Source organism: Coprococcus sp. TF11-13 (assembly GCF_003481085.1).
Classification (GTDB): Bacteria; Bacillota; Clostridia; order Lachnospirales; family Lachnospiraceae; genus Coprococcus; species Coprococcus aceti.
The window spans coordinates 1-230,686 of record NZ_QUKK01000006.1; the positions used below are offsets into that span (position 1 = coordinate 1).

Annotated in this window: 197 protein-coding genes and 3 pseudogenes (1 of these 200 cut by a window edge); 36 read left to right on the plus strand and 164 right to left on the minus strand. The window is 44.6% G+C overall.

The genetic code is table 11. The annotated features are described in order from the left end of the window. Window positions 1-329: 329 nt before the first annotated feature. The 11 genes and pseudogenes from DXD11_RS10250 to DXD11_RS10305 form a co-directional block, all read right to left on the minus strand. Complete coding sequence (locus tag DXD11_RS10250) at window positions 330-1,706, minus strand: sensor histidine kinase (RefSeq protein WP_118758339.1); 1,377 nt, start codon at window positions 1,704-1,706, stop codon at window positions 330-332. Next, window positions 1,694-2,356, minus strand: a complete 663-nt coding sequence (locus tag DXD11_RS10255; RefSeq protein WP_118758340.1) for a response regulator transcription factor — start codon at window positions 2,354-2,356, stop codon at window positions 1,694-1,696. Before DXD11_RS10255 ends, DXD11_RS10250 begins: the two co-directional genes overlap by 13 nt. A 14-nt stretch (window positions 2,357-2,370) precedes the next feature. Beyond that, window positions 2,371-3,111 carry a lantibiotic immunity ABC transporter MutG family permease subunit gene (locus DXD11_RS10260; RefSeq protein ID WP_005330844.1) on the minus strand — a complete coding sequence of 247 codons (741 nt, stop codon included), beginning with the start codon at window positions 3,109-3,111 and terminating at the stop codon, window positions 2,371-2,373. A gap of 1 nt (window position 3,112) precedes the next feature. Continuing rightward, window positions 3,113-3,844, minus strand: coding sequence for a lantibiotic immunity ABC transporter MutE/EpiE family permease subunit (locus DXD11_RS10265; RefSeq protein WP_004853398.1), 732 nt, complete (start codon window positions 3,842-3,844; stop codon window positions 3,113-3,115). Continuing rightward, entirely contained in the window at window positions 3,837-4,550 is a 714-nt protein-coding gene (locus DXD11_RS10270) for a lantibiotic protection ABC transporter ATP-binding protein (protein ID WP_005609481.1), read from the minus strand. The genes DXD11_RS10265 and DXD11_RS10270 overlap by 8 nt, the downstream gene beginning before the upstream one ends. A 101-nt stretch (window positions 4,551-4,651) precedes the next feature. Then, on the minus strand, window positions 4,652-5,014 hold the full coding sequence (locus DXD11_RS14555; protein ID WP_243105851.1) for a zinc-ribbon domain-containing protein: 363 nt from the start codon (window positions 5,012-5,014) through the stop codon (window positions 4,652-4,654). Continuing rightward, window positions 5,004-5,462 (minus strand): annotated as a pseudogene (locus DXD11_RS10285) (virulence RhuM family protein); the annotation flags it as partial. The pseudogene DXD11_RS10285 and the gene DXD11_RS14555, both read right to left, overlap by 11 nt. A gap of 14 nt (window positions 5,463-5,476) precedes the next feature. Next, window positions 5,477-5,659, minus strand: a pseudogene (locus DXD11_RS14880) (5-methylcytosine-specific restriction endonuclease system specificity protein McrC); the annotation flags it as partial. Window positions 5,660-5,944: 285 nt separating this feature from the next. After that, window positions 5,945-8,023 (minus strand): hypothetical protein, encoded by a 2,079-nt coding sequence (locus DXD11_RS14565; RefSeq protein ID WP_243105852.1) that lies wholly within the window; start codon window positions 8,021-8,023, stop codon window positions 5,945-5,947. Window positions 8,024-8,574: 551 nt separating this feature from the next. Continuing rightward, window positions 8,575-8,865 carry a hypothetical protein gene (locus DXD11_RS10300; RefSeq protein ID WP_118758341.1) on the minus strand — a complete coding sequence of 97 codons (291 nt, stop codon included), beginning with the start codon at window positions 8,863-8,865 and terminating at the stop codon, window positions 8,575-8,577. 10 nt (window positions 8,866-8,875) lie between these two features. Beyond that, complete coding sequence (locus DXD11_RS10305; protein WP_118758342.1) at window positions 8,876-9,250, minus strand: TnpV protein; 375 nt, start codon at window positions 9,248-9,250, stop codon at window positions 8,876-8,878. 284 nt (window positions 9,251-9,534) lie between these two features. Here DXD11_RS10305 and DXD11_RS10310 point away from each other — a divergent pair. Beyond that, window positions 9,535-10,440 (plus strand): annotated as a pseudogene (locus DXD11_RS10310) (hypothetical protein); the annotation flags it as partial. Here DXD11_RS10310 and DXD11_RS10315 read toward each other — a convergent pair. The 14 genes from DXD11_RS10315 to DXD11_RS10375 all read right to left on the minus strand — a co-directional run bounded on the left by DXD11_RS10315 (window position 10,419) and on the right by DXD11_RS10375 (window position 19,947). Beyond that, on the minus strand, window positions 10,419-11,078 hold the full coding sequence (locus DXD11_RS10315) for a DUF2290 domain-containing protein (protein WP_118758343.1): 660 nt from the start codon (window positions 11,076-11,078) through the stop codon (window positions 10,419-10,421). The pseudogene DXD11_RS10310 and the gene DXD11_RS10315 overlap by 22 nt on opposite strands. A 3-nt stretch (window positions 11,079-11,081) precedes the next feature. Beyond that, the gene (locus DXD11_RS10320) at window positions 11,082-13,238 is read right to left on the minus strand and encodes a DEAD/DEAH box helicase (protein ID WP_118758344.1); all 2,157 of its coding nucleotides are present in this window, start codon (window positions 13,236-13,238) and stop codon (window positions 11,082-11,084) included. Between the two features lie 25 nt (window positions 13,239-13,263). Continuing rightward, on the minus strand, window positions 13,264-13,509 hold the full coding sequence (locus DXD11_RS10325; RefSeq protein WP_330426634.1) for a 23S rRNA methyltransferase: 246 nt from the start codon (window positions 13,507-13,509) through the stop codon (window positions 13,264-13,266). 256 nt (window positions 13,510-13,765) lie between these two features. Then, entirely contained in the window at window positions 13,766-14,284 is a 519-nt protein-coding gene (locus tag DXD11_RS10330) for a ClbS/DfsB family four-helix bundle protein (RefSeq protein WP_002304342.1), read from the minus strand. 54 nt (window positions 14,285-14,338) lie between these two features. Continuing rightward, window positions 14,339-14,941 carry a Type 1 glutamine amidotransferase-like domain-containing protein gene (locus tag DXD11_RS10335; protein WP_118758346.1) on the minus strand — a complete coding sequence of 201 codons (603 nt, stop codon included), beginning with the start codon at window positions 14,939-14,941 and terminating at the stop codon, window positions 14,339-14,341. 114 nt (window positions 14,942-15,055) lie between these two features. Continuing rightward, the gene (locus tag DXD11_RS10340) at window positions 15,056-15,622 is read right to left on the minus strand and encodes a DNA-3-methyladenine glycosylase I (protein WP_118758347.1); all 567 of its coding nucleotides are present in this window, start codon (window positions 15,620-15,622) and stop codon (window positions 15,056-15,058) included. Then, window positions 15,573-16,478 (minus strand): LEM-3-like GIY-YIG domain-containing protein, encoded by a 906-nt coding sequence (locus DXD11_RS14330; RefSeq protein WP_243105853.1) that lies wholly within the window; start codon window positions 16,476-16,478, stop codon window positions 15,573-15,575. The genes DXD11_RS10340 and DXD11_RS14330 overlap by 50 nt, the downstream gene beginning before the upstream one ends. Window positions 16,479-16,487: 9 nt before the next feature. Further along, window positions 16,488-17,192, minus strand: coding sequence for a hypothetical protein (locus tag DXD11_RS10350; RefSeq protein ID WP_118758348.1), 705 nt, complete (start codon window positions 17,190-17,192; stop codon window positions 16,488-16,490). Window positions 17,193-17,204: 12 nt separating this feature from the next. Continuing rightward, complete coding sequence (locus DXD11_RS10355; protein ID WP_118758349.1) at window positions 17,205-17,429, minus strand: helix-turn-helix domain-containing protein; 225 nt, start codon at window positions 17,427-17,429, stop codon at window positions 17,205-17,207. Between the two features lie 158 nt (window positions 17,430-17,587). Then, the gene (locus DXD11_RS10360) at window positions 17,588-17,965 is read right to left on the minus strand and encodes a hypothetical protein (RefSeq protein ID WP_118758350.1); all 378 of its coding nucleotides are present in this window, start codon (window positions 17,963-17,965) and stop codon (window positions 17,588-17,590) included. Window positions 17,966-17,990: 25 nt separating this feature from the next. Next, a complete protein-coding gene (locus tag DXD11_RS14235; RefSeq protein WP_158579438.1) occupies window positions 17,991-18,158 on the minus strand; it encodes a hypothetical protein in 168 nt (55 codons plus the stop codon). Continuing rightward, window positions 18,151-18,591, minus strand: a complete 441-nt coding sequence (locus DXD11_RS10365; RefSeq protein WP_118758351.1) for a DUF7768 domain-containing protein — start codon at window positions 18,589-18,591, stop codon at window positions 18,151-18,153. The genes DXD11_RS14235 and DXD11_RS10365 overlap by 8 nt, the downstream gene beginning before the upstream one ends. Window positions 18,592-18,596: 5 nt before the next feature. Next, window positions 18,597-19,364 (minus strand): phage antirepressor, encoded by a 768-nt coding sequence (locus DXD11_RS10370; protein ID WP_118758352.1) that lies wholly within the window; start codon window positions 19,362-19,364, stop codon window positions 18,597-18,599. Between the two features lie 43 nt (window positions 19,365-19,407). Next, entirely contained in the window at window positions 19,408-19,947 is a 540-nt protein-coding gene (locus DXD11_RS10375; RefSeq protein ID WP_118758353.1) for a hypothetical protein, read from the minus strand. 498 nt (window positions 19,948-20,445) lie between these two features. On the opposite strand from DXD11_RS10375, the gene DXD11_RS10380 reads away from it, so the two are divergent. Further along, the gene (locus DXD11_RS10380; protein WP_118758354.1) at window positions 20,446-21,591 is read left to right on the plus strand and encodes a CGNR zinc finger domain-containing protein; all 1,146 of its coding nucleotides are present in this window, start codon (window positions 20,446-20,448) and stop codon (window positions 21,589-21,591) included. Between the two features lie 65 nt (window positions 21,592-21,656). Here the strand turns inward: DXD11_RS10380 and DXD11_RS10385 are convergent, their stop codons facing one another. From DXD11_RS10385 to DXD11_RS10415, 7 genes are all read right to left on the minus strand, one after another. Beyond that, window positions 21,657-23,036, minus strand: coding sequence for an LlaJI family restriction endonuclease (locus DXD11_RS10385; RefSeq protein ID WP_118758355.1), 1,380 nt, complete (start codon window positions 23,034-23,036; stop codon window positions 21,657-21,659). Window positions 23,037-23,050: 14 nt separating this feature from the next. Continuing rightward, window positions 23,051-25,237: an McrB family protein gene (locus tag DXD11_RS10390; protein ID WP_243105854.1), complete on the minus strand. Its 2,187-nt coding sequence runs from the start codon at window positions 25,235-25,237 to the stop codon at window positions 23,051-23,053. Between the two features lie 15 nt (window positions 25,238-25,252). Then, window positions 25,253-26,398, minus strand: coding sequence for a DNA cytosine methyltransferase (locus DXD11_RS10395; protein WP_118758356.1), 1,146 nt, complete (start codon window positions 26,396-26,398; stop codon window positions 25,253-25,255). Between the two features lie 2 nt (window positions 26,399-26,400). Continuing rightward, on the minus strand, window positions 26,401-27,807 hold the full coding sequence (locus tag DXD11_RS10400) for a DNA cytosine methyltransferase (protein WP_118237465.1): 1,407 nt from the start codon (window positions 27,805-27,807) through the stop codon (window positions 26,401-26,403). Between the two features lie 569 nt (window positions 27,808-28,376). Beyond that, window positions 28,377-29,882, minus strand: a complete 1,506-nt coding sequence (gene rlmD, locus DXD11_RS10405; RefSeq protein WP_118758357.1) for a 23S rRNA (uracil(1939)-C(5))-methyltransferase RlmD — start codon at window positions 29,880-29,882, stop codon at window positions 28,377-28,379. A 27-nt stretch (window positions 29,883-29,909) separates the two neighbouring features. Further along, on the minus strand, window positions 29,910-30,854 hold the full coding sequence (locus DXD11_RS10410) for a 3'-5' exoribonuclease YhaM family protein (RefSeq protein ID WP_022216953.1): 945 nt from the start codon (window positions 30,852-30,854) through the stop codon (window positions 29,910-29,912). A 139-nt stretch (window positions 30,855-30,993) separates the two neighbouring features. Beyond that, window positions 30,994-31,431, minus strand: a complete 438-nt coding sequence (locus DXD11_RS10415; RefSeq protein WP_118758358.1) for a hypothetical protein — start codon at window positions 31,429-31,431, stop codon at window positions 30,994-30,996. 424 nt (window positions 31,432-31,855) lie between these two features. Here DXD11_RS10415 and DXD11_RS10420 point away from each other — a divergent pair, with 424 nt between their 5' ends. The 3 genes from DXD11_RS10420 to DXD11_RS10430 all read left to right on the plus strand — a co-directional run bounded on the left by DXD11_RS10420 (window position 31,856) and on the right by DXD11_RS10430 (window position 36,710). Continuing rightward, window positions 31,856-34,321 (plus strand): endonuclease MutS2, encoded by a 2,466-nt coding sequence (locus tag DXD11_RS10420; RefSeq protein ID WP_118758359.1) that lies wholly within the window; start codon window positions 31,856-31,858, stop codon window positions 34,319-34,321. 86 nt (window positions 34,322-34,407) lie between these two features. Continuing rightward, complete coding sequence (locus DXD11_RS10425; RefSeq protein WP_015534659.1) at window positions 34,408-35,142, plus strand: response regulator transcription factor; 735 nt, start codon at window positions 34,408-34,410, stop codon at window positions 35,140-35,142. Further along, the gene (locus DXD11_RS10430) at window positions 35,142-36,710 is read left to right on the plus strand and encodes a sensor histidine kinase (protein ID WP_243003517.1); all 1,569 of its coding nucleotides are present in this window, start codon (window positions 35,142-35,144) and stop codon (window positions 36,708-36,710) included. Before DXD11_RS10425 ends, DXD11_RS10430 begins: the two co-directional genes overlap by 1 nt. A gap of 69 nt (window positions 36,711-36,779) precedes the next feature. On the opposite strand, the gene DXD11_RS10435 is transcribed toward DXD11_RS10430, so the two are convergent. From DXD11_RS10435 to DXD11_RS10470, 8 genes are all read right to left on the minus strand, one after another. After that, complete coding sequence (locus DXD11_RS10435) at window positions 36,780-37,820, minus strand: hypothetical protein (protein ID WP_118758360.1); 1,041 nt, start codon at window positions 37,818-37,820, stop codon at window positions 36,780-36,782. Between the two features lie 15 nt (window positions 37,821-37,835). Then, window positions 37,836-38,372, minus strand: a complete 537-nt coding sequence (locus DXD11_RS10440; RefSeq protein WP_055224066.1) for a sigma-70 family RNA polymerase sigma factor — start codon at window positions 38,370-38,372, stop codon at window positions 37,836-37,838. Window positions 38,373-38,487: 115 nt separating this feature from the next. Continuing rightward, a complete protein-coding gene (locus DXD11_RS10445) occupies window positions 38,488-39,555 on the minus strand; it encodes a WYL domain-containing protein (RefSeq protein ID WP_118758361.1) in 1,068 nt (355 codons plus the stop codon). 19 nt (window positions 39,556-39,574) lie between these two features. Continuing rightward, window positions 39,575-40,072, minus strand: coding sequence for a tRNA (uridine(34)/cytosine(34)/5-carboxymethylaminomethyluridine(34)-2'-O)-methyltransferase TrmL (trmL, locus tag DXD11_RS10450; protein WP_022216959.1), 498 nt, complete (start codon window positions 40,070-40,072; stop codon window positions 39,575-39,577). 10 nt (window positions 40,073-40,082) lie between these two features. Next, window positions 40,083-41,087 carry an AIR synthase family protein gene (locus DXD11_RS10455; RefSeq protein ID WP_118758362.1) on the minus strand — a complete coding sequence of 335 codons (1,005 nt, stop codon included), beginning with the start codon at window positions 41,085-41,087 and terminating at the stop codon, window positions 40,083-40,085. 223 nt (window positions 41,088-41,310) lie between these two features. Continuing rightward, the gene (locus DXD11_RS10460) at window positions 41,311-42,615 is read right to left on the minus strand and encodes an ATP-binding protein (RefSeq protein WP_118758363.1); all 1,305 of its coding nucleotides are present in this window, start codon (window positions 42,613-42,615) and stop codon (window positions 41,311-41,313) included. A gap of 64 nt (window positions 42,616-42,679) precedes the next feature. Then, window positions 42,680-44,089 carry an AI-2E family transporter gene (locus tag DXD11_RS10465; RefSeq protein ID WP_118016929.1) on the minus strand — a complete coding sequence of 470 codons (1,410 nt, stop codon included), beginning with the start codon at window positions 44,087-44,089 and terminating at the stop codon, window positions 42,680-42,682. A gap of 53 nt (window positions 44,090-44,142) precedes the next feature. Next, window positions 44,143-44,793 carry a 3'-5' exonuclease gene (locus DXD11_RS10470; RefSeq protein WP_022216962.1) on the minus strand — a complete coding sequence of 217 codons (651 nt, stop codon included), beginning with the start codon at window positions 44,791-44,793 and terminating at the stop codon, window positions 44,143-44,145. A gap of 195 nt (window positions 44,794-44,988) precedes the next feature. Here DXD11_RS10470 and DXD11_RS10475 point away from each other — a divergent pair, with 195 nt between their 5' ends. Together DXD11_RS10475 and DXD11_RS10480 are read left to right on the plus strand one after the other, a co-directional pair. Then, window positions 44,989-45,591 (plus strand): HAD family hydrolase, encoded by a 603-nt coding sequence (locus DXD11_RS10475; RefSeq protein ID WP_117550224.1) that lies wholly within the window; start codon window positions 44,989-44,991, stop codon window positions 45,589-45,591. 11 nt (window positions 45,592-45,602) lie between these two features. Further along, the gene (locus DXD11_RS10480; protein WP_118016930.1) at window positions 45,603-47,708 is read left to right on the plus strand and encodes an LTA synthase family protein; all 2,106 of its coding nucleotides are present in this window, start codon (window positions 45,603-45,605) and stop codon (window positions 47,706-47,708) included. On the opposite strand, the gene DXD11_RS10485 is transcribed toward DXD11_RS10480, so the two are convergent. The 15 genes from DXD11_RS10485 to DXD11_RS10555 all read right to left on the minus strand — a co-directional run bounded on the left by DXD11_RS10485 (window position 47,681) and on the right by DXD11_RS10555 (window position 61,903). Then, window positions 47,681-49,120: an MATE family efflux transporter gene (locus DXD11_RS10485; protein ID WP_118016931.1), complete on the minus strand. Its 1,440-nt coding sequence runs from the start codon at window positions 49,118-49,120 to the stop codon at window positions 47,681-47,683. The two genes, DXD11_RS10480 and DXD11_RS10485, sit on opposite strands and share 28 nt — an antisense overlap. Then, window positions 49,074-50,000, minus strand: coding sequence for a patatin-like phospholipase family protein (locus DXD11_RS10490; RefSeq protein ID WP_118016932.1), 927 nt, complete (start codon window positions 49,998-50,000; stop codon window positions 49,074-49,076). The genes DXD11_RS10485 and DXD11_RS10490 overlap by 47 nt, the downstream gene beginning before the upstream one ends. 24 nt (window positions 50,001-50,024) lie before the next feature. Further along, window positions 50,025-51,260, minus strand: coding sequence for a [FeFe] hydrogenase H-cluster maturation GTPase HydF (gene hydF / locus DXD11_RS10495; RefSeq protein ID WP_118016933.1), 1,236 nt, complete (start codon window positions 51,258-51,260; stop codon window positions 50,025-50,027). Between the two features lie 19 nt (window positions 51,261-51,279). Beyond that, on the minus strand, window positions 51,280-52,698 hold the full coding sequence (hydG, locus tag DXD11_RS10500) for a [FeFe] hydrogenase H-cluster radical SAM maturase HydG (protein ID WP_015534643.1): 1,419 nt from the start codon (window positions 52,696-52,698) through the stop codon (window positions 51,280-51,282). A 58-nt stretch (window positions 52,699-52,756) separates the two neighbouring features. Further along, window positions 52,757-53,383 carry a hypothetical protein gene (locus DXD11_RS10505; protein ID WP_022216967.1) on the minus strand — a complete coding sequence of 209 codons (627 nt, stop codon included), beginning with the start codon at window positions 53,381-53,383 and terminating at the stop codon, window positions 52,757-52,759. Between the two features lie 151 nt (window positions 53,384-53,534). Then, window positions 53,535-54,260 (minus strand): lysophospholipid acyltransferase family protein, encoded by a 726-nt coding sequence (locus tag DXD11_RS10510; RefSeq protein WP_022216968.1) that lies wholly within the window; start codon window positions 54,258-54,260, stop codon window positions 53,535-53,537. A gap of 567 nt (window positions 54,261-54,827) precedes the next feature. Continuing rightward, window positions 54,828-55,232, minus strand: coding sequence for an ATP synthase F1 subunit epsilon (atpC, locus tag DXD11_RS10515; RefSeq protein WP_117550214.1), 405 nt, complete (start codon window positions 55,230-55,232; stop codon window positions 54,828-54,830). A 13-nt stretch (window positions 55,233-55,245) separates the two neighbouring features. Further along, entirely contained in the window at window positions 55,246-56,634 is a 1,389-nt protein-coding gene (atpD, locus tag DXD11_RS10520) for a F0F1 ATP synthase subunit beta (protein ID WP_022216970.1), read from the minus strand. A 37-nt stretch (window positions 56,635-56,671) separates the two neighbouring features. Continuing rightward, complete coding sequence (gene atpG, locus DXD11_RS10525; protein WP_022216971.1) at window positions 56,672-57,556, minus strand: ATP synthase F1 subunit gamma; 885 nt, start codon at window positions 57,554-57,556, stop codon at window positions 56,672-56,674. Between the two features lie 41 nt (window positions 57,557-57,597). Continuing rightward, entirely contained in the window at window positions 57,598-59,100 is a 1,503-nt protein-coding gene (gene atpA / locus DXD11_RS10530; RefSeq protein WP_022216972.1) for a F0F1 ATP synthase subunit alpha, read from the minus strand. A gap of 4 nt (window positions 59,101-59,104) precedes the next feature. Next, the gene (gene atpH / locus DXD11_RS10535) at window positions 59,105-59,620 is read right to left on the minus strand and encodes an ATP synthase F1 subunit delta (RefSeq protein WP_055145112.1); all 516 of its coding nucleotides are present in this window, start codon (window positions 59,618-59,620) and stop codon (window positions 59,105-59,107) included. Next, complete coding sequence (gene atpF, locus DXD11_RS10540; RefSeq protein WP_022216974.1) at window positions 59,601-60,107, minus strand: F0F1 ATP synthase subunit B; 507 nt, start codon at window positions 60,105-60,107, stop codon at window positions 59,601-59,603. The genes atpH and atpF overlap by 20 nt, the downstream gene beginning before the upstream one ends. 103 nt (window positions 60,108-60,210) lie before the next feature. After that, window positions 60,211-60,435 carry an ATP synthase F0 subunit C gene (atpE, locus tag DXD11_RS10545; RefSeq protein WP_004852001.1) on the minus strand — a complete coding sequence of 75 codons (225 nt, stop codon included), beginning with the start codon at window positions 60,433-60,435 and terminating at the stop codon, window positions 60,211-60,213. A 44-nt stretch (window positions 60,436-60,479) separates the two neighbouring features. Then, window positions 60,480-61,157: a F0F1 ATP synthase subunit A gene (locus tag DXD11_RS10550; protein ID WP_071849465.1), complete on the minus strand. Its 678-nt coding sequence runs from the start codon at window positions 61,155-61,157 to the stop codon at window positions 60,480-60,482. A gap of 272 nt (window positions 61,158-61,429) precedes the next feature. Continuing rightward, window positions 61,430-61,903: an HAD domain-containing protein gene (locus tag DXD11_RS10555; protein WP_118016934.1), complete on the minus strand. Its 474-nt coding sequence runs from the start codon at window positions 61,901-61,903 to the stop codon at window positions 61,430-61,432. 837 nt (window positions 61,904-62,740) lie between these two features. On the opposite strand from DXD11_RS10555, the gene DXD11_RS10560 reads away from it, so the two are divergent. After that, on the plus strand, window positions 62,741-63,487 hold the full coding sequence (locus DXD11_RS10560; RefSeq protein ID WP_118016935.1) for a helix-turn-helix domain-containing protein: 747 nt from the start codon (window positions 62,741-62,743) through the stop codon (window positions 63,485-63,487). A gap of 37 nt (window positions 63,488-63,524) precedes the next feature. On the opposite strand, the gene DXD11_RS10565 is transcribed toward DXD11_RS10560, so the two are convergent. The 14 genes from DXD11_RS10565 to DXD11_RS10630 all read right to left on the minus strand — a co-directional run bounded on the left by DXD11_RS10565 (window position 63,525) and on the right by DXD11_RS10630 (window position 79,494). Continuing rightward, a complete protein-coding gene (locus DXD11_RS10565; RefSeq protein ID WP_055145109.1) occupies window positions 63,525-64,415 on the minus strand; it encodes a hypothetical protein in 891 nt (296 codons plus the stop codon). Window positions 64,416-64,531: 116 nt separating this feature from the next. Next, window positions 64,532-65,296, minus strand: a complete 765-nt coding sequence (locus DXD11_RS10570) for a DeoR/GlpR family DNA-binding transcription regulator (protein ID WP_117550200.1) — start codon at window positions 65,294-65,296, stop codon at window positions 64,532-64,534. A gap of 91 nt (window positions 65,297-65,387) precedes the next feature. Further along, the gene (locus tag DXD11_RS10575) at window positions 65,388-66,623 is read right to left on the minus strand and encodes a M20 family metallopeptidase (protein WP_158564582.1); all 1,236 of its coding nucleotides are present in this window, start codon (window positions 66,621-66,623) and stop codon (window positions 65,388-65,390) included. Between the two features lie 51 nt (window positions 66,624-66,674). Beyond that, entirely contained in the window at window positions 66,675-67,604 is a 930-nt protein-coding gene (locus tag DXD11_RS10580) for a choline kinase family protein (RefSeq protein WP_158564583.1), read from the minus strand. A 16-nt stretch (window positions 67,605-67,620) separates the two neighbouring features. Then, window positions 67,621-69,315, minus strand: a complete 1,695-nt coding sequence (locus tag DXD11_RS10585; RefSeq protein WP_118016938.1) for an ammonium transporter — start codon at window positions 69,313-69,315, stop codon at window positions 67,621-67,623. Window positions 69,316-69,337: 22 nt separating this feature from the next. Then, window positions 69,338-70,321: an ABC transporter ATP-binding protein gene (locus DXD11_RS10590; RefSeq protein WP_015534632.1), complete on the minus strand. Its 984-nt coding sequence runs from the start codon at window positions 70,319-70,321 to the stop codon at window positions 69,338-69,340. A 4-nt stretch (window positions 70,322-70,325) separates the two neighbouring features. Further along, the gene (locus tag DXD11_RS10595; protein ID WP_118016939.1) at window positions 70,326-71,351 is read right to left on the minus strand and encodes an ABC transporter ATP-binding protein; all 1,026 of its coding nucleotides are present in this window, start codon (window positions 71,349-71,351) and stop codon (window positions 70,326-70,328) included. Between the two features lie 12 nt (window positions 71,352-71,363). Continuing rightward, a complete protein-coding gene (locus DXD11_RS10600; protein WP_117550193.1) occupies window positions 71,364-72,221 on the minus strand; it encodes an ABC transporter permease in 858 nt (285 codons plus the stop codon). 2 nt (window positions 72,222-72,223) lie between these two features. Further along, on the minus strand, window positions 72,224-73,153 hold the full coding sequence (locus DXD11_RS10605) for an ABC transporter permease (protein ID WP_055145097.1): 930 nt from the start codon (window positions 73,151-73,153) through the stop codon (window positions 72,224-72,226). 88 nt (window positions 73,154-73,241) lie between these two features. Then, window positions 73,242-74,816 (minus strand): ABC transporter substrate-binding protein, encoded by a 1,575-nt coding sequence (locus DXD11_RS10610; RefSeq protein ID WP_015534629.1) that lies wholly within the window; start codon window positions 74,814-74,816, stop codon window positions 73,242-73,244. Window positions 74,817-74,842: 26 nt separating this feature from the next. Beyond that, window positions 74,843-76,192 carry an aspartate aminotransferase family protein gene (locus DXD11_RS10615; protein ID WP_118016940.1) on the minus strand — a complete coding sequence of 450 codons (1,350 nt, stop codon included), beginning with the start codon at window positions 76,190-76,192 and terminating at the stop codon, window positions 74,843-74,845. Window positions 76,193-76,528: 336 nt separating this feature from the next. Beyond that, entirely contained in the window at window positions 76,529-77,764 is a 1,236-nt protein-coding gene (gene fabF, locus DXD11_RS10620) for a beta-ketoacyl-ACP synthase II (RefSeq protein ID WP_022216985.1), read from the minus strand. 123 nt (window positions 77,765-77,887) lie between these two features. After that, window positions 77,888-79,138: a glycoside hydrolase family 3 protein gene (locus DXD11_RS10625; RefSeq protein ID WP_117550190.1), complete on the minus strand. Its 1,251-nt coding sequence runs from the start codon at window positions 79,136-79,138 to the stop codon at window positions 77,888-77,890. Window positions 79,139-79,158: 20 nt separating this feature from the next. Beyond that, entirely contained in the window at window positions 79,159-79,494 is a 336-nt protein-coding gene (locus DXD11_RS10630; RefSeq protein ID WP_022216987.1) for a cupin domain-containing protein, read from the minus strand. 322 nt (window positions 79,495-79,816) lie between these two features. On the opposite strand from DXD11_RS10630, the gene DXD11_RS10635 reads away from it, so the two are divergent. Then, on the plus strand, window positions 79,817-80,110 hold the full coding sequence (locus DXD11_RS10635; protein ID WP_015534624.1) for a helix-turn-helix domain-containing protein: 294 nt from the start codon (window positions 79,817-79,819) through the stop codon (window positions 80,108-80,110). 102 nt (window positions 80,111-80,212) lie between these two features. Here the strand turns inward: DXD11_RS10635 and fabG are convergent, their stop codons facing one another. From fabG to DXD11_RS10660, 5 genes are all read right to left on the minus strand, one after another. Further along, a complete protein-coding gene (gene fabG, locus DXD11_RS10640) occupies window positions 80,213-80,953 on the minus strand; it encodes a 3-oxoacyl-[acyl-carrier-protein] reductase (protein ID WP_055224018.1) in 741 nt (246 codons plus the stop codon). Next, on the minus strand, window positions 80,946-81,869 hold the full coding sequence (gene fabD / locus DXD11_RS10645) for an ACP S-malonyltransferase (protein WP_015534623.1): 924 nt from the start codon (window positions 81,867-81,869) through the stop codon (window positions 80,946-80,948). Before fabD ends, fabG begins: the two co-directional genes overlap by 8 nt. Window positions 81,870-82,445: 576 nt before the next feature. Next, a complete protein-coding gene (acpP, locus tag DXD11_RS10650; RefSeq protein WP_022216990.1) occupies window positions 82,446-82,679 on the minus strand; it encodes an acyl carrier protein in 234 nt (77 codons plus the stop codon). A gap of 110 nt (window positions 82,680-82,789) precedes the next feature. After that, window positions 82,790-85,144 (minus strand): hypothetical protein, encoded by a 2,355-nt coding sequence (locus tag DXD11_RS10655; RefSeq protein WP_118758364.1) that lies wholly within the window; start codon window positions 85,142-85,144, stop codon window positions 82,790-82,792. Window positions 85,145-85,201: 57 nt separating this feature from the next. After that, on the minus strand, window positions 85,202-87,319 hold the full coding sequence (locus tag DXD11_RS10660; protein ID WP_118758411.1) for an efflux RND transporter permease subunit: 2,118 nt from the start codon (window positions 87,317-87,319) through the stop codon (window positions 85,202-85,204). Window positions 87,320-87,501: 182 nt separating this feature from the next. Between DXD11_RS10660 and DXD11_RS10665 the strand changes: the two genes are divergently transcribed. Then, complete coding sequence (locus DXD11_RS10665; RefSeq protein WP_118649611.1) at window positions 87,502-88,134, plus strand: TetR/AcrR family transcriptional regulator; 633 nt, start codon at window positions 87,502-87,504, stop codon at window positions 88,132-88,134. Window positions 88,135-88,644: 510 nt separating this feature from the next. On the opposite strand, the gene DXD11_RS10670 is transcribed toward DXD11_RS10665, so the two are convergent. From DXD11_RS10670 to DXD11_RS10755, 18 genes are all read right to left on the minus strand, one after another. Next, on the minus strand, window positions 88,645-89,196 hold the full coding sequence (locus DXD11_RS10670; RefSeq protein ID WP_022216994.1) for a metallophosphoesterase family protein: 552 nt from the start codon (window positions 89,194-89,196) through the stop codon (window positions 88,645-88,647). Window positions 89,197-89,330: 134 nt separating this feature from the next. After that, a complete protein-coding gene (locus DXD11_RS10675) occupies window positions 89,331-91,547 on the minus strand; it encodes an RNA ligase (protein ID WP_118758365.1) in 2,217 nt (738 codons plus the stop codon). 353 nt (window positions 91,548-91,900) lie between these two features. Next, a complete protein-coding gene (locus DXD11_RS10680; protein WP_117550178.1) occupies window positions 91,901-93,994 on the minus strand; it encodes a glycoside hydrolase family 13 protein in 2,094 nt (697 codons plus the stop codon). 395 nt (window positions 93,995-94,389) lie between these two features. Further along, the gene (locus DXD11_RS10685; RefSeq protein WP_117550176.1) at window positions 94,390-95,739 is read right to left on the minus strand and encodes an esterase/lipase family protein; all 1,350 of its coding nucleotides are present in this window, start codon (window positions 95,737-95,739) and stop codon (window positions 94,390-94,392) included. A gap of 83 nt (window positions 95,740-95,822) precedes the next feature. Further along, complete coding sequence (gene ftsH, locus DXD11_RS10690) at window positions 95,823-97,865, minus strand: ATP-dependent zinc metalloprotease FtsH (RefSeq protein WP_117550173.1); 2,043 nt, start codon at window positions 97,863-97,865, stop codon at window positions 95,823-95,825. A 23-nt stretch (window positions 97,866-97,888) separates the two neighbouring features. Further along, window positions 97,889-98,410 (minus strand): hypoxanthine phosphoribosyltransferase, encoded by a 522-nt coding sequence (hpt, locus tag DXD11_RS10695; RefSeq protein ID WP_022216999.1) that lies wholly within the window; start codon window positions 98,408-98,410, stop codon window positions 97,889-97,891. Continuing rightward, the gene (tilS, locus tag DXD11_RS10700; protein WP_117550171.1) at window positions 98,407-99,867 is read right to left on the minus strand and encodes a tRNA lysidine(34) synthetase TilS; all 1,461 of its coding nucleotides are present in this window, start codon (window positions 99,865-99,867) and stop codon (window positions 98,407-98,409) included. The genes hpt and tilS overlap by 4 nt, the downstream gene beginning before the upstream one ends. 51 nt (window positions 99,868-99,918) lie before the next feature. Continuing rightward, window positions 99,919-102,036: a SpoIIE family protein phosphatase gene (locus tag DXD11_RS10705; RefSeq protein WP_242992654.1), complete on the minus strand. Its 2,118-nt coding sequence runs from the start codon at window positions 102,034-102,036 to the stop codon at window positions 99,919-99,921. Between the two features lie 101 nt (window positions 102,037-102,137). After that, the gene (locus DXD11_RS10710; protein WP_055145071.1) at window positions 102,138-102,458 is read right to left on the minus strand and encodes an FtsB family cell division protein; all 321 of its coding nucleotides are present in this window, start codon (window positions 102,456-102,458) and stop codon (window positions 102,138-102,140) included. A 130-nt stretch (window positions 102,459-102,588) separates the two neighbouring features. Beyond that, window positions 102,589-102,930 (minus strand): spore cortex biosynthesis protein YabQ, encoded by a 342-nt coding sequence (gene yabQ, locus DXD11_RS10715; RefSeq protein ID WP_055272162.1) that lies wholly within the window; start codon window positions 102,928-102,930, stop codon window positions 102,589-102,591. Then, window positions 102,930-103,202, minus strand: coding sequence for a YabP/YqfC family sporulation protein (locus tag DXD11_RS10720; protein ID WP_055272159.1), 273 nt, complete (start codon window positions 103,200-103,202; stop codon window positions 102,930-102,932). The genes yabQ and DXD11_RS10720 overlap by 1 nt, the downstream gene beginning before the upstream one ends. 89 nt (window positions 103,203-103,291) lie before the next feature. Continuing rightward, window positions 103,292-103,531: an RNA-binding S4 domain-containing protein gene (locus tag DXD11_RS10725; RefSeq protein WP_117550167.1), complete on the minus strand. Its 240-nt coding sequence runs from the start codon at window positions 103,529-103,531 to the stop codon at window positions 103,292-103,294. 16 nt (window positions 103,532-103,547) lie between these two features. Then, window positions 103,548-103,820: an HU family DNA-binding protein gene (locus DXD11_RS10730; protein ID WP_015534609.1), complete on the minus strand. Its 273-nt coding sequence runs from the start codon at window positions 103,818-103,820 to the stop codon at window positions 103,548-103,550. A 188-nt stretch (window positions 103,821-104,008) separates the two neighbouring features. Beyond that, a complete protein-coding gene (spoVT, locus tag DXD11_RS10735) occupies window positions 104,009-104,554 on the minus strand; it encodes a stage V sporulation protein T (RefSeq protein ID WP_117550165.1) in 546 nt (181 codons plus the stop codon). Window positions 104,555-104,623: 69 nt separating this feature from the next. After that, on the minus strand, window positions 104,624-106,498 hold the full coding sequence (locus tag DXD11_RS10740) for a hybrid sensor histidine kinase/response regulator (protein ID WP_118758366.1): 1,875 nt from the start codon (window positions 106,496-106,498) through the stop codon (window positions 104,624-104,626). 71 nt (window positions 106,499-106,569) lie between these two features. After that, on the minus strand, window positions 106,570-106,824 hold the full coding sequence (locus DXD11_RS10745; protein WP_117550161.1) for a hypothetical protein: 255 nt from the start codon (window positions 106,822-106,824) through the stop codon (window positions 106,570-106,572). A gap of 37 nt (window positions 106,825-106,861) precedes the next feature. After that, window positions 106,862-107,209, minus strand: coding sequence for an Hpt domain-containing protein (locus DXD11_RS10750; protein ID WP_118758367.1), 348 nt, complete (start codon window positions 107,207-107,209; stop codon window positions 106,862-106,864). Continuing rightward, window positions 107,206-108,315, minus strand: coding sequence for an HD domain-containing phosphohydrolase (locus DXD11_RS10755; RefSeq protein WP_118758368.1), 1,110 nt, complete (start codon window positions 108,313-108,315; stop codon window positions 107,206-107,208). Before DXD11_RS10755 ends, DXD11_RS10750 begins: the two co-directional genes overlap by 4 nt. Window positions 108,316-108,535: 220 nt before the next feature. Here DXD11_RS10755 and DXD11_RS10760 point away from each other — a divergent pair, with 220 nt between their 5' ends. After that, window positions 108,536-111,115, plus strand: a complete 2,580-nt coding sequence (locus DXD11_RS10760) for a hybrid sensor histidine kinase/response regulator (RefSeq protein ID WP_118758369.1) — start codon at window positions 108,536-108,538, stop codon at window positions 111,113-111,115. Window positions 111,116-111,177: 62 nt separating this feature from the next. On the opposite strand, the gene proC is transcribed toward DXD11_RS10760, so the two are convergent. The 15 genes from proC to DXD11_RS10830 all read right to left on the minus strand — a co-directional run bounded on the left by proC (window position 111,178) and on the right by DXD11_RS10830 (window position 132,868). After that, complete coding sequence (gene proC / locus DXD11_RS10765) at window positions 111,178-111,960, minus strand: pyrroline-5-carboxylate reductase (RefSeq protein WP_055145057.1); 783 nt, start codon at window positions 111,958-111,960, stop codon at window positions 111,178-111,180. Between the two features lie 52 nt (window positions 111,961-112,012). Further along, window positions 112,013-112,180: a hypothetical protein gene (locus tag DXD11_RS14240; RefSeq protein ID WP_158547596.1), complete on the minus strand. Its 168-nt coding sequence runs from the start codon at window positions 112,178-112,180 to the stop codon at window positions 112,013-112,015. A 36-nt stretch (window positions 112,181-112,216) separates the two neighbouring features. Continuing rightward, window positions 112,217-113,659: a DHHW family protein gene (locus DXD11_RS10770; protein WP_055272150.1), complete on the minus strand. Its 1,443-nt coding sequence runs from the start codon at window positions 113,657-113,659 to the stop codon at window positions 112,217-112,219. Between the two features lie 12 nt (window positions 113,660-113,671). After that, window positions 113,672-115,102 (minus strand): MBOAT family O-acyltransferase, encoded by a 1,431-nt coding sequence (locus DXD11_RS10775; protein ID WP_117550149.1) that lies wholly within the window; start codon window positions 115,100-115,102, stop codon window positions 113,672-113,674. A gap of 97 nt (window positions 115,103-115,199) precedes the next feature. Next, window positions 115,200-118,997 (minus strand): EAL domain-containing protein, encoded by a 3,798-nt coding sequence (locus tag DXD11_RS10780; protein ID WP_118758370.1) that lies wholly within the window; start codon window positions 118,995-118,997, stop codon window positions 115,200-115,202. Between the two features lie 226 nt (window positions 118,998-119,223). Further along, on the minus strand, window positions 119,224-120,324 hold the full coding sequence (gene glf, locus DXD11_RS10785) for a UDP-galactopyranose mutase (RefSeq protein ID WP_015534596.1): 1,101 nt from the start codon (window positions 120,322-120,324) through the stop codon (window positions 119,224-119,226). Window positions 120,325-120,329: 5 nt separating this feature from the next. Then, window positions 120,330-122,900, minus strand: coding sequence for a polysaccharide pyruvyl transferase family protein (locus DXD11_RS10790; RefSeq protein ID WP_118758371.1), 2,571 nt, complete (start codon window positions 122,898-122,900; stop codon window positions 120,330-120,332). A 28-nt stretch (window positions 122,901-122,928) separates the two neighbouring features. After that, the gene (locus DXD11_RS10795; RefSeq protein ID WP_118758372.1) at window positions 122,929-124,761 is read right to left on the minus strand and encodes a glycosyltransferase family 2 protein; all 1,833 of its coding nucleotides are present in this window, start codon (window positions 124,759-124,761) and stop codon (window positions 122,929-122,931) included. A gap of 48 nt (window positions 124,762-124,809) precedes the next feature. Next, window positions 124,810-125,670, minus strand: a complete 861-nt coding sequence (locus DXD11_RS10800) for an ABC transporter ATP-binding protein (protein ID WP_330426635.1) — start codon at window positions 125,668-125,670, stop codon at window positions 124,810-124,812. A gap of 12 nt (window positions 125,671-125,682) precedes the next feature. Further along, window positions 125,683-126,471 carry an ABC transporter permease gene (locus DXD11_RS10805; RefSeq protein WP_015534593.1) on the minus strand — a complete coding sequence of 263 codons (789 nt, stop codon included), beginning with the start codon at window positions 126,469-126,471 and terminating at the stop codon, window positions 125,683-125,685. A gap of 25 nt (window positions 126,472-126,496) precedes the next feature. Further along, window positions 126,497-127,528, minus strand: a complete 1,032-nt coding sequence (locus tag DXD11_RS10810) for a glycosyltransferase family 2 protein (RefSeq protein ID WP_118758373.1) — start codon at window positions 127,526-127,528, stop codon at window positions 126,497-126,499. Continuing rightward, window positions 127,525-128,310: a glycosyltransferase family A protein gene (locus DXD11_RS10815; protein WP_242859110.1), complete on the minus strand. Its 786-nt coding sequence runs from the start codon at window positions 128,308-128,310 to the stop codon at window positions 127,525-127,527. The genes DXD11_RS10810 and DXD11_RS10815 overlap by 4 nt, the downstream gene beginning before the upstream one ends. A gap of 199 nt (window positions 128,311-128,509) precedes the next feature. Beyond that, on the minus strand, window positions 128,510-129,526 hold the full coding sequence (gene galE, locus DXD11_RS10820) for a UDP-glucose 4-epimerase GalE (RefSeq protein WP_118758374.1): 1,017 nt from the start codon (window positions 129,524-129,526) through the stop codon (window positions 128,510-128,512). Window positions 129,527-129,780: 254 nt separating this feature from the next. After that, window positions 129,781-131,289, minus strand: a complete 1,509-nt coding sequence (gene galT, locus DXD11_RS10825) for a UDP-glucose--hexose-1-phosphate uridylyltransferase (protein ID WP_118758375.1) — start codon at window positions 131,287-131,289, stop codon at window positions 129,781-129,783. A gap of 289 nt (window positions 131,290-131,578) precedes the next feature. After that, the gene (locus tag DXD11_RS10830) at window positions 131,579-132,868 is read right to left on the minus strand and encodes a galactokinase (protein ID WP_118758376.1); all 1,290 of its coding nucleotides are present in this window, start codon (window positions 132,866-132,868) and stop codon (window positions 131,579-131,581) included. A gap of 242 nt (window positions 132,869-133,110) precedes the next feature. Between DXD11_RS10830 and DXD11_RS10835 the strand changes: the two genes are divergently transcribed. Next, window positions 133,111-134,001 carry an AraC family transcriptional regulator gene (locus DXD11_RS10835; RefSeq protein WP_117550135.1) on the plus strand — a complete coding sequence of 297 codons (891 nt, stop codon included), beginning with the start codon at window positions 133,111-133,113 and terminating at the stop codon, window positions 133,999-134,001. Between the two features lie 43 nt (window positions 134,002-134,044). Here DXD11_RS10835 and DXD11_RS10840 read toward each other — a convergent pair whose 3' ends face one another. The 3 genes from DXD11_RS10840 to DXD11_RS10850 form a co-directional block, all read right to left on the minus strand. After that, window positions 134,045-134,296: a hypothetical protein gene (locus DXD11_RS10840; RefSeq protein WP_055222234.1), complete on the minus strand. Its 252-nt coding sequence runs from the start codon at window positions 134,294-134,296 to the stop codon at window positions 134,045-134,047. Window positions 134,297-134,779: 483 nt separating this feature from the next. Beyond that, window positions 134,780-135,400, minus strand: a complete 621-nt coding sequence (locus DXD11_RS10845; RefSeq protein ID WP_118758377.1) for a flavodoxin family protein — start codon at window positions 135,398-135,400, stop codon at window positions 134,780-134,782. A gap of 124 nt (window positions 135,401-135,524) precedes the next feature. After that, window positions 135,525-136,379, minus strand: a complete 855-nt coding sequence (locus DXD11_RS10850) for an AraC family transcriptional regulator (RefSeq protein WP_117550132.1) — start codon at window positions 136,377-136,379, stop codon at window positions 135,525-135,527. 293 nt (window positions 136,380-136,672) lie between these two features. On the opposite strand from DXD11_RS10850, the gene DXD11_RS10855 reads away from it, so the two are divergent. Beyond that, a complete protein-coding gene (locus tag DXD11_RS10855; RefSeq protein WP_118758378.1) occupies window positions 136,673-140,125 on the plus strand; it encodes a glycoside hydrolase family 2 TIM barrel-domain containing protein in 3,453 nt (1,150 codons plus the stop codon). Between the two features lie 98 nt (window positions 140,126-140,223). On the opposite strand, the gene DXD11_RS10860 is transcribed toward DXD11_RS10855, so the two are convergent. The 6 genes from DXD11_RS10860 to DXD11_RS10885 all read right to left on the minus strand — a co-directional run bounded on the left by DXD11_RS10860 (window position 140,224) and on the right by DXD11_RS10885 (window position 147,492). Next, window positions 140,224-140,844: a phosphoribosylanthranilate isomerase gene (locus DXD11_RS10860; RefSeq protein ID WP_118758379.1), complete on the minus strand. Its 621-nt coding sequence runs from the start codon at window positions 140,842-140,844 to the stop codon at window positions 140,224-140,226. A 54-nt stretch (window positions 140,845-140,898) separates the two neighbouring features. After that, the gene (locus tag DXD11_RS10865) at window positions 140,899-142,263 is read right to left on the minus strand and encodes an ATP-binding protein (protein ID WP_118758380.1); all 1,365 of its coding nucleotides are present in this window, start codon (window positions 142,261-142,263) and stop codon (window positions 140,899-140,901) included. Between the two features lie 174 nt (window positions 142,264-142,437). Further along, on the minus strand, window positions 142,438-143,091 hold the full coding sequence (locus DXD11_RS10870) for a GNAT family N-acetyltransferase (RefSeq protein ID WP_330426636.1): 654 nt from the start codon (window positions 143,089-143,091) through the stop codon (window positions 142,438-142,440). A gap of 19 nt (window positions 143,092-143,110) precedes the next feature. Next, complete coding sequence (gene metE / locus DXD11_RS10875; RefSeq protein ID WP_118758382.1) at window positions 143,111-145,375, minus strand: 5-methyltetrahydropteroyltriglutamate--homocysteine S-methyltransferase; 2,265 nt, start codon at window positions 145,373-145,375, stop codon at window positions 143,111-143,113. Window positions 145,376-145,544: 169 nt separating this feature from the next. Then, window positions 145,545-146,597, minus strand: coding sequence for a LysR family transcriptional regulator (locus tag DXD11_RS10880; RefSeq protein WP_118758383.1), 1,053 nt, complete (start codon window positions 146,595-146,597; stop codon window positions 145,545-145,547). A gap of 4 nt (window positions 146,598-146,601) precedes the next feature. After that, window positions 146,602-147,492 (minus strand): LysR family transcriptional regulator, encoded by an 891-nt coding sequence (locus DXD11_RS10885; protein ID WP_117550120.1) that lies wholly within the window; start codon window positions 147,490-147,492, stop codon window positions 146,602-146,604. 203 nt (window positions 147,493-147,695) lie between these two features. Here DXD11_RS10885 and DXD11_RS10890 point away from each other — a divergent pair, with 203 nt between their 5' ends. The 3 genes from DXD11_RS10890 (at window position 147,696) to DXD11_RS10900 (ending at window position 150,581) form a co-directional block, all read left to right on the plus strand. Continuing rightward, entirely contained in the window at window positions 147,696-148,457 is a 762-nt protein-coding gene (locus DXD11_RS10890; RefSeq protein ID WP_118758384.1) for a DUF4866 domain-containing protein, read from the plus strand. Continuing rightward, entirely contained in the window at window positions 148,444-149,811 is a 1,368-nt protein-coding gene (locus DXD11_RS10895; RefSeq protein WP_118758385.1) for a threonine/serine ThrE exporter family protein, read from the plus strand. The genes DXD11_RS10890 and DXD11_RS10895 overlap by 14 nt, the downstream gene beginning before the upstream one ends. Before the next feature lie 98 nt (window positions 149,812-149,909). Then, window positions 149,910-150,581 carry a YoaK family protein gene (locus tag DXD11_RS10900; protein WP_004852146.1) on the plus strand — a complete coding sequence of 224 codons (672 nt, stop codon included), beginning with the start codon at window positions 149,910-149,912 and terminating at the stop codon, window positions 150,579-150,581. Window positions 150,582-150,681: 100 nt separating this feature from the next. Here the strand turns inward: DXD11_RS10900 and hydE are convergent, their stop codons facing one another. The 12 genes from hydE to DXD11_RS14245 form a co-directional block, all read right to left on the minus strand. Continuing rightward, a complete protein-coding gene (gene hydE, locus DXD11_RS10905; protein WP_118758386.1) occupies window positions 150,682-151,776 on the minus strand; it encodes a [FeFe] hydrogenase H-cluster radical SAM maturase HydE in 1,095 nt (364 codons plus the stop codon). Between the two features lie 103 nt (window positions 151,777-151,879). Continuing rightward, complete coding sequence (locus DXD11_RS10910; protein ID WP_118758387.1) at window positions 151,880-152,554, minus strand: YkgJ family cysteine cluster protein; 675 nt, start codon at window positions 152,552-152,554, stop codon at window positions 151,880-151,882. Window positions 152,555-152,585: 31 nt separating this feature from the next. Further along, window positions 152,586-155,369: an ATP-binding cassette domain-containing protein gene (locus DXD11_RS14570; RefSeq protein ID WP_147360979.1), complete on the minus strand. Its 2,784-nt coding sequence runs from the start codon at window positions 155,367-155,369 to the stop codon at window positions 152,586-152,588. A gap of 13 nt (window positions 155,370-155,382) precedes the next feature. After that, complete coding sequence (locus DXD11_RS10920; RefSeq protein WP_242849667.1) at window positions 155,383-156,264, minus strand: energy-coupling factor transporter transmembrane component T; 882 nt, start codon at window positions 156,262-156,264, stop codon at window positions 155,383-155,385. A 59-nt stretch (window positions 156,265-156,323) separates the two neighbouring features. Continuing rightward, entirely contained in the window at window positions 156,324-157,277 is a 954-nt protein-coding gene (locus DXD11_RS10925; RefSeq protein WP_118758389.1) for a DUF4430 domain-containing protein, read from the minus strand. A 4-nt stretch (window positions 157,278-157,281) separates the two neighbouring features. Then, the gene (locus DXD11_RS10930) at window positions 157,282-159,252 is read right to left on the minus strand and encodes a fibronectin type III domain-containing protein (protein WP_118758390.1); all 1,971 of its coding nucleotides are present in this window, start codon (window positions 159,250-159,252) and stop codon (window positions 157,282-157,284) included. A 652-nt stretch (window positions 159,253-159,904) separates the two neighbouring features. Beyond that, window positions 159,905-162,919 (minus strand): EAL domain-containing protein, encoded by a 3,015-nt coding sequence (locus DXD11_RS10935; protein ID WP_147360980.1) that lies wholly within the window; start codon window positions 162,917-162,919, stop codon window positions 159,905-159,907. A gap of 221 nt (window positions 162,920-163,140) precedes the next feature. Further along, window positions 163,141-163,599, minus strand: coding sequence for an acyl-CoA thioesterase (locus DXD11_RS10940; protein WP_118016966.1), 459 nt, complete (start codon window positions 163,597-163,599; stop codon window positions 163,141-163,143). 21 nt (window positions 163,600-163,620) lie between these two features. Continuing rightward, on the minus strand, window positions 163,621-165,297 hold the full coding sequence (locus DXD11_RS10945) for an AMP-binding protein (protein WP_118016967.1): 1,677 nt from the start codon (window positions 165,295-165,297) through the stop codon (window positions 163,621-163,623). A 428-nt stretch (window positions 165,298-165,725) separates the two neighbouring features. Beyond that, window positions 165,726-165,884 (minus strand): hypothetical protein, encoded by a 159-nt coding sequence (locus DXD11_RS14345; RefSeq protein ID WP_165852775.1) that lies wholly within the window; start codon window positions 165,882-165,884, stop codon window positions 165,726-165,728. Window positions 165,885-165,902: 18 nt separating this feature from the next. Next, window positions 165,903-167,357 (minus strand): 4Fe-4S dicluster domain-containing protein, encoded by a 1,455-nt coding sequence (locus tag DXD11_RS10950; RefSeq protein WP_015534570.1) that lies wholly within the window; start codon window positions 167,355-167,357, stop codon window positions 165,903-165,905. A gap of 91 nt (window positions 167,358-167,448) precedes the next feature. Then, on the minus strand, window positions 167,449-167,604 hold the full coding sequence (locus DXD11_RS14245; protein ID WP_158579439.1) for a hypothetical protein: 156 nt from the start codon (window positions 167,602-167,604) through the stop codon (window positions 167,449-167,451). A gap of 117 nt (window positions 167,605-167,721) precedes the next feature. On the opposite strand from DXD11_RS14245, the gene murC reads away from it, so the two are divergent. From murC to DXD11_RS10970, 4 genes are all read left to right on the plus strand, one after another. Continuing rightward, entirely contained in the window at window positions 167,722-169,104 is a 1,383-nt protein-coding gene (gene murC, locus DXD11_RS10955) for a UDP-N-acetylmuramate--L-alanine ligase (RefSeq protein WP_015534568.1), read from the plus strand. 281 nt (window positions 169,105-169,385) lie between these two features. Further along, window positions 169,386-170,525: a DnaD domain protein gene (locus tag DXD11_RS10960; RefSeq protein ID WP_118758413.1), complete on the plus strand. Its 1,140-nt coding sequence runs from the start codon at window positions 169,386-169,388 to the stop codon at window positions 170,523-170,525. A 12-nt stretch (window positions 170,526-170,537) separates the two neighbouring features. Then, window positions 170,538-171,539, plus strand: coding sequence for an ATP-binding protein (locus tag DXD11_RS10965; RefSeq protein ID WP_015534566.1), 1,002 nt, complete (start codon window positions 170,538-170,540; stop codon window positions 171,537-171,539). Window positions 171,540-171,570: 31 nt separating this feature from the next. Then, a complete protein-coding gene (locus tag DXD11_RS10970) occupies window positions 171,571-172,770 on the plus strand; it encodes a ribose-phosphate pyrophosphokinase (protein WP_117550099.1) in 1,200 nt (399 codons plus the stop codon). 105 nt (window positions 172,771-172,875) lie between these two features. Here DXD11_RS10970 and DXD11_RS10975 read toward each other — a convergent pair whose 3' ends face one another. The 5 genes from DXD11_RS10975 to DXD11_RS10995 form a co-directional block, all read right to left on the minus strand. Next, entirely contained in the window at window positions 172,876-174,585 is a 1,710-nt protein-coding gene (locus DXD11_RS10975) for an ATP-binding protein (protein WP_118758392.1), read from the minus strand. Further along, complete coding sequence (locus tag DXD11_RS10980; RefSeq protein WP_022217036.1) at window positions 174,585-175,637, minus strand: metallophosphoesterase family protein; 1,053 nt, start codon at window positions 175,635-175,637, stop codon at window positions 174,585-174,587. Before DXD11_RS10980 ends, DXD11_RS10975 begins: the two co-directional genes overlap by 1 nt. 117 nt (window positions 175,638-175,754) lie before the next feature. After that, a complete protein-coding gene (spoIIID, locus tag DXD11_RS10985; protein ID WP_055222251.1) occupies window positions 175,755-176,012 on the minus strand; it encodes a sporulation transcriptional regulator SpoIIID in 258 nt (85 codons plus the stop codon). 62 nt (window positions 176,013-176,074) lie between these two features. Beyond that, window positions 176,075-177,364, minus strand: a complete 1,290-nt coding sequence (locus tag DXD11_RS10990) for a sensor histidine kinase (protein WP_147343973.1) — start codon at window positions 177,362-177,364, stop codon at window positions 176,075-176,077. A gap of 3 nt (window positions 177,365-177,367) precedes the next feature. After that, a complete protein-coding gene (locus tag DXD11_RS10995) occupies window positions 177,368-178,111 on the minus strand; it encodes a LytR/AlgR family response regulator transcription factor (protein ID WP_118016971.1) in 744 nt (247 codons plus the stop codon). A 134-nt stretch (window positions 178,112-178,245) separates the two neighbouring features. Between DXD11_RS10995 and DXD11_RS11000 the strand changes: the two genes are divergently transcribed. The 3 genes from DXD11_RS11000 to DXD11_RS11010 are packed head-to-tail and all read left to right on the plus strand — an operon-like array spanning window position 178,246 to window position 181,430. Then, window positions 178,246-180,003: a hypothetical protein gene (locus DXD11_RS11000; RefSeq protein WP_118758393.1), complete on the plus strand. Its 1,758-nt coding sequence runs from the start codon at window positions 178,246-178,248 to the stop codon at window positions 180,001-180,003. Between the two features lie 36 nt (window positions 180,004-180,039). Beyond that, entirely contained in the window at window positions 180,040-180,798 is a 759-nt protein-coding gene (locus DXD11_RS11005) for an ATP-binding cassette domain-containing protein (protein ID WP_118758394.1), read from the plus strand. A 2-nt stretch (window positions 180,799-180,800) separates the two neighbouring features. After that, complete coding sequence (locus tag DXD11_RS11010) at window positions 180,801-181,430, plus strand: hypothetical protein (protein ID WP_118016973.1); 630 nt, start codon at window positions 180,801-180,803, stop codon at window positions 181,428-181,430. Window positions 181,431-181,449: 19 nt separating this feature from the next. Here DXD11_RS11010 and DXD11_RS11015 read toward each other — a convergent pair whose 3' ends face one another. The 3 genes from DXD11_RS11015 to DXD11_RS11025 form a co-directional block, all read right to left on the minus strand. Beyond that, the gene (locus DXD11_RS11015) at window positions 181,450-182,703 is read right to left on the minus strand and encodes a sensor histidine kinase (protein ID WP_118649581.1); all 1,254 of its coding nucleotides are present in this window, start codon (window positions 182,701-182,703) and stop codon (window positions 181,450-181,452) included. 123 nt (window positions 182,704-182,826) lie between these two features. After that, window positions 182,827-183,504 (minus strand): response regulator transcription factor, encoded by a 678-nt coding sequence (locus tag DXD11_RS11020; protein WP_055147401.1) that lies wholly within the window; start codon window positions 183,502-183,504, stop codon window positions 182,827-182,829. Window positions 183,505-183,520: 16 nt separating this feature from the next. Then, on the minus strand, window positions 183,521-184,069 hold the full coding sequence (locus DXD11_RS11025) for a DUF4342 domain-containing protein (RefSeq protein WP_243105855.1): 549 nt from the start codon (window positions 184,067-184,069) through the stop codon (window positions 183,521-183,523). Window positions 184,070-184,366: 297 nt separating this feature from the next. Between DXD11_RS11025 and DXD11_RS11030 the strand changes: the two genes are divergently transcribed. After that, window positions 184,367-185,017 carry a LexA family protein gene (locus DXD11_RS11030; RefSeq protein WP_187115862.1) on the plus strand — a complete coding sequence of 217 codons (651 nt, stop codon included), beginning with the start codon at window positions 184,367-184,369 and terminating at the stop codon, window positions 185,015-185,017. Between the two features lie 18 nt (window positions 185,018-185,035). Continuing rightward, on the plus strand, window positions 185,036-185,938 hold the full coding sequence (locus DXD11_RS11035; RefSeq protein ID WP_118649579.1) for a BRO family protein: 903 nt from the start codon (window positions 185,036-185,038) through the stop codon (window positions 185,936-185,938). Window positions 185,939-186,027: 89 nt separating this feature from the next. Here the strand turns inward: DXD11_RS11035 and DXD11_RS11040 are convergent, their stop codons facing one another. The 11 genes from DXD11_RS11040 to DXD11_RS11090 all read right to left on the minus strand — a co-directional run bounded on the left by DXD11_RS11040 (window position 186,028) and on the right by DXD11_RS11090 (window position 200,773). Beyond that, window positions 186,028-187,377: an MATE family efflux transporter gene (locus DXD11_RS11040; RefSeq protein WP_118016976.1), complete on the minus strand. Its 1,350-nt coding sequence runs from the start codon at window positions 187,375-187,377 to the stop codon at window positions 186,028-186,030. Window positions 187,378-187,671: 294 nt separating this feature from the next. Further along, complete coding sequence (locus DXD11_RS11045) at window positions 187,672-188,829, minus strand: FprA family A-type flavoprotein (protein WP_118016977.1); 1,158 nt, start codon at window positions 188,827-188,829, stop codon at window positions 187,672-187,674. Window positions 188,830-189,015: 186 nt separating this feature from the next. Then, window positions 189,016-191,088: a diguanylate cyclase gene (locus DXD11_RS11050; RefSeq protein ID WP_118758396.1), complete on the minus strand. Its 2,073-nt coding sequence runs from the start codon at window positions 191,086-191,088 to the stop codon at window positions 189,016-189,018. Window positions 191,089-191,283: 195 nt separating this feature from the next. Further along, a complete protein-coding gene (locus DXD11_RS11055; RefSeq protein ID WP_118758414.1) occupies window positions 191,284-192,411 on the minus strand; it encodes a glycoside hydrolase family 53 protein in 1,128 nt (375 codons plus the stop codon). A 141-nt stretch (window positions 192,412-192,552) separates the two neighbouring features. Further along, on the minus strand, window positions 192,553-192,765 hold the full coding sequence (locus tag DXD11_RS11060) for a hypothetical protein (RefSeq protein ID WP_015534553.1): 213 nt from the start codon (window positions 192,763-192,765) through the stop codon (window positions 192,553-192,555). Continuing rightward, window positions 192,738-194,579, minus strand: coding sequence for a hypothetical protein (locus tag DXD11_RS11065; RefSeq protein WP_117550081.1), 1,842 nt, complete (start codon window positions 194,577-194,579; stop codon window positions 192,738-192,740). Before DXD11_RS11065 ends, DXD11_RS11060 begins: the two co-directional genes overlap by 28 nt. A 211-nt stretch (window positions 194,580-194,790) precedes the next feature. Further along, on the minus strand, window positions 194,791-195,633 hold the full coding sequence (locus tag DXD11_RS11070; RefSeq protein WP_117550079.1) for a sugar ABC transporter permease: 843 nt from the start codon (window positions 195,631-195,633) through the stop codon (window positions 194,791-194,793). After that, window positions 195,633-197,069 (minus strand): carbohydrate ABC transporter permease, encoded by a 1,437-nt coding sequence (locus DXD11_RS11075; RefSeq protein ID WP_118758397.1) that lies wholly within the window; start codon window positions 197,067-197,069, stop codon window positions 195,633-195,635. Before DXD11_RS11075 ends, DXD11_RS11070 begins: the two co-directional genes overlap by 1 nt. A gap of 104 nt (window positions 197,070-197,173) precedes the next feature. Next, the gene (locus tag DXD11_RS11080; RefSeq protein WP_118758398.1) at window positions 197,174-198,481 is read right to left on the minus strand and encodes an extracellular solute-binding protein; all 1,308 of its coding nucleotides are present in this window, start codon (window positions 198,479-198,481) and stop codon (window positions 197,174-197,176) included. Between the two features lie 509 nt (window positions 198,482-198,990). After that, window positions 198,991-200,001, minus strand: coding sequence for a LacI family DNA-binding transcriptional regulator (locus tag DXD11_RS11085; RefSeq protein ID WP_022217055.1), 1,011 nt, complete (start codon window positions 199,999-200,001; stop codon window positions 198,991-198,993). A 187-nt stretch (window positions 200,002-200,188) separates the two neighbouring features. Then, window positions 200,189-200,773, minus strand: a complete 585-nt coding sequence (locus DXD11_RS11090) for a helix-turn-helix transcriptional regulator (protein ID WP_118758399.1) — start codon at window positions 200,771-200,773, stop codon at window positions 200,189-200,191. Window positions 200,774-200,891: 118 nt separating this feature from the next. On the opposite strand from DXD11_RS11090, the gene DXD11_RS11095 reads away from it, so the two are divergent. Together DXD11_RS11095 and DXD11_RS11100 are read left to right on the plus strand one after the other, a co-directional pair. Then, window positions 200,892-201,719: a hypothetical protein gene (locus tag DXD11_RS11095; protein WP_015534547.1), complete on the plus strand. Its 828-nt coding sequence runs from the start codon at window positions 200,892-200,894 to the stop codon at window positions 201,717-201,719. A gap of 530 nt (window positions 201,720-202,249) precedes the next feature. After that, window positions 202,250-203,029 (plus strand): YlmH/Sll1252 family protein, encoded by a 780-nt coding sequence (locus tag DXD11_RS11100; RefSeq protein WP_118758400.1) that lies wholly within the window; start codon window positions 202,250-202,252, stop codon window positions 203,027-203,029. Between the two features lie 11 nt (window positions 203,030-203,040). Here DXD11_RS11100 and DXD11_RS11105 read toward each other — a convergent pair whose 3' ends face one another. From DXD11_RS11105 to DXD11_RS11120, 4 genes are all read right to left on the minus strand, one after another. After that, the gene (locus DXD11_RS11105) at window positions 203,041-203,727 is read right to left on the minus strand and encodes a LytTR family transcriptional regulator DNA-binding domain-containing protein (RefSeq protein WP_055272066.1); all 687 of its coding nucleotides are present in this window, start codon (window positions 203,725-203,727) and stop codon (window positions 203,041-203,043) included. Beyond that, window positions 203,721-204,020, minus strand: a complete 300-nt coding sequence (locus DXD11_RS11110; RefSeq protein ID WP_022215971.1) for a helix-turn-helix domain-containing protein — start codon at window positions 204,018-204,020, stop codon at window positions 203,721-203,723. The genes DXD11_RS11105 and DXD11_RS11110 overlap by 7 nt, the downstream gene beginning before the upstream one ends. 154 nt (window positions 204,021-204,174) lie before the next feature. Then, on the minus strand, window positions 204,175-205,344 hold the full coding sequence (locus DXD11_RS11115; protein ID WP_022215972.1) for an NAD(P)-dependent malic enzyme: 1,170 nt from the start codon (window positions 205,342-205,344) through the stop codon (window positions 204,175-204,177). Between the two features lie 140 nt (window positions 205,345-205,484). Continuing rightward, entirely contained in the window at window positions 205,485-207,362 is a 1,878-nt protein-coding gene (locus tag DXD11_RS11120) for a bifunctional homocysteine S-methyltransferase/methylenetetrahydrofolate reductase (RefSeq protein ID WP_118758401.1), read from the minus strand. Window positions 207,363-207,697: 335 nt separating this feature from the next. On the opposite strand from DXD11_RS11120, the gene DXD11_RS11125 reads away from it, so the two are divergent. Next, complete coding sequence (locus tag DXD11_RS11125) at window positions 207,698-208,972, plus strand: ATP-binding protein (RefSeq protein WP_117550069.1); 1,275 nt, start codon at window positions 207,698-207,700, stop codon at window positions 208,970-208,972. Window positions 208,973-209,032: 60 nt separating this feature from the next. Here DXD11_RS11125 and DXD11_RS11130 read toward each other — a convergent pair whose 3' ends face one another. Continuing rightward, window positions 209,033-210,592 (minus strand): ABC-F family ATP-binding cassette domain-containing protein, encoded by a 1,560-nt coding sequence (locus tag DXD11_RS11130; RefSeq protein ID WP_055272064.1) that lies wholly within the window; start codon window positions 210,590-210,592, stop codon window positions 209,033-209,035. A 12-nt stretch (window positions 210,593-210,604) separates the two neighbouring features. Further along, window positions 210,605-212,482, minus strand: coding sequence for a 1,4-alpha-glucan branching protein GlgB (glgB, locus tag DXD11_RS11135; RefSeq protein WP_118758402.1), 1,878 nt, complete (start codon window positions 212,480-212,482; stop codon window positions 210,605-210,607). Between the two features lie 313 nt (window positions 212,483-212,795). On the opposite strand from glgB, the gene DXD11_RS11140 reads away from it, so the two are divergent. Beyond that, window positions 212,796-213,329 carry a TetR/AcrR family transcriptional regulator gene (locus tag DXD11_RS11140; protein WP_022215975.1) on the plus strand — a complete coding sequence of 178 codons (534 nt, stop codon included), beginning with the start codon at window positions 212,796-212,798 and terminating at the stop codon, window positions 213,327-213,329. A gap of 20 nt (window positions 213,330-213,349) precedes the next feature. Here DXD11_RS11140 and DXD11_RS11145 read toward each other — a convergent pair whose 3' ends face one another. The 3 genes from DXD11_RS11145 to DXD11_RS11155 form a co-directional block, all read right to left on the minus strand. After that, window positions 213,350-214,369 (minus strand): PTS transporter subunit EIIB, encoded by a 1,020-nt coding sequence (locus DXD11_RS11145; protein ID WP_117550067.1) that lies wholly within the window; start codon window positions 214,367-214,369, stop codon window positions 213,350-213,352. Between the two features lie 39 nt (window positions 214,370-214,408). After that, window positions 214,409-215,209, minus strand: a complete 801-nt coding sequence (locus DXD11_RS11150) for a DNA alkylation repair protein (protein ID WP_015534538.1) — start codon at window positions 215,207-215,209, stop codon at window positions 214,409-214,411. Window positions 215,210-215,271: 62 nt separating this feature from the next. Next, window positions 215,272-216,225, minus strand: coding sequence for a D-2-hydroxyacid dehydrogenase (locus DXD11_RS11155; protein WP_118758403.1), 954 nt, complete (start codon window positions 216,223-216,225; stop codon window positions 215,272-215,274). A gap of 257 nt (window positions 216,226-216,482) precedes the next feature. Here DXD11_RS11155 and DXD11_RS11160 point away from each other — a divergent pair, with 257 nt between their 5' ends. The 3 genes from DXD11_RS11160 (at window position 216,483) to DXD11_RS11170 (ending at window position 218,570) form a co-directional block, all read left to right on the plus strand. Then, entirely contained in the window at window positions 216,483-216,734 is a 252-nt protein-coding gene (locus DXD11_RS11160; protein ID WP_015534536.1) for an acyl carrier protein, read from the plus strand. A 39-nt stretch (window positions 216,735-216,773) separates the two neighbouring features. After that, window positions 216,774-217,817: a hypothetical protein gene (locus DXD11_RS11165; RefSeq protein ID WP_117550065.1), complete on the plus strand. Its 1,044-nt coding sequence runs from the start codon at window positions 216,774-216,776 to the stop codon at window positions 217,815-217,817. A gap of 186 nt (window positions 217,818-218,003) precedes the next feature. Further along, window positions 218,004-218,570 (plus strand): TIGR00730 family Rossman fold protein, encoded by a 567-nt coding sequence (locus tag DXD11_RS11170; RefSeq protein ID WP_118758404.1) that lies wholly within the window; start codon window positions 218,004-218,006, stop codon window positions 218,568-218,570. On the opposite strand, the gene udp is transcribed toward DXD11_RS11170, so the two are convergent. The 3 genes from udp to DXD11_RS11185 form a co-directional block, all read right to left on the minus strand. Further along, window positions 218,560-219,327, minus strand: coding sequence for a uridine phosphorylase (gene udp / locus DXD11_RS11175; RefSeq protein WP_416387267.1), 768 nt, complete (start codon window positions 219,325-219,327; stop codon window positions 218,560-218,562). The genes DXD11_RS11170 and udp overlap by 11 nt on opposite strands. Before the next feature lie 95 nt (window positions 219,328-219,422). Continuing rightward, window positions 219,423-219,656 carry an HPr family phosphocarrier protein gene (locus DXD11_RS11180; protein ID WP_015534532.1) on the minus strand — a complete coding sequence of 78 codons (234 nt, stop codon included), beginning with the start codon at window positions 219,654-219,656 and terminating at the stop codon, window positions 219,423-219,425. Between the two features lie 118 nt (window positions 219,657-219,774). After that, the gene (locus tag DXD11_RS11185; RefSeq protein ID WP_243105856.1) at window positions 219,775-220,020 is read right to left on the minus strand and encodes an HPr family phosphocarrier protein; all 246 of its coding nucleotides are present in this window, start codon (window positions 220,018-220,020) and stop codon (window positions 219,775-219,777) included. A 377-nt stretch (window positions 220,021-220,397) separates the two neighbouring features. Between DXD11_RS11185 and DXD11_RS11190 the strand changes: the two genes are divergently transcribed. Continuing rightward, window positions 220,398-222,230 carry an ABC-F family ATP-binding cassette domain-containing protein gene (locus tag DXD11_RS11190; RefSeq protein ID WP_055222319.1) on the plus strand — a complete coding sequence of 611 codons (1,833 nt, stop codon included), beginning with the start codon at window positions 220,398-220,400 and terminating at the stop codon, window positions 222,228-222,230. 67 nt (window positions 222,231-222,297) lie between these two features. On the opposite strand, the gene DXD11_RS14350 is transcribed toward DXD11_RS11190, so the two are convergent. Next, window positions 222,298-222,474, minus strand: coding sequence for a DUF6472 family protein (locus tag DXD11_RS14350; protein WP_165852774.1), 177 nt, complete (start codon window positions 222,472-222,474; stop codon window positions 222,298-222,300). A 174-nt stretch (window positions 222,475-222,648) separates the two neighbouring features. Between DXD11_RS14350 and DXD11_RS11195 the strand changes: the two genes are divergently transcribed. Beyond that, the gene (locus DXD11_RS11195; RefSeq protein ID WP_015534528.1) at window positions 222,649-223,923 is read left to right on the plus strand and encodes a transglutaminase domain-containing protein; all 1,275 of its coding nucleotides are present in this window, start codon (window positions 222,649-222,651) and stop codon (window positions 223,921-223,923) included. A gap of 98 nt (window positions 223,924-224,021) precedes the next feature. Here DXD11_RS11195 and DXD11_RS11200 read toward each other — a convergent pair whose 3' ends face one another. Continuing rightward, a complete protein-coding gene (locus DXD11_RS11200; protein ID WP_055147354.1) occupies window positions 224,022-224,939 on the minus strand; it encodes a hypothetical protein in 918 nt (305 codons plus the stop codon). Between the two features lie 147 nt (window positions 224,940-225,086). On the opposite strand from DXD11_RS11200, the gene DXD11_RS11205 reads away from it, so the two are divergent. Together DXD11_RS11205 and DXD11_RS11210 are read left to right on the plus strand one after the other, a co-directional pair. After that, window positions 225,087-226,442, plus strand: a complete 1,356-nt coding sequence (locus DXD11_RS11205) for a citrate synthase (RefSeq protein WP_055147352.1) — start codon at window positions 225,087-225,089, stop codon at window positions 226,440-226,442. A gap of 6 nt (window positions 226,443-226,448) precedes the next feature. Then, window positions 226,449-227,009: a M48 family metallopeptidase gene (locus DXD11_RS11210; protein ID WP_055147349.1), complete on the plus strand. Its 561-nt coding sequence runs from the start codon at window positions 226,449-226,451 to the stop codon at window positions 227,007-227,009. Between the two features lie 5 nt (window positions 227,010-227,014). Here the strand turns inward: DXD11_RS11210 and DXD11_RS11215 are convergent, their stop codons facing one another. The 3 genes from DXD11_RS11215 to DXD11_RS11225 form a co-directional block, all read right to left on the minus strand. Further along, on the minus strand, window positions 227,015-227,977 hold the full coding sequence (locus DXD11_RS11215) for a beta-ketoacyl-ACP synthase III (RefSeq protein ID WP_117550048.1): 963 nt from the start codon (window positions 227,975-227,977) through the stop codon (window positions 227,015-227,017). 33 nt (window positions 227,978-228,010) lie between these two features. Beyond that, on the minus strand, window positions 228,011-229,063 hold the full coding sequence (locus DXD11_RS11220; RefSeq protein WP_118649562.1) for a glycoside hydrolase family 5 protein: 1,053 nt from the start codon (window positions 229,061-229,063) through the stop codon (window positions 228,011-228,013). Between the two features lie 154 nt (window positions 229,064-229,217). Next, window positions 229,218-230,686, minus strand: the 3' portion of a protein-coding gene (locus DXD11_RS11225; RefSeq protein WP_015534523.1) for an acetyl-CoA carboxylase carboxyl transferase subunit. It continues 268 nt past the right edge of the window; the window shows 1,469 of its 1,737 coding nt (coding positions 269-1,737); its start codon lies beyond the right edge, outside the window — the gene reads right to left on this strand; its stop codon occupies window positions 229,218-229,220.

The following is a 230,686-nucleotide window of genomic DNA, read 5'->3' on the forward strand; positions in this document are numbered from 1 at the left end:
CCTTGAAAAATAAGGAAAGTTCAGGAAATCTCTCCACAAATTCCGATTTGTAAAACTGTTGCATTGATTATATCAAAGAATCATGCTTGCAGCAATCCACTTAAAACGAGAGGCAGGTTTGTCCTCCTGCCCCTAAAAAAGGAAGGGAAGGTGAAAAATATATAGTCAACTGCTTTTTCCAGCAGCTATGAATCGTTACTTACCATAGAAGTCATGCCTCCTTCTTCCATGAGATTACAGCAAACGTAGTAGTAATGTCTATCAAAAGGCTTTTACATATTAGATAAAAGCATGTAAAATTTCTTTTACATAGCTTAATTGCGGTCTATTTAGCTTGTTTCTTGACTACTCAGGAAAAATATTTCTACCCTCGCCCCACCTGTATTTTCAGAATTTGAAAGTTTAATACCTCCACCATATTTTTCAGCCACAGTTTTTGCAAAAAATAGCCCCATCCCATAATGGGCTTCGCCATTTCTACTTGTGTCATCCATAAAAAACTGCTCTGTGCCATGCAATAATGCTTCTTTTGTAAATCCTGATCCGCTATCCTCCACAATGAATGTCAGCCGGTCATCCTGCTCCTTTGCATCAATATAAATGATTCCATTTTCTTTTGTATGCTCCACTGCATTCTGAATCACATTCATTACGGCTCGAAACATTGGATCATAAGCAATTGTTACTTTTTTATCACTTTGTCCCGCCTTCCAATCTATTTTCTGGTGATAGATTTCTACCAGTCCGAGTGCCTGTTCCTTTATATCTGCGAAAAAATCTTCTAACCTCACCGCTGTATAGGTAACATCACTGCAATTCCATGATTTTGTGACATCTATCAACTGTTTTACATAACTTTGTATCTGTGTTGTGCCGTTCAAAACATAAGTGATATTATTCTTCTGTTCTGTGGTCAGTTCAGTCTCTGAAAGTAGTTCTGCATTTCCCCGTACAATCGTAAGAGGTGTTTTAATATCATGCGCCAAAGCAGACATCTGTTGTTTCTTTTCCTGCTCTGTTTTCCACTGCTTTTCTAAAGATTCTCGCAATGCATCTCGCATATCATCGATTGCCGATAAACAGTCATCAAACTCTTTGATACCGGAACAGGATGTCTCATATTCCAGATTTTGATCCTTTATTTGTCTGATTGCGTCTAATACAGGCTGCATCTGCTTTTTGATTCTTTTTCCAAAACGTATGGACGGAATGATGATAATCGCTACCGCTCCAATCACTGACATAATACTCATCACATTCTGTGGTCCTATAAAATGCTCCCTCAAAAAAGCTGAATGATATTGAGGTGTCAGGCGATATTGCAATACAACATATTCATTTTCCCTTACAATTACTTTATAAAAATATTTCCCGGATGCGTTTCCGTACTTTGCAACATTCCATGCTATCTGTTCGTATTGTTCTGACAGATCTCCACCTATTTTCTCTCCATTTTCTGAAAAGATTACATAATCACAAAGTGCAGGAATCATCTCAGCAGTTACTTTATCCGCACGTAAAATCGTATCATATGCTTCATTAATCTTTTGCTCTGCATAATTCGCCGGATAGATACAGCCCACACTAATCAAAAGGTACAGCAGCAGCCAAGCAACAATCACCAAACCTACTAATGATCCAAGCATGACCAGTACATATCTCATAAAAATCCAGCTGAGTGCATTGCTTCTCTTTACTCTTCCCATTTATATCCAATCCCCCAGACTGTTTTTATCGGTGTATAATCATAATCCGCAAATTTTGCTCTTATATTTTTGATATGCGTGATAATGGTACTGTCATTACTCTCACTGTCAAAACCAAAGACCTCTTCTAAAATCTGTTCTTTCGAGAAAACCTGTCCCCTGTTTTTAGCCAGGAATTCACAAATTTCGTACTCCGCTTTCGTAAGAGGAAGTTCCTTATCATCAACCAATAGTTTATTTTGAGATATTTGAATACAGGCCCTCCCCAAAACCATCCGGACAGAATGTTCCCTGTGCTCTCTTCTAAGATGTGCATTAATCCTTGCCCGAAGTTCCATCACTCCAAATGGCTTTGAAATATAATCATCTGCTCCTAAAGAAAGTCCGTTTACCAGACTGTTTTCCTCCGTTTTTGCCGTAAGAAACAAAATCGGACAATCCACAAGCGTCCTGATTCTTTTGCATAATTCGAAGCCATCAATTCCAGGCATCATAATGTCCAGTAAAATCAGGTCATAACGATGTAATTCTTCCATATTAATTTTTAGTGGATTACTTACTTTGGTAACCAGATGTCCTTCCTTATTCAAAATGCTTTCTATCATTTCCAAAATTGCCGGTTCATCATCAACTGCCAGTATTTTTGCCATAGTTTCCCTCGATTCTATTCCGATATTCTGTTTCCTTCCCAGTGGTTTACCCACCAAAAATAGTATACCATACTAATCCCTGTAAATATTAAGCAACCTGGTATGAATGACAACCATTCACCTACACTAGTTTCTCCCAATACAGATTGCAGATAAGTATATGGTACTCTACCCGTCCAGCAGACAAATACATATTTCCACACATAATCTCCAAGTCCGGTAAGCATCAATGCACTAATTAGTCCTGATATAATCCCTGCTCCAATGGATACCCCTTTTCCAAACTGAAAAGCCAGAATCAGCTGCCACAGATAAAGTGGAACACTGCTTCCCCACAGCAGCAATGCTGCAAATATACATCCTTTCATGATTTCGATATCGCTTGATGCGATTCTTCCAAATCCAATTCCGAATATGATTGCTGTCAATAGGATAGAGCACAGACACAAAACCAGTAGCATCAACAGTTTCGATAAAAATGCTGCAGGTTTATCCGGTAAAGACAACAGATTTTGAAAATCACCTGCATTTTGTTCCTGTTCCATCACACTTGCTGTAAAAATTCCAATAAGTACCGGAAGTCCTGCTCCTATTGCCTGATAAAATGCAATCACTTTCATATTTTCATTCCATGGTGAAAAAAAGTAATATATTAAAAATATAACGCTGGTTATAATCGGAATCAGTAAGTGTGCCAGAATCACAGATGTTCCTTTCATCTTTCGCAAGTCTGCATTAAGAGATCTTCCAATCATCTTATTTCACCTCTCTTCTCTCAAACCATTTCAAAAACAGAACCGTTACAAAAACAAACCAGATGATTGAGAGACACATTCCCGGAACAATGACTCCCGTATCCAAAAGAGGATTCCCTGCTTCTGCGGCAAGTCCATTTGGTAAAACATGAAGCAACGGGCACATCATTCGCATAGGGATTGCAGAAACAAGTACATACCAGATTCTGGTTTGTGATATTACCACACCGCTGACGGTAATAAATAGGCAGACGAACAGGTTTACAATCATTCCAAATCGTTCACTTAAAAATAAAGCTACCGGAATCTCCCATAACTCAGAAACCGTCAGAAACAATACTGCAATCAACGCTCCTCCAACTGGAACATGTGTCGTTAGAAGAAAGCCTCCAAGCGTTGCTCCTGCAAACACAATCACATTAGAAAACAAAATCATGTACCCAATATAAATAATTTTCCCCAGCAACAATTTTCTTCTGTCTGTGGGAATAGTCATTAAATGATAGTATTTTATCTTTTTCTCCTGCGCCACAGAAAGATAACAAAATAGAGCAATCATCCCCGGCAGCAAAAGTGTATACCACCAGTTCCAAACACTTTCTGCATAAGCATTTGTCATCCCAAGAGTAAATATAAATGCCATGACAAATGTAAGAAGAGGAAATCCCCAGATAAACTTTTTTCGCATGGTTCTTTTGGCTTTTTGATGTTCTGCTTTTATAATATTAACCATGGATTTCACCTGCTTTCTGGTTTTTTCTTACCACATTCATAAACAAATCTTCAAGATTATCTCCCTGCTTTAATGCTCCTTCGTATCCTAAGATTCCACCTGAAATAATTCCGACTTTATCTGCAAGTAACTGTACCTCTGAGAGAATATGACTGGAGAGAATTACAGTGATTCCCTGTTCCGGAAAAGACCGGATCAGCTCTCGTAATTCCTCGATGCCTATTGGATCTAATCCATTCGTAGGTTCATCCAATATCAAAAGTTCCGGTTCTCCAAGCAATGCCATTGCAATGCCTAGTCTTTGCTTCATCCCCAAAGAAAACTGTCCTGCTTTCTTCTTTCCGGTGTTTGTAAGTGATACAATCTGCAAGACCTCATCAATTCTGTTTTCATCTGTACCAAGCAATAATTGTCTTACCTTCAAATTCTCTCTGGCGGAAAGATTTTCATAAATAGGCGGATTTTCAATTAACGCTCCTATTTTTGATAAATCTTTCCTATCCAAAAGTTTTCCATCAAAGTAAATCTTTCCTGCAGTTGGTTTCATCATACCGGTCAGCATTTTCAATGTGGTAGATTTACCAGCGCCATTCGGTCCAAGCAGTCCATAAATCTGTCCCTTTTCGATATTAAGTGAAACATTATTTACCGCTTTCTGTTTTCTAAAATATTTACATAGATTTTGTGTCTGTAACATCATTTCCATCTTTACTATCCTTCCTTCTATATTTCATTTCTTACTGAAATATAACCTAACAGAAAAAAATAAAGATTTGATGAAGATTTATTCCCGTATGGAATAAACCATCAATTGAATATCATTATCAGAACTCGGCTTTCCACTGAAATCAGCAAAGCTGTTACACCTTCTTTCATTTCAGGCTTATAAAGTGCTTCTCCATACATATAGTCTACCTGCCCATATATCAGTGTTTTTCTATCCTTCTCCCATTCAAAAGCAGATAATGTAAGTCCCTTTTCTCCTGCATCCCATAACTTGCAACGGGTAGAAATAAGAGTGTTCCACTCTCTGCCACAATCCTTACACTTCCACCAAGCCTTACGATTGGCAAAGACCGTAACCTGAGTTGGAAGTAACGGATAATTTCTGTCCGACCACTCGGCTGCTATATCCGGCAGAAGTGTTGCAAGGTCATTAAATCCTCCCATCAAAATACTTTTCTGTCAGATAAGTTCCGCGTTTGAGACGCTCGTCATCCATAACCCAGCCTTTGATGGTATAGTCCTTTGCAATTTGATTGACCCATTTACGGAACTGCACCGCACGCTCAGAATTTACCTTAAATCCTACTGCAATGATCATCTCTAAGGAATAGTGATTTGTGCTGTAGCTTTTTCCGTCGGCGGCAGTTATTCGAAATTTTCGAATAACTGAATCCTCTTGTAACTCACTGTCCTCAAAGATTTTCTTAATATGATAATTTATAGTGTTAGTGCCGACATCGTACAATGTTGCCATCATCTTCTGTGTCAGCCATATATTCTCATCCTCATAGCGCATCTCAATACTGTCCTGCTGATCGCCGACAGAGGCAACATAGGTTAAGTATTCTGCTGCACTGGAACGGATGGTTATTTCGTCTTTTTTCTTTTTCAAATAGGAGGCCTCCTTTATAAATCGAAATGCGTTTTTGCTATTGTATTTAGCTGTCCTGCTATTTCATCAAATGGTAAATTCAAATCCAGAGTCCTGACAGTAATCTGGTTTCCACTCATCTGATACACATTATTCGGATATATCTCTTCATCAGTCTTGGCATACAAAAGCATTCCCGAAACCGTGTGGTCCTTCTCTCTTGAGGTATTTCGGCATACGGGGCATAGCGTCCACCTCCTTTACGCTGCCTATTGCCGATTTGCTCCCGAAACGCAGGAACGCCCAAAACCTGACCCCGCTGTATGGTTTCGGGGTGATTTTGGGCGTTTTCTTTCGATATGAGCGGCTTTGTTTTGGCGGCGGTATCCTTACCGTCCGTCATTCAAACGCCGCTGTTTGTCGCTTTCGGGTAACAAAAAAGCGCCGTATTACTACGACGCTTTTGTCTTGCTCGGAAGATGGAGCAAGGGAACGCTATTCAATTATCTGTTGTACTTTTTCTTCCTGCTTACAACCGTTGTGCCAATGGCTGCACCGCCGCTGATGAACAACAGGGCAATCCACAGTGCAAGGTTGCTTGTATCGCCGGTCTGCGGACTCTTATCGGATGTTCCCGATTTGGTACTGGCAGGTTTTTTCTCAAGAGCAGCAATCGCATCTTCGATAGTCTTTGCCATCTTGTCTACTTCGGATTGCTCCGTAATATTTTTACCACGGACAACAGCCTTGACAGCAGCTTCCACACCGGAGAAATCCTTGTAGTCATTCTTGTTTAGTGCATTTGCTTTGGCAATGGCTGCATCAACCTTTGTGTAATCTGCATCCTTGTATTGCAGGGCAGCAATGGCATCTTCAATAGCCTTCGCCATTACATCCACTTCGCTCTGCTCCGTAAGGTTCTTGCCACGGGTCACAGCATTCACAGCGGCTTCCACGCCGGTGAAGTCCTTGTAGTTTTCCTTGTTCAGTGCATTTGCTTTGGCAATAGCTGCATCTACCTTTGTGTAATCTGCATCCTTGTATTGCAGGGCAGCAATGGCATCTTCAATAGCCTTCGCCATTGCATCCACTTCGCTCTGTTCAGTGATGTTCTTGTCACGGACAACAGCCTTGACAGCAGCTTCTACAGCAGAGAAGTCCTTGTAGTTGTCCTTGTTCAGTGCATTTGCCTTGGCAATGGCTGCGTCAACCTTAGTGTAGTCGGCAGGTAAATAAGTCATTGCAATGGTCTGTGTATGAGTTGCTGTATCAGCCGTAATCGTAATATTGAGATTGAAAACCTCGCCATTATCTGCGCTGACTTCGACAGTATAAGTACCCGCTTCCAAATCAACAGGGTTTGCTACTTCCTGACCATTCACTTTAATGACTACATTCGCCAATTCAGCAGGTGTTACGACAAAAGAAACTGTATACTTAGGTGCAGGCAAAAGGGGCGTTCCATTAGAATTAAATCGATAATTGCCACCAGCAGCAGTGATTTCATTAAAGAAATCTTCCGTTTTCATAAAGTCAAGGGTCTTTTCTGTTCCAGCATCCTGGTACTTAAAGCAAGCCGGGACATTTTCAGTTTTCACGAAATAATTGTTTTCAAAAACAGGTGTATCAGAAGAAACACCGCCTGCAATACCACCCAAACGCTTATAAGGTGTAGTGGCAGTATATTGAGATAAATCCATTTCACCGGCGAAATAACAATGTCTGATTTCTGTATCTGCACCAACTATCCCTGCAATGCCGCCGAAATCTGTAGTTCCTTTGCCAAGGGGAACCATTTTCCCTATGGAATAACAATTGATAATCTTTGAGGCTTGATACAACTGCCCAACAATTCCGCCGGTACAGGGTGCCCAAGAGGTCATATCGCCTGTATTAGCACAATACTGTACGGTACTGCTTTGAGCAAAACCTACGATACCGCCCATCTGAAAAGAGCTGACATCCTTCGTTATTGAAAAATTACCCTTGTTTTGGCAGTATTCAATTGTGCTATTTATCGCATATCCGCACAAAGCCACAGTACCGTTAATATATTTATCTGTATCCGTGAACGACACATCTGAAACGCAGTCAGAAATTTTGCTGTCTGCTGCAACACCCGCTACCGTTCCAAAATAGACATACCCCGAATTGGACACATCCAGCTTGCCTTGAATTGTCAAGCCGGAAATTTCAGCGCCGTAAACCTCACTGAAAAATCCGAAAGACGGATACTCTGTCTTTCCATAGTTTTCGGAAAAATCCAAATTAGAAATCGTATGCCCGTTTCCATAAAATTTGCCGCTGAAGTAATGCAGCAGAGTTCCATCAGCAGCAAATACGCTACCAATTGGTGTCCACGCAATACCTGTTAAATCCAAATCTGCATCAAGCGATACAACAGCATCTGCCTTGTCATCATATTCACCATTATCTACCGCTTTTGCAAATTGCAAAAGCTCATCAACAGTGGTGATCGTGGTTTTATTGTTTTGCTCGTTTTCTTCTGCAAACGCCGTCATCGGGACAAGCGCCATCACAAGGCACAACGCAAGCAGAAGGCTTAAAAGTCTCTTCTTCATTTTCATTCCTCCCAAATAATTCTATCCGCTATTTACTTCCTCCGACAGCGGACACGCCGGAGAAGATAGAAGGTTTAACCGGAAAAGATTGATTTGCCGGTCGTGGTTAGGACTTCAATATCAAACCACCATCCTTCCGGCAAACGCAAAAAGCCGAAGCCAAGGCATAATGCGCCCTGTCTCCGGCAATTGGTTCGTTATAAATTGTATGAAATAAGACTTGACACGCTGAAAAAACGGCACTATGCTCCTGCCGAGCCGAGCCGAGCCGAGCCGAGCCGAGCCGAGCCGACAATAATTGTCGCATTTCCGTTTGCCATAGTCAAGTCCTCCTTCCATAATTTCTAAGGCAAAAGGATATGAATTCCCCCACCCCATAGATATACAGAAGTATTTTAGCAGATTTTCCCAAAAATCTCAAGTAGTTTTCAGAATATTGCTCTCATCTTTTTCTCAGAGCATTGCCTTCTTCCATTACTCACGGAACTTTATGACTTCTTGAATACTACCCGAAAAGGAAAAGCCGCCGTCTGTGACAGCGACTTTTCTCTTTAGCGGGTAAACCGTATCAGCAATTCGTTTAAGGCATCCACGGCACTGTGTCTTTCTGCCTGTATCTCTCGGTTTCGCCACTCTATAAGGCACTGACAAATTACTCTGATTTCTACCGGCTCAAAGGGGATTTTCTTCTTTCGCCCCGGCTTCATTACTTCCGCAATGTCACACAAGCGAAGGGCAAGGGAGTCAATCTGACCGTTGGTTTCTGCGTCATAGCTCCTGTGCTGCTGTATTAAGCCGTTTATCAGCACTCGCACCTCATAATCGTCCAGCTTGACCTTCATAGCCGTCCTCCTAACAGTAAATCAAATCGTTTGCAACGATTTCCATAGCAGCACTGCGGATGTTGTTCATCCTATGCACCCACAGCATTTGATTTTCCTCTTTGAGGGCTTCCGTTACGCCCTCTTTTTCGGAAAGCTGCTTTACCAGCCGAGAAAACAATGCTTCTGACTGCTCGTTAAGGTCTGCAAGGTAATCGTTCAGCTTGCCGGTAGTCAGCAGCTCGGCATCCAAGCTGACCTTGTGCTTTCGGATATATCGCAGGTTTTGCTGTCCCCAAATGCCGATGGGTCTGCCCTCCGGCTCGTCCTCTCCGGCGATTAGATAGTAGTCCCCGACAAGCTCATAGCGCAAGCCTGTCCGTTCGTCCGTGATGAATTCTTCCATTGTGTCGTCCTCCTTGAATTATATTGCTTCTCCGGCTTTATGCCCGGATTGCTTACGGTGATAATAGGCAAGCTGTCTTTGGTTACGATTGATGGTTTTGCATTCCTCGGAGCACAGCACCTCCTGACCGTTGGACGGCCAGAAGGGCTTGCCGCAAATCTTGCAGACCTTTTGACGGAAGGTGTGGTTGCCCTTTTCTGCATAGCGTTTCTTTTCTTTTTCGGCTTGCTGATGGGCTTTCGTGCAATCGGTGTTGCAAAACCTCTGCCTTGTGTTGTTCGGATAAAACTCTTTGCCGCATTGTTCGCAGATACGCTTCAGCCTTTGAACATGATCCGGACGGTGAATGGAATCGCCTCGGTTTCATACCCCTGGGAGAATCGCTTCACTCTAACCGATGGAAGCAACCAGAACTGGAACAGGTGTCCGGTGATTTTCTGGCAAAAAAATATCTCACCGGTGATCCGGTGAGAATGTATGTGGCACTTCGTATCTGGAATGAATATTTGAAGGCAAGAGAACCACGAGATCGGGAGTCTGCCTGTGAGCGTTTTATCGGGAAAATGAACGGCTTCACAGCCTTGTTTATGGGAAATCCACCCCTTGACTTTGATGAGGATACAGGGAAGCCAAAACGGATGAATATTTCCACGCATATTTATGGTTTTGTACCGCAGGAAGATACCCGGCTTGACCTCTGGTATCCGGACAGCAAACGGAAAATGGAGTGTGTTGCTGCCTATTCATCCCTGTATCCGCTGATGATCTATTATCTGAATCGCCTGAACGATTGGGGGCTTTATTTCCGGAAATGCAAAATCTGCGGGAAAGTATTCCTTGCCAAGAGCCAGCGCTATGAACTGTGCAGTGATAAGTGCCGCAAAAAACAGTCCCTCCAAAACAAGCGTGAGTTTGATGAACGAGCCAGAGAAAACAATTATGATCTGCTTTACAAAAATGAGTGCCAGAACTGGCGAAACAAAATCAATAAGGCAAAGAAAACTTCTGGTTTTCCTTCTGAGCGTCTGGAGGAAATGCTGGCCGCTTTTGAATCCTTCAAAAAAGAAGCCTTGCAGCGCAAACAGGCCGTGAAAAAGAAAACAGCCAGCCCAAAGGAATTTTCGGGCTGGCTTCTCCGACAGAGTAATATTATTGTGGAACTATTTAATCATGAAGATGTACAAACATGAACCAAAGCTTCTTCCTCTGAAACAATACTTTTTTCAAACTTATCTGTATACTTTGTGAGATCCAAGCAACTTTTATTTCGTGCTGTATGATAAAAATTTCTTAGTATAAACTCCATAAATTGATATGGAGAAACAGCTGAGGAAACAGGGATGCGACAATTTTCGTATTGACCCAATGTTAAATGTGATTTAGGGTGTTCTACTGGAACAAATGCCTCACCTGAATCAAAATCAAATCTTAATGGAACAGTAACGATTCTTTTGTCTAAGAATTCAAGATATATTTCATCCTCTAAATATAGCTCTGGTTCATTTTGGAACACCTCTAAATTAGGGGCAGGAAAAAATGACAGTCTATGTGCTATTATATCATTGTTTTGAAATCTGTATAAAAGACTAATTAAAGCTCCATCTATCATTTTGAAATTGTAATATTTTCTCTTTAAGAGTTCAGAATACATTTCGTTATATGGAATATTTTTTAGAAAAATCGAATTATCAACAGAACTAATTCCTATTTCACTAATTCCCCTTGGGCTCTGTGTTAGCGAAGGAAAATTCTGTGCATCGCAGATGCCAGCTTCAATAACATCAACTGTCAATTGTCTGATTTGCTTTAGGATATTTTTTGGATCCAATATTTACTCCCCCTTACCTTTAAGAAGGGACATAAGGCGTTCCACTTGATCTTCTCCCAAATCTTCAATATAAATGTTTCCGCTTTCTAATTCTTCAATTAAGCTTACAATATTCCCTTTGCTCTTTTTTATCTTATTTTTCTCAGCTTCGCTCATATCACGATTAACAATATTCATATGGTCTCGCTGAGCCTTTGTTGGGTAAATAAAATCCAAAGTGAACTTATGTTTTTTTACGTTTTGATACTCAGCAATGAGTCCATCCATTTGCGAACCTACACCTAATACTCTCACCCATGCTTTGCTTCGAGTGATAGCAGTAAACAACTGATTGCGAATTTTTGCCAAATCAAACAGCGCTTCAAAGCAAGTCTGTGCATTAACAATATAAACCATAGCCGCTTCGTTTCCTTTTGCCCTGTAGATTCCTGTAAATGCTACAGAATCATTATTTTCATCGAAGAATACATCTGGTGCTGTATCGACTCCAGCTGTATGAGACTGTATGCCTTTTTGGTATAAAAGCGATCGGATAGCTGCAACATTTGTTTTAGTTGTCAATGGATTTGGATTGATTACAATTATATCATCCGGGCGCAATTCATCCTTCTCAAGATTAGTTTGAATCTCATTTGCGACCCATTGATCCTGTTCTTCTTTAGTTTTAAAACTTTTAAATATAATTAAATCATCAATATCAGAATGTTTCTCAAGAAACTCTGGACTACTCTTGCTGGTTCGCTCTAACACAACATGCTTTCCATCTTCAAGTGAGCCATCTGCTATATTATATCCAATCTCTTCCCACAAAGCACTTTGATCAAACATTTGAACAAGACCGGATTCCTTCTCACTATCAGATTTTCTATATATTCCGAAACCTAATGCATGCGCTGTAACCAATGCAGGTCTTGAATTTCTATAACACTTTTCCAATATAATATCCTGCTCCGGTTGTCCATCTTCAGATGGTTTGAATTTTACTTTTGGTACGCCATTATCATCAACACCAAAGATTTGTTCAGGCGAAGGGAGTGACTGTAACCGTAGATTCTGAAGTTCATCATATGCATAAACCAACCGTTTAGGATTCCGTAACATTTCATAACACAGTCTTAAAAATGCCGGAGAAAAATCCTGAGCTTCATCTACTAAAACAACATCATACAAAGGCTTCGTATTGGTTGCTTCTTTAAGTGCTTTATTACAAGCCTCTCCAAATGGATCAGCAGAACCAAATTGTTTTCTAGCGGACATATAATCAAAATATTCTATATTATTGATTCCACAAAAGGTATAATACATACCATTACGTTCTCCACCACCTGGTGCACCCCACGCATGAATAATATGAATATTATCCCAATCTGGCTCATCACTGGTCTGCTCAATATAAAACGTATTAATTAATTGTCTCAATTGACCCTTCAATGAACGGGTATTGAAAGTAACAGCAATTCTCCATTCAGGATGTTGTGCATGCAAATATGCCGCTTTCAGTGCCAACACCACAGTTTTTCCCGATCCAGCAAGCCCACGAATTCTCTGCACACCTTCCACCGTTTCAATAACCGCTCTGCTTTGTTGATTATCTAAATTTGCTATAGAATCCTCTAAAACTTTTAATTTTGATCCCCTTGATTCAGGTTTAGTTGCCTCTCGACGTTTTTTTCCTTTTCTAATTGTAGAGATTGCCTGAAGCACTGATACTAACTGTTCATAGTACCCACTATTTTCCCATTTTAACGTTTCAATTTGCTTCTGCAAATCATTGTCACTAATACACAGAGGATAATCTTCCTCATATTCTAATTTATGCATTAAGGCAGGAGCATAAGTGATTACATTGATCTCAACGCAAAGTTTTCTTTTATTAACGAGTTGCCGGTATCCCTTAAGCTTTGCCTCTATTTTATTGGCACAATCATCTTGTGCTTCTTCATATCCCTCGGTGTTTTTTCCCTCGATAAGATTAAAAATAACCAGTCCTTTATCAGGAGAAATCCAAAGACCATCAATGGGATAAGCACCATCTACTGTACCAATAATTGGATATCCGATATATAAATATCCATCAAGTTCATTGTGGCTATGAAAAAATTTTTTCAATAATTCGCTGGATGTTGGTTTTTTTGTTGTACCAGTAATAATTGTAACCAATAGTTTCACTCCTTTTCGATGTTTCTTAGAGCATCTGGAAATATATTAATGCTTCTTTAATTGCCGCTTCCTTTTCTGATGGGCACTGAGGTTGCTTAGCATCCCCAGACTTTGCTTTATTATAATTTTCACGCTCTATTATACCACATTTCTGCTTTACCTGTGCAATATATAAGCTACTAACCTTCAAATCATATTTTTGCAGTATGTATGCCTTGATCTCATCATAAGTAGCCTTACTCTCCGCTGAAGTCAGATCCAGCTCATCCATCTTAATCTCAACCTCGATATGTTGCTTCGCATTGAGTTTGGACAAAAGACATACCGTCTCCACATGGCTCGGTTGTTCTATAAAAAACCTATTCAACCCCTACTGTACAAGGGAATGGTGGAACGCACCTTTTCCCTTAAAATCTAGGGTTTCGAGCCTGTGATAACCTTGAATTGCCCTATAATTTGTATAGGCAAACAGGGTAAAGCTCTGTTCCTTAAGCTTCATTTTTCATGTCATCTCTACAAACTGGAAGTTATAGTGCAATCTTTTTCCATTTTCTAATCTTGGTTCTAAAGGTTCCGAACGGAGCAACTGTATTAACATGTATGAATTTGTATACTTCCCAGACAGCTGTTTTAGTTGCTTCGTCAGCCCATTTTCTCATATGTGGTTTAAATAATTCTTCCTCACTCAGAGAATCAATCATTGCATAAATAGAGTTGATATTCTCATTCAATCTGTCTTTCAATTCTTGCAGTGACAGCTGAGCATATGTATCTGTGAACCATTGATATAATTCGCCAAGCTGATTCCACTTAAAATTATCCGAAGGAGTTTTAACAGGAATACCCTTTCTTTCGTCTGATTCCCATTTAATAACAAGAGTTGTCCAGCCAACCTGATAAGCAAGATTTTCTGCCGGAGTTCGATCGATCTCATCAATTCTCTTATCTTTTAAATGCTCCGGAATATCATTAAATTCTGAAATATATTTTGCAAAGCTTTTATTTATCTCGTTTTTAAGCTCGTCTTTATTCTCATATGTTCTCAATAGTCTATCTCCTCATCTTCCGATTTTCCAGTTTCAAAAACAGGAATTTTCAAATTAGTCTTTGCAAATAACCTTTGAACCTTCACCATCAATTACAATTCCCTGATGGTTGTTAATAGGGCATAGATTCAAATCCGAAAACTCAGTCATTATTTTCTCGGTAACTTTCTTAAATGGTGCTGTAAGATAATGCGGAAGAACATAGAAATCAATCAAATCAAGCCCTGCATCATCTTCTTGTGAGTAGTCCTCCGGCTTTTCATCCATTTGCTCGATATATTGGATGCTTGGAGCGCATATAATTGCGCCTGCCGACTCGCCGATCATCAATTTTCCATTTGCCAATTCCTTTTTCAGTAGCCCATCAGTTCCCGTTTTACGGAGCTGGTCCATAAGAAAGAAAGAATTTCCGCCGGTAAAATATATCACATCTGCTTCTTCAAAAACAGACTGTATCGTTGAATAAGCCTCCGTTGAAATATCAATTTCAGTTACGATTGCTCCCAACTTTTTGAATAATTTTCGAGCCGAGCCGACATAACTGGTGTAGCCTTCACGCAGTGAAGCTGTTGGAATAAATGCGACTTTCTTATTTTCAATTTCTTCCTTTATCAGACTTCCCACACTTGAAAAGTGCGAACATAAAAATAGTTTCATCAATATTCTCCTTTATAAATACCGATCTCTCGAGTTCTAAAAACTGGAAATTGTGATGCAGAAAGTCTTTAACAAGCCTGTTGAGCTGCTGTTCTATCAATCGAACGTGAAATGCTATTTGTTGGCATACAAATGGCAACCTTTTACATGGTCATTGACAATTCCTATTGCCTGCATATAGGCATATATAATTGTACTACCAACAAACTTAAAGCCAAGCTCTTTTAAGTCTTTACTAATTTGATCTGAGAGTGCAGTCCTTGCGGGTATATCAGTTTCAGTTTGGAACTGATTGAGAATTGGCTTACCATCAACATAAGACCATATAAACGAATCAAAACTGCCATACGATTCTTGGATTTTAATAAACTGTTGAGCATTTGTTATTGCTGATTTGATTTTTAACCGATTACGAACAATGCTGCTATTTTGCATTAGCTCTTCTATTTTTGCATCATCATACAGCGCTACTTTTTTACAGTCAAAGTTATCAAAAGCAATTCTAAATGCCTCTCTTTTGTTTAGTATTGTCAGCCACGATAGTCCTGCCTGCATACCTTCAAGTATTAACATCTCAAATAGTTTATTCTCATCATGAACGGGCTTCCCCCATTCATTATCATGATACTCTTTATATAAGTCGGTAGTTGCCCATGAACATCTTTGTATCAATTCTTCCATAAGTTTCTCCGTCCTGCAAATTCCGATTTGTCAATTTCATTAAATTATGAATTTTATCTTTCTCCAGTGGATACAAATATGTAATCGGATTCTGTGCCGACTGATTTAACTTCAGTCCGGCTATCGACTTTCCAATGTAGAATGATTCATTCTCATCAAGTGGAAGCCCCTGTTCATATCTTACATCCACGAAGAATAATCTATTTTCAGTTTTCGGTGTCAGAACAATATCCTGTCTTGGAAGTCTGTCCTTTGCCTCTTTACATACAAACCATTCTGACGGCTTATACACGGCCACAATCAAAGAATTGTAAACACCGAAAACATACTCAACTGTTTTAACCTTTTCCTTTGATGCTCTCCACACACCACGAACAGCATCATATAATACTTTCTCATCCATACCTCTCTTGTAGAGTCTGTTTATTTTGATAACAAGGATTCTGTGCCTAATGTCTTTTTCTTCAAGTTCAATGGCACCGTTTATTCTTTCATACTCATCAACCGATAAAGCCTCTGCCGAATGATGCCCAGCAACAATGTTTGTCAGTCCCGCATCACTAACATAGTTGAATGCATTGATCAGTGATGCCTCTGCAGCAAATGCCTCTTCTTCAGTTAAGTTTGAATTTATAATAATCTTTTCAACTTCAAGTCCGGCATCCTTGATATCTGCGATGGTCTTCAGCTTCAACTTCTCACTATCTGGACTGACCGGGCTTTCTTTTTCATGCTCAAATACTCTGTTTTTCGTGCCTTTTCCAATATAGAAGATTTGCTTTGTGCGTGGATCTATGAGTCCATACACATAATAATCTCCAAGTGAAAGAAGACTCTTCTCTGAAAATTTATCCATCCATTTCTCCTAGTGTGCAGTATTTATTCCTTTGCTTGTATCCAAGTCAAAACCAACCTGCCAAAATCCCATATCAATCATTTTCATTTGCGGATATGGCATACCTTCAACTTCCATCTTTTCTCTGACGGGTTCGAGTCGGTCAGCATTTTTTTCATAAAAATTGACAAGTTGCATTATAGATCTAATGTTGTAATTTCCAGTTGCCACCTTCTGATTCTTTATTCCTGCAATAAAATATCTATCATATGCCGGAACACAACCAAGCGTTCCCATAAGTATTTTTGTGATGAGAGTAAAAGATAACTGGTTCTTAAGTTCTTGCTCTTTTACTTCGTGTCTGATTTTATCGTAATACTGCTCCAAAAATAAATTTATATCATGCAGTAACTTTTGGTTGCTTTCGTCTTTGAAACCGATACAGTCAATTCCAGCCAAGGCATCATATTTTTCGCTTAACAGTTCTTTCACTACTGGAATATGTACTCTATAATCCTTTTGCAATAAAAATGATGAGCCACGGTACATTCCCCAACTTGCTAAATAGAATGCCAGCTGCAGACTTAAATAATCATAATCGACATCATTTCTACCTCGTGCATTCATAAAATGTGAATAGCAGTGTTCCCATGAACGATATCGACCATTTTCATCAGACTTCAAATCGTTATAAAATTCTGTTGATGATTTAATTATTAAATCCACTGTATCCATATTTCTCACCACCTATTCGTTACTCGTTTTTATCCGCTCTCCGTCTGGGAAGATAAAGGATTGCTCAAAGGTCACTCCCATAACATCAGCTATCTGTTTTAATTCCTCAAGGGTAACAGTATCTCGTTTCAGTTTCTTGCCAAAGTTCTGTGGAGTCTGACCTATCCGTCTTGCAAGTTCTGAAAGGCTTACATTCTTTTTATTACATAATTCTTTAATCATATCGGATGTCTTCATCTTAATCCTCCATGTAAAAAACGCACCTCAACTTATTATATTATAAACCAAATGGTTGATATTTTCAATCCTGGCACAGTTACACTTTGTAAATTTTCTATGAACGACAAAAACACCCTGCATCGCTGCAAGGTGTCCGTATCTTGTTATTTCTACGATTATCTCTTTAGCTCAAGCGTCATTCCAGACTTAAATTCAAAGATAAGCTTGTTATCAAAGACTGTGATCTTCTCAATAAGTCTTCTCACCATCTGTTCATCGTATTCAGTCACTCGGCTTGATTGTGTCTGCAGGAACTGTCGCATCTCTTCGATTCGCTTTTTTAACATTTCCTGCTCGGTATCTTTGGTTACAACTGCTACCTTCTTTTCCCTTAAAGCATCAATCTCATTTGCAATAACATCGTACTCGGCATTCTTGTTCACGCACATTACAAGCTTTTCCTGAAGTTCTGCCATCCTTTGGTCGATGTACTCAAGAGTTGCTGTGGAGTTCCCATTCAGTACATCTTCAATATTGTGTTGTAGCTGTACCAAGAACTGTTCTCGTCCACCAAGGGTCTTATTGATGGCTCTTACTTCGATAATTTCCCTTGTACTTTGCAGTTACATGATCCATCTTCGTTGCTTTAATAAAGGATTCCTTGTCGGAAACAATCATCTTGTTAGGATACAGACAGTTACCGCTGTTGCCGACACAGTCTGCTGAATAAACAGTAAAATTAATCATATTCTCCGACCTCCTTCAAATCTTGGGTAAACCATCTGATCTTCATTCTTCTTTTCTTGGCAACACCAATCTCACGAGTCATGCCTCGGCTTATCACACCACCGAATACCCAGACCTCTGTGCATTTGCCAAGAAGTACATAATTGAAATGCATAGCCATCTCTCTTTCCACCTCATTACCGTCGTCCATGAACTGCGGATATAAAAGATGAGGTGTTACTGGGATAGCATTTTCATCAACAGCGAATCTGCTGTATCTTTTTGCATTTTTTACATTGGTTTTAACATCACCTGCATACGGACTGCACACATACACCAAAGGAAGATAGGCAGCCTTTTTATCAGCTGCCACTTCTTCACGATGGATATTGGTAAGAGCCTCATATGTAGTCGGGTCGGAATAACCCTCATGATTAAACTTATCAATGCCCATATCTTTTAATCCTCCTGTTCAATGACTGGTAAGATGCCTTCGTTCTTCAGAAGGTCATAAAGAAAAAGTCTGCCCTTCTGTGTCCAATAGGTATGCATCACACTTCTGCTCTCATCAATTGCATAGGTACGTGATTGTGTGTATCCGCATTCTGCATACTGCTGATATAAAAGCCATGTCTTTCTGAACTTGTACTGAACTCCAAGTTCATGAAGAAGTTCATTGAACTTGCGGCCGCTCATACCGTAGTCCTTTGCAATCTGTGTAATAGGAACTGTGTTCTTGTTCTGTAAAATAAGGTCATAGTAGCTTGCCTTTGGCTGCATCTCTGCAATCTGCTGACGCTGAATAAGCGTCTGACATTCAAGCTGTTTTCTTCTCTCACGCTCTTCTTTAAGCTGTGTAAGTGCTGCAATCGCAAGATCAGGATTTTCCAAAATCTCATCGATGGCATACATTCCATGCTTACGGATAGCCGGAAGAACCTCTGCCGTTACCCAATGTTTGAACTTCTTCGCATTAGGCATTTTGCTTGAAAGGATAAGACTGTAAAGACCTGACTCATTGATCATGACTAAATTCTGCGTTCCACCAAGGGTGTCGCATTTTGCTACCCCCTTGTCTTCATCATCAACGTGCTTGTTAATAGCATCTCTCGGATTGCTGTATCCAAGAATTGTTGCTATATCCTTTGCAACAAACATAACCTCACCGTTTACAGTTGCTGTTCTTACAGAACCAAACTCTGTGCTGTTAAATACTTGTAATTCCATACGAATTACCTCCTTAAATTAATTTCTCGGAGATGTTACCCTCCTACCTGGTAGCCTTGGGAGAAGGGTTAAAAGGACGCTTTTGAAAAAACTTTTTTAATTTTTTGATTGCACGTCTGTAACGATGACTGACATTGTTGGCATTCTCACCGATTGAGGCTGCATACTCGCCAACGGTGTATCCGTCAAGTACAATGGCAATGACCATATCTGCTACTGCAGGTTTAAGAAGACTTCTCAAAGTTTCACAGCATTCTTCGTATTCAAGCTGGTTATGTACTCCGTCAATAGAACTGTTAAATGCTGACTTATCAGCTGCTCTGTACATAATTGCTTCTTCTGTGTTGACCTCAACTGTACCGTCCTTGCTCTTCATATAAGCGTTGCCAATATGACGGTCATGCTTGTGCCAACTGTTGTAATCGGGTCTGTTAAATCTCTCTTCGATTGCATCTTGGATTCTCTTTTCGTAGTCTTCCTGACTTTCTTCTTCTGAAATGGAGATATTTAACCATTTCTCCAATTCCATGTTTTCGACCTCAAGTGTCTGATACTCGTTCTCGTAACGAATCTTGATTTTCATAAAGTTCCTGCCTTTCTGCCTGGTTCTTGCAGAAGGGCATAGGAAACAAATTGGGCCGGTGCTTATAGAAGTACCGACCAATGAATTGCCTGAAAAAGTGCATAAGGAAATAAGGGTACCTCTATCGCACCTTTCACAGGTTGTCCTGTGATTGATGCCGATATTTGTATCCCAATGCCCTTATAGCTAATCAGGCCTTGTGATAATAATTACTGAGTGATGTTCTCACCTTATATAACGATTCTTGATTTCGTTAACTTGGATCACATCTGAGTTATCTTTCAACTCTGTAATAAGTATAATCAACGGCAAAAAGTAATTGAAGATAGCAAGTTTTCACATAACTTTTATATTTTAGTAATGGATATTTAGTTGTATTTTGAGTTATTAAAGAGTATAATTAGTACATTCCATATACTTTGCCATTACTATTTTCAGGCAAAAAAAATAAAGCCATGACATATGCCATGACTTTCCGACCACAGAAAGGAGCCAAAAATGCCCCAAATCAAAGAAAATTTTTTTGAAAATATTTTATTTAAGTTCGAAAGTTGTAGTTGCGACTGCGTTGAAGATATAGAACACATTGCTCCGGGAGCAGAACCTATCAGCAAATTCAAGCTACAAGCAATGCCGGAACACCCTATTCTCTTTGGCTACGCAGCTAAAGATGGCTTGGTTCGTATTGCACCCAACGGGACAATCAAAGAAAAAAACATTCTCGGCACTCTGATGTCTCTTGCAAATAAACCCACCAAGGAACTCGTATCATTTATGAGAGACAATGGTTTCCTATTTCCAGTTTGTGCAGATACCTATGAAGTATTTGATGAGATGTCTTTATACGGAATAATCAACCGATTAAAAATGACCGTAGAGCTAATGACTGCTGCCAACGAGATCAGAAAGAATTACAAGAAAATTTGTGACCTAACGATTTCTTTATTGTTCTCTGAGGATCTTACAATAAAAACCGACTCTATGAAAAATGCCTACTCCAGCTGCCATCATAAATATGTAGATACACTTATAAACCCACCTGTTCAGTTATCTTACAGCAGACAACAAGAAGCATTTGAAGGAGACACCTATAGCATCACCGATTGCATATACGGTTCTTATGCTCTTAACATCCAGGATTACAATAATATTATTGGGGGATATGCTTCTGTTCCGGGATATCAGAATGGATTCTATCAAAATATCACTTCGATGTTTGTTAATTATGAAAAACGAGATATGACCAAGAAAATCTCCGACTTCCTCTTCCATTTTCTTTATGAAATGAATGGAAATAGTTCCGGGGAGTTCTCTGATGAAATGAAAACAGCACTGATTGAAATTGCAAAATACATAATCGGAGAAGAGATTAATGCTAACCTTGATGGTATCCATCCTGTTTATAATTCGGAAACAATGACCCCATCATGGAAAGTAGATTCACTTCTTTGTGCAGCTTACTTCTCTATATTCTATTTGAAACCAGACCTCGAATTGTATCGTCCTTGTGACAATCCTAGATGTGGTCGCTACTTCCTTGTAAAGACCACTTCAACAAGAAATCGTTTCTGCAGTCAGGAGTGCTGCAACAGAGTCACTCAAGACCGTTACAGAAAACGAAAAAGAGAAAAAGAAGGATTATAAGAAAAGAACCTCTGTCTGCAATCATCTGCAAACAGAGGTTTTATAATATTATGCTATTTTTATATTTAATCAAAATTGTAGGAACCACTATCTTCTGCAACCATAGAATCAACAGACTTAATACCTACATAAGATACAGGTTTAGGAATAGGCGCCTCTCCAGTAGATGTAATTTCATCTCTTCCCAAAACTGCCTCTATACATTCTGCAAGAGCAACTTTTTCCTTTATCGGCTTACCAGAATAATGATACATCAGATACCTTGTATCCATAACAATTCCTTGGATTCGTTCATAGTATTTCTTGTTGTATCTCCAGTCACCAACTGCCTCTCCAATATTGCCAACAACTGATGTAAGCTTGAAATGGTTCTTTGCCATATTGTATGGCATGATAAAGGCATTGAATAATGAGTTAGTATCTACACCTTTATATTTTTCCAGATACTCACCATATGTAATCTGCTTATTGATTGATGAACCGTTAGGCAGATGATCTGGAATACCTGTCCAACCATACTTATAGCACTTAGCATCGAGAATGTAATACTTGCCATTGTAAATCATGATAGTATCTGGCATCAAAGGTCTCTTCTCTTTATACTTGCCATAATCAAGCAACCATCTTGAACGAGGGAAATATTTCTCTTTGTCTTTTTCTCCAAAGGCTCTATCAATTAGTTTCTCCCACACATGGTCAAAATCATCAGTGCCAAAGTAAAACTGCTTATCAGAGGTCTGCTCATCCATGTACTCAAGCATATCCTTCATACCTCGGAATAAAGATTTCTTTTTATCATCATTTGTAGCAGCAAGTTTGCTCTGAACAATTCTGATTGAAGTTTTCACATCTGGGTGTGGTCCTGGTTCTTCCGGCATATATGGAACATACAACCATCCGAGTCTCTTGAATGCCTCATAAACACAGAATCTATTAATCTGAGTTATTTCCTTTGTGTCATTCGGTGTTGATGAGCGAACCTCGAACTGTGTAAATACAAAAGAACTCACACCGTTTCTACTCTGAACAAGTGGCATCTGCTTTCTTGCAGTTCTTGCCCAGTCTTGCTTTCCAGTTGGAGCCGTGATATACACCTGTTCCTTCTCAACATAATATGTTCCACCGATGGAAAAATAATATTCGATGACACTTTTGTATGCGTTGATTGGAAAATCAACTGTCTGCGGTGCCGCAAACTTATTGATAGCAAGTAAACGGTCATCCTTTGTTGTAAACTCAGACAGTACTTGTATTAAGTGCTTAATATCCGTTCTGATCTCGGCATCAGTTTCCGGCAGTTCATATCCAATAGGGAAATAGACCATGGCATTATCTGAATCTGCTTTGATACCTACAAAACGGTCACCATCTTCATTTGTGTTAATATGGCAGTGCTTTTTGATATCATATTCCATGATTGAATTCAAAGCTGAGCCTAAATCCATCTGTCATCACCGCCTTACTCTTCGTCTTCTCCTGTAAAGGCATCCTTCACATTGTCTTTGAAAACCTTAAATCTATCTAATCCCTGGGCATACATAAATGCACGGATTACCTGCTCAAGACTCTGGTATTCTGTAACCTCAAAGATCACTTCACGGTTAAACTTAAATGCATCATCCCACAGATACTTGATTACCTTTTCAGGGAACTTTCTATTCTGTCTTATAGCATCACGGATAATAGCAATCTGTGTTTTCTCATCATCTGTAAGAGTACCTTTGCTTTCCTTTTTGCGAAGTGCATCGTATACTTTTAAATCACCCATCGCATCATTAAACTTAAGGTCACGAAGATGAACAAAGTATGCTCCAAGTCTCTTATCTTCTGCAGATGTCATTCTAGCACTGTTGCCAACAACAATCTTATTGATTTCTACACAGAAGTTTCTCCACGTAACCGTAGTATCAAGAATTTCTGCATCTGCAAGTGTCGGATCAACATTAGCAAAATTATTCTCAATAAGACGCATATCCCATCTACGCTGAAAAGCTGTATCCAATGTAAATACATTCTGGTCAGATGTATTCATCGTGCCAATGATAGAAAGGTTTGACGGAATACGAACCTTTTCTGTCTTTCTATCTTTGCCATACATTTCTTCAGCAATATTCATATTTGTAATGCCATACTCACTTGTACCAATTGGATATCCGTCATCATCAATATCACGAATTTCTACCTTACGGTCAAGTAGCTGGAATACCTCACCAAAGATAGCCGGAGCATTACCACGGTTAATCTCCTCGATAATAAGGATGTACTCCTTGCCAGGATTGTTATAAGCCTCTCGAAGAATATTTGTAAAAGGACCTGGTGTAAACTTATAACTTACCTGCCCGTCTTCTGCAACTGCAGGAAGAATCTGACCAATAAAATCTGAATAAGTATAGTCCGGGTGGAATACAAGTCTTTCCACAACACTTTCCGGCTTACAGTATTCATGTTCGATAGTCCAGCTCTTGCCAGAACCAGGAACACCGTAAAGAAGGACATTTTCTCCAGAGGACAATCTTATTGCTTCTAAATCAATTTCTTCCTTTTCACTCTGCTCCCCAGATTCTCCACCAGAAATATCCTGCAACATTTCGTTAAGGAATTTCTCGTACCACTTTAAGCCGGTGCTTAAAAATCTGTTGTTACAAGCCTTATTCACTTCTTCATAATCGGGATGACTTTGAATGATATTCTTTACTTCAACAAAAACATCCATGTCTACGATTTCAAAAATACTTTCTAAATCTGGATACTCAGCAATTTCCATCAAAGAGCAAACTTTCTTCAATGCACTACAGTTATTGCTTATCATACTGGCAGTACAAGGAGTTCCGTTTACGGTTACCTGCTTAGCCATCCATGCACGAAATTTCTTTTCATTGTCATCTTCATTATTATCATTTTCAAAATCAAACGATGAAGCATCAATAATATCTTTATCAATATTATAAATCTTTAGATTTCTGAGTCTTGGCTGATACTTCTTTAGCACCTCATCTGCAATTACAATATGTTTACCATTACTTGCATTTGCAGACTCATCTTCAGCTAAAAAGCCCCATCTAACAAGTATCATAATTGGTTTACAATCTGCATATTTATTCGCTTCATCGCCTAACTGAATTGGACCCTGGCTACGCAATTTGCGAAGTTCCTGAAGAGAATCTGTATAATTTGCTCCAAGGTCTTCCAGTTTCCATAACAACCATGCAAATTCCCTATAGGTCAAATAACCTAAATCAAGAATTGCTCTTATGAATAAAGTAGGCGGTTCGATATCTGTGTTGCTATCTGGGCAGCCATAATTATCTCTACCAAACTTCACCTGTTCTAAAGCTTCCAACAACACTTCTTGCACCTTTTCTGTATCGTTTTTTTGCAAAGCTTCATACATTTGCTTTCCCGAAGGTGTAATTCTTCTAAATGACTGAGGATTACGAATATCTTGCCATACAGTAAATCCAAAATATGATGTAATTTGTGCTTTTTTTGTATATGACGAAGAGTACTGATCATCTCCTATCAAAGCTTTCAATCTTGTTTTATACAAATCATTTGGAATCCAATCATTTGCTTCGTAATATATCTTTAGAACAGATTCTATCTCATTTAATAGTGCACTGTTCTTTGGCATAACTATTTTTCCCATAGTAACTCTACTCCTTTACTTTAGTTGCGCTAATAAAGCCAGCATTATTGCTCTTACTAATTTCGAAGGAATACCTTCTCCGAACACTTTCCTAATAAGCGTATCACTTGCCCATTCAGGAATAGGCCAATCAAGAGGTAGGGACATCACTATCAATAATTCATAAATGGACAACACCCTCGGATCTGAATATAAAATTTCTCCTGTATCAGATTGATAAGCATTTCCTGGATGAACGCAGGCTAATGACGAAATTACTCCATTATTTTGTGTAATTGTTCTGCACGGCATATCCCACTTCAATCTTCTGTAATGATTATGATGTGCCTTAACGGGTGTTCCATCAGCTTTTTGTGGATAATAAATTTCGTTATATATTGCTGATTTACCACTCGGAGTATGCATCATCCATTCAACCTGTTTCCATGAATGTGTGGGAGGATAATGCCATTTTGAAACTGCTAGCCCTGCCGCCTTTTTCTTTTCAAAGTCAGGGAATTTTTCCAAAGTTTTCTTAATCCCTTCTCTCAGATACGGATCTAAGGATGGCAAACATCCTATCGCTTCTCTTAGTGTTATTTCCTTCTGCTTTTCAGGAAATTCCCAAGTTACTCCCTGAATATCTTTTCTAACCAATAGAAATATATTACGTTCTCTTAGTTGTGGCACACCATAATCCTTCGCCATTACCAAAGTTTCTTTATTGAATTTATAGTTTTCTCCAAGTTCTCTTTTTATGTACTCTGGGATTAAAACAATTTCATTTTCACATTTTATCTTTGTGGTTAATTGTTTTGGTACATTTTCCATAAATACAAATTTAGGTTTGATTCTTTTAATCACATCAATAGCGTAAGATATCAATTGATTTCGCGGATCCAATTCCAAACGAAGACCTGCCTCACTCATACCTTGACACGGCGGTGTCGCTATTACAAAATCAACATTTTTTTGTATTGCCTCATTCACAATACCTTCTCTGACCTCATCATCTGTTATGTCTCCACAAACCATATGTGTATCTTTGTAAACATCTTGATAAAAATGTGCTCTATCTTTATCGATTTCATTAGCGAGTATGATGTCTACACCAATATCTTTCATATATGCCTCTGCTATTCCTACATTTGCAAACAAAGACAAGCCTCTCAAATTCGACATTTTTAATGCTCCTCTTTCAAGTTTTCAAAAACTTTTTTAACAAATAATGGTGGAATTCCCTCACCGATTATTCTTCTTAAAAAAGCCTCTGATGTATCATCCGGTACAGGCCAGTTGTCTGGAATACTCATAATTTTCATAAGCTCATACAAGGTTAAAGCCCTTGCATCCGAATAAATATCATCACCATTTTCATCAATATATTCCTTAACTCCAGGATGCACATTATTTTGCGATGAAATTTTCCGATTATCCATCGTAACTGTATAAGCGGGAGTATCCCAATTTTGACGCTTGTAAGTATTTCTAAATCCTTTGACAGGCTTTCCATCAGCTTTTATTGGATAATAAACCTCATTATCAAAAGCAGTTTGCCCGGTTGGTGTATGTTGCATCACAATAACTTGACGTTTAATATGATGTGGTGGAATGTGCCATTTTGAGATTTTTTCAGCCTGTTTTGCACGTTCATAATAGTGAGGAACAATCTCAAGCAACTCCTTTTCGTCAACATCGGTAATAAACGGATCCAATTTTGGCAAATTACCAATTGCATCTCTCATAGTAATCACAGCATCGTCTTTCAAGGGAACTAACCACTCTAATTCTTGGTCTTTTCTTGTCATCAAAACGATAGCTCGCTCTCTAGTTTGTGGTACCGAATAGTCTTTTGTGTCAATTACTGCCTTGTGTATAATATAGTCTTTACCAAGTTCTTCATTTAAAAGGTCAGGAATTAAGATATTTCTGTCCCCAGCCCATATTTCAGTATTAAAGAAGGCTGGAACATTTTCAATCATTACATACTTAGGTCTAACTTCCTTGACAGCCTCAACAACCTGACACACCAGTCTATTTCTTTCATCATCTGCCAATTGTTGACCAACGGTACTCATACCTTGGCAAGGTGGTGTAGCCATTATAATATTGACACCTGCATCAATAGATTCTTTTACAATTTTTTTAAATATTTTCTTATTTGTAATATCTCCACATATCATATGCGTATCTGGGTAAATCTTCGAATAGAGAATTGCTCTTCTCTCAATTAATTCGTTAGCCACAACAACATCAAACCCTATTTCTTTCAAATAAGCCTCAGCAACTCCGATGTTGGAAAACAAGGATAATACTTTCATATTGTTTTTCCTTTCGCTGCGAACTTGTATTTCTTGTGCATTAGCAAACTCGAAATATAGCTTTACTGCTTTTTTTATCTGCGAGCGAACTGTTGTTGACAAAGCTTGATATTCATCAACTTGTTCCAGTTGATATTGATACATAGTGTCATTAAACCAAGTCAACATACCATCTGCCCTTCTAAATCTTGAAACAGTGTTGCTAATCACTTTGTTTGAATAGGTCTTATTCTCGGTAAGCCATAGTTTAAAATTGCTTAAATCACTCATAGAATCTCCTCCGCAAATACACAAAGATTGTTCTTTTATATTATATCATATCCCTTTTATGGCGTCAAGTATTTGACGCCCATTTCCGAATTGTATTAACGCCGATTTTAGGTTTGAAACTATATTTAATTTTATCAGTTATCACCAACTCTACCTACACAACCTATACTATCTCCAATCCTGTCAACTTAACCACGAGGGTTACCGACCATGAATATGTTATGGTATAAAAGAAAAAATTCGAGAGCCAGAGTTTCACCCCCTACTCTCGAACCCAGTTTGTTCAAAAATTCCCCTATATGTTACATCATTGGTATTACTTCGTCATTGCATCCTCCACATACATAACTGCACAGCTCAATATTTTATATACTTAAATGAATTAGTAGATATTTATCATGAATACATTTTAAATCTCATAACTTCAATGTTTTAATCTATTCAACCTTAAATCAACGCTTCTGTCTATACAACCATAAAATCGCCATGATTTCTGCTGGCATTTACTGTCTTGAAATTACAATGCTGAAAACTCGGAAAAGCCCTTATTTCAAGCTTTTTTCACACTATCAATTATGTACTTTAGTCAACAGAACCACGCACTCAACGTGCCCACTATGACAAAACTGATCCACGACCGCCACCTTCTTCGCCTCATACCCCTTCTCCTGAAGTATCTTCACATCTCTCGCCAGGGTTGCCGGGTCGCAGCTCACGTAGACGATACGTTCCGGCGCCATATGAACCAGAGTATCCAGAAGAACCTGATCACAGCCCTTTCGCGGTGGGTCCACGACCACGACGTCCGCGTGGGAGCCGTCGCCGCCCTTCTTGTATATGTCGGGAACGACTTCCTCTGCCTTACCGACAAAGAACTCGGCATTTGTGATCCCGTTGATCTCGGCGTTGTGTCTTGCATCATCTATAGCCTGTGGAACGATCTCCACTCCGTATACCTTCTTTGCCTTCTGTGCGAGGAACAAGGATATGGTTCCTATTCCGCAGTACATGTCCCACACGGTCTCATCACCGGACAGGTCCGCATACTCCAAAGCCTTGTTGTACAGGACATTTGTCTGGACAGGATTTACCTGATAGAAGGACAATGGGGATATCTGATATTTGATGTCACCGATATAGTCCGTGATGTATGACTGTCCCCAGAGGGTTATGCACTTATCACCGAGTATACGGTTCGTATTCTCCATGTTGACATTCAGGCAAATGGATGTCATGCCGTCTATCTTAACCAGTTCATCTATCAAAATCTCACTGTGCGGAAGCTTGTTGCCATTTGTCACCAGACACACCATGATCTCCTTGGTGGTAAATCCAACTCTGATAAGGATATGTCTGACCAGACCTCTTCCAGTCTCCTCGTCGTAGGTCGATATGTGATTGTCCTCAATGAAGCTTCTGACGATAGCAACTATTTGGTCATTCACAGGTGCACCGATGGCACAGCTCTCTGTGTCTATGATGTCGTGGCTTCTTCCTGCGTAGAATCCGATGACAACATTGCCGTTCTTGTCTCTGCCGACAGGGAATTGGGCCTTATTCCTGTAGTGGAATGGATTGTTCATGCCGTAGGCTGGCTTTTCCATGATGGCTTCCACGTTCTCCATCTTGCCGATCCTCTGCAGACAGTTCTTCACCTTGTTCCACTTGTATTCGAGCTGCTGCTCATAGGAAACCTGCTGCATGGTGCATCCGCCGCATCGTTTCGCCTTGTCGCACACCGGCTCCACGCGGTATGGCGATGGTGTGATGAGCTTCATCAATCTTCCGTAGGCTATGTTCTTCTTCACCTTGACGATCTTCACCTCCGCCAGATCGCCCACCACGGCATCCTTGACAAATACAGTCATGCCCTGAACGTGTCCAATGCCCTCTCCGTCATTACCCATGTCCTCGATGAGCACCTGGTAATCCTCATTCTTGACGAGCGTGACTTCACCAGTATTTGCCGCATCCGTTCCGGATGTTCTAACAACTGAACTGGCATTATTCACTGCCTCCATGGTATTTTTTCTCTGCATACCATTTACTCGTCTATTGTTCCTAATATCTGACATATACTATCTCTCTTCCTATTGCCGTTATTAATTATCTGACGTCTTTCGGATGTTGGACTGGAGAGCTCTGTTGAAGCCCAGCCAGCCATTGTTGTCCTTTGCCGCATCCAGCTCCTGGATAAATGTCTGGATCTTGGCGTCTGTGTTGTCCGCCATGGACAGTGCCAGAGCCTCGATGAGTGCCGGCTTCTTTGGTGAGCCGTACTCAAGCTCCCCGTGGTGAGCCAGTATGCAGTGCTCCAGCTCATTTGCCGCCTTTGCAGGGAAATTGTCTATGGTATTGATCTTATCGCGGATCATCATCGTTCCCATGACTATGTGTCCCAGAAGCTGACCTGCGTCTGTGTAGTCGTTCTCAGGGAACTTGGAGATCTCGTAGACCTTGCCAATGTCGTGGAGAAGTGCCGCTGTGATCAGCAGATCTCTGTTGAGCACCGGATAATATGTAGTGTAGTAGTCGCACATCTTGGCAACTGCCAGCGAGTGCTCCAAGAGGCCTCCTATGTATCCATGGTGTATAGATTTTGCCGCTGAATGATTCTTGAATTCCTTGACAAATGCAGGATCCTCGGCGAAGAATTTCTTCAGAAGCACCTTGTAATAATCCTTGTCGAGTGATTCCACGAGAGCCATAAGATCCTTGTACATCTGCTCTATATCTTTCTTGGTACACGGCATATAATCAGCCTCTGAGTATTCTCCCTCATCTGCAATACGAATCTTCTTGATATTGAGCTGAAGCTCATTGTTAAATGATGTGACCTGACCATCCACCTTGATAAAGTTCTTTGACTCAAAGTGTCCTATCGCATTGCTCAGCTCCCAGACCTTTCCGGCTATACTTCCTGTCTTATCCACAAGCTCCAGGTTGTAATATGTCTTTCCTGATTTTGTAGTTCCTGTCTGCTTGTTCTTGCAGAGATAGACATTTGATATCATGTCGCCTTCATTGAAATCTGTTATAAATACCATTTTTCTTTCCTCTTTCTATGCTTAATTATTAATATGTTATTTACATTTTAATCATATATAAGAATACAATAGGCGGTTGTGAAAATCCAGTATTTACTGAACATTTCCACAACCGCCTATATTACTATATTCCCCCACATCACATCTTATCATACTCATGAAGCTTATCTGAAGCAGCCTTCCCATTCTTCCGTGATTCTTCCCTGTCAAGCTTTCTCACTCCAAACAGCCCCTTGATGACAAATGCTATTCCCACGCAAAGTGTTCCAAGGATCAGTGTGAGCTCAAGTCCTGACATATATCTCAGTGAAACATTCAGTGAGATTATGATGCATACAAAGAATGCTATACAAAGTCCTGTGAACACAAGTCCTGTTCCCATGTTCGGCTTAACCAGAAGTGCGATAAATGCGATGACCAGCAGGACAATAAAGATTCCTCCAATATTCACACCACCACCTATACGAAACAGTGAACTTAAAAGTCCCCAGTCGGACACGACGACATTCTTCAGGAACATCACACTGCCCGCGATCATCAATACGATTCCCAATAAAAACTGCAATAACTCTTTCATAACCTGTCTTCTCCTCTTCTTTTTGTAATACGTAACTCTATTTGTCTTAAGTCATATATCGCTTTATTTTTCCCCCCAGATCAAACTGTATTTTATAATATCAGCTTTGTGTTCCTCCCGCAACCACAGCCGCTGAATTAATCAGGGAAAATGTGCCTATTTCTACACCTGCAATATGTTGACGCTCTATAATTATAAGGGGTATAATCAATTATGTATGTTTATAATTAGAGTCTTTATATATATTTAATTATGCTTTTCATGCACTTATCGAGTTAAACACTGATCCTATTCATCATATGATCACAAGATTCATGCCCGTGCATATGAATTTTACAAATCTGCATTTGTATGAACATATTTATATAAACGAATTTACATAAGCACTATAAAATAAAAAGTTAAATAATAAGGAACACCGAAAATGAATCTGAGAACATTAAGAGTTATAGAATACAACAAAATAGTTGAGATGCTGACAACATTTGCCTCATCACCCATGGCGAAGAGGAAGTGTCAGCGCATAAAGCCCCGCAAGGATCTCGCCATGATCGAGACTCTTCAGCAGGAGACAAGGGATGCCTTAAGGCGTCTGAACACTCAGGGCAACCTGTCATTTGCAGGACTTAAAGATATCGGGGCATCTCTAAAGAGACTTGAGGTTGAGGGAATCCTCACAACCGCAGAACTGCTTGATGTGGCAAGCATGCTGGACCTGGCTGCCACAGCCAAGAGATACGGTGAGAACGAGGGCACAAGCATGACAGATACGAGAAGACGCAGCAAGGAGCAGATTGAGGAGGAGAAAATCTCCAACAAGATGCTTGGTCTGAGCATGAACCCGGATGGCACCACATGTCCTGACAGCCTGCGCACGAGATTTCTGGAGCTCATGCCACTGGAGCATCTGTCCAGAGAGATCCACAGATGCATTATTTCCGAGAATGAATTTGCCGATGACGCTTCATCAGGACTCAAGGCCGTGCGAAGGAACAAACGACTGACAAATGAAAAGCTGCACAACCAGCTTGCAAAGCTTGTCAGCGACACCAGCAAACAGACCATGTTCCAAGACAATCTTGTAACCATGAGAAACGGCAGATACTGTATTCCGGTCAAAGCCGAGTACAAGAACCATTTCCCTGGTATGATACACGACCAGTCGTCGACCGGTGCCACAGTGTTCATCGAACCTATGGCCATCGTGAACCTGAACAACGAGCTGAAGGAGCTGGACAATCAGGAGCTTGCCGAGATTGAGAAGATACTTGAATCACTCTCCACCCAGACAGCGGCTGAGATAGAATATATCAAATACGACTTCGACACTCTGGCAGAACTGGACTTTATATTCGCAAGGGCATCATTTGCAAGAAGCTACAAGGGAACCGAGCCGATATTCAATACCGATGGAATCGTTGACATAAAGCAGGGAAGACATCCGCTGCTGGAGAAGCACACCGTCGTACCTGTGGACATCAAACTGGGTGAGGACTACAACCTCCTCATCGTGACCGGTCCTAACACCGGTGGTAAGACGGTATCACTTAAGACTCTGGGACTCTTCTCACTCATGGGACAGTCCGGACTTCATATTCCGGCACTTGATGGTTCAAGACTGAATGTATTTGACGACGTATTTGCCGATATCGGAGATGAGCAGAGTATAGAGCAGAATCTGTCCACATTCTCATCCCACATGAGCAACATCGTGTACATACTGGATCATGTCACCCCCGGCAGTCTGGTTCTCTTCGACGAGCTGGGCGGCGGTACGGACCCTATAGAGGGTGCAGCACTTGCCATCGCCATCCTGTCACATCTGAACGACATGGGTGTCAGATGTATGGCAACCACACACTACAGTGAGCTCAAGACATTTGCCATGAGCACACCGGGTGTCGAAAATGCAAGCTGCGAATTTGACGTGGCAACACTCCAGCCAACTTACAAGCTTATGATTGGTATTCCGGGAAAGTCAAATGCTTTCGCCATAGCGAAGAAGCTTGGCATCGACGATAGCATCATCGAGAGCGCCAAGGCCAATATCGACAGCGATACAGTTGACTTTGAGACCCTGATCGCGGATCTCGAAAGAAGCAAGAGGGAGATTGAACAGGACAAAGCCGACATTGCAAGACTCAAGGAGGATGCAAAGCAGCTTCAGGAACGTGCACAGATGAAGGATACAGAGCTCTCAGACAAGAAAGCCGAGATTCTGGCAAAGGCGCGCCAGGAGGCATCCGAGATCATAGAGGAGGCGAAGGCTGAGGCCGATGCCGCTATAAGGAAATACAACAAATGGACCACTAACCCGGCAAAGGCCGATGCCAAGGCGATGGAGGCCGAGAGACAGAAACTCCGCGCGAAGATCAACGACCTCGGCAAGATGAACGAGGAGAAGCGCAAAACTGTAAAGTCAGACCACAAGGCATCCGACTTCAAGGTTGGCGATACCGTACATGTTATCAGCATGGATTCCGAGGGAACCATCATGGCACTGGCTGACTCCAAGGGTAAGCTGAAGGTCCAGATGGGTATAATCAGCGCGGCTCTTCCACCTACTGATCTTCTGCTGGTTGAGCATGAGAAGAAGAAACCGCAGAAGGCCACAGTCACAGGTGGCAAGAGCATGAACAGGATGATGAATATCAAGCCTGAGATAAATGTACTCGGTATGACGGTCGACGAAGCCACATCACTTGTGGATAGATTCCTTGATGATGCCCTTATGGCACATCTGCACAGAGTCACCATCATCCACGGAAAGGGCACCGGAGCCCTCCGAAAAGGAATACATCAATTTCTGAAATCACAGCCACATGTCAAATCCTTCAGACTTGGCGAATTCGGAGAGGGCGATGCGGGAGTTACCATAGTGGAACTCTAAAATAATGCTTCAACAATGAAGTCGGTGTACGCCTTCGGATTTTTTACAAACTATATTATTATAAATTTACTGGGAGGTTTATATATATGAGCAAAAATAATATTCTCATCGTTGACGACGACGAGAACATCGCAGAGCTTATATCACTCTACCTCAACAAAGAGTGTTATGAGACCGAGATAGCCGCAAGCGGAACGGAAGCTCTACAGTTATTTGAGGAATATTCACCTGATCTGGTTCTCCTGGATGTCATGCTTCCGGGAATGGACGGCTATCAGGTGTGCACAGAGATAAGGAAGACATCGAATACACCTATCATCATGCTCTCGGCCAAGGGTGAGGTATTTGACAAGGTGCTGGGGCTTAAGATCGGTGCAGATGATTATATCGTCAAGCCATTTGACTCCAATGAGCTGGTGGCAAGGGTCGGCGCCCTTCTCAGAAGGTCAGCCATGACTGAGAGTGCACAGAAGCAGCCACAGAGCGCAGCTTACGATGTCACAAGTGCGGACCATGTAGGTACATTTGTGGAGTATGACGGGCTGGTCGTAAATATCTCCAACTACACTGTAACCTTTGAGGGACACAATCTCGAGATGCCGCCAAAGGAGCTGGAGATCCTCTACTTCCTCGCCAGCAGACCTAATCAGGTATTCACCAGGGAGCAGCTTCTGGACAAGCTGTGGGGATACGAGTATGTGGGCGACACTAGAACCGTGGATGTACATATCAAGAGACTTCGTGAGAAGCTGAACAACAATCATAACTGGAGCATTGCCACTGTATGGGGCATAGGCTACAAGTTTGAATGGAGATCATAATGAAGAAAACAGCATTTGACAAGATCGTGGTCGGATTCGTAGTGCTGGTTGTGATCATATTTGCACTGCTCATGGTGTACAGTATATCAACAGCACAGAATTCTGTTCTCTCAGAGCGCAAATCCACCATGAAAAACGAGATCACAATGCTTGCCGACGGCGCCATGACTGATTACAGCAACGGAACCATTGACAGCAAGGAATTATACAAGGAGCTTCAACATGCGGCGGATACCCTGGACATGGGAATCTGGCTCACCGATGAACGCAGCAACATTATTTTCAGGTCGGGAAGCTCTTCAGGAAGCAGTGAATCCGGTGGATCTTCCAAGGATTCAGATTCACACAGCAGCACAAATGACAACCTCAAGAATTATGTGGAACCGGATGAATTGTTTGCATCATTCTGCTTCGAGAATACATTTGGCGGCTATTTCTCGGAGGACACTCTGGTGATCGGCCAGCCTCTCTACTCGTGGAACAATTACATGGGAACTATCATCCTGACATCACCTATGACATTCAAGCAGGATATAAAGAGCAGGATGCTTTCAACGACATTTGTGCCATTCCTGATTCTCATGCTGATAGCCATGATTGCGCTTATGCTCATGTCAAACAGCCTGCTCAAGCCTATACGTGAGATCATCAAGACGTCCAAGTCATACGCCCAGGGTAACTTCAATGCCAGGGTAAATGTGACCGCGAAGAACGAATTCGGCGAACTTGCGAGATACATGGAGGAGATGGCAGATGAGCTGAGCCGTTCAAATGAGTACAGGAAGTCATTTATATCAAATATATCCCATGACTTCAGATCGCCACTCACATCCATCAAGGGTTACATAGAGGCCATGCTGGACGGCACTATTCCACTGGAAAAGCATGAGAAGTACCTCGGCATAGTGTTAAATGAGGCACAGAGACTGACCAAGCTGACACAGGGACTTCTGGAGCTGAACAACTTCGATTCATTTGACCTGCAGCTTGACAAGTCCAACTTCGATATCAGGGATATCATCACGCCAACCATCAATACATTTGAAAAGAGATGTAATGACAGGGGAATTTTCCTGGACAGCGTCTTTCTCACGGACAACACCGTGGTATATGCCGACAGGACCAAGATACAGCAGGTTATATACAATCTGGTTGACAACGCCATAAAGTTCACACCTGAGGGACGTCAGATCAGAGTTCAGGTGACCGAGAAGGACAACAAGATATTTACAAGTGTCAAGGATGAGGGTGTGGGAATTCCAAAGGATGCCCAGAAGAAGGTATTTGAGAGATTCTACAAGACGGATCCGAGCCGTGGCAAGGACAAGACCGGAACCGGACTGGGACTGGCAATAACCAAGGAGATCATCAAGGCTCACGGCGAGCAGATCACCCTTACATCCGAGGAGGGCGAGGGAAGCGAATTTATCTTCTCTCTTCCTAAGGAGAAGGATATGCAGGTGCCTATCAAGCCTGTGCATGTCGAGCACACTGAACACCACTCCGATACAGACATATCATCGTCTGGCGTGAAGAGCAATGGCAAATTCAGGATCAAGGACTCATAACATATCGCAGAATATTAAAGCCGGGGTATTACCCCAGAGAATGTCTCTGTTGTAATACCCCGGCTCTATTTATTTCACTTTACATTTCCTACCATCTATCCACACATTTTTCACCTGTGAAACATCTATCGGCTTAGTGAAGTTCAACTCCATTCTCTGTATGCTGTCGCCATCACCGGTCTTGCCGATTCCATATACTACATCTTTCAATTCTTTATTGTCTGTCATCTCAAGTATTATATTCTCCAGCGAGTCATCATCGACCGCCGCATTTTCAGCAATGTCAATGGTTATGCCCTTTGTATTTATTGTACATTTTTCAATGCCATCTATGCCGGATACATCCACACTATGTCCCTGCATATCATCCTGAACCTTAAACTGTAAGGTCCAAGGGCCATCCACTTCGTCTGCTACATAGGTGACCGCGCCATCACTTGATTTATTTTTGTTGAACAGGGTAATGCTGTTACATCTCATGGTGATGACATCCCCCACCTTGTATGCATTTTTCTTTTTTAACTTGTATACAATATCAGACATTGTCTGCTTGTTCGTGAGCGAGATTCCATCGCCAGGAGCCGTGCTGCCCGCATATTCACTGACGATGTTCGCACCGCCTTCTATTATCTGCATCTGAGCATCAAAGCTCTCATATTTTTCTGTGTCAAAGTCATCGTATGTGATCACCATCGCAATGTTGACCTGATCGCCATCCACTGCTACCTTCTTCAGATCAAAGCTTACTTTTGCATCGGACTCGGTTATCACCTTTACACTGCCCTTATACTCGTTATTTATGTAGCTCTCGTCCACATATTTTGATGGAATAACACTTCCTGTCTCCCTGCTCAGACTATCAAAAAACCATGCCAGCGAGCCGTTCTCTGCCGCATATGTCAGTCCGCCTCCCGACAGGATCAGAACAGCCGCCACTGCCGCTGCCACCGTCTTCCATCCATGATTTCTTCCGGTTTCCCTCGCCTTCACCTTGTGCCTGAGCCTCTTCACACAGGCATCCTTCTCTTCATCCGACATATCCATGGTCTCAATGTCCACATTTACATCGTTCATAACATCATATACATTTCTGTCTTTTCCGTTTTTCATGATCATTCACCGCCTTTACACTTGTTTCAATCGACTTCTTGCTCTGGACATTCTGCTGTAGATAGATGATGAAGATACCCCATAATCTTCCGCTATCTCATCTACACACTGGTCATCCCAGTAGTACCTCAGAATGATGTCCCTGTCTTCGTCCGACAAACCACTCAGCAGCTTTTCCATGCTGTCCGATATCTCCTCATTGAGTATCTCCAGCAGGTTGTCATTTGCAAGCTTGTTCTCATAGTCTGCTATGTCTTCCTCCGAACATCTTCTGCTGTATCTTCTCAGATAATCTATGGATCTGAATCTTGCAATTGCCGTTATCCAGCTTCTGAACGAGCCTTTGCTCTCGTCAAATCTGTCTATATTGTTCCATACATCCAGAAACACATCGTCCATGCACTCTTCAATTTCCTCCGGCATGCCCGAAAGATTCTTGTACACAGCGGCTTTCACCTGCCCGCCATATTCCTGAACCACAAACTCCAGAGCTTTCTCATTATGCCGTTTCAGCTTCGATATATAATTGTTCCTAGTTACTATATCATTCACCTCCCCGTGTGTTTCTAATATATATTCCGATCAAAATCTGTGTTTTCTTGCATTAAAAGCGATTTTTTTTATAAAAAAGCTGCCAGTTTTTTGAATTATACTGACAGCCATCTCTTTAATTATTATATTTGTTATTCATTTCCTTTACAGCCTCACCGATCTGGGCTCTGAGCTCTGTGGGATAAATGACCTCCACCGAGGTTCCATACTGCATCGCCCAGTGCGCCATCGCCTGACGGCTGCACACAAGCCGCACGTAAGTTACATCTTCCTCAGTCTCCCTGAAGCCTTCGTACTGTCTGGCTATATTTTCATCGACCACATCAAAGTTTCTTCCAAACCAATCCACCACATCCGATATGGCAGCCTTTCTGACACGCATCACTATGGTCACCGGCTCATCGGCAAACATATAGATATGCTCAGCCATATGCTTTGGAAGGTTGAGTCCATGCTCCATTCCCTTTACCTCTGTGCGGTTCTTCACAGGCCTGTCAACTATCTGGACCTGTGTCATCTTATCCACTCTGTAATTCGACAGATTGTCATACTTGTCGTAATTGCAGATGAGGTAATACTTTCCGTCATTCGCCACCATCTGATACGGATTGACTACGTACGGCTCCTCCCGCCTCGGATGAAGCTTCTTGTCCTCACCATAATTATTGTACACAAATGATATCTGCTTCTTCTCAGATATGGCATCGTCTATCATTCCCACGTTGAACAGTGTCTGCTTGTTGCTGGTGTGCTCGAGACCCGGAAGACTGCTCACATGCGTCATCTTGTTTGTAAAATATATATTTGACAAACCTGCTATCTTGTCTATGAGCTGGCTTGCCTGACCAGCCGGTATGGTCTTGGAGAACAGGATACTGTCTATCATCATTCGAAGCTCTGCATCGTCAAACTCGTGGTTGTAATACCAGTTCGACGTGAGTATCTCCTTTGTGCCATCCTTCTTTTCTCGCTCAGTCTCGGTGTACTCAATGTCATAGCCATAATCCACCAGACAGTTGAGATTTGCCTTTACGGATTTTCTGTCCACGGTGATATCATAGTCCTCTTTGAGCTTCGCTATGATATCCTTCTGATCCATGGTGTGGTCACAGTCCGTGTATTTCTTCAGTATGTCCAGAATGCATATGTTCAGCATCTTTTTTCCACTTGTAGGATACGCCATGTATATTCCCCCTCTATCACTACATGTCCCAACTAAGGCGATGTAGATTTCCTGCTTCCTCTAGACCTGGGAAATCATTCTGTCTGAGTGCTTCATACAGCACTATTGCCACAGAGTTGCCCAGATTCAGTGAACGAATGTCCGGGAACATTGGAATCCTGATAGATGTATCCTTATAATCAACCAGGATCTCCTCAGGTATACCCGCGCTCTCCTTGCCGAACATGATGTATGCGTCATCCTCAAACTTCACATCTGTATACTTCTTCCTGGCTTTGGTTGTCGCCATGTATATCTTTGCTCCGGGATTCTTTGCAAGGAAATCCTCGAAATTCACATATGTTGTCACATCCAGCTTGTCCCAGTAATCAAGCCCGGCACGCTTCAGCTGTTTCTCATTTATCTGGAAGCCCAGCGGCTCTATGAGATGCAGTCTTGCGCCTGCTGCCACACATGTTCTTCCTATGTTGCCTGTATTGGCCGGGATCTCCGGCTCATGTAATACTATATTTAGCATACTACTCCTCCTATAAAAACCTTGGCGGTGTAAGAAATCTCCTCTCGTCGTCGTGCACTACAACCCTATCGCTTTTTTCCGTAAGATGACCTATGACTGAAGCCTCATATCCTGCCTCATAGAGCTTATCAGCCAGCAATTTTCCATCCGGAACTACGAAGAGTGCAGAACCACAACCATCTATCATATACGGATTATCCCCGGTGTGCTCACATATCTCTATTGTCTCCTGAAGTATCGGTATATTGTCATGACATACCTCAAGCCCGCACTTCAGCGCATCTCCCATCTCCCAGAGAGCTGCAAATACGCCGCCCCTCGATATGTCGTGTGAATATATACAGCCATGATCTAATGCTATGTCAACCTGGCCGCCAAGCAGTATAAGCTGCTCGAGCTGCTCCACAGGTCTCAGATAGCTCTCCGAATACCTCTCAAAAAGCTCCTTCTGATTATCATAATAGATCTTCAGGGTTCCACCAACACCAGTCTGTCCACACATAACAATGTCCATACCGGCCAGTCGTTTTGATCCACACAGGTCTAAATCATCATATCCTGCATATTCCTGACCTGCATGCCTTCCCATCATAGTCACACTTATAACCGGCTCAGATACAGCATTATTCACCTCGGTATGCCCCGTAATAATATCTACTCTATATTCCACACATATGCCCGCAAGCTTTCTGAGCAGTTTCTTCATGCGTCGTTCATCGTCATCAGGCATAACTATGGTATCTACTGCCGCCCATGGCATATATCCGCCAATCCTTATACTGTTGTAAAGTCTCGCTATATCAAGTCTGAGTCCCATATACCCGCTGTCACAGCACACACCAGCCGCAACATTCACGCTTTTAGCTGCGCCGGGGTCTCCGCTACCCCCATCACGCAACAAGAGCCGGGCATAGTCATCTCCTATTCCGGCTCTCGTCACATCGTCGTGGACAGTACGTGGCAGACTCTTAAGTATCGATCGCACCGTCTGGTGCTCTCCAAACTTTCCTCTCATATCTACTCTCCAATTCGACCTGTTTTCCTATTAGAATGCTGAAACTAAAAGTGTAACAACCATTGCGATACACAGAACCACAACAATTATTCTGGATACCAATGTCTTACCTTTCTTGCTGCTAAGATCTATCATCTTTCCACACTCCTTATCAAAGTATCTTGCTCTACAAAATTAACTTAATAATAACAAAATATAAACCGTAGTTCAACAGCAATTATTTTTACAATCCCTGCCCCTTAAGGTAGTTGATAAACTGCTGTGCAGTACGTCCGCTTATGCCGCCATGTGCAAGCTCCCACTTGTTTGCCTCTGCGCAGAGCTCCTTCTCGTCCATGGTGATGTGCTCCTTCTCAGCAAGTCCCTTGACGATCTCAAAGTATTCCTTCTGTGAAGGTGCGCTGTAGCTGATCGTGACTCCGAATCTGTTGACCAGTGACAGCTTCTCCTGAATGGTATCACTTCTGTGAATACCATTGTTATTCTCCATATCATTCCTGTCGTTCCATGTCTCCTTGATGAGATGACGGCGGTTGGATGTGGCATATATGAGCACATTGTCAGGTCTGATCTCAAGTCCACCCTCGATGACAGCCTTGAGGTACTTGTACTCTATCTCAAATTCCTCAAATGAAAGATCATCCATGTATATGATAAATCTGTAATTTCTGTTCTTGATAAGCGATATGACCTGCGACAGATCCTGGAACTGATGCTTGTATATCTCTATCATACGAAGTCCTCTGTCATAGTACTCGTTGATGATCGCCTTGATCGTGGTTGACTTTCCTGTTCCACTGTCACCAAAGAGAAGTGCATTGTTCGCCTTGCGGCCCTCCACAAATGCCTCAGTGTTGTCCACGATCTTCTTCTTCTGGATCTCATATCCGATGAGGTCATCCAGCATGACATCCTCTGTGTTATTTATAGGTACAAACTCCAGATCTCCGTGCTCACGGGTGATCCTGAACGCCTTGTTAAGTCCGAACATACCCACACCATAAGCCTTGTAGAATGATGTAACTATATCAAATATCTGGTCCTCGTTCTCTGCCTCCTCTATGGCATTGCTGACAGCCTGAACCTTCTCACTGACATTCTTATTGTACATTCTCTCCTTCTTGCCTATGGACCTATAGTTGTTGATAGTTGAGAAACAGTCTATTCCAAGTGCGCTCTCTATCTCTGAGAAATCAAAGTCGAACAGCTTCTTGAATATCCTGAAATCATTCTTGGCGAAATAATTAACGGTTCCGTCATTTGCTCCTACCTTCTCACTGGTTATACTGAATGAGTTCTCATTGGTGATGAGTATAAATGCCAGATAGTTGTGCCACAGATTCTTATCGAATCCATAACTGGTAGCAAGATCCAGAAGTCTCTTGATCTGATCGTATATGCGGGCACACAGCTCCGCATTCTCACACCTCTTGAGATTAAAATCCTCAAATATTCCAGACAGCTTCATAAGTATACTGTCCTCTCCAAGATCTCTGTATAAAACCAATTTCGCTATGTCTCTGTACATGTGTATATCCTTCTTTCTGAACGGCTATATGTATCACCACACAGATGATGCCATATATGAGCCGTTATTTCTTTCTCTTCTTGTAGTTTTTATTTCTGCTACTGTTTCTGACTGTATTGTTTCTTTCTATGTTATTTCTTTCTGAGCTATTTCTTCCCGTATTGTTTCTGCTTGTGTTGTTTTTCCCAGAATTGCCGCTTCCGGCTGTACTGCCCGGTGCATTTGACTCATTCGTCCCGGTCTGCCCGGCGTCCACCTTGCTGACATCAGACGCACATTCCTCATCCAGCCTTCCATTCCATCGCCCCTCGGGGATGTTGCATGCCAGATTATATTTCTTCCACGATATGCCCTTGTCTCTGAGTCTCTTAACCACATATTCTTCAGACATCGCATACAGGACGGAGAAAAGCGGTACAAATATGAGCATACCCAGAATGCCCAACATATCACCTCCAAGCATGACCGCCACAAGTACCCATATAGATGGAAGTCCCACCGAACCGCCAACAACATGAGGATATATGAAGTTTCCCTCTATCTGCTGCAACACGACAAATATGATCAGAAACACTATGGCACGCTTCGGATCCTCTACCAGGATCATAATCGTTCCGGCAAAACATCCGACAAATGCTCCAACGACCGGGATCAGTGCAAATACTGCTATGATGATGCTGACCGTAAGCGCATACGGAATACGGAATATGGTCATCGTAATGAAAAACATAAGTCCAAGTATGCACGCCTCAAGGCACTGACCTGAGATGAACTTGGAGAAGGTCTTATCCGCAAGAACACAAGTCTGAATGAATCGGTCCGCCTTTTCTTCCCTGAACACCGCATACAATACACCCTTTACCTGCTTCTCCAGAGTCTCCTTCTGAGCCAGTATGTAGCACGCAAAGAACAGTCCCACCAGAACATCGACCACGGCGCCTACCACACTGCTGGCAATGGAGAACGTGGAAGACAATACACTGCTGCCGCCGTTCTTCACAATACCAACCACATTTGATATAAGTGCATCCCAATTAATATTGATACTCTTTATCTTATCCACTATCTCCGGCTGGTCCTTCATCAGCTTGATCGCCTTCCTCTGTATATCATCCATGGCCGATGGCAGCTTCTCTGCAAACATAGTTATAGTCTTGGACATCTCAGGTATAATCATAGTTATTGCAAACGTGAGAACAGCTATTATGCACAGGAACGACAGTATGAGGCACACTGGTCTCCTGAACCTGTACAGTCTGCTGTCTTTATTCTTAAACAATACCTTTTCAAGTCCCTTCATAGGTACATTCACCACAAATGCTATGGCAAATCCTATGACAAATGGCATGAGTATATTGATGAGCCAGCTGAACATACTGGACACCTTATCAAAATTAAACAGTACATATGCAAACAGCACCACACCGCACAATATAATCACGGTCCTCACTGTATCCCTCTTATTCCAGTTCATGAAGTCCTCCTAATAATCCACATTATTATTCTATGTAGTCATCAATTACATATCTATTCACCCAGATGTATATCTCCAAATGCCTCGGACAGGGAATATGTCAGATTCTTCTTGGGCTTGTACACATCGATGACCGGGGCCATGATCCTGAAAAAATTCTCCTCATCCTTTGAGAGCTTGAACACCTCAGCGGTATTCCTGGCATCCCACAGGGCATCATGCTCTGCCCCCTGAAAGTTTTCTCCCAGATAAAACACAGCGTCCGACAGTGATATCCTTCTTGACGTTCCTATGAGCTTGGCATATTCCTTCTGGAAATCCTTCCACCTTGATATGATACTTTCCAGCCCGGGGTGCGTGTATTCCTTCAGCCTGGCCTCCTTGCGGAGCTGTCTCAGGTCATTCTCACTCCATGCGTATATCACATCGGCATCAGCACACCACTCTATAAAGCTCCCCATGGCAAAAGCATATGAAGGAGCATCCTCCACCATATCATCTGTTATTCCTGTGAGCTTTATTATACGCGAAGCCATGGTTCCATATGCCGGCTTCACATAACTCTTAAACGAATCTATCTCATTATAATCTTCATCCAGTTTAACCGCACCGATCTCTATGATCTCGCTCTTACATATTTTCTTTTCCTTCTTATACTCTGAATCTATCATATTCATTTCAAAGTCCACAAATACGTATATCATACACTGTATTTCCCCTTACATTGCCGATTTAATCATTGTAACACTGTGACCGGAAAACTGTAAACAAGCATATTAGGTATTTGTCAGCATTTCCGCAAATATTTGAGTATATTTTTGTCCTATTATGAGTTAAAATTTCTGTGACGACATAATCTGCACTTATACGGCAGCATACGACACGAAAGGAATATACATATGAAAAATATAATCTTTGATATTGGCATGGTCCTCGTAGACTTCCACTGGAAAAGCACCATGGAGAAGCTTGGCATACCAGCGGACGTGATAGATACTCTTGATCACAACATGATAAACCACCCTATGTGGAATCATTTTGACCTGGACGATATGCCTGAGCCAGAGCTCATCAAACGTTTCAAGGAACTCAGCCCGGAATGCAGCAGCTACATAGACCTGTTCATGAACAATCTCGATGAAGTGGTGGATATGTTCCCGGGAGCCGACATGTGGCTCAAGGATCTCAAGTCCAGAGGTTACAACATCTACCTCCTGTCCAACTACCCAAGAAGACTGTTTGCACTCCACACGCCTAGATTCCACTTCCTGCCTTACACGGACGGAAGAGTGGTCTCCTATGAATACCACGTGACCAAGCCAGACGCCGCCATCTATGAGCATCTCTGCAACAAATATAACCTTGTCCCTGAGGAATCCATTTTTCTTGATGACAGGCAGGCGAATCTCGATGCCGCCGCAAAGCTTGGTTTCCACACTCTTCTGGTCACAGATCCTATAGGAGTGAGGGGCGCACTTGACGACATACTCACACGCGAATAAGGAGATGCCCGATGAAAACAGATACAACTCAAAGCAGACACAGTGGTCTGCTGTGGCGTTCCATATTCTTTCCGCTGGCCTTTATTTATATGGAGCTCCTGTTTCACATTGCAATTTATGGATCTGCAGGCAGCAGCATACTACATCCCCTGACATTTGCGCTGGCATGCGGACTTACCCTGTCAGCACTGACCTCCTTCTGGCACAGATATGCAAATGCAGCCATAGCCTACCTGCTGTGGAGTATATTTACGATCTACTATATTGCACAATTTGTATACTATAAGATATTCAGAACATTTTTGAGTCTGGTGTCCATCGGCGGTGCCCAGGATGCTATGAACTTCAGGACTGTGCTTTTTTCAGCATTGCGATCCAACTGGTATATCATAGTGCTGTTCCTGCTTCCACTTATATGTCTTATCATCATGAACAGGTTCTGGTTCTCATTTGGCAGATGCCGCATCGGGCAGAAGCCTGGTGTGCTCAGGGCAGTGCTGGTGCAGCTGGGTATCTCCGTAGCTGCATGGGTACTTGCCATCTGTATTCTGGCAGTGCACGGGACTGCGGCCTATACTCCATATGCGCTGTTCCACGGACGCTATGTACTTGAACTGTCCATGAACAAGCTTGGAGTCATGGTCACCACGGGAAGAGACTGTGTGACCATGGTGACTCAGAGCAGCCAGAGCAAGACATTTGAGCTTGCAGATATTGGAGATAATCAGTCAGATGCACAGACTGCCGCATTAGATATCAATGCCGCATCTGCGGACGGGACAGATTTTTCATCAGCTTCTCAGACCGGCGGCTCAGATCAGGCGGCAGGATCAACCGAGGCCGGTGAGCCGGCATATGTTCCACAGATTGATGAGAGCATAGACTTCAAAGGTCTGTACAACCAGACCGACGACGAGGAGCTTAAAAACCTGACGGCATATTTCTCGGGGGTACAGCCAACTTACACGGACGAATACACCGGCATGTTCGAGGGGTACAATGTGGTATTTGTCACCGCTGAAAGTCTCAGTACATATGGAATATCCAGGGAGGCCACACCGACACTGTACAAGATTTATCACGAAGGCTTTGAATTTACTAACTTCTACAACCCACTGTGGTATCACAGCACCATAGACGGCGAATATACCAACTGCCTTAGCCAGTATCCGGCATCCTCCAAATGGAGCTTTGAGGCATCCGCGGACACCTATCAGCCATACGCCCTCGGCAATATGTTGAACGCACAGGGCTACAAGAGCTACGGCTACCACGACTTTGATGCCACATACTACGACAGAACAAGAACCCATCCGAATATGGGCTACACCACCTTCAAGGCCATCGGCGCAGGATTGGATATTCCTGACCACGTTATGTATTCCGATCTCGAATGTATGGAGGCTGTGTATGGGGATTTCATTCAGGATGACAAATTTAACATGTATTTTATGAGTTTCTCCGGCCATCTGCCTTACAATTACGACAATCAGTATATATGCATGATTAACAGGGAGGGAGCCGAGAATGTCCTCTCCGGAAAAGGGTACTCAGATGAGGCCATAGCCTATGTTGCAGCCCAGATGGAGCTTGACAAGGCTCTGGAATTCCTGATGGATAAGCTGGAAGAGACTGGCAAGCTGGACAACACTCTGTTCATCGTGGCACCTGACCACTATCCTTACGGACTCAGCGACGGCACCTACAACGAGCTTGCGGGCAAGGACATAGAGAATGATGACTTTGAGCTTCACCACAACCAGTTTGGTATATGGAGCTCATCCATGGAGAAGCCAGTAGTTGTCGACAAGCTCTGCTCCAGTGTGGACATACTTCCAACTGTGTTAAACCTTCTCGGAGCCGACTTTGACTCAAGACTCCTGGCAGGACGCAACATTTTGTCCGATTCCGATGAGCTTGTGATCTTCGCGGATCAAAGCTTTATGACCGACAAGGTCAGGTACGATGCCAGCACGGGGGAGACCTCTTACTTCGTCCCTGAGTCACAGATCCCTGATGGATACGTGGATCAGATGATCGAGGAGGTTGAAAACCGGCTGTATATATCGGACGAGATGATAAACACGGACTATTTTTCATTTGTATATAGCAGATAAAAGGCCGAGACAATCCCCGCCAGCACATCGGCGGCGGTCTGGACAAAAGCCACTCCATCTACGCCATACATGCGCGGCAGTATGAATACCAATGGTATAAAACATACTCCCTGCCGCAGGGCGGATATGAGGGTGGCTTTTCCATATGCTCCAAGAGCCTGATAGTACATTCCGGTCACCAGACACACAGCTGCAAACGGCATGGATATGGCATGCGCCCGGAGAGACAGCGCCGCAAGCTGCATAGCTTGAGTGCCACCTTCATGCAAGAATACACCGGCCACCTCGGATGCCCACACCCAGGTCGCAGCACCCATGGCACACATGAATATAACCGCAGTTATCATAGTAAATCTCAGAGATGCCCTGACCCTGGATGAAAGTCCTGCACCATAGGCAAACCCGCACACCGGGGCAAATCCTTGTCCATAGCCCACCAACACCGCAAATATGACTGCAAATATCTTATTTGCAACTGTGATGCCCGCCATGGCTCCATCTCCGTACTGCCTGCAGCTTCTGCTTATCATGACCGCCGCAAGGCACATGAGCCCCTGTCTCAGGAAGGATGGCAGCCCTGTTCTCACTATACGCACCCCATATCTGAAGCTCCACAAGTCTGATATATGCAGCCTTACCACGCTGCACCTTGACCTGACACATATATACATTATGGCAAGACTTATCCCCTGTCCGGCAAGGGTCGCTATGCCTGCACCGGCTATTCCAAGTCCAAGCACTCTCACCAATATATAGTCAAATAACGCATTTGACAGTCCTCCTGCCAGAATACCCAGCAGGGCAAGATACGGCTGCCCCTCAGCCCGCAGGGCATTGTTCAGAACATAGGCACCGCACATGACCGGAGCCGCGAGCATGATATATATTCCATACTGCCCAGCAGGAGCAAGACTTGTGTCCGTGGCCCCCAGAAGTCTTACCACATCCTCCCTGAACACGGCAAATATAACCGCCATGACCGCGCCCGACAGTATTCCTCCCGCCAGTGCCGTGGCAAGCGTCTGCTCCGCCTCACGCTTCTTCTGCTTACCGAGGAGTCTCGCTATCTCACTTCCAGCTCCCATGCCCCAGGTGTAACCCACAGCCTGTATCAATGCCATGACAGAGAACATGATCCCCACTGCGGCCACACTGCTTTCTCCAAGATCTGAGACAAAATAAGTGTCCACAATATTGTAGGAGGTTGCCACCAGCATGGTGAATATTGTAGATACCGAAAGTGACAGTATGAGAGAAGGCACAGGAGTCTCAGCCATTTTGCTGTGATTCTCCTGTGCCTTCTTCTGTGTATCCACACTCTCAGGAATGTCCATTCCCGAAAGTATCAATATGTCATATATTCCATTATCGGGTCTGCTGTGTAACCGCCGTCTGTTGCTGCGCCTGTCCATGTGTGTAGTCCCTGCTTTCTTCCTTACTCTCACGCAGGAATTTCTTAACCTGCTGCAATTTCTCCTTTGCATCGTACACACCCAGCTCATACATGGCCTCGATCATCTCCGGCTTCTTCTCAAGCCTTGATATCTCTATAGTCTCACTCGGTCTGATTATCAACGTATCACCCTCCTTTTCAAGCTCCTCCAGCTTGTCCAGGGTCTTGTTGTAATACATGTGTCTCATGTGACATCTTTTAACGAACTCAGGGTACTCCCTGTACCTTCCGGCCTCCAGCCTGAGCATCTTGTCCGGGCCCTTGCGGTATCCCTCCGGTCTTGTCAGAACTACTATATTTCTCCTGTAGCCCATCCTTCTGAATGCAAATATCGGTATGCTGTCGGATACACCTCCATCCAGCAGCTTCATTCCATCGACCTCTACAATATTGGACACCAGTGGGAGGGATGCCGAAGCCCTCACCTTATTCACATCCTCAGGCTTTCTCATGTCCGTACACTCCAGATACTCCGCCTCTCCTGTATCCAGATTAGAACATCCCACATAGAGCTTCGTAGGATTTGCAAGGAATGCATCGTAGTCAAGTGGATCCAGTTTCTCCGGGATATCGTGGTAGCAGAACTGCTCACTGCAGATATCTCCTGTAGTTATGAGGGAGTACAGGCTCATGTAGTGCTTGTTGTTCCTGTACTTCATATTGTAACGCATGTTGCGCCCTCTCTGTCTCGCCACATAGGAGAGTCCATGTATGGCTCCCGCCGACACCCCTATGACACCGTCGACCTCTATATCATTGTCCATGAACACATCCAGGACTCCGGCGGTATATATGCCTCTCTGGCCGCCGCCCTCAAGTACCAAACCTGTCTTTGCCATATCGATCACCTTTCATCCAAATATTTATATATCCGTCTTTGTCTGAAAAATCCTCAGACTCCTGTCAAGAATCCCATTCATATGAGCTATAGCAGTTCCATAATTCGTCATCGGGATACTCTGCTGCTCCGCCCTTCCCTGACGACTCTTCATCTCGCGTTCATTCAGCATACAGCCTCCGCAGTGTATCACCAGATCATATCCTGTCAGATCCTCCGGGAATTCCGTTCCGCTGACAAATGTAAATTCAGGCTCAAGTCCCGTGTATCTGCGTATCCATCTCGGCAGTTTCACAGTTCCTATATCATCACACTGTCTGTGATGGGTGCAGCCCTCGGCTATGAGTATCCTTGGAGGTCTGCTGTCCGCATCTGTACGCTGGCCTTCATCCCTCAGCCTGTCCAGGACATATGCGCCATTTACCGCCGCATCAAGCTGCCCTTTAAATCTTGCCATCAGTATTGAGAATGACGTCAGATATATGTCATACGGCACGATCTTCATAACCTTTGCAAATGCCTGGGAGTCAGTGACCACCAGAGATACATTCCCCTCCAGCCGTCTCAGAGTATCCTCAAGCTCCGTGTCCCTGCACACCACAGCCGTAGCTCCGGTCTCAAGAACATCCCTTATGACCTGCTGCTGCGGAAGTATCAGCCTGCCCTTCGGAGCTGCAGAATCTATCGGTATGACCAGCACCACCATGTCTCCAGGCTGTATCAGATCTCCGACCAGTCTCCTGGTCATGGTGTCTGTCACCGTGAGCTTTCCTATCAATTCCTTCAGCTCCTCTATTCCCTGTCTGCGCTCTGCGCTGACCCATATGGAATTCTCCGCTGAATTCTGAACCATTGTATCATCTTTAACGAGATCACTCTTATTGTACGCAATTATATAATTTATATTCTTCTCTTTGAAAAGCTCTGTGAGCTCCCTGTCCGCCGCCGAAAGGCCAACCGAACCATCAACTACGAGCACAGCGACATCTATCTTCGCAAGCACCTGCCTGGTCTTCGACACCCTGAGTTCACCCAGCTCGCCGGTATCGTCTATTCCCGGTGTATCTATGATGACCACCGGTCCAAGCGGAAGCAGCTCCATGGACTTGTACACCGGATCCGTGGTGGTTCCCGCCACATCCGACACAACAGCAAGGCTCTGCCCCGTCACTGCATTTACCAGACTGGACTTGCCTGCGTTCCTGCATCCAAAGAAACCTATATGCACTCTGTTTGCCGACGGTGTATCGTTTAAACTCATTTTGCTCCTCCACAATGTGTTAGAATCTAAAATCTCTGTCTCCGTGCTTTATCCTGTCAAGTCTCTCGACCACTATCTGTCTGACTTTCTCATTCGGAATATTCTTCAGCTCATCCTGTATGAGTCTCCGGCCTATCTCCGCGGTCTCCGGCGAAGCATAATCCACCAGATATTCCTCCAGCGTCATGAGTGCGTTCGGATGACAGCAGTTCTGTATCTGTCCGCTCTTGCACAGGCTCATGAACCTGTCGCCGGTTCTGCCCTCTCTGTAACATGCCGTACAGAACGATGGTATATAGCCCTTGGTCATCAGCCAGTTCACAACCTGATCCAGAGTTCTCGTGTCGCTGACATCAAACTGCTCCGACTTCTCATCCTCTGGCTCCGGCTCATAGTAGCCACCCACACTGGTCTTGGAACCACCGCTTATCTGCGACACTCCAAGCCTTATGATCTCATCCCTGACCGTTGGATTCTCCCTTGTGGAGATTATCATTCCTGTATAAGGAACGGCGATTCTGATACATGCTGCGATCTTGCAGAATACATCGTCGCTTATTCCGTTGTCAAATGCCTCAGGATCTATGTCGTCAGCCTTCTTGACTCTTGGCACACTGATGGTGTGCGGACCAACTCCATGAACAGCCTCAAGGTGCTCCGCATGCATCAGCAGCCCCGCAAATTCGTACCTATACTTGTCCAGACCAAAGAGCACTCCCAGACCCACATCGTCTATACCACCTTCCATAGCACGGTCCATAGCCTCTGTGTGATATGCATAGTCATGCTTCGGTCCATATGGATGAAGCTTCTCATACGCTTCCTTATCGTAGGTCTCCTGGAAGAGGATGTACGTTCCAATTCCTGCCTCGTGCAGCTTCCTGTAGTTCTCCACTGTGGTCGCCGCTATATTTACATTTACACGCCTTATTGCACCGTTCTTGTGCTTGATGCTGTATATCGTGTCTATACACTCCAGGATGTACTCGATAGGATTCATCTGAGGATCCTCACCGGCCTCAATGGCCAGTCTCTTGTGACCCATATCCTGCAGTGCTATGACCTCCCGTCTCACCTCTTCCTGGGTGAGCTTCTTTCTGGCTATATGCTTATTCTTGATGTGATACGGACAATACACACACCCATTTACACAGTAGTTGGACAGATACAGCGGCGCGAACATAACTATTCTGTTGCCGTAGAAGTCCTTCTTGATCTGCTCCGCCAGATCATATATCTCATTTATCTTGTCCGGCATCTCACACGCAAGAAGCACGGATGCCTCCCTGTGGGTAAGCCCCTTCCTGAGCTTTGCCTTCTCTATGATACTGTCGATAAGCTCCACATTGTCCTTGTTCTGATCCGCATAGTCCAGCGTCTCACGGATCTCGCCATCATCTATGAAGTCCTCTGCCTTCATGGATCTCACATCATACATTTTTTGTCAGCCTTCTTTCTTGTATACTGTATGCCATTCCAATCTTATACACACAATATTATTCAGTGGTCTCCGCCTCTGTTGTCTCCTCACTGTCAGCATCCCCGGAATCGACCGGCGTACTCATGCTGTCTATTTCATCCGGCATACGGACATAGTCCACATACCAGCCATCGTCGCACTTCAACATACATTCCTGAACGTGTACCGTGACCTCGCCGCCATCCTTGCCTGTCACTATCCAGTCGGCTTCCACACTTCTGTACTGGGACACGCCCTTAACTCCGTTGTCCGCAAATTGCTGCTGCACATCCTCTATATTGCTCACCGCCTGTATATCGGTGACCTTGCACTCGATCGTATCTATATCCCCGACCTGCTCATCTGTATACGCTCTGAACTTGTTTATATATATGTCCTGTATGTCACTCACCGACAAAACCTTTGACGAATCCTCAAACTTCTTCACGTATCCCGGGGCTATCATGTCAGCCATCTCTCCGCCATCGCCAAATGCGTATATGCGGGCGGTCTCCTTTGCCAGCTTGTCCGCCTGATATGAAAATCTGTAATAGATCACATAAAATACCGCAAATACTACCACGATCGCCACTGCCAGAACTATTATAAGCTTCTTGAGGAATCCGCTTTTTTCATTACTGTTTCTCTCTTTACTCTGTCCCATATCTCTACTTCCCAATCCTTGTTTTTGTGGTTAAATACCCTTTTATATTGTATTCACCTGATTTGATATAGTCAACACCTAGCTTCCGTAACCCCCGAACGGGCAGATCATCAACATGACCTGCCCGTTCAGAATAATTATCCATATATCGTTACCAACAATTCATTGTCTCCATCGTATCAAGCTTCCTCTGGATCTTGTCAACGACCATATCCCTGATCTCTGTGGTCGTCTTATCCGCTATAACCTCATATGGGATCGGCTCCAGAAATGCAAGCTGTGTCGTCACACGCCTCAGTGACCATCCTTCAAATGGCTTGAAGGAATCATACAGCACGACTGGAACGATAGGACACTTCGCCTTCTTGGCGATCTTGAAGCTTCCCGGCATGAACTCCTTGAGCTCATTGTGACTGTGATCGTATCCTCCCTCCGGGAATAAAATATATCTCCTTCCCGCCTTGATCTCCGTGGATACATCGTTTATAACCTGTACCTGCTGCTTTATGTCTTCCTTGTCAAGTCTCTGTGCCTTCACAAGATCTGTAAGCTGATCTGCTATGAACAGCTTCGACCTCTTGGCATCCATGACATACGTAATCGGTTTGTCATGGGAAACTATAACTCCCAGTACATCATACTTACCCTGATGATTGGCATACATGATATATCCGCCCTCCTTAGGAAGGTTCTCCATACCCGTGGCAACCGTCTTGATAAAAGCACGACGTCTCACATGATTGCACATAACCTGTGCCATCTGATAACATATATCCTCACCATATTTTTCCGGGTGCCTAGCATAATACGACATCTTTGGCACATAGTACATGATCAGAAACAAGCACGAAACTATTACCCAAATAAATCTTAACATAAATACCTCTAACCAAATACCTTTAACTCAAAAATGTGTGCATATACATGCACACGTCCTCTTTTTCATAAACTCTTATATACATAGTTCACTGTATATACAGTGAACCATATACTATCTAGTAATTTTCTCAGTAAAGGCAAAAGTTGTCAAGTAACATTTTATCTATTGTGTCTGCACATAAAAAGGCAACGCCACATCGGTTTCATCGTCCCGCTGCTGGCACTGCCTTTTATAATAGACTCGAAGTCCCGCGCTGACGCGCTCTGTCTTCGTCCCGCTGCATCTTTCGACTGACGGGATTCTTCTAGACTCGAAGTCCCGCGCTGACGCGCTCTGTCTTCGTCCCGCTGCACTTTCGACTGACGGGATTCTTCTAGACTCGAAGTCCCGCGCTGACGCGCTCTGTCTTCGTCCCGCTGCACTTTCGACTGACGGGATTCTTCTAGACTCGAAGTCCCGCGCTAACGCGCTCTATGTTCGGCTTACGCCGAACGACTTCTCGTTAAAACCGCTTGAAACCCCCAAATGCCTGCAAGCAGGCGCTTGGGGTTTCTGCGCTGGGTTTTATATCTTCTCTGTTACTCTGAGTCTTGTGAGTGCACGGGCAAGTGATGCCTCGCTCTGCTTGTATTCCTTCAGACTCTCTTTCTGTCTGAGTCTCTCTTCCGCTCTGATCTTTGCCTCCTTGGCTCTGACCCTGTCGATATCCTCCGGCTTCTCTGCGGAATCCACGATAAGGACAACTCGGTTATTTACTATCTGAACAAAGCCCTCACCGACAACACCGACTACCTGCTCACCCTTGCTGGTGGTAATCCTGATCTCGCCTATGCTGGTGGCTATGACCATGTTCTCGTGATGTGCAAGAACCGCTTTCTCTCCATCTTCAAGTGGAAGAATGATCTTCTCTACTCGGCCTTCGAAGAATATCTTATTGCTGGAAATAACTCTCAGATAAAATGTATTCATCTACGCACTTCCTTTACTGACCTTTCTCGGCCTTTTCCTTTACTTCCTCTATAGTACCTACATTGAAGAATGCCCACTCAGGATACTCGTCCATCTCACCGTCAACGATCATCTTGAAGCCCTTGATCGTATCCTTGAGACTTACATACTTTCCAGGAATACCTGTGAAGTTCTCAGCAACATGGAATGGCTGTGACAGGAATCTCTGAACCTTTCTGGCTCTGGTAACTGTAAGCTTATCCTCATCTGACAGCTCCTCCATACCGAGGATTGCGATGATATCCTGCAGCTCCTTGTACTTCTGAAGTATCTCCTGTACACGTCTTGCAACATTATAATGCTCCTCGCCGACTATATCAGCCTCAAGAATTCGTGAGCTTGACTCCAGCGGATCTACTGCCGGATAGATACCCTGCTCAACAATCTTTCTTGAAAGAACTGTATTTGCATCCAGATGCGCAAATGTTGTGGCTGGGGCAGGATCTGTAAGGTCATCGGCTGGCACATATACGGCCTGGACTGACGTGACTGATCCTTCCTTGGTAGATGCGATTCGCTCCTGAAGCTCACCCATCTCATTTGCAAGTGTTGGCTGATAACCAACGGCTGATGGCATACGTCCGAGAAGTGATGAAACCTCTGAACCTGCCTGTGTAAATCTGAATATATTGTCGATGAACAGAAGCACATCCTGATGATTTACATCACGGAAATACTCTGCCATTGTAAGTCCTGTCTCTGCAACTCTCATTCTGGCTCCAGGTGGCTCATTCATCTGTCCGAACACCAGGGCGGTCTTGTCGATAACGCCTGACTCGCTCATCTCTGTCCACAGATCATTTCCCTCTCTTGAACGCTCTCCAACACCGGTGAATATTGAGTATCCACCATGTACGGATGCGATATTCTGGATAAGCTCCTGGATAAGGACTGTCTTACCAACTCCGGCACCGCCGAACAGACCGATCTTACCACCCTTTGAGTAAGGTGCAAGAAGATCTATGACCTTGATACCTGTCTCAAGTATCTCAATGACAGGACTCTGATTCTCAAATGTTGGCGGCTCTCTGTGGATTACCCAGTGCTCTGTGTCTGAGAGATCCTCCTTGCCATCTATTGTCTCACCAAGCACGTTGAACAGACGTCCAAGTGTCTGATTTCCTACTGGAACTTTGATTCCTGATCCGGTCGCAACGACTTCCATATCTCTTGAAAGTCCCTCGCTGGCGGACAGCATGATACATCTTACTGTATTATTTCCTACGTGCTGTGCTACTTCCATAACACATTTTTTTCCATGATTATCTACTTCAAGAGCATCCTTGATGTATGGCAGATCGTTGTCTGGAAATTCTACGTCTACGACAGGTCCCATGACCTGTACTATCTTACCATTTTTCAAAACATCAGACCTCCTTTACAATTATTTATTGAGCTTATTAGCTCCTGTCTCTCTGAGCTCTGGCGCCGCCCGCGATCTCTGTGATCTCCTGCGTTATGGCTGCCTGCCTTGCTCTGTTGTATTTGATATTGAGATCATCCAGCATCTCCTTGGCACTCTTTGTGGCTGAGTCCATCGCCATCATTCGGCTGTTCTGCTCACTGCAGAAGGACTCTACCAGAGCGCCGTATATATATCCCATGACACAGTTTGGCACGATCCGGTCAAGCACTGCCTTCGGTGAAGGCTCCATGGTAATCTCCTCGTGGAACACATCCGCAGGAACGCCTGCGAAGTCAGTCCTCTTCATAGGGAGGAGCTGTATCATCTGCGGTTCAACGACCACACTGCTCTTCATGTTGGTATATATGATGTATACCTCATCTATATCGCCATTCTCATAGTTCTCAAGCATCTTGTCCGCTATGACTCTGGCTCTGTGAAGACTAGGATTCTGCGCTGTATACTGGAAATGTATATCTATAGGCACTCCCTTCTTTGCGAAGTAGTGTCTTCCCACCTGGCCGACTACATACAGCTCACTGTTTGGGTGGGCTGCAAGCTCCTGCTCAGCGATCTTGATTACATTGTGGTTGTAGGCACCAGCCATACCTTTGTCGGCGGTAATGACCAGATAACCTCGCCTTCTGTCCTCTTCCTTGATTCCCTCTCTGCTGTCGAAGTACAGATGCTCCATCTCAGGAACATGTCTGAGCATTCTGGCAAGAGCAACCTGGAGTGTGTAGAAGTAAGGCTCCGTGTTCTCAAGATCTGTCCTCGCCTTTTTCAGCTTGGACGATGAGATCATATACATTGCATTGGTGATCTTCTGAGTATCCTTGATACTCTTTATTCTATTCTGGATTTCTTTGGTATTTGCCAATCAAATCACCTCTCAACGAATCTTCTGATTTCTCCTGAAATCTATCTCTCGATAAACTCCTTAGCAGCTGCGACTATCTTGTCCTTCAGCTCATCGGTAAGCACCTGCTTCTCCTCGATCTCATCCACGATATCCTTGTGGGCACTGTGGAAGTATTCAAGCATCTCAAGTTTCTTCTTCTTGACCTCTGAAACCTCTACCGGAAGGAATACCTTATTGGTAGCTGCTACCAGGATGATAACCTCCTCTGCCATTGACAGCGGATTGCACAAAGGCTGCTTTAAAAGCTCCATAAGTCCCTTGCCGTACTGCAGCTGCTCCTTGGTGTTCTCATCCAGATCTGAACTGAACTGTGTGAACACCTCCATCTCTCTGTACTGTGCCAGATCGATACGGATACTTCCTGCGGCCTTCTTCATCGCCTTTGTCTGCGCTGCACCACCAACTCGTGATACCGACAGACCGACGTTGACAGCAGGTCTCATACCTGAGAAGAACAGATCGCTCTCGAGGAATATCTGTCCATCTGTGATAGATATAACATTTGTAGGTATATAAGCAGATACATCGCCTGCCTGTGTCTCGATAATAGGAAGGGCTGTGATGGAGCCTCCGCCCAGCTCATCCTTAAGCTTACTTGATCTCTCAAGAAGTCTTGAATGGAGATAGAATACATCTCCAGGATATGCCTCACGTCCTGGTGAACGTCCGAGAAGCAGTGACAATGTTCTGTAAGCAACAGCGTGCTTTGACAGATCATCGTACACGATCAGCACATCCTTGCCCTTATGCATGAAATACTCAGCGATCGCTGTACCTGAATAAGGCGCAATATACTGAAGTGGTGCTGAATCACTTGCTGTAGATGCAACGACTATCGTGTAGTCCATGGCATCATATTTGTTCAGGTTATTTACAACCTTGGCTATTGTTGAAGCCTTCTGGCCTATAGCCACATATACACAGATGACATCCTTGCCCTTCTGATTCAGAATGGTATCTATCGCTATGGATGTCTTACCTGTCTGTCTGTCTCCTATGATCAGCTCTCTCTGTCCTCTTCCGATTGGGAACATGGCATCTATCGAGAGGATTCCTGTCTGAAGCGGCTGGTTGACCGACTTACGATCAACTATGCTTGGAGCCGGATTCTCTATTGGACGATAATCCGTTGACTCTATGCTGCCCTTTCCATCTATAGGTGCTCCAAGGGCATCAACTATACGTCCGATAAATGCATCGCCTACAGGGATGCCTGCACGCTTTCCCGTTCTGCTGACCTTTGTTCCTTCTTTGATTCCTGTATCACGACCGAACAGAATACATCCTATCTCTGTTCTTCTGATATCCTGAACCATACCTTTGACACCATTCTCAAAAACAACGATCTCGCCGTACATGGCATTGTCTATACCGTATACGGTTACGATTCCATCACCTACATAGATGACCTTACCGACTTCTTTGTCCCTGGAGTCAAAATCATAATTCTCTATCTCTTCTTTGAGTATAGAAATAATATCCTCTGAACTAATTGAACTCAATTTATCACCTCATAACCAGTTTCTGTCTAAGGGATTTGTACCTGCCCAGAATGCTTCTGTCGTACTCGCGGTCTCCCGTTCTTATGACAAATCCACCTATCAATTCTTTTTTCTCCACCATAGAAAGCTGTACCGCCTTGCTTCCATACTCTTTCATAAGGAAGTTCTCGATACCTGCCTTCTGCTTATCAGTTGGCGGTGTGACATAATAGAGAGTTGCCGAAAGGATATCCTGCTGCTCTCTGGCATACTTCTCATACTCGTCAAATATGTCATGTATCATGTCAAATCCATCGTTGTCACACAGGGTCTTCATGAAATTTACCAGATCCTTATTGCCAAATCTGTCAAATACCCTGTCAACGACCTTGCGCTTGTCCGCGTGGCTGACCACCGGATCTGCCAGTGCATATACCAGCTCCGGACTACCATCCACAAGCGCCTTTATCTCCTCCACCATGTCCTGACTGATTCCAAGCTGATAGAGGACAATTCCGTAATTAATTGCCTTCTGTGTCACCTGAATCACCTACTTCATTCAAAAACTCGTCATACATGGCAGCTCCTGCTGATTCCGCATCACCTTCACCGCCCACGATCTTGCCGGCTGCTGCCATGGCAAGCTCTGCGATCTGTGACTGCATATCAGAAAGTGCCTTGTTCTGCTTGATCTCTATGGTCTTCTCCGCATCCTTTATCATCTTGACTGACTTTGCATCAGCCTGATCTATGATACGGCTGTACTCATTCTGGGCCTCCACACGGGATTTCTCACGGAGATCCCTGCACTCAGCATCAACCCCTGCAAGGGTATCCTCATACTGAGACTTGAGTTTCATTGCTTCAGCCTTCTGATTGTTGGCATCCGATATGGTGCCAGCGATCATATCTTCTCTCTTCTTGATGACATCGTTGAGCGGTCCTATCAAGAACTTCTTCAAAAGAAGAAACAGAACTATTAAGTTGATAATGGTGAATGCTATTGTAGAAAATTCTATATCAATCATATAGCCACTCCTATCTTTCTGTTTCTATTATCCGCATCTCTTCTGCAATTCCAGATTTCTATTAGATATTTCTATTAAAATATCCATCTGACCAAAAATCTGATTACTTAAGAAGAATGATTGCAAGAAGTCCGATTACGAAACCGTAGATAGCTGTTGCCTCTGCAAGGGCACAACCGATGATAAGAAGCTTTGTGATCTTTCCGTCTGCCTCCGGCTGTCTAGCTACAGCCTCAACTGCCTTTGATGTTGCAAGACCGATTCCAAGTCCTGCGCCAAGTCCTACTAATGCTGCTATACCTGCTCCAATTGCTAATAATCCGTTCATATCATTTTCTCCTTCTTATTTTCATTTTTAAAATCAGATAATCTTTACTCCATCGCTTCCTGCATGTAAAGAGTAGTCAGGAAAGTAAATACAAATGCCTGTAAAAATCCATCAAAGAAATCAAAGTACAGGCTGAGTGGGATAGGGACAATGAGTGGAACTACTGCCTCTATCAGCTTCATGATGACGAATGCTCCGAGAACATTACCAAAAAGTCGCATACACAGCGACAGCGGCTTGATGACAAGCTCAAGTACATTAAGCGGTGCAACTATTGCTACCGGCTCTGCAAAACTCTTGACCCAGCCTTTTGTCCCCTTTCCTCGTATTCCTGCCACCTGTACGAGTATGATACTCATGATGGCCAGTGAGGCTGTCACATTCAGATCCTTTGTCGGTGGTTTAAAGCCAAATACACCCATGATGTTGGCCATGCCGATGTACAGAATAACCGTTATCAGATACGGAACATACTTCATGCCCGCCTCTCCGATAACACCTTTGAACAGGTTGTTAAAAGTAGTTATTATGGTCTCCAGCACAAGCTGTTTCTTACCCGGATTCTCAACTTTGAGATTCCTTACAAGGATAATCGACAACAGCACAAGCACTGCCATAATGATCCATGTTACCACCACAGATTCTGTTACCGGTATTCCACCAAATATTGGTATTGTAAATACTGTTTTGCATTGGAGTTCATTGGATAACTCTTCTGCCAGATCCGTAAGACATCACTTCCTTTCACACTGTTTTCTATCAGGTGTTTGCGAAAATTCAAATATCCTAGTGTCTGAGCTGCTTTAGCATACCCATCAGGGAGCGCTCCCGCTTAACTCAGCCTGCTGCGGTACTAAGATGCCGCTAACGCGCCATCTAAGGACCGGCGGCTTCGTATATCCCTGAGTGGGTAAAGCTAAACAGCTCAGGCACATTCTCAATTACTTATTTCGCAACCACCTATATGTCAAAACACTATTTCTTCTCTCATTTATTATTTGTTTATTATAGAAATAGCATTCCTGGCATCTGCCTCAGACAGCCCCACAAGTACGTTCTCTGTGTTGATCCAGTGAGAATCGAGTTCATGAGCCTCCCAGTCCATATCCATATCATCCAGTATGACATATCCCTCTACGGAATTCGCAGTCACATAATCCTTGACTGCACAGGCTCTGGTATAATCTCCATACTTGCTTCTGAGCTCATCCCCTGAAGAAGTTGCCCCATATACTTCCATTCCAGCATCCGCAAGTCTGTCTATCAGTTCCCTTACGTGTGCCTTACTGATATCCTTATCAATCACCTGTTTTCTCCAGTCACTTGTCATGACCAGCTTCGCTCCTGTGGCATCCACAACCATCTTGAGGTTAGCCACATTCTTAGGATTGATAAACTCCCCATGCTTCTCACACAAGAATTTCTCCGAATTCAGTACGCCGTCTACATCAAAAAATACTACATTCATACGGTCATACTCCCCTATCTTTTTTTCTAAAAAGCTACTCTCGCTCCTTGCTTGCGTATTTTATCACCATTCAAAACAAATTTAAAGTCATTTATTTGCCCTTATAGTCAAATTTTAATCATTTTTTATTTTTGTATTATTTTTCGTAACAAAAACAGTTTTTTGTCACAGTTTTCCCAAGAAACCCGCATAAAATCTAACGTATCGCCAGTTTATACTTTTTTTATAATTTTAACATTTCGTTTATAATTAGCTTTTCTTCCAAATCATCAAAGTAAAATTCGCCACTCCCATCACCCTTCCGCCAGAAACAGGCTGGGTATTCTTCCGCGGCTGTATATCATCTGCTATATATGTGGTATCGGTAGCGAATACGACTGAGCTTCGGTGCTTCTTGCCGAGTTGGAAGCCGCATCGCCCTTATCGCGGCCGGAAACGAGTGCATATAGAAGCTAAGCTGAAGCGAAGGAAGTAGAGCGTGATACCACATATATAGCAGATGATATACCCGCCCCGCGGAAGAATACCCAGCCGTCCGTCCTTCGCCCCCACGAAAAAAGGCTATCTCGTGTTCGACGCCCTAACGCTCGACACGTGATAGCCTTGTTCCCTCTGCCGTAATCCGTCACCCCCATTGTGACAGACTATTGTAGAAAATGACCCCCTTGTCATCTCTCGATGTAACAGATAAATTCATTATATCATATTTAATTTCATATTAAAGAGCAGTTCATACACTTTTCTGCGCACACACAAATCGCAAAAGTGTATATTCTTACACTTTTCAACTGGACAAGCCTGTTTCTTCTATTATATAATGTTACTGAGGTGAATTACATGCAGCAACAATACGATATAGGGAAAAGACTCAGGGAAGTCATGGCTGAACGCGGGGTTACGATCAGTCAGTTAGCTGAGATGACAGATGTCTCTGAGGATACGATAAAAGCCATCAGGAGCGGCAAGACCAAGAGCCCGGGAATACAGCTTATGATATCCATCGCAGACGCACTTGGATGTACCATGGATGGATTTCTCCACAGGCGCAGCCTTACGGACGAGGAATTGTATCTCCTGCAAAAATACAGAACACTCAACATCCACGGCAAGCGGATGGTCATGCTAATGGCGGACTCTGAAGATCACATGCAGAAGAAGCTTCCTTCAGCGGATGCGTACTGCGCCAAAACGCGCAGGATTCCGTGTATTTCCTCAACTCACACGCTTGCTTCCAATTCAGACTACTCAACACACGCGACAGAATTTATAGAGATACCCGCCGATTATTTTCCAAACGCAGATTATTGTCTGAGGCTCACGACCAATATGCTCCATCCTATCTATATTAAGGATGATATTATAGCCGTGGAACAAAACTTTCCTCATTTCGGAGATATTGCGTTATTCCTGAACGAGAATGGAGTCGAGATGATCAGAAAATATACAGAAAAAGATGGCTCACCATACCTTGAAGCTGTCAGCAGATGTGATAGATCCCTGTATCTCACAAGTGATATCATTTGTCTGGGAACGATCCTCGGAATCGTCCGTCTGGAAGACACAAGAAAACCGCCTATTACATAAAGGCGGTTTTTCTTATATATAAATATTATGATGTCGATTACTCTGCTCCACCGGTGATAAGCCATGGTGACGGCTGGGTAACGAACATGTTGTCCTTGTTGGTTTTGGATACAGATATCTGAATAGCCTCCATATTCTTTATTCCGAGCTTGTCAAATATGAGCTTTGCCTGTGCAAGTATTCCTAGATCAAGTGTGTATATGACAAACTGCATATTCGGATTGATCTTGAGCAGTCTCTCCATATCTGACTCCAGATAATGATTTGCAACTATGAATGCCAGTCTCGGAACAGGTATGGCTGCCAGAGTCTCCTCGCTCATATCTGGGATTATCTGTACATTATGTACTCCGAACTTGTCAACATTCTCCTCCATGGATCTTCTCGAACCCTCGTCCGGCTCAACGGCTATAATGTTGCCCTCGCTTGCCACGATCGCAGCCTCAATGACTATACTCTCGGCCTGGAGTGCCAGGATGGTGTCATGCGTATCCACATCCAGCAGACTCATGATGACTGCTCTTATCTCCTTGCCGACATAGTGTACTGTTCCAGCCGAGAAGAAATCATTTGCAATTCCGTATCTGACGGATTCCCTTGTCTTCTCGTTCATGATGAATATAACTGTAGGCCCTGTTATCTTCCTGTTCAGCACCTTCTCCAGCTTGTCATGGTGAACCTCGCCGCCGGGCTCCACACCCTCTGCATACCACATGTCATACTCGCCAAAGCCCTTCTCCCAAAGCGTGTACAACAGATCCTCATGACTCTGATCTGCAAATATAAGAACTCTCTTGTGTGTGTCTATAGTCGGAACAACGTTCTTCTGCTTTCCGCATATATTCAGCATCTTTATCTTCTCAGGACTGACCTTCATCATGTCTGCAAAATAGCCAAGCCAACTGAGCATATCCTTGTTCTCGTACATAACCATAACCCTCCTTTAGTTGTCCGTCCAATCTTTTATATAGCATATTTATTATACTATTTTATCGATCTTCTGTACACCCAAAGAGAGGCAAACAGACACTTTTTTGACTGTCATCAACTTACCACGTTCAGCTTGTGATCTCTATACATATTGTATACAGACTCCGGAAGCTTATCGTCGGTTATGATGGTGAATTCCGGCTGGAGATCACTGAGCTTGAAATCTCCCTTTGTCTCGAATTTCGTGCTGTCCGCCAGCAGAAATACCTCGCTAGCATGGCCTATCAGCATGCACTGATTCTCATAGGTCTCCCTTATAAAATCATGTGCGCCATCCTCGACCGAAAGTGCCGAAGGTACTACAAATGCCTTTGAAAAATACAGTTTCTGCATCGCCTCATGTGTCAGGAAGCCATAAAACAACTTCTCCTTCGGGAGATATTCACCGCCCAGCAGGGTTATCCTGTAATTTTCACATTCCGATAATATGGAGAACACCTCCGAGGAATAGGTTATGACGGATAGTGAGTCAAAATTGCGCGCCTTCAGTGCCATGGCGAACAATGACGCCGTGCTGCCTGAATCTATCGCTATGGTGTCTCCATCCTTCACATACTCAAGCGCTTTCCTGGCTATCTGCTCCTTGAGTTCCATATTGGATGTGCCCCTGACATCCATATTCTCAAACCGGTATCTCTTCTTCACAGAAACCGCACCGCCGTGTACCCTCGTGAGCATGTTGTTATTTTCAAGATCCTCAAGATCACGTCTCACCGTCTCGGTCGACACGCCCAGCAGCTCAACCAGTCTGGCAACAGTAACCGAATGATTAAGATTTACCTGATCCAATATTATCTGTTTACGCTGATCTGCTAACATCTGTCCCCTCCCTTACTTCCTTATAAACTGAGCCCTATGTTTTCTGACCTGCAACATGATTGTATCAAAATAAGCGGTGCCGTGTAAACCTTTATTCCGACATATCCAGTCCATACAGCCTGCAGAGAACCGCAGTATATCCCTCTATACAGTCGAGGATCCTGTCGATCTCCACATGCTCCTGTGCCTGATGCGCCTGACTCATCATCGCACCCGAATATCCTATAGTCGGTATGTTGTATTTGCCGCATATAACGCTTCCGTCGGTTCCAAACTGCCAGTATATCTTCTCAACATCCTGACCAAGCTCCTTAAGCGTCCTGTATGTCAGCTCGACATACTCATTATCCTTGCCGGTCACCCACGCCGGATGCTGCTTTGCCGCCTCCGCCTCATAACCGGTGTAACACGTCCTCTTATTCATTCTCGGATGAACGACAGCTCTGAGCTCAGGATCCTTTTTCTTCTGCTCATCCAGGAATTTCTGAACCCTGCTCACCGTATCCTCTATGGTCATAGGTGGCACATATCTCTGATCCACTGTGATCTCACAATAGTCCGGCACACAGGAATACTTCTGTCCCGGTGTTACCACCACATCAGTGATGACCATGGACGTCTTACCCATCTCATGTACGAGCGGTTCCCTGCCAAAGTTATGCATGATCGCATCCATTATAGGGAGAGCTTTCTCAACAGCATTTATGCCCTCCTGCGGAGCGGACGAGTGCGCCACCTTACCGTACACCTCTATGACAAGCTCGATCTTGCCTCGCTGTCCGATGGCAAGATTGCCGTCTGACGGCTCCCCCAGATAGCACAGGTCAACATCAATGCCGTGCTCCGGAAGAGTGTGCTCCATAAGATAAATCGTTCCGATACTCTCCGCCGGCTCCTCATAGACGACTGCAGCAAATATAAGATTGCCCGATATCTTCGCCCCGGCATCCACCAGCTTTTTGATCTCCATAAATGCAAAGAATTCCGAAGTCAGGCCAGCAAGCATATCGCTTATGCCTCTGCCGTATAACTTTCCATCCTCCACCTTCGGCTCAAATGGCGAATACGGACTCCATGCATCTATGCTTCCCTCAGGCACAACATCCATATGTCCAGTCAGAAGCACGTTTGGACCGTCACCCTCTCCGCGGATGACTCCGACCACGTTGCCGCACTCATCGCGGAAATGCTCAATACCAAGCTCCTCCATGGCCTGCATAAACACCTCCGAGGTGGCTCTCTCCTCCCCGGAATATGCCTGTGCGCGTATATTCTTACTGACAAATTCTACCCATGAATCTTCCATATTCTTATAATAATCTTTCATGATATACATCTCCCTTTCCTGAACCGGTTTCATAATACGATCTGCTGATCATCAACTGATACGGGTACTCTTCTCCCTCGCAACGTCGAGCCAGTAATCCAGCCTTGAATCGAGCCAGAAATGCTGCAGTCTCGCCATCTTCTGTCCATACCAGTTCATGTAATCAAACTCCACGTTGGAGCTGGCCGCCTGATACAGTGCCCAATACGCCCACTTGATATCGCAGGCTATCTTGTTCAGCTTCATTCTGGCAAATGCTCTCTCATCAACCTTGCCTCCGCCGTATATCTTCATCATCTCCACGTCCATATCCTCGGTGAAATAGTTCACAGCAGATATCAGACCCAGATCCACATAAGGATCATTCATGGACGCATACTCATAATCTATGATCTTCAGATCATTTGTCTCCTCGTTGTACATCAGGTTGTTTGTCCAGAAATCATTGTGGCACGGACACAGCTCCTCACTGCCCGCCAGCGCCTTCTCAATAGCAGAGAGCAGATACTCCATCTTGTCATTAAACGGTGATATATAGCCGCCCTTCTTCGCCCTTGCGTTCATATCCCACGCCTGTTCAAATATGCTCTGCTTCAGGTTCAGCGGCTTTGTCTCGAGATGGTGGAAGTCCCTGATCCTCTCGAATATCGACTGGAATATATCTTTGTCATACACATCGCCAAATGTCACCTGGCGGTAGCCGTCAAGCCACTGGAATATCTCAACACCTGTATCCTCGAAATAATAATAGACTCTTGGGCCTGCCTTGCTCTCGTCCGCGATCACATTTGCCTCGTGGCATACTTCACGGTTTATGTAATCCGTGCCGGCTCCCGGTATCTTGAGGAAGAAATGCTCTCCCTCCACATCCACTTTGAAATTCGGATTCGTTATTCCTCCTGAAACGGACTTGTAACTGATCTCCTTGCCCTTCCAGTCATCGATCCTTGCGATCGCCTCATCAATTGTTGTCTTGCGCATAAAAAAGCCTCCTCTCCTACTTGCTCTCATCAATCAATGCTTCTCTTCCAACCTCTCCGGTTCTAACCTTCACAACATTTTTCACATCGTATACGAATATCTTGCCATCGCCATAGTTGCCGGAGTACAGCACCTTCTCCGCAGTTTCCACAACCCTGGACACAGGTACAGTGCTGACTATGACCTCGACCTTCACCTTAGGAAGCAGGTTCAGATCCGCATCCGAACTGCGGTAATATTTGTCATTATTTCCCTTCTGTATACCATATCCGGTCACATCCGTGATCGTAACTCCAGTTACATTTATGTCATTCATGGCGTGAAGCAGTGCGTCAAGCTTGTTCTTTCTCGCTATGATGACCACCTTGGATATGTTAAGATTCTCCGCATTTTCTGTGCTGTCAAATGCCTTGCCATCGATCTTAGGCACATTCATCATAGGCGCGCTTATTCCGTCTGAGGACAGCACCTCTGTGTAAGTATTTGAAAATCCGTGCTCACTGATATCCAGTCCATCCATCTCATCCTCAGCCGATACACGAAGGCCGATGGTCTTCTGAACGATCTTGAACAGTAGTGCCGAAGCTGCAAATACATACAGGAACACAACTATTCCGCCAAGGATCTGGATTCCGCACTGATAGCCACCACCGCCGAGCAGCAGGCCCTTTGTCTTTGTGGCGGTTCCGTCTGAGAACAATCCAACCGCTACAGTTCCCCACAGGCCACCGAATCCGTGTGCCGCGATGGCTCCCACAGGATCATCTATCTTTACCACGTTCTCTATGAAATGCATTCCCCCAACTACTATCGCTCCGGACACGATTCCGACCAACACCGCAAGTGGTGTACTTATAACGTCGGCTCCCGCAGTGATAGAAACCAGGCCTGCCAGAGCGCCGTTGAGTGTCATGGCGATATCCGGCTTCTTCTTCCACGCCCAGCTTATACACATCGCTGTGACTGCTCCAGCCGCAGCGGATAGATTGGTGTTACAGAACACCTTGCCAACTAGCGACACCGTATCTCCTGTCAGTGGCAGAACCGAGCTTCCGTTGAAGCCGAACCAGCCAAACCACAGGATAAATATTCCAAGCACTGACAGCGGCATGCTGTGTCCCGGTATCTTCTTCGACTTTCCGCTTCTTGAATACTTTCCGATACGCGGGCCGAGCATCCACGCTCCTGCAAATGCAGCGGCACCGCCCACCATATGTACAACTGTGGATCCGGCAAGATCATGGAATCCGAGCTGTGCCAGCCAGCCGTCTCCCCATATCCAGTGTCCCGATATAGGATAGATCACCAGACTTATCATCAGACTGTAGATACAATATGCTGCAAATTTAGTTCTCGCCGCCATGGCACCCGACACGATGGTCGCCGCCGTCGCAGCGAATACTGTCTGAAATATCAGGAATGCCCAGAATGGGATCCCGTCAGGAAGCATGCCGCCTCCATATACCGATTCCATTGCCACACCTTTGATCTTACCCAGTACAGCTCCGTCGCCGCCATACATAATTCCGAATCCTATCAACCAGAACGTCACCGAACCGATACAATAGTCAACCAGATTCTTCATGGCGATATTTCCTGCATTTTTTACCCTCGTCATGCCGGTCTCAAGCATCGCAAAGCCCGCCTGCATGAAGAAAATGAGTACCGTTCCTACCATAATCCATATCGTACTGACTGCACTATATTCCATCACGATTCCTCCTTAATCTCTGTTATATCTGTCCTGCCTTGTGACAGCGAACCGTATGTCCCGGTGATACCTCTGTCTCCTCCGGGCGCTCCTTCATACAACGTTCATCCGCATATATACAGCGTGTACAGAACGGACATCCCGGCATCGGCTTTGCCGGATCAGGTATATCACCTGGCTTAAGGTCTATGTCAAATCCCGCATCCTCAAGTCCCTTGCTTATACTCGGAGCCGCCTTGAGCAGAACCTTTGTATATGGGTGCTGCGCATTCTTGTATATCTCGCTGCTCGGTGCACTCTCGACTATCTCTCCGAAATACATGATCTTTATCTGATCCGCGATCTGTCTCACCACAGCCAGATCGTGGGCGATCAGCAGCATGGACAACTTATATTTGTCCTGCAGATCCATCAGCATATTTATGACCTGTGCCTGCAATGACACGTCCAGTGCCGATATAGGCTCATCGGCAAATATGATCTTCGGTGTGACGACCAGACACCGCGCTATGATTATCCTCTGTCTCTGTCCACCGGATAACTGATGCGGATATCTGTCAAGGAACATCGGTGCCATTCCAACCTGTGAAAGTGTGTCCAGAATGATCTTCTCCCTCTCCTCCTTGTCCTTCACTCCATTCAGGATCAATGGCTCCTCAAGTGATTCACGGATACTCATTCTCGGATGCAGCGATCCCAGAGTGTCCTGAAAGATCATCTGTATCTTTGCCTTCATATCGCTCTTTTCCTGGGGCGTCATATCATCCACGGATTTTCCTTCAAATACGATACTTCCGTCCGTCTTGTCCTCAATTCCCAACAGGACTCTCGTCAGCACCGTCTTGCCACAGCCCGACTCTCCGACGATCGCAAGTGTCTTGCCCTTTTCCAGCTCCAGCGAGACATGGTCGACTATGTTCTTCTGTCCGACAACCTTGTTGAACATTCCCTTTTTCACCGGATACTGCTTCAGCAGATTATCGCAAGATAATACTATATCCTTCATATGATCACCCCAATTCTGTATCTTCGTTAATGTCATAATCCAGTGGGAAATGGCAGGCACACATATGTCCCTCTCCAACCGGTTTCAGTGCCGGCACCTCTTTATGACATATATCTTTCGCATATTCACAACGGGAAGCAAATGGGCATCCCTCCGGGACATTTGACATATCCGGCGGGAATCCCGGAATGGATTTCAGTCTCTTCGTCTTACGAGCCTCGAGAAGCGGAACAGAACGGATAAGTCCAACCGTATAAGGATGCTTTGGATTTCTGAGCAGATTCTTCTTGGATGCCGACTCCACGCATCTTCCCGCATACATGACAAATATGTCGTCTGAGAACTGGGACACCACGCCAAAGTCGTGGGTGATTATCATGATGGAGATGCCGGTCTGCTTCTGCACCTCACTGAGGGCTTCGATGATCTCCGCCTGAATGGTGATTCCAAGACTTGTTGTAGGCTCGTCCGCTATGAGCAGATCCGGGTACAATATCATTGACATCGCTATGAATATCCTCTGTCTGAAACCCGCTGAGAACTCACACGGGTATTTCTTTATGACCTCCTCGCCGTTGGTTATTCCGACAAGCTTGAGAACTCTCATTATCTCCTGTTTTGCCTTTTCTGAACCCGATGGGGTATGTGCGTTATAGGCCTCGGCAAGCTGTGCTCCAATTGTCATGTAGGGATTGAACGATGTAGTAGGATCCTGGAATATCATGGAGATCTCATTTCCACGGATGCTCTTCATCTCCTTCTCCGGGAGCTTCAGTATATCCTGACCTTTGAACCTGATCTCGCCGCCTGCTATGTAACCCGGAGATTCCACGATCCTCAGTATCGATCTCGCCGTCACGCTCTTGCCGGAACCACTCTCTCCTATTATTCCAAGCACCTTGCCCTTCCGCAGTGAGAAGTTGACTCCCTCAACTGCTTTCACGACTTTGTGCGGACCGGTCTTGAAATAGGTCTTTAAATCCTTTACCTCAAGGATCACATCTGTATCTTTTTCTGTATTATTATCCATACTGTTATCCTCCTATTTGCGAAGCTTTGGATCGAAATGAACCTGAAGATTGTCACCGATAAAATTCAGTCCGAGAACCATGATGATAAGAACGATGCCGGGGATCATGATATACCATGCATCAGATGCAATATAGCCACGGGCATCGGACATTATGTTTCCAAGGGATATCTTTGGCGGATTTATACCGAGTGACATGTAGCTGAGCAAGCTCTCGTTGATGATCATTCCGGCGATATCAAGCGGTATGAGAGGAAGCATGGCAGGGATCAGATTCTTGCCGATATACTTCGTGGATATCCTCCATGAGCTCGCCCCCATGAGCTTTGCCGCTGCGATATAATCTGTGCTCTTCTGGGGTATTACATTTGACCGCACCGTTCTCGCATAGGCCGGCCACAGTGCCAGACTCAGCACTATGGTTACCGACACCTCATTCGGTGCGAACAGTGTGAGTGCGATCATGGCAAGTACGATAAATGGGAATCCCATCTGTACATCGGTGATTCTCATCAGCACTGAATCCAGAGGTCCCGGACTTGTGAGACCGGATATGATTCCGACTATCAGTCCTATGATGGCGGCCAGCAGAACGCTGCAGAAACCAATTATGACTGAGGTACGGATCCCATACAAAAGTCTCGAGAACAGATCACGTCCTATGGCATCAGTTCCCAGCCAGTGTGCCGGATCCTGAAACGGTTTCAATAATCTGATGGATGGGTTTGCCTTGCCCGGGTCCGACGGCGCGATGAGCGGCGCAAAGATTCCGGCAAGGAGATAGATTCCTACAATAATGATTCCAAGTGTAAATAATTTGTTTTTACCAATCCACTGAAGGACTGATCTAAATTTACTTTTTTTCTTCATAATTACAGTCCTCCCTGTGCTTTTCTCATTCGTGGATCAAGACGGATACTTCCAAGATCAATGGCAATATTCAAAACAATAAAGAATACGGAAAACAGAATGATAATTCCCTGAACCAGGTTGTAATCTCTTCGAAGGATCGCATTTAACACCGTGTATCCGATTCCCGGGAAGTTAAATACATACTCGACAACAACGATACTTCCTACCAGAAAGCCAAGCTGTGTTCCTAGGGATATCAGTACAGGGATAAGTGAATTCCTGAGTGCGTATTTGAAATATATCGCCACTGTCGATATTCCTCTCGCATATGCAACCTTGACAAATTCCTGATTGTAGCTGTCTATCAGTGAGGAACGCACCACCTTGGTAAGCACCGCCGTGAGCGGGAGTGCCAGTGCAACTGTCGGGAGCACGCAGGATGCAGGTCCTGAATAATCCATTGACGGCAGCAGTCCAAGTCTGACTGAGAAAATAATGATCAACACGGAGGATACCCAGTAGTTAGGCATTGACTGGAACAGTACCGCAATACTCGAGATGAGACGATCTTCCCATTTATTTCCATTTAGTCCTGCGATGGTTCCCAGGATCAGGGATAATATGATCGATATGACCACTGAAGATATCAGCAGTATCAATGATAAAGGTGTGGCCTGCTCCATAACATTCAGGACTGTATCGCTCTTGAAATAGGACTCTCCAAGATCTCCGTGGAACAGATTCACCATGTACATTTTAAACTGCTCTGGGATGGACTTTTCCAGTCCCATACTGTCTCTGATCGCCTGCTGCTGTTCTACTGTTGCTGTCGGAGCCATGACCTTCGCCGGATCTCCCGGTATCATTCGAAGTATTACAAAGCTGATAAATATAACGCAAAAGGTAACAAAAATGCCCTGTGCAAGTCTTTTTAAAACGGTTCCCAGCACTTTGATTTCCTCCCTTCTTAAAAAGGGCCACATGCTGTATCCTTACACATGCAGCCCCTTTTTGTGAATCTAATATATTGCTATGCGCTTACTCTTTTGTGACATTTGTGAAGATATAATCTGCACCACTTGTGTACTCAAGACCTTTGACATTTGATCTTACTCCGAAGATAGTCATGGACTTGATGATAGGGATATCAGGCATCTCCTCTGCCAGGGCCGGAAGGTACTCGTCCTGAAGGATCTGCTTTCTCTTATCTGGGTCTGTCTCAGTTGCGAATCTGTCCATGATGTCCTGAAGCTCTGCCGTAGGCTCATAGTGGCTGATTCGACCTGCTGCATACCATGAATTCAGCTTCAGCTCAGGCTCGATACCTGATGGCTGCCATCCACAGTCGATCATGTAGCAAGGAGTTTCTTCATATAACACATCGCCCCATGATGAAGTATCAAGTGGAACGACCTTACAGTTGATACCGACAGCCTGTAAACAAGCTGCAATGTACTCGTAATATTCCTTTGTCTTAGGGTAAAAACCAACGGATGTGTAGATGTTGAGCTCTGGAAGACCCTCGCCATTCTCATAGCCGGCTTCCTTCAGGCACTCTGCAGCCTTCTCAGGATCGTACTCGCCGACACCACCTACAGCCTTGTAGCCCCATATAGTTGAGGAGATAAAGCTGTCTGCCTTCTCTGCATATCCGCCAAATATATCATTTACGATTCCGTCATAATCGATCGCGTAGGCTATCGCCTTTCTGACGAGCTTCTCATTCATAGGCGGCATCTTGAACTTTGGAATAAGGTGCTTACACTCTGTGGTGAGGAACTTGTCAACCACGATATTGCTGTCTGACTCAAGCACAGACACCGCATCGGAATCAACACGCTCGATGACATCGGCCTCACCTGACTGCAGTGCTGACAGACGTGTTGTGGCATCCGCAACGTACTTGTACTCGATCTTCTTTATCTTAGGAAGAGTTCCCCAGTAATCGTCGAACAGCTCATATGTCGCTGTATCGTTCTCAAAGCTTACCATCTTGTATGGGCCGGTTCCGTTGTATCTCTTATCCAGAGTGTTCTCAGGATCTGCAAGATCGTCAGCGGACATTATCGGAGTTGAACAAAGCATGTTGACCAGAGAGCCAAGAGGCTTTCCCGATGCCGGAGTTATGGTAAATGTATAATCGTCGATGACCTTACACTTTAACTCATCTGCCCACCATGAACCGGATACGTTCTGTGAGCTTGAATATGCCTCACATGATGCTGCGGCATCCTCTGCGGTAAAGTCTGAACCGTCGTGGAACTTTACGCCCTCACGGAGCTTGACCGTCAGGACTGTCTGACTGTCGTCATATGACCACTCAGTAGCAAGATTAGGCTGTGGCTCCTGTGTCTTCTCATCCATGACCAGTAGATGTTCCAGAGCTATGGCCTCTGCGTGAAGCATCATCGTGGAAGTGTGCTTCAGTGGGCTGAGTGATGCCTGCCAGTTCTCTGCTCCCAGGATCACCAGTGTGTCCTTGTCCGTCTTGGACTCAGAGCTTGTTGTCACTGCCTGTGTGCTCCCATCTGTACTTCCTCCAGAGCTTCCACACGCAGTCACCGTAAGTGCCAGCGCGGCTGCCAAAAGTATTGAACAAATCTTCTTTTTCATAATTCTTCCTCCTTTTCGTGTGTTATCTATGACTCAAGCTGATGCAGACATTTATCGAGGGTTGATGCTATCCAGTCGATATCGCACTCCTGGAATGCCATAGGCGGACGAAGCTTTAAGACATTTCCATAAGGGCCTGCAACAGAAGTCAGTACATTGTTGTCTCGCAGAAGTTCGATGGCATCCAGTGCCTTCTGCTGATCCGGAGTCTTCTTGCCGTCATTCTTCGCAAGCTCAAATCCAATGAACAGGCCTGCGCCTCTGACGTCTCCCACAGAATCAGGATGTCTGTCCTTTACCTCCTGCAATGCTTTCAGAAGCTTTGCACCGACCACCTTGCAATGCTCCTGCAGCTTTTCTTCTTTTATGACATTAAGCACAGCCTGTGCGGCTGCGATAGCCACTGGATTTCCTCCAAATGTATTGAAATATGGAAGTTTGTCGCTGAATGCGGCGAGCACCTCATGCTTGGCGGCAAGTCCTGAGATCGGAATTCCGTTACCCATAGGCTTTCCTGTTGTCACCATGTCAGGTATGATTCCATGTCTGGCAAATCCCCAGAACGCATCTCCCGTTCTTGCAAATCCCGGCTGTACCTCATCGGCGATGAACACACCGCCATTCTTATGAACCACGTCGATGGCCACCTTCAGGAAACCGACCGGATTCGGATGTACTCCATCTGATGAGAATATAGAATCTGCAAGGAAGCATGAGAACTTATATCCTGCTGCCTCCAGCTCATCGATCTTCTTCTGCATCTCTCCTGAGTACCATGCGGTGAACTCCTCAGGTGTACAGCCATGTCTGTAATAGTCAGGTGTCTCAATGAGTCTTACATTCGGAAGCAGTGGCTGCTCACTTCCAAGAGCCGGTGAACATCCCGATGTCAGAGCACTTGTTCCGTGGTACGCCTCCCTTGAAACTATGATTCCGGTGCCGCCCGTGTATTCCTGTGCCACTCTAAGTGCCAGGTCATTTGCCTCAGAACCGGTACACATGAACATTATCTTGTCTATCTCGTCCGGCATCATCTTCAGCAGATCCTCACTGTAATCAATGATCCTCTCATGCAGATAACGTGTGTGGGTATTTAAAAGCTTCATCTGCTCTGTAACTGCCTCGACCACAGCAGGATGGCAATGACCGATTCCTGCCACATTGTTGTACATGTCCAGATATTTATTCCCCTCTGCATCCCAGAGGTACTGTCCCTGTCCTCTCACAAGGTTGACCGGCTTTCTATAGAAAAGTCTGTATGCGCCACCCATCCATTTCTCACGGCGGTTTATCATATCCCTTGTCGTGTTACTGAGCAGTGAACTGTAGTCATCACTGTAGCTGTTAGTGTCCATAATGCTTGATTTAGTAGCCATATTCCACCTCCAAAAGATTTCCCTGTTAAAACAAAAGGGGCACAGAGATGAAACTTTACAGTTCTATCTCCGTGCCCCTTTGCACTCTAAAATCAGATACGCGCTTCTGTTTTGCTTTGTATCATAGCCACGCCATGTGGGATTGTCAACACATTTTGTGGGTTTTTCTGGTTTTCATTTGTTTTTCATGTTTTTTTGTGTTGTTTTGTGGTTTTATTAGTTTATGTCCCCCAAATATTTATTTTATTAACCTGGGACAGCGCACAAAAAAACATCACCCCTGTGTCTGAAGTGATGTTTTCCTGTTATATGTAATTATCAGTAATCCTGCCTGTATTATGCCTCGAACTTCTTCACAAGTATACTTGCGTTGTGTCCGCCAAATCCCAGTGAGTTGCTGAGCGCATATGTAATATCCTTGTGTACACCCTCGCCCATGGTGTAGTTGAGATCCATCTCACCCTCTGTCTCGCGGAGACCAACTGTTGGATGGATGTATGAATCCTCTATGGACTTCACACATGTTATGAACTCAACTGCTCCGGCAGCTCCAAACAGATGTCCTATCATGGACTTTGTGGAATTGATGTTCACGTTGTATGCGTCATCGCCCATAGCATACTTGATGGCTCTTGTCTCAAAGAGGTCATTGTGATGGGTACTTGTTCCATGTGCGTTGATGTAGTCAACGTCAGCAGGTGTGATTCCGGCCTCCTCCATGGCAAGCTTCATGGCACGTCCTGCACCACTTCCGTCCTCCTTAGGGGATGTGATGTGATATGCATCACAGGTTGAACCATATCCGACTACCTCAGCCAGGATCTGGGCACCTCTCGCCTGAGCATGCTCAAGTGACTCAAGTACAACAACTCCTGCGCCCTCTGCTATTACGAATCCACATCTGTCCTTGTCAAATGGTATGGACGCTCTCATAGGATCCTCTGCACTTGAAAGTGCTGTCATTGAGATAAATCCTGATACATTTGTCTCACAGATAGGTGACTCTGCACCACCTGCAACCATGACATCGGCCTCTCCTGCCTGTATATATCTGTAAGCCTCTCCTATAGAGTTTGTTCCTGTGGCACAGGCTGTAACTATGTCAGTACATTTGCCCTCAAGGCCAAACTGTATTGCAACATTGCCCGCAGCCATGTTGGATATCATCATAGGAACCATCATTACACTGACTCTGTTCGCTTTGCCCTCTACAACCTTCTTGTGCTCCTTCTCTATGGTTGCCACACCGCCAAGTCCGTTTCCTATACATGTTCCGATCCTTGTTCTGTCTTCCTTCTCAAGGTCAAGACCTGCATCCTTGATCGCCTCGCCTGTAGCTGCTATGGCATACTGACAAAATGGCTCCATACGTCTTGCCGCCTTTGGATCCATATACTGCTTTGGATCAAAGTTCTTCACCTCAGCAGCAAGCTTGCACTTGTAATCGCTGACATCAAACTTTGTGATCTCTCCGATACCAACTGTATTCTTCTTTATATTATCCCAGAATTCTTCTACACTGTTTCCTATAGGTGTCACAGCACCCATGCCTGTTACAACTACTCTTTTCATCTCATACCTCGTATTTTTCATTCTATCTGCTGACAGTGCATTTTTGCACCCCAGATAAAAATAATTTTACCACAATGTAATATATATAACAAGGTTAAATAGTTTTGATTACTACATAGTTTGCTATTTGAGCAGTCCGCGGCTCTCCTTCAGGGTGAGTATCCTTCGGACGCTCTCGTCTATCCTGTCCTCTGACAGCTCGCCGTCCGCCACTGCCTGTTCTATGGAATTCACCGCCGACGCCATATCCTTCGGCTGCAGTATCATATCCATTCCGGCTTTTACCGACATCACTACCGCATCATCCACACTGTAATTGTCCGCTATGGATTCCATCTCAAATGAATCGGTTATGGCAACTCCTTCAAACTTCAGTTCATCCCTGAGAATACCGGTCGCTATCTTGTATGAGAGAGTGGCTGGAACCTCGTCTATATCCGGGACGATCAGATGTCCGACCATGACAAATTCTGCCCCCGCCTCTATACCCGACCTGAACGGCTGCATCTCATCCGCCATAATCTCTTCCTTTGTTCTATGCACATAGGCACTGCTATAATGTGAGTCCTCCGCCGTGTCTCCATGCCCCGGGAAATGCTTCAGGGTGCACATGACTCCTCCGTCGTTGAAGCCCTTCACTGCATTTCCAACGAGCTCTGCCGCCTGAGCGTAGTCATCACTGTATGCGCGCTCGCCGATAACCGTATTGTCTGGGTTCGACCACACGTCCGCCACCGGCGCAAAGTCGAGATTGAAGCCAAGCGCCGACATATCATTTGCTATGGTGTATGCGTTCTCATATGCCGTTTCGTCTCCGTCGTCCTTGTAATAGTACATGGAGCCTATATATGTGGTTCCGACAGTATCCATCAGGCGGTTTACCACGCCGCCCTCCTCGTCGGTCGCCACAAATAATCCTATACTGCTGTACTTCTGGGAGTTGTCGATCATCTCCTTCACCTGATCCTGACTCTCAAGGTTCTTCGCAAAGTACACGATACCGCCAACAGGATAATTCTCCAGAGCCTGTCTGGTCGCATCCCCTGCCACTGTCACGCCGTCCTCTCCCGTGAGCTCCTCCGGAGTCACAAACATCATCTGACAGACCTTTTCATGAAGCGTCATCCCAGCAAGTGTCTCATCCACCAGACTCGGCTTCTCCTCCTCGGTCACCTCCGTCGTTTCCTGGCTATCCGCGGTCTGCTCTTCTGTCGTAGTTCCGCTCTCCGTGACATCAGCAGCTACGCCTGTATTTCCATTGTCATTTTCTACGTGGTCCCCGGCTTTCCCCGCGCTGCCTCTCAGCATGAAGATTCCCCATATTCCGGCTGCCAGACACACCATTACGATCAATAACACAATTGCTTTTTTCATTGGTTTTCTCCGTGATTCAATTACAACTGGAACACAACCACCAGAAGCATCTTGAACTGCTCCTTGCCGTATACGGCATGTGGATGCTTTGCAGGCATTACTATTGACTCGCCCTCGTGGAGTTCATACTTGACACCGTCTATTGTCACCTCGCCCACACCGTCAAGGCATGTCACAAATGCATCTCCGTCAGACTCGTGTGTGCTGATCTCCTCATCCTTGTCAAATGCAAATAAGGTTATACTCATGCATACATTCTGGGCAAGTGTCTTACTTACGACCTGTCCCTCCTGATATGCCACCTGATCCTTGAGCTTAAGTACCTCTGACTGTGCGATATTCTTCATGATTCCCATGTTCGTTACCTCCTGATATATTCTGATATATTGTTCGCTTATAGTATTATTCCACTTTTTAGTATTCTAGTATGTTGAAAAATCAACGTACTAGAATTGTTGTAATGATTTATTATGACATTTGTACGAATCAAAACAACCTGGCATGCACACATTACTATCAGAGTACATCTGATCAATAACAAATGCCCAAAATATGACAAAAAAAGCCATTTTTCTATTATAAGTATAGTTTTATCTTTTGTAAACCCAATACCATTCAGCTATTATTAATTAGTGAGGGTCACTACGTTTTTTTGGATTTAAAGGAGCTCTGATTATTATGATAGGTGAACAATTAAGAACACTGCGCACCGCGAACAAGATGACACAGAAAGAGCTTGCAGGGGAGTTATCAGTGGCATTCCAGACTATAAGCAATTGGGAGAACAATTCCATCGACCCGTCTGTGAGCATGATTCTCCGCATCGCTGAATATTTCAACTGCTCCACTGATTATCTTCTCAAAGGGGATGATTCAAGTGCCAAGTATATTGATACAACCCAGTTGACAGAACATCAGCACGCACAGCTTCTTGGGCTTGCAAAGGAATTCTCCAAACTGAACAAGAAATAAAACATAACTTTATAATGTTCATATTACAGATACAGGGTATCACAACATTGTTGCGATACCCTGTTTTCTATTTGTATTATTCCAGATCGTGATCTGTATATTCTACAGGCTCATGCCACCGTCAACCTTGATGACCTGACCTGTTATGTATGATGCCTTATCTGAAGCAAGGAATGCTGCTGTCTCAGCGATGTCTGATACTTCACCAAGTCTCTTGACTGTGATATGGTCAAGCATAGCCTCCTTTGCCTTGTCTGAGAGTGCATCTGTCATGTCTGTCTTGATGAATCCAGGAGCGATGGCGTTCGCTGTGATTCCACGGCTTCCGAGCTCCTTGGCTATAGACTTGGTGATACCTATAACACCAGCCTTGGATGCTGCGTAGTTCACCTGTCCAGCATTTCCCTCTATACCTACTACGGATGACATGTTGATGATACGTCCGTACTTCTGCTTCATCATGGTTCTGTACACATGCTTGATACAGTTGAATGTACCCTTGAGGTTGATATTGATAACATCGTCGAAATCAGCCTCCTTCATTCCAAGTACAAGATTGTCTCTTGTGATTCCCGCATTGTTCACGAGAATATCTATTCTTCCATATGTAGCAACTGCGAACTTCATGAGTGCCTCAGCCTCAGCGAAATCTGCCACATTTGCCTTGAAAGCAACTGCCTCTCCGCCTGCTGCCTTGACCTCCTCAACCAGGCTGTTTGCGCGCTCCTCTGAGCCATTGAAGTTTACTACTACCTTTGCGCCGTATCCGGCAAATGTCTTTGCTATCTCACGTCCGATACCTCTTCCGGCACCTGTTACCACTGCTACCTTGTCCTTAAGCATTCAGTTCCTCCAATTTCGCTAAATCGTCTACAGTTGCAATATTTATACTCTTTACCTCTCTGTTGATCTTCTTCATGAAGCCTGTGAGAGTCTTGCCCGGGCCGACCTCGATAAATGTGTCAACACCGTCAGCTATCATGTTCTCTATTGTCTGCTGCCATCTTACTGATGAGTACACCTGTCTCTTCAGAAGCTCTTTTACCTTGGCTGCGTCTGTGATCTCCTCTGCGTCTGCATTGCAGTAGTAAGGAGCAAATCCCTCTGCAACATCCACGCCCTGAAGGAAGTCATAAAGCTTCTCTCCTGCTGGAACAAGCATCTGTGAGTGGAAAGGACCACTTACGTTGAGTGGGATAACTCTCTTGGCTCCAGCCTCTGCAAGTGCTGCTGATGCTGCCTTAACAGCCTCTGCCTCACCTGATATAACGATCTGTCCAGGACAGTTGTAGTTTGCTATCTGTACCTTGCCAGGTGTGTTCTCACATATCTCGGCAATCTTGTCAGCGTCCATTGCTATGACTGCTGCCATTCCGCCCATTCCGAGAGGTACTTCGTTCTGCATGAGGATACCTCTTCTTCTAACTGTCTTGATGCCGTCAGCGAGAGTCATGGCTCCTGCTGCAACAAGTGCGCTGTACTCACCGAGTGAGAGTCCTGCAAATACATCAGCCTTGAGACCTGCGTTCTTCAGGTGCTCATATATGGCAACCTCTGCAGCAACCATGGCCGGCTGTGTGTACTCTGTCTTGTTGATGTCATCGTTCTCCTCGAAACAGATCTTCTTAAGCTCTATATCCAGAACGTCATCTGCCTCGTCAAATACCTTCTTGCTGTCCTCAAAACTGTCATAAAAATCCTTTGCCATGCCCACATACTGTGCGCCCTGACCTGGGAATATAACTGCTGTCTTACCCATTTCTTTTTTCCTTTCTTTTAACCTTTATTTTCTATATTTATATCTATCCTGCCACTATGCAGGCTTTTGAAATCACAAGTCATTTGCTATTATATGCCATGCCTCGCAAAATCGCAAGGTCAAGATGCCGCATGTGCGTTTAATGACGCAATCATCTACCGAGCAAGCTCGGAGATGATTGTGTCGCACGGCTCACGAATACTATGTGCGTTAATACCCCAGGTTGCTCCGCACTTCGTGCTCCCGCAACCTGACGCAGTACATTCACACTCCGGCCTGCCGGCCTTCGGTGTTTCATGTACCGCTTAACCGCCAAATGACACCGACATCTACCGAGCAAGCTCGGAGATGCCGGTGTCGCTTGGCGGTGTATTAACGCACAAAAAAAGCACATGCCATCAAGCCCCACGGCTCAAAGCATCTGCTGTAAATAAACTCTCATATAATATATATAACCTTGGATGGTCAGTCAGGACTCATGTCCTGGCTGGCTACCAAAGTTATGTCATGTCCGATACATGACAACTTTGAATAACAAATGTATTCAAAACAGTCCAATCTGTTCAGTTAGCAATATTACTCCTCAACACCCTTGCTCTTAAGGTAGTTAAGTACGTCCTCAAATGTAGCTACGTCATCGAGCTCCTCAGCAGGGATCTCAACATCGAACTCATCCTCAAGCTTCATAACGATCTCGTAAAGATCAAGTGAATCAACACCAAGATCATCCTTGAAGTTTGTGTCAAGCTTCATCTCGTCCTGTGAAACTCCTAACTGCTCCTCGAATATTGCCTTAACCTTATCAAACATGTTCTAATCCTCCTAAACTATAGTAAATGTTACCATTATCCTCACGGACGCTTATACTATAACCTAAGGCTACAGTAAAGTCAACACGAAGATTTTCATTGTTTTTTCGCTTATTTTTCAGCGTCAGACTTGATCGCACCTGTCTCATATATGAACTTAACTGTGCTCTTTGTACCATCGATCGTACCTGTGAAACTTGTGTAAGTTGTATCGTCTGAGAAGAGTGCCTCTATATAATCAATGTCTGCCTGATAGTTGCCTGCAAACAGCTTTGTGATCTTCTTGATACCCTCTTCGTTGAACTGCTTCATTCCATCGCTGAGAGTCTTTGAACCTGTTACAAGCTCCTTTGCTCCGTCATCCAGAGTCTTGCTTCCGCTGTCAAGCTGTGATGCTCCATCACTGAGGGTCTTTGCTCCTGCTGCGATCTGGCCTGCACTTGAATCAAGAGTTCCTGCCGCTGTCTTTAACTGGCTGCTTCCATTTGCCAGTGTTAAGCTTCCCTGATACAGTGTGTTCATATTTGTTGATATTGTAGCTGCTCCATCGCTGAGAGTCTTTGTACCCTTCTTGAGTGCTGCTGCACCACTTGAGAGATCTCCGGTTCCCTTTGCGATTGCCTTGACACCTGCATATGCGGAATCGATTCCTGTTGAAATGCTTGAAGCACCGTCACTGATGGTCTTGAGTCCTGTTGACAACTCGCCCATCTTGGTATCCAGTGTCTCAGCACCCTGCTGTAATGCTGTTATCTGTGCTGTTGTCTCCTCTGAAGTCAAAGTAGCTGTGAGGGTCGTTCCTATCTGATCGATCGCATTGAGAGCACCCTTTGCCTTTGCAAGGCCTGTGTACTGTGCAAAATATGCATCGTATGTTCCATCGCCCTTTGCCGCATCCAGAGTAGTCTTACCTAATGCAAGTGCTCCTTCAAGCTGTGACATAGCCGCATCTATTCCGGCCTCGCTTGTTATGGAACCGCCGAGCTGGCTGTATACATTTGACTGAGCCTGGCTTACGATCTGTGATGGCATTCCTGTCAGCATGGTGATCAATGTGTTCACACCATTATTGAGCTCTGTAGCGCCCTTTGCAAGTGCCTGTGAACCTGCATATGCATTGCTTGCTCCTGATGCCAGTGAGCTTGCGCCCTTGGAAAGTCCAGGATTGCTGTCCGTTCCCTCAAAGCCTGCCTGAAGTTCCTTTGCACCACTGTTCAGCTTGTCAGCTCCGCTCTTGAGTGTGCCAACGCTTGTATCGACTGTCTTTGCTCCTGTTGCCAGTGTCTTTGCACCATCGTTGAGAGCTGATGAACCATCCTTTATAGACTTGATTCCATCGTCCAGAGTTCCCATGGCTGTTGATATCTGTGAAGTACCTGCTGCAAGCTGGCTTGTGTAAGTCTCAAGTGAAGCTGCACCGTCTGCCAGTGTGTCAGCGCCCTTCTTCAGTGAGTAAGTACCATCCTTCAGAGTCTCCAGACCATTTGTGATCTTTCCTGAACCCTCCTCGAGCTGATCTGCAGAATCACCGAGCTGATCTACGCTGTCTGTGAGTGAGCTCACATCTGCCTTGTCCTTAACCTCGTCTATGGCATCCTCTGCGCTTGATCCGAGAAGGTCACTTGCTGCAACCGTCATGGTCATTGAGAGCTCGAAGTCTGTGACATCCGCTGTAACCTCAACATAATCAGGTACATCTATGTTATCAAGTGCTGTCTCTATCTTGCTGTCATTTATACCATCCTGTAAGCACTGCTTGAATCCAGGAACTGCATATCCGACTACGATCTGGTTGCTTCCCTCTGAGATGACCTTACCATTCTCAACCTGAACGTTTGAGAACTTATCTACAGGAAGGATCATTCCTGAGAGCATTACAAATGGTGAGATGACCTCTGTATTCTTGCTGTCCACTGTGACTGTCTTCTTGGTGTTGTTGGTATAATCAAATCTGATGGTGACCTTACCGCTCTTGCCTGCAAGCTCTGAAGGCTCTATCTCCTCGCCGTCCAGCTTGTATGTTACCTTTACGTCAACAGGGAGCTCCTCATTTGACTTGCCCTGATAGTAGATATCTGATCCATTTGCAGCCCATGTTATAGTGCCATCGCCGTTGTCCTTGTATTCCTCATAGCCCTTCACGTTCTGGATGTCTGTGAGGTTTGTCTTGTCGTTGAGTCCCTCTGCACCGTCTGAGTTCTTCAGCCATGTGCTGACTGTAACGTCATTTGCATTTCCATTTGCATCGGCAAGGACATATACTGTCTCTTCCTTGTCTGCGTCAGATGCGCCATCCTTGGATATCTCAGATGTAAGTGCATCCTGAAGTGTGTCTGACTCGCTCTCGGTTGTAGCCTCGGCCTTGTCTGAGGATGAGCTGTCATTTGTATCTCCGCATCCTGTTGCCAGTGATGCCATCATAACTGCTGATAATGCAACGCATATATATTTCTTCCATTTGATCATATTATTACCTCTTTTCATAGATTACAAAAGTTCCGTAGTTACATCTGTTTATAACTGCTATACCTGAGTGGCTGCAGTGTCCTCATCGCTAACCTTCGCTGATGGTCCATCCATCAGGTTCTTCCTGTATCTGAACATGATGACCTTATCGAAGAGCATCAGTGCTGATGGAAGCATCAGGATAACTGCACACATACTTATTAGTGCTCCACGAGCCATAAGTGTACACAGCGCGCTGATCATATCTATATCTGAGTAAAGACCTACGCCAAATGTTGCAGCGAAGAATGAAAGTGCACTGACAACTATAGACTGTACTGACTCCTGGCATGCTGTTGCCACGGCGTCAAACTTTCTGTATCCGTTCAGTCTGTTTCTCTTGTACTTCGTTGTCATCAGTATGGCGTAATCAACCGTCGCGCCGAGCTGGATAGTACCGATAACTATTGAAGCTATGAACGGTATCTCTGTTCCGGTGAAGCATGGGATACCCATATTGATGAATATCGCAAACTCTATGACTGCCACAAGTACGATTGGCAGTGATATTGAACCGAATACACAGAGGATGATAATGAATATCGCTCCGATGGATACTGTACTTACAGATGCGAAATCCTTATCTGTTATAGTGATAAGATCCTTTGTACAAGGAGCCTCACCAACCAGCATGTTCTTCTCGTTGTATGAATCGATGGTATTATCGATCTCTGTACACTGATTGTTAACCTCATCTGAAGCAACCTCGTACTCTGATCCGACGAGTATCAGCTGCCAGTCATCGCTCTTGAGCGCCTCTGTGACATCTGAAGGTATGAAGTCGGTTGGAATACCTGCTCCAATGATGCTGTCAAGTCCGAGACAGAACTTAACTCCATCGATGTTCTCGATATCTGACATCATGTTTCTTGTGTCCTTGTCACTCTGATCATTTGTGACAAGTATCATATGTGTTGAATTCATGTTGAATGCCTCAGCCAGCTCTGTGTTGGCCTGAACACTCTCCAGGCTGTCTGGAAGTGATGAATCCAGCTTGTAATAAACCTTTGTATGATTGTATCCGTATATTGCAGGGATCAGGATGATCACGAACAATACAAGGAATACTTTGTAGTGCTTAGCTATGAATTTTCCTACTCCCTTGAACTCTGGAAGTATTACTCTGTGTGTTGTCTTCTCTATCGCCTTGTCAAACACAAGGATGAGTGATGGAAGTATCGTTACACATGCGATAACTCCGAGTACGACACCCTTTGCCATGACGATACCAAGGTCAAGTCCGAGGGTAAAGCTCATGAAGCACAGTGCAACGAATCCGGCAACTGTTGTTATGGAACTTCCCACAACTGATGATATTGTCTCTGCGATGGCGTGTGCCATAGCCTCTTTCTTATCCGTGTATTCCTTCTGCTGTGCCTTGTAGCTGTGCCACAGGAATATGGAGTAATCCATTGTAACTCCGAGCTGAAGTACCGCAGCCAGCGCCTTTGTTATGTATGATACCTGACCCATGAAGATATTTGATCCAAGGTTGTACACGATCGCCATTCCTATACTTGTAAGGAAGAGTACCGGGATCATGATAGAGTCCATTGTGATCGCCAGGATGATACTACTCAGGATAACCGCTATAAGTACGTATATCGGGGTCTCCTTCTCTGACAGCTTCTTGGTATCGACGACAACCGCTGACATACCGGACAGGAAGCACTGCTTGTTTGATATGCTTCTTATCTCCTCGATGGCATCCATTGTGCCGTCCGCCGATGTGGTATCATCAAATATGATGGCCATCATTGTGGCATTCTTTTCGTCATTGTTAAATGCATCATAAAGGCTTTCAGGAAGCATATCCTTTGGGACTGACAGGTCTGCAAAGCTGTCATACCATATAACCTTTGATACATGGTCTACTTTTTCAATCTTTGATTTCAGTGCGGATACATCTTTGTCTTCCATCCCCTCTACCACATACAGTGAGAAGGCTCCTGTACCGAACTGGTCAACCAGTATATCCTGACCTTTCATGGTCTCGATATCCTTCGGAAGATATGACAGAATATCGTAGTTTACCCTGGTCTTGATATAACCGTATGCCGCTGGTATGAGAAGAACTAAGCTGAGAATCAGTATTACGACCCTCGCACTTACTATCTTTTCTCCTAGTTTTAACATAGCCATAACATCTCCTTTTTCTATTCTGTGGTGGATTATACAACCTGATATTTCTTAAATAAACTACCCAAAATACGAAAACGTTTACATTTTGTTACAAATATGCTAATCTGTAACAAACGTTTGAACACATATTCAAAATTGATTATAAACAAATTATAAACTGAGGGAGGTTTGGGAAAGTGCCTAATCCAAGCGAGGAAAAGACTGAAGATAAAATTATCAAAAGCTTCAAAAAGCTTGTAAACGAATATTCCTTTGATAAGATCACTGTCACGATGATCGCTGAAGACGTCGGAATATCAAGACCGATATTCTACAGACATTTTAAAGACAAATATGAGCTGATGGATTACATGCTCTACAATGAGGTGACCAAGGAACTGGAGGTACTGCTTGAGCACAACATGATCCTTGAGGCCATAAAATATCTCTTCACACACATTATTAATGAAGCGAAGCTTTACAGAAAGCTTTTTGAGACAACCGGGCAGAACAGCTTTGAGCAGGTCATGATCGAACAGTTCACCAGTTTCTTCAAAGAACACCTGAAGATATTTGACACGGATCAGATTCCTGACAATCCTATGCTGTCTCCTCTTATTATATGTAAGTATCTGGTAATGGGTCTCACCGTTGCCATCAAGGGATACCTGAACAGCCCGGAGATCACGAGTATCAACGTGGATCAGGCTGTGGAGGCTTATTACTTCCTGGTGTCACACTCCATATTCGAACTTACCAAGGAGAATTTCCGGCCGAAGCTGTTCCAGGCGGTGGATCGAAATTACATTACGCTGCCTCCCAAGAATTAACTGCCGGACGCCCATGGGTGCTGAGACGGACGCCCATAGGTGCTGACGAGGGATTGTGCCCATCCGGGAAAGCGCAAAAAGCCTACACGGTGGTGTTGAAAATCACACTTGACTTCTTCCTGCCTTGGCATTTTCTATCTGCATGCGTCTCCGACCTCGATAAGGACGTTGAGGTCTGCGACTTAGCAAGAAAATGCCAAGGCAGGAAGGTCTGCGCTACCGATTTTCAACACCACCGTGTAGGCTTTTTATTATGCTTTCCCGGAGGTAATCTACTTTTTCGTTAACACCTATGGGCTGGTTTTTTATAGCATTAAATTACACTATATATCATTTAATATTTTCATAATTATACAATTCCTCCTTATTCCTTCTTTTCCGTTTACTTCTATGTTTTCGCTACATGATGCATTCTGATTTTACTTCCGGCAGTTATTGGAAGCATGTGGAATTACAAAACTTGAAAATACAGGTTGCCAGTTACATATACATACGTCCTTATACCTCTTATCATTTAGCCTCTGACTGTAATCTGGCTTGATATATCTCGTTATTTCGGATGATCTCGTCAGCGGTGCACGGCATGTAGTTGTTGATCATGCAGCCTACATTGTAAGCACGTCCCTGGCCGGTCATGAATCTGTACACTTCAGGACTGCTCTTGTGGATATGTCCATAGAAATGGTATGCCCCGCTTTTCTTCTTATTCCACTCAGCTATCGGAAAGTGACACATAACTATCAGCTTACCTCTGTCGCTCACATAGTCCATCTTCTGTATATCGTCGAAGTAGGACTGCAGCTTCTCACTTCCCATTATTACCTGATCGTGATTGCCAAGGATGAGGCGCTTGTGTCCTTTAAGTCTTGCAAGGATCGGCTCCGGATCTTTCAATTTAAAGCAGAAATCCCCGAGAATATACACTGTATCATTCTTTCCTACCCTGCTGTTCCAGTTATGTATCATTCCATCAGCCATATCATCCACATCTGTAAATGGTCTCTCATCAAATTTTATAGCATTTGCATGTCCAAAATGAAGATCTGACGTATAAAATATCATACAATATCACCTCTCATTCCTACTCAGCGTACCATGTAAATATATGCAGCAGCCTGGATAATTTTCTATGTCTGGCTGCTGCCATGATATAACATAACCCGTCAAACATTCACCGTGTTATCTCTTATGATCACCTATATCAGGCTATCGCCTTCCGCCTGCTTCATGTCATTATAAAACCATCTTCTAAGCGTGCATATATCCCTCGGAACATTTGCGGGATCCTCTGTATCGTGAAGCTTTCTCACCCACGCATAGTACTCATTTGCAAGAGGGGTGGTGAGTGCCGATGTCTTCTTGATATATCCGTTTCTGATAGCCTCATGGGATATTGTCCTCATAAACTTCCAGAAATTGTAGTATGCAAGCTTGAGTTTTGTCATATATCCGTCGCTGTCCTCGATGACAAACCCCTCTATGACTCTGCCGTTATACTCGTAATCATCCTCAAGGATATCATAATACCAGTCATAGAACTCCTGCCAGGTTGCAAGCTCGCAAGCCTTCTTCTTTGGTGTCAGGCCGAACCGGTGGGCTGTATCACACATCGCATCGTAATCATACTTTGCATAGTTTATCTGGTTGTAAACTATATCAAGCAGATACAGATTGCTCTCCGGGTACTCTATGATGTGAGGATCATGCTTCATATCAACACACTCAAATACAAATGTCACATTATTGTCCTTCGCAAACCGCTTCATATTCTCTATATTCTCCGGTGTCACCTTCTCATATATCATATTCTTCAGCCAGCCGGCGAATGGTCCCTCTATGGTGGATTTGCTCGCTATCAACAGATCGTCGTTGTACTCATCGTAGCTCACGAGTCCCAGGAAACCGTTCTCCTTGACATAGGCAGTCACTGGAAACTGCAGCTTATTCTGCAGCATATCAAACTTTGTCTCAGGGCGCTCATTGATATTAAAGAACTTGTCATACGCCCTCGCTGCGACTCTTCCCTTGAATGTGTCAATGTACAAGCCCCTTGCTCTTGTGGTCTGCTCATCCCACACCCTGTCATTGAATGCCTTGCTCGTGAAGTTGAATGACGAAATATTGCCAAATGTCTTCTCCTGTATGTACCTGTTCCCCCGCAAGGAGATGATCACATCTGCAACAGAGCTTGTGGTAACGGTCTGTTCCTCCTGTATCTCAGGTGCCTTGAACACATCGTTGTGGATCTCCACCTCATGGATTCCATCAGCATCCACCCGAACGCATCTGAGTTCCCCGCCATACTCGACTCTGCCCTCAAGGTTGAACACTCTGTCATTCACCCGCACCGGGAGCAGCTTGGTGTTCCTGTGTCCATGGATCTGATAGTAATTCGCCGGCATCTTCCCGTAGAATGTCTCTGCGATCTTCTCGAAATCATTGTAAGCTCCGACTCCATGTATCATCTGATCAGTTGCCACAAATGTGAGATTGTCGGGAATCACACTGAGTCCCGCATGGGTCACCAGATATACATTATCACCGTAGCTATAGTAAGCACACTGTCCAAACCTTCTGTAAAGCTTCCGCACCTCCTTCTTGTCGATTCCGGAAGCATCGAGGATTGGTCTTGTCACAAGCTCAAACTCCTTCGACCTGCCGGTGCAGTCATTTGCCCACAGCCACAGCCATCTCTCGTGATTGCCCTCAAGCATGAGAACATTCTTCCTGTCCGTGATAGATATCAGGAAATTTACAACCTCCGCATTCTCCACGCCTCTGTCGATATAATCACCTGTAAATATATAGAACTCATCATCCTTTATACCGCCATTGTCATCCAGATACTTCATCAGCGCTGTATAGCATCCGTGAACGTCCCCGATGTGATGGATCCTCTTATACTGGGAGAAATCCCTCTTCTTCATCCAGATGCTGTCAAGCTCGTCCGGCTTTATGACCGTGATTCCCGAAGGGATCTTTTGTGTGGCAAAGCGGGAGTACATCTTGTCAATAACGTCATCTGATACCCTCTTGAACTCTTCCCTCCCGGCATTTCTTCTCTTCACCTCTTCTATAGGTATATCTGTAAAATCTACACAATACATTCTGTATCTGTACGTCTCACACATATTCTTATATCTGTTCATCTCCGAAGTCTTGGAATTTGTGGCATCTATCACCGTAAATTCGCCCTTCTGCATGCGGATCTCAAGAAGGCTGAACAATGTCTTCCACACCGTACCATCATTGTTCTGACTGATTCCTCTCGTACCATCCACCTGCAGCACCGGACTCTGACAAAGCAGTCTGATGTCGTCCGCTGAAAGTGTGTATGGTTTTAATCCATTCTGCTCGATCCATGTAGATTTGCCACAACCGGCAGATCCCCTAAGCAAAAGCAATACTCTCATATTCTATCTGCCTCCTTCTTTACAATACTATTTTGTCCAATATACCCTATCTCCCTATATTTTTCACCCAACCTGTAGTTTAATCTATCTGTTTTCTAAATTGTGTTTCTTGGATGGTGTTTCTTGGATCGTTACAAAGTCATGGACAAACATAGAATTCGGCTCGCCGCAGATTTAGACGATAACACGGGCAAGCAATTCCATTTTCAATCCATTTTCTGTGCAAGCATTACTCTTGCAAATAAAAAAGCTCCCCGGCAAATGATTCTTTCAATAACATCATTCGTCCAAAGGAACTTTTTTATATTTTTATGTCATATATCTTTGTCTTGTATATCTTTGTCTTCCGGCCATCAGGCACGAACAAGCACCATCGCGCTCATCTTAGGGGCTTTGATCGTAAGTACGTTGTGCTCCACCATGAAATCCTGTGGCTCCAGCGTGTACCCCTCTTCATTTGTCAGCATGACTCTTCTGAGTATCGAGTGGTTGTACACACCTATCTGACGGATATGAAGCTTCAGATCCACATCCTCATAGTTGGTGTTCATGATGACTACCACCTGCTTGTTGTCCGTAAATCTTCCATAGCAAAGTATCTTATGTCCGCCATGGAGATATAATACCGAACCCGACTTAAGTGCCTCATACGACTTGTGTATCTTTATCATATCCTTGTGGAACTGTATAAGCTCCTGATCCTCGTGTCCCCATGGATAAGTTCTTCTGTTGTCTGGATCTGTCCATCCGCACACACCGGCCTCATCGCCATAGTATATGGTAGGAGCGCCCGGCCATGTCATCTGGAATACTACAGCCTGTCTGAATATACCCTTGTCCACGCCCTGATCAGCAGCATCCGCTCCCATGGTGTGAAGACGTCCGACCTTTCTGTTGGTTCTCGTGAGGAATCTGGAATGGTCGTGGTTGGACAGCTCATTCATGGACACGTCTATCGATGGTCTCAGGAATCTGGACATGTGATAGTTCATCGCGCCCTTGAACGCATCATAATTACCCAGAAGGTCACCGCGGAACTCGTCGCTGTGCTTCTCAACACCGCAGAGGAACCATGTGATAGGCTCCATGAACGCATCGTAGTTCATGACTGTATCCCACTGGTCGCCCTTCAGCCAGCTCTTCGGATCACCATAGTGCTCCGCCAGAATAATGGCATTCGGATTAGCCTCTTTTACATTTCTCCTGAACTCCCGCCAGAACTGGTGATTGTACTCAGGGGAATGTCCCAAATCCGCAGCCACATCAAGTCGCCATCCATCTGCATTATACGGAGGTGACACCCATTTCCTTGCTATCTTCATAATGTACTCAACCAGCTTCGGCGAGTCCTCATAGTTGAGCTTTGGAAGAGTGTCATGTCCCCACCAGCCATCATATGTTGTATTGTACGGCCATGCATTGTCATTGTAAAACTTGAAGAAAGTGTTGTAAGGGCTATCCTTCGATACAAACGCACCCTTCTCGTAGCCCTCCTGATTCTCGTATATACACTCCCTGTCCATCCATTTGTTGAATGAACCACAGTGGTTGAACACGCCATCCAGGATGACCTTCATGCCACGCTTGTGTATCTCCTCAACCAGCTCGGCAAAGAGCTGATTGCTAGCCTCAAGATTCTTTTTATTTGTAACTCTGTTGATATATCTCGACGACTGCTTGTTCTCAAGGCATCCGCCCGGAAGGCAGTCACCCTCATCGTCAACGATCCTTCCAAAATGAGGATCGACATAATCATAATCCTGTATATCATACTTATGGTTGGATGGTGATACGAATATAGGGTTCAGATATATTACATCCACTCCCAGATCCTGCAGATAATCAAGCTTATCCTTGACACCCTGGAGATCTCCGCCATAGAAACGTCCCACATCCATGATGCTCGGCCTCTGATTCCAGTCCTTTACCTGAACTGAACCGGTACCTATATATGCGTACTCATTATCCAGCACATCATTGGAAGTATCCCCGTTGCAGAACCTGTCCACAAATATCTGATAAAATACCGCACCCTTTGCCCACTCCGGTACCTTGAATCCCGGACATATCTCAAAGTCGTACTCTCTGTCGTTCTGCTTCGTAGGTCCCAGCTTGTCATAAAAGCATGTGACCCTTCCCGAATGTATCTCAAAATGATATCTTATGAATGGCAGACCTCCAGGTATCGTTGCCGTATAAAAGTCAAATATTCTGTTGGAACTCTCCTTTGTCATCTGTATCTTTTCTTCATTATATATAAGGAACACTTCATCCACATTATCGGCTGTAGTCCTGAATCTGACATTCACATCCTGATCCACATCCGGCTCCTGTGGGCTGACATAATATTTGCTTCCGTCCGCAAACAGTCCGCCTTTATTTAGTATGGGCTTTACATTATATACATAATCATGTATCTTCTGCCCATTGGTCTTCTTTTCCACCATACAATAAAATCTCCCTTGCACATACTCTTTTTTATATTAATACTTTTCGGGAGATTAGGCAACAAGATAAAACATATATTAGCTGCAAATATACAGCAGGAATCGCCTCATATCAGACCATCCTGCCCAATTTCTGTTTTAACCAAAAGTAAAAGAGACAGTCACCGAACGACTGTCTCTTTTGGAGAAGGTATTTTGTTACTTTTATGGGGTGTAGCCAAAACTATATAATGTATTGGGGGTTACAAATATTATTATATACAAATTCCGTCAAAAGTCTGCCCAAACATTTTTTTATTTGGCAAATGTCATTGTGCAATATCACAATACATTTCCTGAATATTACCTGATTTTTACTTTTTATTGTTCACATTAGACAAAACACCGGGCATTTTCTAAAAACCGCGTCTCTTCAGGTCACTCACAAGCTCCACATAAAATTCCCTCACATCAAATGTATCTATATTTTCCCTGTTCAGGTCTATCACGTCTCCGTGGGAGATTCCACGCCTGCCCTGAGGCTTCAGATATATGAAGTTTGAGCCCCATTTGAAAGATTCATATCCGACAAGTCCATCGTTCTCACCATCAAACTGCTTTACGAATGCATTGGTGGTGTTGAGCGGGAAGCGTCCGCCGGAAGGCTTCTTCATACATGAACCCGTGCTCTGTATGTATACCCCCTGCGGATCAGGGAGCTCTCTGTTCAGGTTTTCACACGCTGATGCCGTGAGATCCGTCACCGCAGCTATGAAGTCCGGGTTTGTGTCACCCAGCTTCTTGAGTGCAGAATTGTAGGCATTTGCCACGGTCTGCTGCTGTTTCTCCGGTATCTTGCCCAGAAGATAATCCGCAAATTCGCATCCCCTGTGCGGAGTGTTAATCGTTGTGAGTGATGCTACATAAGGGGCCATGCCGAGCTTCGATATGGCATATCTGCTGTCAAGGCCTCCCTTGGAATGGGCTATGATATTCACCTTTCCGCATCCTGTTTCCTTCAATATCTGCTGTATCCTGTCAGCTATCTCCCGTCCGGAGTCTGCCACAGATGCGGCGGACTGATGGTTTCCGTAGAATATGGTAGCTCCATTTGCCTCAAGCGCCGCAGGGATCCTGCCCCAGTAATTCAGATACCTGAAATCCCTGAAGAACACTCCGTGTACCATCAATATCGGGTATCTGGTGGCGCAGACCCGGTCCGCCTGTCTTGCCTTATCCCGTATCAGCTTCTCGTTCTCCAAGGCCGCCTCACCGGATGCCAGACTTATCAGCTTGCCAAGGACTATCAGATGTACCACCGGAATCCAACCGCACAGTATACCGATCACTCTCCACTTGATACCGAGCTGCCTGGATGACACATATATTCTTATTATTCCAACCCAGAATGTGACCGCCAGTACAGCCACCGCCGTGAGTATGTACAGAACCCAGTTCTTCCACGTCCATGCCCTGGCATCTATCACATGCACCAACATTAGTATCAGCACAGCCACAGACATGACCGTTGCCGCCAGGAAAGAATACAGATTCTCGCATCCCCTCTGACACCTTCTGATACCCTTAGACTGTATATTCTTCAGACCGAGAAGCGGCATCGCGGTCAGCAGTACATATACTGCTATGAACACCACAACTATAAGCGGCATGAGTGGTATATTCCACTCCGGACATCTTGTCAGCAGATATACATTTGCCAGCAGGAACGGTATCACCGCATTTATCCCTCTCTTTATTATCTTCATCCTTTGTTCTCCCTTCCGTCATATATCCAACATAAGCCAAATGCCCGCAAGAAAACTGCGGGCATCTGTATTGTCTTTATATATTACTGTTTGTCTGTCTGAGTCTCAGCTTTCTGCTCTGCAACAGCATTATCTACTGCATTTACATTCTCTGCTGTACTCTGCTCTGCACCGTTGCTCTGAACATCTGCATCTGCATCCTTAGCATCGTCTCTATCGAACAGTGCTTCAAACTCAGCTCCTGTTATTCTCTCCTTCTCAAGAAGAAGCTTTGCAGACTTGTGAAGAACATCCACATTCTGCTCCAGAATCTCATAAGCCTCCCTGTAACACTCGTCAACGATCCGCTTAACCTCCTCATCTATGACGGCGGCTATCTTTTCGCTGTATGGCTTGGTATGTCCAAGATTTTTCCCGAGGAATACCTCCTCCTGATCATCGCTCTCATAGTTGATAAATCCAAGATTTTCGGACATTCCATACTTCGTAACCATGGATCTTGCATAACCGCTGGCCATCTTGATATCCTGTGAAGCACCCGTGGTAAAATTGCCAAATATGATCTTCTCTGCAATTCTTCCGCCCATGCTAACTTTTATCTCGTTGAGCAAATGCGCTTTAGTAAGATATTCCTGATCACCCTGTGGAAGCGGCATGGTATATCCTCCGGCTCCGGTACCTGTAGGTATGATAGACACAATATGCACCGGGCCAACATATGGAAGGAGATGGAACAGTATCGCATGTCCCGACTCGTGATATGCCGTGATTTTACGATCTTCCTCGGAGACCACATGGCTCCTCTTCTCACCACCGACTCCAACCTTGATATATGATTTGTCGACATCTTCCTTATTGATATATTCCCTGCCGGCCTTCGCAGCAGAGATCGCAGCCTCATTCATCAGGTTCTCAAGATCAGCTCCCGAAAATCCGGCTGTTGTTCTGGAGATCTCGTTGAGATCAACATCTTCTGCCAGAGGCTTGTTCGCAACATGAAGCTTGAGGATTTCCTCTCTGCCCTTGATATCAGGAGGATTGACAGATATCTTTCTGTCAAAACGTCCCGGACGGAGGATCGCTTTATCCAGTATGTCCACACGGTTGGTAGCTGCAAGAACTATGATTCCCTCATTCGCTCCGAATCCATCCATCTCTACAAGGAGCTGGTTCAGAGTCTGCTCACGCTCGTCATGTCCACCGCCAAGTCCTGTACCTCTCTGTCTGGCAACAGCATCGATCTCATCTATAAATACGATACATGGTGCATTCTTCTTTGCCTGTGCAAAAAGATCTCTCACTCTCGCTGCACCGACACCGACGAACATCTCCACGAAGTCTGATCCTGAAATACTGAAGAACGGAACCCCCGCCTCTCCTGCTATGGCCTTTGCCATGAGTGTCTTACCTGTTCCAGGAGGGCCGACAAGAAGAACTCCCTTCGGTATACGTGCACCGACCTTGATGAATCTGCCTGGGTTCTTGAGGAAGCACACTATCTCTTCGAGATCCTCTTTCTCCTCACTGAGACCGGCAACATCGTCAAATGTTATTTTCTTCTTATTATTTTTCTTATCTTCCTTCTCTTTCTCATCAGGCTCTGTCATTTTCGCCCTGCTCTTGCCAAAGTTCATCATCTGGCCTCCACCGCCCTGTGATGATCTCACGAACAGCAGCATGACAAAGAACATGACGATCATGACAAGGGCATACGGAATTATCACACTCCATATGCTCGTCTTCTCCACATCGTTCAGGCTGCATCTGGCAACGACCTTCTTATCGTCATCCGAGCTTACGGTCGCATTATACTTGTCCACACTTGCCTGATAGTCGTTATAAATCTTCACGACATCATTGACATCTGTGGAATAAAATGCAAGAGTCTTTCCGTTGGTGAACTGCACCTGAACTATCGCCGTAGGAATCTCTGCATTTGGCTGTATCGACAATGCCAATATCTTGCCATCATCCAAATCCTCTGTCAGATCTGTGTAACTGTAAGTGGTGGTCACTTCAATCTTGTCGCTCTGCATCCATCTGTTTATGAGGATGAAAGCAACTATCAGGATCAACAGATAGATTATCATTCCATTCCTGAATTTTCTCTTATCCATATTTTCCATGTATATGCTCCTTAATCAATATATTACTGCTCTATGACACCTATATATGGAAGGTTTCTGTACTTCTGGGCACAGTCAAGGCCGTATCCCACAACAAATCTGTCAGGGATCTCAAAACCTGTCATATACAGCTCAACCGGGATAACTCTTCTGTCCGGCTTGTCAAGCAGGGTCACAACCTCAAGGCTTGCAGGCTTTCTCTCGCCGAGAAGCTTCACAAGGTATGAAAGGGTTCTTCCCGAATCAAGAATGTCCTCCACGATGATTACATCCTTTCCCTCTATAGACTCATCAAGGTCCTTGTTCAGCTTGACAATACCTGATGACTTTGTTCCATCGCCATAGCTGCTCACAGACATGAAGTCCATGGTGACCGGACTCTTCATTCTCTTCGCAAGCTCACACATGAAGAACACGCTTCCCTTAAGGATTCCGATCAAATGTATCGTCTTTCCCTCATATGCCTTATCTATGGCTGCTGCCATCTCGCTTATTCTGTTTTCCACCTCACTGCTGCTGAGCATAACACCAATCTGTTCTTTCAACTCTGTTTCCTCCTGTTAAAATTCAACTCAATTATCTTTTGTGTATCTTCTGTCACTTTATAATTCTCGCCAATCCTGAGTCCCACGGCCCACACGACCTCCTGCCCGGATGTCACAAGTGGAATATGACGCCGCTTGTCCACCGGTATCTTACAGTCAGTATACAGACGGTTGAGCTTCTTTCTCGAGCCCGCAGAATTAACGACTATATAATCCCCGTTTTCAAATGTCCGCAACTGCAGACACTGTTTTATTTTACCATAATCAAGAAACTTCGTACACTCTTTTTTTGCAAGATCAAGGGCTTCAGGTCTGTCGTAGATCCTGACCGTAAGCCTTCCCTCACACAGCTCATACTCACCATCACAGGTGATGTCTATGTCCACGCAGCCCGGCAGCCCGCCATCCTGACAGCTCTGGTCACCGGCGCGGTTCTCACCGCCGGCAAATACCAGTCTGCCGTACTCCAGCCACACCCTCGCACCGGCAGGAAGATTGATCCCCGCCCCGGTGTCAGCCGAGTACAGCTTCGTAACCTCCGACACATGGCTCATGCCGATATCCTTCAGGCCTCCGCACACCATTCCGATGAGCTTTCTTATGACAAGCTCCTGCACGAGCCTGTCCTGCTCCTTGAGAGCCGCCATGTCCAGCTCATATCTCCGGTCAGTGCTGTCTCCGGTCCAGCCACAGCCTTCACTTCTGACATCAATTCCCTGTCCCGTCAGGAAATCATCAACCAGTCCGGCAGCAAGCCGCTCGTAATCAGCCGCCATCATGGCCATCTGGCAAATGTGCTCCGTGGCCTGTCCATTTATCTCATTCATAAGAGGAAGTATCCTGTGTCTTATCTTGTTCCTGGTGTAATCATCCTCATTGTTGGTGGCATCCGTACAGTATCTGATCCCCTGCCGGTCAAGATATTCCTCTATGTGGCTCCTGTCGCTCCCAAGAAGCGGTCTCACTATGTGATCCCTCACCGGGGCTATACCCTTTATGCCGCCCATTCCGGTTCCCCTCGCCATGTTGAACAGAACCGTCTCAGCCACATCGTTGCGGTTGTGGGCGACTGCGATCACACAGCCCTCATCCGCATATCTGGCACGCATCCTGTCAAATGCATCATATCTTGCATGGCGTCCGGCCTCCTCCACGGTCTGTCCGGCCTGCTCCGCAAGCTTCCTGACATCGATCCTGTAAGAGTCGCATGTGACACCATATTCACCACACAAAGTCTCAACGTAGCTCTGGTCACCATCCGCAGCCTCACCGCGTATCATGTGATTTATGTGTACAACGTGTATATCTATTCCCAGCTCCGCCCTGTGCCTTGCCAGCACCGTGAGCAGGCTCACCGAATCCGCGCCGCCGGACACACCGCACACGCAGTGACTTATACCATCAAACATGTGGTATTTTCTTATATACTCAAGAACATTTTTTTCAAATACATCCATACATTTATCCTTCTGTAAATATCATAATTTCATATTATAGCATAGAGTTACTCAGGCTGCGCTACTTTTCTCAGATCCTGATATCACCGCCGCCATGACCGTCACGTCATCCCGAAGCGACACATCCCCCTGTCCTATCATGGCGCCCAGTATATCATCGACCATCCGTCTGCTGTCACCCACTCTTATTCCCTTGAGCACATCCTGCATGTGATCGGACACATCCATATCCGAGAGCCCATCGCTTACCATGACCACGGCATCCCCCGCCGCAAGTTTCTCATCCGCCATGTCGCACTCGGCATCGTCCAGCACGCCCACGGGAAGAGTAGTGCTCGTTATCTGGCGGACCTCATTTCCATCATCGCCCGGGCGTATCACATAGGTCACCGACGCCCCCTGCTTGAAGCTCCTCATGGTGCCGTCGTACATGTCTATGACCACCATATCAAATGTCGTGAATATTCTGCCCTTATTTCTTCTGGACATACATCGATTGGCAAATGCAATGCTGTACTCCGGGGTAAATCCCGCCTCCAGCAGCTCCTCCATTGTGTCCAGCATCATGCAGCTCTCGCAGGAGGCCAGGCTTCCGCTTCCCATGCCGTCAGACAGCATCATCACCAGCCTGCCATCCTCATACTCCTTCACCGAGAAATTATCCCCCGACACCGGAGAGCCATATTTCTTTATCCTTCTGACATGGTAACGCCCCTTGTAACGCGCCGCCTCCTCGTACACGGCAGATCTATACTCATCGAAGAAAAGGCTCGGCGAATCCATGCCCGCCCTTATATTCTTCCTGAAGTACCCACTCAGTACATCAGCCACCTGTCTTGACAGCACCATGCCCTGACCTGACGTTTTTCCCGCCACATAGTATCGGCTCCTGTTGCCACTGTCCATGGATGCCGTGACCCTGACCTCGTCCATCCCCAGCGATCTTATCTGCCCCAGCAGCTTTTCATCGGATATCTCCCTCGCCTCACCTATCAGATCTATCTGTCTCCTGAAGCCATCCACGAGCTCGCCGATCTGTCCCAAGCTTATCGCCGGCTCATCGCTCCCGGCAAATGTATAATCGAGCCGTCTAAACACATTTGCCATATCTTCTATCTTGCAGGCCGTGAGTCTGTTAATCTCCGCAGCGGCCGCCTGAAGACACGCCGGATCTGTCTCCTCGTCCATGGCGCCCAGCAGAGCACCAGGTATACACGCGAACAATACGACCGGAACGGCGATATTTATATAGTAAAATGCGATCTCCCGCCCAGAGCCGTTCCACAGCACTGTCCCATCCGCCACGGAGGCAAGAACGCATCCCAGAACATAGAACAGACTTGCAGACACCTTTCTTCTCCCAGTGAGTGCCCGGCCTATGAGCATGACCAGCGTCACAAGGAGCATCCACATGAGCCACCTGCTGTCATTCAGCTTGACCGACACGATGCTTCCCGCCACCGCCGCCATTCCGCATCCGTACACCGCTCCAGTTCTATACACCGCGTACAATATCAGAACTAGAGCCAGCATAAATGCCGGATTCACACCGTAGATATCCTCACCCGGAACAACCCACAGAACGACCGCCGCCAGCGCCATGAGGCTCACTATGCCCTGACTTACATTCCAGCTCTCATCCCTCTCCACATCCGAGGCATCCCCGCAGATATATGTATATAGAAGTCCAATCCCCGGTTTCAGTATCACACTGGCACACATGAATATCGCAGCCTCCACCACTCCATAAGCGGCAGCCATAAGCATGTTATCCGCATATACCACTATGTTTCCCATAAGCACGGCAGCCGACATGACGACGATCACCCTGACATACGATCTGGAATTTCTGGAGTACACGATCTTCATAAGACACATCGCAAGTCCCAGCAGCACCAGATATTTCTCCGTCACCATCACACCGGAATACACAGGTCCCGGTATCATATACTCATCTGCGTGCAACAGCCCTGCTATGCCCATAGATCCGGCTGCGACTCCCGCCGCACACCCGATGCAGGTTATCATGTATCTCCCACACACCGCACAGGCCGCCACATACACAGCCAGAACCACCGGGGCTATCCCCCAGACCATGCATAAGCCGCTGACCATACACAGAATAGCCACCGCCATCACTCCGACGAACCCATTTACCTTTTCTCTCATCAACACTTTCCCGCCTTCCTGTTCATAGTGACAAGAAGTATATCCGTCAAATGCGCAAAAAAATAGCGAATGCTGAAATCAGCATCCGCTATGTTCTGACTTTATTCCTCCGGCTTTACCACGATTTCGTCAGGATATATGAGACCGAGCTGTGATCTGGCCACATCCTCAACATACTCATCTGTCTGCATATATTTCTCACGCTCTTCAAGCTTCTTATAATCTTCCTTCGCACTGTCAAGCTGTTCCTGAAGCTCCGCCGCCTGAACCTGCAGGCTCTCCTTCTGTGCTTTCAGGCTCTGTGCTTTGTACAGTACAACCACTGCCAGCAATATCAGACAGCTCACAACCAGAACCATTCCAAGCTTCGTTGTGATCTTGTTATTCTTTTTTGACTTTGATCTGCCGACCGTCTTACTCATTAGAAACTCCCCATTCATTACTTTATTACTTGTCTTTTCTTGTAATAATATACAAAAAGTTCGTAGCCAAACGAACATATTGACATAATTTTACTATTTAAGACTAATTATGTCAACGCACTTTTCGCCGTCACATTTTCACATTTTTTGAATCTTGTTTTTTCTTACACAATATATGGTTTGCAATTTTCGAAGCAGCCCAATTTATAGTAAAAAATACAAGTAAAAAACTTGAAAAAAATCCTAAAAAAATATATAGTCTCAGATCTCCGTCACAGCATATGTAACTGACCGCCATAACTACTACACTTAATATCAACCAAAGTGTAATATCGCATATCCACGCCACCGCACGGCTGTTCCTAAAGAGCTTTGAGATGAACCAGAACAGCGATCCCAGTACACCTGAGCACGCTCCGGCTGCAACACTTATCCCATATCCCCAGAGCTGCCCTGCCGCCATATCGCTCATCACTTGAACAACCCCTTTATAGAAAAAGCACCTTCCTTGTCACCCGAATATATCATGGAGTTGATATTTCCTGTGAGATCCAGTATTCCCTTGTCAAGGTCCAGATTTGTCGCCTGCATATTCTTGCCTATTATCTTGAGTTTCCCCTGCTCGGTCACCAGCAGAACCAGATCAGGATCTATGGATGTGACCTTGCTGATCCCTGTCATGGACAGACTGTTCCTGTTGTCCATGACCACCTTGTGGGTTTTTGCCTTATTAACTTCCCCCATGTTCAGAAACCTTCTCAAGCTATTTAATAAACTATATGAGCCCACAAAAAAAATATGCCGGAATACACTATGTATATTCCGGCATATTTTTACACATACTCAAACATATCCTTGGCATCTTCCTTTTTAGTGGAATCTGCAATCATTGTAACTCTGACCTTCACCGTCTTGTTGCCAAATGCTATCTCGATAACATCTCCAACCTTGACATCGGTTCCGGCCTTAGCCACTTTGTCGTTGACCATGACTCTTCCGGCATCGCATGCCTCGTTCGCCACGGTTCTTCTCTTGATGATCCTGGATACCTTAAGATATTTATCAAGTCTCATATCAAACCCTTAAAGATTAGTTGATTGAATCCTTTAATGCCTTTCCAGCCTTGAACTTAGGTGCCTTTGAAGCAGCGATAGTCATTGTCTCGCCAGTTCTTGGGTTTCTACCCTCTCTAGCTGGTCTCTCTGATACCTCGAATGTACCAAATCCAACTAACTGAATCTTCTCACCTTTCTTTAACTCATCTGCTACAACGTCTGTGAAAGCCTTTAATGCTGCCTCAGCGTCCTTCTTTGATAATTCTGTCTTCTCAGCGATTGCTGCAACTAATTCTGTCTTATTCATTAGATAATTCCTCCTTTAAAAAAATAAATGCTCTCTGTCATCCGCCTGCTACCCGCAAAAGCAGAAAACTCTGAGCTCAACATGTATAGTTATACCTAAAATGGTTATATTTGTCAAGGAAAATAAGGGATTTCGAGGCCGAAACCCCTTGATTTTACTCACTTTTTGCCAAATTCTTGCATTACCGGCTACCCTTCCATCTGTTTGCCCAAAAATGCCGCCGCGATCACCGCTGCTTTTTGCTCTATCTCTCCTATTCTGTGTCCGCTGTCACGCACTATCACGATGACAGAGCCCACTGCATCGCCCTCTGATATAATGGTCTGCACCACCTGTCCATCGTAATCCAGGTCGTCTGTGGTTATGTGTATGAACTTCGCATCGCCTTTGCGGGCAACTATCGCTTTCCTGTCGTTTATCACGCTCTCAAGCTCACTGTGAAGCTCCTTGCCCATCAGCTCCCTCTTAGGCATCCCCGCCACCGCTATGACAGAATCACGATCCGTGATAGCCACGGGAAGCCCAAGGCTCTGGGATATGGCCTCCACATACTGCTGTGCAAATGCAGTCAGATCAGCCATGGGCGAATACTTCTTGAGAACGATCTCGCCCTCCTTGCCGGTAAATATCTCCAGTGGATCCCCCTCTCTTATCCTGAGGACCTTTCTTATCTCCTTCGGGACGACTATCCTTCCGAGATCGTCTATTCTTCTCACTATTCCTGTCGCCTTCATAAACAGTATCAACCCTCCATTGCATGTTAAATAATTGCTTTGGAGTTATTATGTGGAAAATCATCAAAATTATTCTTCCATGATCCCGGCCAGCGTCATCTTTAGATCCGCTGCGCTTATCGGCTTTGCTATGTGTCCGTTCATGCCCGCTTCAAATGCTTTCTTACGGTCTTCGTTGAACGCATTCGCGGTCATGGCGATTATAGGTATATCTGCAAGCCGTTTGTCGTCAAGCTTTCGTATGAGCATGGTTGCCTTGTAGCCGTCCATGTTCGGCATCTGTATATCCATGAGAATGAGATCGTAGTATTCAGGCTCCGCTTTCTCCAGCATGTCTATACACTGGATTCCGTCTGCAGCGTGGTCGACCTCCATGCCTGCGCCGGCAAGTATGGTCATGGCTATCTCCGCATTCAGGTCGTTATCCTCCGCCAGGAGTATTCTTCTGCCCTCAAATGAATAATCTTCATTGCGTTTCGAGACCGCACCTATGTCAGTTATCTCCTCCGATATTCTGTGTGTGAGCGTCACGGTAAATGTGGTTCCCTTGCCCGGCTCACTCTGTACGTCTATATCTCCGCCCATGAGATCGACTATCTTCTTGACTATCGCCATGCCGAGTCCTGTTCCGAACTGTCCACTCTCCGTAGATGTCTGCTCCCTGCTGAAATCCTCAAATATGTGCTCCAGGAAATCCTCTGACATTCCGATTCCCGTGTCGCTCACCATCGTGCGGATCTTCACATAGCCGTCCCTGTCGCACGGAAGCTCGTCTATATTCACGGTAACGCTGTCCCCCGGAAGAGAATATTTGTATGCGTTGTTGATGATGTTCATAAGTATCTCTTTCAGTTTCACAACATCACACTGTATATTATTGTGCTGGGCATTCACATTCCATGTAAAGTCTATGTTCTTCTCCTTCATCTGGCTCTCAAACAGCCAGTACACCGAATCAAGACTTTTGAGTGATATACTGCTCTCGTCCAGTTCTGTCTTGCCACTCTCTATCCTCGCCATTTCCAATACATTGTTGATAAGAGACAACAGATAATCACTTGATGATCTGATCTTGGCTATATAATCGCGCGCCTTGTCCTGGTCGGACAGGTTGTCATTCAGAAGGTCTGTGAAGCCTATTATCGCGTTCATAGGGGTTCTTATATCATGAGACATGGAGTTGAGGAACACCGTCTTGGCGTTGTTAGCCTTATTCGCCATATCCAGGGCATTCTCCAGATCGTGGTTGGCCTTCTCGATAACCTCAAGCTTCTCAATCTTTCTGATATCCTCCATGCAGAGCTCTATATACACGAACATCGCCGAAAGCGTCAGTCCAGCCAGAACATAAGAACCACCCGCAACAATCTGCAACACTGAACATATAAGCGCAGGTATGAGTGCTATAGTTATGATGACGGCAGATCTCTTCTCTCTTCTGGTAATGGAATATACTATCGCACTGACGAGTGTCACAAATACATAGGTATATGGAAGTACCACCTGAAGTGCGAACAATGCTCCTCTGCGATACATGCCCGTATCATCCACGTAGAAAAGCCAGCCTGTCCACCACGAGACCACACACAGCACAATCATCAGAACAAGCGGAATACTGCGCAATACCCGTATTATCTTTTTTTCCACAAATAATGAATTCTGTATGCTCTCGAAAAAATAAAACCATTCATATGTCACAAATGTCTCTGCGATCATGAATCCGCAATTCAACACAAAAACCACCGTGGCCGGCATACGCACCAGTCCTGCGTCAACCATTCTTACAGGTATATTTATTATCTGGAAAGCAATTACTCCGAATACAAAATGAGAAAACGATCTTATGATCTTATTATTTCTTTGATTAAGACATCTCACACCTATATAGAGCATGATTATCAGTATGGTGTATTCACACATCATCGTCTGCAAGTGCTGTGTCATATTTATCCCCCCCTTAGCGCAATACGCTGAATTCTCTGTTATGACTGCTCCATACCTCGTAGAGCATTTCCTCAAACTTTCCTATGTTCACCGGCTTGGACAGATATCCCTTCATCCTTGCCCTTGGTAGCATTGAACTCATCAACCAGATTGTCAAATATTGCCTGCTGGGTTCCATTGTAGTAATGCCATATCTTCAGTGATACCGGATGATCTGGATCAAGATTCACATTCTTCGCTGTATCGCCGTCTGAGTCACCACAACCAGCAAGCATACTCACGACCATAACGGCCGCCATCATTCTGGCAATAGTCCTCTTCTTCATCTTATAAGTCCCCTCTCTTTTCTCACACTACAATGATCTATTCAACACTCTTAAGAGCATTTACAGTTATCTTATACTGCTCACTGACCTTCTCATACAAAGCCTCATATCCATCAAGCTCTCTCCCCCTGAGCTTCTCTGTCAGATTCGAGCTCACTGTATACAGATTCTTAAGTCCAAGGTTCAGACATATCCCCTTCAGTGTATGTGCTGCCCTGAATGCCTTCTCAGCATTCTTCTCCGTAATAGCCTCTGTCAGTTCATTGTAGCTTCCATCATCTATAAACTTAAGTGCGAATCTCTGTATAAGGCTCTCACTGCCAAGTCTGCCAAGTACATCCTCAAAATCTGCTCCTATTGTATCATAACACTCTCTGATGTTCATATCTGGTTCTCCTTCTTCATCTCATATCTGCACACAAGCTCTTCAAATTCCTGTCTGGACTCCTTGAAGCACTCTATAAGTCTCGGTGAAAATGTTCCACACTCTCCATCAAGTATCATCTGATATGCCTTGCCCTTCTCTATAGCCTTCTTGTATACCCTGTCACTCACAAGAGCGTCATACACATCCGCTATGGACACAAGCTGTGCCGATATCGGTATATCCTCACCGGCCAGTCCGTCAGGATAGCCCTTTCCATCATATCTCTCATGATGGTGGCGGCATATCTCATAGCTGATCTTCTCGTATTCCTCACTCCACGTGCCTGCAATCTGTGTAAGTATCTCACAGCCCTTTGTCGTGTGGGTCTTCATATATTCAAACTCTTCATCTGTAAGCCTGCCCGGCTTCAGGAGCACACTGTCCTTGATGGCTATCTTGCCTATGTCATGAAGTGGACTGGCTGCAACTATTACAGCTATCTTCTCCGGTGTAAGGCCGTACTCCGGATATTTCTCCGCAGCCTTCTCTGCAAGTATATTGGTAAATTCCTTTACCCTCTTGATGTGCTCACCGCTCTCAAGATTTCTGTATTCAACAACCGTGCCTAAAACGTCCACTATCTTCTCATTGGTCTCACGTATCTGCTCTGCCTGAGCCTGAAACAGTTTGTTCTTCTCCTCCAGCTCTCTTGTCTGCAGTCTGACTTTATCCTCCAGATGATTCTTATACATGAACAGATCCACGGTATTCTTGACCCTGCGTCTGACTGTCACACTGTCAAATGGCTTTCTGACGAAATCCGTAACCCCCATTTCAAGACACTTTACCTCAACATCCCTAGCAGATTCCGCACTTATGACTATTACCGGTATCCTGTCAAGCAGTCCGTGTTCTCTCATGTAATCAAGCACCGCGTATCCATCGACATTCGGCATGATCAGATCAAGGAGCATCGCTGTTATCCCTTCACTCTCAGACTTCAGTATGTCTATGGTCTGCATACCATCAGCAGCCTGAATCACTTCATACTTATCACCAAGTGCAACTGCAAGTATCTCTCTATTCAGCTCAATGTCATCGACTATCAATACTTTTTCTCTCATTTAATTAACTCCTCAACATAGTATTTTTAATGTCCCAGAAAAAATATGTTAAAGCTTTACAATCACCCACAATAATTTTATAATTCCTAAACAATATTGTCTATGGAATTAATTGCCATTAATATAGATTTTTTCTCTCAAAATAGGTAAAATTGTCTTAAAAACAGAGCTTTATATATTAATATATCAAAAACCTACACACATAAAGGGGGGGTATTTTATGGATAATTTTGTTATATTACAGCAGATGGTTGCCATTGACAGAGCTCAGAACCGTTTTGAACTCCGGGCATCCATACAGACTCTGCTCCGTATCATCGGAAGTTGCACTTCGTCAGAACGAGTTTATATTTTTGACTGGGATGAGACTGACAACGTATTCCGCAACTCATATGAGTGGTGCGGTGACAATGTGCAGCCATGGATTGACAATCTTCAGTCCGTGGATTCCGCCGACATGCCTTACTGGCTGGAATCATTTGAGCGCGGCGACAGTATAATCATAGATAACGTGGAGGATGTGAAGGATCTCATGCCTTCCGAGTATCAGCTTCTGGTCATGCAGAATATCCACTCTGAGATAGCATTTCCTATCTTCTATAAGGACCAGCTCAAAGGCTTTATCGGTGTGGACAATCCCCACATAGAGAGTTCGGAATCCTTTATAAGTCTGCTTGGGGTTGTGGGCGGTCATCTCGGAAATGTACGGGAGACTCTCAGAATGACCGAGCTTCTTGAGCAGCGCAATAATTCACTCGAAAAGAGCCTGTCGGATCTGAACCGTGAAAGGATGTTCATGTCAGTCCTGTGCACAGACTACATATCCGTCTACTGCGTTGATCTTCAGAATGATTCCCTCGAGCCTTTAAAGCTTGACCCGGTGGCAAACGCTGCCCACATATACGACATCAAAGCCGGGAAAGCATTCTGCTACTCAGAGCTGATCAGACAGTATTATGAAAAATATGTCATCAAAGAATCTGCCCCAGACTTCACAGAAATCCTCAGCGCAGAGCATATACAGAATCATCTTGCCTCTCACCCTAAGCTCTCTTACAGATACCGGGTGACTCCGAACGCAGCGGGTCAGGAAAACTTTGAGGCAGAGATATTCCCTTTTTCAGCGGCCTCAGCTTCAAGGGTGCTGATTGGCTTCAAGCAGATAGACGAGCTTGTGAGCTTTGAACAAAATTCGAGGAGACAGCTGCAGGAGGCACTTGACGAGGCTAACCTGAACAACGAGATCATATCCGCCATAAGCAAGATCTACTTCTCAATATACAGGATAGATCTTACACAGGACATGTACGAGGAGGTGTCCAGTGATAACAAGGTACACAAACTTACAGGCCGCATGGGAAGAGCTTCCTCCAAGATGAAGGAGCTGTGTCACCGCTTCGTCGTTCCCGAATATCAGGACAAGATACTTGATTTCTTCGATCTGTCGACCATCGCAGAGCGTCTCCACACAGACGAGACCATAGCCATGGATTATCTCGCCAACGACGGCAACTGGCACTCGGCAAGATTTATTGTAAAAAAGCGAGATGCTCTCGGCAACGTGACCAGCATACTGTATGCAACAAGGCTTATCAGCGAACAAAAGAGACGTGAACAGAACTGGATGCTCCTGGCAGAGGAAGCCAACAAGGCCAATGAGGCAAAGTCCGAGTTCCTGTCCAAGATGGCTCACGATATAAGAACACCTCTGAATGCCGTAATGGGATTTGCCGACATAGCAAAGCGATCACTAGGCGATCCAAGCAAGATGGACGACTGTCTGGGCAAGCTCAGGACGTCCGGGGCTTATATAGAACAGCTCATCAGCAACATCCTTGACATAACGAATCTGGAAAACGGCAGACAACAGCTTAAGCCTTGTGAAACATCTGTATCCGAGCTGTGTCATACTCTGAACATGGTTTTCGATCAGGCTCTCATGAACGACGGACTCAATATAACCTTCAACTGTCACGATATATATCACGACTACATCCTGGCCGATGGACTCAAGCTGAAACAGATCTACTCTAACCTGCTGTCTAACTCCATCAAGTTCACACCTGGTCATGGCGACGTTGGATTTGAATTATATGAGGAAAATATACCAGGCTCCGATAAGATACGTCTCGTCGCCAGAATAAGCGACACGGGAATTGGAATAAAGCCTGAATATCAGGCGAGCATGTTCAACAAATTCTCCCGCGAGACAGACACCAGGATCAGCAAAGTGCGCGGAAGCGGTCTGGGGCTCGCCATAGTAAAGGAGCTTGTGGATCTAATGCAGGGTACCATCACAGTACAGAGCAATCCGGGTGGTGGAACTATCATCGAGGTAAGCATCGACGTCCCTTATATCATAAAGGATGATCTGTGGTCTGGACAATCCGGTGATAGCAGCGACGCAGAATCCTTGTGTGCAGGAATGCACCTTCTGGTGGCAGAGGATAACGAACTCAACTATGAGGTCGTGTCTGAACTTCTGGGTGTGAATGGTATTTCCTGTGAGCGCGCTGAGGACGGCTCCGTGTGCGTTGACATGTTCTCCACATCTGCTGCCGGAACCTACGACGGTATCCTTATGGATCTTCAGATGCCTGTGATGGATGGAATCTCGGCGTCCTACGCCATAAGAAAGCTCGAGCATCCGAATGCACAGAACATTCCTATCATCGCCATCACCGCCAACACATTTGCTAAAGATCTCGAAAGATGCCGTCTGGCAGGCATGAACGAACACCTGTCAAAGCCGCTGAACATAAGGCAGCTTATAAGCATCCTCTCAAAATTCAAGAAATAAAAAAGTCAAGAAATAAAAAAGTCCCTGTATGATATTTCAATCATACAGGGGATTTGCCGTTATTACTTATTCATGATCGCATCTATAGACTTAATGCATGCACTCCTGAGGCCTGACTCCTCGAGGGATGCAACACCGCATATGGTTGTTCCCGCAGGGGAACATACATTGTCCTTCAACACGCCGGGATGCTCCCCTGTCTCTAGCTGAAGTTTTGCTGAACCAAGTATCATCTGTGATATGAGTCTGTACGCAGTCTGTCTAGGCACACCATACTTAACCGCTGCATCCGCATATCCCTCTATGAACAGATCCACAAATGCAGGACCACAGCCGGTTACTGCGCCTCCTATTCCCATGAGATTCGATGGAAGCTCCTCCACAATTCCCACAGCCGCGAACAGCTCTTTGATTTGTGCCCTTTCTTCCTCCTCAAGGGAATTCTGTGCTTCAAAGAGCATAACTCCCTCATATACCATTGCCGGAGTATTCGGCATCACAAACTGCACTCTCACCGAACTGTCAAAATACTCACTGTACTTCTTAAAATCCCAGCCAGCTGCCACCGACACAAGAGCCTTGCCGTGAAGTCTCTCTCCTATCTCAACGAGAACGTCATTGATCTGATAAGGCTTGCATGCCATGATGACCGTATCCACGGCATCCACCAGCTCTGCAAGTGTCTTACACGGGGTAAATCCATACTTCTCTGAGTTCTTCACCAGCTTGTCATAGTGTGGTGCATATGCATATACACTCTCAGCCGCTATCTTCCCTGAATTCACAAATCCTGCACAGAGTGCCTGTGCCATATTACCCATGCCTATGAAACCTAACCTCTCCATGATACATTCTCCTTCTTTCAAGCCTTTATATATTTTGTCTTTTATATCTGTCTTACTCAGCCATCCGGCGAAGCTTCTTTGCACGCTTCTCCTGATAGAGAAGTCTGTCGACAGTTGCAAGCGCCTGGAACACGTCCACATCCTTGTCATTATCTATGGTGCAGAACATGAACAATCCTCTGGTACCTTCAGAAGCAGTCTCCATATATCTGTTGACCATCTCCGGGCATCTGTCTGCAAATCCTCCGATTATGCCCTAGTGCAGCAGACTGCTTATAGTAGCCGCCACATCTTTATCTCCTATGAGAGATATGTTATTTATACAGATAAAATCATTGACCTTTTTGCTCTTCACAAAGTCAAGGATGTTTACCTGTGAATATCTGTAATCTATGATATATATTTTGGAGTAGTGATCCACAAGAAATGGAATAAATGCATTTCCGTAGGACTCCTTCATTACTACACACGATGAACCGTCTGTCACCTTCGGGTTCTCTATCACTGCCATCGGCGTGTCACCGCCCACAAATGTAGAATACATGGTTCCCTTATCCCATCCATTTACATCCATTATGACATTCCACTTCTGCTCCGAGCCATCCTCGTTCCAGTAGGTCATGTCATTTGTTCCTATCGGTTCGTAGGCGTATATCGTATCAGGATTATTCTTCATGTCAGAGTTCTGCAGGGTGCTGTAGAAGCTTCCGAGGAATCCCTTGAAGGTATCCGTCTTCCTCTTGTCACGTGGAATGGCCGTTATGCCCTTCGTCTTGCAGAAATCCTCATACGCATAGTACGCGCCATCCGCGGTCCAGTGGTGATCTGTCCTGAAGAATATATATTCATCCTTATGCGCCTTTAACGTGTCAAATATATCGACCGTCTTCACGCCATTCATCATGCCATAGTAATACTCTATCGCCTGTTTCTGATCGGAACCGCCAAGCTTATCCAGCTCGTCATCCGATAGCAGGACACCTGAATTGTTCGGCACAAGAATATCGTACACATTTGTCTGGCCCGAGAGCTGTGCCGCTGCATTGTTGATAGCATCTATATATTCTGTTGCGGAGTCCTGAACGAAATAGTACAGGCTGTACGCAGAACCATCCTTCACATACAGGTTGTCCTGAAGCTGCTTCTGGAACGCATTGTCCATAGCCTTTGAATCTGGTGGATCGACCGTCTGGACCGAACCGCTCTCAGTTGTCGCATCCTGCTTGTTCTTCGATGTCAGACTCGCAGGAAGTCCTATCTCAGGATCCTCTGTCGTAACCTCCGTGGTACTCTCAGTTGTCGCCTTGCCTGCATCATCAGGAGTGGCGGTCACCGCACTCTTGTCCACCTCAGGTATCTCATCGCCCTTGGCATTTCCTCCAACAACCTGCGTTCCGAGCTGTATTCCGTACAGCTTCTTAAGGCTCTGGTCAGCCGACACAAGCTTATCCCTCATAGGGTATGTGTCAGAATACCACAGTGACACGTCCTCGAAGTATGATCCGTCGAGGAATGACGTTATGGTGAATGACGGAAACTTTGCAAGTGTCCTCTTCTCCATCGTGGATTTCTTAGGTCTGACAAAAAACAGCAGACCGATAAATGCTCCTATCGCCATGACTGCGGCAAATATAAGAACACCCAGAGTTCTGAATTTCTTTAATTGTTGTCTCTGACTTCTGGTATATCTTCTCTTCATAAAAATCACCCATTAAAACTGGAAATACAGGAAAGGATTATAGCTTGCACCCACAAGCGCCAGCACTGAGATCACGAGCATAAGTACCGGTGTTATCATCTCAGTTACATTGAACACGTTGAATACAAGTGGGTTGACCTTTCCAACTTCTATAGCCCATTTTCTGAGTCTCTTGCCCAGATCCGTACACGCAATACATGCAAATATCAGGAAGAATATGTTCTTCACAAATATTGTTCCAAGTGCCATATTTGCAAATCCCGATGTTCCTATTCCAAACATTCCCGCAAGCACTGTTCCAAGCTCACGAAGGCTCTCAAATCTGAATATGGTCCATCCGAACAGGATAACGAGCAGCGTATATATTCTGGATGCCACAGGGCCGAGTCTTCCGCCCAGATAAAACTTCTCCAGAAGGAGGAAGCCCAGATAATAAATTCCCCAGAATATATAATTCCAGCTTGCTCCGTGCCACATTCCCGTGAGAAACCACACGATAGCCATGTTGCGGATGTACTTCGCTGTGCTGCATCTGTTGCCGCCAAGCGGTATATATACGTAATCCCTGAAGAATGAGCTGAGTGATATGTGCCATCTCCTCCAGAAATTATTTACCGATGTAGCCATATATGGGTAGTTAAAGTTCTCATCATAGTGAAAACCTACCATCCTTCCCATTCCGATGGCCATGTCTGAGTATGCTGAGAAATCAAGGTATATCTGAAGCATATACGCTATCATTCCAAGCCACATTTCAAGTGTCGTCTGAGCCTTGAGGCTCGCCACTCCCGCCGGGAGCAGGGTGTCGGCTATGCTGGCACAGGAATTGGCCAGTATCGCCTTCTTTGCCAGTCCGACTGAAAATCTTCTCAGTCCCATGTATATGTCGTTCGCTGTTATCTTCCTGTTGTCTATCTGATCAGCAACGGTCTCATATCTGACGATAGGTCCCGCTATACACTGATGGAACAGACTTGAATACAGAAGGAGCTTCCAGTATTCTCTCTGTGGTCTGACTTCGTTCCTGTACACATCCACCACATATGATATGAGCTGGAATGTATAGAAAGAGATTCCTATTGGGAGAGCTATTCCAGGCACGGTCTTCGGCACGCCGAACACTGCCTTTATGTTGCCGAGGAAAAATCCCAGATACTTGAATATCGCAAGACAGCCAAGCATTATCACAAGGTCACACACAAGATAAAACTTCTCAGATCTCTTGGTATATCCGGCACGTGCCTCATCTATGCGAATGGCAAACAGCCAGCTCACCAGAGTCTCTCCCGCCAGGAGCAGAAGATATCTCGGGCCTCCCCAGGCATAGAACACCAGTGAAAATATCAGCAATACATTATTGCGTTTCTCAGGGCTCACCGCAAAATATGCTATCAGGTTTGCAGTGAGAAAAACAAACAAAAATATTAAACTCGAAAAAACCATAAATATTCTCCCATCATGTCAATCGGCTGTATTATACTTCACAACAGTCAACAACACAATATTAATAATGATTAACTGTACGCTTCGGAATAGGCGCCTACAGATCGGTCATCTGCACTTCCCTGTTCTTTGATATTCCGTTCACCATGAAGCTCACTCTGCCGTTACCGATCACGATATTTTTCTCCTCTGCACCTATATCAGTTCCCACACTGTTGATCACCTGTGTGTTGATATCCGAGTTGGAAAATTCCAGTCTGGCGGTGTGGGTGCTGTTACCCATGGCGTAGGCATCCTTGCCCTGTGCCACCACCTTGATGTAAGCGTACTGTATGCTGACGTCCGTATCGCCCTCACGGCAGCCTATACCATAACATTCATTTGCCCTGATGTTCATGGTAATATTGATATTCTTCATGGCAACCCTGCAGGACTTTCCATTCAGGGTTCCTATGACTGCTGTCGAGATGGATGCCCCGGATATCTTGCCGGATATATTGTCAATAGCTATATCCGCGATTCCGTTATATGAGCCTATGGATACACTTCTGGCGATTCCATTGTATATCTCCATGTCGCAGTTCTCTATGTGAAGAGTGCAGTCGCTGTCCATGCAGCCTATCATCACACCCTCCTGACCTCTCTGATCTATCTCGTATCGTCCGTGTCTAATATATATATTACCGCCAAGGCCGGATCCTATTCCAATGCCCCTCATTCCGGTGGCCGTTATGGACAGCGTTCCATCCTGATTGAAATACAGATCTCCGTGTCTCGACGCAAAATCGTTTCCTATTCCAAAGTATCTGCCACCCGCAAGTGTGATCCTCAGATCTCCATCTCCGGCAAGCTCAAGCTTTGACGACTCGGCTACCTGTATACCGCCTGTGCGCAGCTCATTGTCCCCGGTGAGGACTATCCTGACATCGCAGTTGTCTTCTATCTTTATACAAGGTATGCCCTTCTCTCCTCCAAGGCTTATGCTGTCCACCCTGAGCTCGCCTCTGAAGCCGTCTCCTATGGTTATCAGCATGTTGGACTTGAAGCCCGGTGTACCTGTCATGTTGACGTACCTGTACTGGTCATCTATCTTCTTGAAATCAAGCGCCGTATATTTGTTAAATGCAAGCTGAACCATCGATATCTCGTCTTCATCGGTTATGACATAGGTCTTCTTGCCATACTTTGTGATCTCGTTCTGATTGTACTGGACTATCTCGTTTATGATCCTCTTATCTATCTCGGCAATCGCCTCCGGTGAAGGCTTCGCCGTGTAGTAACCCTGAATGAGATCTGCGCCAAGTCTGATGACCTCCTTGAGTTCAACATCCAGCTCAACGCCCTCCGCCAGAGTGACGATATCATTGTCATGCGCAAATTCTATAATATCCTTAACAAAATGCTGCTTCTGCGGATCCTCATGTATATTTGTCATGAGCATCCTGTCTATCTTCACGTAACGCGGCATATATCTGAGAAGATTGTTGACATTTGAATAACCTGAGCCATAGTCATCTATGGCGGTCTCTATGTTCATCCTGCCGTACTTGTCCTTTATCTGATCCAGTAGCTGGTCGCTCATCTCAGCCTCCTCGGTGAATTCCACGACCACCTGTCCACCAAATTCCCTGAGTTTGCTCTCTATGACAGCGGTGTCCTCCTCCGACAGCCTGCAGCCCGGTATACTGTTAAAGAATATCTTTCTGCCCTCAAGTTCCTCTCGCTTGTCCTCAACGAGTCTCAACACATTGATAAATGTGGCTCTCTCCACATCGCTCAGACGTCCAAGTCTCTCAGCACTCTGTATTATGTCAAGAGGAGACATGTACTGTTCTCCTGCCGATCTCATGAGCACCTCATAGGCATAGATCTGACCTGTGCGGGCATTAACTATAGGCTGGAAATGATATGTGAGCAGATTCCTGTCAAGAATCTCCGTGGCAAGCTTGTCCTTCTCTATATCCTCCTGTGACAGCTCTGCATTTCTCGTGCTCTCAATGTACGCCTTCATCTTGGCATTGTTCTTGTTGCTTATGAGTGCGTTCACATAGTTGTCCAGAGCCTCCGCATTCGCAACCATCTGTCTGTCCACCGCATAGCATATCTCCATGACAAAATTTTCGCCATTTGTCCTGTTAAACTCCCTGGTACGGCTCTCCACACTCTTAACTATGGCGTCTGCGTGATCCTCCGCATCTCCCATCACCTGATATGCCACGATGAACTCATCGTTACACATTCTCATACATACGTCTGATTTCTCAAGGGATGCCGAGATCATTCTGGCAAGTGCCTGTATGGCCTCGTCCCCGACCTTTCTGCCGAGACTTGCATTTATCTGTCCCAGTCCCTTTATATCTATAGCCAGCAGCTCAATGCTCCTGCCATGTGCAACGGCATCGTTACACATATCCCTGCACCTCGCCATAAATCCGTTATAATTGTACACTCCGGTCAGATCATCACGGATCTGCGATGCATTGACCTTGTCCAGAAGCTTCTGAAGACTCGCCTGTCTGTAGAACGCCTCCATGCCCTGCATGATCTGCTTGATCCATGTGCTATATGAAATATCGTACGCCCTGCACTCGCTTCCATAGCTCACAACCGCATATCCAAAACATCTGTCGTCGAAATTGAGTGGAGTGAATATGTAAGCCTCAGGTCTGTCCCTGTCTGCATCCAGCTCAGGTATCAGTCTGGACACGTCAAAACAGTCATCGAAATCTATCGCACCGTCTCCATCACCGCAGCTTCTGATGACCCTGTATATATTCTTCGTGTATCCGACTCTCAGTGCATTTGACCCCATCATGACCTCAGGAAACTTCCAATATTCATTCAGGCAGAGACTGAAACTGCTCATGTTGCCATCCGTGTGGGCATACTGGAATATGGTATTGTAGAATTCCCTGTAATCTCTCTGGGATAACAGATCCTCCATCATATGGTTATAGTATGAACCATAGCTTCCCGGCTGAGTGTTCATATTCCATGCCGTCACGTCTCTCTTTCCCGGCTTCTCCGTACAATGCTCACATCCACAGCTTTTTCCCCAGTGTATAGACGCACTGCTCCTATAGTTCTCCAGAGATCTTCCGTTTATCTCTGCGTCTATCCATTTTGCGGCGTACTCGCCGTCAACCTTTGCAGGTATATCAACCGATGTCAGCGGTATGACTCTGTCATCGTTCGTCTCCGCAGCGTCATATCCCGTTATCGCTATATCCTCAGGGACCTTAACGCCTCTCTGTTCCAGCTCAGCCGCCAGCCCCAGTGCCATGTGATCACTGGCACACACCACAGCCTGTGGAAGTCTGTCTCTGTTCTCTGTTATCCCCATTGCGGTCTGGCGTCCTGAGTCAAACCAGTTATTGCCATAGTAGACCGACGATTCATCCACAGCGATACCATGACTCTTCATGCTGTCAAAGAATCCCTGCTTCTTCAGCTCGGAATTGGCATTATTCTCCCAGCCATCAAGCAGCACTATATCACGGTATCCGTGCTCTTCTATGAGATGATCCGTAAGCCCGCATATATTCTTTCTGTGATCAATATTTATGGATTTATATCCTTCTATCTCGTCGCCGACTATCAGTACCGGACCATCAAACTCATGCTCCACACGCCACCGGAGTCCCTCCTCTGTTCCCGGCGTCCTGATCCTGTCAGTACATATGACCACCGCATCATATTTGTCAAATTCTATCAGGTTGAATATGTTGGCGTCCCCCACTTCTCTGCTAGCTGTATCCTGATACTTCAGATACATTGAGAACACGCACACATCATAATCAAGCTGAAATGCCTTCTCAAAAAACCCCGAGAGGAATCTACCCTGGGTGTACTCATCAGCCTGGGCTGTCAGTACCGCAATCCTCTTCCTTGTCATAACATATACACCCTTTACCCTTTTATTTTTACCCCCTGGGCACCATATCCACCAAATAACATGCCCATAATTAGTATAATTCTATCACGTTCTGTCGAAAGTGTATATCTTTTTTATTTTGCCGTATCACCCATGCTTCCGGCACGCCAAAAGGACGCATATACGGAAAATCTGTATTCCGGTATGCGTCCCTTTGTATGGCTTTATAATATGCTCTATCTCACGATTAGAACTCTGCCTCAACACACTCAAGTGCTGCTGCGATTACCTTGTCCATATCATAATACTTGTACTGTCCAAGTCTTCCGCCGAATATTACATCCTTGCGTGTCTCTGCAAGCTCCTTGTACTTCTCGTAAAGCGCATTGTTCTTGTCGTTGTTTACAGGGTAGTATGGCTCTACGCCCGGCTTCCACTCTGCTGAATACTCACGGCTGATAACTGTCTTTGGCTGCTTTCCAAACTCAAAGTGCTTGTGCTCGATTATTCTTGTGTATGGAACATCTCTGTGTGTGTAGTTCACAACAGCATTTCCCTGGTAGTTCTCCTCATCGAGTACCTCTGTCTCGAATCTTACTGAACGGTACTCAAGTGGTCCGTACTGGAATCCGAAGAACTCATCGATCATACCTGTGTATACAGTCTTGTCTGCGATGTCAGGATTCTCCTTGATAAAATCGAAGTAATCTGTGTCAGTCTTGACCTCAGCGCCCTCAAGCATCTTCTCAATGATCTGTGTGTATCCGCCCATTGGGATTCCCTGGAAACGGTCATTGAAGTAGTTGTTGTCGTATATGAATCTCAGAGGCAGTCTCTTGATAATGAATGCAGGAAGCTCTGTACATGGTCTTCCCCACTGCTTCTCTGTGTATCCCTTGACAAGCTTCTCATACACATCTGTACCGGCAAGCTTGAGTGCCTGCTCCTCAAGGTTCTTTGGCTCTCCAATGTTCAGATCTGCGATCTGCTTCTCGATGATTGCCTTTGCCTCTGAAGGCTTCTTGATTCCCCACATCTTGCTGAATGTGTTCATGTTGAATGGAAGGTTGTACAGCTCATCCTTGTATGAAGCTACAGGTGAGTTAATGTAGTTGTTGAACTCTGCAAACTGGTTTACATACTCCCAGATCTTCTTGTCAGATGTGTGGAATATATGTGCGCCATACTTGTGAACGTTTATACCCTCCACCTGCTCTGTGTAAATGTTGCCGGCAATATGTGGACGCTTGTCTATAACCAGACAGCTCTTGCCTCTCTTGCCTGCCTCGTATGCAAATACTGCGCCGAATAATCCGGCTCCTACTATGAGGTAATCATACTTTGCCATGTTACTTAATCCTCCTTATCTTCCGCCAATCTCTTATCTATAATTGGATATGCTCTATAACCCTCAAACTCCTTAGGTCTGAACAATACTTCCTTAAGCCATGCAAGGGATCTCTCCCTCTCTGACATAAGTATCTTATTGACATTGTCGTAATCCACAGGCTTCAACAGCTCATCATTTCCAAGAATGTCTGCCGCATCCTGAACGTAATGATCTCTCACCTGGAATACATCCACGAGGGATTCAAATCTTGTCATTCCTCTTGCACTGTTTGCAAGTCCGATAAAGTTTGTCTCAAATACAAGTGAGAAGCTTATTCCGTGGCATGAATCAGTGAGAACGAAATCTGCATTTCTGAAATAGTTCAGCCAGTCCTCGACTGTTATGTCGTCGACGATCTTGTCGTCCATATCCATGATCTGACGGTTCTTCACCGGGTCCTTTGGACGTCCGTCCAGAAGAACAACTACCTCAAGGCCGAGCTTCTCTGAAACCTCAACCACTGCGGCTCTCTTCTCCGGAGTTGGATCAAGTATATATGCAAGCATATATTTGCCATCGTGCTTCTTCTTTGCCTTGTCTGCCAGTGAATCGAATACCTTTCTGTCTGCAACAAATACAGGATCGAGAACTCTCACCGCATCTATTCCATACACATCCTTACAGATCTCAACTCCACTGGTCTCTCTGATGGATATTCCATCAAACTGTCTCATGTATTCAGATATCGTCTCCCTGTCCTGTACATTGCAGAAATCCCTGTCATGTCCAAATGATGCAGAGAATGCGATCTTCTTCTTATCCGGCTCAACAAAATCGAAATAGAATGAGAAGCCGAAGCCTCTGCTTATACCTCTGTTCCACACCTGATCTGATCCCATGATGAATGTATCGACCTTGGAATTGAGCTCTCTCATATCCTTCAGTGTGTATCTCTTGCTCTCATGGTAATGTGCCTTTGCAAATCTTCTCGCATGGGTGTCAGGCTTGCCGGCTCCGGTCTTGGCTGCAGGCATGTCTATCATGAGCACTGACAGACCAAATGATCTGATGATCTCGTGAAGTGCGTAATAGGTAGCAACACTTCCGTAGTTTGCACCGAACCACACGCCATATATACCTACATCGTACTTGTCCTTTATGGCATAATCGTATGCCTTCTCCATGGATGAGCCATTCTTTATCTGCTCAAAATATCTCTGTCTGGCAGGATGATTCTTGAAGCAGTGGTCAAAAGGCTGTCCTGTCTTAAGCACATCATCACGCGGAATCTCCTTGTTCAGGAGCAGCTTGTCCGCTATGGCTGCATATATCTTCTCACCCTGTGGACTGTTGACTGACACAATGGATGTTCCCTTGCCGTCAGTGTAATCTCTGTTGTACTTCTGGATTCCCCAGAAATCTGCAAGTGTTATATCACCTGTTCTCGGAAGCTTCGCATATGCGCAGTGTCCACAGAACTTTCTCGTCGATATACAAGGAAGGAATGCTCTGTAATATGGATCCTGTGTCCTTGTTCTGTGATAAACTGTTCCGTCAGTGTACTTTACAGTCATCTCTGTAGACCAGCCGAAGTAGTCCTTGTCTCTGAATCCAACATCAGCAACCTTGCCCTGATCCTTGCCGTGGTATTTGTTCAGATAATCATCGAACAGCTTTGGCGATGGGCCGCCGTGGCACATCAGATCTATTGTGTAGAGATTTGATATATCCACATTCTTGAGTGTTGCGTAAAGTCCTGCGACCTGACATCCGCATCCGCAGAATACTACCACTCTGCCTTCCTTGAGTATCTTCTTAACGTCCGCATACACCTTCGATGCATCAGCCTGAACATACTTGGATTTTCTGAGCTTGTCCAGATCATCCGGGCTCTCTATGATAAAGTGTTCAACCTTGAAATCGTCTGTGTATCCTGCTCCACATACAGCTCCACCCTGCTCAAATGCATACTCAGCCAGCAGTGTGAATATTCCACCTGACGAACTCTTTGCCCTTATCTCATCGTCTGCATATGCCGCATAGCATGCAGGCTCGACAGTGTTCTTATACTCAAGATTTATAGATGGACAGATCTTTCTGCACAAACCGCAGTTTGTACATTTGCTGCGATCCACTACAGGAGCAAGAAATCCCTCTGAATCATACTTCATGCTTATAGCATTTACCGGACATACACTGTAGCACGCGCCGCAGCCACAGCAGTAATCAGGATGTATGCATCCGACTGTCTTGTCGCTGTCGCGTCTCACCGCTTTCTTTCTCCACTCTACTCGCTCTTCTTCTCTCTGTCTGGCACTCTCCTGCTTCTCAAACACTTTGATCTCAGGCTCTGCTTTTTCCTTCGTGGTGAATATCTTATTCATCCTGATCTCAGCAGGCTCGACCTTTACAACAGGCTTTTTGCCGTCTCTGAGAGCGTAATCACCGCTCATCGCCCTCTGCGCCGCATTTACTCGCTGGGACGCCTTGAGCTTATCCTTTGGCTTCGAACCGTTCTTCTCTGAGGTGTAATCTCCCCCCAGTGCTCTTCCCGCAGCCGCCAAACGGTTTTTTATACCTTTAATAGTAGCCATACCCTAAAGATACTCCTTCCATATCACTTTATATATGCAGATATTCCTTCCAGAACTTAGTTGTCTTCATCTCGTCAAATGCATTTCTGTAAGCCTGCTCAACTTCCACATGTGTCTTCTTGTATTTAGCCAATACTTTTCTATATCTCTTTATAAGCGCAAAACAACGCTTTCTGTTGATCGTTCTTCTGACTCCTGTTCCACCGTTCTTGTTCACGGCAACGAGAGTCTTCTTCATGTAATTCTTTCCCGGAACAAAGAACCAGTCGTACGCGATGATATACGGTGTTCTTCTAAGCATGAAGTTTGGAAGAAGATGTCCGTTTATCGTGAGCACATACATTGCCTTGCGGAACAGATTAAGACTCTCATACTTGTATGGATCTGTAGGAAGATCCCCTGCATAGCCAAGCTCTGCCAGCGGCACAAGCTTCTCGTTCTTAGCATTGTGCTCCTTGAGGCTCTGCTCTCCGTCAAGATGCATGATATACTCTGGTCCCTTGAGGTAATCCTCAATGGAATCTATGAGCAGCTCAGCATTGTTGTATGCAAATCTGGTTATATCCTTCCAGAACATTCCCTTTACTCTCGCAAGGAAATCCACATTCTGGCATATTCCGCTTGCCGCCTGGATAACAAAACTGTTTCTGTGAACCTGGTAAAGCTCCATGGCAGCGTTGAATTTGCCTGCAAATCCCACATGCCATATACAGATACCATTTAATGCTATGAATCCCGGCTTGTTTCTCAGTGAGAACTCCACGTCATCTCCTCTTACAAATACAGGAAGTGGTAATCCTCTGTCCTCGATGTGCTCCACAGGTATACAGCAGTACCACCAGCCTGCATATGCATCATCGACATTGAAGCTGTAGTTCTCATTTGCAACTATGTTCTTGAGAAGTCTCATATCCATAGCCGACTTGACCGGACCGTATGATCCGTCTGCCTTGTGTACAAATCCCACGTCCTCATACTGCTTCTGGCGTATATCGTAATCGAACATGGCACCACTCAGGAAGCACTTCTTGTACTCGTCCTTGAGGAGTCTGAGCAGATAATATGTTCTGAACAAACTCTCTGGCATGACCATAACATCATCATCCATGAGAAGTACATGTGTAGGCTTCTTTGGAAGCTCCAGTGCCTCTATCATTCCACGGGTGAAACCACCGGCTCCACCTACGTTGTTATTCATATAAACCTTGAGATCCTCACTGTCGAGCTCTGATGGATCGAGTTCTCTGTCATTGTCAATGACATGTACGAACATGTGTCCCTTGAGGTCACTTCCATCATAGAGTACATTTGACTTGATGAGATCTATATTACGCTTGATATATTCCTGCTTCTTGAATGTTGTTGTGACAAGAGAGATATTTACATCCCTTATTCTGTCCTCCTCGATGTCAGCAGAATAGTATCCGCTGTATATCTCTGTATCTTCCAGGGTATCCATATAGAAACCTACAAGAGCCTTATCTGTCTCCGGTATGTTCACAACCACCTCTGAAACCTCATCACTCTCAACTACCTGTGATACAAGTGGATTGTAGGTAACCGCAACGGATGCTGAATATATTGCATATACGGATATTGTAGCCTTTCCCTTCATTGTGAGGTGAAGCTTGAAGTTCTTTACCCCTGTATACTCCGACCAGCGTTTTACCTGAATGCAGTTGTAATAGCTCATGAAATTAACCTTTGTGAGCTTCTCTACAACATGACATTTCTTCTCTGAGTCGTATATAAATGGTGATTCCTCTCCCTTTCCAATGGCGCTGAATTCAGGATACTCTATCAAGTTCACATCCAGATTCATCTGCAGCATCACATTCTGCAACTTCACATTCTGTAACATTATCCAATCCTCCTGTGTTGTATATCAAACATCTTGCCTGATTTCTTGTTATTTCTTGTCCTTGCTCTGGGTCTTTGCCGGTGCAGGTGCATCCATCTCGGCCTTGAATGCATCGCATACCGTATCGGCATCTCCCACCATAACTACATTTCCATGATCCAGCCACATAGCCTTGTTACACTGCTTCTTGACAGCAGCTATGTTGTGGGATACATACAGCAGGGTCGTTCCATCCTCCAGCATGGCAGTCATCTTGGCCGCACACTTCTTCTTGAATCGCATATCACCTACAGCAAGTATCTCATCCGCAATGAGAATATCCGGCTCAACCGCCGTCGCTATGGAGAATGCAAGTCTGGTCTTCATACCTGAAGAAAAGTTCTTGACCGGAGAGTCAAGGAAATCCTGCAACTCTGAAAACTCAACTATATCGTCAAACTTTGACTCTATAAATGCCTTTGAATATCCCAGCAGAGTTCCGTTGAGAAATATATTCTCACGAGCCGTGAGCTGTGGATCGATTCCGGCTCCAAGCTCTATGAGGGCTGCCACAGTTCCCGATACCTTAACAGTACCGCTGGCAGGCTTCAATATTCTGCTGACTACCTTGAGCAGGGTGGATTTTCCGGCACCATTGGTTCCAACGAAACCCCACGCCTCGCCCTTCTTTATATCAAGATTGATGTCCTTTAACGCTATGAACTCCTGGAACATCAACTGTTTTGTCACAAGTCTTATAAAATACTCTTTCAGATTGTCCACCTTCAGATTGTTCTTGTTGAATCTTATGGTCACATCCTTGAGCTCTATAATGGTCTCACCCTTTGCCACAGTTGTTGTACGCTGTGCATTTGAGGTGAAAATCTTCTTATCATCAAGTTCGTTCTTTTTCTCTTCTACGTTAGCCAACTGCCACACCTCCTAAATATACAGAATGAACTTGTCCTGATTCTTCTTGAAACACAGCACTCCCAGTCCAAAGAAAAAGAATGCATAGAGGAATCCGAGACCGATAGTAGTGAGATCAGGCATCACTCCCTGATGCGCTATGCATCTAAACTGCTTGATATATACATACAGTGGGTTGAAGTAATTCACAAGTAACTTCAACCAGTCTGGCAGCATATCTATAGGATAGAATATCGCTGAACAGTACATCCACGCTGTGGTGACCGCATTCCATATATATCTTGTATCTCTGAAGAATACATGGAGCTGTGCAAGAAAAAAGCCCAATCCGCAGGCAAATATATAGGCCTGAAGGAATATGAACGGGAACAACAGCATCGTCCAGTAAAATGGTGAACGTGTGAATATGATAACGATAAGAAACGCTCCCAGTGAAAACAGGCAGTCAACAAGTGAGCTTGTGATCTTTGCCAGCGGGAACATAAACTTTGACACATACGTTTTCTTAAGCAGTGACGAATTATCTGTTATACTTCCAAGTGCCTTACCACATGCACCTATTACAAATTCGTACAGTATACGTCCTGCAAAAAGGTACACAGGGAAGTGTGGTATCGATCTGTTGAACATCTTGGAGAATACGATAACCATTACGATCATGATGAGCAATGGGTTCAGGATACTCCACACATATCCAAGAAAACTTCTTCTATACTTTAACTTTATATCTCTTGAAACAAGCTGATTTAAAAGATCTTTATAATTAAAAACTTCTAAAAAGCTTCCGCTTTTTACTTTCATTTTTCGTTAATCCTCCATAGTAAATCTATTCAAAACTCTTATTGTGCCTTACCTTGTTGTAAAGCTTTGAATTAAGCATTTTGTTGTAGCCTTCCAGACCCACATGCGCAGCATTCAGAAGCTTAAGTATCTTATAATGCTTCAATGTCATATCAACGACGTGTCTGTCTCTCTTGACTATATAACTCATAAGCTGATCTACCCGTGCAACACCTCTCTTTCTGTCGGAATCGCATAGCATGGAAGTTACCATGAAGCTCAGCAGAAGAAGATGTATCTTCTTGTCGCAGTATTCAAGAGCCCACTGCTCCGAGATGTCCTCTCTGTTCTTGAGCATCTTTACTATGACCATCTTGGTGTGGTCGATTCTCTTGAGCTGATTCTGCGCGGATACGCTCTGGGACACATCCCCGATCCTGTACTCGTACACGAACATATCGAGTGGCAGTATGGATTTTGCCAAGCAGCATGGATATGTCGCATATTCGTGATCCTCGTAGAATACTTTTTCTGCAAGTCTGACTCCATTCTCACGGTAAAACTGTGTTCTGTATGTTATTCCATGGAATGTGAGGCTTCTGTCAAATTTTTTCCAGTCTGACATGACCTCTTCCATAGTATATTCTCTGTCGAATTCATCAGGGAAACATCTCCAGTTCTTTATCTCCCCTGTTGTTATATTGATGGTGTGGTGACATGTCAGAACAACATCCGCACTGGCATTCTCGAGCTTTCCTATAAACTCAGGAATACTCTCTGTGAGAAACCAGTCGTCGGCGTCAAGCACCTTCATGTATCTGCCCCTGGCCTTCTCAGCTCCGGCATTTATCGCTGAGCCATGTCCTCCGTTCTCCTTATTAATAAGTGAAAAGCTGTCAGGATACTTCTCAATGTACTCCTCACATATACTCTCACTGCCGTCTGTCGAGCCATCGTTTACCACTATCACGTCTATTTTGTCCATAAGCTCCGGAACAACAAGTGATCCAAGACATTTGTCAAGATATGGCTTGCTGTTGTAGGACGGAATTATCACACTTAATATTTTTTCGCTCATTTCTTCTTCCCTAACCTGTTCTCATGTATTCCCTTCATAATAAGTCTGAAGGCCTTAAACCATGATATATCACTGTCAAACTGATGTCTCTTCCTTATACTGTAATACGCTGCGTACAATACCGCCGGTACATAACCCATGATGTATCTTGTCGTATTACCTCTGTTTATGAAAAATTCTTCGTTATACCCCTTAAACCATGTTGACTTTGTCTGCGCAACATCCGCTATGACAAATGGTACGTAATATATTGCAAGTCCGTTCTTCCTGCAATCCGTGAGGAATCTGAATTCCTCTTCAGCTCCGTTGCCCGAGCCTGCACCCATGCGCTCATCAAAATATACATTATTATTGACTATGCTCTCTCTCTTGAATGATATCTGCCAGGATGCCACATGCATGAGATCCAGATATCCAAGCTTCTTAGGCATGTCGCCCCAATGGGCAGGTCTGTTGCCTATGTTGAATATGATGACATCCGCCTCTGGCAGATCTCTGTACGCAGTCAGTATCCCTTCTTCGTAATTCCTGCTGAACACCTCATCGTCATCACACAGCAGACACACATCCGCCTCGGAATGCTTTATAGCATAGTTCCTGCTCTTGGTAAGACCCTTGTCATTCACCGAAAAAATTCTTGTCTTATGTCCGTTCCTGTCATATTCATTGTACCCATCATATCCACACTGGTTGACTATGATCGTGTCGGACTCTATATGGGATTTCGTTATGATATCCTCATCCTGAAGGTTCATACACGAAAGCAGTATTTCTAGTCTCATATGTCAAACACCCATTTCTATCTGATAAAGCCCTAAAAAAGGGCATAATTAACAAAGACCGCAGAAAGCGTAGTTTACTTACTTATACAACGTCTCTTTTAAAAAGTCAATACGCAGAAAAGAGCACCGGCAAATCTACATCTGATTGTATATAGTATTTGTCGGTGCCCTGTCACTTTATGTTATTTATATTTTGGAATTAGTCATTATATCCATTTGGATTCATCGACTGCCACTTCCATGAATCAGCACACATCTCGTCGATTCCGTACTGAGCCTCCCAGCCAAGCTCCTTCTTGGCAAGTGAAGCGTCTGAGTAGCATGTTGCGATGTCGCCAGGACGTCTGTCCTTGATCACATATGGAACGTCATGTCCACATGCCTTGCTGAATGCCTTGATAACATCGAGGACGCTGTAGCCATTGCCTGTTCCAAGGTTGTATACCTTAACTCCAGGATTCTCCTTGATCTTGTTGATAGCCTTTACATGTCCAACTGCAAGGTCTACTACATGGATGTAATCTCTCACACCTGTTCCATCCGGTGTGTCGTAATCATTGCCAAATACTCCAACGCTCTGAAGCTTTCCAATTGCAACCTGTGCAACATATGGAAGAAGGTTGTTAGGAATACCCTTTGGATCTTCTCCGATAAGTCCGCTCTTGTGAGCTCCGATCGGGTTGAAGTAACGGAGAAGTATCACGTTCCACTCTGGATCTGCTGTGTGGAGGTCTGTGAGGATCTGCTCGATCATCCACTTTGTCCAGCCATATGGGTTTGTAGGTGTTCCCTTTGGACACTCCTCTGTGATAGGGATAAATGCAGGATTGCCGTATACTGTAGCTGATGATGAGAAGATGATGTTCTTGCATCCGTTCTTTCTCATAACCTCGCACAGATTAAGAGTTCCTGTGATGTTGTTCTGATAGTACTCAAGTGGCTTTGCAACTGACTCGCCAACTGCCTTGAGTCCTGCAAAATGTATTACACAGTCAGGCTTCTCATCTGCAAATATCTTGTCCATAGCTTCCTTGTCAAGGATATCTGCCTTGTAGAATGTGAGATCCTTTCCTGCGATCTCCTTGATTCTGTCCACTGCCTTCTCGCTGGCATTGTAAAGGTTGTCGAGAATTACTACCTCGTAGCCTGCATTAAGCAATTCAACACATGTATGACTTCCTATATAACCTGCTCCGCCTGTTACTAAAATCTTCATAATGTTTTCCTCCTTTATGATACTGTGACTCATAACCATCTGCCAGACACCTGTGCTTTTTGGGGCACTATTCATGTCTTGCGCAAATGTCGATCACCAGTTTATAAACATTTTTATTTTGCAATGACGTTTTCTCCAACACTATACCACTACATCCTGTTATGCACAATGAAATGTGGCATTAATAAATATTAGTTATGGAATACGTCTGTCACAGATACACATATATTATTGCATTTTTAATGCACACTATATTACTGTGCATTCACATAATCTACGAACTTGAGGAATGCAGCCTTTCCGGCCTCATCCCTCTTGTAAACGCCTGCACACTCAAGGATCTTTGCGAATACATCGCCGATCTCATCCTGAAGGATCTTGTGTACGTTGTCCGCATTTATGTCGTACTTTCCTATGAATGTCTGTACCCAGTCGTAATGCTTTGCGATATTCTCGTGGTTCTTGATGTCTCCACCTGCCACAAGAACCTCTGCAAGCTCTTCCATCTCGCCCTTGAGTCTTGCAGGAAGCACCGCAAGTCCCATAACCTCGATGAGCCCGATGTTCTCCTTCTTGATGTTGTGATACTGCTCCCATGGATGATAAAGTCCAAGTGGGTGCTCCTCTGTGGTGATGTTGTTACGAAGGACTAAGTCCATCTCGTACTTGCCATCTCTCATTCTTGCGATCGGAGTGATCGTGTTGTGAGGCTCTCCGTCTGTCTCCGCGAATATGTACGCATCCTCATCTGTGTAGCCTCTCCATGCGCCGAGAATCTTGTCGGCAAGCTCTATGATCTTGTCTGGATCCTCTCCGTCAAGTCTAATGACTGACATAGGCCACTTCACGATTCCTGCCTCGACATCCTCATATCCTGCAAATATAATCTTTGTCTCAACAGGTGCCTTTGTCATGGCAAATGTATAACGTCCGCCCTGGAAGTGATCGTGTGTGAGGATTGAACCACCTACTATAGGAAGGTCTGCATTTGATCCCAGGAAGTAATGAGGGAACTGACCCACAAATGAGAAGAGCTTCTGGAATGTCGCCTTCTCTATCTTCATTGGGATGTGCTGTCCATTAAACACGATACAGTGCTCATTGTAATATACATAAGGAGAATACTGGAAGCCCCACTTGCTGCCATTTACCTCTATAGGGATGATCCTGTGATTCTCCCTTGCAGGATGGTTGATCCTTCCGGCATATCCCTCGTTCTCCATGCAAAGCTGACACTTTGGATATGATGACTGTGACATGGTCTTGGCAAGGGCGATCATCTTCGGATCCTTCTCGGGCTTTGAAAGGTTGATGGTGATGTCGATATCACCATACTCTGTAGGCTTTACCCACTTGATATCCCTTGCAACTCTGTATGTTCTGATGTAATCTGTAGCTCTGCTGAGCTTGTAGTAGAAGTCTGTCGCCTCCTCTGGGGACTTTGCGTACTTCTCTCTGAATGTCTTTATGATCTGGCTTGGCTTTGGAACCAACGCATTCATGATCTTCGTGTCGAACAGATCTCTGAGGACAACCGAATCCTCTGCGATAAGTCCATTCTCAACTGCATAATCCAGAATCTCCTTGAGACACTCCTCAAGTTTTTCCGGTGTATCTATAGCTGGCACCTCACCCGGCTCCTCGTAGCTGTCCTTCTTCAGCATCTCAAGGATGGTGTTGGTTGTATATATTCTGTCCTCTTCCTCTATCAGCTCATTTGCAATTCCGTACTCAACAAGCTGCTTGATATTTGTATCTATCATGATTGTAACCCTTCTTTCTACATATCCTTATATTTTTCTCGCACAGATATTTGCGAAACCCATAAACCTGTATTATGTTTGAGGTAATTTAACATTACCAAATCAGGGGAATACGAGGCCGCCGGTCCTTAGGTAATAGTCAATGCTAAGAAATCTGCATTGACTATTACCCGCAACAGCTGGCAAGCCAGCTGTTACATACGCTGCAGACAGAAATAAGCGAAAGCGACCCTTGATTGGTATGTTAAAGCGCCTCAGACACTACATTGCAATTATGTTTCGCAAATATCTATTCAACTACCTTGATTCCGCCGTAAGGTCTCACCTTGAGGACGTGGCATGCGCCCTCTCCGAAGATCGACTCTATGTTCTTCTTGTACTCAGCAACAGCCGCGTTCTTGACAAATGCCTGGATGGTTCCGGCAAATCCGCCGCCGTGTACTCTGCACACACCATCCTCGCCGATGAACTTCTCTGAGAAGCCAAGTGCTATTGATACGTTCTGTGTGAGTGGATCCTTTGCGCTGTATATATTCTGAAGAAGCTTAAAGGATGAATCTCCACTTCTCTTTATCACGTCGAGGAAGTGGTCAAACTCCTGATTCTCAAGCGCTGCAACGCCCTCTGCAACTCTATCCTGCTCTGTGTAGAAGTGAAGCGCACGAAGGACTGCTCTGTCGCTCACCTTGCCGCTTGCTCTCATCTCACCAACCTTGCTGATGAAGTCCTCCTCTGAAACTCTGCTGAGTAATTCCTCACCGAAGTAATTTGCAACCTGCTTCATCTCTGCAGGGATTGCTGCGTAGTCGTCTGTGAGGTCTGCATGTGAACCCTTTGTGTCAACGATACACAGGCTGTACTGATGAGCCTCAAAGTCAACCGGAACCTGCTTGATAACAGGATTTGCCTTGTCAAAGAAGTCGATATATATAAGTCCTCCGACTGCACATGCCATCTGATCCATCAGTCCGCATGGCTTGCCGAAATATACATTCTCTGCATACTGTCCGATCTTTGCCACATCTACAGATGATACCTTCATCTCATTGTAGAGGCCTGAAAGGATAGTTCCTATAAGGCTCTCAAATGCTGCTGATGATGACATTCCTGCTCCCATGAGCACATCGCTTGTGACAAATGCTGTGAAACCGCCTACCTTGAATCCGTAGTCTCTGATTCCTGCAACAACACCCTTGATAAGCGCTGTTGTTGTTCCCTCAAGTGCAGGATCCTGCTCGATATCATTTACATTGATAACTTCCTTAGGCATATCGTCTGACACAAGCTCGATCACGCCGTCCTCTCTAGGTGCCACAATTGCTATGGCATCAAGGTTGATCGATGTAGCAAGTACATGTCCGTTCTGATGGTCTGTATGGTTTCCACACACCTCGCTTCTTCCGGGAGCGCTGTAGATAGCAACCTCCTGATCTCCGAATAACTCTGTAAATTTATCAAGAGCTTTTACATATCTTTCCCTGTTGTATGGGATCATATCCTTGTCGAGATAGATCTGTGCAAGCTTCTCGTCAAACTCTCCACCTGCGATAATTTCCTTTAATTCTGCGATTTTCTTCATTGTCTGTAACTCCACCTTTCTCCATCTTTTTATATTTTTTCTTAATGTCCGTTATTTTGTTGTCCATATTGCGCACATTTTCTGCGCTACGCCGTTGCGCTTCTTGCTTTGTGAATATAATTCTATAACAATATACAGATTTTGAACATGGCATAGCGTTGCAAATATATGTCCATTTGTTAGATTGTTTTTTCTCGTAAATGTGGTATACTCGGATATAAAATAACTACGGAGTATACAAAATGGAAAATAAGATTGTTATGGAATTTCCCCAGGAAAATGACACAGATCTCTACCTGAATGTGTTCGGTCACTCAATAACCGAGCCGCTCCACAAGGCAGGGCCTGCGGTCAAGACCTTCTACCTCATACATTTCGTGCTGGAGGGAGAGGGCGACTTTTATGTGAAAGGGGCACATTATCATTTGAAAAAAGGGCAGGGGTTCCTCATTGAACCGGACACCCCAGCGACATATATATCAGACGAGCACCATCCGTGGCGTTACGTATGGTTCGGATTCTCTGGCAGATGTGCTCAGGACACGCTGAGCAGTATTGGCTTGACACAGAACCAACCTATTTTCACCTGCGAGGATGGCGATAAACTGAAAAAGTACGTGTTTGATATGCTTGCCCACAACACCTCGGATCACGCAGACCACTACAGACTTATGGGTATGCTCTATCTCGCACTTTCAGTAATTGCAAATGCACAGAAGGATAAGCTGGAGGCTCCGTCGGGAAATGCATATGTGAACCACGCAATTTCATATATCCAGAACCACTACAGTATGCCGATGAAGGTGGAGGAGCTGTCCGACTACGTTGGAATCAACAGAAGCTATTTCTCCGACCTGTTCAAGCAGTACACCGGGATGAGTCCTGTGAAATACCTGCAGAATTTCCGCATAACAAAAGCCCAGCATATGCTTACCATATCTGAGCTTTCTATAGAAAGTATTGCATTTTCATGCGGCTACCAGTCCGCTGAGGCATTTCACAAGATCTTCCGCAAGACCACCGGCATGTCGCCCAATGCCTACCGCCAGGAAAAGCGCCAGAGAACGCTCTCCAGTCAGGAGACCATGAACAACAACAGGCCGGATTATATTGATACAGATGATGATTTTTAAAATTATCTCCAGTGGCAAAGGCACCAGACATTATTACAAATTCCTACTTTCTTTTCCACCTAATTATCATCATAATAATAGATGCACATACGCACAATCCCCCTACAGCAAATGCCCCAACAGCTATTTCCTGCCACATTTGTGCATTATACAATTCTACCCCCGTAACTATTATGCAAATACCTAATAATGCCATTGCCGTAATCACCAAAGGCATCTTTTTAGTCGCTATACCAACTATTGATACAAGGACTGCCACAACTCCGATGGCAGCCACAACAATTGCCATATTCATATTTTCTTCTCCTCTACTTCTTTTTTGACGGAACCTTTATCGATGTTTGACACGCGACATAGCTCGCACCAGTATTTTTCATTGCTATGTATCTTGTTGTGGTACTCCAGCCATCGTGGACCACCAAAAATGTATACACCTTTCCCGTTCTCATATTCTTAACATCAACTACATTCACTGACATTTTAGAATTAAAGCTACTGGAATATCTATGCAAAAGCCTCCACCCTCAAACTGCAATAAAATGGAATCCTATTTCGTTCTCTAAAATAAGGTCTCATCCTCAAAGGCCTAAAATCATATATCCTTTTTCACCAGAAACATGAACACCATCCCAACTTTGAATACTTACCATTTCCATACCTTGACTATAGTTCAAGAGATTACATATGTAATCTCTCTTTCTACCATTAACACTATGTTCTGATTTAGGTTAAACTCAATCTTTGTCATTTGCTTCACGATATTATAATCTTTACTAATTTATCTTATAAAGTTCGTCTGGTTGCCTCTCTCCGTGTCAGGGAGTACAACACCTGCTGCCTTGCCGGCTTCAAAGCATTTGAGCATCCATGCAAGGTTCTTAGCAAGATTCCTCATGGTCTGCATACCCTCCGCATCCAGCTCAGCCTCTCCAGGCACGCGTCCGTGTACAAGATTCCAGTATGTAGAGCCAGCCACCGGCATCTGTGATATTCCAAAGTATTTATTCATCACATCGAATGATGCTGATGTTCCGCCACGTCTTGCAACCGCCACAGATGCACCCGGCTTGAATGCAAATGCACGGCCGCTGCTGTAGAATACTCTGTCAAGGAATGACTGCACACGTCCGCTTGGATGAGCATAGTATACAGGTGTTCCAAATACCAGTCCGTCTGCTTCCTTTGCCTTGGCAACGAACTCATTTACCTTATCGTCATCAAACACACAGCCTTTTTCCGTACACTGTCCACAGCCTATGCAGTCTCTCAGTGGAGCTGCTCCGATCTGGAATATCTCATAGTCTATTCCCTCTTTCTTGAGCTGCTCGCCTACCTCGTAAAGTGCACGGTATGTATTGCCCTGCGGCTTCGCGCTTCCATTCAACATTAAAACCTTCATATTCAGTTCCTCCAATCAACAATCATTTTATATCTCATTTAATATGTAACTGCCCGCCACACACACATGGCAGTTTCTTCTATATTATATATACACTTAATGATAAATTTTTTCCAGCTATTTATCACCGCCTGATCGACTTCCTGTACTCCATCGGTGACATCCCCTTTTCTTTCTTGAACACCCTGCTGAAGTAGAGGGGGTTGTCGTATCCAACAATCTTGGCGATCTCTGTCATGTTATAATCAGAGCTCTCGAGAAGCATCTGGGCATTGGCTACTCGCTTCGCCATGATGTACTGTGTGGGCGTGGTGCCGATGCGCTGCCTGAAATTCCGTATAAACCAGCTAACGCTCATGTTATGCTCATTTGCATAATCCTCAACAACTATCTCCTCGTTGTAATGCTCTCCGAAATATCCCGCTGCGCGGTCCATCTCCTCCGCCATGGCTGACACATTTTTGGAATCATCCTGTCCCTGCTGCCTGTGAACTGAGATAAGTATCTGTCTGAATATATATTCCAGCATCTCCTCGTAGTCATCCCGGCAGAGCTGCAGTTCCTGTATCATCTGTTTGAACAGGGTTCTATACTCCGCATGGTCTCCACCATAAAATATATTCACATCATCATCTATCCCATATCGTCTGAATATCTGCTTCACCTCTCCCCCGGTGAAATGCACCCAGAATACTTCCGTGTGTTCGTCCCCGTAATACACATACCTCTGCATCTGTCTTGGTCTGTAGATAACCATATTTCCGGGGCAGGCAATCATATCCTTTCCGTCTATCTCAAAATGTGCTTTACCCGCCGCCACGTATATTAGCTGATAATCTTTTCGCCCTTTTGGTCTGTAGGTTGTAAACTCCTTCTGCGTATACAGCTTGTAAGTTCCGCAGCTTGTGACTATGAGCGGTCTGCTCTTGTCCACTATGTCGAGCAGTGAGTTGTGAAGATATGCTGAGTTTGTATACATGTGTGGCTCCTTTCTATATGGCAAATTACACTATTATTTCACTATTTTTACACTATTTTGAAGCGTGTGCAGGCACATCCTGTATGCTTTATACTTTTTCTTTTGTCTGTTCAGAGACTTCACCCTGCAAGCGGACTTGCAGGGTGCGGCGTATCCGCCTTATAAAACCAGAATGTGCATGTTTTGTCTCATTATGTGCATGGACTACGCTCGCCTGTTTACCTTATAATATAATCATCAAACAACGAATATTCAACATTTTATATATTATTTTAAATACAGGAGGTCTTGTTATGATTATTCCACGCTACTACGAAAATCTGCATATTTTGCATGAAGGCACCATGCCGCTCAGAAACTACTACATTCCGGCATCCACAGCATTTGACAGTCCTATAGCTGCCAGAGAGAATTCCGACAGACTTCAGAGCCTTAACGGAGTCTGGAAATTCAGATATTACGACAGCATTTACAAGCTTCAGGACGAATTCTACAGTGAGGGCTATGATGTGTCCGGCTTTGATGCCATCCCGGTTCCATCGGTATGGCAGATGCACGGATATGACTATCATCAGTATACAAATGTCAGGTATCCATTTGCATTTGACCCACCTTATGTGCCAAAGGACAACCCTTGCGGTGCATATGTGACAGACTTTATCTACGATCAGAACGAGGACGCACCACTCGCGCACTTGAACTTTGAGGGTATAGATTCCTGTTTCTATGTATGGCTCAACGGCAGGTACGTTGGCTACAGCCAGGTGTCCCACTCAACCAGTGAATTTGACATAACCGAATTCATAAGAAACGGCTCCAACAGGCTCTGCGTGCTAGTCCTCAAATGGTGCGACGGAAGCTATCTGGAGGATCAGGACAAGTTCCGCATGAGCGGTATTTTCAGAGATGTATATATCCTGAAACGCTCTGAGGGTGCTGTATATGACTATTTCATAAAGACCAGCTGTGACGATATAACGGATCCAGCTAAGGCAGATGTAACCATAGACTTCACAGCATTTACAGAATATTCCTGCGTTGAAGACCGTTTTTCATCAAAACCGGAAACAGTGGTTGATAAAGGCGCTGATTCAAATGTTGATATTGAAGTTACTATTCTGGACGCCGATGGCAGCATATGTTCATCAGGCTGTGTAAAATGTGAAATTTCCGCTCAGAGCGATGCCAATACCAATGCAGACGAAGGCAAAACCGCAGCCAGCTCCAGCAGCATTACTTTGTCGATTGACTCCCCTGTGCTGTGGAATGCAGAAAAGCCATATCTCTACACTGTCATCATCAGATGTGCCGGAGAGGTCATCACTGACAGGATAGGAATCAGGGAGATAACGATAGAGAATAAGATCGTGTACATCAACGGCATGCCGATCAAGTTCCATGGAGTGAACAGACACGACTCTGACCCTGTGACAGGATTTACCATCAGCAGAGAACAGATCATCAGGGATATGTCTCTCATGAAGCGGCACAATGTCAACGCCATAAGGACAAGCCATTATCCAAATGTTCCTTATTTCTATGAGCTCTGCGACGAATATGGATTCTATGTGATAGACGAGGCTGACATAGAGGCACACGGTCCAAGTGAATTGTTCTATTCTGATAATAATTGGGATAACAAGGCAGCAAGGTGGAATGAGCCGATCGCCAACAATCCTGAATTCTGTGAATCCATTCTTGACCGCATCAGGCGCTGCGTCATCAGGGACAAGAACCGTGCCAGCGTGGTCATCTGGTCCATGGGAAATGAGAGTGCATACGGCGTAACATTTGAGGAGGCTCTGGCATGGGTCAAGTCCTATGACAGCTCCCGTCTCACCCACTACGAGAGTGCCCAGTATACAGACGGCAAGAGAAAATACGATTACAGTAATCTGGATCTCTACAGCAGAATGTATCCATCCATATCCGAGATGGCTGAATATATAGATGGTGATGGCGACAAGCCTTACATCCTGTGCGAATATTGTCATGCCATGGGCAACGGCCCTGGAGATCTGGAGGACTACTTCCAGTTCTTCGACAGCCACGAAACCACTTGCGGAGGATTTGTGTGGGAGTGGTGCGATCACGCCATATACAAGGGCAAAGCGGCAAACGGCAAGGCTATGTATGCCTACGGAGGTGACAGCGGCGAGACTATCCACGATGGCAATTTCTGTATGGATGGCCTGGTCTATCCTGACCGCAGGCCACACACCGGACTGCTTGAATTCAAGAATATCCACCGTCCGGCCAGGATCACCGGCTATGATGGGGCAAATGGAATTCTGACGCTGCACAACTACATGGATTTCACTGATATCAGAGATTACCTCACTATGAGCTATGAAGTCACTTGTGATGGACAGGTGGTTACATCCGGGAATATTGATGTTCCTTCCGTGGCACCTCACGGCGATGGAACTGTCAGCCTGAGCCCTACTACAAATATACAGAAATCATTGTCAGACTTATATGCAGCAAGTCATGCTGACATTTCTGGCAGCTCAGATGTTACCGATTATTCAAGTGTTGTTGAATGTTCAGATGTCGCCGATTGCACAAAAGATATTATTACACACAGAATGTTTCTCCGTGTGATATATAAGGCAGCTTGTGACAGTGCATTTGTCAAGGAAGGTGATGTGTTGGGATTTGACGAGATAGAACTTGCCACACAAAAACAGAACGCAGACAAGGTCCTGGATAAAGCATCGTTTTTGGACAAGGCGCAGAATTTGGCGGAACAATATCTGACTACTCAGAATACAGCTTCTGCCCATCTTCATGTATCGGAAAGCGACACAGAATTTGTTGTCAGCGGAAGTAATTTTGAATATATATTTGACAGGAACACAGGAAACTTTACAGGCTTAGCAATTGACGGTCAGGAACTTCTCGCTGCTCCATGCGATAAGACAATCTGGCGCGCACCTACGGACAATGACAGAAATATAAAGAACGAGTGGTTAAGAGCGCACTATGATATGGTATCCGAGCGGACCTATGATACAAGCTGTATTGTGAAAGACGGATGTGCTGTGATTACATGTACATCCAGCCTCTCTGCACCGACGGTACAGCCGGTTCTGAGGATAAACGCTGAATGGATAATAACACCTGAAGGAACTATAAAATCAAAAATGCATGTAAAGAAAAATGCTGAATTCCCTACGCTCCCAAGATTTGGCGTGAGGATGATTTTGAGAGAAGATATGCGAAATGTAAATTATATCGGTATGGGTCCATATGAAAGCTACGCAGACAAGCACCATGCAAGCTGGCATGGCTCATTTTCTGCATCCATTGACGAGATGCACGAGGACTATATCATGCCACAGGAAAATGGAAGCCACTTTGACTGTAGCCTTGTTCAGGTCAGTGCCACTGGAGCAAGCGACGAGTCTGACAGGAATAGCTCCGACAAAAATAACTTTGTCAACGGTTCATCATATCAGAGCATTTGCAATGCGCAGACAGCCGAAACGATCGCAGCTACAACAGCCCACAGCATAACCGTGACATCCGCTGTGCCATTTTCAATGAACGCTTCGCCTTACACCGCAGAGGAACTGACCAATGCAGCCCACAACTACGAGCTGCCGGAGAGCGGCAAATCCGTCCTGTGCATAGACTATCGCCAGAACGGAATCGGCTCCAACAGCTGCGGCCCCGAGCTTGATGAGAAATACAGATTTGACGAGGATGAGTGGGAATTTGGATTTACCATGCAAGTGAAATAGATACAAAATTATCGCTAAATTAAGTTTATCTCATGAAAAAGGACAAAGTCTCCAAACTTTGTCCTTTTTTCCGCTTATATAAGTATTCAGATACAAATCTACCAAGCAGCGATATTCCTCTTCATCTGGCGCATCTTCTCCGGATCCTTGCCCGGTTTTTGAACGTCACCTACCACATCGTACTCTATGCCAGATGACACATCAACTACGTCGGGATGTACCTGCTCTATCGCCCGCCGCACATTGTCCGGCGTGAGACCTCCGGCAAGCACAAACAGCCTTCCATCACGCTCTATTTCATTCAAACTATTCCAGTCAAATGTCTTGCCACTTCCAGGTTCACCGGCATCGAACACATAACCTGCAATATTCGAAAGGCTTTGATAATGTAGGTACATATCCATATCCTTCACATTGAACGCCTTCCACACAGGCAAATGTGCACTCTCTATAAGCTCATCGCTGACCTGTCCATGAATCTGGATGAAATCAAAGCCCAGCTCTGCTATCTCTGTTATCTGCTCCTCATCCGGGGATACCACCACCGCAACCTTCTTCACATCTTCCCTCAGTTCTTCAAGTAATCTGCGCGCAGTATCCACACTGACATTTCTCTTTGATTTCGGAAAATACATCACCATTCCTATATAATCAGGTCTCACCTCATTCACCGCAGCTACATCTGCGGGGGTCGTGATTCCGCACATCTTTATCTTCATGCTGTCTCTCCTATTTTTTTGTACAATCAGCTCGCTAATAGGCGAAAACTGATGCTACATATCCTTATCGAACGTCAACCCTGATAGGTCAAGTTTATATATCGTGTCAGCCATCTTTTCGTTTTCCAGAAACGCAATCATATATATCGGCAAATATACTTTTTTGCCGCTGACCTCTACATTTCCCTCCGAAAAAACATATGCATATTCTATTCCGTAATTTTCATCAGCCAAGACATTACACAACGCAGAGTGCCGTTTGTAATCCTTACCCGATTTTATCTCCAGTGGAACTACTTTTCCATTCAGTTCTATTACAAAGTCAAGCTCCCCCTGCTTTTTGCTGTTAAAATAATATTCTTTATGACCTTTGCTGAGTAGTTCCTGGGAAACCACATTTTCAAATAGCGCACCATTGTTTATAGACTTTTCTTTATTCAGTATCGCCATTTTTACCTGATCCGAATACCTACTTGTCAGTAGCCCTACATCGGAGAAGAATAGTTTAAACAGATTCCTATTCTCGCTGATCACAAGTGGAAGTTTCGGCTCACTTATATTATAGACCGGTATCGCAACCCCAGCATCCTTAAGCCACATGAAATCATTTGCAACCCTATCATAACTGAGGCCTTTACCTATACTATTGATCTGGAATCGTTTATTTTTCTGATCAAGCTGTCCCGGCATAGCATCATATATCTCCTGCAGTTTCAGCTTATATCTTGTCTCATACTTTGTAAAATCACTCTTATATAATCTAACTATCTTTTCATGTACCTCCGCTACCTTCGCAAGATCATTTGTCTCCACATAGGTATTGACCGCCTCCGGCATTCCGCCCACGATAAGATACAGATTAAATACATCAAGCATTTTTTCATGTACAAACGAGTCAACAGGCAGCCTCTGCGTAAAGCATTCCTTCAGTGTGTCGATCACATTCTGATTCACACCAACAGAAACCATAAATTCGTGCAGATCCATCGGATACATATCACATACACGCAGATATCCAACCGGTGCAGATCTGAGATCATTCAGCTCTACGCCCAAAAGCGAACCGCTCATGATATACCTGTAGCTTCCATCTTCCACCAGAAACTTCACTCTTGTCACCATATCTTTAAACTCCTGCACCTCATCCAGAAATACGATCGTACGGCCTTTCTCAAGAGGCTGTTTTGTCACCAGACTAAGTCTCATAAGCAGATCCTTTGCATCTCTGGCACCGTCAAACAATTTGACAAGCTCCGGCTGGTCAATAAAATTTAATTCCACATATGGCACTCCACTTTCCCTGAGGCATTCTTTTATAAGATATGTCTTACCGATCTGTCTCGCTCCCGTTATGAGCAAAGCGTCTCTGCCGCTCTGAATCCATGAATCTATATATTTTTTTGCCGATCTTTCCAGCATAAAATCACCCCACATACTGCATTTGCAACTTTTCTATCCCTATGATATCAATTTTTTGCAACTTTTCCAACCTTTTCGCGGTGATTTTTGCAACTTTTCCAACCTTTTTTCGGCGGTTTTTGCAACTTTGCGAGCTTTAGTAACAATTTTCTTTTATTTTACGGCGGGTCCTCCTTATGAAAATATCTGTCCGGGCAGTGTTTTTTTCTCTTTATATGGAAACTGCCTGTCGAATTCTTCCACAGCCTTTTCGTCCACGAAATATCCTTCTGGCGGAGCGTACTCACCCGTGACTCCATCAAGATATCCGGAAATCAGCTCCTTGAAGAGGAAAAACGATGCATCCTCCCCCTCATCAAGTCCATGATAGCGAATGCCAAACTCGCTTGCCGGTCTGAATCCGCTCTTGCCATAGAAATCAATATTCCCCTCAAAACATAGTGCTCCGCAGCCAAGTTCTGCAGCATTCTGCAGTGAATAGTCAAGCAGGATCTTCCCATATCCCTTACGCTTAAGTTCATTCTTTATGCATATAGGGCCCATCGTCATAACCTGAATACTTCTTCCGTCATCCGCAGTTATTTCTGCTCTCATAAACATATTCTGGCCGATGAGTTCTCCTTTTTGCAGCATAACCAAATCCAGTTCCGGGACAAATGCACTGTCATTTCTCAGCTGATTGAGCACATAGTGTTCCAAGCAGCCGGGACGATACACATTCCAGAAACTGTCCCGCACCAGGTTCTCGACTTCCCGGTATTCATCCTCTTTCTCCAGCCGTATAACCAGATCATCATTATGACTGACTTGCGTAATATTTATGTGAATTTGTCAAGCATTTTATATATTATTTTCTTACCTGTCTGGCAGCCTCAACCATATTTCTGAGGCTGGCGTCAGTCTCAGGCACACCTCTGGTCTTAAGACCGCAGTCCGGATTGATCCAGAGCTTATCCCTGCCTATCTTCGTGAGCATGACATTTACCGCCTTCACGATCTCTGCCACCGACGGAACTCTTGGAGAGTGAATATCATATACGCCAGGTCCCACCTCTGTCTCGAAGTTGTTCTCCCTGAGAGAATCCAGGATCTGCAGATCGGATCTTGATGCCTCAAATGTGATCACATCCGCGTCCATATCATCTATGGCAGGTATGATATCCGTAAATTCACTGTAGCACATATGTGTGTGTATCTGTGTCTCAGCCTTCACACCGCTGTGTGTCAGACGGAATGCAGGTATCGCAAAATCAAGGTACTCCGTATACCAATCAGATTTTCTGAGTGGAAGCTTTTCTCTGAGTGCAGCCTCATCTATCTGTATCATCTTTATTCCATGCGCCTCCAGATCCAGCACCTCATCTCTGATCGCAAGCGCTATCTGTGATATAGATTCCTTGATTGATATATCCTCCCTTGGGAATGACCAGTTGAGTATCGTCACCGGACCGGTCAACATTCCCTTCATGATCTTGTCTGTGAGCGACTGCGCATATACAGACCAATCAACCGTGATCGGCTTTTTGCGGTATACGTCACCCCATATCACAGGCGGCTTTACGCATCTCGTTCCATATGACTGTACCCATGCTTTCTCAGTGAACAGGAATCCGCCAAGTGCCTCACCGAAATATTCAACCATGTCATTTCGTTCATACTCGCCATGCACTAGCACATCCAGTCCAATGTCCTCCTGCCACTTTACACATTCCTTTATCTTTCCCTTTACAAAGTCCACATATTCCTGCTCAGATATCTCTCCCTTTCTGAGCTGTGCTCTCTGCGACTTCACATCCTTAGTCTGTGGGAATGAACCTATAGTGGTTGTCGGAAGCTCAGGAAGCCCAAATTCCTTCTTCTGAAGTGCCTGCCTCTCGCTTCTCTTCGGAAGTCTTGCATAATCTGCCTCAGTCACTGCCGCAAGCCTCTGTCTCACCTCGTTGCTGTTGCAGTCTCTTGTCCCCGCAAATAACTCCTGATTCTTGTGGTATGCCTCAAGCTCTGTATAGTTATAACTCTCGGCAAGTGCCGCAAGCTCCGAGAGTTCAATAAGTTTCTCCTCTGCAAATGCAAAGAACCTCAGATAGTCCTGTGACAGCTTCGTCTCTTGCTTAAGTGTGTATGGCACATGGAGCAGTGAGCATGATGTAGACAGAACCACATCTATCTTCTTATCGCGGAGCTGCCCTACTATCTTGAGGGTCTTGTCGTAGTGATTTCTCCAGATATTTTTGCCATTTACCAGGCCGGCAAAAAGTACCTTATCCCCAGGGAAGCCGTATCTGTCTATAAGCTGACCGGTCTGTTTGCCCTCTATAAAATCAAGGCCTATTCCGGCAAATGGCATATTTATGATATCTTCATACACATCCCTCACATCACCGAAGTATGTCTGGAGAAGTATCTTACAGTCTGCACGATCTGCAAATACCCTGTCATACACCCTGTGGAAAAGTGCCTTATCATCGTCATCCATATCTCTCACCAATGATGGTTCATCAAATTGCAGCCACTCCACATTCTCTTCATCGCACTCGGCGATGAGCTGTCTGTAAGCCTCTGCCACATCATCAGCAAAGTCTTCTGCATTCTTTGATCCCACATATCTGCAGAGCTTAAGCATTGTGTATGGTCCTATAACCACAGGCTTTGTCTTGATTCCCAGCTCCTTGGCCTCCTCGTATTCACCTGTAAGTTTCTCGCAGTCAAGGCTTATCACTGTGTCATCCTCTATCTCCGGAACTATGTAATGATAGTTTGTGTTAAACCACTTCTTCATCGCAAGAGCCTTCACATCCCCGGATTCTCCCTGATATCCCCTTGCCATGGCAAAGTACGTGTCAAGCTTTGAGACATTTAGCTCTCTGTATCTCTTTGGCACAATTCCGAGAAGAACTGCTGTATCAAGCACTATATCGTAAAATGAAAAGTCGTTGCATGGAATAAAGCCTATCCCTGCTGCCACCTGTGTCATCCAGTGTCTGTGTCTGAGATCCGCTGCAATTCCTGTAAGCTCCTGCGCCGTTATCTCATGTCTGAAATATTTTTCAGATGCAAATTTTAACTCTCTTAATGTTCCCACCCTCGGAAATCCTATAACCGATGTCTTCATCATATCCTCCTGCTCACTCACTGGCATATCTCATAGACCAGTGTTATTTTCTTGTTTGTTGTTGACATTATATGAAGCTCTGGTTCGCTTGTATAATACATAAAAATATAGCGTGAATATAGTTTTTTGCTATACCCACGCTATTTCTATGTCTTTTATTCTATGTCAGCTATGTGGTTTTAACCCTTCTCATATGTTCCGCCGCCTTCTCCCTCACATCTCCGCAGGCAGGCTCTCCGTCATCCCTCATCTCGTTGAAGCGTCCCCTGTGTTGGAGCTTTCTCTGAGGAATTTTTACTGAATCTTCCGGCTCGTCACTGCCAGCCGTGAGATAATTTGCCAACGCACCGAGATAGGTGTTTCCAAGTCTGCTGAGGATCGCCTTCCTGTGGACGATATACCCTATCCTCATATCGCTCTCATCCGCAAGTGGCACCGATATAATGTCCTTGCCGTTCAGCTTTTCATCTATGACACCGCTGCACACAGTATATCCATTCAGACCTATCAGCAGATTGAACAGTGTCGCTCTATCCCTGACTCTTATATTCTTCTTTCGCTCCGTCGTAGAGAATATTTCCTCCGAGAAGTAAAAAGAGTTGTGCTCTCCCTGCTCAAATGACAGATATGGATACGCCTCCAGCTCTTCATTTATTATGATATCGTTCTTCGCCAGTGGATGCTTTCTGCTTATGAACACGTGAGGCTTTGCCACAAACAGCTCATGAAATTCCAGGTCATTTGCCCGGAGGATCTTGTTCAGCACCTTCTCATTAAAGTCATTCATGAACAATATTCCGATCTCGCTTCTCATCCTGGCGACATCATCTATGATCTCATAGGTCTGTGTCTCCCTTATGCTGAAATCATATTCGTCCTGTCCATACCTCTTTATCAGGTCAACAAATGCATTTACCGCAAATGAATAATGCTGGGTGGACACGCAGAAGCTCTTCTTGCCGCCATCGTCCCCCTTGTATTTGTCCTCAAGAACCTTCGCCTGCTCAAGCACCTGTCTCGCATAGCCGAGGAAGACCTCGCCCTCTATGGACGGACTTATTCCCTTATTTGACCTGTTGAATATATTTATCCCCATCTCTTTTTCCAGCTCATGGATGGCATTTGTCAGGCTTGGCTGGGATATATACAGCCGGTTCGCTGCCTCGGTGATCGTGCCCGTATCCGCAACCATCACCACATATCTAAGCTGCTGAAGTGTCATATTCTCACCTGCTTTCTACTATTATTTTCTTGAACTGCTTTGCTGCCTCATTCAGCGGGTGCAGGCAGTCATACACAAGACATACATTCCTGTCCGGAAGCTTTTCCTCAAGTGAAAGCTTTACAACCTCTTTGTTCTTTACCGCCTCTCTCGCCATCAGTTCCGGTATAAATGCAAGTCCAAGCTCACACTTCACAAGTGGCAGTATCTGATCCGTGGTGGCCGCCTCCGTGTCCGGCGCAAGCTCCACGCCATGCTCCCTGAATATTCTGTCGTAGAATCTGAATGTCATAGTCTCCCTGCCTAGACAGATCATAGGATAGTTCCTCATCTCCGCAATGGACAGTTTTTGCTTTTTAAGTGAAGAAAATGTCGTTCCGCCGATAAGTATCTCACGATATGACTGCAGCACGATCTTCTTGAGAGGAGCCTCCACATCAGCCGGAGTTGTAACTACTGCAAAGTCTATACTTCCATTCTTCACTTCCTCCACAGCCTGAGGTGTAGAATGGTTGTATATCTTGAGATTTATACCCGGATACGCCATGTGAAATGCCCGCAGTCTGTCCAGCAGATATATATTTAACGCCGTCTCACTGACACCTATCGTTATACTTCCGTGAGTGAGATTCTCACCATCTGCCAGCTCATCCTCCGCCGTCAGAAGCTGTGACATTGCAGCCTCCACATATGAATAGAGCTGTTCCCCGTCTCTTGTGAGCTGTACACCCCTGTTTGTCCTGACAAATAGTATCCTTCCAAGCTGCTGCTCCAGGCAGTTCATCGCCCTGGTCACATTTGGCTGACTGTTTCCAAGAACCTTTGCGGCTTTGGTAAAGTTATGATATCTCGCAACATAATAAAATATCTTATAATACTCGAAATTAATGTTCATAATCTATTGTTAGCCACAGACTATATTACATGTCTGCTATACTCCCTTTCTTAAAATTATTTTCCATGTAGCAGCCCCAGCATATCATTTTGTTATTACTGCCATATCAATTATGATTTTCACTTATTGCTACTCCGATAGTATAATCTAACCAGATTTAAATGACAAGACAGCATTTATCATATGAAAGGATGCGCATATCTATGGAAGAAAATACCATTTTCCCAAGGGAAGAAAAATCAGAAATATTATTTGAAAAAATCCTCAGGGATCCCTGGGCATGTGAAAAGCTCATGGACACATTCTGTAATTACCTATTCTGCAATGATGACTTCGACTGCAATCTTTCACCGGAAGAATTTACAAAATCACTGCTCTCAGCTTATCTGGACAGAGATATGTCGGCATTCCTCATGTCCATCTGCAACAATACCATGTTCGATCTGCTAAGGAATTCCTACCTCATCCCATATCGCTTCAACGCCGATGGCAAGACCAATCCTGTCATCATGACCGGTGAGCACGGCGAACTTCTGCCTGAATTCAGAAACTCTGTAAGAGAAAAGGATTATCAGCACTTTCACGATATATACACACATATGACACACAACGAGAATATGTATCTTGCAAAGGCGTACAGATACAGCCATGAATACACTTCTGACAACATGGAAGTCGGGCAGAAGATCCTTGAAGAGTGCACCGGAGTCCTGCTCATCAGGGAGCTGCCGGACACGGTAAAGCTCAAGGAGACCGAAGCTGAGGCATACTGTGCTGTGTGGGATATCATGGTTGAACTGGAAAAGAATCTTCCCATGGCATTTGTATTCTACGGTCAGGATACTTTGGACAAACAAGGCATGCGATATGACGAGCTTGGAATATTCCTGCCGGATTCACTGCTCATGAAGAATCTGGAAAGACACGTTGCGAAAGCCGAGGCGATCATATATGCGGAAAAGTAAGAATGCAAAAAGCGTAAATGCGGAATCATACATAGACATTATGGAAAAAAATCACATGGAGATTCCATGGCATGACTACGCCAGTGCCGACAGCAATGTACTCATATGCAAGGCAGGTCTGATTGAAAAGGCTTCTGTCATAGGCAGAGTCGGTCTTATCATGCTCTCATGCGGAACAGGTGCATGGCGTGTCCGTACTTCCATGAACAGGCTTTCCAAAGAACTGGGTGTCACATGTACCGTCGATGTCGGACTCATGTCCATAGAATTCAACTGTTTTGACGGTCACGACTGTGTATCACAGTCCCTGTGCATCGCCAATACAGGCGTAAACACCTCAAAGCTATATAGAATGGAGCAGTTTGTTGACAATTTTCCAAATGAAGAGGCGCATTTGACCGGCGAGGAAATCCATCAGAGACTTGATGAGATAGAAAAAATACATACCTTGTATTCTCCTCTCCGCCTCGGACTTGCCTCTGCTCTCGCCTGCTGTGCCTTCACATTTCTCCTAGGCGGCGGGCCTGTAGAAATGATGCTGGCATTTATCGCAGCCGGAATCGGAAACCTCATAAGGACAAAGCTTATCAAACACCATTTTACATTATATATGAACATAGCTGTATCCGTGTCAGCCGCTTGTCTTGTGTACGCACTGCTGCTAAAGGCCGCCGAGCTGGCATTTCATATACCCGCCTTCCACGAAGCCGGATATATCTGCTCAATGCTGTTCATCATACCGGGATTCCCATTCATCACCAGCGGTATAGACCTTGCAAAGCTGGATCTGAGATCCGGACTTGAGAGACTTACATACTCGATCATCATTGTGCTTGTGGCAACGATGTTCGCATGGATCATGGCGCTTCTGCTGAAGCTTCACCCACAGGATTTTGTAGCACTCGACATAACACCAGGACTTCATCTGGTATTCAGATTGATTGCCAGCTTCTGTGGTGTGTTCGGATTCTCCATCATGTTCAACAGCTCCATACACATGGCCGCCACAGCCGCTGCCATCGGTGCCATAGCCAACACTCTCCGTCTTGAACTGGTAGATCTTGCCGGCATCCCTGCAGCTGCCGCCGCATTTGCCGGAGCCCTCACGGCCGGACTGCTCGCTTCATTCATCAAAAGCACCAACGGTTATCCGCGAATCTCACTGACAGTCCCATCCATAGTCATCATGGTTCCAGGGCTTTATCTTTATCGTGCAATATACAACTTTGGAATCATGTCACTTTCCGATGCCGTGTCCTGGTTTGCGGCTGCCATCATGATCATCATAGCCCTGCCACTTGGACTTATATTTGCAAGGATCCTGACGGACAAAACCTTCAGGTACTGCACCTGATCCCCGAATGGGGTCAGGTACCTCCGTCCCCCAGATGAGATCCCCCAGATGAGATCAGCGCCTGAATGTCAAATCTACAACCAAGGAGTATATGAACCATGAAGTTTTATCCACATAGACAAATGTCAGAATCTTTCATCACCGCGGCCTTCCTGTCAGTATCAGGAGGTCTGCAGGATGCATATACCTATATATTCAGAGGAAAGGTATTTGCAAATGCACAGACAGGCAACATAGTTCTTCTCGGTCAGAATCTTGTAGACCGAAACTGGAGAATGTGTGTACACTATGCCGTTCCTCTATTATTTTTTGCGCTTGGAATTGCTGCTGCCGAGTGTATAAAACAGAAATTTCAGAATATGCAGCAGTTTCATTGGAGACAGATCGTTGTATTGTGTGAGATTTTTCTGCTTCTTATCGTGGGATTTCTTCCCATAAGGCTCAATCTTATCGCAAATGCCATGGTTTCATTTTCATGTGCCATGCAGGTTCAGGCATTTAGGAAGGTCAACGGCTATGCATTTGCCAGTACCATGTGCATTGGAAATATCCGAAGTGGCACCGATGCCCTGTGTGCATACTTCAGAACAAAGGACAGGAACACACTGTTCAAATCTCTGTGCTACTGGGCGATCATCCTGCTATTCGGAATCGGTGCCGCTGTGGGCGGTCACTTCATCCGTATATTTGATATGAGGACCATCTGGTTCTCCTGCTGTCTGCTGTTCGTAAGCTTTCTGTTCATGTTCATCAAGGAAGAGAGAGAGTAAAAATGAGCTTACGCGGGTCCTCAAGGTGCAGACGCATGAAAGGCGCTTCGCGCGGCGTCTGCGTACATCATAAGGAATCTCCCGCTTACGCGGGTCCTCCTTATGATATATAGTCTCCTCTATCGACAACAATCTGGAATCCGAACGCCTCTGCGCGCCTGTCAAGGCAGCCGCGGCACTGGGCGGATTCCTCCCCCGTGCATATCTTGTTGTCATAAAGCTCGTATTTCTTTCGGACAGACACAGGAGACAGATTCGGCATGACCACATTCGCACCGTGCATAAACCCACGCTCCCTGCCATCCGCCGCTATCGTTCCGAGAGATGTGGTGGATGGTATGAGTGCCTTCGGGAACATCAGTCTCAGCATGCTTATCATCACCAGCGTCTGCCTGACCGTTCCCTGCTCCATCTTCGCAAATGGCGTCTCCTTGTGAGGAACATACGGCCCGATCCCTATCATCTGCGGCTGCAGCTTCGCAAGGAAATGCAGATCCTCGGCCTGATTCACCGGCGTCTGATACGGCGATCCCACCATAAATCCACTTCCCACCTGATACCCAAGACTTTTAAGATCGTACAGACATCTGACTCTGTTGTCATAGCTCATCGAATCCGGGTGTAATCTTTCATAATGCACCCTGTCCGCGGTCTCATGTCTCAGAAGATATCTGTCCGCCCCGGCCATCCGCCACAGTCTGTAAGTCTCATATGGATGCTCGCCAAATGACAGCGTAACGGCACAGTCCGGATATCTCTCCTTGATACACCTCACAATGTCAGCTATAGCCTCATCTGAAAATCCTCCGTCCTCGCCGCCCTGAAGAACAAACGTCCTGAACCCAAGCACATATCCTTCATCGGCACAGGACAGTATCTGATCATTTGTCAGACGGTATCTGTCCACATGGCTGTTGCTCTTCCTGATACCGCAGTAATAGCAATCGTTCTTGCAAATGTTCGTGAACTCGATAAGTCCTCTTATATATATCCTGTTGCCAAAACTCTGATGAGCCAGATCATAAGCCTTCCTTCTGAGATACTCAAAGTCAGAGAGATCATCCTGAGAGCTCTGAGGGTTCTCTGAATCCGACAAAATTCTTATAGCTTCAGCCAGCTCATTGACTCCCGGCAGTTCACCTCTGCCCTGTCCATATTCAAATGTCTTATCTATGATATCCCTAACTTTTCCCATATAAACTCTATACCCTGTTTTTACATTTATAGCTCTGTATGATCAAGTGATTTCCGATACAAGGTAAACAAAGTTACATCCAGATACTCCATTCCATCCCTTTCTACTCCGTCATACACAGCAGACTCCTAATGTGCGCAAGTCTGGCATCAAACTGATCATAGAAATTCTTCTCCGCATCATACATTCCCACATACATAACCTGCAGCACCAGCATGGTCTGATTTCTCGCTGTCTCATCCTCGCCAGCGCGCATATACTCGATCAGGTTTCTCTGCATGTCCTTCTGGAACTTGTGCCAGTCATTTATATATTTCGTGTACCGCGGCAAGTCCTCTGTATCTATCCATTTCGACACCTTGACCTTAGTCCTGCCCGCGCGCTCACACTCATGTATCTGCAGGATGTATCTGAATCCGTCATCGGTGTAATATCTGCCAAGTGGAAAGAGTCTGCAAAAGCCAGGTCTCGCGCTATGGATGCTGCATCTGCCCTCATCGTTTAAGAATGGGCACTTATCCGCCGTCATCCTTATATTTGGAAGCACCAGACCATCCACCACATTGACCTCAAGCTCCTTTTCAAGCAGCTGCGTAAAGTTCTTGCCGGTCTCCATACAAAGTCTCATCACGTCCAGTGGATCAAGGATGATGGAACTCCCCATCCCTGTGCAGCAGGCATGGCACCCCTTGCACTCATCGCAGTACGCCTTCACCATATCATTCGCATCGTATAATCTTCCATCTGAGATATCTTCCAGTTTCTCATTTCTTATCATAGCAGTAATCCTCAATCATTTTATTATTTGTCTACAGAACACCATACTTGATCCGCACCCTGTCAAGCTTCTCAAGAAATGGTCTTGCCAGCAGCCACAGGAATATCACCGTTGCAGTTCCATGCACCACGTCAAATGGGAATCCCGTCACATATGACGCTATGATCATGCTCCTGTTCACAGCCGGCTGCCAGATTATCACCGACGCCGGATTCATTATTCCGCCGTATATCAATATACAGATAAGTGCTCCGAATATGCACAGTCCAAGCTTTGTCGTGTTCTTTGTCCGCACTCCGCTTTTGGAGAAGAAGAGTCCCGCCAGGAACCCCACCAGTCCCATGGCAAACATCTGCCATGGAGTCCACGGACCCTGCCCCATCAGGAAATTAGACACGAACATGGACATTGCGCCGACCACAAATCCTCCTTCGCAGCCAAATGCCACTCCGGATATGATCACTATGGCCATGGTCGGGCTGAAGTTCGGGAGCATGAAGAATGCCGCCCTGCCCGTGACGGCCAGAGCACACATAACCGCCAATGTGACTATATCCCTTACCTTGGGCTTTCTTCCCTCAAATGATACGAAGAACGGGATCATTGCCTCTATTATAATCAACAGAGATATAAAATAATATTTTTTGTCTCCAAGTCTCTCGCATCCAAACCATATCGTAAGTGGAATCACAACGAGCATAGCCACTATACTTAATATCGTTCTCCTGACGGATCTGTGACCGGAAGCTTCCATGACGATATCCTCGTTCTTCTTTCTGGTGACAGGTCTTATAGCAAGGAGCAGCCCCGCTATGGCACATATCATCACTCCATACATAGCCAGATATTTCCATCCCTTTGACGTGATGGTCATCCCTCTCTGCACAAGATCTGCCAGATTGGACTGGGCCATGGTCTGCCAGAAGCAGAATATGATGATCACCGACGTGACAGATATCGTGAGTATCTGCCACCATTTCAGGGGATCAGCTTCGCGCTCCTTCGTCAAGGTTATGTCCTTTATTATAGCATCATCGTCGATCCTGTTTCCGTCTCCACATACCGTCCTCGACTCCCTGACTCCATATGCCTTCAATATATCAGAAACAGTAACCGCACCGCAAAGTATCCCCTGGGAGATTCTTGCCGCCGCAGTGGTGAAGAAATTGTTGCCCGCCAGATATTCCTGTACACAGTTCACTGTGGCAAGCTCGCCATCGAACAGCAGCGCTATGCGGTCTCCCGCCACAGCGCAGAATTCCACATCATGGCTCACCACCACTATGGTCTTGCCATGTTGCTGCAGATCTCTGAGCATACTCTTGAGTTCTGCCTTAAACCCATTATCAAGCCCCTTTGTCGGCTCATCCATGAGCAAAATATCAGGATCATACAGAAGTACCTTTGCAAGTGCCAGCCTCTGCTTCTCTCCTCCTGACAGATCGTAAGGATGTCTGTCCATCAAATGCTCCAGCTTACAGAACCTCACTATGTCCACCAACTTTTTTCTGTCACTTGCGTCCACCAGTTCTTCCCGTACAGAACGTCTTGTGAAAAGAAGCTCCGGGTTCTGTGGGAGCATGCCCACACTTTTACCCTGTTTTATCTTTATTCTTCCACGGTACGGCTTATTTACCCCCGCTATCAGGGAGAGCAACGTCGACTTGCCGCATCCGTTGCTTCCATTTATCATAAGTATCTCATTATCGTATATGTCAAGATCCAGACCGCGAAGTACTTCCTGCGAACCCTTGTCGTATCTGAAGTGAACCTCATCTATCATGACTGCCCAGGACTTGTCCTGACGATTCGCAATTTTTGTTGTAGTTTCTCCAGCACCATGATCAGTTTTCTGACCATCTGCCTCCCTGGCATCCCCTTCATCCACCAGCACATACCCAGGCGCAACCTCATGCCCCGATTCCCTGTACTTACTGTCAAACTGTGACAACCAGTTTCGCCCCTCCGCTACGGTCACCGGAGATTCATCCGAGCCATCAAGCCCCAGATACACCTGGACAGCCGCCGGCATAGAGAGATACAATCCATTTCTGTTTATACCTTTTTCCTTTAACCTCTGTCCTTCATTTTTCAGGGTGGCAGCTACCTCTTTGACAGTTCCTTGACACAGCACTGTGCCTTCATCCATGACCACCGCTCTGCTGCACACCGGAAGCACCTCCTCCAGCCTATGCTCAGTCATGATGATGGTCGTGCCAAGCTCCCTGTTGATTCTCACAAGACATGCTATGAATTCATTCGCAGCTATCGGATCGAGCTGGCTGGTCGGTTCATCCAGTATCAGCACCTCCGGAGACAGAGCCATGACCGACGCAAGATTCACCATCTGCTTCTGTCCGCCAGACAGCTCTGCGACACGCCTGTGGAATATCCCGGACAACCCGAAGAATGAACACATCTCCGCAACGCGTCGTCTGATATATCCATTATCGTATCCCAGACTCTCCAATCCAAATGCCAGCTCATGCCACACTTTATCAGTGACAAGCTGTGCATCGACATCCTGCTGTACAAATCCGATCTGCCTTGCTGATGTCCGGTCATCCATCTCCTCCAGGCTTCTTCCTTTGAACTCTATCTTCCCGGACGATCTTCCGTGAGGAGCGATACTTGTCTTCAACTGCCTAAGAAGTGTGGTCTTTCCACATCCGGAACTTCCCAATATGACCACGAATTCCCCCTGTCCCACTGATAGTGTCACATTTTTCAATGCATCAAGCAAATATCTCTCGCCCGAATCATCATTGCTATCGGGATATGCAAATGTCAGTTCTTTTATATCTAATATATTCACCGCTTCTCCTTTGTCACATTTTGCGAATCTTAACATTTTCTTTTGCCTGCATATATATTGGAACACATATAAGACATACATACACTACATACATACTTACAGTAAGTGTACCACTTATACTTCCTCTTATGGACGGATAATACCAGAACGCAAATCCTCCGCACACACTGCCGGCCAGCACATACAATCCACACACAAGTATAAATGCAAGCGCTTTAGTATCACTTTTTCTAAATCTATACAGTGAATATGCAGATCTTCCGGAAAGTCCATATCCCCTTGATCTCATACTATCTGCAGTGACAAGCGCCCGTTCAAGAGCCCAGGTTACAACGGCAGAAAACACATGGCAGCCCGTTCTAATTCTCACAAAATACGAACCTTTTGGTTTGTATCCAGATGCCCTCTGAGCTCTGTACACCTTTCCAAACTGTCCTGCTATGTCCGGAATAAACCTCAGTGTCATGGAAAGTATCAGAGACAACACTGGCGCCGCCTTGCCGAACAGATACACCATCTTGTCCGATGATATAACGCAGTTAAAGCACGAAAACCAGCATATCACTGTCACCAGCATAAACGCAGCCATGATTCCATACATTATAGACTCCAATGTCAACGGATTTCCAGACGGAAAATATGTGAGTATCGTCACTCCCTGATGGCTGAACGCCGGGTTGATGAGCGCCGTCAGCAATATAAGTGGGATCATATATTTTATATTAGTCCTGAAGCCATCATATCCCCTAAGCAATACCGAATACACAAATGCCCCTATAAAAGACATGCCCAGGCAAACCGGATGGGTAAATGCCAGGGCATATCCTATAGTGAATATAAAGTATACCAGATTGACTATAGGGTGATATGTGGAAAATGAATCCTGTCTTTTCACAATTATATTTTTATCTCCTATCAATCACTATGTCCAGTACCCATGTCTCAGCGAATCTGTCAATGCATCTCGGATCCAACATCTGCTCCCAGGTCACATGTATAGAGCCATTTTATCACATCTCCCTGCTTGAGTTCATAGCTTGAACAGCCATAATTTGGGAACCAGCCATTTACCGAGTACATCCAGCCTGAACCATCACCACAGTCAAATTCATACAGATTGTGAATTCCTTCTATATAATAACTTCCATACATAGGCGTCCATGAATATTCAAGCTGTATACCATAATCCCTGCACACCGACTTAAGCACTTCGAATACTGTGTCCCCCTCCTCAAATGTGGCAGTCACAGTTCCCAGAATGACACCATCATCAGGTACATAGTCCTTTTTCTCCGGTCTTAGCAGTTCCAGATTGTCAAATATTGTAGAACATCCTATTGATATAGTGCAACTGTAGGTTTTCTTCGGCGCTTCAGTTGTATTCTCTGTAGTTGCCTTTGTCGTGGCAGAAGAATCAGCAGTTGTCTTATCCGGTTTCCGCTTTTCCGTAGTCGTCGTGGTCCCCGGCTTCTTCTCAGTTGTTTTTTGAGACTCCGTGGTGGTATTCTTCTTTGTAGTAGCCTCCGTCTTCTTCTCCGTGGTAGTCTCAGAATTTCGCTCCGTCACATTCTCCGATGTGCTCTCAGCGGAAGTCTGATATTCTGTTTCCGATGTATCAGAATCCGAATGAGTTCCTGAGGAGGTATCGGTTACAGAACTGTCTGATTTCTTTTTCTTGTCATTCCCTGCATCAGTATTTTCCTCTGTCGCACTCTTCGTTGTCTCCGTCAGTTCCGCACCGCCTACAGCTTCAGTTGTGAGTCCCTCTTCGGTCTTTTCCAGCTTGAAACCTCTGGTCCCCGGCGCATTTCCTCCGTACCAGAAAGCCCACACCAGGATCAGCAGAACAATCACAGCTCCACCTATGTGTTTCTTATATTTCTTTACAAATTCTTTGATCTTATCCATACACCTACTTCTTTCGGATCACAACGTTTACAGTCTTGCTCCATGCTCCGTAATAATAAGTCTTTCCAACCTTCTTGAATCCCTGAACTCTGACATAATACCGCTTTCCCGCCTTGAGTCCGCTCAACGTCACATTTGTCTTCTTGTTTACCGATGCCCTGTACACCTTGACATTCTTTTTAAATGTCTTATCCGTGGAATACATCACCCTGTACCCCGAAGCACTCGCATTTTTTTTATAAGTCACAGTGCACTTTTTCTTCACCGTTGACTTTATCTTTGTTATCTTTTCCTGATTGACCCTGTATATTGTCTGGGTCGTATACGTAGCCTCCCCGCCACTTCCAACAGGCTTAACTGCATAGATATATTTCTTGCCATTTGCGACCTTCCGGTCAGTGTAGCTCAGAGATTTTGTGGTGGCCACAGTCGTCCAATTCTTTGCATTTCCAACCTTTCTGAGCACCACATATCTGTCAGCCCGTGCCGCTTTCTTCCACTTTACTGTTATGCCTGCTGCTCCATTACCCGCCGACACACTCGTCTTAGCCGGCGCAGCCATCTTTATGACAAATGTCTTGCTGGCTGAGCCCTTGAATATTCCCTTGCCGGTCACCACTACCTTTGCCGAATTGCCAATATTGACATTGTTCTGATATGAAATGGTGTAATCCACGCCATCCTTAAGCACTCTGTCACCAATCTTCACCGTCACGCCCGGCTTCTTGGCCTTGCCGTCGTACACATACGTGCTGGTGCTGAGTTTCACATCCGCTGTCGCCACGGATCGGATATATAATGACTTTGCATCAGACATATCATACAGTGTGTTCTTTCCTTTTTTGAATCTGTCATAGGCAGCCAGAGCATATCCAGCCTGCTGCGAAGCCATTCCATTTACAACCAGTTCACCATTCTGTTTTACATCATGGGCAAACCCGCCGGCACTCGCAACATAGAATCCCATCAAAGCATCCAGCACAGAATGTCCATTTTTGACAAATGCCTCATCTGTTCCGGCATCCCTGCCTATATCAAGTAATCCACATATCACCTGCGCACAGCTCTCAGAATTCACAGTTCCCCATGAAGCAAATCCACCATCAGCCTTCTGCAGCCCCGACATTACATCAAGCGCCCTGTCAACCGCCGTCTTAACCTCTGTGTTAGACTTGTAATACGGCGCAAGTGCCTGAATTGTCATACCTGTCATATCCGGGTCAGCATTACTACCAGAAAATGCCCAACCACCGCTAGAAAGCTCTCGTCCAAGGATATATTCAACAAGCCCTTCCCTTGTCGTCTGAACACCGTCACTTCCATCTGGAAGCTTCGGAATATCATAACCTACCGTGTCAAATGCAATCAACGCAAACACCGGGCCATTGATTCCCTGTGTTGTTACATAATTCATATCGGCCAATGGCTCAAGCAGATTGTATCCACCAACATCTGTGGCATCAGCGCCAATCGCAGTGAGTGCAAGTATAGTTCTTGAATTGTCCGTACTCTTATTCTTGTGAAGCTTTGCCGAGCCTTTTGCCTTAACATACTCCACAACATTATCATAGTATTCCCCATACCATGCCTCATCCTCATAAGCATATCTGGCAAGAGTCATCACGTTCCACTCAGCTCCAAACTGAGGGTCATCCGCAGTCTTCCTCAGATATACAAGAGTATCGCCAAGGGCCTGTGTGTAATCAACTGCAGCCACATCTGCAGTTTCCTCTGTCGCAGTTCCTGTCACCGGATCCGTCTCGTCATTCGTCGCTGTAGATACTGCTGGATTCGTCATATCGTCTGGCACTGTGTATATCGTAGAATCTGTTACACCATCCGACTCTGCATATATCGTAGAATCCGTTACATCATCCGCCGCATACACGTTCACAGCATTTCCTGTTGTTCCCGTGAACATAACCATTGCCATCGTGCACATCGCCATACACACAGCAAAAATTCTTCTCTTCATAATCGTGTCTCCTTTCACATTATTCCGAGTGGATATATAGCAAGCGATCTGACTTGCCACAATTACCCCAATCTTATCAACGCCCATGTTCTATGTCAACCTGAAGCAATCAAGTCAAATAGCACAAAATTTTATCTTTTTTGCAAAAAAGCACCTAAAATAACACCAATTCCCAGAAGAGGGGGTACTGTGATATCTGCAATCGGTAGCGCGGACTACCGGGCTTCGATGCTTCCTGCCGAGGTGTAAGCAGCAACGCCCTTATCGCTGCTGGAACCGCATATAACGCAAATGTCCTTCCTCACACAACGTAAGACCCGCTTGGTAATATATATATCCGACAATCGTTAGCGCAGACGTCTGTGCTTCGATGGTGCTTGCTGGTGCCCAGATCCGCCGACGCCCAGCCCCGAGACCTCAATAGCACCAATGAAGTCAGAAGGCCGGCCAATGTAGGTGAGGGGGTACTGTGATATCTGCAATCGGTAGCGCGGACTACCAAGCTTCGATGCTTCCTGCCGAGGTGTAAGCAGCAACGCCCTTATCGCTGCTGGAACCGAGTGCATATGGAAGTAAATCGAAGCGACAGTAGTCAAGCGTGATTGAAGATACCACAATACCCCCTCACTAATGGGCCAGCCTTCGTCCGTCCTCACAACAATTTCTTAAAATCCTCCAGACAAACCGGTCTGGAGAAATGATATCCCTGGTAATAAGTCGAGCCATACCTGTGAAGGTAATCGAACAGTGCCTTGTCCTCGACACCTTCAATGCAGCTCTTGTATCCGAGTTCATGAGCACATGACACAACCGCCTGTACAAGAACCTGATTAGGCTTGCTCTCCTGTATTCCCCTGACAAATGACATATCGACCTTAAGCTCATCTATCGGTAATTCCGTGAGTAGGTTTAATGTAGCATTTCCCGTTCCAAAATCATCAATAGCGATCTTTATTCCAAGTTTCCTGAAATATTCCAGCTCATTTTTCAGAAATGTTATATCCATATTCTTACATCTCTCTGTGAGCTCTATGCACAAATACTCAGGAGGGAACTTCGTCTTTTTTAATATATCCACAACAGCCTGCCTGAATCCATGATTCTCAAGCTGAGTCGCTGATATATTGACATTCACCACAAAATCAGGTCTGATCTTGCGAACCTCCATACCATCCGTGAGTGCCTGCTCTATTATCCAGTTGCCAAGCTCAAAGAAACAAGGCTCCATCTCAAGCCACGGTATAAATATTCCCGGTGGAACCACACCAAATTCCTTGTGTTTCCATCTGAGAAGAGCCTCCATACCAACTATGTGTCCTGTCTCGGAATTGGCTATAGGCTGATAGCACATGAAAAAGCCTTCCATGTTGTTTGCCACACATTTGTGTATTGTGCTGTACAGCTGCAGTCTCATTCTATCATTGTCCTTGATCTCCTCATTGAAGAATACAAGTTCACCATGATGATCCTCCTTGGATCTCTCCAAGGCATATTCCACACTGCTCTTTATCACATCCTCATCGGCTGCTCCTATATGGTCATATATCAGACCACCTCCATACAATTTAAGCGGGATCGATGTGCCATTCAGACCTACATTGTCAAGTGCAAGATTCTGTACATGTCTGTATACCTCTTTGAGTTCCTGTTTGGTATACACGTTTGAACAAATCGCAAATTTTGCACCGTCAAGTCTGAACACGAGTCCCTTTCCACCGACGACATTTTTGAGCTTTGTGGCAAAATCCTTAAGAACAGCATTGCCATATGCATATCCATACATCATATTGATACTGTTGAACATGGATATTCCTATTGCCAGAATGCTCATCGTCTGCCTGTTTCTCAAATGTATTGATATATACTTGGTATACTCATGCTGATTGTGCAGGTTAGTCACCGGATCAACCCCATCTATGACACCGTGGTTTATGACAGTGCCCACAAAGAACTCCGGATCACCATTTTCTTTCTTGGTGATGAAACCTCTGCAGGTGCAGACCACATATTCACCATTTTTGTTTCTCATTCTATATTCTACATCATGATACTTTTTGCGCCCCGCAAATACCTCTGTAATATCCTGTTCAAATATTGCTCTGTCATCTGGATGTATAAGCTTCTCCCACACTTTCTGTGTATCATATATGTATTGCCCAGGAAGCCCAAAGTAATCCACAGCACTTGCAGACCATTTTGTCACATTCGTATCGAGATCATTCATAAATATATAATTTCGGAGTGTTGTAGCTGCAAGGGCGTCAAATATCCTGTCTGTCTTCCCAAGATTCCTGTAATGCGGAACTCCATCCTCTGTAGTTCCTACAGCTATATTCGCCTCGTTCTCCACGCTCTCGCGCCTCTTGACCTCTGGATGTTTCGAATAGAATCTCTTCTTATCCTCATACATCAGTCTTTCGGCTTCGTTCATTATCTTGTCTATGGAATCTGCCTCAGCCTTCCAGACTGCGCCGAACGCAACCGGAGCCTCCTCCTGCTCGTCAATTACCTCTTTGTATCTGGCGATCATTGAGTTAAACGACTGCTCAGCAATATCCATAATGATGACAACAAATTCATCGCCGCTTATCCTGTAACATGCATTTTCGCCAAAATGCTGCGCCAGCATCTGCGATACCCTCTGAAGATATAGATCTCCTTCTTTATGTCCATAATGATCATTCACATACTTCAATTTGTTCACATCGTTGAATACGAATCCGACCGACCGCTTATCCTTTCGGTCTGCATACGCGTCGCACAGAATGTTAAATGCATTTCTATTGCCGAGACGAGTGAGTGCATCCTTGTAACTGTAAAATTCCAACAGCTCCTGTTTCTCTATGCTCTCAGAATACTCCTCATGTATATCCCTCGTATAAAGATAGAATACCTTATTGTCATCTCTATAGTCAGCAGTAGGTATGACCTCTGTCATAACCCATCTGTACACCATATCCATTTTACGCTTATATCTAATGGTAAATCTGTCATGTCCATTTGCAAAATATTTTATGAGGAACTCAGGAGACAGGCACTTTCTTACCCTGTCCACATCGTCAGGGAATATCTCACCACCCATAGTCATGTCTTTAATGTAATCTCCAAGGCAGTCATGCTTAACCTCATCTCTGCTTCTTATATATCCGCCTCTCAATGTCTCGCAAATATTGTGCGTCACATCAATCCTGAATATACGCCTGTATACCCTTGTCAGTGTCCTGAGACTATCCTCCAGCACCAGGGTGTCAAGGCTGACTGCCCTCATGCCGAACACAACCCATTGTCCGTCCTCTCTCGGCTCTTTCTCAGCTTCTATATCCATGGAAACCCACTCATAGTCCTCGCCAAGTCTCAATCTGAACCTGAAATTACGCACGATGGATCTGGCTCCGGCTTCTATGAGTGCTTTGACATGCTTCATATCACACATATATGCAAATTCTCTGACTTCATCAGGATGACAGCAGTCCAGTCCCTTATTATCCTTAAAATAGGAAGATACGTCAGAGGTACTTTTATAATTATCTGCATTCTTGTCCACACTGATAACACTCACATACTCCCCAGTATCAATGTTGACCAGCGCCAGTTTCACATAATTATCATATAATATGTTCTGTATATGTTCTTTGTAGTATTGTTTATCAAGTGATACTTCTTTCAAAAGATCCCTCCTTGCAGCAGCATCCGGCCTGCCATATATTCCCACGCAACCGTTTCCATTATAGCATTTACGCCATAATATAAAAAGGATGTTTTAACTAATTACATGTCTAAATAGATAAAAATAGCTGATAAAAAAGTTACACAAACAATTTTACCAGCTATTAATAACCATCAATTAATACAATATTAAATTATTTATACACCAGACAACAGCTCTGTTTATTTGCTCTGACGTTTCTTGTAATCCTCAAGCAGCTCCTTAAACAGCTTATCATGCTCAGGATATGCCTTTCTGATGAACACAAGCTTGTTGTTGCCATCCAGCAGACAATGTGAGCTTGTGCAAAGTGTCCTGAGCTCGCCTGTCTTCTTGTCCACGATCTCATATGAAAAGCCTACACGGACACCTGTATACTCCGAAAGGCTGACATGTATCAGCACGTCGTCGCCAAAGTGGCACATGCTCTTATACTCAGCCGTTACACCAAGCACAGGAATTATATATCCGTCATCCTCTACAGACTTGTAATCCCAGCCTATCTGTGTCATCCAGTCCAGCCTTGCCTCCTCAATCCATCTGATGTAATTGGAGTGGTGTACTATCTGCATCCTGTCCGTCTCATAATAATAAACCGATCTATCATATGGCTTGATCTTACTCATATCTATATCTATCATTTATTTCACCTGATTTCTGACTTACTTCCAGTCCTTTTCCTTGATCTCAACACGTCTTACCTTGCCGCTGATGGTCTTTGGCATCTCATCAACGAACTCGATAACTCTAGGTCTCTTGTAGCTTGCGATGTTCTCCTTGAAGTATCTCTTGAGCTCCTTCTTGAGGTTCTCATCGCCAACTGTACCCTCTGTGAGAACGATAGTGGCCTTTATTGCCTGACCTCTTGTGCTGTCAGGTACTGATGTAACTGCACACTCAAGGACATAAGGTATTCTCATGATCTCATTCTCTATCTCGAAAGGTCCTACTCTGTAGCCTGCAACCTTGATGATATCATCCACACGTCCAACGAACCAGAAATATCCATCCTCATCCTGGTAAGCCGTATCACCTGTGTGATAGAAGCCGTCATGCATAACCTCGGCTGTTCTCTGTGGATCTCTGTAGTACTCCATGAACAGTCCGTCCGGCGCACCGTCTGCGATGTTGATGACGATCTCACCTGTCTCACCAGGTGCAGCAAATGTTCCGTCTGCCTTCATGATCCTCACGTCATACATTGGGCTTGCCTTACCCATTGATCCCGGTCTTGGAGTAGTATTCTCAAGGTTACCAATGGTAAGAGTCGTCTCTGTCTGACCAAATCCTTCATATATAGTGAATCCTGTCTTCTCCTTGAATACGTCAAATACCTCAGGGTTAAGTGCCTCACCCGCTGTTGTACAGTATCTGAGGGATGAGAGGTTGTACTTACTCATATCCATACGGATAAGGATTCTGTACAGTGTTGGAGGTGCACAGAATGTTGAGATATTGTACTTCTCTATAAGCTTGAATATAGTGTCCGCACTGAATGTATCAAAGTCAAATACGAATACGCATGCCTCGCACAGCCACTGTCCGTAGAGCTTGCCCCAGAGAGCCTTGCCCCAGCCTGTATCTGAAACTGTGAGATGAACCTCACCAGGTTTGTTGCAGTGCCAGTATTTTGCTGTGATGTAATGTCCAAGTGGATACAGATGATTGTGTGCAACCATCTTTGGATGCTCTGTTGTTCCCGATGTGAACATGACGAACAGTATATCATCCTTTCCTCCTACGGCATCCTCGCCTGTAGGTCTTGGAAACTCGGTGCTGCACTCCATGATTCCCTCATCGAAGAAGTTCCAGCCTTCTACTGGATGATTTACAACGATCTTTGTCAGCTTGTCATCAGCAAATGTATCTATGGACGCCGTGATTCCGTCATCTGATGTACACACAACCGCTGATACGCCTGCTGCCTCAATTCTATACTGATAATCTGTTGCCTTTAATATATTTGTCGCCGGTATAGCTATGGCACCGATCTTGTGGAGAGCCATCATGGTGAACCAATACTGGTAATGTCTCTTTAACACGAGCATTACCTTGTCACCCTTCCTGATGTCCAGGCTCTTGAAGTAATTGGCTGCCCTATTGGAATAATCCTTGATATCCTGGAATGTGAATTTCTTCTCGATCGTTCTATCCTTTGATACATAGATGAGCGCTGTCTGATCAGGCTCCTTCTCTGCCAGAGCATCCATTACGTCGTATGCGAAGTTGAAATTCTCGCTGTTGGTGAACTCAATCTTGCTGAGAACTCCATTCTCATCAAGAGCTGACCTCACAAACTTTCCTGCTATTCCCTGCTCTGGTCTCATTTCTGTTGACATGTTAATTTCCTCCATAAACTATAAGTTCTGATAATATATATGGTAAAACGGTTTTTCCGCCTTTTAACGCCGGCGATACATGCCGTTTTTTATCACATTATGTATTAACTTAGTATAAAAAGTCTTCTAAGTTCGTATTTCTATCTAGCAATCAAAATAAACGTTACTTTAATGTGCGTTTTCAATTAACTTTACACGTAGTTTCGATTACTACATCCATATATTATCATATCTCTTTGTCATGTCAACAGGAAAATAAAAGTTTTAATTTATTTTCACATATTGGTATTACATTTTGACTGCACAGGTTTTTCCCTCAATCCATAAAAATAAGGCGTGCAGCAATGAATTTCCCCCGGATAAGTCCAGTTTCATCTCCATCGCTGCACGCCTTAATTATCTTATTATTTCATTATATATCACAGTCTCTACTGATCCTGTACCTGCTTGGAATCCTGTGTCTGTTGCCGGCTGTCCCACTGAAGCTTCTTCTTACGCATCTGCGACTTGTATACAAGTATCGCCGTAACCACCGATACGCACACAAATATAAGCACACATATCACAAATATCAAAACTGTTGTCATGTCTTTGTCCTCCATGCACTAATCTCTCACCATATCAATCTTGTCTGCTCCCTGCTTCTCAAGATTCTCTGTGATGTTGATATCTGTAGAATTATCAAGGGCTGCCTTTCTGTCACGCATCGCCATGTTCGGATCCCTGTGTCTTGAAGGGCCGCCCACGCAGCCACCTTCACACGCCATACCTTCCATGAAGTCATCCTGGAATCTGTTGAACTTCATGAGGGTCAGTGCCTTCTTACATGCATCTATTCCATCGCATTTGCACACCTTAACCTCGTCCTCGCAGCCGAGCTCCTTCATGCTCTCTATGACTGCCGCTGTGACTCCGCCTGCATTTGCAAATTTCTTGCCGAACAGTGTGGACTGGTCGTTATCTTCAGCCTCAGGCTCAAGCTTGACATCCTTTGCTCTCAGCATGGCTCTGATCTCTCCGTATGTCAGCGCATAGTCCGCAGATTCCTTCTCTCCGGCTGCACTCTCGGCTTTCTTGCCGATACAAGGGCCGATGAATACTGTGACGGCATCCTCATAATTCTCCTTGATATATCTCGACACTGCACACATAGGTGATACGGTCTCAGATACCCTGTCTGCCAGCTCAGGGAAATGCTTCTCCACAAGAAGCTTGAATGCAGGACAGCAGGAGGTTGTCTTCTTCCTGCCCTCTGCCTTGGCCTCCATCCATTCCTTTGCCTCTGCCATGGCTGTCATGTCGGCACCAAGTCCCACATCCACCGCATCGTAGAAGCCTATCTTCTTCATGGCTGTTCTCCAGCTCGCCATGGTGATATCCGCACCGAACTGTCCGTATGTGGCAGGTGCGAACATGGCAAATACCTTCTTGCCGGCTCTCATGTCATTTATTATATCTACTATATAAGACTTTGATCCGATCGCACCAAATGGGCACTTGTGGATACATGAACCACAGTCTATACATTTGTCCTTGTCTATGACCGCAATACCTGTTCCATTCTCAGCCACAGATATGGCACCAACCGGGCAGCTCTTGATACATGGACGCATCAGATCTGCAATGGCATTGTACGGACATGCCTTGGCACACTGTCCACACTCCTTACACTTTGATGGGTCGATGTAGGACTTGTCACGTCCCATGCTGATGGCACCGAAACGGCACGCCTGCTGACACGCCCTTCCCATACACTTCTGACAGTTATCGGTTACTACGTAACGTGAAATAGGACATCCTTCACAGGCAGAGTTGATGATCTGGACTACATTCCCATCATCCTCTGTTCCAGGGGCTTTGCCCTCGGCAAGTCTGATCCTCTGTCTGATGACCTCCCTCTCTCTGTATATACAACATCTGAAAAATGGCTGTGGACCGGGAACCATCTTATATGGAAGATTGTCCCTCTCATCATCCAGCCTGCCTTCATACGCAAGCTTTGCCACCTCATAAAGCACCTCGTGCTTTACCTTTAATAATGTAGCGTCATTTGTAATCATGTGTTAACCTCTACTTATATATATTGTGGATCTTCTGTCATAGCAATCACTACGCATATGATCCAGTTGCTGATCGTATCACTCTTCCCATTCAGATCCAGTTATAACCTCCGCCCGTTATAGCCAGGCTGAGCAATGCATCCATCTTCTCTACCTCTTCTACGCCCTCTACGATACGCATGAGTTTTGCAGTTTTCTCCTCAGCATCTATCACACTACCTCCATTTATAACATAATTTTCGTTCAATAACAATCTATGCAATTGACCAAAACCATTTATTTTCATTTGAGGGCAGTTATGCTATAATAAAAAACACTTTTAAATATAGTAATCAATCTTTTATATAAGGAAGGCGAAATACAAATGTACAAGATCAATTTTTCAAAGCCAATCAACGTCCATTTCATGGGAATAGGCGGAATAAGCATGAGCGGTCTCGCAGAGATACTTCTGAAGGCCGGATTCAAGGTTACCGGATCAGATATGAAAGCATCCGAAATCACCGATCAGCTTGCCGACATGGGAGCGCTTATCAACATCGGTCAGTGTGCATCTAACATAACAGACAACATAGATCTGGTCGTATACACAGCAGCCATACATCCTGACAATGAAGAGTTCAAGGCCGCAGTGGAGAAGAACATTCCTATGCTCACCAGAGCCCAGCTTCTCGGCCAGATCATGGAGAATTACAAATATTCCATAGCCGTCAGTGGAACCCACGGCAAGACAACAACGACTTCCATGCTGTCCTACATCCTCATAGATGCGGACACTGATCCTACCATATCAGTCGGAGGAATCCTCGACAGCATCGGCGGCAATATCCGTGTAGGCAAATCTGAATACTTTGTAACAGAGGCATGTGAGTACACCAACAGCTATCACGCATTTAAGCCTTTTATCAGTATCATACTGAACGTGGATGCCGACCACCTTGATTTCTTCAAGGATATAGATGAGATCGCTGAGTCATTCCATGTATTTGCCACCAAGACTCCAAAGGAGGGCCTGGTTATCGTGAACGGCGATATGAAGTATTATGATACCGTTGTCAGAGACCTCGAGTGCCGCGTGGTAACATTTGGAAAGGGCGCACAGAACAAATATTCAGCACACAATATACGATTCGATGACTTCGGCCATCCAACCTATACACTGGTTGTGGACGGCAAAGAGATCACTGACATAACACTCAAGGTATTCGGTGAGCACAACGTATACAACTCACTGTCAGCCATAGCGGCATCCCTTGAACTTGGAATCTCCATAGATGTCATCAAACAGGGACTGTCAGAGTGTGTCGGTGCCGAGAGACGTTTTGAGTACAAGGGAACCATCCTCGACAACGTGAGAGTCATGGATGACTACGCTCACCATCCAACTGAGATAGCAGCCACACTGAAGGCAGCAAAGAACACAAGCTACAACGAACTGTGGTGCGTATTCCAGCCACACACCTACTCAAGAACCTACGCTCTGTTCGATGAGTTTGTAGACGCACTCAAGGTATGTGACCACGTCATCGTGGCAGATATTTATGCAGCCCGAGAGAAGGATACCGGACTTGTCTCAGCAAAGCAACTCGCCGAGAAGATCGCCGAGACGGGTACTGATGCGTTCTATCTTCCATCTTTCGACGATATAGAAAATTATCTCTTAAAAAATTGCAAAAAAAATGATTTGTTGATAACTATGGGCGCCGGAAACGTCTATTCTATCGGAAATGACCTGATAAAAAATTAGTTATCCACATTATCCACACAGCTCTGTGGGAAAGTTTTCCCCACAGAGCTTATATTTTTTTGTTGACATAATTTTTACAGCAATATTACAAAGCCCTGTTAAACTATGACTTTTGTATTTTTATGTCTCTTTTTCGTCCACATTATCCACATTATCCACATCCCCACCATTTTTCCCAACCGACTGTATGTTCTGTTTGCATTCCAAAAAGTTCATGTTATAATGCATTTGCGCTAAGGGAAATGCGCTATTTCAGGAGTATGATCAAGGAGTTTTTTGACATGAGCTACATTACTATTACAACAGAAAAAAACGAAACATATTCCTCTATATCAAACTTTTTTATAGACTATTACATGACCTCCGCCAGCGGAGAGTTTGTTAAGGTATATCTGTATCTGGTCAGACTTATGTCTTCCAGTAAACCCGTGTCTGTCGCCAACATAGCAGATCATTTTAATCTCACAGAGAAGGATATTTGCAGAGCCATAAAATACTGGATAAGCCAGGATGTTATGAAGCTCAACTACAACAAGAAGAAGGAGCTTACAGGAATAACTCTTCTCCCTCTTCACGACAAGGGCAGCTCCTCCGACAGCGGAGTTGACGACCTCTCTATTCTCGGCATGGATTATTCCACCGGGGATGACGATAACAACAGCGAGATCACGGCGACGATCACAGATGAAGACAAGGCCGAGGTGCCGGAGCGCACTCTGCCTGACAAGATAACAGTTACACCAGAATTTCTTAGGAAGAAACAGGAGGACGAGGTTCTCTCTGATATTATGTTTGAGACAGAGGCATATTTTGGCAGACCGCTTTCCATGCCTGAATCAGAAAGTCTCATATACATATACGACCAGCTTGGCTTCTCCCAGGAGCTCATCGAATATCTGATCGAATACTGTCTGACCATGGGCAAGGCAAGCTTCAGATATGCGGAGACCGTAGCCATAGCATGGTATGAAAAAGGAATCGACACGGTTGACAAGGCCAAGGCAGACAGCTCCGCCTACAACCCATTTTACAGAAAGGTCTTCTCTGCACTCGGAATACGCAGAAGCAATCCTACCAGCATAGAGACCGCATACATTGACGCGTGGACAGGTGAGATGAATTTCTCAGAGGATCTTATCCTTCTGGCATGTGAGAAGGCCATAATCTCCAAGCCACAGTCCGCCAACTTCGCATATGTCAATGGAATTCTTGAAAACTGGCATAAGAATGGTGTACAATCCATTAGGGATGTCGAACTGCTCGATCAGGAGTTCCTCAAGAAGAAATCAGCGGCCACAGCGCAGCCTGCAGCCACCAGGAATCCGAATGGATTTGCGAACTTCAAGCAGACAGACATGTCCAACCAGTTGGACATGCTGGAACAGATGCTTGCAGATGAACTCAATCTTGACAAGAGGTAATATATACATATTATGGGCAATATAAATTATGATGATATTTTGTCCCGGCTGAGCAGGATCAGACAGGACAATCTTCGCAGACAGGACAACAGAAAAGCTGAGGTATATGCCAGGATCCCTCGTATAAAGGAGATCGACGATGCCATCGCCCACAGTGCCGTCCAGGCATCAAGGGCAAGGATACTGCATCAGGAAGTGGATGAAGAAGCACTCTCCATGAAGAACCACGCTCTCCGCGATGAGAAGCATCAGCTCATGGCACAGACCGGATACCCTGACGATTATCTGGCACCGATATACAACTGCCCCGCATGCAGAGACAGCGGATATGTAGATGGTAAGCCATGTTCATGTCTGAAACACATGGTCATCAGCCAGTTGTACCAGCAGTCCACCATAGAGAAGGTGCTGGAGACGGAGAATTTTGCCAGCTTCAATCCTGATTTCTACAGAGATGAACACATTGCTGGCTACAATTACACTCCTTACCAGAATGCACAGAGCATATTGTCTGCATCAAGACAGTTCACAGAGAATTTTCAGGACAGCAGACCGGGCATTCTTATATATGGAGAGACCGGAACAGGCAAGACCTTCCTGACAAATTGTATCGCTAAGGAACTTTTAGACAAAGGTTATACAGTTTTATACTTGTCGGCGATAAATTTATTTGATAATATCTTACAGGACATTATAATAAAGGGGGGTCATGAACCGCATCAGAAGATGCTGTATGACTACATATATAACTGCGATTTTCTTATAATTGACGATCTGGGCACAGAGTACACCAACTCATTTGTCCTGTCTCAGTTATTTGAGATTATAAATACGAGAACTATCAAGAGACAGTCTACTCTCATTTCTACCAATCTTGATCTGCAGGAATTCAAGAACAGGTATACAGAGCGTATCATGTCACGAATAGTTGATAGCTATCTCATCTTCAATCTCTACGGAGATAACATCCGCTATGTAAAAAGAATGAAAAGCATAGCCAGGAACAAAAGGTAGACAACGAAAGCAGATTAGGAGGATTTTTATTATGCCAGACGATAGCAAGTTGGAAACAATACCTGTAGGAAGCTTAGGAATCATTGCTCATAAGAGCATTGTACCTCTCGGAGAGAAGGTCGATTCTTATATCGTAAAATGGAGAAAGAACCGTCAGAACGAGAACAAGTCAAGCATCGTATTCCACGGTTACGAGAAGGACTCTTACCTTATCAAGGCAGACTGCCCTAGATTTGGTTCAGGTGAGGCAAAGGGTATTGTCAACGAGTCAGTCCGCGGTAAAGACATATATATCATGCTTGATGTAGGAAACTATAGCTGCACATACACCATGGGTGGCCAGACTCAGAGAATGTCTCCTGACGATCACTATGCTGATCTGAAGAGAATCATCTCTGCCATGACAGACAAGCCTAGAAAGATCACTGTCATCATGCCTTTCCTGTATGAGAGCCGTCAGCACAAGAGATCAGGACGCGAGTCCCTCGACTGTGCAGTTATGCTCCAGGAGCTTCAGCAGTATGGTGTAGACAACATCGTTACATTTGACGCTCATGACCCACGTGTTGTAAATGCTATTCCAAAGAGCGGTTTCGAGAACGTAAAGCCTACTTACCAGTTTGTAAAGGCACTCCTCAGATCAACTCCTGATCTTGAAATAAACAACGATCACATGATGGTCATATCACCTGACGAGGGTGCTATGCACAGAGCGATCTACTTCGCTAACCTTCTCGGTGTAGATGTAGGTATGTTCTACAAGAGAAGAGATTACTCAAGAGTTGTGGACGGACGTAATCCTATCGTTGCCCATGAGTTCCTCGGTGATTCAGTTGAAGGCAAGGATGTTATAATCATCGACGACATGATCGCATCAGGCGAGAGTATGATAGATGTTGCCAAGCAGCTCAAGGCAAGAAAGGCTAAGAGAGTATTTGCACTTGCTACATTTGGTCTCTTCACCAAGGGTCTTGAGGTATTTGACAAGTGTCACGAGGAAGGTCTCATTGAGAAGGTCATCACAACCAACCTCACTTATCAGCTTCCTGAGCTTGCTGACCGCGACTGGTATGTATCAGCCGACATGAGCAAGTACATAGCACTCATTATCGATCACCTCAACCACGATGCATCTCTCAGCGATCTTCTTGATCCATCAGAGAGAATCAGTGCGAGAATTGCTGAGTACAAGGAGAAGCACACTATCTCAGATAACTACGAGAATTACTAATATACAATTATAGACTTACAAAAAAGACCTGCGGAAGCTCACCTGATACATACCATGTATCGCAAGCTTCCGCAGGTCTTTTAATTATTTATTATTAGAAACTTTCTACAATGTCACCACATTGCATGCTATATGAATATCCTCAAGTCTGTTAACCAGATCCTTATCGGATGTAAGCAATATCGTCTGCTCCGTGTTCACCATACTCATCGCCTTGAGCACTCCCGTGAGCTGACTCTCATCGGTCACATCTATCACATCGTCCAACACAAGTGGCATTTTCTCGTTGTTAAGTATCTCTGCAACAGCCAGCCGCACAGCCAGATACACCTGACGAACGACCTCATGTCCCAGGAATTCCGCCCTGAAGAAATGGTCATCCTTTTTCACTGCAACATGCATCTCATCATCGAGCTTTGCCTCCTGATACTGTCCACCGGAGAGTGCGCTAAGAATATCCGATACTCTGCCGTCTATACCGGCAAACAGTCCTGAGAACTCCTCCGATATGTCCATTATGGTATTGATAGCCTTATCTATGGCCTTCTTCTCAGTCTCAAGAACATCATAGTCCGCAAATATGGCGTCTCTCTTCTCCTTGAGTTCATAATAGGCATCCCTCTTCTCTATGGCATCATGCTCCTGGAACTTGAACATATCAAGCTTCCTGTCATGCTCCTCCTGAAAAGCTCTGTCTATCTCAACTCGAACCGTCCTTGACTCAGTTGCTCTTCCCATCTCGTATATGGTTCTCCTGAACTCTTCCTCTGACGGAAGCTTATCACTGTCGAATGCACCTTTCCTGAACAATCCATCTATGATGGTTATAGCAACAAACGCAATCGTACATATCGTGAATAGCTGCTGTATGGACTTCTGAAAACCAACAAGGTGAACCACCAGCATGACCACCGCAACAACCAGTATTCCTGTTGCCATTATGACAAATATATTGTCCGTCAGCTTCTTGTCCTTCTTCTCCTGCTTCTTTTTCTCCTTCAGCTCGTCCTCATCATCTATAGCTTCAACCTCAAGGAATATTCTGCTTCGCTCCCTGTCCTCATCCTCGTCAGGGATCTCAGCATCCTTTTCATTCACAAGCTGCCTTGCCTCTCTCTTCAAACGTGCGATCTCCATATTATAAGCATCAAGCTCCTCACGTCTGGCAGTTCGGATGTCTTCAAGCTCCTTATCAACTTCACCCAGCTCATCCATCTGGGCTTCCAGCTCTTCTATCTGAACCAGATACTTCTGATTGTCATATTTCTTCTTTTCATTCTCAAGATACGCCACTGCGTCTGCTCTGTTTATTCCGCTGCAACCCGTCTCCTTCATATTCTGAAGATACTTCTCGAGTCTGTCACACAAAGCTTTGTCATCTTCGCCCATCTCCTCCGGCGGATCAACACACATTGCATCCACAAATGTGCTCTTGTCCATATCAAACAGGACACCTCTGTAGGAATTCTTAGACACAAGTCTCTCATCCTTCCCGCTCTCTATATCAGTGAGCGTTGCACCGTCCGTGGACATGTTGAAATTTCTCTCCATAAGATGACTCTTTCCAGCATTTGTCACCTGTGCCTTTCCGGCATATCCATTTCCACCGGATGGCTTTCTTAATGCAAAATTGTCTCCCCGGGATCCAAGGCCCTTGGTTTTATTCATACCATACAGTATACCGGACACAAAATCCCTGATCGTACTCTTGCCGGCTCCGGGCTCTCCATAGAGCACATTCAAGCCTTTGTCCAGCTTTATTTCTTTGTTATTGAATTTTCCAAATTCTTTCAAAAAAAGTTTATTTATATACATTACTTTTCTCCAGTTGCTATGATCGCCTCAAGACCATATTCAAGTGCCTTTTTGCTGACCTCGTCATCCTCACCGGACAACTCAGCGATAAATCTTCCAAGTACATTGTGCTCATTGTCCCTCTTGAGACCATCAGCATTGTACTCGAACATCGTATTATCCACAACCTCATATATCTTGTAATCCTGAGACACATCATCAAACTGAGGTCTCACTCCGCGCCCCTTCTGGCCCTTCAGGATAACCCGATATATGTTCTGCGTTCCCATCTTATCGATCTGTTTCAGAACAGCATGCTCGATCTGTCTGTCAGTATATTCCGGCTTTATCTCAAGTCCAAGGTTGATGTAATTCCTGCAGGCAACAGGCTCCCACTTTATCCTTGTCTCTCCGTTTATTATCTGTCCATAAATAAAGCCATGCTTTCCTGTGTCAGAAGGTGACAAAGGCTCCGGCGATCCCGGATATGCCATACGGTTCTTCACCATGTGCTTCGGCTTTCTCAGGTGTCCGAGTGCCACATAGTCAAATCCTGTGTCAGCCAGCTTTCGGAAATTAAATGGACTGTGGCTGGCATCTCCTCCATGCATGAGAAGTATATTGACAGCGCCTTCCGTCTGGGCATCTATCCCCTCTGAAAAATCCTCCGTGTATTCCGCCTGTCCATAGCTGAAACCGGTCACACAGGTATTTATATCTTCAAAATACGCATTGCTGAACTCCCCAGCCGGAAGAAGCACTGTGTTCGATGTGAACTCATAATTCTCCGATGGAGATCCACTTTCAATGTAATCACTACTGCCCGCAATGATCACCGTTCTTGTATTTGTAAGTTTTGCAAGTCTGGCATCAAGCTTTGCAAGATCCGCAGCCTTCGGCGCACTGTGATACAAATTGCCGGCAATGAGGAGCAGATCTACCTTTCTCTCCTCCGCAATATCCAGGATCCTGTCAAATGTCTCTTCTATCTCTTTCGCACGGACATCGCTCCAAGGCTTTCCCTTGTCAGGAATCATCCCCAAATGCACATCCGAAACATGAATAAATCTCATATCCTAACCTCTAATCTATAGTTAAACTGCCATTTTCTAATAGCCCACACTTAGTCCACTATTATACAATCATCAAAAGTTTAACCCAAATCAGAGAAAAATACAACATAAGCTATGTTAAAACTTTGTGACATGCAGATACTTCTCCCTTGTGGCAAGTCCTCCCCTTATATGTCTCTCCGCCTTGTTGGCATCCAACACCACCCTGGCCTGGGCCGCCAGCATGGGTCTTATACGGACCAGCCGTTCCGTTATATCCTTGTGCACCGTTGATTTGCTTATACCCATCTTGTCCGCTGTCTGTCTCACAGTCGCCCTTGTGTCTATGATATAATTTGCCGCTTCGATTGCCCGCTCTTCTATGTAATCCTTCAAAGAAAAAGCCCCCGCATATTCTGTTTTTACAGTCTATGCGGGGGCATGCGGTTTATGTACATTTAATCCTGATTTATGGGGATCAGCACAAGTGTTTCATATTCCCCATATGTATTCTTTATCTCCATTATTCCATTGTACTTGTCCATGGTATTTTTCACATTTTGTATACCATATCCATGAGTCATATCCTTACTGCCGCCCACGTCAGACTGTGTACTGCTATTTTTCACATCTATTACCAAATGCCGGTCTGTCTGCACTATTGCCAGCTTTATATATACCCCCTCTTTTTCCTTCTGTTTCTTACATGCATTGATACTGTTATCCAGCAGATTCCCTATTATTATACACATATCATAGTCAGAGACCATTATTGAATTTTTATCGAACTTAAAATCCGTATGAAATTTCACGCCATTGTTTTGGGCAAATGTATACGCACTGTTCACAAATGTATCAATAACAAGATTTCCTGTTTTTGAAACAACATATTTATTTTTTAATTCTTCCTCATATCTATCACATACTGTTCTTATCCTGTCATATTCTTTCTCTTCTATGCATGACCTTATATAGCTTATATGCTTCTGGGTATCATGAACCATACTGCCAATTTTCTTATAAGAAAGAACCAATTGGTCATATTTATCCGACTGATGCTCCAACTGATAACCAAGCATTGTTACCTGATTTTTCAATTTATAATTATCCACCATGTTATCAAACAGATAATAATTCAAAACATTTAAGACCAGCACAATTATCAGCACAAATATAAATCCGTACCCTGACAAAAGCACGATCTGTTCTGGTATTATCAAGTATAGATAACAACTTATCATTGGAGTTATAAGCACTATGACCAACTGTTTAAATGAATATCTACCTGATACATAATTTCTCACTACCAGTATTATGATCAGGACAGGCAGCATAATAAACTGTGCATACATATCCATCACCGAGATCAGATGAGTTATTCCACCGTCATACAGCATCTGATCCGTTGTAATTACCACTACATCAGATAAACCGATGCTCACCAGATAACCCAATACCCATATAATAAACGCAGATATACATTCAGCTATACGGGAATCATATAGGCAAATAAATACGAGCATGATAACTATATGCGCGGACACCTGGCTGACCATTGCTTTCTCCTGTGACACATCTATCATGAAAAGCTGTCCGCCTCTTGAAGCCAGCTCTGTTAAAATAAATATACCCCAATATGCCATTGTCGATATTCTAAGCGGAGGCTTTCCAAACCATTTCTCTACATAAACTTTTACAGTCACAGCATCCATAATTGCTGATATAAAAATTAATACTAAATAACTCACCCTTTAACCTCTGATGCTCCCCACATCTGATATAACCGTATTAATAAGACTCTTCCTTACCTCTTCCTCATATTTCCTTGACAACGGAATAATCTCGTTATTATCCAAAACAAGCTCCCCGCCTCTCAAGGTAACTATGTGATCTATATTTACAATATACCCCTTAAAGCTGTATACAAACCTTTTGTCCTTTAACAAGTTAAACCATTTTTTTAAATTTCCTGTAACCTGTATAATCTCTTTTGCAGAATGAATATCTACACTCTTTTGAAATTTTCTTGAGGTTTCTATATACATAATATCAGATATATTAACAACTCTTTCTCCATCTGCCGCTGGCACAATCAACTTGTTAAACTCCATGTTCCTTATCTCACGCAAAACCTGAGATAATACTTGTTCCAACTCTATATATTTAAGAGGTTTCTGAATATAATTATATGCATGCACAGAAAAGCTCCGTCCCATATGTCCCGGGTAATTGCTTACAAAAATGATAATTGCATTTTTGTCGTATCTTTTTCGGATAATTGAGGCGATATATATTCCATCCTCCTTCTCCATTTCCACATCAAAGACAAAAAAATCATAATGTTCACCAGATTCCATCTTGTCCAGCAATTCCTGCCCCGTCCTGTAGTTGGCGCATTCAATATCCAGATTGTGTTTAAACGAATACTCCAATATGCATTTTTCTGCAATGTCTATATCCTTCTGCTCATCATCACATATAGCAACTTTTAACATCTTCCGCCTTTCATTTACCAATTAATACAACTTACGTAAATTTTAGAGCAACTAAACTTTACTAATTATAATTTATTAATGATGGGAGGTAAAGTAGTTATACTTATTATTAAAATATTGAAAGGAATCAGGTAATGCTTAAACAGAATTACATATTATTCAGGAAAACTCCACAATGCTTTTGGCCTTCCATCGCTGCGATCATATTTTGTATTTTATACTCAGTATACAAATTCATTGAAGACAGTCTGCTTAGAGAATTTAACTACATTGATATAGTTGAACATACAGATATGATGCTTGGAAATTCCATATATTATTATATTCTGTTTTTGTACTTGTCCTTTGAATACACATCTATCGTAAAAAAAACCAATATGGTAGAGAGCATAAGCACATACACTATGTCATCAATTAAAAGAGAATCACAGCAACTGCTTATTCTCTCTATCATAAATGTCTTATTATGTATGTGCATGTTAGTTCTATGTATATGCCTTTGTATACTGTCAGGTTCTTCCTCTGCAGACTTTTATATATATACAATTAAGGCTATTTTCACACATGTATTTATGGTTAACACTTGTGCGGTTATGACAGGGCTCATCATATCGTATATCAACAATACTATCCTTGCCTATCTTGCATTATTTGGGTTCACTATAGTTGCCATATTGCAATCGGGTAAGTTCACCTTTCCTGCGGAAGATAAAATCGGCAGTATACAGGAAATATCCAATATATTCTGTGCTTCTCTTACTTATATTCCAGATGAAGCAGCTTTAATTCCTGTAAATATACATTTTCTGTCCAAACCTTTGTATATAGTATTTGGCGTGATCTCCGTATATTTGATCACAAATTTCTTCAGATACAAGAAGTTATCTTTGATTTTTGCCACCATATTTTCAGTGTTATGCTCGTTTTCCTTTATTTATATCTGCAACATCCCATATAATGGTAGTAACCCTGGATACGCAGACGATTCCTCGGATTTATTTGCAAATGAACAGGAATTACTTACTCCAACAAAGGAAATAGATTTTTATGTTACAGAGTATAACATACATTTTGACATAAGGAAGAATTTGATCGCAGATATGTATATGCAGCTATCAGACACCAGTCTCCCTGAATACCATTTTATACTCTGTAAAGATTACAATATCGACTATATAGCAGATGATCAGGATAATGCTATCCGCTATAGCAGAAATGGGAATAAGCTATGCATATACAACGAAACCGGCAATCTCTCATCCATATACATAAAGTATACAGGAAAATCCTACAATATTTGCTACACAGGGGAAAATGGTGCATATCTTCCTGGGAACTTCCCGTATTACCCAATTGCTGGAAATGGAGACTTATTTCAAAACGGATATTGCCGGCTTCCTAAGGATCTGAGCAGGTTCACAGTATCCATATACTCTGATTTTACTACGTATAGCAATCTCAGCTTGTCCGGTGACACGTTCAGTGGTTTCAGTGATCAGCTAAGCATTGTTTCCGGCATATTTTGGAGAGAACAGATTATTGATAATGTGCGATACATTTTCCCATATATTGGCGCGGACACCGATCCGAGTCGAAACCACTACATAACAAGCCAGATAAAAAAATATATAAACTATACACCTGAAGAAAAGGCAACTGATTATTCCCTTATCGGGAAAACAATCCTGATACAACCAATACACAGAAATGCATATATGTATGGTTCTGACATGGTGATGTTTGATGCTGCAGGTAATTTGGATATTTACTACACCAATTATATACAGACAGGTAATTGGTACAATATTGATTCAATTCTCACCGATGAGGAACTTCAAAAGATTCAGGAAGATGTATACGACGAACTTGGCATCACTGAAACAACAGAATAAAGTAACTTGTATCCGTTCAGATAAAGGGGGATTATTATGCTGGAAATAAAAAATATGACAACTACTTTGGGAGGGAACACAATTCTTCACAATTTAAACTGTAATTTTGAATCAGGAGTACACGGACTACTCGGTCCTAATGGTGCCGGCAAAACCACATTCATGAGATCCCTTATTGGGTTATATCCATCAGCTACCGGAAGCATTCTCCTGAACGGAGCAAATATACATTCTGTTGATATCGGGTATCTGCCTCAGAAATTTGGCCTTTTTCCCGGAATGACCGTAAGAGAATGTATGCGTTATATTGCATTTTCCAAGGGTATTTCATCATGTAGTCTTGATGAAGACATCGAATCAGTTATAGAAAGTGTCAATTTATCAAGTTATATTGACAAAAAGGCTCATACTCTGTCTGGCGGAATGGTGAGACGTGTTGGAATCGCCCAGGCTTTTCTTGGCAATCCCCCTATAATAATATGCGATGAACCGACAGCAGGTCTTGATCCTGAGGAAAGACTCAGATTCAGGGATCTTATAAAACAAACCAATTGTGATGACAAGATAATTATTATATCCACACACATCGTAGACGATGCGGAGTTTTTGTGTGATTATATAGAAATTATCGATCAAGGCTATATAATTGCAAAAGACACTACAGACGGAATCAAAACAGCCATGACCAGGCTTTGGGCTTCCCCTTCTATTGATACCTCAGAGCCTGCATCAGCTGATCCCACTTTGGAAGATGGATACATGTATATTCTTAAGTCTTACAGGAACGGAGTGTAACTATGGTGCAAAGAATACATAACTCACTATTTATATTGCGTAAGGGAATGATACTCTGTGTAATTTTAGCTGTTTTAGCTGCTATTACGGGCTTTATGATGATGAAACCCCTTGATCTGCAGGATAAAGAAAACGCACTGCAGCAGTGTTACTGCATAGCATATCCTGTGTGCGTTATGCTGCTATATACAATAACCTTTATGCCGTTTGTATATAGCCCAAGCCGGGAACTTTTTTACATAGCCCACAGAATAAAATGGGTAGAAACAATTATTCCATTTTTATACCTGTCTTTATTAATGTGTGCCATAACATCGTTGTTGTTCTTCAGGACAATTCTCTACCCAGAAAGATTTATAGCCAAAAATCTTATTATAATATATTGCTTCTGCGGTTTATATTACGGCACAGTATATACAGCGAAGAACATCACCATAGCCATCATTTTATCATTTACACTGATCATCCTGTCTCTTAGCGGAGGAAATCTCTTTAATGCTATCATACCATGGTATATTGATGTTCACTCAGTTAAGACTCTCGCCTCTTTTATGAAAGAATACATAATTTTAGGAAGTGCAGGCTGTATTCTGGGATTGTTCAGCAACCACAGATACTCAGATTACCAATAAATATATGCAACCTCTCTTTTTAAGCAATTTTAGGGAATCTCACAACAAATCTTGATCCTATATCCGCTCTGGATATGACTTGTATGGTGCCTCCGTGGGCATCCACGATCCATTTAGCGATGGACAGGCCAAGACCTGAGCCTCCGGTCTCATTATTCCGGGCCTCATCCGAGCGGTAAAATCTGTCAAATATATGAGCCAGATCGCCCGGATTCATTCCGGTTCCCTCGTCCTCTATCATATAACTGACATAACCGGGCTCCTCTTTTACACCAAGTATTATGGCCGTGCCGGGTTCAGAATACTTCGCCGCGTTCTGGACAAATATCCTGACGGACTGCTTGATCATCGCCACATCGCCGAGCACACACGCCTCATTCTCAGTACCACGGAACTCATATCTGTGGCTCTCGTCTATCATCATGGACTCCTCCCACACTTCACTTACCATGCGGTTGAGATCGGTTTTCTCCATGTTCAGGTGCTGCCTTCCACTGTCGCCCCTTGCAAGGAATAACAACTGTTCCACAAGCTCCTTCATGTGCTGGGATTCATTTTTCAGCGCCTCTATGGACTCTCCCAGAACCTGTTCATCCTCCTTCCCCCAACGGTCGAGCATGTTCACATATCCCTGGATCACCGCGATAGGCGTCCTGAGCTCGTGGGAAGCATCCGACACAAATCTCATCTGACGTTTCTCATTCTCCTTCATATTCCTGAGCAGATTGTTGAGCGCGATCTCTATACTCTGAAGATCCTTGTCTCCGGTATGTATAACCTGCTCGTCGTCATCCGCGGACAGATGGGATATGGCTTTCTCCAGATCGTCTATCTTGTTGTGATCCATAGGCTCCTTGCTGAGTTTTTCCGCCGTCACCGCCAGATCATTCAGCGGTTTCAATCTTCTTCTGACATCCGCTGTCCTGAACAACGCAACAAACAATACTATAGTCTCCATCCCCAGCAATATAACGCCCGGAATCTCTATGATATCCCAAAGGATCTTAACGTCATATCTGTACTTCTTCTCATCTGACCCTTCTATTATATATTCATACGCTCCGCCATCTTCATTTTTCTCAACGTAATATCTCATTCCACCCACGCCCTGTGGCAGCTGTTTCCTGCCCCACACAGCAAATACACTTACAATAAGAAAGGCAATGACGATATCTATAAGTATCACATTGCCCAGTTCTTTGAGCCAGAAGCTCATGTTGATCCTTCTGGCTATCGATGACATTCTTTTGTTTTCGTTAGTTTTCTTTCCCATGTATTTTCTCTCTATCTGTGCGTATCCGTGTCATGCGGCGCTGGTCTGTCACATATCTGTTTGCTCTGCTACGATATCCGGCTTGTCACATATCTATCTGCTCTATCCTGGCATCCAAAATGGTCATTCTCTGATAACATATCCGACGCCTCTGACGGTGGTGATCAGCTTAACTCCAAATCTGTCATCTATCTTTGTTCTCAGATACCTCACATACACATCTATGATATTGGTCTCTCCCAGGTAATCATATCCGCACACCGCATTCAGCAGCTTTTCCCTGTCCATAACGATGTCCTTGTTTTCCATGAGCGTCCTGAGCAGCTCAAATTCCCTGTTTGTCAGCTCAACTATCTCGCCGCACACTGTAACCTCATGCCTGTCGGTGTCCATGCACACTCCACGGATCTCTATCCTGTGTGTGTGAACCTCCGCAACTCCGCGTCTCTTCAACGCAACCCTTATCCTGGCAAGCAGCTCCTCTATGGCAAATGGCTTGGTGAGATAATCGTCTGCACCGGCATCAAGACCAGATACCTTGTCCATGACCGCATCTCTCGCGGTCAGCATGATGACCGGCACATCACTCTCCTTGCGGATTCTTCGAAGCACCTCCAGACCGTTGAGTCCCGGAAGCATCACATCCAGCACCACGAGGTCGAAGCCACCGGACAGAGCTTTGTCCAACCCTGTTCTTCCATCAAATACCTTCTCCGCCTCGTATCCCTCATGCAGCAGCTCCAGCTCCACAAATCTTGCAATTTTCTCTTCATCCTCCACAATGAGAATCTTCTGTGCCATATCTTTTTCCTTTCTTTTATGACGGACGCTTGTTATTGACGTCGGACTTAAGGTTGTCTACTGAGTCGGCTACTTTGTCACATGCGCTATTAAGGTTTACGTTGATGTCACCAATTCCTTCAAAATGGTACCTGCACTCACAGAAGAGACCTACAACAAGAAGTGGAAGCACTACCCAGAATGCAAGTATGAGTGCGATCACAAGCACCAGAACCGGAACGTTTATCATGGTCTGGCCTCTGCGTTCTACTATGAATGTGCTATCCACACTCTTCTTTAACACCTTGCCGCACCATTTGAAAAATTTGTCCATCATCTGTCCAAACGTCACTTTATTGCAGTCATTTGTATATGTCTGCTGTGCCTGCTCGAACTCTGTTGATGTCTGCTGCTCTGCGCCTGTGGTAAAGCTCTCCACCTCAGGGGCTTTCACCTTGTCCAGCTTCTCAAGATAAATGATCGCATCCAGCAGATCATAATCGCATGCCTCAAGCGCATTCTTTGCATCCTCGTAACTTACGCCTGTTTTTTCTCTTAACTTTTCTACCTTTTCCAGTTTATCCATAATCTTTGCACCCTTTCTCATTATCTTAGTTTCATCGTCTTCCGATGATCTGTCATCTTTCTTATCGTTTGCTGCTGATATCATCAACTGATGTTATTACTATACCAACCGATGATTAATCTAAAATATGAGAAAGATTAAAATCAGGTTAATTTTATAATGAATAGAAGGATATGTCAAAGTTTGTTCCCCTTTTTATCTCGCTGCTATTTTTTACTATAAGTTAACTTATATTTATTTTATATTGTATTAAATTAGCTTTAAGTGTATAATTTGTTCAAAAGGAGGTTGATTACTATGTCCGATATAGAATTTGAAAGAAGAATGAATGACCAATTTGCAAAGAATCTTTTCTTTTTTCTTAATAAATATCAATATACTCAAGCTGCCTTTGCTAAGCAGATGAATGTCAGCACTGCAACTGTGTCAAATTGGTGTAACGGACTAAAGTCTCCCCGAATGGACAAAATTGACCACATGTGCGCTATTTTCAATTGCTCTAGGTCTGATCTTCTGGAAGAAAAAGATATCATAAGAAGCCAAAAGAAATCAGAGGCATATGCAATTCCTGTATTTGATTATATATCATGTGACAAAACATTTTGTTCAACCGAAAAGATTATTGATACAGAAGAAATACCCGAAAGTCTTGCTAAAACTGGCGAATTCTACGCTCTTAGAATAAAGGGGGATAGCATGGAACCCAAGATCAGCAGCGGCGACGTTGTAATTGTCCGTCAACAGGATGATGCAGACACAGGGGACACTGTTATTGCTACAATAGCTGGTGAAGACGCCGTGTGCAAACGCCTGAGAAAATATAAAGAAGGACTGGAACTGATTTCCACCAACCCCAGCTATGCACCGCTCTATTTTGACGATGAAACCATAAAAAATAAACCTGTCAAGATCATTGGTAAGGTAGTGGAGTTAAGGGCAAAATTTTAATGGATTGGAGTGATTATTATGCTTTTTTATGTATATGATGAGAATACTTCCTCGACTGCTCCTGTTGAGGTATCAGATATACCCGAGTTAAGCGAACAGGAACTTGAATTTATATATGATGATAAAATCAGAAAAGTATGGCACTCACAGGAGGAGGAATGGTATTTTTCCATAATTGATGTAATTGACGTTTTGACCGATAGTTCCGATCCAAAACAATATGTAAAAAAGTTACGATCCCGCGACCCAGAATTATCAGCTAACTGGGGTACAATTTGTACCCCTATTCAAATGATAGCCGCTGATGGTAAAATGCGTAAAATCCAAGCAACAAACACACATGGGTTATTGAGAATTATCCAGTCCATTCCGTCAAAAAAGGCTGAGCCATTCAAGCAATGGCTGGCAATGGTGGGCAAACAACGTCTGGACGAGGAAGTTGATCCTCAGATTGCTATAGATCGTGCTATAGAATCATACCGCAACAAAGGATATTCTGAAGATTGGATAGCCCAGCGTATGCGTGGGATAGAGATTCGTAAAGATATGACCAATGAGTGGAGGCGTGCCGGAATTACCGATTCCAGACAGTATGCTTCTCTTACAAACATACTTACTGCCGCATGGTCAGGAAAGACAGTGAAAGAATATAAAAAGTTTAAGGGACTGAAAAAAGAAAATCTCAGAGACAATATGACTAACACAGAGCTTGTCCTGAATGCTCTTGCAGAGATATCAACAACAGAGATATCAAAGGCAACTAATCCTCAAGGTATAACCGAGGCCACAGATGCTACCATCCAAGGTGGCAATATTGCCAGAAATGCACGTGAATCCCTTGAAAAGCAGATAGGGCGCAGCATACTATCCCCATTAAACTCCAACACTCCCAAGCTGCTTGATGACAGCAAGGAAAAGTAATATAAACCGAATATGTCACAACTATAAAATGCGTATGAATCCTCAGACAACAGTCTCGGTTATTCATACGCATTTTTATCTTTTCCATATCACACCGTTCCCGCAGCAATCTTCGCCGTGGACTTCTTCACACAGTAAAGACATGTCGGCAATATATAGATGGTCGCTGTGACCCACGCTGTCTGGTCAGCAAAACAGATGGCCGTGAATCCAAATGTTCCGACAAATCCCAGGCTCACTATGATCCTGGCCGCCATCTCTGTAACACCTGAGAATATAGCCCGACCGGAATATCCAAGTCCCTGTGTCACCATACGCGCCACGTTCAGTATACCGAGACTCCAGTAGAAGAATCCCATACATCTGAGGTATTTCGCAGAGGCATCAAGTACGTCGACTGCGCTCTTCTTTACAAATATCATTGAGAGCGGCCTGCCAAAGAATATCATGATAAGTCCTGCTATCAATCCATATCCCACTGCGACTGCTATCGCCTGCCACAAGCCCTGTTTTATACGTTTTGCCTGTCCGGCGCCAAGGTTCTGGCTGCAGAACACAGATGCCGCCGTTGCAAATGCATCAAATGGACACATAGTGAACTGCTTTATCCTCATACCGGCTGTGAAGCCTGACACATACAAACTTCCCAGCTTGTTATTTGCAGACTGCATGACCATACTTCCTATGGCAGTTATGGAAAACTGCAGGCCTGTCGGAATTCCCATGACGAGAAGTTCCTTCACTGCAGATCCCTCTATCTCCCTGTCCTCCGCCTCAAGATGCATGATCTGAACCTTCTTGAAGATATATACAAGACACAATATTCCACTCACCGCCTGTGCCGTGATGGTTGCTATAGCCGCACCGGCGCAGTCCCATTTGAGGACAACTATGCAGAACAGGTCAAGGAATATGTTGAGTATTGCCGAGAACGCAAGAAACATGAACGGCGTTCTGCTGTCTCCCAGAGACCTGAGCACACTTGACAGATAGTTGTACATGAGTGTGAACGGAATTCCCAGGAATATAACTATAAGATAAGCATATGCCTTGTCATATATATCCTGAGGAACCGAAAGCAGATGAAGTATCTGATTACAGCACACCGAACATACAATCGTGACTATCAACGCTATGATGCCCGTCAGCACCGCGCCGTTAAATATATACTTTCTCATCTTGTGCAGATTATTTGCACCAAAATACTTTGCAACAGGAACACCAAATCCTGCGCAACAGCCCATACAGAATCCCAGAACCAGAAACTGTATACTGCTGCTTGCTCCAACTCCCGCCAGAGCCTTATCTCCCAGTATCTGCCCCACAATAGCCGCATCTATTATGTTGTACGTCTGCTGGAGCAGATTGCCGAGCAAGAGCGGGGTGGCAAACTGCAGCATCAGACTGAGGGGCTTACCGGAAACCATGGACTTAGCCATGTCTTACACCTTCCTTACATTATTGATAGGACAATGAGTTGCCAATTTTTTCTTTGAACACAGAGTTGCTATACATATCATTCGCTGGGTTGCTTCCGCTTATTTCGCCCTGCAGCGGTACTAAGGTGCCGCCTCACATCGCCACCTAAGAACCGGCGGGCTCAAATTCCCTGCTCACGATATGTATAGCAACTCTGTGTAACAACTTTATTGTGACAACTCACCTGTTAGATGAATAATAACTACGTATGTAAGTCGGTTTCAGACTTACTTTATGTTTATTATCCTTATCTCTTATAACAGTTTTCCAGCCAAAGCTTCGAGCGCTGCCACATCCGACTGCTTGAACGCGGACCTTATTGTCACATGCTCATCCACGATCTCTATATCCTTCATCGCTGCCATCTGCTCTTTCATGAGTTTCGCCGCCATTGGTGCCCATGAACCATTTTCAATGAAAGCGACCTTTCTCTTCTGGTATGCCTTCATCTTCAAGTGGTTGATGAAATCCGCCATGACAGGCATCACACCGCCATCATATGTTGGGGCTGCAAGCACAAGTCTGTCGTATCTGAATGCATCCTCTATACACTCTGCGATATCATCCCTTGAGAGGTCTGATATCGCAACCTTTGGCGCCCCCTTTGCCTCAAGTATCTCCGCCAGCTTCTTTGCCGCCTTCTCTGTGTTGCCGTGGAGACTGCAGTATGCGATGAAGATTCCCTCATCCTCAGGTGTGTAGGTTGACCACAGCTGATATTTGCCTATGTAATATTCAAGATTCTCTGTGAGTATAGGTCCGTGAAGTGCGCATATCTTCTGTATGTCAAGTCCTGCTGCCTTCTTGAGAAGTGCCTGTGCAGGCATTCCATACTTTCCAACTATATTGAAGTAATATCTTCTCGCCTCGCATGCCCAGTCCTCATCTGTATCCAATGTTCCAAACTTGCCAAATGCATCCGCTGAGAAGAGTATCTTCTCGCTCTGCTCATATGTGACCATGACCTCAGGCCAGTGAACCATAGGAGCCATAAAAAACTGAAGTGTATGGCTTCCAAGTGAGAGTGTCTGTCCCTCTGCAACGGTCACGCTTCTGTCTGCCACAGGAACCTCAAAGAAGTTTGGAAGCATTGCGAAAAGCTTTGCATTTGATACAATCTTGATATCCGGGTATTTTGCAAGCACATCACCAAGATTCGCCGAGTGATCAGGCTCCAGATGTGAGATTATGAGGTAGTCAGGCTGCCTGTCGCCAAGCACCTCTGCCACATTTGCAAACCACTGGTCTGCGCACTTTGCATCCACCATATCCATGATGGCTATCTTCTCATCCATGATGACATATGAGTTGTACGCTATTCCGTTTGGCACTATGTACTGATTCTCGAACAGGTCTATGTCCTTGTCATCCACACCTACGTAAAATACTGTGTCAGTTACATTCTTAAGCATTGTATATCCTCCTCTTGATCCTAAGTATCTAATATAAATAATCCACGTTGTGTCCACATGATAAAATGATCGTTGCGACAGTTGCACTTGTGCAGACTATCATAATGACAGTTAATTATAACATACTAAATGAAAATAGAGAATCAGCACATAAGACCTGATTCTCCATTTTTTGATATTTTTTTATCATTGTCTGCTTATCCTTCTCTGCATCTTCTCCTGATACATACTGTGATCCGCTTCCCTCACATACTCTTCAAGGGTTTTATCACCATCTGGGTCTGTTATAACATAGCCTATACTAAACTCCAATTCAAACGGAAGCTTCTCCTGCGCCGCTATCTCCCTGGCCTTCTCAAGTATCGCCGCCTTTCTTTCCTCAGGAGTCTCATCCTCATCGTATATAGATATGGATACGAACTCATCTCCGCCGTATCTAACCGGAATACTGCTTATTCCGCCGCCTCCCGCCACAGCTCTGGCTGCATTTCTTATAGCCTTATCGCCAAACTCATGACCGTATGTATCGTTTATATATTTAAGCCTGTCCATATCAGCAAACATTATGAGAAGTGCCCTGCCCTGGCCCGCAGCCTTGTCAAATGCCTTTGCGGCGATCTGTCTCATGCCTTCCCTGTTGTATATCTGGGTAAGCGGATCCTTTATGGATATTGCCGTAAGCTCCTGATTGATCTGCTCCAGCCTCCATTTATTGAACAGGTTTATCATGGCTACATTCACTTCGCTCATTACAGTTGACCAAAGCTGCTTATCCATGAGGTAATATCCATTTTCGACACAGCAGAACCCAACTGCCTTTTCTCCGAAATGAAATGGCGCAAATAAAAATATATTGCCGCCGGCTTCATCATCCAGAAGAGGAAACATACTGTGGTATGTATCGCTATCGCCATCCGCTATGCCCTGCCTGTACACGATCTGCATTCTATGAGGATAGCCCTTCACAGCAAATACATCCTCATCGTACGCCGCCGATAGTGTCGGGCCAGCTCCCCCCATCTCCACAAGGGATCTGTCGACAACCATAACGCATTTCTTACACTCTGCCTGTGAATATGCCGTCTGTACACATGGATAAAGGCCACTGTAATCACCACATTTGCTGAGCAAATGCGTGAAGTCAAGTGTGCTCTCATCTATCTCCTCGCGTTCCACAACTCCCATTATATAATTCTTCAGGTACTGTCTGCCGTTCAGCATAGCATCCGTGCCACAGCCACAACTCTCCGTAAATATACAATTATAATCTATATAAGAGCTGGTATCCGGATTGTTTCCCGCCCAGATATTCAGCATGATCTCTGCAGCCGCAGCTCCGATCTTCTCACGGATCCTGCTCACCGTTGTTATGCGCGGCGTATAGTACGCTGCTTTATCAAAGTTGTCAAATCCCGTAACCTTAAAATCATTTGGCACTGAAAGTCCAAGTGCTTCAGCTCTGTTGCACACACCCACCGCCAGGTTGTCATTTGAACAGATTATTACATCCGGAAGAATCTTCTTCACTATCTCCCGTTCTTCCAGCCTTCTCTCATCCATCTCCTCATTATTCGAAGCCTCGGCATCCGGAGCAGAATCCGCAAAACTGCCACTGGTTATCTCACCGTACACCTCCGCAGGTCCACCGTAATCCGGTCCGTCCTTCTCATGTTTTATACACGTATGTCCATGTGCTCTGAGCAGCTCCTCGAATCCCGTCACGCCATCATTAAAACCAAAATCTCCAAACAGGACATCCTCATCCTCAACCTTGAGTCCATACACATCCATACAATCGCAGAATGCACGGCATCTCTCCTGAGCCTCATAGTTGTCCTTCGGTCCGGCAAGATACCACACCTTCTTCGCACCGTGTTTCTCTATCATATGCCGAGTCATGTCATACATGGCATCATAATTGTCTATACCCACAAAATGCAGACCGTCAAAAGCAGTCTCGAGGCTTATAGCCGGAACTCCGCTCTTCCTTATCCTGTCCAGCAGTTCCGCCGTGACTTCCGGATATTTGATATTGTTGACAGATATTATGATCCCATCAAAGTCTGTCAGCTCCGGAAGATTGTATATATTGTATTCTCCATAGCTGTAACCGTCGTCCCTGTTCCAATTGCCATTACTGTTGAATATGTACAAATTCACATCAGCCCTGGCTTCCTTTATCTTCTGCATAAATCCCAGCGGCCAGGCGTAGGTGAAATACCTCTTCCAGCCATCCATGAACAATGCTACTTTTTTCATACCTTACCTCCTGATCAATCAGAACAACCCGTCCTGTCCCCCATCTGTAAATTTGCCAAATATATTAAAAGGGCGCATCTGTATATATTATACACAGACCCGCCCAACCAAAACATATCCAAATGTATCAAAAATATGTACTTTACTATCAGAAACCACGGGGACGGAGGGGACAGACACCTCCGTCCCCATAATTCACTTAAGTGGATAGTCGCTGTGCAGCGGCTTGTAATCACGTATAGTCTTAAGTGCCGGCAGAGCATGTCCGTCATAATCAAAAAGTGCCTGATTTGCCCATTCATTTCCGCATGGTCCAGACTCCTCTATATATGACAGAGCACCTTCCGTAGCCCAGCCGCTTCCCGGTACTGGTATCCAGCCTGCCTCCCAATAATAAAAGCCATCACCACCGGGAACATCATCTATCAGTTTCATTATGTCGTTCATAAATTCCGCCTGTCCCTCAGGTGTCATAGGGTAGTCAAGATTCTCCACCAGTGAAGGTTTTGTGGCATAGCCCTTTCTATCGTCAGGCCCCAGTTTCTCATAGTCAGCATAGTCCTCCATGGTAAATCCCATGGAAACCTCAGCAATAACTATCTTTTTGCCATATCTATCCGCCATATCCCGCATATTTGCCTCTAGCTCCTTCATGGTTCCATGCCAGAACGGATAATACGACATTCCAATTATATCAAAATTTTCTCCTCTTTCCATGTAGTGGTCAAACCAGTCCACATACATAGGATTGTTGCCACCATTGTCGAGATGTATCATGACCGGAATATCAGAGCCAACCGATCTGACCGCCCTTATTCCTGCGCTCACAAACTTCGCGATATTGTCATATTCTGGTTTCTGCCCAAGCGGCCACATCAGTCCGTTTGTAAGCTCGTTTCCAACCTGAACAAGCTGAGGGAGAACGCCCGCATCTTTCATCTCTAAAAGAGTCTCCCTTGTGTAGTCGTACACAGCCTGCTCAAGCTGATCCGCATCCATGCCTCTCCACGCCTTCGGCACCCTCTGCTTGCCCGGGTCAGCCCAGAAATCACTGTAGTGATAATCAAGCAGAATGCTCATTCCATGATCCATAGCGCGCTTCGCGAGCTTCTTGTATACCTCAAGGTCATTTGTGCCCGCGCCATAAGGCACGCCGTCCTCCGTGTACGGATCATTCCACAGACGAAGTCTCACAGAATTCACACCATAGTTCTTAAGTATGTCAAATATATCTCCCTGCACACCATTGTCATAATATTTAGCCCCCAGCTCTTCAACCTCGACAACAGCGGAGAGATCCACGCCCTTTATATAATCTGCCATATTTTTGTCTCCTTCACCTGCATTTATTTTACTGCCTGTTATAACCAAGAACAGCCGCCGAAGAAAAATGTTCTGCATACTCCTGATGTACCAGTTCATCTTCATCTGTCGGCGGCCTTCTATCAAGATGACATCTGTCACCTAGTCGTCAAATGTAATCCTGTCATACATTCTTCCATATTTTATTCTGATGAGCTCGTTCTTTGCCAGAACGTCCTCCTCTGGTCCAACATACTGACAACGGATACAGTAGTATTCCTTCTTGTCCTTATCATAGAACATATCTATATCCAGATCTCTCATAAAACACATTGGACATCTGTAATTTAATTTGCCTTTTCCAGACTGAGCCATGTTGAAAATACCTCCTTATCCTTAAGTGTCTTTGTAAACCCGAGAGTGAACATTGGCGAGAACGCATATCCCTCTTTGAAATATCCTGTTGCATCGCTGCCAGATGCTCCCATGGCAGCCTTTGTCTCGATCGCAGGGATAACTGCTGACACCTCATCGGCGCCTGCGAGATCCTCTTCTCTGCACTTGTACTCATATGTGAGTGACTTGCTCTCTGAAGCATTCTTTGCTGTGAGAGTGATTCCTGTCATGTCCTCTGGGTACTCTGTTGTACCGTAGCATGCCACCATGTACTCATTGATCTCAACCTCTGCATCAGGGTTGCTCATCTCGAGGATAGTTCTTTCATGTCTTATCTTGGATGAACCCTCCTCAAAATATATCTTTGTCTGAAGTTTAACTGTCAGATCGTAGAACTCGATGTCAACCGGGTCAAGTGTAAGGATTCTTGTGCTTCCCTCCTGCGAGAATGTTGCCTTTGTTCTGCACAGACAGAGGTCGACCTCCTCACCCTTGTAGCTGATCTTGGCACTTCTTACAGTACCCTCTCCAGCATAGTGTGTGAAATATCCTGCTCTGTACTTCTCCTGGATCAGGAATGGATATGAAGCATCCTGAACATGTGGAGTTCCGATACCTACAGGCCAGTTGAGCTTTGCAGCGTATGGTCTGAGGTCAACGATCGCACCGCCCTGATCCATGTTGATCTGGGCTCTCATGTATGGATCGCAGTACCAGAATATCTGCTTGTCTGATCCGTACAGTATATCCTTCCAAAGAGCACACTCAGGCTCCTCGTATGTCTTGTTCTCTCTGTAGAAGTCAGCAAATTCAGCCATTGTCATGTCGATACATTTGCCTTCCTTCTTCAGGTCGCCATAATACTTCATTCCATCCTCGTAGCTCTTCTTGAGCAGCTCGTATGGAGCCTCCCAGCGTCCCATCTTGTTCAGCCAGCCTGGTCCAACGAACATCATGTTGTATGAATATCCATTGTTGAACTTAGCCAGATGACGATACTGGTCGATCAGGTTGTACAGATATGGGTACTCCCATGTCTTGCTGTCATAGATCATTCCACGGAGAACGTTCTGTGGATGTGTACCAAAGTTAGAACCATTTCCATCATAGCATGCCAGCAGATCTCTTGAAAGATGAGGGATAGCGACGATTCCGCTGTCCTCAGCCTCATTTGCTGCAGGTGCATGTGTGTTCTGCTTTGAAGGTATCCACGGATTCCATGGGCCGCCATCGAACAGTGTGTACCATGAGTTGTTACATGTGTGGTAAGCCTTAGGGCCCTCCTCCCAGCATGTTGCAACTGCACACTTGACTGATGGATACTTCTCCTTGATGTAGTTTGTAAGCTCAGCATCCATATAGTATGAACCTGTAGACACTGGATAAAAGCCAAATATATCATGGAACTTTCCAAATACGTCATCGACGATATTCTTCTTGTCCTCCATTGAGAACATCCAGATACAGAAGTCCTTGGTCTTGTACTTCTCTCTGAACTCTGTGCAGGGAAGTCCGAGAAGTGAGAGCGCTATCTCATCTCCATACTTCTCATGATGCTCCTTGGCGAGTGATACAGCCTCCTCGTTAAAAAGGCTGGCATATGTCATCTGAATAGTAGTCTTGAGTCCGTTCTTGTGAGCTGTCTCCTGCTGGAACTTGAATATGTCCAGTGACTCTGTGAGGAGAGCTTTTCTTCCGATATCCTCTGCCTGACCATGGCCTGTAACCTTCTCGGCATACTCAGGAACCATCTCAGGACGATGGATAATGTTTACAATAAATGTATTCTCCATATCTTAAATCTCCTATTTCGTATATGTTGTAACCTTTTGATCTAAAGATAATCGTCCCCAAATAAGCGACAATATCCTCATTTTTCATCCTGTCTGCCCTATTTTAGGGCTAATTATAGCAGGCATCCGCACCACCATCCATATGTGGTCCATCCGGCAACGCAGACACCTGCCCAAAATAAATTTTCTCATTTCTCTCAGACCGTCCGCCTTAACCCTTTACAGAACCGCCAGTTACACCCTCTACATAGTACTTCTGCATGATGACGAACAGTATTGAGATAGGGATAGCTACCACGATACCGCCGGCGCAGAATACTGAGAAGTATTTGTTGACGAGTGATTTTTCAAGCATATTGTAAAGACCTATAGCTACTGTCCAGTCCTTCGAAACTCCTGAGTTGAGCATAAGCTTTGCGAATACAAAATCTCCCCAAGGTATAAGGAAAGAACTGATTACCTGATACACAACTATTGGCTTACACAGAGGAAGAATTACCTTCGTAAATATCTTTGCCTCCGAAGCACCCTCAAGTCTGGCAGCCTCCTTAAGTGACATTGGTATTGTGTCCATGAATCCCTTCATGATGAGGAATCCAAGTCCTGATCCTGCTGAGTAAACTATGATCATACCGAAATGGCTGTTTGTAAGTCCCAGCATCTTCAGGATAAAGTAAATTGCTATCATGAGAAGTGGGCCAGGGAACATGTTCAGTATCAGTGACGCACTCATGATCTGTTTTCTGCCGTTGAATCTCAGGCAGCTCATCGCATAGCTGACCATAATTACAAATATAGTAGAGATGATACATGTAAATACTGCAATGATAAGTGTATTCTTGAACCATGACACATACTGCACAACCGAGTCAGGTCTTGTAAGCAGCTGAACAAAATTGTCCATAGACCAGCTCGTTGGGAAGAAATGCGCTGTATTGATTCCCTTATATCCGCTGAATGAAGTGACAATCAGCCAGATGATCGGAACCAGCCAGATAACTGCGAGGACAAGTAATACGATATGTTTAACGATTGAACCTATTGTTTTCTTCATTACTGGTACTCCTCCTCTTTATCTCCTGCAATCATTCTTGAGAATGATATAAGTGTAAATGCTGCACATATGATAAATACTATGATACCGATAACAGATGCCATCTTGTAGTCGTAGTATTCATTTGTAAGTCTGAACAGCCATGTAACAAGAAGGTCAACTTCCTTCGCATGCGAATTGGCGAGAGCCTGATTCTGTGTGACGAATACATCCTGTGTGAGCAGGTAGATTACGTTGAAGTTGTTGATGTTCTTTACAAAGTCTGTTATAAGTGCCGGGCCCTGGATGAACAGGATATATGGCATTGTGATCTTCCAGAACACCTGGAAATTTGTTGCTCCATCGATCTTTGCACTCTCGATCTGATCTGTAGGTATGTTCATCAGAACGCCTGTTGCGATCAGCATCTGGTATGGAACACCGACCCAGATATTGATGAGAATGATCATTACCTTTGCCCAGTGAGGATCAGTCAGGAACGGTATATATGTAAGATGCTCACCGACAAGTCCTGCATGCTTAAGCAGGTCTGTGATACCGATATTTGAGCAGATAGTGTTCACAATACCGGAATCAGCGAAGAAGTTTCTAACCAAAAGCAGTGTTACGAACTGTGGAACTGCTATTGATATGATGAAAAGTGTTCTCCACATCTTTGGCAGCTTGGTTGTCTTGGAATTGATCGCCTTGGCAAGAAGGATACCGCCTATGAATGTGGTAAATGTCGCCATGACCGCCCATACAAGTGTCCAGCCAAGAACCTTTCTGAATGAATATCCAAATGTTACTGTCATGCTGTTTGAGAACAGGCTTGCAAAGTTCTTGAAGCCCACCCATGTAAACAGTGAGTTTGGTGGAAGGTGCTGCTGATCATAATTGGTAAATGCCACCGCTATAAGAATAAGTATCGGCAGAATATTCATTATGACTACACCAATTGTCGGAAGTGTGAGAAGTGTTATGTGGAACTTCTCGTTGAAGAGTGCCTTCATATCTTCCTTGAATGTATTTATATGTTCTCCATTTTCCTTCATCTGCTGAAGCTTGTACACTGTCTTGATATTGTGAATGTAGAAAAGCACGAATATAAGAATGATGAACAACGCAACCACCGAATTGAGAAGGATCTGGAAAGAATTGTCGTAATTATTAGTAGTTGTCTGCATGGTGAGTGGATCAAATACCTGCTCAAACTTTACAGTTCCAAGAGTTCCAAATTTGGCAAGGTTTGGTGCCGCATAGCCTACGCACATCAACACAAACGCAGCCTCAACGATGAGCATGATCATACCATTGACGATCTGCTTTCTTGCGAAGTAACCTGCACCCATGATAACCGCTGAGAGCTTAACCCATATATCACCTTTTGCAAAAGCAACACCAAAATTCTTGAAGTATCTTCCTATGGCTTTAAAGAATCCTGATATTTTCTTCATGAAAAAGCTCCTCTCTTTTTAAAATGCCCCATATGCCACGAATGACATATGAGGCATTCTCATTATAACCTATAAATATTATTCAAAGTACTTCTTATTTAAAATTACTCCTGTGATACAGGTGCATCAATTCCTTCTACAGCGTTATCGAGAAGTTTCTGAAGGTCTGTTCCGTCTGGATTGCCCTGTGCAAGGATTGAACCAAGTGTCTCTGCTGGTGTCCAGTAGTTACCACCTACACGCTGTGGTGTTGCATATGCTGCCTGAGCTGCAAGAGCTGATATAGCTGGATCAGCCTTAACTTCATCTGACTCTGAAGCGTTGATGTTTGAAGGGCCAAGACCTCTCTGCTTAAATCTTGTAACCTGTGTATCCTCTGATGTAAGATACTCAGCAAGAAGCATTGACCAGCCTATATTCTTTGAATGTGGGTTTACACCGATAAGCTTGCAGCCTGAGAATGATGCCATCTGAACCTGCTTGCCTGCAACTGTGTATGTAGGAAGCTTAGCTGCTGCATAGTTCTCGCCCCATGCTGCCGCAGCGTCTGCTGCTCTCCATGTTCCGTTAACTGCTGCACAGATTGTACCCTCAGCGATCGCTGTTGCCTGTGTAGGATCATCCATATCTACAAATACGCCAGTCTTGAAGAGATCAAGGATTGCCTGAGCTACATCTGTACCGCCTGCCTGATTCCAAGTACATGTATTTGTAAGTCCGTCATCGTTAAGTGTAAGGTCAAGACCTGCTCCCTGGAAGAATGAGTATACATACCAAGCATCTGATACGTTCATAGCGATCTTCTTGTTTGCCTTCTTTGCTGCCTCGATCATAGCATCCAGTGACTGAACATCATCCTCTGTGAATACTGATGAATCATAGAACATGAAGTATCCGTTATCTGCCGTCATTGGATATGCATATAATGTTCCATCAACAGAAGCTGCCTCAACAGAAGCTGCTACATTCTCGTTTGCAACATCAAAAGTATATGTAGCCTGTACCGGCTGAAGTGCTCCAGCCTTAACCAGCTCATTGATCTGATCATCAGCAAATGCGAATACATCAGGAGCAGCCTCAACGTCTACCAGGATATCGTCCTTTGCCTTTGACTCTGACTCAGCTCCGAGTGTGATGTTGAAGTCAACGTCTGGATACTTTTTCTTGAAATCTTCAATAACCTGTGTTGTGAGATCCTGATCTTCCTCAGAAGCCCATACCGAAAGATCTACAGTTCCTGTTGTTGCATCAATTAAGTTCTGAATTGCATCATCTGATGCTGCAGCCTGTGTTGTGCTGTCGCCAGCAGCTGCTGTTGTTCCTTCGTCCTTTGAATCTGCGTTGCCACATCCCGCAAGGCATCCTGCCATCATCGCAGCAACAAGTGTTAATGATAAAACTTTCTTTCTCATTCTTATGTCCTCCTCTTTAAATAAATAATAAGAAAATTAGTTGCTCTTTTTGTTTCCCGTGCGCAATCGGTTGTTCTTTATGGTTATATATTATCAGTTCTGTTTATTGTTGTCAACTACTAATTCATATAACTTTCAAAATAAAAAAATATACATTTTGCACAAGTCACTTTGTTTGGAAACGTTTCCATGTTCGTTGTATTTTGCGCACCCGTTTGCGTTGCACACTATATATGGTAATATTTGTTAATCATCTGCAATCCCATATGTGAGATTTTCATGTTTCATTTCCTTTTCCAGCCATTATTACACTCATTTAGGCCGTTTTTTCATTACTTTTCTCTTTGTTACACCATAGAATATTGCTATAACAGCAATATTCTATGGTGTATTTTCATGCCCGTCGCGCATCATTTTGCGCATGTTGCGCATATTCTGGCTCTTTTCACATAAAAACAGGGCGCCAGCCAAACACTGACGCCCCTCTGGGAAGGATATATAACTATGAATTACTTCGTTGACTCTTTTAATCTGAGTTCATAACCCAGATGTGTCTTCTTCTTAACTTCGTTGCCCTCTATAAAATCCACCAGCAGTTTACATGCTACCATTCCAAGCTCACGCGGATCAAACTGGAGCGATGTGATCGCAGGCTGGTAATTGTTCAGAAGTGAGCTGTTGTAGAATGACGCAACTCTCACATCAGTTGGCACCTTTATGCCCTTCTTATCCAGTATATTAAGTACATTCTGGCATATTCCATCATCCATACACAGTATGCATTCTGCTTTCTGCTTCATTATCTCTTCAATGGCATGTTCACATAATACTGAATTATCTATATCAAAGTATACCAGGCTGTTATCTACCGGTACCTCCATATCCTCCATCGCATCAAGATATCCTCTATACCTGTTGAGGGTTACCACATGATTCTTATTGCCACCCATGAGGGCTACCTTAGTCATTCCTTTGGCAAGCAGTATAGATGTAAGCTCACGGCATGCACTTCTGTGATCATGATCAACCTGGACAACATTGTCATCATCCATACTTCCAACCACAACAAATGGTATCTTTTTTTCCTTGAGATATTCTGCCGGGGCATCATTCACAAGAGTTCTTCCAAGTACAACCCCATCCACCTTATGATTCTCAACAATTCTCTCCAGCTGGCTCATATCATCCGGTGACACTGTACACACAAGCACATCATAATCCACTGGCGCAGCCATCTCCAGCAATCCCATCAGGCACTTCTGAAAGAATGGCAGATCCACCACGCTGTAGTCGCTCGGCATGACCCACCCTATATTATAGGATTTTGACTGTGCCAGCCCCTTCGCTATAACGCTTGGCTTATAATTATGCTCCTCTATATACTCGAGAACTCTCCGCCTTGTCTCGGCACCGATCCTTCCCTTTCCGGAAATCGCTCTCGATACTGTAGTCTTAGATATATTTAACGCCTCAGCCACATCAGAAATGGTCATCTTCTGGCCTGACTCTTTTGTCTCCATATTCAAGTCTCCTTTTGTTCAGCACGTATCACCGCATTTGCGCAACGCTCCATGCGCAATCGGTTGCCCTTGATATTATCATAGCTTTTTTTGTGCACAAGTCAAGAATTTTTTGATTTTTACCATGTCAAGTTGGCTATTTTGTCAAAAAGAACAAAGATATTTTTTTTATTTGTGCAATTATATCTTACTTTGATGCCCACAGATCCCTGAGAGCCTGCTGCAAATAAGAGAAATCCACAGATGGCACATCCGGATTCAGTCTGCCCTCTTTCCTGCACACATCATATAATCTTATTCCAAGAGATGCCACATCCCGTCTGTCCTCCGCAGGCAGACTTGCATACAGCATGTCAAATTCAACCAGAGCTTTAAGGTCACCTGACCAACCCGATGCAAGCCAGGCTATATCAGCCGTCTTGTCATCTCCAAGTGCTTTAACGCTCTCAACCAGTTGACTATATTTGCTGTTGACAGTTCCATTCTTCATACCCTGCCAGTGAAAAAGTGCAGTCTCAGACACACCGAGAGCACTAGCTATAGCCGGAATGTGCCGCACTGTCGGAAGCCTCTCCTCATTCTCCCACTTGTAATATAGCCCTTCTGTTATCTTATGATTCTCCGGCAGGAGCTTATTTATCTCCGCAACCATATACTTTACCGTATACTTCGAAGATCTGCTGTTTTTGCGGATATCCCGCATATTGAAGCCTATCGTATCTACCATTTCTGTAGAATCCGATGCCCCCTTTCTCGTTCTCCTTCTATTCATCTCTCTCCTCCATTGTATACATTTATACAGATTGTACAATTTTGTATCCATAAATATCCTACCACTTATCGCGTTAAAGTGCTACATTTTTATCCATACAAAAACAAAGGAGATCATTATGACAGACTTAAACAATGCCGAAACACAAACCGATGCCCCCTGTTCCGCCATCAATTATTGTAACCTCAACGGATACGAACTCACCGCAGAAGAGAAGATAATCTTTCTTAGTTCCTATGTATCCCGCATTGACAACGAGACAGTGTATCAGCCCGCAACCAGGGAATTTGTCCAGAATTTCAATGTAGATGCAGCCATCAGCATAATAAACAATTATGCCACAGCAGACTCATTTTTCAGAAGAATGACAGGTTCATTTCCGTATATCAAAAACTCGCAGCGTTTTTCATCCCCGGATATATATTTTCTTCTATTGGAGTTAAAACTGTACATCAACGAGAGACGGCGCGTAATAGCAAAAAATAATTCAGCGGACACGCTCTCTATCATTGAACAATACAAAAACCGTTACTCGTTCAACCAGTCAGCCACCCAGAAAATGGAAGCCCTGCACAGCATAAAAGGTTTCGCACATCCATCTTTCTTTGTGCCGGAAACCGTACTGTACATAAACGAAAACTCTATCCTGTACGTACACTCAGCTTTGCGCTATATCGATATGCTTCTCGAATACATGCAGCGGAATGACAATTCTATAGATTATGAAATTTATTCTTTTTTTCAAAACTTCAAATCCATGTTATTCAACAACGAGCACGACACAACGCCAACATATATAATCGACCAGTCAAGAGATTATATCTATAGCATTCTCGGAAATAGCAAAAGAAAATCTAAGATGACTGACATATGCAAATACGCAGCCTTCGTGGAAAGTCTCACAGAACTCGGTAACGCCATAAGTGCATCCAATATGAAACTCTAAATCCCCCCCTGTTTTTCAGAACATAAAAACAGCCCGTCGTTTATGCGACAGGCTGTTAAGAAGGGGGGAGTGGAGGATTCCTATGTTTTGGGGTTTGGGGTTATGGGGTTACATTACATCGTATAAAGGGATTTCTACGAATTTCGTGCTAAGGGAACCCTCCGTCTATCAAAATATAAGTGATTGTCTTTTTTATAACCAGAAGGCTTGTTGATCACAACTCATCTCCTTGTTATGCCCATATACTATCAAAACACTTTGAAATTGTAAATACGCAAAAATTTATAAAACGAAGGCTTTTTTTTGTGGTAATTTATCAACAGTTGCGCATTTCAATAGTTTTTAGAAGATTTTTGAATGCAAAATGATTGTTTTATTCACGTTTGAACGGTTTATTGTTCATTATGATCACTTTTCGCAACAATAAATTTCAGATTATCGTGCAAAGCTGTCAAATTCGTTTGACTGTTGGCGAAGATCGGAGTGTTGTAATATAATAGTAAGAAGTCAATGATCTCGGAGGACATGCTATGAATGAAAACGATATTCTAAAGGGGCGGTTAAAGGATCTGGCAAATGCCGCCTTCCGCCAGAACAGATATACATATACTAATTTTCTGAGTGCTGCAGACATGGAAGTATTTTACAGCAATCTTGAACAGTTGTCATTTGCAGGATATACCATCTTTGGAGGCAGGGAATCCTGCGACCGCGTTATAATCGCCTTTGGAAATGAAGCCGACTGCGGCTACGCACCGGCTTTTCCCATATGCACCATGAAGGTTTCCGCTGTTTCGGACAAATTCTCAGACGATCTGAACCACAGGGATTTCCTTGGGGCACTTATGAATCTTGGCATTGAGAGGGAGATGGTGGGCGATATACTGGTCACCGAATCCACTCATTCTGGCAAGCACAACAATGCCTATATATTCTGTGTGGACACTGTTGCCGATTATATCGCTGAAAATCTGACAAAGATAAGGCACACAAATGTAAAATGTACTTTTTGCAGCACCCAGGATACTGATGAGATACAGATAAAAAAGGAACCTCTGCACATAATCGCAGCATCTGCAAGAGCGGACGCAGTGACCGCCACAATAACAGGCCTTTCAAGAAGCAGCACATCCCTGTTGTTCAGGGAAAAGAAATTTTCACTAAACAACAGGTTGTACGAAAACAGCAGCTACCAGTTAAAACCGGGCGACGTATTTTCAATACGTGGATATGGCAAATATGAATTTGTCGAGACAGGCAGCGCAACCCGGAAGGGCAGACTGAACATAGAATTACTCAGATATATTTGATCTTCTAACAACTAGCAATTGATCAGTTCACTGTAGTATCTTTTCACATCAGCGCGTCTTGTTGCGCTGATGTGTATACTTTTACCATTTGTCAGTATCATTTCATGAGCCGTGCATCTGCTCACATGATCCGGATTTACAAGATAGGATTCATGTGGTCTGATAAATCCCCCGTAGCCCACCTTCATGCGCTTTTCCATCTCGCCAATACTTCCATAAAAAACATATTTTTGTTCCGTTGTGACCAGATTTATGCGACGCAGTTCGCTTTCAAAATACATTATGCTCCGGGTATCTACACTGTATCTCACCCTTCCGGATACAAATGTGAATCTTCTCTCATCCCGGCTCCCCTCAACCGCCATCGTCATCACCTTTTTGAAATTTGCCGCATTAACAGGTTCATACAGAATATAACACGGTTGGATATCATACAATCTCCGGTTTATTCCTGCTGCTATCATCACGAGACTACCTACCCTGCGGTCTTTTTTCAAGACATCGGCCACATCCCAGGAACGATACACCACCACTACATCGTAAATTCCTTCAAGATCCATGTCGACCATGATCGCATGCACATTGTCATAATATCTCACAGCGCACACACATCCCGCATCTCTCTGCCATATACCCATGTACTCCTGCAACAACGGGCTCATTACTTTCTCCTCACTGTACACAGCAATCTTCAGCATATCTCCCTCCAAAGCTGCAGAAGCTTCCGCTCCTGTTCATCCCGGATAACGATTTCCTCCCTCGGAGTCACATCCTCCTCCATCACATCGATATCCCATATGAAATAATCACATGTGCGGTTAAGCACCCTCGACAGCAGCACCAGCCGCTTCAGGCTCGGCAGACTTCCGCCATTTTCAAGACGGCTTATATATTTGCCATCTGCATAGATAAGATACCCCAGCTCCTTCTGTGTGAGGTTCATAGACTTGCGGGCATCCTTTATTCTCTGCCCAATAATAACACTGTTCAATTTTTTCTCCTCCCTATCCGTCCCCGCGGACAACAATATTACTTTACAATAAAATCGCAAAATAAAAAACCGCATCCCATGCGGACTTTCCACATAAGATGCGATTTTTAGTACACTTATTTACTAAATATTTCGAAAAACTTTATTTTTATTCTTATTTTGTAATTCCAAGCTTTATTGCCTCGTCAGCTACAGCCTTGGCAACCACCTTAGCAACTCTCTCGTCAAATGCTCCAGGAATGATGTAATCCTCCTTGAGCTCATCATCTGTTACAATGGATGCGATAGCCTTGGCTGCTGCCATCTTCATCTCTTCAGTTATGCCTGTTGCCTTGGCGTCCAGGGCACCTCTGAATATTCCCGGGAATACTAGAACGTTATTGATCTGGTTTGGATAATCCGAACGGCCCGTCGCCATTACTCTTACTCCGCCCTTTGCCGCTTCCTCAGGCATGATCTCAGGTGTAGGGTTTGCCATGGCAAATACTATAGGATCTGCTGCCATAGATGCAACCATCTCTGCTGTCACGATATTTGGAGCTGAAACTCCGACAAATACATCCTTACCCTTCATTATCTCGGCAAGAGAACCTGTCTGTCTGTCCTTGTTTGTAATCTCTGCCATCTCTGCCTGTGCCGGATTCATCCAGTCCTGTCCAGGACACAGAGCACCCTGCCTGTCCACGAGAACCACATTGCCTATACCGAGCTGAAGCAGAAGCTTACATATTGATATACCTGCAGAACCTGCTCCGTTGATAACCACATTTGCCTCGTCAAACGGCTTGCCGACAAGCTTTAACGCATTGATGAGTCCTGCTGACACAACGATAGCTGTACCATGCTGATCGTCATGGAATACAGGAATGTCAAGTTCTTCCTTAAGTCTTTTCTCTATCTCGAAGCATCTTGGAGCTGATATATCCTCCAGATTGATTCCGCCAAATACAGGTGCAATGCGCTTTACTGTCTCAACGATCTCATCCACATCCTTTGTGTCAAGGCAGATAGGGAATGCGTCAACTCCGCCGAACTCCTTGAAGAGTATGGACTTTCCTTCCATTACAGGTATAGCTGCCTCAGGTCCTATATCTCCCAGACCGAGAACCGCTGTTCCGTCTGATACCACGGCAACCATGTTGCCCTTGCATGTATATTTGTATACGTCAGCCTTATTGTCACGGATCTTTCTGCAAGGCTCTGCAACGCCCGGTGTGTAAGCCGTGCTCAGATCGTCTCTGTTCTTCACTGCCACCTTGGACACTACCTCTACCTTACCCTTGTGCTCCTCATGCATCTTAAGACTTAAACTATTGTAATCCATGTCTGTTCCTTTCTGCGCATCCGCGCATCCTGTATTTTATCTACTGTATATATAACAGCGCCTCTCCTATATAGCGCTGCTCCGGAATCCCTGTTTTCCCCGGCAACACCGCTTATTCCATAATAACCTTGACTCACATTTTAGTCAACGATATGTGCCAGCATATGTACTCTGTTGAATGGGAACGAGAAGTAATATCCGTCCGCAAAGTCCGAAGTGTACTCAAGTATATCTCTGGCAATCTGTATGCCGCACTCCTCGCCTTCCTGCCTTGTGGCATTTTCACTGTATCTCTCTATGATCTCGTCCGGGATCTCTATGCCTGACATCTCATTTTTCATGAACAAGGCATTTCGCCTGCTGACAAGCGGCATGATTCCCACAAGTATTGTCGCGCCGGTCTCAGCCTTCATGTCTCTGAGGATCTGTGCCTGCTCTCTGGAGAACACCGGCTGTGTCAGAAAGAATTCAGCCCCGGCTTCCATCTTTCTCTTTATTCTGTCTATCTCAAACTTTGTGTTAAGTCTGTTCTGGTTGATCGCTCCGCCGTAGGTGATCTTATCCCCGCTGAACACCTCTTCGTTCATAGACTGCAGCAGCTTCATCATTCCGACTGAATCAAAGTTGAACACGCTCCTGGTCGTCTGTCTGAACATGACCGGAACCGGATCACCTGTTATGACAAGGAAATCCTTTATACCATTAAGCTGTGAACCGAGCACGCTTCCCCTTATGGCTATGGCATTCTTATCACGGCAGCACAGATGCGGCATGACCCTGAGTCCTGTCTCCTTATGCACTTTCTCCGCCATGAGTATGGAATCCGCTCTGGTTCTTCCCGATGGCGAATCAGGGAATGTCACCACATCCACATGTGACTGCTTAAGTATATGGGCTGCATCAAGCAGCTTCTGATCGTTGACATCCACCGGAGGTGCCAGCTCCACAGCAATCAGCTTGTGCTTGTGTCCGTCGGCATTTTTTGTGGCTGCCCCGCCACGCTCCAGACGTCCTTTGAGAAAATTGTCCTTTACAGCACTGTCAGCCTGTACCTTTTCCACATGAACCTTGGCAGCCTTTGCAATATCTCCGGTTTTCACCCATTCCATGATCTGATGTATGTATTCAGGATTTGTTCCGCAGCATCCTCCTATGATATCTGCACCAAGCGCCGCTATGTCCTGGATCTTATCTATGAATCCCTCTTTGTTGTCATTGAACACCAGTCTGCTCTGTGTAAACTTCGGGTATCCCGCATTCGGCATGACTGATACAGGCTTTCCGCAGTCTATATCCAGCTTTTTCAGAAGCTGAAGCATATGGTACGGACCAACTCCGCAGTTGAATCCAACACAGTCCACGTCCTTATTTCCTGCCACCTGGGAGAGCAATGCCCTTGCCGAAAATCCACAGTTGCTGTACCCAAACTGGTTCACGCAGAACGACACCATGACCGGCGTGTCCTTTCTTGCCTTCAGGTGCTTCACCACAGGCTCGAGCACATTGAACTCAGGAAATGTCTCAAACCAGATGATATCCACTCCCATGTCCTGCATCGCCTCACCCAGCAGCTTGTACTGTGACACCCTCTCATTCAGTGTGAGACCGGCATCCGCAGGTATCGGACCTATATCTCCGGCAACGGACACCTTTTTTCGATATGTTCCAGATTCATCGGCTTCTGTCACAACTGCATCACTCGTCCTGACACAATCTGCTGCTTCCACATCTTCTTCCGCAGCCTGCTTCGCAAGCTTCACCGCTGCACGCACATTTGAAATGACATAATCCATGTCAGCATCAAGACTCGCTGTATTTGCCGCAAATGTATTTGTCCTTATAAGTCCGGCTCCAGCCTTCACATACTCCTTATGGATCTCCAGCACACGCTCCGGGTGGCGCATGTTTGCAAGCTCAGGAGCGACAGTTCCCTGCTCTCCGTACATTCCCACATAACAGGTTCCAAATGCCCCATCCGCGACAAGTAATTTATCCTTTAAACTCTCAAGTATATTCATCTAACATCTCCATCCTAATATTATTTTTCTACCTGTGTCTAAGTCCGATCCTTACATGTTAACTTCAGCCCTGTCCGCACTCTCATCTTTATTGCTTTACATCGGTGAACCATCCTACATAGAATAATATAATACATCTTCATAGTCAATTATTACTGGATTGAAATCATTAAATCTATCGGATTGGGATTGTAAAATCCATCGGATTGAGATTGCAAAATTAATCGGATTGAGATTGCAAAATCCCTTGCATTATATTATCATAATTTATAAATATATATAACTACTCAGGTCAATAATATTAGTGACATATAAGAACGGAGAGCATATAGCATATGAAAAGAAAAGATTACAAGCCAAGACTTTTAGACAATATATTAGATAATTACTTAGAAGCATTTGGCGCAGTATGCGTAGAAGGTCCTAAATGGTGCGGGAAAACATGGACATCGTCATACCATTGCAAAAGCGAGATAATGATTGGCAATCCAGATGGGAATTTTCAAAACAGACAATTGGCACAGCTAAGTCCATCATTGGTTTTGGTTGGTGAAACGCCAAGATTGATCGATGAATGGCAGGAAGTTCCACAACTATGGGATGCTGTCCGATTTAAGGTTGATCAAAACGGCACTAAAGGACAATTTATATTGACAGGATCTGCAACACCAAATCACAAAGGAATATTGCATAGTGGTGCTGGAAGGATTGCAAAATTAAGAATGCACCCAATGTCATTATTTGAAAGTGGCAATTCCAGCGGAAGCGTCTCGCTTAAAGATATATGCAACGGCAAGATAGAACCTCAAATATTAGGTGAAGTTAATCTGTCAAGGCTTATTGATTTTATTATAAGAGGCGGCTGGCCTGCCAATCAGGATGCGCCATTAAAACAGGCAGCATATCTTCCTAAGCAATATATTCAGGCTGTATTGGATGATGATGTATATCGAATAGATGAAATAAAAAGAGATAAACACAAAATGGAATTACTTCTCCGCTCACTTGCAAGAAATGAGGCTACAACTGTAACAAACAACAAACTTAAAAATGATATTAAAGAAATCGACAACGAAGATATTGATGTAGAAACCGTTGCCGCCTATCTGGATGTTTTTCACAGACTCTTCCTAACGGATAATCAAAAGCCTTTTGAAGCGAAGCTTCGATCACCCATCCGCATCAAACAGGCCGAAAAGAGACATTTGTCAGACCCGTCCTTAGCAGCTGCCTTGCTAAATGCAACCCCTGAAATGCTATTGAATGATTTGAATACACTAGGATTCTTATTCGAAGCATTATGTGAAAGAGATTTAAAAATATATGCAGAATCCTTCGATGCAGAATTATATCATTATCAGGATTATAATAACAACGAGATGGATGCAGTTATAGCACTGCCCAACGGAAAATGGTGTGGATTTGAAATAAAACTGGGTGCAAACCAAATAGATGCTGCTGCCGAAAATCTTATAAAAATAAAAAAAGCAATTGAATCCAATGGCGGAATGGGTCCGGATTCATTATGTGTTATATGTGGATTATCTAACGCAGCATATCAAAGGTCTGATGGTGTATTTGTTGTTCCCATTACAGCATTGAGAAATTAGTTCTTGAACAGATTAAAAACAGGCTCGCCTTGACAATAATCAAAGCAGAGCCTGTTTATCTCACTGAAGGAGCGTGTACTGCTCCAGATTCCACACGTCTGTCACAAGACCATCATAAAATTCAGGCTCATGACATACCAGAAGTATAGACCCCTTATACTCGGAAAGAGCACGCTTCAATTCATCCTTGGCATCAACGTCAAGATGGTTTGTCGGCTCGTCAAGCAGAAGCACATTTGTATCAGTGTTGATTAACTTGCAAAGTCTCACCTTCGCCTGCTCGCCACCCGAGAGGACCTTCACCTTGCTCTCGATATGCTTGGTGGTAAGTCCGCATTTGGCAAGAGCCGCACGTACCTCATACTGGGTATATCCCGGGAATTCCTCCCAGATTTCCTGCAGGCATGTATTCTCACTCGGCTTGACCTCCTGCTCAAAGTATCCAATGTGCAGATAGTCGCCAAGCTGCGCCTTGCCGGATATAGCCGGGATAAGTCCAAGCACACTCTTCAGGAATGTCGTCTTTCCTATACCATTCGTTCCTGTGATGGCTATCTTGTCACCGCGCTCCATGCGGAGATTCATCGGTTTGGAAAGCGGCTTGTCCTTGCTGTAACCTATCACCAGATCATCGGTCTCGAATATGACCTTACCAGAGGTTCTCGCTTCCTTGAAGTTGAACTCAGGCTTCGGTTTCTCACGCTCAAGCTGAATGACATCCATCTTGTCAAGTTTCTTCTGTCTGGACATAGCCATATTTCTTGTGGCAACCCGGGCTTTATTTCTCGCCACAAAATCCTTCAGCTCAGATATCTCCTGCTGCTGCTTTCTGTACGCAGCCTCAAGCTGGGATTTCTTCACCGCATACACCTCCTGGAACTTGTCATAATCGCCGACATATCTGTTGAGCTGACAATTCTCCATATGGTATATGATATTTACAACTGAATTCAGGAACGGAATGTCATGGGATATAAGAATAAACGCATTCTCGTATTCCTGAAGGTATCTCTTGAGCCACTCTATATGGTGTGCATCAAGATAATTCGTAGGCTCGTCGAGCAGAAGTATCTCCGGCTTTTCAAGCAGAAGCTTCGCCAGCAGAACCTTGGTTCTCTGTCCGCCCGACAGCTCAGTTACATCCTTGTCCAGTCCCAGCTGCAGCAGGTCAAATGCTCTGGCAACCTCCTCAACCTTCGAGTCTATTATATAGAAGTCATGGCTGTCCAGAAGATCCTGAAGAAGTCCCATCTCCTCAAGAAGAGTGTTCATCTCATCCTCGTCAGTGACCTCCGCCAGCTTGTCACATATCTCATTTATCCTCTTCTCCATATCGAAAAGTCTGGAGAACGCATCCCTCAGCACTCCGCCTATGGTCATGCCCGGCTCAAGGACCGTGTGCTGATCCAGATATCCGACCTTCACATTCTTCGCCCAGGTCACTGTGCCCTCATCCGGCATGAGACTGCCCGTCACTATATTCATGAAGGTTGATTTACCTTCACCATTTGCGCCGACAAGCCCTATGTGCTCGCCTGCCAGAAGTCTGAATGACACATTTTCAAATATTGCCCTGTCACCAAATCCATGGCTAAGGTTGCTTACATCTAATATCATAATCTCTCCTTTTTACTAATCCACCGGCTTTAAATACATTACAGACAGAGCCGGAAGATCAAAGCCGAAGTCACCGCATACGCCCTTGATACTCTTTACGGTGTCTTTAGTGTTTCCACCGTATTTATTCCAGTCCGTGTTCATGAGGACTTTCATGGAATTGCCCTCACCGTATCTGAAGTGATAATCCCTGTATGTATTTCCTGATAGGTTCATGACTACTACTATCTTATTTTCCTCAATAACTCTCTGGAATATATATACAACATCCTGCTCTTTGCCACAGAGTATCCAGTCAAACCCGTGAGGATCATCATCCCACCCTGACAACGCAGGCTCTTTCAGATAGAGCTTATTCAAATCTTTTATAAATCTGTTAAATGAATCGTGGTTCGGGTATTTCAGTATATCCCAGTCCTGCTCACGCTTCTCGTCCCACTCTCTTAGCTGGGCTATCTCGTTACCCATGAAGTTAAGCTTCTTGCCCGGATGCGCATACATGTAGGCGTAGAGCGCCTTTGCATTTGGGAATTTCTCTTCATATGATCCCGCCATCTTCTGGGCTATGGTTGCCTTGCCATGCACAACCTCGTCATGCGAGAGTGGCAGCATGTATCTCTCATTATAAAAATACATCATGGAGAATGTCAGCTTGTGATACTGGTCGCCTCTACAAAACGGCAGAGTCCTGAAGAAATTCAATGTGTCATTCATCCAACCCATATCCCATTTGTAGTCAAATCCCAGTCCGCCGTATCCGACTTCCTTGGTGGTTCCCTTGTAGTCCGTGGAATCCTCGGCGCAGAGAATACATGACGGGTGTCTGTCCTTAAGTCCCTGGTTAAGCCCCTTTATAAACTCGACCGCCCTGTCATTTACACCTCTAGACTCGTCGCCCATCCAGTAGATTATCCTGCTGATGGCATCCATTCTTAGGCCATCAAAATGATACTCTGTGAGCCAGTAATTCGCCGCACTCTTGAGAAATGTCTGAACTTCTCCCTTGGAATGGATGAAATTCTTACTACCCCACTCGCTGTAGCCCACATCATCGGTCGGATGCTCATACAGATTGGTTCCGTCATACTTTGCAAGTCCATATCCATCCAGTGCAAAATGCACAGGCACATAGTCCATGATGGCACCTATGCCGTTCTTGTGAAGCGTGTCGATGAGGAACTTCAAGTCATCCGCCGTTCCGTATCTAGCCGTCGGACTGAAGAATCCGGTATTCTGGTAGCCCCATGACTCATCACATGGATGCTCCGAAAGCGGCATAAACTCCACATAATTGTAGCCCTGCTCTTTCAGATATTCCACAAGCATCGGTGCTATCTCTCTGTATGTATACCAGCCCTCAGCAACTCGGTCAGTCTCAATGACTTCTTCCGGTGTCAGCTGTTTTCCATTCTCATCATACACCGGCTTGCAGTGCCATGAGCCCATGTGCATCTCATACACATTGAGCGGACCACCCTTGCACTCATTCCGTGTCCTCATCCATCTTGCATCGCCAAATGTATACTCATCCATATCTCTTATTATAGATGCAAATGCCGGTCTCAGCTCCATGCCGAATCCATACGGATCACAGTGATCCACACAATATCCATCTCTCTGGTATATCTTATATTTATACATCTGTCCAGCCTTTGCCCCCGGCACAAAACACTTGAAAAAGCTGCCGTCGTAGCACCTCTTCATGGTGGTCTCTCCCCAGGAATTGAACTCACCTGTGACCGTCACCGACTCCGCATTCGGCGCATATGTCACAAAATCCACGCCTGTCACGGTCTTCCTCCTGCTCTTGCCCACATTCTCCTTCACAACGTGTGCGCCGAGCTCATTATAAGCATCAAAGCACCTTCCTGAATAAAACTCATACAAATCCATAACTTTTCCTCCATACAAGGTTAATATTCAAGTCTCATCACCCAAGCCCTCGCAGTCATTTCTTGACTGTAGTAAATTACCTTCAGTATACCGTTGCACATCCGCTATATGAATATTCGTTTTTTGATAAAAGTAAAATAATTTACTCCAGACAATTATTGACAATTAGATTTAATATGTATATACGTTTTTTTGACTATATCTTTCTTTTGTTGTATTCTATATTATAATGCATAGAGCATCATCAGGGCGCTTACAGCCATTTATAATCATTACCCGCGTACAGCTTTTGTATGATCAGAAAGGAGCTTTTATGGACAGAAGGATTCAGCGTACACGCAACAGCTTATTCAGCGCATTTATCGAACTGCGTGCCACCAAACCTGTGGAGAAGATCACAGTGAAGGAACTCACAGAAAAGGCCAATATCAGCAAGCAGACTTTCTATCTGCATTTTCAGGATATATATGATCTGTCGGAATACCTCGAAAATGATGCTCTTCTGTCCCTCATCGGTGACATTCCAAATCCAGAATATATGCTTACCAATCCTGCAGAAGCAAGCAGGCAGTTATGCAACGCATTTATCAACCAGGGACATTTGTTCTCCATACTCTTTCCTGATGACAATAGAAGCTACGGAGTCCTGACCAACAAGCTCGACGCCCTCATCAAGGAAAAGATATATGACGTCCGTCCCGAGTTCAGAGATGACCTTGCCAAGAATGTTGAGGTGTCAATGTTCGTACAAGGCTGTGCTTATACTTTCCTGAAATACAAAGATCAGGATGCCGCTATGGTCATAGATACCCTTGCTGGAATCATAGACAGGGCAACCAGAGCGTAAATAAATGGCATGTGAGCTTTTCAGACGACAAGCTCGCATGCCACATATTCATAATTCACTTTCTCTCTCCTGTTTATCTTAAGCTGATATCCTTTATCTATACCACCAGAATGACCTGTATCAGCATTTTCATCGGAATGTACCTCCAGCACAGCATATACAGTTTCGCCTCTGCCAGCAAGCGTCTCATATGGATACTCTGCAAGCAGCCTTCCTTTTCGCACCTTCTCACCATCACCACATGTAAGTCTTATATCTACATAGCTCTGTGTCCTCTGCCATCCGGTGTCGATCTCTGATATCAGATATATCCTCACCACGTATCCTTCCTCAGATGTACACTCTATCTGACCTTCTCCGGCTTTACTATATCCAGCCTTGCAGTCAAACGGCGCTCTGATCTCTCCCCGTGTGGCTCGAATCGCACACAAGCCGACACTCCCGTCTCCCAGGTTCTGTAGGCAATGTATATCAGATACGCGCACAACATCACCTTCAACAGGCACATACACCTTCTTAAGCACTCTTTCATAATCGATCTCAGCCTCCTGTTCAATATTATCTTTCCTGTGTCCATCTATATATCTTCCAAGCTCTCGGCATATCCTTTCCACCTGATCCTCATAGAATACCTGCACCTGCCTGCCCTTTGCCAGTATTCCCAGAGCTCCTGTGGCTTTCAATCTTCTCCTGTCCACCAGCGCCCCGTTGTTCACCGTAACTCTAAGTCTTGTATCACTGCTCCTCAGACTGTAAATATTTGCTGTTCCTCCCAAAGCTCCAGCAATGGCAATGGCTACAGCATCACCATCGATGTAGTTATCCTCCGATGAATACTCCCTGTCCTCCCGCTCATCCTGACTATCTTCCAGACTGCCTGAGGCATTTCCCCTGACGTATTTTCTTATCCATACGGTCAGACATACCGCAGCCGCCAAACAGACAATCACCAGCACCATTGCCACCATAAACTCATTTTCAATATTATTGATCCCAGCCAAAGCAAAAAGGACATCCATATCCGCATTCAAATTTCTCATAAGAATTCCTCCTGCAAATATAATGTCCTTCTCTTAATTTTAATATTCATTTATAACTTCCGCAAACCTGTTCACATCCGCCTCCGGCAGCCTGTATATCTTCTCTATCTTGTTCTTAGTCATCTCCAGAATCTGCCTGTCAAACTGTGCACCTTTTATGTACTCAATCGTCTTGTCCGGGAACACGAAATAGCTCTCCGCCAGGCCAAAGGCTACACCGTCCTTTGCATAGTAGCCGCCATCCTGCATATGTTCAAATGCATAAAGGCATTTGTCGATATACTTGTCATTCACAAAGTAGCACTTCAGCATGATAGCCACGAACCTGAGTCTGAAGTCATCGGACATATCCTGCCAGGTTCCTACTGCGATGCCTCCCTGTCCCTCTGGAATCTCTGCCTCCTCCTTCTTTCTCCACGCAGGATTCAGCTCGGAATCCCCCATATACTTCATGATGAATTCCCACACTATCTCCGGGTACATGGATGCCGCCACAAATGTACTACAGAACGAGTCACACACCCACCAGTTGTCTATCTTGGGAACAAATTCATCGGCATATGCAAGTATCTCCTCCAGCTTGCCCTGTGCGAATCCAAGGACAAGCCCCTGAATGACCACATCCTCCAGCGTATCATCCGGCGCATGCTTCAGATACTCCTTCCAGTTTATGTCGGCTATCTGTCTGGCTATCTCCTTCAGATCATCCAGCCTCACACCTATTATATTGCCACAGCCCGGAAGGTTCATGGCCAGATATTTGCCAAATTCCGGATCCATGTGCTCATACAGTTCAGACCTAACCAGTCTGTTCACATCCTCAAAAGAACTGCTCTCCATCTTCCTGATCTATCCTTTCTTCTTACAGCTAAATTTCTGCTCAATGGCTAATCGTATTCTTTTTATACTGTATTTACAGGCTTTCCATTGAGAAACGCCTCTATATTGCCACCCGCTATATTGAGAAGTCTCTCCCTGACCTCCTTCGGTGCCCAGGCGATATGTGGTGTTATGATCACATTCTTTGCCGTGAGAAGCGGATTGTCCGCCGCCATAGGCTCCTGTGCTATGACATCCACCGCGGCTCCAGCTATACGTTCCTCGTTCAGGGCATCTGCCAGATCCTTCTCCACAATGCAGCCGCCTCTGGCAGTGTTTATGATGAATGTAGTCTTCTTCATCCGGCCTATCGCACTCCTGTCTATCATTCCCTCCGTCTCAGGAAACAGAGGACAGTGTATGCTTATCACATCCGACTGTGCGAACAGTTCATCCCTCTCAGCCCAGCTTATCCAATCGCCATCCGGCAGGGCTTTCCTCGTCCGGCTGTTCACCAGCACCCTCATGCCAAATGCATGTGCGATCTCAGTCACCTTCATACCTATACTGCCATAGCCTATGATACCCATAGTCTTGCCCGCAAGCTCCATGGTCGGCATCACACTGTAGGAGAAATCCTTACTTCTCACCCAGCCACCGTCCTTCACTGACGCATCATGCGCCCCGACCCTGTTTGCCAGTTCCAGAAGCAGTGCAAATGTAAACTGCGCCACAGCATCCGTACTGTATGCCGGAACATTTGTAACCACTATGCCGTGCTCATGTGCCGCCTCCACATCGACCACATTGTAGCCGGTGGCAAGCACACCTATATATCCGAGGTTCGGACAGGCCTCGATCACAGCCCTGTCTATCACCGTCTTGTTCGTTGTTATGATCTCCGCATCGCCTATCCTTGAGACCACCTCTGACCTGTCGGTTCTGTCATACACCATCAGCTCGCCATACTTGCCAATGCTGTCCCAGCTAATATCGCCGGAATTCGCTGCACATCCATCCAGAACAACTATCTTCATGTCCATCACCCTGCCTTATCGTATATTGTTGTTCTATATTTTACATCAACTGTCTGATCTTTCAAAAAAAATTATAATATTTTATTGAACTATACCATATTTTACACCATATACTTCACGGTAATTTTAACATTTAACGCAAAAATGCACAAATATTTCTGTACGGATTGAATAATTTTATTGAAAAATACTGTCAAACACATTAAAATATAAGTAACGTGCATTGGTAACATATCAAAACGAATGGGAGGTTTGAAATGGACAAAGACACATTAACAAAAAAAGTATTGGAGGTTTTTTCTGATATTCTTCCAGACATAGATGCGGGCAAGCTGGACATGACTGCAGAACTCACCACCGAATATGGCGTGAATTCCGTTTCCATCATTCAGTTCATCGTCGGACTTGAGCAGGCTTTTAACATTGAATTTGATGATTCTGAGCTTGCACTTGGCCTCTACTATGACATGAACGATGTAGTCAAGGCTGTAGCAGCCAAGGTCAGCTAACATCACGTAATCTTAATATGAAATGGAGGTAATAAGCACATGAGCAAAAAGATTTTGCCAATAAGCTATCCAATGATAACATCCTGGCAGTGGCATGCCACACTTTTCTCGATCATAGGGGACGACGAGAAAGCCAAGAATTGGATATTCAGCAATTATATACAGTTAAGATGTTACAACATCGAAGAGATCTTCACAGGAGATGAGATGCTTCTTGCAGATATGATGCCGGGAAGCAGTTCACTTAAGGAATGCCCTTATCTTCTCTTCTCTCTCATGACAAAGGAGCAGGTAGAGAGCTACTGCGGAGATATTCTCACTTTCATCAAGAAGACCATCAATCTGGGCGGATATGTATACGGAGTATTTGACGAGGCTAAGATCCTCTGCGATTCCGGTGCCGACTACAAATTCCCACACGAGCTCTTCATCTACGGATATGACGACGAGGAGCAGCAGTTCTATGTTGGAGATTTCACATTTGGCGAGCATTATTCCTACTCAAAAGTATCATACTCAGATGTGAGAAACGGCTACGACACCATCACAGCCCAGGAGGATCATATTTTCAAGGACGACTACAAGGGACGCCGTGGAATATACGTGATCCAGAAGAATCTGGCTGATACATACTACGAACTCGACACACAGTATATCAAGGATACCCTCATCGAGTACCTTGAGTCAAAGGATACCAAGAATCACTTCCGTATGATGAGGAATCGTTTTAAGGACACAGTATTTGGGGTTGATGTCTACGATGCGGTTCTGAAGCAGATCGGCAAGCAGCTTTCAGCAGAGGACCCAGACTTTGATATACGTGCTCTTCACATCCTGTATGACCACAAGGTTCTCATGATGGAGAGACTCAAGTACATGATGGATCACAGATATATTGAATTCAACGGTGATATCCTGAATGATTATATGGAGGTTGAGAACACCATGCTCACCGCCAGAAACCTTCTCATCAAGACTTCCATCACAGGCAAGGTTGACTGTATGGACAGATTTGAGAAGTACCTTATGGGTGCAAAAGAAAAAGAGATCGCAGTTCTGGGCAAAGTTGTTGAGCTTCTGTAATCTCGTATCATTCTTTTCATGTTTTCCCTTTGCGGGGCAGTCCTATGGCTGCTCCGCATTTTTTTGCAATTTTACATTATTTTATAAATAATTTCTTCCAAATTATCATTTACTTCTATATACTGTTTAATAAATGATTTTTACGGCAGTTCAGGAATACCTGGCATTGTCACATTGGAGGTTTTTATGAATGTATGTGTATACGGCGCGTCAAGCAACGACATTGACAGATCTTATATAGAAGAAACAGAATATTTAGGAAGGGAAATCGCCAAAAGAGGCCACACTCTTGTGTACGGTGCTGGAGCAAATGGGCTCATGGGCGCAGTGGCAAGGGGTGTATACGAAGAAAATGGCACCATAATAGGCGTCACTCCCTCATTCTTTAATGTTGACGGAATACTGTTTGAGAATGTCTCCGAGCTGATAACCACTGAGACCATGAGAGAGCGCAAACAGATCATGGAAGATAAGGCAGACGCTTTCATCGTAACGCCCGGCGGAATTGGCACTCTCGAGGAATTCTTTGAGATCCTCACGCTCAAGCAGCTCGGACGTCACGGCAAAGCAATCGTAATTTTCAATCAGAACGGATTCTACGATCATCTTCTGTCCATGCTCAAAGAGACGTCGGACAAAGGCTTTATGACGCCTGCGACCAACGAGATATATACCATCATGGATAATTCAGATGAGATTCTTGACTATCTTGAAAGCTACAAGACAGACATAGGTCGTGTATTCAAGTTCTGATAAGCTTCTTCACAGCTTCAATAGCCACACGTATGGCTTTATCGGTGTCGTGTACCTCAGGATTCGGGAGACCGGCTGCAGCCCTCTCCTGATTCGCCACCACAAGGAAGCACGCACCGACCCTGACCCGCAGGAACGCTCCAACTATGAACAATGCAGCAGATTCCATCTCAGAGGCCTTGCAGCCCATCTTCTTCCACGCTTCCCATTTGTTCATAAGCTCATATCCAACCGGCATGATTCCCGGCGAGTGCTGTCCATAAAATGAGTCCTTGCTCTGAACCACACCTGTGTGTGCCGTCACTCCAAGTGCTCCTGCTGACTCTCTGAGCGCATTCACCACATCTATATCCGCAACCGCAGGGTACTCTATAGGCGCATACTCTCTTGACGTGCCCTCCATCCTGACAGCTCCCGTGGCGATCACCACGTCTCCGCCTACGATCTCAGTCTGCATACCGCCACAGGTTCCAACCCTGATAAAAGTGTGGGCACCGGCGTGCACCAGCTCCTGCATGGCTATGGCCGCCGACGGGCCGCCTATACCTGTGGACGTGACACTGACCTTCTCTCCATCCAGATAGCCTGTATACGTGACAAATTCCCTGCTGTCCGCCACCAGCTCCGCATCTTCGAGATATGCTGCTATCGCCTTACATCTCTTCGGATCCCCCGGCATGATAACATACCGGCCTATCATATCCTCATTTACCTTTATATGGTATTCCAACCCCTGATCCGCTTCGTATATCATAATCATCCCTCCTGACACTTGTCTCACAGCATAGGAAAAGCAGGCTTGCAGAAAATCTGCAGCCTGCTTTTCTAAGCTTTCTTATGTATCCTATAGAATTAGCACTTAAACTCATCAAGCTTTGCCTGAAGCTCTGGTGCAACTTCTCCATGAAATTTCACTGTAAGTGGCTTCTCAAGATTTAAACTGAACACACCTAAGATTGACTTTCCATCTACGACGTACTGAGCTGATGAAACGTCAACATCATTTGGAAACTGATTCAGGTATGCAACAAACTTCTTGATGTCATCCATAGTGTTAACTTTAGCTTTCATCTCTGTAATCTGCATTGGCTGCGCCCCCTAATATCTCTTAATATTTATAAGGACATTCTAACACTCCATCAACGAATGTGTCAATGCATACAGACCACGAATTAGCTATGAAAATTATTGTAATAAATACTCCTTATGCAGCCAGCATAAATGGCTGTAATGTATTTATAAACGACTCTGTCGCTCCGTTATAGAACTTTACTGTGAGTTCCTGATCAAGTCCAAGGCTGAAAACTCCCAGTATTGATTTGCCATCTACAAGATAATTCCTGTTGGTTGAATATACATCAACGTCTCCATCATATTTTCTCATTGTCTCTACAAACTGTCTTACCTGCTCTACCGAATTGAGCTTAACCCTGATATTTGTTGATTCCATGATAATTACCTCCATTCCTGTCCGTAATCAATGTTCAATTTATACTACTTTTTGGAATAATTTGCAAATTACAAAATTGTAATTTTGTAAACCAATTTGTGCAAATGGCTTGTTTTTATTAACCTAAAGCGCCTTTTCAGGTTATTTTTTAGTCATGTTGTATAAATTCAGGAATGTTTTTTTACAAATATACTGTCGGGTGGAGATCATGGTCTTATATATTTTCGTCTATTTTTAATTATTCTCAAATGGTATTTCTATTATGATATGCTTCTTGACTCGTCAATTCTCCCCAATTACAATAATACTTACATGCAAAGCCGTTTTCACGGCTCATTTTGACGAAAGGGCGGGCACAAAGCCCCATAAGAACATATATGAACCTACTTACAATAAAAGGATTTTCAAAAGCATACACTGACAAGATTCTGTTCGATGACGCAGACTTCTCAGTAAATTCAGGAGAAAAGATCGGTGTCATAGGCGTAAACGGCACGGGTAAATCAACACTCCTCAAGATCATAGCCGGCATAGACGAATGTGATTCAGGACAGTTGTCAAAGGGAAACAACGTGGTCATAAAATATCTTCCACAGACCCCCGACTTCGCAGAGAAGGTCAGCATATACGACTATGTCATCACTGCAAATGTCGACGAGGAGAACAAATGGAGCATAGAGGGTGATGCCAAGGCATTTCTTCACCGTCTCGGATTTGACGACACCAGCCTCATGGTGAGCACACTTTCAGGAGGTCAGCGAAAAAAGGTCGCTCTGGCTGCGGCACTGCTGTCAAGATGTGACATTCTTGTTCTGGACGAGCCCACCAACCACCTCGACAACGATATGACAGAATATCTGGAGGATTACCTTAACAACTACAAGGGCGCTCTGGTCATGGTCACCCACGACAGATACTTTCTTGACAAGGTGTGCAACCGCATAGTAGAGATCGACAAAGGCAAAACCTACAGCTACAATACCAACTACGAAGGCTATCTCATGCTGAAGGCAGAGCGTGAGAACATCGCACTTGCCACTCAGAACAAACATCAGAATATCCTGCGCAAGGAGATCGCATGGATGCAGAGAGGTGCTAGAGCCAGAAGCACAAAGCAAAAAGCCCATATCCAGAGATATGAGAAGCTTGCAAGTGAGGAGCTTATAAAGGAAACTCAGTCGGTTACCATGAGCTCAATCGCGAGCCGGCTGGGAAACAAAACAATAGAGCTCTCCCATATAGCCAAGACCTGGCCGGGCAGACCAAGTCCGGTCATAACGGACTTCTCATACAACTTCCTGAGGACTGACAGGATAGGTGTTGTTGGCCCAAACGGCTGTGGCAAGACAACGCTCATGAAGCTCATAACCGGTGTCACCAAGCCGGACAGCGGAACCATAGAGATCGGAGACACCGTAAGGATAGGATATTTCTCTCAGGAAAATGAAGCCTTGGATCCCAACATGAAGGTACTCGACTACGTCAAAGAAACCGCAGAGTATATCCAGACCACCGAAGGTCTCATGTCAGCATCCACCATGTGTGAGAGATTTTTATTTGACGGCACTCTGCAGCACCAGCGCATAGAGAAGCTCTCAGGAGGCGAGAAGCGAAGACTGTATTTGTTGAAGGTTCTCGTATCATCGCCAAATGTACTGATCCTTGACGAGCCGACCAACGATCTGGACATTTCCACACTGTGTATACTTGAGGACTATCTTGATTCCTTCCAGGGCATATTGATAGTCGTATCACACGACAGATATTTTCTGGACAGAGTCATAAGAAAGCTTCTGGTGTTTGACGGCTGCGGCGGGATCTCACAGTTTGAGGGCGGTTATACCGATTATTATCTGACCCACGGTTCATTTGCCAACAGCGCATCGGCAGGGGCAAATACCCAGACAAAGCCGGAGCGTGTCAGCACAGCGGACAAGGAACCTGCTCAGAAAAAGAAAACGCAGAATCCATCAGTGAAGAAAAAATTCTCCTTCAATGAGCAGAGGGAATATGACACCATAGAGGACACCATCGCCCGGAAAGAAGCTGAGATAGAGCAGACGGAGACCGATATCAACAACTCTGTGTCAGATTTCGTGAAGCTTAACGAACTCACGCAGAAAAAGGAACAGCTTGAATCAGAGCTGGATCAGCTTCTGGAGAGGTATGTGTATCTCACGGAGCTGGCGGAGTCATTTGAAAAGAACTGATCACATTGATCATTTGCCAGAAAAACGGGAGACGCGCTGCTGCACATCTCCCGTTTTTCTTCAATCGTCACATCTGATGTCTCACTATCCTGTATTCATCATCCAACTGAAAATACGGACAATTGTCGTAGCCCCTTGCCACAAATCTGGCAAAGTCATCCTCATCCATATTCACCAGGCACTCATAAAAATCATCTTCGTCATCGTACACATAGTGTGCACACATATCGCAACTGGAAGCCATGTGTTTCCTCCTTCCATCCGTTAACCATCAGGTTTTTACTATTATACACATATGCGAAGCAAAATCCAACCGCTTTAACCCATTTTCTCTGGCAATAATAACCATAATGTGTTATTATTGAAGGAAGTATATAAAGGGGCTTTGCATAAGCAAAAGAAGGAGTGTGTTCCAGTTATGAAGAAAAAATTTCTTGTACTGCTGCTTACGCTTACCATGATATTATCATTTTCTCCATATGTCGCAAAGGCGGCGGATACAGATGATACGGACAGCAGTAACAAAACCGATACCATAGATGGCAGAACTTATTTCTATGACCAGTTTGACAACAGTGCGTACAGAACCGTCTACAAGCAGATCAACGATGCAGCTCAGAAATTCAACGAGTCGACATCCAATGCTTCTTATCAGGATGGCGGATATTACACAGCATTTACATTGTCGGTCAGCAACAAAGACTGGGAAGTTATCGGCAACGATGGAATGGATCAGATCGTCAACGCTGTGCTCGCCGATCATCCTGAGTATTTCTGGATGTCCGACAGCTATCAGTGCAAGCAGGAATCCTCGGGAGAACTCAGATATACAGCTCTCACCATCGAGTGCTATTCACTGTATGCCAACGGAGATACACGTTCCATATACAAGAACAACTTTGACCTGACCGTCAAGAATTATGCAGCTTCTCTGGATGAGAGCGCAAAGGATTACGAGAAGGTATATCTTATACATAATTCGATCATCAACAAAGTTTATTATGCTTCAGATGCAACATCTAAGAGCAAGGACAACATATACGCATACACCGCAGACGGCGTGTTCAACTCCAAGTATCAGTCGGCAGTCACCTACGGATATGCAAAGGCTTTCAAGGCCATTATGGATTACGTCGGTGTGCCATGTCTGTACATTGAGGGACAGAATTCAGATCTTCTGGACGACTCGATGGACACACAGAAGCAGCTCAAAGAAGAGAGTTACATCAACAACTGTGCATGGAATGCCGTTTATCTCGGCGGAGAGTGGTATCTCATCAATCTCGGTCTGGACGATCCTATAACCACAACAGGTAAGGAGGCATTGTCATATACATACTTCAATGTAACCGACGAACAGGCAAGCAACCTTACAGCCATCACATCAAGACTTCCGGGTATACCAAAGTGTACCGGAACAAAGTACTGCCTCTCAAAGGTTCAGGCAGATCTTGAAGCGGATGGACTGTGGGAGAAGTCAAGCTACAACATAATCGACAAGATACTGGACAAATACGGTTTATCCGTAGTCCTCATAAGCATAGGTCTTATCCTGCTTCTGGTGGTAATGCTCATCAAGAACATACACAAGAGCAGATCGAAGAAGAAAAAGGAAAAGGTTAAAAAGACCAAGACAACAGTGGTTGACAACTCAGAGCTGGACGCAGAGCTGAGAAAGCCGCCTATCTCATAAAATACTAAAATCAAAAAGCTCAATGCTTTCGGATTTCATCCCCGTCAGCATTGAGCTTTTTTCTGTCATTTTTCAAGATATTTTATTTTGTTCACACCCTACTCATCAAAGTTACTCTTGAGTACATTTACGGTGATCTGTCTGGACGCCTTGTTGCCTGCCCAGTCCTCCGATGTGAGAGTCACTGTTACGGTTCTCTCCTTGCTTGTGTCCACATCCTGAGAAGCTTTAAGCGAATCCTGCACATCCGGATCCTCATCTGTGACATTGTAATAATCACTCCAGTTTATATCCGTTCCCATAGAAACGTCTATCTCGTCCGGGCCGTCTATGTATGGATTTACCTCGTCAACAACATTTATCACAGCCTTTTTTGTCTTGCTTAACTTTCCACGTCTGATCTTATATTTGATGGTGTACTTACCAAGCTTATCCGGTGCAAATTCTGAGTTGTCATATTCCAGCCTGGCATCATTGCTGTCCGGCTCAATATAGTTTGTTATATCAAATATATCACCCATATTATAATCCGTCTGGATCTGCTTGACCCTGAGCATGCTGGATCTCATGATCATCGTGATCACAAGTGCAAGCACTATTCCAACCACCAGAGCCGCCACGACCATCATTTTCGTATTCAGCTCATATCGCTTCTTTTTATTTCTGCTCTGCGCGGATTTTTTACCGGAACCTGTTGACGATCTGCTATTCGCCGGTCTCCTGGTCTTGCTTCCTGAAGACACGGACTTCACCGACTTTTCAAGTGGACGTCCCGTACTTGTGCGCCTTTTGTCCTGCGCAGTTGCACTTTTCGGACGACTAGCTGATGATAAGTGGCTGCCCGATGCCGGACGATTTCCCGACACAGGACGGCTGCCTGATGCTGACCGACTGCCTGACGCTACTCCCTTGCCCGGCTGTGTCTTTTTCACACTGCTCGTTGTTGCACGGCTCACAGTTCCCTTATGAGCTCCTGCGCTCCCTTTATTCTGCCCCATATCCTGTCTGTCTGCCAATTTATATTACCTCCTAAAACATTTGTCTTAACTTTATTCTCAGTACATTATACATAATATTTTACACCCATACAATCATTTCGGATTGCAATAGTTGTAAATAAGTGAGATAATTCAATGAAGACTTACCTGAAAGGAGTATTATATATGTCAATCAATAATCTTAGTTCATTTACGAAGGAGCGTCTTGGTCTCTGTATTGAGAACGATACCATAGATAACAACCTCTACGAGGAATACGGCGTAAAGCGTGGACTTCGCGATCTGAATGGAATAGGAATAAATGCCGGCATCACCAACATTTCACTAAGCCGGGCGTATACAATGGAGGACGGAAAGCATACTCCTACTGACGGTGAATTATATTATAGAGGTTACGAGATCCGCCAGTTGATAGACGGATTTACAAAGGAAGGACGATTCGGTTTCGAGGAGTGTACATATCTGTTACTGTTTGGAAAGCTTCCGGACGAGAATGAGCTTGCCAAGTTCAAACAGGTCCTCAACCTTGCATACGACCTTCCACACAACTTTATACAAGATGTCATAATGAAGAACCCTACCAAGGATATCATTTCAAATATGACCAAGAGTATCCTTGCCCTCGGATCATACGATAAGTCTGAGACGGATATATCTCTGGACAACGTTCTTCAGCAGTGTCTTATGATAATAAGTGTATTCCCAAGACTCGCTGTATATTCTTTCCAGGGATACAGACATTATGAGCTTGGCAAGAGCTGTTATATACACAAGCCGGATCCTGAGCTTTCATTTGCAGAGAATATCCTGAGCATGCTCCGTTCAGACAGAAAGTACACACAGCTTGAGGCAAAGGTTCTCGATCTTGCCCTTGTTCTCCACATGGAACACGGAGGCGGAAGCAACTCTACGTTTACAACACGTGTTGTCACATCATCCGGCTCAGATACATACGCCACAGTCGCAGCAGCACTCTGCTCACTCAAGGGACCGCTCAACGGCGGTGGAGACCTCAAGGTCATGGAGATGATGAAGAACATACACTGCAATGTCGAGGATGTTACGGACGAGGAGCAGATCCGTGAGTACATCAGGAAGATCGTGCGCGGCGAAGCATTTGACAAATCGGGCGTGGTATACGGAATGGGCCAGCCTGTATACTCTCTGTCAGATCCAAGAGCTGTCATTATCAAGGAGTATGTAGAAAAGCTCGCCGAGGAGAAGCACGAGAAGGACGAATTCAAATTATACGAGCTCATAGAGCGCATCGCACCTGAGGTCATTGCCGAGGAGCGCAAGATCTACAAGGGTGTGTGCATCAACATAGATTACTATTGCGGATTGTTATACAAGATGCTCAAGATCCCTTACGCCCTCTACACACCACTATTTGCCATTGGCCGAGTGGTTGGATGGAGTGCGCATCGTATGGAGGAGCTGATCAACAGCTACAAGATAATGCGTCCGGCTTATCCAAGTCTTGTAGAGCCTAAGGACTATGTACCTATCAAAGACAGGTAATATGCCATGAACAATTCTGATAAATTCGAATATTCTGTCGTCAGGAGCAGGCGCAAATCTATCTGTATCGAGATAGACAGAGACCTCAACATAAAGGTTCGTGCGCCCCTCAGAATGACCGACAGTCAGATCCAAAGCTTTGTGGATTCCAGACAAAACTGGATCCGTAGCCATCTGGAAATCATGCAGAAAAGAATTTCCAATATGTCAGACGAAAAAAATCCAAGCACTGCCCTGACAGATGCCGATATAAAGGCACTGTCAGAACAGGCTCGGATATATATTCCTTCACGTGTAGAACATTTTGCTCAGATAATAGACGTGACTTACGGAAGGATCACCATCAGGCATCAGAAGACCCGCTGGGGAAGCTGCAGCTCCTCCGGTAACCTGAATTTCAACTGTGCACTGATGAACACCACTCCCGAAATCATAGACTACGTGGTAGTCCACGAGCTGTGTCACAGAAAGCAGATGAACCACTCCGCACTTTTCTGGGCCGAGGTAGAAAAAGTACTCCCAAACTACAAGGAGCTCCGTTCCGCCCTCAAAAATTACAGGTGTTAAAGCCTCTACCACTCCATAACCACAGCGCCGTATGTGAGCCCTGCGCCGAATGCCGACATGGCGATCTTGTCGCCGCGCTTCAGGCCGTGCTCCCTCACGAGCTGGTCGAGAAGTACAGGTACACTCGCCGCAGACATATTTCCTGTGTAGTCGAGAGTCGTAGGGAACTTCTCAAGCGGTGCCTTAAGTCTCTTGGCAACAGATTCAATAATTCTTACATTTGCCTGGTGGAGTACGAAGTAATCCACATCGTCAACGGTCATTCCCGCCTTGTCAAGAGCCTCCTGGAGGCACTTAGGACACTGTCTCACCGCAAACTTGTACACCTCCTGTCCATCCATATACAGATAGTCATGATTGATCTCATCTTTTACAAATATATTGTTGGTCTTTCTGCTCTCGCAGTTTAGCACCATACCCTTCTTGCCGATTGAACCCTGGACAATGCTTATGATTCCCTTGTCAGACTCCTCTATATAAGCGGCACCTGCGCCATCTCCAAACAATACGCATGTACCTCTGTCATTCCAGTCAAGTATCTTTGACAGCGTCTCAGAACCTATTACAAGAGCATTCTTCACAAACCCTGTCTCTATATACATCTTTGCAACATTGAGGGCAAATACAAAGCCCGAGCATGCCGCATTCACATCAAACGCAATCGCCTTATCCGCACCTATAGCCGCCTGAACCTGACACGCCCCGCTTGGTGTGTAATAATCCGGAGTGACTGTGGCAAGCACTATAAGCTCCACATTCTCTGCGGACTTCCCTGCCATCTCAAGTGCTCTCTCAGCAGCCTCAGCAGCCATGCTCGTCGTTGTCTCCTTAACAGCTATTCTTCTGTTCTTTATACCTGTTCTTGAAGATATCCACTCATCAGATGTATCAACATACTTTGCAAGCTCATCATTTGATACCTCTTTCTCCGCAAGGTAGCTTCCTGTTCCTAATATTCTGATTGCCATTATATATTTTCTCCCTTTTATCCGTTATTCTCTTTATTCTTCCTTGTCTCCAAGCAGCTCAGTCACATACTCGCCCCATTTTGTGAGTTCCTTATATCCCTTAGTAAACATGGATGGCTCCACCGTATCGTCATATCCAACTGCAATCCATCCTATATCATGCTTTTCCAGATATCTGGTAAATTTTATTCCAAATACATTTCTGGTGCCCTTCAGCTTCTCATTCTTGACCTCGACATCATCGTCTGCATATCCCCACTCTGTCACTATAAGAGGATAACTTGTCACATAGCCCGACAGGAACTTCTGCCAGAACACCTTGTCCGGATAAACATGAACAGAGAACGCAGTATTGTCATTCTTCACTCCGAGCTCGTCAAGCCATCCGAGATCATAACAGTAATCCGGACTTCCAACGATTATAAGCTGCTTTGCGCCGGCATCCCTTATAACTCCTATAAGGCTCTCCGCGCATCTCTTCCACTCTGAATCACTCATGCCAACCGGCTCATTGTATATCTCAAATATAACATTTGGAGTGTTCTTGAAATAATCCGCAATGTTCTTCCAGAATTCAGCAGAATAATCCAGCGGATTCTCGTCGAGATCCGGCATCTCATCCCCGGAACCATCTATCGGGTTACCTGTATAATCCCAGTCGAGAATAACATAGTTATCGTTCTCTCCGGCCCAGGTAACTATGCGGTCAAGATATCTCCACATATAGTAATCGTCATTCTTGTACTCCACAGGGCTTATTGGCACCCTTATGGCATTACCACCCTTGGCAAATACATCCTTGTAGAAATCCTCATTAAACTTCTTCTCCTCATACAGACTGCGCGACTCTGGAACCATCACACCCTTGAGAACAACCTGTTCTCCGTCTGCATTCAGGATCCGAGTCCCCTTCGCTGTAAGCATGGTAGGATATTTGTCTGTATCACCGATAAATTCTGCACGTGTTCCCACAGGTGTCAGCAGATCCTGCTCCTTGCCCCGCAGGTACATCACGTACCATATGATTGCTGCCGCAATGATGGCGGCCACGATAACTATCAAAGTAACCTTTATCTGTTTCTTCATAAACGCTCCTCCAATTCAAGCTGTATCTTCAGCCATATACATAAAGTTTACCAAAAAAACACCATCACTTCAACATATGCATGAATAAAAGGCATTCCCCGTGAGATAAATTTCTCACTTGAGAAATGCCTTTCATCTATAGTATATCTGTGATCTACAGATTTCTGAATCTGTCGTATCTGTCCTGTGCGATCTCCTCAGGAGTCTTGTCTGAATACTTCTTGAGGAATTCCTTAATGTTCATCTTAAGGTACTTGCCTATATATGGAACTGACTGCTCATCTGCTCCGCCGTACTCAGGTACGACCTGCTCGATAACGTTCAGTCTCTTGAGATCCTGCGCTGTAATCTGCATAACTTCTGCAGCCTCCTCAGCTCTGTTGCTGTCCTTCCAGAGGATAGACGCATATCCCTCAGGTGAAAGGATTGAGTATGTCGCATTCTCAAGCATCCATACCTCATTGCCGACTGCAAGGGCAAGTGCTCCACCGCTTCCGCCTTCTCCGATAAGGATACAGAGTACAGGAACCTTGAGTGATGACATCTCATAGAGATTTCTCGCTATGGCTTCACCCATTCCTCGCTCCTCAGCCTCAAGTCCACAGAACGCACCCGGTGTATTTACAAATGTAATGATAGGTCTGCCGAACTTCTCAGCCTGCTTCATCAGACGAAGAGCCTTTCTGTAGCCATCAGGAAGAGGCATACCAAAGTTTCTCTCCATGCACTCTGCCATGGAAGCTCCCTTGACCTGTGATATAACTGTTACAGGCTGTCCATCTATATGACCGATACCACCCACAATGGCTCTGTCATCATTCATGGTTCTGTCTCCGTGGATCTCACGGAAATCATCGCATATATACTTCACATAGTCGAAACCTGAAGGTCTGCTCATCTGACGAGCACCTCTGAGCTTCTCCCACGGAGTCTTAGGCTCGTCATCCTTGAGTCTCTCCTTGAGGATCTCGCTTATGTCAAATTTCTCATCTTCAACAGCACTGTCAAAGTTAGCATAGCCCTGTCTCTGCTTATGTGTGACGATGAGATCATACATTGTGTCCTTCATCTTGTCTCTTGTGATTATGCCATCTATGATACCATGCTCAACAAGGAACTCTGATCTCTGGAAGCCCTCTGGAAGCTCCTGACCAATAGTCTGCTTGATAACTCGTGGTCCTGCAAATCCTACGAGCGCACCTGGCTCTCCAAGGATAATATCTCCAAGCATTGCAAAGCTGGCTGTAACACCACCTGTTGTAGGATCTGTAAGAATAGATACATACAGAAGTCCTGCATCAGAATGTTTCTTGAATGCAGCGGATGTCTTGGCCATCTGCATCAGAGAAATGATTCCCTCCTGCATACGTGCACCGCCTGAACAGCAGAACATGAATACCGGAAGCTTCTCCTCTGTAGCCTTCTCGACAGCTCTGGCAATCTTCTCACCCACAACATATCCCATGCTGCTCATGAGGAATCTTGCATCACATACACCAACTACAGCAGGCTCACCATTGATGGTTGCCTTTCCTATAGTAACAGCCTCCTTGAGGTTTGTCTTGGCCTGTGCAGCCGCAACCTTATCCTCATAGCCCTCTGTTCCAAGAGGATTTGAGCTTG

Excerpts from the sequence above, each read along its gene's own strand:
- DXD11_RS10250 (WP_118758339.1), bottom strand. The coding sequence starts at position 1,706 with ATGGGAAGAGTAAAGAGAAGCAATGCACTCAGCTGGATTTTTATGAGA.
- DXD11_RS10255 (WP_118758340.1), bottom strand. The coding sequence starts at position 2,356 with ATGGCAAAAATACTGGCAGTTGATGATGAACCGGCAATTTTGGAAATG.
- DXD11_RS10260 (WP_005330844.1), bottom strand. The coding sequence starts at position 3,111 with ATGATTGGAAGATCTCTTAATGCAGACTTGCGAAAGATGAAAGGAACA.
- DXD11_RS10265 (WP_004853398.1), bottom strand. The coding sequence starts at position 3,844 with ATGGTTAATATTATAAAAGCAGAACATCAAAAAGCCAAAAGAACCATG.
- DXD11_RS10270 (WP_005609481.1), bottom strand. The coding sequence starts at position 4,550 with ATGGAAATGATGTTACAGACACAAAATCTATGTAAATATTTTAGAAAA.
- DXD11_RS14555 (WP_243105851.1), bottom strand. The coding sequence starts at position 5,014 with ATGGGAGGATTTAATGACCTTGCAACACTTCTGCCGGATATAGCAGCC.
- DXD11_RS14565 (WP_243105852.1), bottom strand. The coding sequence starts at position 8,023 with ATGAAGAAGAGACTTTTAAGCCTTCTGCTTGCGTTGTGCCTTGTGATG.
- DXD11_RS10300 (WP_118758341.1), bottom strand. The coding sequence starts at position 8,865 with ATGAAGGTCAAGCTGGACGATTATGAGGTGCGAGTGCTGATAAACGGC.
- DXD11_RS10305 (WP_118758342.1), bottom strand. The coding sequence starts at position 9,250 with ATGGAAGAATTCATCACGGACGAACGGACAGGCTTGCGCTATGAGCTT.
- DXD11_RS10325 (WP_330426634.1), bottom strand. The coding sequence starts at position 13,509 with ATGGATGAGCTGGATCTGACTTCAGCGGAGAGTAAGGCTACTTATGAT.
- DXD11_RS10335 (WP_118758346.1), bottom strand. The coding sequence starts at position 14,941 with ATGAAACTATTTTTATGTTCGCACTTTTCAAGTGTGGGAAGTCTGATA.
- DXD11_RS10340 (WP_118758347.1), bottom strand. The coding sequence starts at position 15,622 with ATGGAAGAATTGATACAAAGATGTTCATGGGCAACTACCGACTTATAT.
- DXD11_RS14330 (WP_243105853.1), bottom strand. The coding sequence starts at position 16,478 with ATGGATAAATTTTCAGAGAAGAGTCTTCTTTCACTTGGAGATTATTAT.
- DXD11_RS10350 (WP_118758348.1), bottom strand. The coding sequence starts at position 17,192 with ATGGATACAGTGGATTTAATAATTAAATCATCAACAGAATTTTATAAC.
- DXD11_RS10355 (WP_118758349.1), bottom strand. The coding sequence starts at position 17,429 with ATGAAGACATCCGATATGATTAAAGAATTATGTAATAAAAAGAATGTA.
- DXD11_RS14235 (WP_158579438.1), bottom strand. The coding sequence starts at position 18,158 with ATGATTAATTTTACTGTTTATTCAGCAGACTGTGTCGGCAACAGCGGT.
- DXD11_RS10365 (WP_118758351.1), bottom strand. The coding sequence starts at position 18,591 with ATGGGCATTGATAAGTTTAATCATGAGGGTTATTCCGACCCGACTACA.
- DXD11_RS10370 (WP_118758352.1), bottom strand. The coding sequence starts at position 19,364 with ATGGAATTACAAGTATTTAACAGCACAGAGTTTGGTTCTGTAAGAACA.
- DXD11_RS10375 (WP_118758353.1), bottom strand. The coding sequence starts at position 19,947 with ATGAAAATCAAGATTCGTTACGAGAACGAGTATCAGACACTTGAGGTC.
- DXD11_RS10380 (WP_118758354.1), top strand. The coding sequence starts at position 20,446 with ATGCCCCAAATCAAAGAAAATTTTTTTGAAAATATTTTATTTAAGTTC.
- DXD11_RS10385 (WP_118758355.1), bottom strand. The coding sequence starts at position 23,036 with ATGGATTTAGGCTCAGCTTTGAATTCAATCATGGAATATGATATCAAA.
- DXD11_RS10390 (WP_243105854.1), bottom strand. The coding sequence starts at position 25,237 with ATGGGAAAAATAGTTATGCCAAAGAACAGTGCACTATTAAATGAGATA.
- DXD11_RS10395 (WP_118758356.1), bottom strand. The coding sequence starts at position 26,398 with ATGTCGAATTTGAGAGGCTTGTCTTTGTTTGCAAATGTAGGAATAGCA.
- DXD11_RS10400 (WP_118237465.1), bottom strand. The coding sequence starts at position 27,807 with ATGAGTGATTTAAGCAATTTTAAACTATGGCTTACCGAGAATAAGACC.
- rlmD (WP_118758357.1), bottom strand. The coding sequence starts at position 29,882 with ATGTCAGATATTAGGAACAATAGACGAGTAAATGGTATGCAGAGAAAA.
- DXD11_RS10410 (WP_022216953.1), bottom strand. The coding sequence starts at position 30,854 with ATGGTATTTATAACAGATTTCAATGAAGGCGACATGATATCAAATGTC.
- DXD11_RS10415 (WP_118758358.1), bottom strand. The coding sequence starts at position 31,431 with ATGAAAGAGTTATTGCAGTTTTTATTGGGAATCGTATTGATGATCGCG.
- DXD11_RS10420 (WP_118758359.1), top strand. The coding sequence starts at position 31,856 with ATGAATCTGAGAACATTAAGAGTTATAGAATACAACAAAATAGTTGAG.
- DXD11_RS10425 (WP_015534659.1), top strand. The coding sequence starts at position 34,408 with ATGAGCAAAAATAATATTCTCATCGTTGACGACGACGAGAACATCGCA.
- DXD11_RS10430 (WP_243003517.1), top strand. The coding sequence starts at position 35,142 with ATGAAGAAAACAGCATTTGACAAGATCGTGGTCGGATTCGTAGTGCTG.
- DXD11_RS10435 (WP_118758360.1), bottom strand. The coding sequence starts at position 37,820 with ATGAAAAACGGAAAAGACAGAAATGTATATGATGTTATGAACGATGTA.
- DXD11_RS10445 (WP_118758361.1), bottom strand. The coding sequence starts at position 39,555 with ATGGCGTATCCTACAAGTGGAAAAAAGATGCTGAACATATGCATTCTG.
- trmL (WP_022216959.1), bottom strand. The coding sequence starts at position 40,072 with ATGCTAAATATAGTATTACATGAGCCGGAGATCCCGGCCAATACAGGC.
- DXD11_RS10455 (WP_118758362.1), bottom strand. The coding sequence starts at position 41,087 with ATGAGAGGAAAGTTTGGAGAGCACCAGACGGTGCGATCGATACTTAAG.
- DXD11_RS10460 (WP_118758363.1), bottom strand. The coding sequence starts at position 42,615 with ATGTACAGAGACATAGCGAAATTGGTTTTATACAGAGATCTTGGAGAG.
- DXD11_RS10465 (WP_118016929.1), bottom strand. The coding sequence starts at position 44,089 with ATGAACTGGAATAAGAGGGATACAGTGAGGACCGTGATTATATTGTGC.
- DXD11_RS10470 (WP_022216962.1), bottom strand. The coding sequence starts at position 44,793 with ATGATATACGTATTTGTGGACTTTGAAATGAATATGATAGATTCAGAG.
- DXD11_RS10475 (WP_117550224.1), top strand. The coding sequence starts at position 44,989 with ATGAAAAATATAATCTTTGATATTGGCATGGTCCTCGTAGACTTCCAC.
- DXD11_RS10480 (WP_118016930.1), top strand. The coding sequence starts at position 45,603 with ATGAAAACAGATACAACTCAAAGCAGACACAGTGGTCTGCTGTGGCGT.
- DXD11_RS10485 (WP_118016931.1), bottom strand. The coding sequence starts at position 49,120 with ATGGACAGGCGCAGCAACAGACGGCGGTTACACAGCAGACCCGATAAT.
- DXD11_RS10490 (WP_118016932.1), bottom strand. The coding sequence starts at position 50,000 with ATGGCAAAGACAGGTTTGGTACTTGAGGGCGGCGGCCAGAGAGGCATA.
- hydF (WP_118016933.1), bottom strand. The coding sequence starts at position 51,260 with ATGAGTTTAAACGATACACCGTCGGCAAACAGAGTGCATATAGGTTTC.
- hydG (WP_015534643.1), bottom strand. The coding sequence starts at position 52,698 with ATGTATGATGTGAGATCCATGAAGGCAGAGGACTTCATAGATGATGGC.
- DXD11_RS10505 (WP_022216967.1), bottom strand. The coding sequence starts at position 53,383 with ATGGGACAGAGTAAAGAGAGAAACAGTAATGAAAAAAGCGGATTCCTC.
- DXD11_RS10510 (WP_022216968.1), bottom strand. The coding sequence starts at position 54,260 with ATGTTAAGATTTATTTGGGTAATAGTTTCGTGCTTGTTTCTGATCATG.
- atpC (WP_117550214.1), bottom strand. The coding sequence starts at position 55,232 with ATGAATACATTTTATCTGAGAGTTATTTCCAGCAATAAGATATTCTTC.
- atpF (WP_022216974.1), bottom strand. The coding sequence starts at position 60,107 with ATGATTGATATAGAATTTTCTACAATAGCATTCACCATTATCAACTTA.
- atpE (WP_004852001.1), bottom strand. The coding sequence starts at position 60,435 with ATGAACGGATTATTAGCAATTGGAGCAGGTATAGCAGCATTAGTAGGA.
- DXD11_RS10555 (WP_118016934.1), bottom strand. The coding sequence starts at position 61,903 with ATGAATGTAGTATTTTTTGATGTAGACGGCGTACTGAATTCGGAGAAA.
- DXD11_RS10560 (WP_118016935.1), top strand. The coding sequence starts at position 62,741 with ATGCAGCAACAATACGATATAGGGAAAAGACTCAGGGAAGTCATGGCT.
- DXD11_RS10565 (WP_055145109.1), bottom strand. The coding sequence starts at position 64,415 with ATGTACGAGAACAAGGATATGCTCAGTTGGCTTGGCTATTTTGCAGAC.
- DXD11_RS10570 (WP_117550200.1), bottom strand. The coding sequence starts at position 65,296 with ATGTTAGCAGATCAGCGTAAACAGATAATATTGGATCAGGTAAATCTT.
- DXD11_RS10575 (WP_158564582.1), bottom strand. The coding sequence starts at position 66,623 with ATGAAAGATTATTATAAGAATATGGAAGATTCATGGGTAGAATTTGTC.
- DXD11_RS10580 (WP_158564583.1), bottom strand. The coding sequence starts at position 67,604 with ATGCGCAAGACAACAATTGATGAGGCGATCGCAAGGATCGATGACTGG.
- DXD11_RS10585 (WP_118016938.1), bottom strand. The coding sequence starts at position 69,315 with ATGGAATATAGTGCAGTCAGTACGATATGGATTATGGTAGGAACGGTA.
- DXD11_RS10590 (WP_015534632.1), bottom strand. The coding sequence starts at position 70,321 with ATGAAGGATATAGTATTATCTTGCGATAATCTGCTGAAGCAGTATCCG.
- DXD11_RS10595 (WP_118016939.1), bottom strand. The coding sequence starts at position 71,351 with ATGGATAATAATACAGAAAAAGATACAGATGTGATCCTTGAGGTAAAG.
- DXD11_RS10600 (WP_117550193.1), bottom strand. The coding sequence starts at position 72,221 with ATGAAGAAAAAAAGTAAATTTAGATCAGTCCTTCAGTGGATTGGTAAA.
- DXD11_RS10610 (WP_015534629.1), bottom strand. The coding sequence starts at position 74,816 with ATGAAAAAGAAGATTTGTTCAATACTTTTGGCAGCCGCGCTGGCACTT.
- DXD11_RS10615 (WP_118016940.1), bottom strand. The coding sequence starts at position 76,192 with ATGGCTACTAAATCAAGCATTATGGACACTAACAGCTACAGTGATGAC.
- fabF (WP_022216985.1), bottom strand. The coding sequence starts at position 77,764 with ATGAAAAGAGTAGTTGTAACAGGCATGGGTGCTGTGACACCTATAGGA.
- DXD11_RS10625 (WP_117550190.1), bottom strand. The coding sequence starts at position 79,138 with ATGAAAAAAGCAATTGTGTTATTGATCGTAATGGTGTGTCTGGCAGCC.
- DXD11_RS10630 (WP_022216987.1), bottom strand. The coding sequence starts at position 79,494 with ATGGGAATCATGAAGAATATCGCACAGTCAGAGGTACTTAAGCTCAAG.
- DXD11_RS10635 (WP_015534624.1), top strand. The coding sequence starts at position 79,817 with ATGATAGGTGAACAATTAAGAACACTGCGCACCGCGAACAAGATGACA.
- fabG (WP_055224018.1), bottom strand. The coding sequence starts at position 80,953 with ATGCTTAAGGACAAGGTAGCAGTGGTAACAGGTGCCGGAAGAGGTATC.
- fabD (WP_015534623.1), bottom strand. The coding sequence starts at position 81,869 with ATGGGTAAGACAGCAGTTATATTCCCAGGTCAGGGCGCACAGTATGTG.
- acpP (WP_022216990.1), bottom strand. The coding sequence starts at position 82,679 with ATGTTTGATAAGGTTAAGGCAATATTCGAGGAGCAGTTAGGAGTTTCA.
- DXD11_RS10655 (WP_118758364.1), bottom strand. The coding sequence starts at position 85,144 with ATGATCAAATGGAAGAAATATATATGCGTTGCATTATCAGCAGTTATG.
- DXD11_RS10660 (WP_118758411.1), bottom strand. The coding sequence starts at position 87,319 with ATGTTAAAACTAGGAGAAAAGATAGTAAGTGCGAGGGTCGTAATACTG.
- DXD11_RS10670 (WP_022216994.1), bottom strand. The coding sequence starts at position 89,196 with ATGATATTTTATACGTCAGATCTTCATTTTGGACATGCAAATGCTATA.
- DXD11_RS10675 (WP_118758365.1), bottom strand. The coding sequence starts at position 91,547 with ATGAGAGTATTGCTTTTGCTTAGGGGATCTGCCGGTTGTGGCAAATCT.
- DXD11_RS10680 (WP_117550178.1), bottom strand. The coding sequence starts at position 93,994 with ATGGTGGAAAAGAAGACCAATGGGCAGAAGATACATGATTATGTATAT.
- DXD11_RS10685 (WP_117550176.1), bottom strand. The coding sequence starts at position 95,739 with ATGAAGATAATAAAGAGAGGGATAAATGCGGTGATACCGTTCCTGCTG.
- ftsH (WP_117550173.1), bottom strand. The coding sequence starts at position 97,865 with ATGGAAAATATGGATAAGAGAAAATTCAGGAATGGAATGATAATCTAT.
- tilS (WP_117550171.1), bottom strand. The coding sequence starts at position 99,867 with ATGGATGTATTTGAAAAAAATGTTCTTGAGTATATAAGAAAATACCAC.
- DXD11_RS10705 (WP_242992654.1), bottom strand. The coding sequence starts at position 102,036 with ATGAGAGAAAAGGTAAATGGGTTCGTCGGAGTGATGGCGGTGGCTATT.
- DXD11_RS10710 (WP_055145071.1), bottom strand. The coding sequence starts at position 102,458 with ATGAGTAAGACGGTCGGCAGATCAAAGTCAAAAAAGAATAACAAGATC.
- yabQ (WP_055272162.1), bottom strand. The coding sequence starts at position 102,930 with ATGAGCGATATGGCGGCAGGGCAGCTCTGGGGATATGGGATAAGTGTT.
- DXD11_RS10720 (WP_055272159.1), bottom strand. The coding sequence starts at position 103,202 with ATGGGGGAAGTTAATAAGGCAAAAACCCACAAGGTGGTCATGGACAAC.
- DXD11_RS10725 (WP_117550167.1), bottom strand. The coding sequence starts at position 103,531 with ATGAGACTTGATAAATATCTTAAGGTATCCAGGATCATCAAGAGAAGA.
- DXD11_RS10730 (WP_015534609.1), bottom strand. The coding sequence starts at position 103,820 with ATGAATAAGACAGAATTAGTTGCAGCAATCGCTGAGAAGACAGAATTA.
- spoVT (WP_117550165.1), bottom strand. The coding sequence starts at position 104,554 with ATGAAGGCGACAGGAATAGTGAGAAGAATAGACGATCTCGGAAGGATA.
- DXD11_RS10740 (WP_118758366.1), bottom strand. The coding sequence starts at position 106,498 with ATGACACAGCACTTGCAGACGATGATGTGTGAATACACCATACTGATA.
- DXD11_RS10745 (WP_117550161.1), bottom strand. The coding sequence starts at position 106,824 with ATGAAGAAGAGGACTATTGCCAGAATGATGGCGGCCGTTATGGTCGTG.
- DXD11_RS10750 (WP_118758367.1), bottom strand. The coding sequence starts at position 107,209 with ATGAACATCAGAGAGTGTTATGATACAATAGGAGCAGATTTTGAGGAT.
- DXD11_RS10755 (WP_118758368.1), bottom strand. The coding sequence starts at position 108,315 with ATGAGAGAAAAAGTATTGATAGTCGATGACATTGAGCTGAATAGAGAG.
- DXD11_RS10760 (WP_118758369.1), top strand. The coding sequence starts at position 108,536 with ATGGATAATTTTGTTATATTACAGCAGATGGTTGCCATTGACAGAGCT.
- proC (WP_055145057.1), bottom strand. The coding sequence starts at position 111,960 with ATGGAGAGGTTAGGTTTCATAGGCATGGGTAATATGGCACAGGCACTC.
- DXD11_RS14240 (WP_158547596.1), bottom strand. The coding sequence starts at position 112,180 with ATGGTCAACAGATATATGGAGACTGCTTCTGAAGGTACCAGAGGATTG.
- DXD11_RS10770 (WP_055272150.1), bottom strand. The coding sequence starts at position 113,659 with ATGAAGAGAAGATATACCAGAAGTCAGAGACAACAATTAAAGAAATTC.
- DXD11_RS10775 (WP_117550149.1), bottom strand. The coding sequence starts at position 115,102 with ATGGTTTTTTCGAGTTTAATATTTTTGTTTGTTTTTCTCACTGCAAAC.
- DXD11_RS10780 (WP_118758370.1), bottom strand. The coding sequence starts at position 118,997 with ATGACAAGGAAGAGGATTGCGGTACTGACAGCCCAGGCTGATGAGTAC.
- glf (WP_015534596.1), bottom strand. The coding sequence starts at position 120,324 with ATGGCAAAGTATGATTACCTCATAGTAGGAGCCGGATTATTCGGCGCA.
- DXD11_RS10790 (WP_118758371.1), bottom strand. The coding sequence starts at position 122,900 with ATGGCTACTATTAAAGGTATAAAAAACCGTTTGGCGGCTGCGGGAAGA.
- DXD11_RS10795 (WP_118758372.1), bottom strand. The coding sequence starts at position 124,761 with ATGTTACAGAATGTGAAGTTGCAGAATGTGATGCTGCAGATGAATCTG.
- DXD11_RS10805 (WP_015534593.1), bottom strand. The coding sequence starts at position 126,471 with ATGAAAGTAAAAAGCGGAAGCTTTTTAGAAGTTTTTAATTATAAAGAT.
- DXD11_RS10810 (WP_118758373.1), bottom strand. The coding sequence starts at position 127,528 with ATGAGCGAAAAAATATTAAGTGTGATAATTCCGTCCTACAACAGCAAG.
- DXD11_RS10815 (WP_242859110.1), bottom strand. The coding sequence starts at position 128,310 with ATGAGACTAGAAATACTGCTTTCGTGTATGAACCTTCAGGATGAGGAT.
- galE (WP_118758374.1), bottom strand. The coding sequence starts at position 129,526 with ATGAAGATTTTAGTAACAGGCGGAGCAGGTTATATAGGAAGTCATACA.
- galT (WP_118758375.1), bottom strand. The coding sequence starts at position 131,289 with ATGATAGATACAAATATCAAGCAGCTTGTTGAGTACGGAATTGCAAAT.
- DXD11_RS10830 (WP_118758376.1), bottom strand. The coding sequence starts at position 132,868 with ATGAAGAAAATCGCAGAATTAAAGGAAATTATCGCAGGTGGAGAGTTT.
- DXD11_RS10835 (WP_117550135.1), top strand. The coding sequence starts at position 133,111 with ATGGAAAATAAGATTGTTATGGAATTTCCCCAGGAAAATGACACAGAT.
- DXD11_RS10840 (WP_055222234.1), bottom strand. The coding sequence starts at position 134,296 with ATGAATATGGCAATTGTTGTGGCTGCCATCGGAGTTGTGGCAGTCCTT.
- DXD11_RS10845 (WP_118758377.1), bottom strand. The coding sequence starts at position 135,400 with ATGAAGGTTTTAATGTTGAATGGAAGCGCGAAGCCGCAGGGCAATACA.
- DXD11_RS10850 (WP_117550132.1), bottom strand. The coding sequence starts at position 136,379 with ATGTATACAAACTCAGCATATCTTCACAACTCACTGCTCGACATAGTG.
- DXD11_RS10855 (WP_118758378.1), top strand. The coding sequence starts at position 136,673 with ATGATTATTCCACGCTACTACGAAAATCTGCATATTTTGCATGAAGGC.
- DXD11_RS10860 (WP_118758379.1), bottom strand. The coding sequence starts at position 140,844 with ATGAAGATAAAGATGTGCGGAATCACGACCCCCGCAGATGTAGCTGCG.
- DXD11_RS10865 (WP_118758380.1), bottom strand. The coding sequence starts at position 142,263 with ATGCTGGAAAGATCGGCAAAAAAATATATAGATTCATGGATTCAGAGC.
- metE (WP_118758382.1), bottom strand. The coding sequence starts at position 145,375 with ATGAAGACATCGGTTATAGGATTTCCGAGGGTGGGAACATTAAGAGAG.
- DXD11_RS10880 (WP_118758383.1), bottom strand. The coding sequence starts at position 146,597 with ATGACACTTCAGCAGCTTAGATATGTGGTGATGGTTGCGGATACGGGC.
- DXD11_RS10885 (WP_117550120.1), bottom strand. The coding sequence starts at position 147,492 with ATGAACATTAATTTCGAGTATTATAAGATATTTTATTATGTTGCGAGA.
- DXD11_RS10890 (WP_118758384.1), top strand. The coding sequence starts at position 147,696 with ATGGAAGAAAATACCATTTTCCCAAGGGAAGAAAAATCAGAAATATTA.
- DXD11_RS10895 (WP_118758385.1), top strand. The coding sequence starts at position 148,444 with ATGCGGAAAAGTAAGAATGCAAAAAGCGTAAATGCGGAATCATACATA.
- DXD11_RS10900 (WP_004852146.1), top strand. The coding sequence starts at position 149,910 with ATGAAGTTTTATCCACATAGACAAATGTCAGAATCTTTCATCACCGCG.
- hydE (WP_118758386.1), bottom strand. The coding sequence starts at position 151,776 with ATGGGAAAAGTTAGGGATATCATAGATAAGACATTTGAATATGGACAG.
- DXD11_RS10910 (WP_118758387.1), bottom strand. The coding sequence starts at position 152,554 with ATGATAAGAAATGAGAAACTGGAAGATATCTCAGATGGAAGATTATAC.
- DXD11_RS10925 (WP_118758389.1), bottom strand. The coding sequence starts at position 157,277 with ATGGATAAGATCAAAGAATTTGTAAAGAAATATAAGAAACACATAGGT.
- DXD11_RS10930 (WP_118758390.1), bottom strand. The coding sequence starts at position 159,252 with ATGAAGAGAAGAATTTTTGCTGTGTGTATGGCGATGTGCACGATGGCA.
- DXD11_RS10940 (WP_118016966.1), bottom strand. The coding sequence starts at position 163,599 with ATGATAGATATAGATATGAGTAAGATCAAGCCATATGATAGATCGGTT.
- DXD11_RS10945 (WP_118016967.1), bottom strand. The coding sequence starts at position 165,297 with ATGTCAACAGAAATGAGACCAGAGCAGGGAATAGCAGGAAAGTTTGTG.
- DXD11_RS14345 (WP_165852775.1), bottom strand. The coding sequence starts at position 165,884 with ATGACAACAGTTTTGATATTTGTGATATGTGTGCTTATATTTGTGTGC.
- DXD11_RS10950 (WP_015534570.1), bottom strand. The coding sequence starts at position 167,357 with ATGATTACAAATGACGCTACATTATTAAAGGTAAAGCACGAGGTGCTT.
- murC (WP_015534568.1), top strand. The coding sequence starts at position 167,722 with ATGTACAAGATCAATTTTTCAAAGCCAATCAACGTCCATTTCATGGGA.
- DXD11_RS10960 (WP_118758413.1), top strand. The coding sequence starts at position 169,386 with ATGAGCTACATTACTATTACAACAGAAAAAAACGAAACATATTCCTCT.
- DXD11_RS10965 (WP_015534566.1), top strand. The coding sequence starts at position 170,538 with ATGGGCAATATAAATTATGATGATATTTTGTCCCGGCTGAGCAGGATC.
- DXD11_RS10970 (WP_117550099.1), top strand. The coding sequence starts at position 171,571 with ATGCCAGACGATAGCAAGTTGGAAACAATACCTGTAGGAAGCTTAGGA.
- DXD11_RS10975 (WP_118758392.1), bottom strand. The coding sequence starts at position 174,585 with ATGTATATAAATAAACTTTTTTTGAAAGAATTTGGAAAATTCAATAAC.
- DXD11_RS10980 (WP_022217036.1), bottom strand. The coding sequence starts at position 175,637 with ATGAGATTTATTCATGTTTCGGATGTGCATTTGGGGATGATTCCTGAC.
- DXD11_RS10995 (WP_118016971.1), bottom strand. The coding sequence starts at position 178,111 with ATGTTAAAAGTTGCTATATGTGATGATGAGCAGAAGGATATAGACATT.
- DXD11_RS11000 (WP_118758393.1), top strand. The coding sequence starts at position 178,246 with ATGCTTAAACAGAATTACATATTATTCAGGAAAACTCCACAATGCTTT.
- DXD11_RS11005 (WP_118758394.1), top strand. The coding sequence starts at position 180,040 with ATGCTGGAAATAAAAAATATGACAACTACTTTGGGAGGGAACACAATT.
- DXD11_RS11010 (WP_118016973.1), top strand. The coding sequence starts at position 180,801 with ATGGTGCAAAGAATACATAACTCACTATTTATATTGCGTAAGGGAATG.
- DXD11_RS11015 (WP_118649581.1), bottom strand. The coding sequence starts at position 182,703 with ATGGGAAAGAAAACTAACGAAAACAAAAGAATGTCATCGATAGCCAGA.
- DXD11_RS11020 (WP_055147401.1), bottom strand. The coding sequence starts at position 183,504 with ATGGCACAGAAGATTCTCATTGTGGAGGATGAAGAGAAAATTGCAAGA.
- DXD11_RS11025 (WP_243105855.1), bottom strand. The coding sequence starts at position 184,069 with ATGGATAAACTGGAAAAGGTAGAAAAGTTAAGAGAAAAAACAGGCGTA.
- DXD11_RS11030 (WP_187115862.1), top strand. The coding sequence starts at position 184,367 with ATGTCCGATATAGAATTTGAAAGAAGAATGAATGACCAATTTGCAAAG.
- DXD11_RS11035 (WP_118649579.1), top strand. The coding sequence starts at position 185,036 with ATGCTTTTTTATGTATATGATGAGAATACTTCCTCGACTGCTCCTGTT.
- DXD11_RS11040 (WP_118016976.1), bottom strand. The coding sequence starts at position 187,377 with ATGGCTAAGTCCATGGTTTCCGGTAAGCCCCTCAGTCTGATGCTGCAG.
- DXD11_RS11045 (WP_118016977.1), bottom strand. The coding sequence starts at position 188,829 with ATGCTTAAGAATGTAACTGACACAGTATTTTACGTAGGTGTGGATGAC.
- DXD11_RS11050 (WP_118758396.1), bottom strand. The coding sequence starts at position 191,088 with ATGAAAAAAGTAGCATTGTTCATGGATGGCTGGAAGAGGTATTTCACC.
- DXD11_RS11055 (WP_118758414.1), bottom strand. The coding sequence starts at position 192,411 with ATGGCAGATTATATAAAGGGCGTGGATCTCTCCGCTGTTGTCGAGGTT.
- DXD11_RS11060 (WP_015534553.1), bottom strand. The coding sequence starts at position 192,765 with ATGGCTCAGTCTGGAAAAGGCAAATTAAATTACAGATGTCCAATGTGT.
- DXD11_RS11065 (WP_117550081.1), bottom strand. The coding sequence starts at position 194,579 with ATGGAGAATACATTTATTGTAAACATTATCCATCGTCCTGAGATGGTT.
- DXD11_RS11070 (WP_117550079.1), bottom strand. The coding sequence starts at position 195,633 with ATGAAGAAAACAATAGGTTCAATCGTTAAACATATCGTATTACTTGTC.
- DXD11_RS11075 (WP_118758397.1), bottom strand. The coding sequence starts at position 197,069 with ATGAAGAAAATATCAGGATTCTTTAAAGCCATAGGAAGATACTTCAAG.
- DXD11_RS11080 (WP_118758398.1), bottom strand. The coding sequence starts at position 198,481 with ATGAGAAAGAAAGTTTTATCATTAACACTTGTTGCTGCGATGATGGCA.
- DXD11_RS11085 (WP_022217055.1), bottom strand. The coding sequence starts at position 200,001 with ATGGAGACAAAAGAGTCAGGCCAGAAGATGACCATTTCTGATGTGGCT.
- DXD11_RS11090 (WP_118758399.1), bottom strand. The coding sequence starts at position 200,773 with ATGAATAGAAGGAGAACGAGAAAGGGGGCATCGGATTCTACAGAAATG.
- DXD11_RS11095 (WP_015534547.1), top strand. The coding sequence starts at position 200,892 with ATGACAGACTTAAACAATGCCGAAACACAAACCGATGCCCCCTGTTCC.
- DXD11_RS11100 (WP_118758400.1), top strand. The coding sequence starts at position 202,250 with ATGAATGAAAACGATATTCTAAAGGGGCGGTTAAAGGATCTGGCAAAT.
- DXD11_RS11105 (WP_055272066.1), bottom strand. The coding sequence starts at position 203,727 with ATGCTGAAGATTGCTGTGTACAGTGAGGAGAAAGTAATGAGCCCGTTG.
- DXD11_RS11115 (WP_022215972.1), bottom strand. The coding sequence starts at position 205,344 with ATGGATTACAATAGTTTAAGTCTTAAGATGCATGAGGAGCACAAGGGT.
- DXD11_RS11120 (WP_118758401.1), bottom strand. The coding sequence starts at position 207,362 with ATGAATATACTTGAGAGTTTAAAGGATAAATTACTTGTCGCGGATGGG.
- DXD11_RS11125 (WP_117550069.1), top strand. The coding sequence starts at position 207,698 with ATGAAAAGAAAAGATTACAAGCCAAGACTTTTAGACAATATATTAGAT.
- glgB (WP_118758402.1), bottom strand. The coding sequence starts at position 212,482 with ATGGATTTGTATGAGTTTTATTCAGGAAGGTGCTTTGATGCTTATAAT.
- DXD11_RS11140 (WP_022215975.1), top strand. The coding sequence starts at position 212,796 with ATGGACAGAAGGATTCAGCGTACACGCAACAGCTTATTCAGCGCATTT.
- DXD11_RS11145 (WP_117550067.1), bottom strand. The coding sequence starts at position 214,369 with ATGAGAAATTTGAATGCGGATATGGATGTCCTTTTTGCTTTGGCTGGG.
- DXD11_RS11150 (WP_015534538.1), bottom strand. The coding sequence starts at position 215,209 with ATGGAGAGCAGTTCTTTTGAGGATGTGAACAGACTGGTTAGGTCTGAA.
- DXD11_RS11155 (WP_118758403.1), bottom strand. The coding sequence starts at position 216,225 with ATGAAGATAGTTGTTCTGGATGGATGTGCAGCGAATTCCGGCGATATT.
- DXD11_RS11160 (WP_015534536.1), top strand. The coding sequence starts at position 216,483 with ATGGACAAAGACACATTAACAAAAAAAGTATTGGAGGTTTTTTCTGAT.
- DXD11_RS11165 (WP_117550065.1), top strand. The coding sequence starts at position 216,774 with ATGAGCAAAAAGATTTTGCCAATAAGCTATCCAATGATAACATCCTGG.
- DXD11_RS11170 (WP_118758404.1), top strand. The coding sequence starts at position 218,004 with ATGAATGTATGTGTATACGGCGCGTCAAGCAACGACATTGACAGATCT.
- DXD11_RS11180 (WP_015534532.1), bottom strand. The coding sequence starts at position 219,656 with ATGCAGATTACAGAGATGAAAGCTAAAGTTAACACTATGGATGACATC.
- DXD11_RS11185 (WP_243105856.1), bottom strand. The coding sequence starts at position 220,020 with ATGGAATCAACAAATATCAGGGTTAAGCTCAATTCGGTAGAGCAGGTA.
- DXD11_RS11190 (WP_055222319.1), top strand. The coding sequence starts at position 220,398 with ATGAACCTACTTACAATAAAAGGATTTTCAAAAGCATACACTGACAAG.
- DXD11_RS14350 (WP_165852774.1), bottom strand. The coding sequence starts at position 222,474 with ATGGCTTCCAGTTGCGATATGTGTGCACACTATGTGTACGATGACGAA.
- DXD11_RS11195 (WP_015534528.1), top strand. The coding sequence starts at position 222,649 with ATGAAGAAAAAATTTCTTGTACTGCTGCTTACGCTTACCATGATATTA.
- DXD11_RS11205 (WP_055147352.1), top strand. The coding sequence starts at position 225,087 with ATGTCAATCAATAATCTTAGTTCATTTACGAAGGAGCGTCTTGGTCTC.
- DXD11_RS11210 (WP_055147349.1), top strand. The coding sequence starts at position 226,449 with ATGAACAATTCTGATAAATTCGAATATTCTGTCGTCAGGAGCAGGCGC.
- DXD11_RS11215 (WP_117550048.1), bottom strand. The coding sequence starts at position 227,977 with ATGGCAATCAGAATATTAGGAACAGGAAGCTACCTTGCGGAGAAAGAG.
- DXD11_RS11220 (WP_118649562.1), bottom strand. The coding sequence starts at position 229,063 with ATGAAGAAACAGATAAAGGTTACTTTGATAGTTATCGTGGCCGCCATC.